This is a genomic window from Nitrosospira sp. Nl5 (genome assembly GCF_900102495.1).
In the GTDB taxonomy this organism is placed as follows: domain Bacteria; phylum Pseudomonadota; class Gammaproteobacteria; order Burkholderiales; family Nitrosomonadaceae; genus Nitrosospira.
This window is the reverse complement of sequence record NZ_FMVQ01000004.1, coordinates 56,447-243,555: the sequence shown is the minus strand read 5'-3', so window position 1 is coordinate 243,555 and position 187,109 is coordinate 56,447. Positions and strand designations below refer to the sequence as shown.

Sequence of the window (187,109 nt, the reverse complement as noted above, 5' to 3'; positions counted from 1 at the left end):
CCGCACTGCCGCGTCATCCGGATACTGCGCCGCCAGCGCCCGCAGCGCTTCCAGCAGGGCATCGCGCCGCGGCAGGTCTTCCTCCGCCTTGGCGTGGTTGAGGGCGTTGAGAAGGCCCTTGGCCAGTTGTTCCCGCACGGCCGCGTCATCCGGATACTGCGCCGCCACCTCCCGCAGCGCTTCCAGCAGGGCATCGCGCTGCGGCAGGTCTTCCCCCGCCTTGGCGTGGTTGAGGGTGTTGAAGAGGCCCTTGGCCAACCATTCCCGTACTGCCGCGTCATCCGGATACTGCGCCGCCAGCGCCCGCAGCGCTTCCAGTAGGGCATCGCGCTGCGGCAGGTCTTCCTCCGCCTTGGCGTGGTTGAGGGTGTTGAAGAGGCCCATAGCCAGTGGTTCCCGGACCGCCGCCTCATCCGGATACTGCGCCGCCAGCGCCCGCAGCGCTTCCAGCAGGGCATCGCGCCGCGGCAGGTCTTCCTCCGCCTTGGCGCGGTTGAGGGTGTTGAAGAGGCCCATGGCAATCAATGTACAGGCATCATTTCGGGCACGGGCGTCCGGGTCGGCGTTTCGCACTACGCTCAGCAGGTTATCGGTATCTACAGCTTCCCCCTGACCCAACAGGGATGCCGTGCATTGACACAAGGCCTGCGGCAGCGGGGGCAAATTCCAGGCGCGCACGTCGGTGATTAAGGCCGCTAGCGCACTGGCAAAGTATCCGCTACGCTCTTCTACGTCGCATACCTGCGCGGCCATGGAGAAAACTGCTGCTTCCGCCTCGCGCTTGAAACTGACGCGCCACTTCTTGTAACACCATTGGCGCGCCGCTTCCCAGCGCTTGTCGTGCCCATAGCTGGGCGGATCAGCGCTTTCCAGTATTTTCTGTTGGACAAGGGTGTCCAGTTGGGCTTCGTCTATCTTATCCAGCAGGGGGCGTTTGACGAGGTTCCAAAATCGTGAGTCGGCAGTGGGAAAAATCGCTAGGCGTATGGCCAGTTGCCGCGCTGGGGAATCATTGGGAAGATCAGGCAGCAATCGATCGAATTCCTGATACAGGTAGCGATTAGCCTCATCGACGCGCCGCCGCAGGTCATCCACCGTGGTCAGCGTGGCTGCGTCATCCTGCCAACGGGATATCACGCCGGCATGGCCATCGATCATCGCCATGAGTTCATCTTCTCCCGCAGCCCGCGCGGCGGGGATCTCTTCCCTCAGCCAGGCAAGCAAACGTTGGCGCTCAGCGAGGTCGTCCAGGTGCAAACGTGGCAGGCCGTACAGTTCCGCCATGCCGGGACGGGCTTCTTGCATATTCTCGACATACCGGTCCGCCCCATTTTCTGGGCGCAATCCGAGAAAAATGTGAACGCCGGGCCAATCGTCGAAATGGCGAAGGATGGCATCCAAGGTATTGGCCTGCACAGTGATTGGGGATGATTTCTCCCAACCATCCAGCACAAGCGCTACCGGGCGCGCGCTGACTTGGGCTACCAACGCCACCAGTTTCTGTGCCTGCTCATATTGCAGGGGTTTCAGCTCCAGGCCGCCGGAGCGCAGGGTTTGATTGGCGGAAATCATGCCCTGCAACGCTTCATCGACCACCGTGGCGATAGGTTGGCTTGCAGCGATCTTGTCCAGCACATGGCCGAGACTGAGGGAGAACTTCGCCAGCAGGTCATTCCGTTGCTGCTTCCACACCATCTTTGCTTGTTGCCGATAGCTGGCATCTGACAGCCAGCGGGTATAGAGATCGGACACCGCACGTAGCAGCGCGTCGCCGCCCTCGCCGTGGTCCTCGAAATAGCCGACCAGGCAACGATAGGGCTCCTCGCCCAACTCCTGCGCCAGTTGCTCGAGTAGCCATGTCTTGCCCATCTGAGCCCTGGCGACGACAGCCGTCATACCCTTGCGGCCGGCGCGGTCTAGCAAGTGACTCAAGTCCGGCGTCCGCCCGAACAGGCTACCGCGGCGATCGGGAAAAGGTTTTGGCATGGATCGGGGGGTTAAAAGCGGATCAGCGCGATGTTACTTGTTTCCCATGTAACTTGCCAGACAGGCACACAAGAAACCAATAGGGTCGGGCTCACTGCTGTCCCACAAAATTACTAAAAAAGGTCCGAATATCCAGATACAATGCGATTGCTTTGACCCTTGATATCACACCCCAATTACCTCGCCCTCCGCTTCACCGCATAGCCATACTGCGTCGGCCATGCCGGTTCTTCCCCCATGAAGTGTTGCGCCTTGATGGCCCAGTACGGTTCCCGCAGCAGCTCGCGCCCGATAAAAACCAGGTCCGCCTGGCCGCTGGTGATGATTTCATCCGCATGCTGCGGATCGGTAATCAGGCCCAACCCGCCGGTCCGGATTCTCGCTTCCTCGCGGATGCGCCGGGCAAGAGGAATCTGGTAGCCTCGCGACACGGGGATTTTCGCATCCGGCGTCGCTCCGCCGGAGGAGACGTCAATCAGGTCCACGCCACGCACCTTCAGTTCCCTGCAAAGGACGATCGATTGTTCGATGTCCCAGCCGCCCTCGGTCCAATCGGTTGCCGAGATTCGCACGAAGAAAGGCAGCTCTCGAGGAATGATCTCGCGCAGCCGACCGGCCACCCGCAGCAGTAGCCGCATGCGGTTTTCCAGGCTGCCGCCATAGTCATCGGTACGCTGGTTGCTGATGGGCGAGAGAAACTCGTGCATCAGGTAGCCATGAGCGGCGTGGAGTTCGATGACTTTAAAACCCGCGGCCAGCGCACGCCTTGTGGCGACTTCCCAGGCATCGATGCAATGCTCGATATCCTCTATAGAGAGGAGCGATGGAATTGGATCTTCCGCGTCGAAGGGCAGGGGGCTGGGGCCGATGACGGGCCAGCCTCCTTCGGCAGCGGTTTTCAGGCTGCGACCGCCCTTCCAGGGTTTATCGCAGCTGGCCTTACGCCCGGCATGCGCAAGCTGGATGCCGGGAACGGCGCCCTGAGTTTCCACGAAGTTAGCGATCCGGGCCAGCGGTTCGATATGCTCGTCTTTCCAGATTCCCATGTCGGCCGGCGATATGCGTCCCTCGGCCGTGACTGCCGTCGCTTCGACAACAACGAGCGCTACGCCGCCTATCGCCCGGCTGCCGAGGTGAACCAGGTGGAAATCATTGGCAAAACCATCCTGCGCCGAATACATGCACATGGGAGACATCGCGATCCGGTTGCTGAAGGTGACGCCCCGAATGGTCAACGGGGACAGCAGATCCACTTCCGGAATTTCGCGGTCGTGCTCGCTCTGGCACTGGGCCTGGACGGGATTTTGGCCGACGCTTTTGCCGGTGAGCAAACTATTGGTGGGATGAGGAGGGGAGCTTGCGTCTTTATCCGGGTCATAATGGGACATGATTTTCCTTCCTTGAAAAGTAGCTATCGATCCTGTTAATCTTCCCGGGAGTCTTCCCGCATTCGGCTGATGCTGGCGATGACGGCCGGATGTCTAATTTGCACGCCTTAATAAAGTATATACGTGAAACGATTTTTTTCAGCTCAACCCATTTCCATTTCCGGCGGGAGAAGACATCCATGACAAACAAGGCGATTTATGTGCAGCCAGGCGGCGGGTTTGACCGGGTGACGCTTGGCAACAGCGAGCCATCACCGCCGAAAGCAGGCGAGATCACGGTCAGAATCCGCGCCAGCTCGCTTAATTATCATGATTATGCGGTGGTTAGCGGAATGTGGGCGCCGACAGTGCCGCGTATTCCGATGTCAGATGGCGCGGGAGAGGTGCTCGCAGTGGGGGAAGGCGTGACTGAATTCGCGCCGGGCGATCATGTGGTCAGTACGTTCTTTCCCACCTGGCTGGACGGTGACGCTGAAGTGGATGACATGAGCACGGTGCCGGGGGACGGCATAGACGGCTACGCCCGCCAGCAGGTGACAATGCCGTCGACCGCATTCACACGGGCCCCGAAGGGCTACAACCACGCGCAAGCAGCTACGCTTACCTGTGCGGGCTTGACGGCGTGGCGCGCATTGATGGTGGATGGGGCATTGAAGCGCGGCGAGACCGTGCTGGTCCAGGGAGCCGGCGGGGTTTCGGTATTCGCTTTGCAATTCGCCAAGATGGCGGGTGCGACGGTGATTGCGACATCGTCCAGCGATGAAAAACTGGCAAGGTTGGAAGCGCTTGGCGCGGATTACCTGATCAATTACCGGAAGGATGAAAACTGGGGCGAATCGGTGCGGCGGTTGACGGCGGGACGAGGAGTCGACCATGTCATCGAAGTTGGCGGAGCATCGACGTTAGCGCAGTCCATGACGGCCGCCCGGATCGGCGGACACATCGCAGTGATCGGTATTCTCTCGGGCGTGACGGCAACGCTGCCATTGCTTTCCATCCTGACGCGCCAGTTGCACCTCAAGGGTCTGGTGGTCGGCAACCGCCGCTGGCAGATGGAGATGATCCGGGCCATTGATGCGGCGGGTTTGCAGCCGGTAATCGACCGGCATTTTCCGCTGGAACAGATCGTCGACGCTTTTCGCTACCAGGAAAGCAAACGGCACGTCGGCAAGATATGCCTTGATATTTGAGTGCAGGGCACCGGTAGAATCAGGGGTTTTTTGATGTGTTTGCAGGAGAATCGGGATAGGGCGAAACCGTAAGAGGCAGAACCCGATTCGGTTAGACTACTTCAGGAGTGATGGAAAACCGTGGTCTGTCCCCATTTTACCGTAGCGGAGAAAACATGCCGAAAGTCTACAACTCAATCATCGTTCCTGCGCCGATAGAACACGTATGGTCGCGAATACGCGACTTCCATGACTTCTCCTGGGCGCCGTCTGTCATCACATCGTGCAAGAAGGTGGGTGAAGGCGATGGATATTCCGTCGGGGCGAGGCGGCTGCTAAACAACGCATTTCTGGATACGTTGGTCGCCTATAGCACTATTGAAAAGCGGATGATGTATTCCATGGATGAAGGGCCATCTCCGGTCTCATCCAGGGAGATCCATGATTACGTCGGCGACCTGCGTTTGCTACCGGTTACGGTGAATGACACGACGTTTGCGGAATGGTCCGGGTCGTGGGAAGCCGGAAATACCGATGCAGTCGAATTCATGAATGGAGTATACCGTTCTCTCCTCGGGGACCTTGCGGCAGAGTTTGGCGCAAAAAATTAGCGCGGTACGATGGTCGCCCCCGATTCTGTCACCAGCTAAGGCGAGGCGGGTAATTGCTTCAGTGGGAGGTCCCGGCCTCCAGATACTGCCCGCACATCATGACCCTTATTGCTGCGTTATCTGAAGGCGTGCCAGCCGCTGGTCCAGTTCCTCGGCTGCTGTGATCTGATCCGTTGCGCGGTAGAGTTTTGCAAGATTGTCCAGGCTTGTTCTCACGTTGGGGTGGTCCGGCCCAAGGCTTTTCTCGAAGATTCCCAGCGCGCGCTTATAGAACGGCTCCGCCTGCGCATACTGGCCCCTGGTATGATAGATGTATGCCAGGTTGCTCAGGCTGGCAGCCATGTTGAGATGGTAGGAACCAGTCGCTTTCTCGAGGATTGCCAGCGAACGCTCATAGAAAGGCTCCGCCTGCGCATACTGGCCCTGGATGCGATAAAGTTCTGCGAGGTTGCTCAAGTCCCTGCCCACGTCGGGATGGTCGAGGCCGAGCGTATTCTCCCGGATCGCCAGCACGCGCTTGTAGAGCGGCTCTGCTTGCGCATACCGGTTTTCGGTATGATAGATCAATGCCATGTTATTCAGGCTGCTTACCATGTCGGGATGGTTGGGGCCGAGCATTTTCTCGCGGATTACCATCGAACGCTCGTAGAGGGGCTTGGCCGACGCATATTGGCCTTGCATGCAGTAAAGCTCCGCCAGATTGTTGAGGGTCTGGGCCACGTTGGGATGGTTGGGACCGTGGGCTTTCTCGCGGATTGCCAGCGCGCGCTTGTAGAGGGGCTCCGCCTCCGCGTACCGGCCCGCGGCACGGTAGAGCTCCGCAAAGCCGTTCAGGCTGATCCCCACGAGGGAATGGTTGGGGCCAAAGTATTTTTCCCGGATTGCCAGCGAGCGCTGGTAGAGCGGTTCCGCCAGCGCATATTGGCGATGGTCGCGATAGAGCTCCGCAAGATTGTTCAAGCTGGTTGCCGCATTGGGATGGTTAGGCCCGACCAGCTTTTCCGCCACGGCAAGCGATTTTTTAACAGCCGCCACGGCGCGGTCGTACTCGCCCTTCTCATAAAGTGAGATCGCGTCTTTACTGATCGCCGACCACTTTGTGTCTTGCGCATGAGCGGATGTCGCCGCACCCAGCATGAGGGAGAGGATGAGGGTAATCGGGAGTGTTTTCATGGATTTCCTTACGAGCAGGGCGCAGGTGAAGGTGGGATGGAAACCAAACCAAGCCAAACTACGTCAAGCCGGTTAATCGCATATACATTGTAATCGCCAATTTTCTCGGAAACTGAACCTGGCGCGCGCGTAGAAACTGAACCTGGCGCGCGCGTAGTATCGCACAAGGACCAGGTTTTTGACATCCCGATGCAACAAAAAACTATTCGCACGGTTGCTTCTCTCGCTCATAATCACCATGAAAACCTGTGGCACATCGCGCGGTGCGTCGCTGAATCGCCATTTGCGCCGGCAAATTGATACAGGGGCCCCAGCTCGGCTGATTGACCAGACGATCCAGGAATCAAAGTGATAACACAAAATTATCCAGACCTGACCTGCAGGCAGGGGCGGAGCCAATTATTCCGGCTGGTTTCAAAAGCGCTAAATAGCACTTATCCGAGCTATAAGGGGCAGGCCAATGCCAATCACTTGGGATCGCGAAGAAATTTCCTCCGCTCAGTCGCTGCACTGAGCGCCGCCTACGCAACACCGATGCTGGCCAGCGTAAAAAAAGAAAATCCGCGCATCGCCATTGTAGGGGCGGGCATGGCCGGGCTTAACGCGGCGTACATATTGCGCCAAGCGGGCTATCAGGCCACCGTATACGAAGCTTCGAAACGGATTGGGGGTCGAATACGCACATCCCATGGCGACATCGTTCCAGGCTTGGTAACCGAACTGGGCGGTGAGTTCATTGATTCAACGCATTTTGACATGCTCGCTCTTGCTAAGGCGTTCGGCCTTCCTTTGCTCGATACCGAAATCGAAAGGGAGCGTAACCTGGAGACAATGTTCTTTTTCAATGAACGCCGCTATAGCGAAGAACAGGTAATTGCCGAATTCAAACCGCTTGCAACAAGAATCGCCCGTGATGCGGCGCGGCTATCCTCGAATATTACCGCAAGAGCGCATAGCGGCATCGACGCGGAGTTTGATGTGATTTCCTTATCGGAATATCTTTACCGCATCGGCGCTACCGGCTGGATTCTCGATTTAATCAATGTCGCCTATGCAACCGAGTATGGGCTGGATGCGAGCCAGCTTTCTTGTATCAACCTTTTATCCATGATTGATGCAACTGTGAAAGATGGATTCAAGATTTTTGGTGAAAGCGACCAGCGCTTCAAGATTCAAGGTGGCAATAATCGAATCATAGATGAGCTTGCGCGACCCATAGAGGCATCCATTCAGCTTGAGCATCGGCTGGTTTCAATACGGCCGAATGGCAAAGGATCTCGTCTGACCTTCGCTACCCCGGGCAAAACGATTTCTGTTGATCCGGATTGGGTAATCCTGACGCTACCCTTTACGTTGTTGCGAGAGGTTGAGATGGTGGACGTGCTGCCGCCCATAAAGCGAAGTGCAATCCATCATCTTGGTTATGGGACCAACGCAAAACTTGTGGTGGGTGTTGACAAGCGAGTATGGCGGGAGCAGGGGTATAGCGGCGAATGCTATTCCGACAAAGCGTTTCAAACTGGCTGGGACGCCAGCCGGCTCCAGGCAGGGCCGAGTGGCATGTACACATTCTATTTGGGAGGTAAAGCTGGAATAGAGATAGGCGATGGCACAACCGAAAAGCGCTCGCAAGAATTATCCGCAGCCCTTGATCAGGTATATCCCGGGTTTAACTTAAATCGTACAAACGCCAGCCTTCGCATCCATTGGCCCTCAGAGCCTTTTTCACTCGGTGCATACTCCTGCTTTCGACCGGGCCAGTGGACGCAATTTAATGGTGAAGTCGGGAGCCGGGTTGGCAATCTGCTATTTGCAGGCGAGCATTGCAGTACCAACTTTCAGGGATTCATGAATGGTGCTGCCGAGACGGGCCGCCTCGCCGCCCAAACGATAATTAACACGCTACGCTAAATTCTTTAATGACGAGCCAACCATTAAGGAGAAACATTCGGCTCTCAATTAAGATTGGAAGGCACTTTCTTCATCAAGCGAGTTAAATTTTGCAGGCCCAGCATACTAGTAAAACCATCAATTCTGCCAAGCTGTGTCGCTACTTCGTTGGGGCCAATCATTGCTTCCAAACGTATTCCAGATAGGGGAGTTGCGTCAACTGAGCCACCCGTAATAGGAAGTAATGTTGGCGAACTGGATGCAGCTACCTTATTTTTGACCTAGGGTTGAACGTCAGTTTTCCCAACAGGGGCAAACCAAGCGCCACTAAGCCAAGCAGCAAAATTGGGATAAACAAGATCACTTGAATGATCGCCAAATAATCGAAAACATGTAATGCCGTTATCAATGCCAGAATAACGGAAAGAAGCGACTGCCCCAAGGAGCGGGTGGTTTGCCGCAAACTTTCTATCTGAATATGTAGCTCCCGCAGTTTAAATTGCATTATCTTGTATTTTTCGGTCGAACCGCGATTTTCGTTACCTTTGTTGAACAACGCCTGCTCAGTCGGATAATTAAAGATCATGGGTAGGTACAAACTGTGCAGATAACGATCAGCTTCAGCATAATCCGCTTCCAGCCGTCCAAGTTTAAGCAAGCGGCGCGCCCTTTCCACATCAAGCCTATCTATTTTCTCCTCGGCCATCTTCACCAGTTCTTCATTATGGATGATAACCGCATGAGGGATGATCAAATATGGGCTGATACCGACCGTCGCCCGGCAACTATCCCAAGCCCGGTCTTCCGTTACTATGGATAATAGCGTGCATCGGTTGAACTTGATGAATATGCTGGCATCCGAGAATGAAGGATCAAATGTATCTAGAATTTCTTCGTTATCCGTTTCTTGGAAATCAAAAATGCCTATGGCAATCCCGGAGAGCGCCTGCAGGACTTGTTTTTCGAATGTATCTTCTTTCATTTCTCTTAGGATTTCCTTATGCGCCGCATCGTCCGAGCGCGCCTTTATCGCTTTCCTTAATAAATCCATGTTCTTACGTTTCTCATCTTCCACTAGCAAGATCTGGACCGTTCCGCTATTAAGCGCGATTTGGCGGGTGAGTTTTTTTTGCTCCGTTTTTTCCGCAGGAATTAGCTCGACAATCAAACTGTTTATCGAAAGGTTTTCCTTGCCCCGGTAGTTGAAACCGATGCGATGAGCAAGCTTTGGAGATTGGTTGCTTGCTAGTTCCGTATAGGGACCGGTATCCTCCGATCGCCCATCATAAAGGCTGATAAGCTTGATGATTTCAAATTCATTGAGGGGATCGTTGTCGTTAGTCGACAGGGTCAAATGCCATATTCTGATTCCACTCTTTTGGAACTCGGTTTTATTGAGCATGAAATTAACCGCTCTCGGCCGTTGCGTGCTGATAAGCTCCACATAACGTCCTTCGGAGCGGAAATGGAATGACGGTGGAAATACTATCTCCAGTTTCCCGTTTCCAAAGCAATGAGTACTATCCAAAGGCGGGTCCGCCTGAAATTGGTATTTCAGTAAATCCCTTTCCATCGATCCGAAAACGTCGTCGTGGTCAAACCGGTTGCCTATCGATACTTTCCTTTCCACAAAATGGAAGCAAATAGACGTCCGCTTCAAAGATTCTTTCGATAACTTTGGTTTTTCATACCCTGACTCCGGAAGTATTACGCGCCTGGCTTGCTTCCGTAGCCAACATTTCATTTCGATGAAATTCGCATCATGTGCTTTATAGAACTCGAGCAAAAATTCCGCTACACGAGTTCCATTAACAGGCTGCGAATCCTGCCTTATCGGGAAATATAGTAATATCAAATGCTCAAACGTCTTCTGTTCACCTATAGATCCGGGCTGGCTATAAGAAATATCAACTTTCTTGACGGGAAGATTTGAGAGGAGGCTGGCTTGCGCCAAATCTTTTTCTGCTGGATTCGAACTGGAAAGCTTTTGCTGTTCTGTCATCTCGCTCGGTATCGGTATTTCTCCTTCCTGAATTTTCTTAGCTAACGCAGAGGCGTGACTCATCATATCGATGGCAATTTGGTTTCGTTGATAATTTGCGGCAACTGCAAAATAAGCCAGCAACCCCGAACTCTCCTTGTCGTAATGCTTGAGCACCAGTCCTACCGCAACTTGAGAGCCTTGCCTTAGTTCCTGATCAAAGGCAATAGCAATTTTTTCTACTCTTGGCAGAGAGGCGGGATTTTCCGAGTCTTCACGCTTACCCGGATCCATAAAAAGGGACTCATAAGTCTTGATAAAGTCTTCCATATAAGAATGGGAAACACTTGGCGCGGCGTGTAAGCTGGTAATTTTGGTTTGAACTTGGTTCATGCTATAGGTGTTATAAAGATACTGTGGAAAATAGGGGACAGACCACGGTTTTCTGCTAGACTCTATCCGCCTACTTTTACCGTCATCATGCCATGCCGCGTCGCGCCCGCCTAGTTTTACCAAACGTTCCCCTGCACATCATCCAACGCGGCAACAATCGCCAACCGTGTTTCTTCGCCGACGAAGATTACAGTGTCTACCTTGACTGGATGGCCGCGTACGCCGGCAAGACAGGGTGCCGGGTTCATGCCTATGTGCTGATGACCAATCATGTGCATCTCCTGATGTCGGCGGATAGCGTGGAGGCTCCGGGGTCGCTGATGAAGGCACTCGGCCAGCGGTACGTGCAATACGTGAATCGCACCTACCGGCGTAGCGGGACGCTCTGGGAAGGGCGCTTCCGTTCCTGCCTAACACAGGATGAAATCTATCTGCTGGCATGCCAGCGCTACATTGAGCTGAATCCGGTGCGTGCCGGCATGGTAGCGCATCCCGCAGGATATCGCTGGTCGAGTTACTGGGTGAACGCGCAGGGCGAAGCCGACGCTCTGGTGCAGCCACACCCGCTTTACGAGGCGTTAGGTTTGGATGCCACAGCCCGACAGGCGGCGTATCGCGAGCTATTTCGCGACGAGTTGGAGGCGGGGTTGCTGGATGAAATACGCCGCGCCACAAATGGCAATTTTGCGCTGGGCAATGAAGGCTTCTCCATACAGGTATCGTCGGCCATAGGAAAACGCGTGGTACCCGGCCAATCGGGGCGGCCACGCAAAATGCTGGAACCGGAGTCAGGTAAATCGTTTCAGGAGTAACGGAAAACCGTGGTCTGTCCCCATTTTTCCCGCGAGACGGTGGATTCTATCTACCGTTCCCATTCGCGACGCATCTTTGCGACGCTGATTCGCTTCCTCGGCGACTTCGATGTCGCCGAGGAAGCGCTGCACGACGCCTTCAGGGCGGCGCTGGAACAATGGCCGCATGAAGGCGTGCCGGCCAATCCGCAGGCATGGCTGGTTTCGACCGGCCGCTTCAAGGCGATCGATGGCATACGCAGGCGTGCCCGCTTCGAGCCGCTGCCGGACGATATGGAAGAACGGTTGGCGGCTGCCACTGGTGAGGAGTTGGACGGTGAAGGAATCGAGGATGATCGGCTGCGGCTGATCTTCACCTGCTGTCATCCGGCCTTGTCGCCAGAGGTGCAGGTAGCGCTCACCTTGCGCGAGGTGTGCGGACTGACGACCGAGGAGATTGCGCGCGCTTTCCTGATTGGGGCTCCAACGCTGGCTCAACGTATCGTGCGTGCCAAGGCGAAAATCCGGGACGCACGCATTCCTTACCAAGTGCCTTCGCCGTCCGAGCTGTCGGATCGGGTGGACAGCGTGCTGCGCGTGGTCTATCTGGTATTCAATGAAGGTTATTCGGCGTCATCGGGCGAGTCGCTGACGCGCGTCGAACTCTCCGTCGAGGCGATCCGCTTGGGCAGGCTGTTGGTCGAGTTATTGCCCGAACCCGAGGCGCTGGGGCTCCTCGCGCTGATGCTGCTGCAGGAGTCGCGGCGCGCCGCGCGCAGCTCGCCGGATGGCGACCTGATCTTGTTGGATGACCAGGATCGCTCGCTCTGGAAGCGCGACTATATTGTGGAAGGATCGGCGCTGGTGGAGCGAGTCCTGTTGTCGCGCCGATTCGGCCCATACACACTGCAAGCCGCGATCGCAGCCGTGCACGCCAATGCATCGTCCGCGGCGGCGACGAATTGGGCCGAGATTGTCGGTCTCTACGACATCCTGTTGCGCGCCAGTCCATCGCCCGTGGTCGAACTCAACCGGGCGGTGGCGGTGGCAATGCGTGACGGGCCATTGGCAGGTCTTGCGCTGGTCGAGGCTACTCTGGCGCGGGGTGAGCTTACCGATTACCACTTGGCGCACTCGGCCCGCGCGGACCTGTATCGCCGACTTGGCCGAATGCCGGAAGCCCGGGCCTCGTATGAACGCGCTTACGGTCTCGCCCGCCAGGAGCCGGAACGGCGGTTTCTGGAGCGCAGGCTGCGCGAATTGCCGGGTTGAACGGGTGCTGACGCCGGCTTGTCCTTAGGCGTCCGCTGCTCCTCCTCGGGGAGGGGATTCTACTGTTTATGAAGTTAAGGAAAAGGGGAGTAATGTGGACACCGGCCTTCAACGACATAGCCCGACAGATTCAGCCAGACGTGGAAACGATGGAATCGCCTGAAAACCATCGCTGGAAAACCGCTAGCCGCCAAAGGCCGTGTTAAAAAAATAGCCAGCTTGTTACTGTTTTTTTGCATTGAAATTAACGAAAAGGAGCAAACCATGGGCTATCTGCGTAAGTCAATCGGTATAAGCGTTCTGTTGGCGGCCGGTTTTGGGGTGTTGCTTACGGGTTGCGTGTCTGGTTCGCCGAAGCCTATCTCCAAGGAAGCCCCACCGAAGCAACAGCATGGCGATCCAAATGACACTGGAGGGGCCGACGGAGTTGGCATCAACGAACGGGATGTGCTTCGATTCTAATATGTGTCCCCAGCATTACCAGCCGTCGCCCTCGGATGATCGAAATTTCCGGGCGCAGGCGCTACCTGCGTAGTAATGCAGGATCTCAGCAGCTATCGCATTTTGCGCGTTGGGCCGAATCCGCTTAACCTCCTAAAACGCAATATAAATTTGACATTCCGGGAGGGGTTCAGTACATTCATTTGGTCTAACGAAGAACGCTGCTTATTTTTCCTGGACAATGAGCTTGATACTTTAAAACCGTCGTTGAGTCATCGGATTAATGATCCGGATTTGACGTGATAACAACCTCTTTATGGAGCGCATATGATGGGACGATATGGCCGGATTGCAGCAGCAGCTTCTCTATTTTTACTTCCCATGTCTGTTTTTGCCGCTGGTTATGGCGCAGCAGGCTGTGGGCTGGGCTCAATGGTTGTCGGACCGGAGTCAGGGATAAAGCAGGTCTTTGCCGCAACAACCAATGGAACATCGGGGTCCCAGACATTCGGGATTACATCGGGAACCTCGAATTGCGGTGACCATGGATTGATAAAAACGAGTAAGGAACGGGAAGTGTTTGCGCAGGAGAATTACACCAGCCTAGTCAAGGAGATGGCGCAAGGCAAGGGTGAAAATTTATCTACCCTGGCCAGCCTGTATCAATGCCCGGCCGCAAATCACCAGGAGTTCGGCGCGATGGTTCAGGCCAAATTTGACAGCTTGGTCGTCAATGACCAGACAACTTCAACCGAGTTGCTGAGTAAGCTCGAAAATCAACTGACTCGTCATCCCACTCTTGCAAAATCTTGTAACATCAAGCAAGCAGCATTGGATTAAATAATGACAAACGGGTGCAGGCGGAAGCCTGTGCCCGTTTCGTTTCCACATCGCTGATCGCTCATCCCTCTATAGCTTCGCTGTGCGGCATACCTGTTTTGTTGTTGGCCTACTTTCCTGGTTTTACCTATATCCTGTAACTGCCCATTCCAATGATGCTGCCGGTTATCTGGTCGAATTGCAGCAGCAAGCCAAGCAAAAAAAACTTGCCCGCGAACGCGTCTGGCACCTGCTTTTAAAATACGACACGAGATTGCTCGGCGGCATGGTCAGTGAAGCCGATGGCATGGAGTTTTTCAATTCTCCGCAAGGGAAAACCGATTCGGAAGCAGAGCTCGCCGCAACGCTCGCCAGCTTCTTTGTTCCGCTTGCTGCGATCGCGGAAGGCAAGGAGCATCCGCAATGCAATTTTCCCGCCCGCTTCAAATGGTTGAATCAGCAACTGGCATTCGACCCCCATCGTCTCGAAATACAGGCATGCGATCGGCTCGACCGCTGGATGCAAGGTTTGGACCCTGTCGGCGTAACGCTGGTATTCGCGTCTTATTTCATGAACAACCCCGCGTCCATGTTCGGCCATACCCTCGTACGGATCGATAGCCGCAGAATGGGCAGCGACAATAATTTAATGAATTACGGTGCAAATTACGCTGCGGTGCCGGATACCGGCAATGCGTTTCTCTATGCGATGAAAGGCTTGACGGGCGGGTTCCAGGGCCGCTTCGCAATTTTCCCTTATTACACCAAGGTGCAGGAATACAATAATTGGGAGAGCCGCGACCTTTGGGAATATGAGCTCAAGTTTACCCAGGACCAGTTGAACATGATGCTTCTGCATCTATGGGAACTGGGGGGAACGTATTTTGATTATTATTATTTTCAGGAAAACTGCTCTTACCATGTGCTTTCCCTGCTGGAGATCGCCAATCCGGACCTGAGATTGAAAGACTCCTTCTTTTTTAGCGTGATCCCGGCCGATACGGTAAAAATCGTCATGGCGCAGGAGGGCCTGGTTAAAAAAGCCGTATACCGCCCCGCGGTGCTTACCCAGATGAATGAAAAGCGGCTCAAGATGATCGAGGACGAAAAGACGATCCTGCAAAAGCTGATCAAGGGCAAAATCTCACCGGAAAGCACGCCCTTTGCAAACCTTTCCACGCGATCGCAAGCACTGGTGTTGAATGCGTACATGGACTACTTGCAGTATCGAAGCATGCAGGAGAAGAGCGACAAGGAGATAAAAATCCCACATTCGGTCCTGTTGGCCAGGAGCCGTCTCAAAGATATCCCGGATGTCATCGATAAAGCCAGGCGCTTTTCCAGCCCGCCGGAGCTTGGCCACGGTACAGATCGACTTCGCGTGGGGATGGGGCACAATAGCCATGAGCCTTTCCTCGAATTCGCCTACCGCCCGGCCTACCATGATTTGATGGCCAAAGACGTGGGGTACGATAAAAACTCGGAAATCATTTTCATGGACTTCAACCTCCGTTATTACCTGGACTCGGAGCGGGTGAGGTTGGACCGGGCCAAAATTCTTTCGATTACGTCGCTGAATCCTTATGACCCCCTGTTTGCAAAAGCCTCCTGGCGTGTAGACCTGGAGATCGACACGCTCAGGGATTACAACTGCCACTACTGCAATTCCGTCAAAGGCACTTATGGGAGAGGCATTTCCTATCGGCCGGAGTTTTTTTCACCCCTGCTTTTATTTTCCTTCATCGATATAAAAACAGAATTTTCCGGACATTTGAAACAGAACTATCGTTTGGGCGGCGATATTGAAGTGGGCACGTTCTACGATGTCACCGAGAATTTGAGGGTCAAGCTTGCCGCCAGTTATCAGGTCTTTTTCCTGGGCGACAGCAAGCGTTTTTTTACTTCTCATTTCATAACCCGCTATGCGCTGTCGCAGGATCTTGACCTGCGGCTGGAACTGAATCGCTACGATCAGTACAACGAGGGAGTTTTTTCGGTCAATTATTTCTTTTAGCTGCCGGGATTCTTTGTAAGCCTTCCCGCTGAGGCGATGAATCGCTAAATCCAGCTGCGTTACCGCTTCCGAAGGAGCGCAGCGAGGAGTACAGCGGAAAAGGGCGCTATCCGGCGCACAATCAGGCTGTCACCTTCTGATCCTTGTTTTGAAAGTCAACCGTAATGGGCCTTCGAATTCCAGGGCGGCGGGCTTTTGTCATCGTACGCTAAAAAATACCTCGCTTGGACAACTCGATGTCGAATTTGACCTGCCCGGAACGACTATACGGCATGGAGGCCAACGAACCTGGTCCAATCCAAGACAATTTGAAAAAACTGAATCAATCCATTTTTTTTCAAGGAGGAGTTTGGTCATGAACACCAAAACTATGCTGAAAACAGCTGAAGCCGAGGTTCGCGAGCTGGTGGAGCGCTGGCTGGAAGCGGTCCGCGTCAAGGATATCGACGGGATAATGTCCCACTACACGGCGGACGTCCTGACGTTCGATATCGCGCCTCCCCTTGAATACCGGGGAATCGACACCTATCGAAAGAATTGGGAAGGATGGCTGCCGACATTTCGCGGACCTGTCGGTTACGAGATTCGCGACCTGGGGATTACGGCGAGTGATGACATTGCCTTCTCTCACAGCCTCAACCACATAAGCGGAACGAGGACAGACGGCGAGGAAACCGATGTCTGGGTGCGGGTGACCGTATGCTACCGCAAGGTGGACGGCAAGTGGAGGATCATACACGAGCATATATCGGTGCCTTTCTACATGGATGGCAGCGATAGGGCGGCAATCGATTTGAAACCGTAGCGTTCACCATGAAGGAAGCGGGTATTTACGTATAAACCTGTTTGTACTCGTCACCGATGTAGTCGCGCAGTCGACGATCAGGTTTCGGGGCTTCCGATGTCGAATTTAGCCTTCCTCGAACGACTATACGATGCAAGTAAGTTTTTTACGCCAAACGGAGGTATCGCCATGAAGTACCTGTGCCTGATCTGTGCCGAAACCGTGATGGAGCAGATGACAGAAGCCGCTGCGGAGAAGCACTTCGAGGAATATTCAGAATTCACGGAAGCGATCAGGGAGAGTGGCCACTACCTCGGCTGTAACCGGCTGCAGCCTCCCGACGCCGCGATTACAGTCCGGGTACGAAACGGTAAGGTCACGACTACCGACGGCCCCTTCGCGGAGACCAAGGAACAGTTCGGTGGCTACTATCTCATCGAGGCCAAGGATCTGAACGAGGCGATACACGTAGCCTCGCGGATTCCCGGAGCACGCATCGGATGCGTCGAAGTGCGGCCGGTGGCTGAGGATGAACAGACGCTGCGGGCGCTCGGGTTTGCCGATGCTGTCGCCCCTCGGTAGCAGGCGGTAATGTGGTGCGGGCTACTCGTATCCGACGGTAAACGAATTTCATTGGCGTGTCGATCCGGACGTCCGCCATTCGACTAATGGCGCAGATAAGAATACACAAGCACTGAAATGAAACGCTTTTACAATGGGAGCATGCATGAAATATATGTTACTGATTTACCTTGACGAACTTGCGCTGAGCGAGACCGAGCGGGAAGCTTGTTACATGGAGTCAACCAAGCTCGCACAACAGATTAAATCAAGCGGGCAGTACCTGGCGGCCAACCCCTTGTACCCGACAGCAGCGGCAACCAGCGTGCGGGTGCGTGAAGGCAAGCGGCTCATCACCGATGGTCCGTTCGCGGAGACGCGCGAGCAGCTGGGTGGCTATTTCCTGATCGAGGGCAGGGATCTCGATGAGGCGATCGGTATTGCCGCAAGAATTCCGATGGCGCGCAAGGGTACAGTCGAGATCCGGCCGGTAATAGAGATTGCAGGGTTGCCGGCCGACTAATTTCCGCGACAAACGAAGCAGGCAAAGAAAAACCGGTCGAGTACATCGACTACCCGAGGAAGTTCCGATAAATTACCAAGACATAGGAGATGACAATGAAGGTAGAACCGCAGAAAGAACACGAGTGGCTGCAGAAGCTGGTGGGTGAATGGAGTTGTGAATCCGAGTGTTCGACAGAGCCCGGCAAGCCGTCGGAGAAATTCACGGGGTCGGAGAGCGTGCGTTCGCTCGGCGGCCTCTGGATATTGTGCGAGGGCCGTGGTGAAATGCCCGGCGGCGGCATGGCGACAATGCTGATGACGCTCGGCTACGACCCGCAGAAGAAACATTATGTCGGAACCTGGGTAGGCTCGATGATGACCCACCTCTGGGTGTACACCGGCTCCATGGATGCGGAAGGAAAGGTTCTGACGCTCAGTGCCGAGGGGCCGAAATGGACCGAGGAAGGGAAGCTGGTGGAAGGGAAGCTGGCAAAATACAGGGACGTGATCGAAATAAAGAGCCCCGACCACCGGGTGCTGACCTCGCACATGCTGGGCGATGATGGAGAATGGCGTCAACTCATGACGGCGAACTATCGGCGGGAGAAATAGCGGCCGAAGCGCGCCATTTGTTACAGGTTTCGCCGTAAGCGGGTTGACAGCACGCTATCGTGCAGGGTTATCAGGAGAAAGAAACATGGGTACCAAAATTTTTGTGAATCTGCCGGTAAGCAATCTGGGCCAGTCGGTGGAGTTCTTCACCAGCCTTGGTTTTGCCTTTAATGCGCAGTTTACCGATGAAACCGCCACGTGCATGATTGTAAGTGAAGACATATTCGTCATGCTGTTGACGCGGGAAAAGTTCAAGCTTTTCACACGCAAGGAAATTTGCGATGCAACGAAAAGCACGGAGGTACTTATTTGCCTATCCTGCGAGAGCCGGAATGACGTCGATGAGATGGTAAGAAAGGCGATCGCCGCCGGTGGAACCGCGCCAATGGAGTCCAAGGATTACGGGTTCATGTACCAGCACGGTTTCCAGGACCTGGACGGACATCTTTGGGAGCTTGCCTACATGGAACTGGATGCAATAGACCAGGGGTAAATGGAAAGGAAGGAAATAGGGGACAGACCACTGTTTTCTACCAGGAAGCGGAGTTAGGCAGTCATACCAGAAGTTATCTTGCCATGCAAAGTTACTTACTCTTAAAATCAGGGAAACCGTGGTCTGTCCCCTATTTTCGTGTCCCCTATTTTCGCTTGTCCCCAATTTTCGCTATATTCGATAAAAATAGGCCTTGCTAAGCATCCATTCTCGACGTCATCTTTGGCGAACAGAACCTGGGAATATTTCAAGGCTTCGGTGATGTGTTAAAACTATAATGGAGCCTGACACATCCTCTGTCCATTGATTGTGCGCTTATCAACTTGGGGCTGGTCTCGAACCCAGTAGCCGGAAAGAGGGGTTTCCCACCGCCAAGCAATTCCGGCATGACGTAAATCTCGATCTCGTCGAGTGCGCCGCGTTCAAGGAAAGCCATTTGAAGTTGCCCGCCGCCGAGCATCCAGACATCGCCATCATTAAGTGCTCGGAGCTCAGCGATCACTGCATCGATATCCTGCCGGATCTCCAGCGAACCCTTAGGATTGACGATGGGGCGTGACGTGACAACTAAAACTCGTTGATCGCCATAGGCCCAAGGCGTTGGTTCACTGGCGATGAAATCATATGTCCCACGCCCCATTACTACCGTGCGGATCCTCTTGATGAACACGCGGTAGTCGTGCTCCCCGAGATCCATATCGTCGTACTTGAACAGCCAATCTAGCTGATCGTCGCTCGTGGCGATGAAGCCGTCCAGGCTGGCAGCGATGTAGCTGATGATTCTAGCCATCGTTCCTATCTCATCGCATTATAAAGGAGCATACGTTTAGGAGAGAAATAGAGGAATAGAGGACAGATCACGGTCCTTCCGTCGAGACGCGCACCAGTCATGGCGATACGCCAGCAGTTATCTTGCCACACAAAGTTGCTTGGCCTGATCAGGAAACAGTAGTCTGTCCTCTATCTCGCCCTATCCTACAGTTTTCAAGGCTCCATGTAGATCATCCATGATACGCCGAAGCGGTCGGCGACCATGCCGAAGCGCGGTGAAAAGAAGGTTTTGGCCAACGGCATTTGTACTTGTCCACCTTCGGCCAGCGCAGCGAACAACCGGTCGGCCTCGGCCTCGCTGGAGGCAATGAGCGATAGCGAAAAGCCCTGGAAGCTGGGCTTTCCCTGGCAGTGACCGTCGGAAGCCAGTAACGTTGTATCGCCGATGCGGAAACTTGCGTGCATCACCTTGTTCTCTCCGCCCGGCGGGGGCGTACAGGATTCTTTGGAGTCGGAAGGAGCTTCAGGCGGCGCGTCTTTGAATCGCATGAGCATCGTCACCTCGGCGCCGAGCGCGCCGCGGTAGAATTCGATCGCTTCCTCGCAGCGGCCGTCAAAGAACAGATAGGTCTGGACTTGCATAATGTCTCCTTTTCAATCGTTGTGGGTGAAATTATGTAACTGCTTTGATGCGGCTATGGCCTACCGGCCACTGCCTGAGGCGACTTGCGCGCGAATGCGCTCTTCCTGCTCCCTGAGCTCGGGCGTGAATTCGGCGCCGAAGTCATCGGCTTCGAATACCTGACGAATCTCGATTTCGGACTCGCCCTCATGAGGATTGGGGCAGCGCTTGACCCATTCGATCGCTTCTTCCTTTGACTTCACCTGGAACATCCAGAAGCCGGCGATTAGCTCTTTTGTCTCGGCGAACGGTCCGTCAATGACGGTCCGCTTGTCTCCCGAAAATCTGACGCGCGCGCCCTTCGAGCTCGGGTGGAGGCCTTCGCCCGCAAGCATCACGCCGGCTTTCGCCAGCTCTTCATTGTACTTCCCCATTTCGGCAAGCAGCTTCTCGCTTGGCATGACGCCTGCCTCTGAATTCTTGTCGGCTTTGACTATTACCATGAATCGCATTGTCGTATCTCCATTGGTTACGGGTTGAGAGCCGGCTTCCCGGGCAGATGTGCCCGGCTGAACCTGGACTCTATGCCTTGTCGAATGGGGAGCCGTGAAATCGACATGCCGAACGTTTTTTACGACTGGTTTTGGCTATTCCTGTTTCTTCACGCTTATTATTTCGTACTATGCTGATAGTAACGCCCGGAACAAGCGCGAATCAGACCATCGCAGATTGACTTGTCCCGTAATTTCGATAGCTTAATCCGGAGAGCCCGCTGAATAACCGCCAGACGCTCTATCTCGTCGGTAATTAATGTAATAACGATGGTCTTCAAGGTGCCGCAGAACAAAGTACTGGCGCGCGTCGATGCTTCGAAATCCAAGGCCAGCGACACCTGGCGCAACTACGTCGTCGGCTGAACAAGGTGGAATCACGTGAGGACCATCACCGCGCTTGCAGCGGTAGCATTGCTCACGATTGCGTTTGGTCAACTTGCAGACCGTGGACCGGTAGGGTAAATGTGACGAAAAACCATGGTCTGTCCCCATTTTCCCCCATTTTGTATCTCTGGATTAATCAAGCTCCTCGGCTTGCTTCATTATGTCTTGAGGTTCCTCGTCGTTTTCCACGTTAATTCTCCTTTCTACAATGCTGTGATTGGGACGTGCTGCGAGGGCAGCTTGCCCCACTTCAGTTGCCCATCCTTCTGTTTTTGCCGTCTCGTCCACGTTCTATCCTTTATAACGGAATGGCTTCATCAACCTTAAGCCAAAATGTTGATCACAATGCTGGAAACGCTAGCAGCCTGTCGGACTTGAAGAATCGATGCGAAAAAGTGACTGGGCGAGGACAGATTTTGACGATTTTGAAGGCCAATAGTTGTTCTATTGGTCGAAAAAGCGGTGAAATATGCACCGTCCAGACGCTTTTGCAGCCGAATTCCTTTAAGTCCGACAGGCTGCTAGAGAATGGTAATGAGAGAAAAAGAAAAACAGTAGTGTACAAAAGTACAAGGCGAAGACCGCTACACCTATTTTGAACGATCTCCTACTGGTTAGAGCCGACTTTTGAGTAAAGCATCGTTCTCTTTGGAGAGGGCATCGGCATCAGGGACGATCAGACATGCGCTCGTGTTTCCGCACCGCTAATCTCATCGGGCTGCCTGCTCAGTTGCCCCCATTTCGATTCCGCTCCGGAAGCGGAGCCAAGCATGATCATGCCGTTGCCGAACGTGAGTTGAGCGTGCGCGGTCGTTCCGTCCGGATTGGGATAGACCGCTTGCTTCTCGAAGCCGAAGTTTGCGCATAGCCAGTCAAGCGCGACTGGGGCGTTCCGGTAACGAAGGCAGGGGATAATCGTTGCTCTGGTATTCTTGCCGGGGGTTAACATGCGCTTTTCCTTTCCTTGAGATATATTGGTGCAAACATAATCCTGGAGTCGTCTGTCGGCAATAATGCCGCCGGTTCCCGGAAAAATTGTCAAGTAACACTTTATTTCGTTTCGCCTTTGCCAGGCACGGTCTGCGTAGCCAGGAAATCAATCAGTCCAGCGAAAAAAAAGCAGCAGCGGTAGAATAAGTTCATAAAATCGGACTGTATCAGGCAGGGCCCACCATGGGAACAGGTGAACACTTTCGGGTTGATCGAACGATGAAGTCCTCAATAACCAGCAAGGATAGAACCTTAGTGGAAGCAGCCCGTCCCGCGGCCGAGGAGCCTGCAAGCACAGGGCAGGCGCTGCGCGAGCGCCTGAAGGAAATCACCTGTCTGTATGAGATTCGCCGTGGCATGAGTCTGGAGTTACCGGTGGACAATATCTGCCGGCAGATTTTCGAGCAGCTGATACCCGCCATGCAATTCCCCCAAATCGCCACCGCCATGATCGAACTGGACGGCAGCCGGTTCACCTCCGAGAATCACGGCCAGGGCCTTACGCACGAGCTGCAATCGACGATCAATGTCAACGACAAGCCCCGCGGCCAGCTGCGTGTCTTTTATCCCGAAGACAAACCGTTTCTGGTGCCGGAAGAGCAGCGGCTCATCGACGCTGTTGCAAGCGATCTGGGGAGGTGGCTTGAGCGCAAACAGATGGATGAGGCGCTGCGCGAGCGCCTGAAGGAAATCACCTGCCTCTATGAGATCCGGCGTGGAATCGGTCCGGAATTGCCACTGGAAGGCGTCTGCCAGCAGATTTTTGAGCACCTGATACCGGCGATGCAGTTCCCGGAAATCGCCACCGCCCTGATCGAACTCGACGGCAGGCGCTTCACCTCGGAGAATCACGGCCAGGGCCTCACGCACGAGCTGCAGTCGACAATCACTGTCAACAACACGCCTTGCGGGCAGTTGCGCGTCTTCTATCCTGAAGACAAACCGTTCCTGATACCGGAAGAGCAGCGGCTCATCGACGCCGTTGCAAGCGATCTGGAGGGGTGGCTTGAGCGCAAGCAGATGGATGAGGCACTGCGCGAGCGCCTGAAGGAAATCACCTGCCTCTATGAGATCCGCCGGGGCCTGGGGCTGGAATTATCGATGGACAGCGCTTGCCAGCAGATTTTTGAGCACCTGATACCGGCAATGCAGTTCCCGGAAATCGCCACCGCCCTGATCGAACTCGACGGCAGGCGCTTCACTTCGGAGAATCACGGCCAGGGCCTTACGCATGAGCTGCAATCGACGATCACTGTCAACAACAAGCTTTGCGGCCAGTTGCGCGTCTTCTATCCTGAAGATAAACCCTTCCTGATACCGGAAGAGCAGCGGCTCATCGACGCCGTCGCGAACGATCTGGAGAGATGGCTTGAGCGCAAGCGGCTGGAGCAGACGCTGGTTTCCATCGCTGAAGAACACCAGCGTTCGATCGGGCAGGAATTGCACGATAATCTTGGGCAGCAGATTGCGGCGATTGGCTATCAAGCAAGAGCCCTGGAGAAAACAATATTCGCCTCGGGGTGTGTGGATGCGGCGACGGTTGCCGCTTCCATTGCAAGCCAGGCGCAGACCGCCGTGATGCAATGCAAGCAGCTCGCGCAGGGCCTGCTTCCGTTTGAGCTGGAGACCAATGGCCTGATGGCCGCGTTACAGGCATTTGCATCGAGAATCTCGGCGACGTATAAAATTACCTGTAATTTCGTGCGCAAGAATGACGTTTTTGTCGATGACAACAATATTGCGCTTAACCTTTACCGGATTGCCCAGGAGGCTGTCAACAATGCAATACGTCACGGTGGCGCGCAACATCTGACAATTTCGCTGGCCTCCGAGGAAGACATGCTGTGCCTGTCGATATGCGACGACGGCAGAGGCTTTGCCGGTGTCGACCCAAAGCGCGGCACCACAACGGGGATGGGCATTAAAATCATGCAGTATCGCGCCCGGCAACTCGGCGCGATACTTGAATTCCTGCCGCGTGCCGAAGGCACGGAAGTGCGGCTAAAAATGCGAATGGGTTAGTGTGGCGAGTCAGCGATATCGTTACTTAAAAATGACTGGATTGCCGCCATACCGCGTTGCTCGTCGTTGCATATGAGTAACTATGCGCCTCCTCGCGCCTTGTCTGACAACAACCCAGTCATTTTTAACATTTCCGCCCGGTTTATTCATTTGAACCGGTTATGTAAGGATATCTCTGACTCACTACACCAAGGGCTTCTGACATGTCAGTTTCGAAAGCACAGGTAATGCTTGTGGACGACCATGCCATGCTGCGGCATGGCATGGCGATGCTCATCAATCTCGAGCCTGATATGGAGGTGTCCGCCGAGGCTGGCGACGGCGATGAAGCGCTGGCCACGCTCAAAGCGGGGCATCATGCCGATATCGTATTAATGGATGTATCTCTCAAAACCCTCTCCGGTTTTGAAGTGATAAAAAGCATCCATCACCTGATTCCGGGATTACCGGTGCTCGTCGTCTCGATGCATGACGAAGCCGCCTATGCCGAACGCGCTTTGCGGGCCGGCGCACGCGGCTACGTGATGAAACAGGAGCCGGGGGAGGTACTGGTAAGCGCTATCCGCGAGGTATTGGCGGGCAACGTTTACCTGAGCAAGCAAATGCATGCGCGGCTGCTGAACCGGGTCGCGACCGGGAGTGCCGAGCCGGAATCGCTCATCAAGAGCCTGACCCCCAGCGAATTTGAAGTGCTGCATTTGATCGGCTCCGGGCATAGCAGCCAGGAAATCGCCAAGCTGCTGAACCGCAGCATTAAAACGATCGAAACACACCGATTCAACATTCGCTCCAAACTGAATCTGAAGGATGGCGCCGATTTGATACGTTACGCCACACAATGGATCTCGGAAGAGCGTTAGGCAGATAAGCAGGGGAGATGCCAGTGTCGCTGCACAGCTGATTGCATTCTGAATCGCAATCGGACAATGGAATGTGCGCAAAATGAAAAACGGGAACCGCGGTCCCCGTTCAAGGCCGCTTCTTGCTGAATCAGTTAATGAAAACTTTCCTGCGACGGCTTATTGCACCGATCAGCCCAAGACCTGCCAGTAGCATGGCATAGGTTTCCGGTTCCGGCACAGGTGCGGCATATATGAAATCATCCATGGCAACAAGATCGACAATGTTATCCGGGCCAAAAGGGGCACCATCATTGACCCCCGCGCCAAGTGCCGTGTTTCCGCTGGTGATCTGGACGCGAGAAACAATGGGTCCGTCGGTGAATGATACCCCCAGGAATGACAGGCTCTCCGAGTCAACCGTGCCAACGGGCACGGCGTAAATCCCCAGGGAAGCATTGGCGGCGTCGAAAAACTCAATCTTTGTTGAACTTGTCAGATCGACATCCGTAAAGACCGCACCGAAACCCGAAACCAGCGCGGGTGTGGTAGTTCCTGGTAAAAAGAAAGAAACGTCCACGACATTGCTATCTACGCCGGTAAAGAGGCGTTGCGAACTGAAAACACCAAAAGTCGACGAGTAGCCGGAGTTAATATTATCGAATTCGACGGGGGCTATCCCGCTATTTGCGCTGACCTGAACGCCTGTTCCGGGCGTCGAAAACTCCGCGCCGCGCGGCGAGTTGGAATTAAAGAAATTTCCCGGCAGGTTATTCGGGGCCGAAAAGCCGTCCGGTGTCCCGTCCCAATTTATTTCGCGACGCGCATCTCCGAACAAGCCATTGGGACCCGCCACGGTGCCGCCACCCAAATCCACGCGAAATTGATCGCGGGCAGCGTTTATCGACGCGGGCGTAGAATCTCCCCCAGCCGAACGGACAAGGACAGGCGACGCTGCTGCAAGCGAAGGCAGTCCCAGCGATACTGCGGATAAAGCACCTAAAATCAGTTTCGTTTGCATTTTCTCATCCTCCGAAATTTGTGGATTGCTATGGTCTGTTTAGCATCGTTGCGACAATCTGGTACGCAACGTACTGGTCAGATAGAAAACGCCTATAGGCGTCCATTCAACATAGCTGGTTTTTTATAAATTACAAATTTGGAACGACCGCGATTGCGTCAATAAAAGTAAGCGACGGAGTGCTCCTGGAAGATATGCGCCTCAACCTGTTGGTACCAGATGAAGGAAGGTTGCCAACATGGGCAAGCAAAAGAGACGGGACTTTCCTGAGGTGTGGCGTAAACGCTCTAGGCCGGGGACGGTAGCAGGGCAAGATCCGGGCCATGACATTCAAGATGGGGGAAAACAGATTTTGTCATTTACTAAGAAAAGAAATTCTTATGGTTACCCGGATAAAGCTACCGCTGCCGAAGGGCTGATTCGAATGTTTTGGTAGCCTCATTCGTTTTGTTTCGGTTGGGAGAGTAATTTTCAGGTTTCCTGCCGAGGTGCGCAAGTGTTACATTATCCACTTCTGACATATAAATGTTGCCTAAGGGTTTCCCTTAGTACAAAACAAGTGTTTCCCCAATGTACTCATAGCGTTGGTCGCGATAGGATACGCCTAACTTATTCTATCTGGGTTCATTGCTATCATGAAAACGAGGTTGGGAAAACACATTGCGGTTTTATCCATGCTTGGTCTCTTGGCTTCCTGCGCGCAAATGAGTCCCTTCGAAGTGGAGAATGCCGCTACCCTAAGGGCTGCGCAAAATGCCAGCACCTATGGCGACCACGATAGTCTGGCAAAGCGATATGAAAATGCGGCGAAAGAAATGCGGGCAAAGGCTGAGGAACAAAATAAACTGCTTGAGCATTATGAGGACAAAAGCTATCTCTATGGCAGACGTGCGCAGGACTTGCAAGCCCATACGTCAGCGTTGCTGCGCAGATACCGGCAGTTCGCCGAGGAAAACATAAAGCAGGCCACGTATCACCAGAAAATGGCCTCGGAACTCGGCCAGGTTAACCGCGCCGCCCAGGGAAGCAGCCGGGAAAACAAGGCCTCGGCCGGAACAGACCGGAAGGACTTTAATGGAAGCTCCGGCAACGCCTTATAAGACCGCCGATACGCATTCCGTTGCGGGAGATCCGCTCGAAGCCTGACAACAGCCAGGCGAGAGCGGATTCTTTTACCCAACGGCTGGAAAGGCGCCGCTTTTCAGTACTCATACCGCAGCCTCCCAGGCAATCTCATAACCTCCATCATCACAGTCGCAGTTCCTTCGGGCTTGGGAGATCCAGGATTATCACTTTCCCATCTATCACTTTTACCATGCAAATGTTGCCTAAGGGTTTCCCTTAGCATAAAACCAGGGTTTCCCCAATATCCTCATAGCATTAAGCGCGGTAGTATGAAGTCACTTTCATTCTATTTGGGTTCATTACTGTCATGAAAACAAAATTAGGAAAATTCGTTTCAGTTTTATCCATGCTCGGTCTATTGGCGTCGTGTGCACAGATGACACCTCTGGAAGCGGAGAATGCCAATGCTCGCAAGGCCGCGGAGAATGCCAAGACTTACGCCGACCATGATAAGTTGGCGAAGCAATATCAGAATGTGGCTAGAGAATCGCTCGTAAAGGCGGAGGAGCAAAAGAAAGTCCTTCAACAATATGGGGAAAAAAGCTATCTCTACGGTCGGCAGGGACAAGATTTCGAATCGCATAACTTGGCGTTACTGCGCAAATACGAGCAAACCGCGGAAGAAAGCGTAAAGCAGGCTTCTTATCACCAGAAAATAGCGGCGGAACTTGCGAAGCGCGATTACGCGGCCCCGGCGGAAACACAGCAGCAGCGGGAAAACAAGGTCAAGGTCAAGTCCGGGTCACAGGACAACGCCCTATAATGTAGCGTGGGGGCGCGCGGCACAGTCAAATTATGACGGGTATGTCAGACTGCAAGTTCGCGCCCCCCTTTTTTACCCGTCCATCTCAGGCGATATCGCCATCCACATAGAACCACCGCCCTGCCTTGCGCAGGAAGCGGCTGGTCTCGTGTAAACGGTGCGCGCGGCCCTCTATCTTGTAGCGCGCCACAAATTCCACCACCGCATGATCCGGCTCGAGCTGTTCATGGCGCCTTACTTCCAGTCCCAGCCATATTCTGCGTGGGTCCTCTGCCAGTTGCGCCAGTTCAAGGGAAGCCGGGCGTGTGCCGTGATGCCAGGTCGCCAGCAGATAATCCCCACGGCCGAGCGCATATGCGGTATAGCGTGAGCGCATCAATGCTTCCGCTGTGGGCGCGGGTTCGCCAAGGTCGATATAGCGGCCGCAGCAGTCCGCATATCGTTTACTGGCCCCTCCCTTCAGGGCTTTGCCGCGAGGCCCCGGCTGCTTGGCCGTTACCCCGGTTGCGCCGCACGGGCACGTCTGTTTCGTATCCATATAAACCTGAAAGAATCAGCGGGTGCGCCTTCTTTTCGTAGCCACGACTGCAACGAAGATAAGAATCATGCCTGCCACAGTGGCGGCTCATCCATCAGTGCGATCTGTTCGCGCAATTCAAGGATGCGATCCTGCCAATAGCGGGCCGTGTTGAACCACGGAAACGCCTGCTTGAAGGCCGGGTCGTCCCAGCGTTGCGCGAGCCATCCCGCATAATGGATCAGGCGCAGGGTGCGCAGTGCCTCGACCAGATGCAGTTCACGTGTGTCGAAATCGCAGAAATCCTCGTACCCCGCCAGCACGTCGCTCAATTGCCGCGCCATGTCGGCGCGTTCGCCCGACAATAGCATCCATAAATCCTGCACTGCCGGCCCCATGCGGCTGTCGTCGAAATCCACGAAGTGCGGACCGTCGTCCGTCCACAACACATTGCCCGCATGGCAGTCGCCATGAAGGCGCAAGGCGCGCATCTCTCCCGCGCGCCGGAAGCAGTGCCGCACGCCGTCCAGCGCCTGATTCACCGCACTGCGATAGGCCGCCTCGAGATCGGTCGGAATAAATCCGTGCGTCAGCAGGTAATCCCGCGGCTGTTCACCGTAGCTGGCGATATCCAGCGTGGGACGTTCGCGGAACGGCTTGAGTGTGCCGACAGCATGGATGCGGCCGAGGAACCGCCCCATCCACTCAAGCGTGCTGCGATCTTCCAGTTCAGGCGCACGGCCGCCGTGCCTGGGAAAAACAGCGAAGCGGAATCCCTTGAAACTGTGCAGCGTTATTCCCTCCAGCACCAGCGCGGGCACGACGGGAATTTCATGCTCGGCCAGCTCCTGCACGAAGGCGTGTTCTTCGAGTATGGCCGCATCCGTCCAGCGCCAGGGGCGATAAAATTTCGCCACCAGCGGGGCGCCTTCTTCCAGGCCGACCTGGTAGACGCGATTTTCATAGCTGTTGAGTGCCAGCAGACGGCCATCGCTGCGGAAGCCCACGCTCTCCAGGGCATTCAACACGCAATCGGGCGGAAGCGTAGAAAAGTCCCGGGGCGACGGGTTGCTCGTTTCCATCACCGCTATTTGCTCAACAAAGGGTTCCACCGGTTTTTTGCCTTTCAACGGTTAATGGCTGGTTTCATGCTACCAGTTTTCTTCTTTGTTGAGTGCTGACCCGCCTGCCACAACCCCCAGGATAAATGAAGCCTGCCCCCGGTAGGCTGCCGTGACGATGACCCTTGCTTGCCGAGGCTATCGCTTGCCCGCACGCAGCTCACTTACGGATCGGCCAATCCTGCGGCGGAGGAGCGTGCGTAATGTCACACCGTTTGCGTAGCCCACCCGGGCGGCGATCAGGTCAATGCTATCATTGCTTGTTTGCAGCAGGTGTACCGCGCGCTCTACGCGCAGATCCTGAAAATAGGAGAGCGGAGTCTTGCCCAACACTGTCCTCAGGCGGCGAGCGAGAGTTCTCTCGCTGGTTCCGGTTGCGTTGGCCCCCGCGCTGAGCGAGAAGCCATCGGCCAGATGTTGTCGCGCCCATTGTTCAAATCGCTCGATCAATGGATCCGTATGCATGAGATGATCTGGAATCATGAAAACCGCCTGCGATGGGCGTGGATCAATCACCAGAAAACGGCCCGTCAATGCGGCAAGCGCAGGGCTGCTGCGCCTCACCAGCCATAGTGCCAGGTCAATATGTGCCAATGCCGCTCCCGCAGTGGCGAAACGGGATGAACCGACGACCATGCGCGATTCTTCCAGCTTGACGTTAGGGTAACGTTCGCGAAACAACGGCGCCAGCCACCATGAAGTGGTGGCGCTCTGCCCGTCGAGCAGCGATGTGTTCGCAAGGACAAAGGTCCCGGTGCAAGCGGCACTCACCAAGCTGCCCCCATCGGACCATTCTCGCAACAGTTCACCTGCATCCGCCACATCCCGCCGCTCGAGCGCCACCTGCAGTGTCTGTGGCATTTTTGCTCCGAGGGCGGGAATCAGCACAATGTCAGGCCGTTCAAGCCGCGCCGCCGATATAACCGGCACTGACAATCCATGACTGGTGCGCACCCGGTGGCGAACTCCGACGACAGTTACCTCGAAATGAACTGAAGAAGTTCCGGCAGACTCTGCCAGATCGTTGGCGATACTGAAGGTATCGAGAATAGTGGATAAACCGGTATCAAAAACTTCATCGAGGGCAAGGACGTGGATACGCATGGCAGGAATTATATCATAATTGTCAATCTTGCCACTTGCCAGGCACTGGCTTCATCACTTACAGTCGGCTCTCGTAGTTCAACTTTAGAAAGGAGAGATCACATGGTAAAAGTTGCCCTGTTAGTCCGCTTGCAAGCCAAACCCGGGAAAGAAACGGTTGTCGCCAGCTTCCTTGAAAGCGCCCTCGCCATGGCGAATGAGGAAGCCACTACGCCGGTGTGGTTCGCGTTACGGTTAGGGCCATCGACTTTCGGCATTTTCGACGCCTTCGCTGACGAAGCGGGACGCTCGGCACATCTGGCTGGCCCGATCGCAGCAGCGCTGATGGCTAATGCCGGGGAGTTATTGGCCGAGCCACCGCAGATCGAGCATGTAGATGTGCTCGCGACGAAACTGCCGCATTGAAGCTGCTGGAAAAGAAAAAGCCACGAAGGGACAGAAGTCCCTTCGTGGCTCAGGATTGAATTCTGATCAAGAAGCCTTGCGGCGACGCGTCAGGAATCCCATCAATCCCAAGCCGGCCAATAGCATGGCGTAGGTTTCAGGTTCCGGTACTACCGTGGCCATTGCTCCGACGGTGAAGCCGTAAAAACTTTCACTGTCAGGCGTTGTAAATGAAATATCGGTATAACTGCCAGTGAACTGCAGCAGGCCATTCCCTTCCAGCCCGGTCACGGAATTTCCGCTTTGCGTGAGTGTGCCGCCACCCCAATATCCGGCGCCCTGGCTCGCGATAACGAAAGTAGGATCGTCCAGGAAATTGAACGTTACAGGCGCACTCGTGCGCCCAACACTATAAACAGCGATCACAGGATCGACAACCGGCTGCGAGAAATGCAGGGTGTTGACCTCGGAAGTGCCGCCCACCATGTGGATCGCTCCGTTAGCGCCTGGGGTATTGGTGACTTCCGGGCTGGTGAAAGATGCGGGCACCGTATTGAAATAGCTGGCATTGGTATCGATCGAGTTCCATTGCCCGGTATAAGTCAGGTCGATGGTGTCGCTGTTCTGCGTGAACGTTGCGTTGGGTCCCGACCACAGAGCCCAACTCACTGTGCCGTTCGCCATTGCCGCGCCGGCGTTGAAAAATAATGCGCTTATCAATACTAATTCTTTTTTCATATCTATGTCCTTATATTTTCGTGGTAAAACCTATTTTCACCCCGGTCAAGGGGCCAATATAAAGGGTCGATAGCGTGTTGATAATAAAGATAACAATTCTTACTCTAGCTTGATCGCCGAGAAATGATAATGAACCGAATGGACTATCCGAACGGGCTATTTGTATGACTGGAGGAGACATTTTCTTCTGATTTCACAGGCATCGCCGGCCCCGGCGAACGGGATATGCGTCGAAATCCGTTTCCAGCAGGTTACATTTCCGCAGTGTAGAAAAAGAGGAGGATGTTTTTCAGAATCGTAGCGTTATAGTTTAAAATGCTGCTCTCAATCAATTCGGGATTTAACTGAATGAAATTTACTCGGAACACGATAACAGCCTCCCTGGCGCGTTTGCTGCCAATGGCATTGGCCCTGAGCCTTGCTGCCTGTGGTGATGGAAGCGAGCCTTCGTCAAATAACGGTGGCAAGGGCGGTGGCGGCGGCAAGCCGCAAACAGGCCCGGCCACCGGAAGGTTGCTGGATACCGCGGTGGGCGGCGTCGCCTACGCATCGCCCTCAGGTTCAGGCACGACGGATGAGCATGGCGTCTTCAAGTACAATCATGGGGATACGGTCGAGTTCAAACTGGGCAGCCTCAGCCTCGGAAAAGTGAAAGGGGCTGCGATCGTTACGCCCATACAGCTGGCGGGCGATAACGACAATAGATTGCGAAACCTGCTTATCCTGTTTCAATCCCTGGACGGGGACGGCAATCTTGGGAACGGGATTTTCATTCCCGCCAGCGCCGCGTCGGCTGTCAGTGCCTCGATCGATCTGGACAGTGATCCTGCCGCGTTTGCCGCATCACCCGAATTGCAGAAGGCGATGGAGGCGGGCGGCATTGGCGACCGGGCCAAAACCGCGGCGCAAGCCAAAGCCCACTTTCTTTCGCAGGGCATGAACATGCTCGGCACCAACATCTGGGTTAGACACGACGATGCAACCGCTTCCGTTATTCGCATTTCAGCAGACGGCAGTGGGGAGTATTTGCAAGGGGAAGCGACGCCTGACGATTCCTGCGACACCAACCGGGTATGCGGCGGCAACCTGCTCAGTAAAGCCGGCGTGGAATATGGCGCCGCCCGTCTATCTGCGATGGATACCAGGGGATTCAAGTTCGCGGCAACGCCGGTAATCGATACCAATCTTCACGCCGGGCTGTCGCACCCCCGGCCAAACTGGCGGATTCGTACCGATGGTTCCGATTTGATCACGTCGGACATTTTTACCGTGCAAAGGAAGAGGGAGCAGAAGAGCCTCTTCGGCGAACTCTTTCATATCGCCGGCACGCTGGAGATCAGTTCTTCGAAGGAACCTATCAAGACCGAGGTCAAGGAGAATCTTTATTTCAGGATGGAGAACGATCCTAAAGGCATTGTCGGGGCCTGGGCCTCTGATCCGACATCCATCAAGACCCCCACTTACCTGTTTTTTTCCAACGGGAAATACATGATGGTTGATCCAATCGGAGATATTAAAAGTGCCGATCATGAAAGCTGCGGTGATCCGGGTGTCGAATTCGCGTCATACACCTATGATTCAGCCAGCAAGGCATTGAATATCAAGGGATTTACTTATGATAACAATGGCTGTGCGGGCTTTTCCGGAACCGAGACGGCCGCATTCAGGCTGGGAGCCGATGGCAACACCGCGACGCTGGAAACAAAAGGAGGTCCTGCACTGACGTTGCACAGGATCTCAAAATAGCGCTGCTAACAAAGTACCATGCCCATTACGCTGTGTTTACCGGTGTATAAGTGTGGAACTTGGCCATTCCTGTGTTTATCCTGCCATGCTAGCAGCATATAACAGCATCACTGTAAAAATGGAGTATTTGAATGCATAAATCGCTGCGTGTGCTATTGATAGCAGGTTTCGTGACATTGGCTGGATGTGCTGGAATTCCCAAGGGGATTACGCCGGTCAAGAACTTCGATGCCCAGCGGTATCTTGGTGAGTGGTATGAAATCGCGCGCCTGGAGCATTCCTTCGAAAAGGGTTTGAGCGACATTACCGCCAATTACAGTCTGCTTGATGACGGCGGCATGAAAGTCGTAAATCGTGGATATGATGCTCAAAAAGGGGAATGGCGTGTTGCGGAGGGCAAAGCGTATCCGATGAAAGATCCCGGCATCGGCTATTACAGGGTTTCCTTCTTCCCTCCTTTTTACGGATCATACGTAATATTCGGTCTTGACAAAGCTGACTACCAGTATTCTTTTGTAACAGGGGCGGATAGAAGTTATCTATGGTTTCTCTCCCGAACTCCGCGCGTTACCAAAGACATCATGGAGAAGTTCATAAACGAGGCCAATGAACTGGGTTTCGATACCGACAAGCTTATCTACGTGAAACATAAATAGGGATAGGGCCTTTTCCAATTCCGGCCGCAATCAGGACAGCCCGGTACTGTTGGAGTGCCTGGCTGCATCGCGCAATTGGCGTACACGGTCATGGTTTCTTTTCGCGCCATCGCATTGCTTTTCAAGAAGCGCCCGCAAGTCGCCGGTTAATTCTTCCCTCAGGGCATTCTCGTACGCCATCACTGCGGCAGCCTCGCCGCGTTCGCATTCTTCAAGCACCGCAAGATTATCCTGGCTCGTGAGCGCTGTTTTTAGATCAACCCAGGCGCGATGCAATGTACCCGTCGCGCTACCAGCTGTGTCGGGGTCGCCGCCGTAACGCCGGACTTCCGAGCTCAGCTCGCTAACGGCGTAAATGCAACTCTCGGCGCGGTTCTGAAAATATCGTTTCAGCGCCGGGTCGTCCACATCCTGCGCACAAGTCCTGAAACCCTCCGCGCCGTCGCGCGAGATCTCGATCAGGCCATTCAGCACGCTTATAATTCTGTCATTGTCCATTTTATTCTCCGGAGAAAGCGCTAGGTTTTAAAGCCGTTTTTGCTTAAAGATCCGATACTTTCCAAAAGAATAAAATGCGCCGGCCATTTGGTCTGTACGTTGAAGCACATTCCACGTTGGATTGAGAGCGACACGAACCCAGGCAGGTGAATAAAACTATGTGCCTTAGCGTACAGAGAATCTGAAGTTTATGTTTACGATACTCCTCACGTTTGGAATAAAAGAGAGAGGGCTATCATGAACACAACTTCTGTCTGGCGCGGAACCGCACCGGAAGCGGCTTTTCCGACGTTGCAGGAAGCTATCTCTGCCGACGTGGCGATCGTGGGCGGCGGCATTACCGGGGTGACGCTGGCGTTGAATCTGGTTGAGGAAGGCATCTCGGTTGTGCTGCTGGAAGCCCGCGATGTGGGCTTTGGCAGCACCGGCAATTCGACGGGCAACCTTTATGAAACCGTCAGCCGTGGAGTTCACCGCATCGTGGATCGATGGGGGAGCGACGTCGCCCATGCCGTAACCACCGCCCGGCGCTCGGCGGTAGATCAGATCGAGCAGCGGGTGCGGCAATTCGATATCGCTTGCGGGTTCCGGCGCTGCCGGTTGCACCGCTACGCGACATCCGAGAACGCACAGGCATCCGTTAAAAACGAGTACCAGGCCTCACGCGAGGCAGGGCTGCCGGCACATCTTGAAAAGACGCTGCCGGCTCCTTTTGCCCCCCCGCATGGGTCCGTGCTGGTCCTGGAGAACCAGGCACAGTTTCACCCGCAGGCTTATGTTCGCGAACTCGCCCGCCAAGCTGCAGCCAAGGGTTGCCTTATCTTCCAGAATTCGATGGTTCTTGAGGTGGATACAGACCAGCGTGTCGTACGCACGGTCAACGGGACGGTGACAGCCAGGGAGATTGTGTTTGCCACGCACACGCCGAAGGGCGTGCACCTGGTGCAGGCGGAAATGATTGCGAACCGTGAATATGGGCTCGCTACGCCCATTGCGAAGAACGCGTTTCCCCCGGGAATTTTCTGGGGCAGCGGCGTCGCCCGCCTTTCGGTGCGTAACGTGGAGGTGGATGATGCGGCTTTCCTTGTCTGCGTCGGGGAGGAGCACAAGACCGGGCAGGAGGACGCCATCCTCAGTCTGGATAGGCTCGAAACCGCGGCCAGCGCGCACTTCGACATACGCGAGATTGCGTTCCGCTGGTCCGCGCAGAATTACAGCGCCGCCGACGGCTTGCCCTATATCGGGCGGGACGCGACGGACTGTTTCATCGCGACCGGCTTCGAGACCGACGGCCTGGTTTATGGAACCGTGGCCGCATCGCTTATCCGCGACCTGATTGCCGGCAGGGACAACCTCTTTGCCCCGATCGTCAAGGCGAGCCGTTTTGCGCCGCTGAAGGGTGCCAAGGGCATCGCCGAAGAAACAGCGAGTGTGCTGAAATCCCTGGTCAAGGACTACGTGACGGATGGGGATAAGATTTCCTTGTCGCAACTCATGCCGGGCAACGGCGCGATCGTGAAGGTCGAGAACGAATCGCTCGCGGTATACAGAGACAAGAACGGCGCGTTGTTTGCCGTCTCCCCGGTATGCACCCATATGAAGTGCAAAGTCCATTGGAACGGCGTCGAAACGAGCTGGGACTGCCCCTGCCACGGAAGCCGCTTCTCACCCGACGGGTCAGTGCTTGAGGGACCGGCGGTGGAGCCGCTGCAACGCAAGTTGCTGAAGGCTTGATAGCTTTACACCGTTAGCAGCTGCGAAGCAATAGCATTGATGGATTCTCATTCGGGGCACGCGCTTCGCTCGTTGCCGCCCTACGCTTGCTGATTTTCACATGCCACGGAATATGTATACCAGGATTGCATAATTGAGCTATACTCAAATACTGTCGTATGGGCTTGATGCTTCAACAAATTCCCGTAGGTCGCGTGGGAAGCTCGCCGCATTTCAGGGATGTGCGGCACGCGGGCTTTACGGTCTGGCTAACCGGCGCAAATTACCGCTCAATAGGGATTTTCGGGGACAAGGCTTTGCCCGGGAAATCGGAGGCGGCTGGTTCGGCATCTGGAAAGGATGTGGGGCATGGGCTATAAAAACGAGAAAACGGAAGAATCGCCAGACGCCCACCACAGGTTCTTTTCTTTTTCCAATCTCCATCACTATATTGTCAACGACTGGCCCCAGATAGTTCTGGTTGCAGCCATCGTCACCACGATCCATTACCACACCCACTGGCTGCACCAGATAGACCGCTATGCGTACGTGGTTATCGGGCACCTCAGCTCACTCGCTTCCTCCCCCCGCGATTCGCTAGCGGTGGTAGTCGCCATCGACGGTGAAACGCATAAAAGGGAATACCTGGAAAGGTCCCCTCTTAATCGATGCGTGCTCCTCTCCCACCTGAAAGAAATATACGACTCGTCGCCCAGCATTGTCGTTATCGATTTGGATCTTTCTCCCGCGTTGAAGCCGCCGGAAAGCGGGGGTGACGACCATGGTTGGGGGGATATCGCCAAATGCGAGAAGGCGCTGGAGGAGATGATTCAGGCGCAGACCAAGGCGATTCCGACAATACTGGCTGGACCCTTCGAGGAGCGGGAAGTCACGGCCAGGGGGTGGGCCGGTGAAATGGAGAACGCCGGTGTCCGTTTCGGCAATGCAAAGCTGCCTCTCGAATACGGCGTGGTTCTGACCTATTACTCGCATCCCACCGCGCTGGCCCAGGTCGCACGCGCTTCATATTGCGCCCATGCCGCGGATAAGCGCTGCGGGAATGCCCTCCCGGGTATTTCTCGGCCTTTTGAAGAGCATAAACCGATGCTCAATTTCCAGCCGTCTTCTTCGCTAGCGCCCAAGGCCATTAGCGACGGCATTTCCACACATCAACTGGGCGGCAAAGTGGTCTTCCTCGGCGCCACCTACGGTGGAGACGATCGATTCCTCACGCCGATGGATGAAAAGTACGGGGTCGAGCTCCATGCCCTTGCCTTTGCATCTACGTTCGAGCGGGTAATCGAGCATGAAAAAGATTACTACAACGTTTCCAAGTTGATCGTTGATCTGGGGTGGGGGCTGATGTTCGGCTACGTCATTGCCTGGTGCTGGCATCGCTACTTCACCTTTCGGCTCAATATCTCCTCCCCGACGAATCAACTACTGGCCCCCTGGCTGATTTTCCGTCTGCTCGGGCTGGTGGTGCTGGGGATGCTTATCTTTTCCTACCTATCTCTGCTCATCCTGGAAAATTTTGGGGTCTGGGCTTCGCCCATTCCGATTGCCGTCGGCATGCTTTTCGAGAGCTTCGTTTCGGGGTCCGTTGCCCAGGCGATTCGCGTCGGGCGGGATCTGACCCGGGAGCGGAGCGCGGCCCGCGGCGAAGCGGAAATTCAACTGGAGCCCGGCGCCGGAACCGGATCGGACTGCCTACTCGTCGATAGCCGGAGCCTGTGCGAAAGCTTTAAAAGGTTCGTTTATCTGGATTTCAAATGTCTCTGGCGCCGGAACAAGCCAGCCGTTTATCTGCTCGCATCGCGCCGGCTTATCTGGCTTATCTTGGTACTGCTATCCATTGTTTCGACGCGTTCTCACGGAGGATGATATGAAAGCTGCAGCTTGGTTGTCCCTGGGCTTGTTTTTAACCGGCGTGGGAGCGGCGCATGCCGCCGAATTGGAATGTGACCCTTCAATAAAGGAGACGGGGGTCCCCGATGCGCTCTGGATCGTTTTTAAGTCGGTGATCAATGACCATTCTTATTCCGTGCCCTGCGAATCGCTGGCCTTGGTGCTGCGGAAACTGGCCGGCCATAGCAAGACCGGCGGCAGGAGACTGGAAGAGGACAAGCCGCTAAATACGCAGCAGGCACAAGGTAATCTGCGGGAAGCACTAAGTAATCCCGAAATTCGCGCCCGAATAGAAAAGATGCAAAGTGAAGTAAAAGATGAGAATGCCCGGCTCGTTTACGAGGCTGCAATCCTTGACGAAGAAGGCTATTACGATGCTCGCGAACTGAAAATTCAGCAGTTGCAGCAAAAACTATATTGATCCGCCACCACCTCAGGAGGGAATCATGAATACATTGTTACCTGCGAAGCAGGCGCTTTGCGCGATCCTGCTGCTGGCCGCGGCTTCCGCGAGCCACGCGAATGAGGAGAAGCCATCTCTCTTCAATCTGTTCAAAGGTTCTGGAGCGAAACAGGACCCTCCGTCTGTGGAGGAGGGTCCTGGCGCCGCCGATGTCAATATCAAAAAGATCACTGCCACCGCTTCGCAGGCCTCCGTGGTTTTGGATAAAAACTGTCCGCAGATCGTGCAACCTTTCGAGCTTACGGATAATCTGGCGTCGCTGGCTACTTTTGGAGTGGAAGAAGCAATTAAGACAGGAGAAAAAATTTTGGGCAGCCTGTTTTCAAGCCTCGCGATAGCGCAAGACCCTGGTGCTATCAGTCTCGATACAATGGAAGAAATCCCTCACTCTCTCAAGCTTGCGGCAAAACAGTTGAACTGGTTGCCGATGACGGCTGAGGTGATGTACGGCGAACGGTCGCATAAAGAAGAAACTGATCTTCTGGATAGGAATCACAAGCTCGGCAAGAAATACTATCCCATCGCGGATAAGATGCTGGACGAAATTCTTTCCAAGGTGGATCAGAAGCATGAGTACGAGTTCAAGTTGTTCATCCTGAAAAATAGCGGGGGAAATGCAGTTGCCCGGCCAGGAGGCTTTCTCTATATCGATCAGGGCCTGATTGCAAACAGCGCCCGCCATCCGAAAGCCTACTTCGCACTTGCGCACGAGGTGGCCCACGTACTGCAGCGGCATGAGACAAAGGATTTGCAAAGCATGGTGGTTGATTCAATTTCAGCCAAAAAAGATTTGGTGAACGTAGTATCCAGTGCCGGAAGTAATCCGGGCATGGTAATAGAGCACGTCAAGGTGGGTAAAAACCTTTTTACCCGCCATCATATCGATCAGGAGTTGCAGTCCGATGCGTGCGCGATTAAATTGCTTGATCGCGTTTTCGCGGACGAGCAGAAGCTGACGGATTCGATTCAAGTATTCCTGAAAGACCTGCCCGCTCCAGAGCCGGAAAAAGCGACCTCCGTTCCGGTATCGGACCTGGAGAGATTGGCGGCATCGGTGCATGAGATTGTCGACACGCCGATCAAGCGCCATCCTAATACAATAGAACGAGCGGCAAATCTGGACGCGATCTATAAAGAGATAAAAGCAAAACCAGCAAAAGGCGATTGAGCATTCAATAATGCGTAAAATGCAGGCAGCCTTGCCGCTGTCTGCTATTGCGGCTCCCTGTACGGCACTAGCCTCCACGTCACCCTTCCGACTTCATCTCCCTGGTAAAGCTGGCGCGCGAAAAGCTCGAACTCGTGCTGCCGCAATTCTTCCGGTATCTTCACCAGCAATCGCAGCGGTATGCGCGCTTTGGCGGGGAACGCAACTTCGGGGAATTTGGTGCGGCCGCAATGGTTGATGGGAATGTGGACAACGCGGCAGCCCTCCGCATTCCTGAATGGCGTGTACGGCATGAGGTGAGGACGCGCGCGAACGAGTTCGGCGAATTCGGGGGAAAGTTCGAGCACGGCTTCGGCGCCGGCTGGTAGCCGCGCCACGATCTCGAGGCGCATTCTGCGCGCTTTATCCGGCGCGCCCGCCGCGAGGAAGGGCAGGGGCATATAACCCGGCGGGTCAGCGCGCGGGGGCGGCACGTTATTGACGACATTGAAATTACGCCAGGTGACATTATTGTTGTTGCGGATGAAGGTGGTGAAATTATCCCAGTCGAAAAAATCGGCGGGCGCTGGTCCGGGGTCGCGCGCCGTGCTGAGAATGCCCACGAAGCAGTAATGCCCGGGTGCGGGGATTGCCGCGGACGGCCAGGTGATAGCGTTTGAGACGGTCAGCAGGTCGCCTGTCGGCACGTTCGGCAGGGTAGCCGATCCCAGCAAGGTCCAGAGATCCGGTGTCAGAAGCGTGGAAGGCGGCGCCCAATAGACAGTAGCAGCCACGTTGGCGGCAGCGGAACCGCCCCGGTTGCGCACCCGCACATAGACGAAATTATCCTGGCCGGCTTCCGCCTCGTAACCCAGCGTCATATCGTTCTCCGTGCCACTGCCCGCGCCAAAGGCGCCCTGCGGGTCTGCCACGGCCGCCTGCCGCAGGATGACGTCGGGGCTGGAGGAGATTGCGCCGAGGTGGGGGTCGCCACTGTCGCCGACGAAATCCCGTAGGTAAACATCGGGCGGCAGGTTGAGCATCATCCCGTCAATGATGGCGCGCAGATCAGGCATGACGCCGACGCGATCCGCCGCCGGGTTCTGGGATGGGGTTCCATTTGCGGGGTCGGACAGGAGAGCCCGCATTTGCGCCGGATCAAGACGGTCGCCGGCGGGAAGCGCCTGGAACAACCCCTGCACCGCGAGCGCAGCGCCGGTGACAATGGGCGAGGCGCTGGAAGTGCCGCTGAAGCTTGTGGTATAGAGGTTGGTCGCTGTATTGGTGCCGTCGGAAGACAGCGTGTCCACATTCTCGCCCCAGCCATAGCAGTCGATGCGGCTGCCGTGACAGGAGAAGCCGAGCCGCGCGTGCGGCGCGGTCGAACTTGCGGCACCCACCATAATCGCCCCTGAATCCAGGAAGTCGGGGCTGGCGCGGTTGAATATCTGCTGGCCGCCGGGGTTGACCACGGTGTCCAAATCGACACCGCCATTGCCCGCTGCTTCGACCACGACGATACCGAGGGATGTCGCCAGGCGAATTACGTCGAACACCGCCGGTTCGATCTCGACGGGAACGAGGCTGTAACCGAACAGGTTAGTTTGCGCCTCCAACAGCAGCACGTCGCCAAAACTCATCACTCCAATGGCATCAAGGATCGGCTGAGCGGTACTGTAGCTGCCGTCGGGCTGGTGCTGGCCGACGCAGCGGATGGAAGCCAGATTGGGCGTGATCCCGACGCAGCCTACCGTATTGTCAATTGCCGCAATCTCGCCCAGCACCCCGCTGCCGTGAAAGTAATAGGAGTGGTTCAGGCCAGAAATAAGGGTAATGCCGTGTGCGGCGAGATCCTCGTGGTTGAAAGTCCACCCCCACTCCATATCCACCAGCGCTTGTCCCGCGCCGTCACCGCCGGGGAAGTCCCAGGCATACTCGGCATTGATGCCGTCGGGTGCGGGGTCGAGATAACCCTGGTTGCCGCTGCGCGGATCATCCGCGGCGTTCACCAGCGGCGGCTCGACCGGGGGCGGCTCGACATAGGCCGTGACGACCGACTCCCAGCTGGAGAGCGCCTTTGCAAGCTCCTCGGCATTCGTGCCGGGCGGCATGTTCACGGCGAAATAGGCATTCAGGTTGGTGGGGCGGAAGGAGGGGTCGAGCGAGCGCGCCCGTTCCGTCAGCGCCGCGAACTGCCCGGTCTGCTTGAAGGACAAGAGGGGTTCCAGCGTGATGCCCTGGAACTGTGCCGTGAGCCCGCCCCAAGGGCCGACTTCGCCGGCCTCCACCAAGCGTGCCGCGTTTTCGCTGGGGAGTTGGACGTGATCCTTGAATTTCACGATTACTCGCTGGCGATAGCCCGTGCCCGGTTGTGTTTCGCCTTCAGGAGGATTGGCGACAGGGTCAGTGGGATTTCCATTTCCATTCGTCGCCATCATTGCCTCCGGGAGATTAGTGGATTACCGTAAGTAATTAATGAATAGCACGTATTGAAAGAAATGCAAGGCGGGGTTTATGGAATCTCAACGCGCCGGCAAGTTGAACAAACCTTTACCGAGTCAGGGAGGCGCTATTATGAGAAGGAATTTCCATACCATTGCATCTTTATTGAGGCAAGCTTCAATTACGGCTGGTCGTACATCTCGCGGAAACCTCGACAGGAATAGCCCAACGCAGGAACTTCTTTCCCGGCTTGACAATTCGGATTCATTATCTATCTTTAATTGTTAGTAAATAGCATCTTATATCGGAGCGCTTCACTATGAAAATGACCTGCCGCCTCAAAATACGCAGCTTTATTCAGGCAGTAGCACTTAGCGCTGGTCTCAGTTTCGTGTTTCCGGCTTTCGGACAATTAACTAACTCATGGATTATGGGTCCCAATGGCGAGGGACTGGCCCAACTGGGTACGTTGGGTGGCCATGACACTGTAGCCAACGGCATCAATGATGCCGGGCAGGTGGTGGGAACATCCAAAACGATCGAAGGCGATTATCATGCTTTTATCACTGGCCCCAATGGCGTAAGCATGACCGATCTCGGCACACTGGGCGGACGTACCAGTATCGCCTTTGGCATCAACGCTGCGGGGCGAGTAGTGGGACATTCGTCCACGAGCGGAGGCGATACTCATGCCTTTATCACCGGTCCTAATGGGCGTAGGCATGACTGATCTTGGTACTCTGGGTGGACATTTCAGCTCCGCTCATGCTATCAACGATGCCGGCCAAGTAGTGGGAGGTTCCGACACGGCCGAAGGCAGTAGACATGCTTTTATGACCGGTCCCAATGGCGGGGGGATTGACCGATCTTAATACTCCAGGTGGAGTTTTTAGCTTCGCTATGGACATCAACGCTGTCGGGCAGGTAGCAGGAGGTTTCAGCGCGTCCGGTGGCGGCATTCGCGCTTTTATCACCAGCTCCAACGGCGTGGGGATGACCGATCTCGGTGCTCTGGGTGGAAATTACAGTTACGCTTTTGGCATTAACGCCGCTGGGCGGGTAGTGGGAGATTTCGAGGTGACTCACACACGGGCTTTTATTACCGGCCTTAACGGCGAGGGCATAGCCGAACTGGATGCCTTGAGTGACGGTTTCAGTACAGCGACTGGCATTAACGACGCCGGACAGGTAGTGGGAGCTTCCTTTACGAGCGAACGCGCAGAGGGTATGCATGCTTTCATCACCGGCCCCAATGGCATGGGCATTACCGACCTCAATTCCTGGGTGAATTTGCCGGACGGAGAGGTTCTATACAAAGCCACGGCGATCAATAATGGAGGGCAAGTCGTCGCCATTAGCTCGGTCAGTCCTATCCCTGAACCCGCATCCTATGCCCTGATGCTCGCCGGTCTCGGTCTGGTCAGTCTCGTGGCTGGGCGAAAGAAATTGGAGAAGTAGCGCCGGAATGAGAACGTGCATGGGCACCGATCATTTGCTTATATGCCTCTATACGGTTTTCAGGGTTCTGATGGGTTACGCTACGCTTTACCCATCTACCTATGCACCCACGCTTCATCCATCCGCTTCGTCATTCCCGCGAAAGCGGGAATCCAGACACTAACTGGAACAAGCCGTCATCCCGCAGTGGGTGAATTCGGGCAACACCCATGGATTCCCGCTTTCGCGGGAATGACTGGGTAAAGGGGAAGTAGGTGTAGGGCATGTGCCCGCATAAAGAAAAAAATCAAAAATATCATTGACAGCGAACAGAGTATCTACATAAGCGCCAAACTGAGAATGGTTCATAGGCATATTTGCTTGAAACCGTGCCTGCGGTGGGATTGGCTTCAGTGGCCTAGCCAGCAAATGATCGCTACCGAAATCAACGGGATTGCATGCGTTTTTGAGAAGTTGCGGCATCGCTTGCCCACCCTTCTTTGGTATTCGTCAAAGTAGCTGTTACGAAGCAGGTCCGTGCCCGGTTCGTACCTCTAGGTTGAGGAAATGGTTCGATATTTTTCTCGAACGCACTCAATTCCATACCGCCTGATATGCGATATTTTAAGATTGCTCAATTTTAATCGTCGCCATGAAAACAAGGATTGTCATAATCGGAGGTGGCTTTGCCGGGATAAACCTGGTGAAGCATCTGGCCGATGAGATGGAGTTTCATGTCACGCTAGTAGACATGAATAATTACAATTTCTTCCCTCCGCTTCTATACCAGGTAGCCACGGGTTTTCTGGACGTATCCAATATCGCTATCCCTTCCGCAAGTTATTTCATGACAAGAAAAATCTCAGCTTCCGTTTAGGGGAGCTGCAAAAAGTCATTCCCGAAGAAAATAAAGTGCTCTTGTCCACCTGCGAACTATCTTACGATCACCTTGTTCTCGCCACCGGCACCGAGAGCAATTATTTTGGCATGGAAAACATTCGCAAGGCCGCGCTGCCCATGAAGACGGTGGATGATGCGATAGAGATACGAAATTACATGCTTCAGAAAATGGAGGAAGTCATCATTGCGGCCGACGAAACGGAAAAAAAGAAGCTTGCTACCGTCGTCATAGCCGGCGGCGGGCCCACCGGTGTCGAGATTGCAGGCATGTTGGCCGAGATGCGGGAAAATATTCTGGAAAAAGATTACCCGGAATTAAGCAGGCAGGGTGCGCGCATTTACCTGGTGGATGGCGCATCGACGTTGTTAACGCCGATGAGTGAGAAATCACAAAAATATGCTTACGATACCCTCGTGAAGATGGGCGTGAAAGTGCGGCTGAATGCCCGGGTAAAAGATTATGTAAACGATACCGTGATCTTCGCGGATGGGGAGACGATTCAAACCAGGATCCTGTTCTGGACCGGAGGAGTCACCGCCAAGGTATTCGAGGGAGTGCCGCCGGAAAGCTATGGACAGGGCAACCGGCTGCGCGTGGATGAATACAATAAAGTGACGGGAACACGAAATATCCATGCTATCGGCGATACCTGCCTGCTGATTTCCGATAAGAATTTTCCCCAGGGGCACCCGCAACTGGCTCAGGTAGCGATTCAGCAGGGGAAGAATCTGGCCGGGAATTTTATTGCTACACTGCATGACAAACCATTAAAGCCGTTTGTCTATGATGACAAAGGCGCCATGGCGATTATCGGAAGAAGCAAGGCGGTGGCAGACATCCCTGGAGCCGGAAGGCACTTTAACGGATTTATCGCATGGACGGCATGGCTGTTCGTGCACCTTTTTTCCTTGATCGCGTATCGCAACAGGTTCATGACGATGGTCAACTGGGTGGTGGCCTTGCTGACCAAGGATCAGTCTTTGAGAATGATCGTCAGGCCAAGTCCGAAGCGGAAGGAACGGTCACTGGGGCAATAAAGGTCAGTAAGGGTGCTAAAGACGTTTCAACTCACGTGGCGCAGCCAGTAAATGATCCCGTTGAAATCAACGGGGCTGAACGCGGCCCTCGGCGCATCCGGTGCATCCGATTCTTCCCTCGCCTTCGCATATTCCTGAAAGTAGCTGTCGCGAATCAAATCCGCGCCCTGCTCATACGTGGAGGCCGAAGCGTTGGCCTGGATGTTTTCCACAAATGACTTCAGCGCTTTCAATTCCTCCGAGTATTCGTCGGAGCACCGGTAATTCAACTCCTGTTCAAGCCACTTGATGCGCGCGAATAAGTCACGGGAATTGATGAGGTTTTGCGTATTGGTGATTGGTCTGGATTCCACGTCGCCTCCTTGTCGCGTTGTTAGCGTGGCTAAAGCGCATATAAGAGCGTTAGTCGATCGGTAATGTATTCTGCCAGATTCGCTTTGCGGATCAAAGCCAGTCTCGGATTAAGGATGTGTTTGTGTCGAACCGTACAGAAGCATTTTCTTTTATAAGGGATTATTCCAAAATTACGCTGAGCCTTTCTATTGGGGAGAAGTTAAAAATGCTGGGTGACGAAAAATCGGTAGTCCTGTCGTTTGACGATGGGCCGGCACCGGTCACCGCGCTTGAGGACATCCTTGGGACATTACAGAGGCATGAAATCAGGGCGGAATTTTATGTTCTCGGCAGCGAGGTCAAGCAATACCCCGAAGCAGCGAGAATGATCGTCCGTCAGGGGCATGACATCCAGAATCATTCATGGGGCCATCCGAATCTGGCGACGGAGACCGAACAGAACGTCAGGTGGGAGCTTGAACAGACACAGGACATTATCCACGCCACCACTGGGGCAACGCCGACGAAGATTCGCCCGCCATACGGTGCGGGGGGCTTCCGCGGCAATATTGATCCGGAGCTGCTCGCAGTCGCCGATGACTTGTCACTGACCATCGTGACCTGGGATATCGACACGGAAGACTGGAAAGCGCCGAGGGGGTTGGGGCCGGAAAAGATAAGGAATATCGAAACGCAGTTTACGCAACAACAGCGCAAGGTCTCGTTCAATGTACTGATGCACGTGCAGCAGGCGACGGCCAGGGACCTGCCGTCTTTTATCGCCCAGTTGAAGGAATGGGGATTTACCATCGCGGAGCCGTGATTCATTGCCCGCGGGTTACGGTTCCATTCGCGTTCGTGCTGGTGTTGTTGAGCCCGGCGACGGGTTTCTCACGGGAATATAAGGAGTACCGCTGTACGCCGGATACTCAATATGAGTGCGCAGGAGGTCAGTGCGAGAAGGTGAGCGATGGTTTCCAGCATGCGGAGTCGTTTTTATACAACACGAAAACCGCCGTACTCTCTGCCTGCCTGTGGACGAATTGCTATGCAGCCAAAGCGGCCGTGTTCGAGGACGCGGCTTTGGGAGGGGGCGGGACGATCACTGCTGTGGGCAAACTGGAACCCACGGTCCATCCCGGCAATGCGCCAATCATTGTTTCTTTGACGATCCATTCCGGCGATAACAGCGATAACAGCGATAACAGCGATAACAGCGATAACAGCGATAACAGCGATAACAGCGATAACAGCGATAACAGGGGCATCACTGATGAAAAAGCCGTTGGCTTTACCGCTGTATGGGGTTATGGAAGCAAGGGGCTGACGTTGGACACGGGCAAGTGCGCACTTCACAAGACGACATGACAAACAGATTGATGCCGATGAAGCCCAATGATGGGTTACGCTTCACCCCACCCATCCTGCGAAAAATCGTGTATCGAGTCATCTTTTATCAATTACTGTGAAAAGGGAAACGATCATGCATAGACATTCCAGGGTTCACCGGCAGGCCATTACGTTACGCGCCGCACTCGCCGCCGCTCTTTTTACTATTGCTCCATCCGTATTTAGTGAAAACAAGGTGTTGCTGACCGGTCCGGTCACGCCGACCGAAATATCCGGATTTGCCGGAACGTTGTTCATGCTTGGCATGCCCCAGAGTATGCACGGTGTCTATGGGTTGTGGTCGGTGGAACGCAACGACAAGCCCTGCTACATCGCGACGATGACCGAGGACGTCAATAATTTTAATGATGATTCCGGCGCAATCAAGGACCTTTGTGGCGCAAACCCGACCAGTAGCGAGATGAAAGTGCAATTCGGGGATGTAAGATTCGACCAGCGCACTTTCGTGCGCGCCCTGCGGGTATGTATGAATAAGGACGACACGCGAGTAAAAGGCTTCCAGATACGCGGCAGCAAGATAGATAACAAGGGCAACGTATCCGAGCTCCCGGCGGATTATCCGGATTCGTCGGCTTCATCCGGGATGTCGGCACTGGTCGATCTCAACGCCCCGAACGCCCTGCGCTTGAATTGCGAGACCTGGAAGAAATGGGTGGAGTGCGAACAAGGCCAGATCGCGACTGCGGTGACCGCCCATTTTGGGGCCGGGTCGGAACCACGCAGCGTGACAGGCATCGCGCTGCAGTGCCGGCAGGTCAGCAAGGTGCCCGAATAGAAGATTCGCCGGCGCCGGGATAGCTTGACAGCAAGCGGATAATTTGGGATCCAATTCCCTTGACAAGACGGTATATGTACATGTACTGTACATGACGAGTCAATTTATTCCTGACTAAAAGGAGTCCTCTCATGGCGGCAACAGCGGTTGAAAGAATTGTGGTGCAAGCCACGCCCCAGGAAAAAAAAGCCATCGTGCTTAAAGCCAAGAAGCTGGGCCTTCCTGTTGCGGAGCTGATGCGTCGTGGTGCCAGGGCATATGAGTCCGCCGAAGCGGATGAGGAATTAGGTGTTCTTGCCGACAAGGCCAAGTCTGCCGCAGACCGGGCTTCTGATTCTATTGATGGCGTGCTGGCATTCGTGGAGGCCAGCAATAAGCGGATAGCCGCAATGGAAGCCGCCACATCCGAAAAGATAGCGAAGGCGGTCTAATGGGCGTGACGGATCGCGTATGGGATGCGCTGAGCTCAATGGTGAAACTGGAGGACAAGGTTGTTCGCCAGAGCGAAGCGATCAAGGGTCAGCAGGACAAGATCGAGAATCTGACCGAGCGCGTGATCAAACTCGAAACAACGCTCGAACTGCTGATGCGGGCGAGCGAATTCAAGAAACTGAAATAACTTCGCATCACTCCCCGGCTGCTTTCTTGCCCAGATAGGCCGCCTGGCCCAGACCGAATATGGACAGCAGCGTTGCGTCGACATCCGGCATCGTGACGACGCGGCGGAACTCGATGCTCTCCATGAATTCGACCGCAGAAATTGCGTAAATAATAACAGCCAGCATTGTGATTATCACCATCTGGAAGTCTCCCAGGTCCGTGCGGTTGAGATCATTGCTGATGAGGTCGGTGGCTTGCGGCGCAGCGGCGCTGACTTTCAGGTCCGGCTTGCCCTCCGCGGCGGCTTTTTCGACCTTGCCCGCCGTGATCGCCTTTGCGGCGGTAAATGTCAGCACGCTGATTCCGGAGAGGATAAGCAGGTTGGGCGGGATATCCACCCCGCCTACGTAGTTCCATCCTGCCGCCATAATGCGGTGAGACACAATGGCGATGTAAGCGCTGATGACGAGCCAGAACCAGAGTACTGTCTGGAATTTGGAGCTGCTGTAGCGGTTGTCCGTGCCGAGGTAGAGTTCGGTCGGGTGGCCCCTGGTGAAAATATAAGCCAGAATCCAGAGTGTCACGGCCGCGCCGATGAGCGACAGCCAGCGCGATCCGCGGTCAACTGCCTTGCTCTGCCATTCAAGAGATTTTACGGAATTGATGCCGTCCGTGGCGTTGACACCTCCTTTGCCTTCGCGGACGTACGTTGCCTTGATCCCGTCGCCGGGCCGCATTGCCGCTACCAGCGGCTGGAACTGGGTAACTGTCTGGAGCGGCACGTTGATCCCGGTTTCCGGCTTATCCGGCTGGGTCCTGACGATGAGCCACGACATGTCGGCGGCGATTTCCTTGATTGTGCCGATAATGGTTGCTCCGGTAACTTTGATTTCCGTCAGCATATTTCCGCTGGATTCCCGCTCGTAGGTTAGCGATACCAGCGCGCCAATATTGGGCCAGTTAGCCTGGATCCCGGGCGAGGCGTTCTCTCTGGAGGGAAGAAACGTTCGCACCTCGCCGCTTACCGATTTCACTTCCAGGGGATCTGTCTGAACCACAATGCCATTGAAGCTGGAGGAGGTTTTCCGGTTTTGCGCTTGCGGTCCCGTGTCCTCCGCAACCAGGGCCGGGGATGGCTGTTGCGCGTGAACCGGCGCGGCGAGCAAAAGAAAGGCAAGCGCGAATATGTATTTTGCGTTAAACATAATAATCCTCATGGGCGGAAAAACCGCTGCCATCCATCGCCTTTCGTTGCGGAGGAAACGATATCGGTTTTTATGTAATATAGATTATATTTCAGGTTAATCAACAAATATGCTATCGCGCATATGTGGGATGGATAGAGCGAAGCGTAACCCATCGTTTGGTTATTTCACCGTATCAGGTTGCAATCGTGGCAGGGTTTTGATGGGTTGCGCTTCGCTTTACCCATCCTACGCTCCGAGGCGGCGCGTGGGTTTTCCGGCATTCCTCAGAACGCCGTCGTCAGGTACTCGAACAAGAGCACGAGACCGTATCCTCCGGACGGCAGGGCTATCGCACCGAACACAGGATGCTTGGTGAGGGGCAGGAAGGCACCCCTTTGATTATTCCGGATCGCATCAATCGCCTGCTCGATTTGCCGTTTCTGCTTTTCTTTATCCGGCGCTTGATCCGGCGATTCATCCGGCAATTCGATGCGCTTTTTCTCCAGGCGCTTGATGGCCTCCCGTTTGGCCATTTCGGCGGATCTTCGCAATACCATGGCGCTGGCGATGATGAGTATCGCGTTGACGACGAAGACAATGACAAGCGCGGCCGGAAAGTCCCAGTTGTCGAAGTAGGTGTGACGGGCAACTCCCAGGAGAAACATGATGACAAAGGGAAAATAGATAAAATTGCCGATGACCGCTGTCCGGTCGGCGATCAATTCGATGCCCAGCCATTCATCTGAATTCTCCTCGCTGATGCCGATGCCCCGGCCTCGCTCTTTGATCATTTTTGTCACCGTCCCGTCGGGCCACTGGATTCTCCTCGTCGCGATACAGTTGACCCACCTCCGGCAGAGCCGGATGGCGTCTATCACATAGAATATCAGCAGCAGCATGGCGACCACGCTCAGGATTATGACTACATCATTGATTGCGAAGCAGGCTGGCCCACGGCAGGGTGTGTTGGGAAAACCGAGCAGCGCCATCAGCAGGAATGCCAGGAGCAAAACGAGCGTGACCTGCGGCAGACCCCGCGCGGCAAAATTTTTCCAATTGCCGAGCGCCGTGTATTCCCGCCAAAGATGCGCGGCGTCAATCTGCCCGGCAGTTTGCGGATGCCAGTAATGGAGCCCCAGCCAGCGGCGGAGAGACCAGCTGGATAATTCGTTGGGTTCGCAGTCCAGGTTACCTTTATCCCCTTTATCCACCGGGCCGGTATCTTTTTCTACGAGATTGAATTCGTGCGCCAGGTTCTTTTCATTATCTGTCAGCTTCCGCCAGGAATACCAGAGAAAGATCAAGCCGGTAACGAACGCGAGCAGGCGAATTCCCGCCGTGGGCCATGCGCTGATTCCTTCGCTCAGCGCAAACGGTTCGTTTTCCGCCGCGTTCGGCATCATGCGCCCCATCAATTCCGCCAGGCCGTAACCGGCCATGCAGACGGCCGCAAGCCCTAGCCAGAACCGGTAGTTCGAGACGAGCCTGAGGCATATGTCCGCCGCTGTGGTGCTGATCAGCATTGCAGCCAGGATAAGCACGATGGCCGCGATCGCCGTTATCCCGATCCACCTCAGATTCCGCGGTGTATCGGAATAGGCGCCCAGGTCTGGACGGGGCGGGTGAATGCTTGCATAGCCCGAAGATTGCGGGCTAATGCTGGTATCGGTGCCGGTACTGATGTCGAAGGCGCCATGCCGCCCGATTTCATACAATCTCGGCGCCGCATTCCCGGAAAATTTCATCGCCCCCGATCCGCTGCCGGCGTCCGTTTGCAGTTGGAAGCAATCCGGGCAGTCCGCCGTGCCCGCGGCGACGAAGTGATCCAGCGCCCATAAGGCCGCGTAGAACAGCGATGTCTGATAACTGTCGCGGAAGGGAGGAATAGGCGTTTGCAGCACCGGCTGGAGTTCCAGTCCGAAATGGGAAGCAACGATGAGGTTGCGTGCCGACTCCCACTGGGCGGGGTAGGCCAGCCCGGCATTCAGATCGGTGGTGAAAAAGATGGCGCTCGGAAACATATGGCGCAGCGCCTGCAAAATGAGAAGCTTGTCGTAGACGTCACTGCCCAGCACGCCGATGGCCTTGAATTTTTCCCCGCTTTTTGCTTCCTGCTGCTTCAGCGCCGCCGCCAGCCGGATGACATAATCCAGCTGAGCGCGGCCTTCGGGCCGCTGTCCCACGTTCTGCCCCGCATTCTGGAGCTGGCCGCCGGGCCATGCTTTTTCCCTGGATTGAGCGCCATCTTTTTTCCTGTCGTCTTCTTCTTTCGCGGGCAATTCGCCGTCCAGTCCCGCCAGGTATGAGTGCGGGTAAATCCAGCCGGGCCACTCGTCTCTGCGCAATTTATTAATTTCAGCCTCCAGCGCCGGACTGGTTTTACCGGAACCGTTATTCATCGCCACCGCCGCAAATGTGCGCGGCAACGAGCGGCCGTAGAGGGTATCCCACTCTGAAATCAACGCGACTTTCGGGTTGCAATCCGTGTCCGGGCAGGGTTTCAGCTCCACTTGCCGGCGCTTCAGCTCCTGGAGAAGTTGCTCCGCGAGCACGGCGTCGGTCTTGATCGTCCTGATAAATTCGATTCTTGGGTATTTGAACAATTCGTCCACGGTTCTTTTTGCTTCCGGGACACCGTGATGCGAGCCGGGCGGTCCAGATGCGTGATCCAGTAAAAAAGTATCCTCCGCCGTAGCCCAGGGGGAATAGAATTTAATATGCTCTAATGTTCTGAGGGGTGGATTCGCGAGAAGATTGAATTGAATAGCCTGCAATTCCTTCAGCATTGCGCTCAGGGTCGCGGAACTGCGCGGACCCAGTACACGATACACGGGCTCTATTTGCGGCACGCTTTGGCTGAATGTTTTGTTAAGATGCTCCAGCAGCTTGTCCAGAAGCCCGAAATCCTGGTCCTTGAGCCAGACGACCAGTACCGGTTTTCCATGTTCCTTATCCCGAAGCTTTGCCTTCGGGATAAACAGCTCGACCGGGACCAGCAGGGCAGATGCGTCTGTTCCCGTGCCCGATTCGGCCCCTTCTTCCTGCTGCCAACTGAAAACCCGGATATATTCCCCTGACTCTGGCACGTAACCCGCCGCGCCCAATGCCGACACCATGGCGTAACGGTCCCTCAGCCTGGACTCGACGCCATTGACATACGGGCTTCCGTCCACGAATACGGGTACCACGCGAAGATCGGGCCGACCCGATTCCCCGATACCCTTGATCAGGTTATCCAGTGTATGCGGGGCATTGCCTGAACCCGCCTCCTTTGGCCGTTTCGCCTCCTGAAGCCGATATGTTTCAACGGCTTCATAAGGGTCTTGCCACAGGCGCGACTGTACCAGCCCTTTCCCCAGGAACGCGGTACTTGCCGTTTCCTTGTCGATTGGCCGGGAAGTCTTGAGTGAGATTCCCTCGTAGATGAGAAAACTGCTGATCATCGCCAGCAGTGCGAGAACTCCGGCTAGCGGTAATCTGGATTTGTCGTCTTGTTGTTCCGCCATGTGGCAAGCCTTTTTTCCGGCCGGGCGCCGGGGTGGGGCGCGCTGGCCGCAGGGTATATGCGGCCGTTATATATAGCATGGATGCCTGTAAAAGGCATTAAGGCGATAACGTTTATATGAGGGTTATTGCTGGAAAGAGACATAATCCTTTAGAATCGCTTGATCCCATGGCAATGCGCGAGCAGTGCCGGATGCTGCCATGGAATTGCGGATGGCATAATTGCGAATGAACAGGTAAACCGCTAGGTCTGAAAAAGGTACCTTATGAAAATCAAACTGAGTAGCGTATTTGTAGACGATCAGGACAAGGCCCTAAAGTTTTATACGGAGGTTTTGGGTTTTATCAAGAAAAACGACATGCCGGCGGGGGATGCCAGATGGCTGACAGTCGTGTCGCCCGATGGACCGGCCGATATCGAGCTGCTTCTCGAACCAATGGGCATTCCGGCGGCCAGGACGTATCAGAAAGCGCTCTTTGACGAAGGCATACCCCTGACCGCTTTCGCCGTCGATAATATTCAGAAAGAATACAAAAGAATGACAAAGCTGGGCGTGGTGTTCAGCATGGAGCCGACAAAGTCGGGACCGGCAACTCTCGCGGTATTCGAGGATACCTGCGGTAACCTGATACAGCTGTATCAGGTTTGATTGCTGCGTTTCTTGGAGGCTATTCCGCTTTATAGCTGAAGTGGACAGTCCCGGAACCCTTAATACTATTGATCTTCCTTATCCCGATGTTCCCGATGCCAGATCAACTCCTTATTCTTGTAAACTTCTCTGACGCGATGGAACGGAATCTCCTGAATTGAGCCGTGGGGATCGGTGATCTGGAAGAAAAAATGGTCGCCTGGGGTAAAGTGAATCTGGCGTAATGGGACCTGAATGACCATTTCAGCGACACGATCGTAGTATCCGATCACAAAATCCCCTTTTGCGAATGCTTCATCCCAGCGAATTCGAGCGAGTAATTCCTGAATCGGTATCATGACTGCTCCTCTGTGTGAGGTGTGAGAGTCGCATCCATCTCTGTTGCTGATCACCTTGACGCCGCACAACTGGCCTATTCAACCATGCGCACCTACCCGCGATACAGCCATTCATCTGAAGCGGTTCGCGCTGCCGATCTGATCGAGAAACATACTCTTGTCTGGAATACGCCTAATTTAATGCTACATTAAATTATTCGATACCAAAAAATTGTTCTTCCTGCCGGACAAGGGTAAGAGGTTGTCATGCGCGAAATCGACGGCTCCTATGGGGAAGGTGGCGGGCAGTTGCTGCGGACTTCCGTCGCGCTTGCGGCGATCACCGGCCAACCCGTCCATGTGTACAACATTCGCGCCAAGCGAGCCAACCCTGGTCTTGCACCACAGCATCTTACCGCGGTGAAGGCCGTCGCAGCGCTTTGCGGCGCGGAGGCGGAGGGGTTGGAAGTCAAATCCAGGGAAATCAGTTTTTGGCCTGGTCCGTTGCGCGGTGGCCAGTTCGATTTTCCCGTCGGCACGGCGGGGAGCATCACGTTGGTGCTTCAGGCAGCGCTTCCCGTCGCCGTTGCCTGCGGTGAAAAATTACGGATGAATATTACCGGCGGCACGGATGTCCGTGCTGCGCCGCCGCTCGATTATCTACGCCATGTTTTGTTGCCATTGTTATATGGCATGGGCGTCAGGGCAAAAATCGATCTACTGGGGCGAGGATATTATCCACGCGGAGGAGGGCGCGTGACGGTGGAAGTTGAACCTTCTCCTCCGCTTCGGCCTTTAGTCCTGGATGTATCGGGGCCTCTCACTGAAATTCGCGGTTACGCGCATATTTCCGACCTCCCGGCCCACATTGTCCAGCGGATGACGGATACGGCACTGGCGGAGCTCTCGATTTTTCCACCGCCGGCCATTGATCTCGCCGATGCGAGCCTGGATAAAGCATTCGGCGCGGGCGCGGCAATCGTTCTGGTTGCGCACACCGAGCATACCAGGCTAGGTGCTTCCGGAATCGCGCAGAGGGGAATCCCCGCCGAACAGCTTGGCACGATGGCAGGGCAGTTTCTGCGTGGAGAAATTTTATCCGGGGCAACGCTGGATATCCATGCTGCGGATCAGATCCTGATTTATCTTGCGCTGGCCAGCGGCAGTTCCTGCTTTCTTGCGAGAAATCTTTCATCACATGCCGCCACGACGATCTGGCTATTGGAGCAGTTCCTGCCGGTTCACTTCGATATCAGGCAGGAACGCCGCTTGATTCGTGTCAAGGCGGAGCCGACTGGATGACGAATTGACATCAGTGCAACGTGGTCTATGCTCTATTAAATAAGTTTGGTCTGTGGGCTGCCGAACAGTACATATCTGCTGAAGGTCTTAAACTCATCAATCAATTGAGATATCTTTAACCCCCGGTGCGTTCCGGGATAGCTAAAGCCGTTTCTGCTCATGGCCAAGATAGGGCTTCGATAAAGGTGGGAATATGAAGAAGAGAATTGCCCTGATAAGCGAACATGCTTCTCCCCTCGCAGCCGTCGGAGGCGTGGACACCGGCGGACAGAATATCGCAGTAGCTGAGTTAGCCCAGCATTTAGCCGCGTTAGGCTACGAGATCGACGTCTTTACCCGCTGGGATGACCGCCGTGTGCCAAAAACCGTTAACTGGCGCAACGGGATCCGCGTCATCCATGTGGAAGCCGGTCCGGTAACGTTCATTCCCAAAGAAAAGCTGCTTCCTTATATACCGGCCTTCACCAAGGACATGCTGCGTTTCATCGAGGCGGAAAATCACCCGTACAAGCTTATCCACGCCCACTTCTTCATGTCCGCGCTGGTGGCGGCGGATATCAAGAAAAAGCTCCGTATTCCTTTCATCGTTACCTTCCACGCCTTGGCAAAAGTGCGCAGAGTCCACCAGGGCAAGAAGGACTGGTTTCCTGACGAAGGTTTTGCCATCGAAGAACGGATAGTAACGGAGGCCGACCAGATCGTGGCGCTATGTCCGCAGGAACGCGACGACCTGATCAATCTCTACCACGCTGATCCCGAGAAAATTACGATTATTCCAAATGGTTTCCGCTCGGATGAGATTTATCCGCTTGATAAACTGTTCGCCCGGATGGCGTTGAAACTTGATCCCAAGGAAAAAATCATCCTGCAAGTAGGCCGCATGGTGCCGCGCAAAGGGGTGGATAACGTCATCAAAGCACTCGGCTATATGCGCCGGGAGCATAATTTCAAGGCGCGGCTGTTAATCGTGGGTGGGGAATCGGATGAGCCCGATCCCAAGATAACGCCGGAGATCGGCCGTCTGCAAAAAATAGCCGAAGCAGAAGGCGGAGCGGAGATGGTAACGTTTACCGGCCGCCGTACCCGCGCCATGCTGCATTATTACTACAGTGCTGCCGACGTATTCGTGACCACGCCCTGGTATGAACCGTTCGGCATTACCCCGCTCGAATCCATGGCCTGCGGAACGCCGGTGATCGGTTCGAACGTCGGCGGGATTAAATCCACCGTCCTGGACGGCAGGACCGGCTTTCTCGTGCCCCCCAACGAGCCTGCCGTGCTCGGCCAGCGCATCATCGAGCTATTAAGTAGCAATAAACTCATCATGTACTTCAAGGAAAACGCTATTCGTCATGTCAATGAAAACTACACGTGGATGAAGGCAACGCATCTTACCGCAAACATGTATGAACGGATTGCGACCCACAGCCCGTTGCGGGCGGATGATGAGGACGATCCGCTATCGTACATTGACGATTCCTTCGAGTCCTTGATCGAAACCATTAAAAAGTCGAGGCGGAAAATCCGTCTCGCAATCCTCGATTCAGCCCAGGCTATTTACCGCTCACTCGCGCGCGGAGGAAAGGTATTGGTATGCGGTAACGGTGGCAGTGCCGCGGAAGCCCAGCATTTTTCGACTGAACTCGTCGGCCGGTTTGAGGCTACCGGACGCCGCGGCTTGCCGGTGGTGGCGCTCACCGCCGATACGACATTTGTCACTGCCTGGGCAAATGATTTCAGCTTTGACGAGGTATTCGCCAGGCAGGTTGAGGCCCACGGACAACCGGGCGATGTGTTGGTTGTCATTAGTTCAAGCGGCCGTTCACCCAACCTGATCAAGGCGATTCGGGCGGCCCGCAAGCGGCAAATGTTCTGTATTGGCCTGCTCGGCAAAGAGGGCGGCCCCGCCGGCGAACTGACTGATGTCAACATCATTATTCCGTCAAACGACACGTCGCGTATTCAGGAGGTACAGCTGCATGTTCTTCATATGCTGGGCCATTTGATCGAGCAGCAAATTGTGGCGGACGACCACATCGCTGTGCAGATACCGGAAGAATGGTCAATGGGCCAGTTCCAGGTGCCTGGCCCATCCCCCTCCCCATCCGCAAAACCCCATTGAATTAGGGAAAATTCAGCATGAATCAACAGCAAGTGAAGGATAAAGTGGTCATTGTTACCGGTGCCGGACAGGGATTGGGCGAAGCGATCGCGAGCACCCTCGGCGCGGCGGGAGCGATTGTCTGTACCTGCGATATCAAGGAAGTTCAAGTGAAAAACGTGACCAGCGCGATTAACGATGCGGGCGGCAGCGCTTGCTCGTATGTGCTGGATGTGCGTAAAGAGGATGACATCAGACGGACTGTCGATAACATTCTGGCGGAACATGGGCGAATCGATGTGCTGATCAACAACGCCGGGACCGATACGACGCTCTCGATCGAAGACATCAGTATCGCGGACTGGGACCGCGTGGTGGATGTGAATTTACGCGGCGCCTTCCTGCTGTCCAAAGCGGTTTATCCCATCATGAAGCGCCAGGGCAAGGGCCACATTGTCAACATTGCCTCGACGGCCGCCAAGCGAGTCTGGACCGAAGCAACCGCCTATCATGCAAGCAAGTGGGGCCTGCTCGGTTTCAGCCACGCGTTGCATGCAGAAGGCCGCCGGGACAATATAAAGGTTACAGCCGTGGTTGCAGGCGGGATGCGCACGCCCTTTATCATGGAGCGGTTCCCCGATACCGATCCGAACGTTCTCCAGGACCCCAAAAATGTGGCTGAAACGGTCCATTTTGTCCTGACGCAACCGGACGAGACGGTCATTCCCGAGGTAATGGTGCTGCCGATGAGGGAGACGTCATGGCCTTAGAGCGTGGCAAAGCTGTCTTTATCGACAAGGATGGCACCCTGATTCACGATGTGCCGTTCAATGTCAATCCGCGGCATGTCCATCTTACGGCGGGTGCGGGGCGGGCGCTTCGTCGCATGAAAAATGCCGGTTATCAACTGATTGTCGTTTCCAATCAATCCGGCGTCGCCAGGGGCTTGTTCAAGGAAAAGGATCTCCTGCCTGTTAATTGGCGGATTCAGACCCTGCTGGCGCAATATGACGTGGGGGTCGACGCTTTTTATTACTGCCCGCATGGGCCGGATGACAGTTGCGAATGCCGCAAACCCAAGCCGGGGATGATTTTACGGGCGGCGAAGGAGCATGCGATCGACCCACGTATCTCATGGATGATTGGCGATATCCTGCATGATGTCGAAGCCGGCAATCGCGCGGGCTGTCGCACGATCCACCTCGATAACGGTAACGAGACCGAGTGGGTGAAGGGCGACTATCGGCAGCCTGGGTACACAGTCGAAGATTTGACCGAAGCGGCGGAGATCATCTGTCCATCAGCATCTTATGCCAGCCCTGTTAACACTGATCGTCCCGTTGCGAGGCTTTATCCAACAGTCGCCTGACGGTTGAATCGTTCTTCGTGTCAGCGCACATGATGAAAGGAGGCGGTATGAACAGCGAGTATCTTGCCACGATTAATCGTTTTAATGGCTTGAATGTCCTGGTGATCGGGGACGCTATGCTCGACGTTTACCTGGACGGGTTCGCCAATCGTATTTGCAGGGAGGCTCCAGTTCCGATCGTTGACATTAAAGATGTCAAGGCGATGCCGGGGGGAGCCGCCAATACCGCCATGAACCTGGCGCACTTGGGGGCCGAGGTTCACTATCTATCCATCGTGGGTTGCGATCATGATGCGGCGTTGCTGAAAGATATTCTCGTTCGTCATGGTCTCGACATTTCGCTGATTATGTGCGATCAGACCCGCCAGACAATTACCAAGCAGCGCGTGGCTGCCGGCAGCCAGCTTCTTCTGCGGTTTGACACCGGGACGACGGAAGCTATCCATGGGAAATATGAGCGGCGGATAATCGATATCCTGAAAGAAAAATTTCACGAAGTTGATGCTGTCGTTGTCTCGGACTATGGCTATGGCATCATGACGGATAAGATCATTGGCATCCTCGGGACTTTACAGCATAAAAAAGAGACGATTTTAGTGATTGATGCGAAGTCGCTCGATAAATACAGGCACGTCGGCGCCACCGTCGCGAAGCCGAACTATCAGGAACTCGTGACGCTGCTTGCCATTACGGATCCCGCCGCAAACGGCCACCGCTCCGAGCAGATCAGGCTCTACGGACAGAAGCTGCTTGAAAAAGCCGGAACAAAATATGTCGCGGCCACGATTGATGTCGAAGGCGCCTTGTTGTTTCAGCACGGAAAGGAGCCTTATCGCACATTCTCAAAACCGGTCGAGAACAGCAAGGCTGCCGGGGCCGGGGACACGTATGTCAGCGCGCTTACGCTCGCACTTGCCAGCGGCGCGTCGATTGAAGCCGCCGCCGAGATCGCCAAGTCCGCCGCAGTGGTGATACTGCAAAAATCAGGCACCGCGACGTGTACCCAGAACGAGCTGAGCCATTACTTCGGAAGCAGCCGCAAATATAGCCACGACTGGCAGGAGTTGAAGAACCGGCTTGATGCTTTCAGAAAAGAAGGCAAGCGCATCGTCTTTACCAACGGTTGCTTTGACCTGCTGCATAGCGGGCACGTGAGCTACCTGGAGCAGGCGCGCGCATTGGGCGATGTCCTGGTTTTAGGCCTTAACGCCGATGCGAGCATCAAGCGCCTGAAAGGGAGCAACCGGCCCATCAATAACCTGTACGAACGCATTCGTATCCTGTCGGGGCTGGAGTCGGTGACACTCATGACGTCGTTCGAGGAAGACACGCCAGTCAATCTCCTGAACCTCATCCACCCGGACGTGTACGTGAAAGGCGGGGACTATGCGATCGAAAACCTTCCCGAGGCGCCAGTCGTCCTGGCCTATGGCGGAACTGTCGAGATAATGCCTTTTGTCCAGGACAGATCCACGACAAATACCATTCGCAGGATTAAAAGCCTGGATAGGCAAGTGGCATAACCGGGAAACGAACGATGTTCTCCGGGGCCTGGAAGAACCACAAGAATATACTCTGTATTCGCCTCGATAATATGGGCGACGTGCTGATGAGCCAGCCGGCAATGCGGGCGCTCAAGCAGTCAGCGCCAGACAGGGAAATAACTCTGCTGACATCAAGCGCGGGCGCGTCGATTGCTCCGTTTATTCCGGAAGTGGACGACGTCATCGCGTTTGATGTTCCCTGGATAAAGACCAGTGAAACCAATGGAGAGAAACAGCTGCTGGCGCTTGCCGGCGAGTTGAGAAGCCGGCAGTTCGATGCATCCGTAATCTTTACGGTCTACAGCCAGAATCCCCTTCCGGCCGCCATGCTCTGCTACCTGGCGGGCATCAAGACGGTTTTAGGCTATTGCCGGGAAAATCCTTACCAGCTGATCAACCAGTGGATACCTGATAAAGAACCTCTCGACTATATTGTCCACGAGATCGAACGGCAGCTCCGCCTCGTCGAGATGGTGGGGGCGCCCGCGTGCGATACCAGGCTTGCGCTCGAAATTCCCGCGGAGAGCCGGGAAAAGGTATCGGATAAGCTGGCTGCGATCAGCATTCAACAGGGCGAGCCGTGGCTGGTACTGCACGCCGGGGTAAGTGAAGAGAAGCGCCGCTATCCCGCCGATAGTTATATCGCCGCCTGCCGCTCGCTCATCAAGCAAGGCTATCAAATTGTACTCACCGGCAGTGGCGGGGAGCGCGGTTATGTTGACGAAATTTATCGCCAGCTCGGCGATGCCGCCACTAACGTCGCCGGCGAGCTATCGGTCGCGGACCTCATCGCGCTGATAGCGGCAGCGCCCGTTTTAATCTCGAATAATACCGGCCCCGTCCATATCGCCGCCGCCGTCGGGACGCCGGTGGTCGTGCTGTACGCGATGACGAACCCGCAGCATACGCCATGGCGGGTGCTAAACCGGGTGCTTTATTTCGAGGTGCCGCCGGAACTGCGAACGAAGAACCGGTTGCTTCAATCCTTCCCGTCAGCATCGACTCCCCGAGCTTCACCCCGGGCGATTGCGGCAGCCGTTAATGAACTTGTAAAAGAAAGGATAAATCATGCCAGCAGGAATGACTGTACTGATTCCCTCGTGTAACCGGCCCGCTACCCTGGCGATGACGCTGACGGGACTTTGCTTTCAAGAGTACCAGGATTTTGCCGTCGTTATTTCCGATCAAAGCGATACGCCCATTTATCAGGATTCTTCAGTTCGGACGGCTATTCGACTGCTGGAAAAAAAAGGGCGCCGGGTGCGTCAACTGGCCAACTTGCCACGGCGCGGCCTGGCTCAGCAGCGCCAATTTTTATTGGATTCCGTAGAGTTGCCGTATTGCCTTTATCTTGATGACGATGTCTTGCTGGAGCCTTTTGTTTTAGGAAATATGCTGCGCGCCCTCACGGAGGAAAAGATTGGATTTGTCGGCCAAGCCCTCATTGGGTTGTCATACCGGAACGATTACCGGCCCCAGGAACAGGCAATCGAATTATGGGAGGGGCCGGTTGAGCCGGAACTTGTTACTCCCCAGTGCTCCAGCTGGCAGCGCTATGCGCTGCATAATGCGGCCAATATTCTCCATGTCCAGGAAAAGCTACAGCTGACTCCCGTGACGCAAAAAAAATACAAGGTGGCATGGGTCGGTGGCTGCGTCCTGTATGACGCGCAGAAACTACGAGAAACGGGCGGGTTCAAATTCTGGAAAGAAGTACCGCAAGAGCACGCCGGCGAAGACGTCCTGGCGCAGTTGCGGGTGATGAAGCGCTATGGAGGTTGCGGTCTTATCCCCTCCGGGGCTTACCATCAGGAGGCACGAACCACCGTAACCAATCGGAAATTCGATATTCCGAAGGAGCTGGCGCTATGAGCGGAAGAGAGAGGTACTGACATTTTGAAAGATTCACTTATCCCCTCTATCGCACAATTACTTGCCCGGCAAGAAAAATACGACTCGCTCATTCCGGACTTGACCCGGAATCCAGCCAAGAATAGTTTGCTTTGACCCTACTGGATATCCCGCTTTCGCGGGTATGACGATATGTTGTTTCCTCGCCGCATAACCGAGCGGGAACGTTGATTAAACAAACCTATGGCATGGAAAACTTGAAGATAAAAACCTCTGCCGCAGAAGATTTTTCTATTGAAGAAATAGAAAAAATAGCAAAGAGCGCAGGGGATATCGTCATGGCGCATTACGCGCGGGGCGCGCCGCAGGAATTTAAATCTGCGCGACAGGTCGTCACCGGGGCCGACAAGGAGTCTGAGCAGTTACTAAAAGAACAGCTTCTAAAAATCTATTCCTGCCCGTTTTATGGAGAAGAAGGAGGCGGAGATATTGCCGAACATGGCGATCAATGGGTGGTTGATCCGCTTGACGGGACAGAAAATATGCGTGGATATCCTCCGCTTCTTGCTGTTTCGGTTGGCCTTCTCCGTCACGGTATCCCTGTCCTGGGCGTCGTTTATGATCCGATACACGCTTTCCTCTATAGCGCCCAGGAAGGCAGGCAAACAAGAGTAAACGGAGAGGTTACGCAAATAGGTAGCCAGGGCGATCCAGAGAAGGCTATTGTAGGCCTGGATTTTTCCTCAAAAATGGAGACGCGGTCTCAGACGCTGGAGCAGCTATCACGCGTGCTGGAACAGGCACGCGCAGTGAAGGTATTTGGCGCTCCCGCTCTGTCTCTCGCAGCGGTGGCCGCAGGGCGGCTCGATCTGTTTTTCCGTCCGTCGACCAAACCGGCGGATACGGTGGCGGGTGTCTGCCTGGTGCGAGAGTCAGGAGGGAAAGTTGTGGATTATGACGGAATGGATTGGACAATACGCGCAGAAGGGATGATTGCCGGCTCTTCCGGGATGGTGGACGCCTATCTCCCATATTTCAGGTAGCTGAGCGAGAAAGAAATCGGGATTAATAGGGACGCTCAATCGATAGAAATCAATGAGCATACAATCAATCGAGTCTGACCCCATTGTTTACCTTGTGACCCCATTGTTTACCACTGTTTACGTCATGTCACTACTCGAAACAAAAATTACCGTCCCTCAAGCAACGCCCTTAGCTCATATTTTTCCCGGTCGATTTCGCTCCGTGTACGTACACCGAGACGCCGCAATATGGGTAAAGGGGGGCACCACCCCTGCAATCCATGCTGCAGCAGGAATGTCAGTACAACGCCTGGTACCGCAAGCCATTTTTTGTCGACAGTCACGCCGAGCAAAAGACCGGTCAAGGCCAGTGTCGAGGCGTTGACTTCAAGCGCGCGCTCGACGTCCCATTCCTGGTCGAGTTCTTCGATGCGCCTGTTGATGACTTCGTCGCTGCTGTTGGCGTAACGCCGGATGTTGCGATTTGTCCGGCGATCTATTTCGTGGTTTATATATGGCGCCGTTGCGTGGCGTACGCGATCTTTGCTCGTTTGGTCTTCGGCATGCAGCATGGTTTTCTCCTTTGAAGAAGTGGTCTCAGAGAGGGTTTGAGTCCATCAGGATCAACCATTATCAAGCTTAATTTCTGTAATCTTCTGTACGGAACGACACAGTGGGGGCGAAGATTGTTTCTATCGTGCAGAGCTCAATAAAGTTTCTTTTGTACACTTTCTCATACCGAGGATAAGGACTTGGCAAACTGCAACTAAAACGTTCGGACAGAAACGTTCCGCTGATTGAAAGTTATCTTGCAAGAAGCTTACGTTTCAGCTTTTGTCCCCTCGCATAAGCCAACGAGCGTTGCAGAACCGATAAGATGGACCTGCATGCTCGCCGTCACTTGCTTTTTATCAGCGGTGGCGGGCAAATCCAGTACGGTATCGAGGGCGAACAACTGGAAGTGGTAATGGTGGGTGCCGCGAAAGTACTTGGGGCAGGGCCCTTCATACCCATGGGTACCGCCATTGGCGATGCCTTCCATGCCACCGGCGGGAATATGGCCGGCCGGCACCAACGTCGTTGTTGGGGGGATATTAAAAACAAGCCAGTGAATCCAGGGGTCCGGCGTTGCGTCGCGGTCTTCCACCATAAGAACGAGACTTTTGGCCTGTGCGGGAAAGTCTCCGAACCCGAGGGCAGGGCTGGTGTTCTCCCCGTTACAAGTGTGCGGCGTGGGAACGTTAGTATGATCACGAAATGCTGAACTGGTAATAAACATATATAGCCTCCTTTCTTGCCCGCTACTTGGCCTGGCGGGGCGCTGGATTCCGGGTCAAGCCCGGAATGTGAAACCATGGTATCAAACGGCGTAGCGAGACAAAGTGAAATAAACAGGAAAGTCCTGACAGAAATAGCCAGGCGTTCCATGTAATACTGTGGGTTGCAGAGGATGATAAAGGTATAGCACGAAGAATCCCATGATGCAATTGACCGGACTGCCAATCAAGAAAATTGCCATCTTCAGGGCGCTGAAACTAGGTGATTTCCTGTTGTTTACACCGGCATTGCGAGCCATCCACCAGGCTTTTCCGCAAGCGGCCATCGATTACATCGGGCTGCCCTGGAATAAAGAGCTTGCGAAGCGCTACAGCCATTACATTGATGGTTTTGTTGAATTCCCGGGTTTTCCGGGGCTACCCGAACGCAAGTTCAGTCCGGAAGCAGTCGCAGCCTTTTTAACGGACATGCAGCGGCAAGAATACGATCTCGTCTTGCAAATGCACGGCAAAGGCACGGTGTCCAATCTCCTCGTTTCCCTTTTGGGGTCCCGGACGGTGGCCGGTTTTGCAGGTAAGGATGCATACTGGCCGAATCATGATTTCTTCCTGTCATACCCGGACAGTCAACCCGAATTGCTCAAAAACCTCGATTTACTGGAGTTTCTCGGCATCAGCCAGCCGCATAATCGGGACAGCACGATGGAATTTCCATTATTCGACGCGGACTATCGAGAACTCCAGGTATTGAAAGAATACCGGTCCATTGGGCATCAGCCCTACGCCTGTTTACATCCTGGGGCGATTTCCGCTGCGCCGTGGCCGGCCTGGCATTTTGGGGCAGTGGCGGACAGTTGTATCCGCCAAGGCTTGAAGGTGGTATTGACTGGTACCGCCCAGGAAAAGCCCCTGACACAAGCAGTGATGCAGCAAATGACAGGCACGGCGATTGACTTAGCGGGCAAAACCGGTATCGGGCCGCTCGCTGCCCTGATGAAAGGGAGCCAGGCTGTTGTTTCGAATGACACTGGCGTTTCGCATCTGGCGGTGGCGGTGGACGCGCCAAGTGTGACCGTCTTTACGACAACCGACCCTTTAATTTGGGGTCCGCTTGACAAGGTCCGGCACCGGGTTGTGTCTGGGAGTGCTGCCAGGACACCCGCGGCGGCCATCCAGGCGATCAAAGCAGTGGCGGTAGCGGAAAACGAGAGGAGAAACGCATAATGCAAAAGAAACCCCGGGTTCTTACCTGGCATATTCACGGCAATTATCTTTACTACCTGACACACGTTCCCTTCGAATTCTATTTACCGAAAGGAGAGGGCGAGGGTTATGGCGGCCGCATGCCGGGTTTTGACTGGGGGGATAATGTGCATGATGTTCCCGTTGACCAGGTGAAGGATCTTGAGTTTGACGTGATATTGTTTCAGCACCGCAAGAATTACGAAGTTGACCAGCACCGGATATTATCCGAGGCCCAGCGCCGGTTACCGAAAATTTATCTCGAGCACGATCCGCCGCAAGAACACCCGACCAATACCCGGCACTGGGTGGACGATCCGTCCATGCTGCTGGTTCACGTGACCGATTTCAACCGGCTGATGTGGGACAATAACCGGACGCCGGCGACAGTCATCGACCATGGCGTGATCGTGCCGGAAAACGTAACGTATACCGGCGAGAATCCCAAGGGCATCGTGGTGGTGAACAATATCCGGAAACGCGGCCGGCGGTTGGGGCTGGATGTGTTCGAGGCAATCCGTGGACAGATACCGCTCGACCTGGTGGGGATGGGCACAAGCGAACTTGGCGGCTTGGGCGAAGTGTCTCACGACGACTTGCCGGCTTTTGAAGCGAGTTACCGTTTCTTCTTTAATCCGATTCGCTATACCAGCCTGGGGCTATCGGTCTGTGAAGCGATGATGACAGGTTTGCCGATAGTCGGGCTTGCGACAACCGAAATGGCGACGGCGGTTCAGAACGGCAAGACCGGCTACGTTGAAACCAGCATCGACAAGCTTATCGAGCGGATGCGCTACCTGATCGACCACCCGGAGCATGCCAAAGAACTGGGCCAAAATGCCAGGGATTATGCAAATCAGCGCTTTCACATAAAACGGTTTGTGAATGACTGGCAACGAGTTGTTGATCGTTTTGTCGAAAACGCCTGTTAGCCTGCTATGTTATGGGGAGTCTGAGGCAGTAATTCCCCCGCTAGCTCAAGCACCTCCGCGACGGATATGCTTTCAACAAATGAGTACGAGTGGTCACAGCCGGCCGTCACAGGCTGAAACGGCCAGGGCGAGACAGGCTTGATCCGGCACTGGGGGCATTCCAGTTGCCAGCTTATGGCGAGGCGGTGACGGCTCCGGCTGAGCGGGCCCCAGTTCAGCACATTCGGTGCCCAGAAGATCCCGACAGTCCGTGCACCAACCGCTCGTGCCAGATGCAGTGGTCCGGTGTCATTGCTGATGACCAGCGCGCTTTTCTGCAGGAGGGCGGCCAGGCCGCCAAGCGCAAGCGAAGTGCAGGCAACGGCGGCATGGTTCATTGCCCGCGTGACATTTGTAATAATCTCGTCTTCTTTTGGCGTGCCGGTCAGAATGACTTCATATCCCCTTTCGGCCAGGTTGTCGGCGACAGCGGCAAATTTGGCCGCCGGCCATACCCGCCGGTTGTCGTCAGCACCGGCGTGGAGCACGGCATAAGGCTTTCCCTTGATCATTGCTTCAACGGGGACGATTTCCTGCTCATCTGCTTTCGTCACGACAATACGAGGTTCGAGCCTGGTGGTGCGAGCACCGACTAAAGCGGCGATCTCGAGATGGCGGAGAACCTCGCTTTGATAATGCACATAAGGAATAAAGCGATCGATCATCTCGGCCGGCGGGTTACGGATACCTGCGGTCAGACTGGCGCCGAGCTTCTTGATGAAAGGATTCGCGGTTTTGCCGTCGCCTTGCATATGCACCACAGCGGCGAATTTTTCAGCGCGCATGGCTGCGCAAAACAGTTCAGCCTCGTCCGGATGAGCGGTGTTGCAGGCTGGGCCTTTTACTTCGACTTCGCTCGTCCCGCTGATACCGGCCAGTACCGGGACGCTGATAACCCGGTCAACCGGCGAGGGCCGTGCCGCGAGGAATTTCTTTAGCCAAGGCTTGGCGAGCAGGACTAGCTCGGCATTCGGATAGGTCTCTTTTATGGCGTCTAATGCAGGCAAGGTGACGATAAAATCGCCCAATGCCTTTGCGTGAAGCACGGCAATTTTACCCGGCGCGTCAAGCAGATGAGATGTTGCCAGCGTTATTTGCGGTAACCCTTCCGCGGCCTTCATCGCTTTCATGGCACTCATGCCCTCGGTAATGACACCGCGTCCTGCGTTGAACGCGCCGTGCCCGGCGACGTACGCGTCATCGGCCCTCTTCGGCCTGAGTCCAGGACCAAAGAAACCGCTTTCCCAGAGGGTTAAATATGCCGTTATTCAATGTTTCCGATTGCCTTGCTGACATCGGCCGGGGTTTCGAAGCTTTCATCCGGCAGCTGCTGGAGCGTCTGCATTATGTTGTCATCCGCGCCCTTGGATTTGGCATGCTTCACAATGTCGTCTTTGTCCGCGGGGTAATCCATGCCGGATAAAAACTTTTGTACTTGAATTGGATTCGCTTTTGCCATGGTTTCTCCTTGATTACTCGTCATTATCTTCAGTCAAGCCGGCGGGAAGCATGTCGTACCCCTCGTGTATAGTGAGGCGCCATGCTTCCCGCGGTTGGGTAACACGATAGGCACAATGTCAGGGAGGGCTTGAGATTTCGCTGAGCGCTTCGGCGACCGCACTGATATCTGAACTCTCGACGGCAAAATCCCCAAGCGATACGATCCCCACCAACCGGTTCCCGGCATCCACGATCGGCAGGCGCCGGATCTGATGGTCGCTCATGATTTGTGCCGCTTCTTCTATCGAATCATCCTCGTGTGCGGAGACCACTCCTTCAGACATTACTTCCCGAACCGGCGTGTCTGGGTCCTTGCCTTCGGCAACCGCCCTGATCGCGATATCGCGGTCAGTGATCACACCGAGCAAGTCATCCTCTTCTCCCACAGGTATCAGCCCAAAATCGCCATCCCGCATTTCCTGGGCCGCTTCTTCTATCGTCGCGTCGGGACTGATAGTCTGCACATCGGTGTTCATCACTTCACTGATCTTTTCCATGCTGATCTCCTGATTGATAATTTATCATTGACGCCTGACCGCGTCCCCCGGTTACCGAAACTGTTTTTCGCCCTCAACCTCCAGCCGTCCCTGCCTGATGATTCAAGCAAAAAGACGATTGGCAAGTATCTACCGGTCAATTCCGCCATTCTGTACGTCAACGTACAGATCGCAGTAACTTTTATTTGAGGATAAAGCCACTCTTTGAACGAATGGCAGAGGGGCTTGTTATTTCGTAGCGTTCAGGGTTTGTGCAGGCAAGGCGAGGAAGCAATATTGGTGGCCGCGACGCGGTAGGGACAAGGGTTACTCCGCCCCACAGATTCTTACATGCAGAGTTCGCATGTCAGTTTTTATACAGATTTAAGATATTGTAGAAGTCGGGAGTTCATCTGACAAAAAATGTCTGAATCAGTTATCCTCATCGACAAGAGCTCATCGGCTGAACCTCCCAAAAGCGAACATTCAACATGGGAATTCAGCGGATGCCAAAGTTGCGTTTTTGGCAGTTCGAATGGGGGTGACGAAATTAAAAATGTTCAATAAATAAACAAAAGGTAAGGTATCCAATGGCTGAAAGTTTATCATTAGAGGATTTTCTTGAGAAACATAGCATTACGCGCACTACCTGGGATAACGCGAATATAGAGTGGACGACTCTTCAAGCAGTCGCTGAGGATCATGAAAATCAATCATCGAATCTGGAGAACTCCGCAGAATTTATTGCAAAAGTAATACAAAAATTCAATGGCGTTCACTCAGTCCGTTGGCGCGTAAAGAATTCAGAGCATCTCATGGCAAAAATTGTCAGAAAAAAATCTGAAGGCAATCCAAAATATGATGACATCACGCAGAATAATTATTTTGAGAAAGTGGCTGATCTTATTGGCGTTCGAGCGTTACATCTATTTAAAGAAGATTGTTTTGAGATTGATGCAGCTCTTAAAGCTCAATGGGATCCAATTGAAACCCCAGTAGCTTATATACGAGAAGGAGATAGCGAGAGTTTGACGAGTAGTTTTACAAGTCATGGATTTGAAGTTAAAAATCATCCCGCTGGCTATAGGTCAATCCATTACGTAGTTGAATCAATGCCCCTCAAACGAAGAATTCATTCTGAGATTCAAGTTCGCACTATATTTGAGGAGGGATGGAGTGAGATAGATCATAAAATTAGGTATCCGAATTTCTCGGACAGTCCGTTGGTTCAATATTTCTTGGAAATATTTAACCGAATGGCTGGAAGTGCAGATGAAATGGGTGGGTTTGTTCTTGGTCTTGTTTCAACTATTGGTCAACTGGAAGATAAAATCCGCGTCACAAATAAAGAAAAGGACGAAGCTTTTAAGCAGATGGAGTTAGCTCTGAGTACGCTGGAAAACGTAAAGGAGCAAGACAAGGCATCAAAAGAAAGCGTTGCTACACTCAAAATGGAGATCGAAAAACTGAAGCAAGGAAATCAAGCCATTAGCCTTGCTATGAACCTATCGGGCATGATGAAACTTACGGCGAAGCGCAACTTAGAGGATATATTGAAACCTATAGATTTTGCCGCAACACATCCTCGCTTAGCCGACCTATTGAAACCTACCGAAACAGATATTACCGCAGCAAATCTTCGCTTAGCCGAGATATTGGACCGTACTCAACATCGGACTTTGGCACACCTTTCAAAGAAGAAAAAATAATTGGTTTAATCTGACATTTTTTTTGCACCGACACCCGCCCATGCGCTGCGAAGACGAACACCGGCGAGCAGGCCGAGGCGACAAACGCTGCCCCAGGGAAGACGCCGGACACGCCGCGCAGTACTGTCTGGCCACCGCCGACAATGATGGCGCTCCCGACGACGAAGCTAACGTACTCCTTCGTAGTTTGTCTGATCGCCTTTCACAGTTTTGGAATCACTATTGCGTCAAGGGGGAATCAACTCCTCCCCCTGATTCGCCACTTTCCCCACGCCAAACGAAAATGCAGCAAATCCAGTAACCACCATTCGTAAAGAGAAAAAAATTATGAAGAAGAACGAGCTTTGAAGCGATGGCCGCCAAAACCGCCTTCACCAAAGCCGATGCCAGCCATGCCGTGGGCGGCATTGACTGAAATCATTGCGGATGCCCTGCGAAAAGGCGATTCCATTTCTCTGATCGGTTTTGGAACCTTCGAGATGCGCAGCCGTGCCGCGCGGACCGGCCGTAATACCAAAACAGGTGAAGAGCTTAAAATTGCCGCCTCAAAGGTTCCAGCATTCAAGCCGGGTGCCACCCTCAAGGCAACGGTGAATGGTGCCGGAAAGAAGTAAGTTCAACAACCAAATATTTTCGCGTCCCAAAAATCATTCCTCGATATTGAGAAGCCCACCCCGAGCGGGTTGGCTTCTTGATTGTTAGGTATCAACGCCGGTTTAAAACTGACCCACTTTTTGGTTATTTGGTCGGAATAAAATTGACCCACCGGAGCATTTAATTTTACTAAGCCTTCAATTGCCCGGCGCCTTGCGCTTATCCTTGAGCCGGTAGCTTTCGCCTGTGATCTGAACGATGTGCGCATGGTGCAGCAACCGATCCAGCATAGCCGCAGTGAAGGTCTGGTCGTTGGCGAAGGCCGATGACCATTGCCCAAAGGCCAGATTGCTGGTCAGAATGATGCCGCGCTCACAGCGTTTAGCCACGACATTAAAGAATAGATTGGCCTCGTCACGCCCGAAGGGCAAATAGCCGATCTCATCCATAATCAGCTGCCCTGCGGTATGCAGGGAAGTCCAGTTCACATATTCGCTGATTCGTGGACGGTTCATGCGATCACTCTGGCAGCCAGCCGTACTCGACTGGGAATTCAACGTAAAACAGGTCCAGCTTTTCCACTTGCAGCAAATTCAGGAAACGCGCGGCTTCCTCTTCGTTCAGGACAAAGCCAACCTCCACCGGGAGGTCTGACGCAAGCTCAAGAAAAGTTTCTTCATGCAATGTGCCGCGCCGCCCGAAGCCGGCTATCGCGCGTGTTGCCGTGCCGCCATGGATGCCGCTTTTTTTTGCGTGCTCCAGCAACCACTCGTATAAAAGAATACCGTCGTGTTCTCGGTATTCGCTCACATAAAACTTGAGAAATATGCCTTGCATACAGGCAGTCAATGCATCAGGGGCTTATGGAAGAGTTTTAGTATCGGATTTCATACGCGCATACCTTTAAAGCGCTTTAATCTGGATCTTGCGGAACGCTACACGCCCGGTATGGGTTTGCAGGCCGATAAAGCTCGGCGTGCTGCCCGAGCTGGGCTGGCCGCGCGTTGGGTCGGTGTTGTCATACTCCGTAATTTTTTTGCCATTGAGGAATACGGTGTAATATTGCCCCAGCGCATGGATCTCGAATTCATTCCATTGGCCTACCGGTTTTACAGGCAGGTTGTCCGGATCGTCAGGCGCGGCGAAACCGTAGATCGCGCCGGTCTTGCGAATAGCCGCGCCATCGGGACGTGCAAGCTGGTCGATCTGTATCTCGAAACCAAAATGAATTGCGACATAAGCAGTGTTGTTGTAATTCTTGCTATCGGGATGCGGAAATCGAATGAACACACCCGAGTTGTCATCCTCACGCCAGCGCAGCCATTCAAGCTTGAGCACGAAATCATGTGGCGTCGGATCGGTATGCCAGAACATGCCGACGTCATTGCCGGGCACCGACTCGAGGGAGCGGTCGACGAGAAGAACGCCGCCAGGATAATTATTGGCCTGGTTCCTGATTGTCGACATGTGCCATTTGTTCCTGTTTGCGCCATCGAACAGCATGGTGAACCCTGCATCGGGGTGAAATGGCGCAACGGTAAACTGCTCCGCCAACCGCCGCGATAATGCCACCCCCGCCAGCATGGGATTGGGCGAACCGACTGTCGGAAACAGGGCTGGTCCGGCTGCATAGGCGTTGTCGACAAAGTGGAAACGGGCATCGGCATTGGTAACGGAAGTATTCGGCCCGTCACCCATCCAGAGTGGCCCTGCTTCATGATGAGTAGTGCCCATGCCATCGCGGCGCCCGCCTTCCCACACCGGCTTGTAGGGCACAAGTTGTTTCAAATCCGCCGTTGATGGCACGGTCTGCGGGCCAGTTGCCGTGAAGACGGTAAAATCGTTCCCGCCGGCGAACACCTTCGCGACATCATCGGCGGCCTGGTCCATCGCGTCCCAGAGCTCGTAATCGTTTGGGCTGAGATTGTAGGTAACCAGCGCGCGCCGCGCGCCGACCTCATCGGTTTCGTTCGTCAACGTGATATGGCTGCCCGGGTTCTGTTCCTGCGTTTCGCCGATGCCGCGAATGGTGATGACGACTGTGTGGTCGTTCACCTCCTGCAGCGGAAGCATGCTATCCAGGTCGGGAATCTTCTTGAAGAGTTCGGCCTCGGAGTCCGGGCTGAGCTTATCCAGTCCGGCAGCCGTAATCTGCAAGTGGAAATACCCCTTCCCCGATCCATCGAGAAATGCATGTCTTCCTTTCACGAACAAGGCGGACGCCTGCAGCGCTTTCACGGCCGGATCGAGGCTGGACAAGGAGGAGCGCGGAATGCTGAAGGTGAGATTGGAACGCAGGTGCGCCATCAGGTTTTTGCCGATCCTGTCGTAATTCGTGATCCCCTGGAAGGAGAGCAAGGCAAGGCGCGTGCTTTCTATGGTTCCCAGCGCGATGATGACGTTGCCGTTATCCGCCACGGGGATGGTCACGCGCTGCTTTTGCACATTCGATCCATCCCCGCAAATGGGAAGGTAGGTTTCACATTCCACCCCGGTTACCCGGCCAAGCCCGTTCTGGATAGTCGTGACGAGCCGGATCACGCGGCAGTGAGGCGCCACCATGAATCGCTTCTTGATATCATCCGGATAGCCTACAGCGTGCATCGACTCGGTGGAAGCCGCCCGTGCCGCCTTGACCAGCAGGGGCACCGCGCTGAATTTGTTGAAAGGGAATAATCCGGAGCCTGCACGGCTCTGGACAGCCAGGGGCGCTTCCAGTTTGTATTGCTCCTTGATAAAGGCAGGTATGCCTGGCGGCACATCCAGATGCAAAGGCAGATTGACCGGCTTGATCGCGCCCGGGACTTTGTTATTCCTGATCCCGTCGAACAACTGCTTGCGCAGGGCCTCGTGCATGGCTCCGCTGATAAAATCATTCGTTTGATCGGTGCCAATCTGTTGCGCGGCCTCCGCAAAATATTTGTTGTTCAAGTCATCCACGACGCTGGCGGGCCAACGGTCGGGCGGCATTTCCGTATCGGTTGCGGTATCCAGCAATTGTGGAGACCAGCCACCGAAATAGAGGGAGCGACCTCCCAGGCAATAGGCCAGCCCGGGAAAGCCCTGCGGTACTTTTGACGGCTCCGCGCGCCAGGGCAGCCCCCATACTTCGTTACGGGGCACGAAGGGATCGGTTTCAGTAGGCGGAGGCACCCCAAGCCCGAGCGGGGGATAGTTCTGGACATGCTCGGTGAGCAGCAGCGAGCCGGCGTCGAGCACCAGGATACGATGGCTATGGGTCTGGTCTTTCGAAAATAAGTGCTGCGCGAAAACGGGCCCGAAGCTGCCGCCTCCGATCACAATCACATCAAAGGGCCGGGCGTCATCGGTGGGAGAACCATCCGGCCGCTGCCCGTCCCTGCGGGTGCTATTCAGCGCTTCATCCAGGCCGTTGTTGATGTAACGGCCGAGAACGTCTTTTGTAAAATCGGTGGTTTGCGGTTTGCTTGCAGTCACGTTGAAATCTCCTCGCTTCACTCTCTTTATTTGAAGCTGCCGTCAGGATTCCAGCCTGGCGTCCATGGTGATCTTGGCCTTCATCAGCTTTGATACGGGGCACCCGGCCTTCGCCTTGTTTGCGATTTCCTCAAACCTCGCTTTGTCGGCGCCGGGGATTTTTGCGGTCACGCTCAGGTGGCTCGCGGTGATCTCGAAGCCCTCGCCGATCTTATCGAGCGTAATTTCGGCATGCGTCTCGATTTTTTCCGGCGTCAGGCCGGCGTCTCCCAGCATCAAGGAAAGCGCCATCGAGAAGCAGCCGGCGTGAGCGGCGGCAATCAGCTCCTCCGGATTAGTGCCTTTGCCATCCTCGAACCGCGATTTGAACCCATAAGGCGCTTCCCTGAGCACGCCGGTCTCGCTGGAAATGGTGCCGCCGCCATCCTTGATGCCGCCTTTCCATATTGCCCATGCTTTCTTTGTCGCCATGATCGCTCCTTGTGGGGAAAAGATTACCGTTGCCGAAACCGGCCGTCGTCAATGCGCCGTTATTGATAAAAAAACGGTCAGACTGCGCCGGAATTCATGCGTGATCTGTGCGGCGTCACACATTATCGTAGGATGGGTGGAGCAAAGCGCAACCCATCGTTCTGCTGCAAATTGCAACCCATCCTTCCGCCGAATATGTAGGTGATGTGGCGTGCAGCCCATGGTCTTGATGGGTTGCGCTTTGCTCCACCCATCCTACGGAAGATAAAACCGGCGTGTAGAAGCTTTTTTCTAATTTGAGTTGGCGGCGGGTTTTGCATTCCACAATATCGCCATGCCGATGATGGCTGATAAGATCGAGCCTGCGAAAATCGCGATTTTGACGGCGGCGAAATTGGCGGCCACGTTAAAGGCCTGGCTCGCGATGAAGAGCGACATGGTAAAGCCGATGCCGGCCAGCGCGCCGGCGCCGGCCAATTGGCGCCAGGAATAGGCCGCAGGCTTAACGGCGATGCCTGTCCGTACCGCCAGCGCCGTGGCGGCGATGAATCCGAGAGGTTTGCCGATTACCAGGGCGGCCGCGGTGCCGAACATCAGGGGCGCATGGTCGCTTAATACGGAAATGTCCAGCACCACTCCGGCGTTGGCCAGGGCGAACAGCGGCAATACAATGTAACTCGATTTGGGGGCGACATTGCGGAGCATGCGGTCCGCCGGCGATTCCAGCCGTTCATGGATGGCATCCAATACTTGCAGCGAGGGCTCGGTAGGACCGAACCGCATGACTTCCTGCCCACGCCTGGTTTCGGCTGTCAGGATCGCATCGGCTTGCTGCATCAGTACCTGTGGATTGGGCGGAGGGCGGGTTGGAATCAAAAGCGCGAGAATGACACCGGCCAAGGTCGCGTGTATGCCGCTGGCGTAAACACACACCCACAGGCCGATCCCGAGAAACACGTAAGGAGGCGCGCGATACACGCCGCCCCGGTTAATCAGGACCAGCAGTCCCACGAATGCGGCCGCACCGCAAAGATAGCCGATATGCAATTGATTCGAATAAAAGATCGCCACGACAATGATCGCCCCGATGTCGTCGACAATCGCGGCCGCGGTCAGGAAAACCCGTAATTCGACCGGCACCCGTTTGCCCATCATGGCGATCAATGCGACCGCGAATGCCGTGTCCGTCGCCATCGGCACGCCCCAGCCCCGCGACCATCCCCCATCCGGCCCGATTGGCACCAGGACCAGATAAAACAATGCGGGTACCACCATGCCGCCGATGGCAGCAGCAATCGGCAACATCATGGAGCTCGGGCTGGCAAGATGGCCGACGGTGAATTCCCGTTTGATTTCCAGACCGACAACCAGGAAAAAAATAACCAGCAGCCCGTCATTGATCCAATGGCGGAGCGACAGCTCGAACCCGGTGTTGTCGAACGTCAATCCCAGGTGCAGATCCCAGAACGCATTAAAATCCCGGCCGAGCGCGGAATTGCTCAGTGCGATGGCAAGCACCGAGCCCAGCAACAGCAGAATACCCGCCGAGGGTGTCCACTTGGCAAAGTCCTGCGCCACCGCCTGGACCACATGCCCCGGCGAGCCGGTCAGCGCCTCGGCAAGCGAGTCGGCGTCCCACGGGCCATCGTAACGGCGGCCATTGATAAAAAACGTTGGCGTGATGAGGACGCCGCTCGCGGCGGCGCTCGCCTCGTCCGCGTCCACGCGTGCTTTTGCGCCCAACGTGCCATCGTCGCTCCGGGGCGCATTTTTGTCATCAAGGACCTGGTCGGCCGCGATCGTGTGCAGATCGTCCTCGGTCAGTTCCTCGGACAGGGTCATCAGCGCGACATGCACATTCCAGAAGCGCGCCGGGTCGCTATATGATTCCACCAGCTCGGCGGCGCGGCGCGCGATATCGCTGTCCGGCAGGGGGCGATGACGAAATACATAGCGCAACCGGTCGCCAAATTGCTTGCGCATTTCGGTGACACGCTCGTGGGCCGCCCGGGACGAAGTATCTGCGTAGCTGCCATATTCGACGAGGGTAATTTCCGCGTCGGGAGGACCCAGCACATGATCGTATGCCTCGTCAACAGGGGGATCGAGCCGATTGGGGAGGGTGTCGGGGGTCACGTTGTCTCAATTCCCCGCTTTTAGCCGATCCAGGGCGGTGGTGAGGCGAATCCATTCTTCGCGCGGCCATGGCATACGGGATGCATGCTATCAAGAGAGAGGCGGCGGAGCAATGCCGCCTTTATTTGCGCGAAAGGCGCGGGAAAATTTTGCGTCGCGCTATTTGCGTAGTTGAAAACCCGCAAAGAGCGCCGCATGATTAATAGATGAGTAACCCGTTCGGCAGTCCCGCTGGTTGGGAATGCTCAAACTCGGGATTGTCGATGCGCTCGATTGCGCGCGAGAGGGCATCCCGAAACGCGCGGGCCTGCTCCACCTGCATAACGTATGGCCTGCCAGGGTCAGCTTCGGAAAGTTTCTGCTGCTCATGAGATAAAAATGGGAAGCGAATAGAAAGGATTCCATCAATGGGCACTGCTTTTATCTCCCAACCTGTAATCGGGAACAGAAAAAGATCATCTTCCATGGGACGCTCCTGCTGGAAATGGAAATTTGTAATTGTTGAGTCTAACGAAACGAGTCTAGCAAAGTGCAGGTTGTTCCTTCGTTACCTAGCGCACATTGGCGAAAATCTTTATGTTGGATAATTGCCGTTGAATCTTTCTGTTTTTCCGCCGTTGTCCCGCCGGTTTGCACGCCCCTTTTTCCGAAAGCGTGAGCAGCATCAAGCCATTTTGTGGCGGGGCATGGTTTTCAGTCGCCTTTAACCCGGATTTCCATCAGGAGATAACCGGGTGAGCGCCAGAGTATTTCCAATGGAAATTATTACAATAACCCATTGATAGTGGTCTCGCGCCATACCATAAGGAGGAAATAATGGATCTCATCGCCAAATTCCTGGATCGCGTCAACTGGGAAGTGCTGATGTTCACAACACTGCGAATCCTGATAATCAGCTTCGCGGCGTGGATGTTGCTGTTAGCCCTGAAGGTGTTATTGAACCGCATGCAGCGAACGCTGGTCAGCAGGGCGAGCGACCAGGGAGAAATGGCGACTGAAGCCGCCAAGCGTATCGAAACGCTGGTCAGGCTGCTTCGCCAGGCGGTGGTGATTATTGTCTGGGTAATGGTGGGTCTGGTGATACTGAGAGAGCTGGGTGTCGAGATAGCGCCTATTCTCGCCAGTGCCGGTGTCGTCGGTCTGGCCGTCGGCTTCGGTGCGCAGAATCTTGTTCGCGATTTTATCGCCGGCTTTTTCATGATCCTCGAAAACCAGGTAAGGGTGGGAGATGTGGCAATCGTCAATGGCACCGGCGGTCTTGTGGAAAGCATTAATTTTCGCACCATCGTGCTGCGGGACGAGACGGGGACCGTGCACGTGTTTCCAAATGGGGCCATCACGACGCTCGCAAATATGACTCAGGAATGGTCGGCTTATGTGTTCGAGGTCGGCGTGGCTTACCGGGCGGATATGGATAAAGTCATGGCTGTCATGCGCGAGGTTGGCGCAGAGATGCGCAGCGACGAAACGTTTGGCCCGCAGATGATGGAGGATATCGAGATATATGGCGTCGACAGCTTCAAGGATTCTGCCGTGGTCATCAAGGGACGCTTGCGCACCAGGCCGATCAAACAGTGGAATGTGGGGCGTGAATACCGTCGGCGCCTCAAGCTTGCGTTTGAGCGCGAAGGCATCGAAATACCCTTTCCTCATCGTACTATCGACTTCGGCGAGACCGGCAGCGCGTTGGTGGCGGGACTGATCAATCAGAAAAATGGGGAAAAGCCGGATGCGTCGTGAGCGCCGGCTTGTACCTTTCGCTACAGCGTGGTTCCATCCGCCCGATGATGGTCAGACATTGAGGAAATGGATGCCCATCTTTTCGGCATAAAGCTCGGCAACGTAGCGCGAGGCATCAGCCGTATGCGCCACTCCGGATTTTTCCACGGAAAGCGAAAAGATGCCGACCTGGTGCAGGTCGATCGTACTCAGGACTTCCATGCCGCTTGGATCGAGGAGTTCGATGACCCCCGATAGCTCCTTGTCCTGGCTGTTACGGCCCTTGACCACGAATTCGTCGAACCAGGCCGCCCATGGCTTGATATCGGTCGCCGAAAATGTGACTTTCAGATTCGGAATCTCGAGCTTGGTTACCTCTCGTCCCGAGACACGGAAATCCCCGGTTGTCTCCAGCGTGACGTCTTGCCTGATCGTGAAAGAATCGATCTTGCTTACGTGCTGGCAGGGCAGGTCACCGAGACGCATGCGGAAGTTGGAGCATAGCCATTGCTTGTTCCTGGTATTCACCACGCCTGCGAGCACTGATTTGTCGCCGTCCTTATAAGTGATCTCGTCGGGATTAAACTTGATGGTAAGGAAAGCCTTATCCTTGCAGGTGGCGTCCAGTTCAGGGACCGTGATTTCGGTAATCAGGGCATCGCGAAAGTACCGGAATGCCGTCGCCTTGCAGTCGGCGTTACCGGCCACGACGTAGCCGCTCTTGCGCGGGCTCGTCTGGGCGAGCGTGGCGGCGATCCAATCCCGCAGGCTTTTTCCCATCGATATGCCGGTCTGGATGACGATGGGTTCAAATTTCAATGAGGAGATGTTCTTGGTGGGCAGATCGCCGGTGCTAGTGCCGGTACCGGCGGCTGCGACCTCGCCCCTGACGTTGCCGCCTTCAAAATCCTTGAGGACGGTAGGCCCTCCGTCCAGATAGAGGATGAAATGGTCTGCGCCTTGGAAGGTTGGGTCGGTCATGATCGATCTCCTTATGGAAGAGGTGGGAAATTAATGGCTTTCTCCGAGGGGAGTGTTGAAAAGCAGGACATTCAAGATCAACAGAATGAATTATGGCCTAAAAAAGCACTGAGGTTTTTTCACAGCCTGCTATTCGCCAGTTGAGTTCGGGGTTTATATCCTGTGCGGCAGATCTGCGCTCAAGGTTAGATCAGCTTGCACAGCTGAAGTTGCCGCTTTTTTGATAGCCCCTTTTGGGGCAACCGTTTTATCTCTATTGGTTTTTAGAATTTCAGTCCCGCGCGAAAAGCGGCAACGGGATCCCCGCTTACTTCTACTTGTCATTCCCGCGTATGCGGGAATCCAAGATTCTCCAGTTGCGGGTTTACGTGTTCCAGGAAATGATAGTCTAGATTCCCGCGTGCGCGGGAATGACGGTCTTCGTAGATTACCCCATTCGCGGGAATGACGGCCCAGGTGGCAACCGTTTTGCGCACCCCGTTTTGCGCACCTTGAGGCGTTGGCGGATTTTGGATAAGATAATGCAACATCCTGAGTGGGCAGCGCGGCAAGAGCTTTGGGTGATCCGTACGATCTGGAGAATTTCGGGGTTTTTCGTAAAAGCGCTCCACCGATTGCTCGCCATTACCCGCCATCTATCCATAAACAATTCAAACCTGACTATTTCACCGGAAATATCATGCATAAAGTACTACTGGTCCTATTCTCCGCATTGCTCTCCGCCCCGGTTCTTGCACAAAAAGAGCCTCGGGAATACCCCTGGGAAAGGACCGTGAAGCGTATCGAAGCGGATGAAGCGAAAGCGGCACGGTCCAAAAAAGCAGAGCAGCAGCGCGAGGACGATACGAAAAAACCGGAGAAAAAGACCGACGCCGAGAACAAGAAGGATAAATAAGGCGGGTCTCTCCGGCGACTCCGCCCTGCCGCGTCCCGCCAGATAAGACCCGTTAAACCTGAATCCGGGACGCGAATGGGTGCTTTGATCTTCTATATCGCGATTTATTTCATCGGCTACTATGCCGCGCATCTGGTCAATCAGGTGGCAGGCCGCGTCCTGCTCCATAACCGGCGCGTTGCGGGCCTGGTCCTGGTTCTTATGGTCAGCATGTTTCACGCTTATAAGATACTCAGCAGTCCGCTTCCTCATGACCACGATAATGGAGCAGGTTACGCGCTTGGTTTCTACGTTGTCATGCCGGTCACAATAATCGTTATTGCCGTTTTATTTCTCACGTGGCAGGAGAGGCATGATGGAGACATATGAGCTATATTCTGCTCACCATCTGCCCTTGCATCGAAAGTCATGGTAAGGGCGGCTTGCGGCGCATGAGGCATGTCATAATGCGGGAGAGAATGCGGCATTGAAATAGTCCTGTCCGCAACCGGTTGCCTGAAAAAATGATTTGTGATTCCCAATAAAAGCGGAGTACAGGATGTTCAAGCCCATCTACTACCATATTGGGATCGTTGTTCATGATTACCGGGCAGCCGTCGAGCATTACTCCAATGTGCTAGGCGTAAAGTTTACCGAACCAACGGATAGCGTATTGTGCATTGAAAATCCGCGGACGCAACAAACCGAAAGCATAAAGGTGGTCGCGACGTACTCAAGGGCGCTGCCTCCGTATCTGGAGTTGATTCAAGCCAATGGCAGCGGGATATTTTCGGAGAAAAATGCAGGGCGGATTCTCTACTTTGGCATTTGGGAACCGGATATGGAAGGCAGGATAGATAAATTAAAGCAGCAAGGTATCGATATCGATGCGCTGATACGCCCGGAGTGCGACAAACCTGTCAATGCCATTATTACCGCACCCGACAAGATGGGCGTGCGCATGGAATACCTGAGCAAGTCATTGCGCGTTGCGACTGAAGCCTGGGTGCTTACCGGGAAGTTTCCGGTCCTGGGGCATTAACGGGATTGAAATCCCGGTAGCCGGGCGAGCGATCTGAGCCGGGCTAAACCGGGAGCAGCGTTTTACGCCCGCCGCCGTCCATCGCAGCCCGGTCTTTCGACGTCTCCAGATGAATGATCGCCATGTTTCTTCTCAGGCTCTTCTGCAATAGCTGATAAGTGTCCGGATCGAAGCTCAAGGATGAGCGTGTTTTCAACACGTCTTCAAGCTCCGATTCGTCTTCCACCGTTCCCACGTGGCACCAGCTGTCAAAAACGTGAAGCTGGCTGCCACTGGTGGCTTCGCAATATTCACGAATGCCGATCCTGCCCGGGTAGGGCCAACGCTTCAGGCGGTGCGGAACCAGCGCCTGCTTGAGACGCAAGTAATGGATCTCGGCCGGTTCCTTGCCGGCGCATACGCCATCGCAGCGTTTCAGTTGATGCGCAAAACACGTGCCCTTTCCGCTTTCAATGCCGATCACTCGCGGACATAGCCTGTTGTCGGCAGCCATTCCGCGCAGCGCTTCGATCGCCGCCCGCTTCGAACGGAACAGCCCGAACAAATATTCGAATAATTCCGGATGGATATCGTCCCCCGTGACGATGTTGACCAGCGGCACTTGATTGAGACCACCTGCGAGGCTCAGCGAGAATAATTTCCCTGGAGAGCGTAGCCGCCGGTTATAGGCTGGTCGACGTTCTTTTATCAATCTTGATTCCAATAACAGCGCCCCCAGTTCCCCGGCCGTTTCCACCCATTCGACGCGGCTGACTTGCTGCCCGATGCGCATATCCTTGCTGGATGCATGATCGCTGCTGAAGTGCGACATGACGCGAGACCGCAAGGCAACACTCTTGCCTATGTAGAGCGGGAGATCGTTTTCGCCATAGAAAAGATACACCCCCGGGCTGTCGGGAATCTCGTCCAGGAAGGCGGCATCGAGGCCGGCTGGTAAACTTGGCCCCTTCAGCAACGACGCAATCGCTTCCACCACCCGGGTTTCCCCTAATTCGCGTTTGGCCAGTTCAAGATAAGCCACCACCAGCTCGACATCGCCCATCGCCCGATGGCGTGCATGGGTAGTGAGCCCATGGCGGCACATGATGGCGTCAAGGCCGTGGCCTCTATGCTGGGGATAGAGCTTGCGGGATAGCTTCACGGTACACATGACCTTTTGCCGAAGCACGGCGCCCAGGCGCTTGAATTCGCTCTTGAGGAAGCCATGATCAAACCGGACGTTATGCGCCGCCAGCACGGAACCTTCGATGCAGCTGTAGAGCTTGTGGGCGATTTCCTCGAAAGTGGGAGCGTCTTTCACCATCTCGTTGGTGATGCCGGTCAGGTGCGAAATGAATGGCGGAATGCTGATGCCGGGATTAACCAGGGTTTCCCAACGATCAGTCTCCACTCCGTTTTCAAACCGGATAAGAGCAATCTCGGTAATGCGGTCGTGCAAGGGCGTGGTTCCGGTGGTCTCCAGATCCAGGATTACGAAGTCGGGCAGGGCGGAGAAGTTTTCCATTCTTTGCGGTTAATATCGTTGCAGCTGGTTTCCCTGCATCAGCTGATGCTCACCCTCCACTGTGCTTAGGAACCATGCCAGTTTGGAGATTATGCGTAATGAATATGTAGGATGGGTGGAGCGCAGCGTAACCCATCAAAACCATTCAGGATAACCAACCAGCATAATGCGCCAGACGGCAAGACGTTAGATTCATATGAAGATGTAAGGTACGGGATACGCCGAGATCGATGGGTTGCGCTGCACTCCACCCATCCTGGCGAAAATTGTCCGGCATATTTTTTAAATGAGCTGGATTCATGCCTGTTGAAAGATCGTACAATAAATACGTATCGATGGGAAGGAATGGCTCCCTTGCATCGTTCAGGAATCTTGGGTGCTCAAAGATGAGCAAGCGTGAGGGGGTCATGCTCTCCTCCGAAATATTTGCGCAGGCAGTCATTAAAGACTTTGTTGTCGGTGGCGACGTGCGCAAACAGGGTCATCGAGGATTGAAATTTCACGGTATCCGGGTGGCCAAAAATATCTTCGATTGCGCGCCCGTCGAGGGCAGCCACGATTCGGCTGCACTCCCGCAGTCGTGGGCCGAGGACAGGATGGTTGAGGTACGCCTCCGCTTCTTCACGAGAGGAGATCGCAAACTTGATCGCCATGTCGCTGTGGCCCAAGCCCTTGATTTGCGGAAAAACAAACCACATCCAGTGACTTCGCTTTCTACCATCGCGCAGTTCGCGGCAGACGTTTTCAAAGACGGGTTGCTGGGCATCCACGAAGCGTTGCAGATGGTATGGATCGTTCACGTTTCTTCTGAATCGTCAATCATCAATCATCAATTGTTCTGCATTAGGGTTCGTCAGAGTGGACTGTAAATTTATCCACTGGGATTCTGGCATCGGGCGGGTTAAAGATAATAGGAGTAACGTGCATGCGAGTGACGTAAAGATACGCTGAAAGAACTCATCGTGGTATTTCCGCGAATGAAGTGGAGAGTGAACCTAAACTTTTGAGTATAAGTTGCGGAAACTGTCGACACTTGGTGATTTAACCGCCACTACTTAGTGAAAAAACTGTAAATCGCGCTACCTATTAGGGAGACCAATAAACCTCCGACTATTACGTCTTGAAATCTAGCGATAAAAGCTTTTCTTTTTTCGTAGGCACTTAACGCGTCCCCCCATGCAAATATATAGGAAGGCATGAATCTAGGCACTACCCAAAAAACTATAAACATAGCAATTAGCATACCGACGACATATAAAGCAAAAAAAGCAACCCGGTCGGGTTGAACCTCTAGCTTGGCTCTCTCTAGAAAGATTATTGCTTCGGTCGCATTAGCAAATGTGTTTGAGATGTAAGCTTTTTCGAGCTTGTCAACAGGAGTCGCCAAACTTTGTGGATCAAAAATTAATGTTAGTACTTCAAGACACACCCACGCGATGGCGAGGAAAAACGGAACCGACCATGGACTACTAAGCAAATATGACCAGGTGAAGCGTTTTTTAGCGCGAAGAAGAAGATCTTTGATCTCAGTTGAGGCAATCACTGCCCAGTCGCGAGATGGCCCTACAATAGAATAAATTATGCCGGTCTCAGATTTTCGATTCAGATTTCCACCCTGAAACAATACTGAAAGCCTCCAAGGTTCGGAGTCTACTTCCCCTACGAATTCAATTTGGAGGCATTCAATTGCCTTGCTCCCTTGTGTACGTTGCGCCAATATGCTGTCGAGCGAAAGATTCGAAAGTCGGGATCCATCTCGTAGTACTACAGTGTTGTTCTCAACGGCCGTTGCTCCCCCTGCTTTGGCGGCGTGCGTCTGAAGATTTTGATGAATTTGCCGCAAGGTGGCCTCTGTCAGATGGAAGCCCCAAGGTAGAGAGTCGTTGATCGGGTTGGGATCTTTACGATTGTTCTGCATAGCATTTCACCCCTACATGACGTCCAATAACTTATGAACATCTAAGTCAACGAGCGATACGAAAAATATTAATCCGCTTCACGCGAATTTTTTAATAAAACTCATCTACCTCATCTATAAATGAATGGAACATTTTTAAACGATTTAACCATAGCATTTTTTTTTGGAATTACTAGAAAAGAAACGGCGAATTGCGCCAAATCAAATAACCAAAAAGGGTCCTGGGAAATAGCGTTGCAATTTACAGTACGGAAAAGAAGACTGTTACATGGAAACTATGGGAAATATGCACGTTGAAGAACTCGGCGTGTGCAGCAATTTATATCAGAAAAATTGACGTCAAAATATAAATTTGACATCACCTTATCACCCGCCTAATCTAGGAGAGACTTCCCCCTGATACGCTAAGGAGACCAACCATGACAAAGAAGACAGCCGTCAAGCCGAAGGCGACAACCTTCCGGATAGAGCCCGATATTCAGCAACGCCTGTCGATGCTGGCAAAAGGCCTTAAGCGTCCGCTCAATCAATTGGTGAACGAGGCTGTTAGGACGTTCGTTGAGAGGCGCAGCAAGGAGCTTGAGGGAGACCTTGAGGCCAGTCTTGCCAAGCTTCGCAGCTACCGCGAATCCGATCCGAATTTCGAGCAGGCGATTATCGCGTTCGCCGAGGCTGAAGCTACCTTGGACGATCCTCTTGAAGGACAGCACACGAAGGAGCTTGGCCCCGCCCAAACGAAGGTACACAAGTTATTGAATGGTTGACTGGGACGACGACAGTCCTCAGCTACGGCACAACCTCGTCCGGGCGCTGAGCAGGATTCGGGATGCTTCGCGGCGCCGCGAGACTCCAACAGTCGAAGACGCGCGCGAATGGCAAAGCGCAACGATGCACGGACTCGATGTGCCTGACTCACAGTACGTCGGGAAGTTCCGGGGCGAAGCCGGGCCGATCAAGGAATACGAGATAGCAATTGGCGATTACCGCGGCGCGCCTGCCAGCGAAGTGGAGAGTGAGCTCAAAGCTTTTGAGCATAAGTTGCAGGAAACCGTCGCCGCGCTCGATGAGTTGATACCGATCGACAAAGAACTCGATGCGGATAGCGCGATGGCGGCTATCAATCTCTGCGCCTGGACGCATGCGGAATGGGTGCGCATCCATCCGTTTGCCAACGGCAACGGCCGTACTGCCCGTTTTTGGGCCAACAGCCTGTTAATGCGTTACGGCCTTCCCCCATTCGTGCGTCTGCGCCCGAGGCCGGACGGGGGTTACAGTAGCGCCGGGGAGAAGGCCATGCGCGGAGACTGGAAGCCAACTGTGAAAGTTTTCCAGGAAATGCTGAGAGATTTCACGGTTGACTGAACTCTCGTCAAAAGGCAACACGATTTCCGCCTTGACGCGTACCATGGTGATTCCCGGAATTGAACAATAAGGAGCCTTTCCATGAAAAAATTACTCATCCTGGCTGTCGCTCTGATCGCCCCCGCCTTTGCGGTCTTTGCTGAAACGAAAGCATTGCATGATGCGGAAATCATCGGTGTCGTCATAGCCGTGAACGAGGCTAAAATCGATGCTGCCAAATTGGCGCAATCCGTGTCATCTCAGCCTGACGTCAAGATGTTCGGCCAACGTTTGATCGACGAGCATACCAAGGCCAGCTCGCTATTCAACGACTGGGCGAAAAAGAACAATGTAACGCCCCAGAGCAGTTCGACCAGCGACAGCCTGAAAGCTAACGAGGAACAATATCTGGCGAAGCTCAAGGAGTTGGGCGGCATATTGTTTGATCTGGATTATATGGGTCATGAAGTGGAATCCCATCAACAAGCGCTCGACCTGTGGGACAGCAAACTGATCCCCGACGCCACCGATGAGGGATTGAAGAGTTTGTTGGACCAGATGCGTCCACGGCTTTCCGGGCATCTTGAGCAGGCCAAGCTGATCAAGAAGTCGTTGGGTAGAAAGAAATAGGGAGAGCAGTGGATTAGAAGCGAGCTACGTTGCCGACAATCAATGCGGGACCGATGGGTGGCAAGCGGGCTAAAGGCGGCCATGGCTCGATGCCTGTTTTTATCGCCGGAGTCAACGGATCAGGCGCGAGCGGTCTCGACTCACCCCCTGACTCGTGGAGGGAAATTAATCGCGTGGAAGTTTCACACTAGTCCGAACGGACTGTAGGATGCTGGTGTGGATGGTTGTAGAATCGATTGACGGAGCCGAAATCACCGGTTCCGACGAGTTTTTGCCAGTCAGGCACCGCCGGCCTTGCAGAACAACCACATTGCCAACGGCTTATCTGGACAGGATGCTCGCGAGATGTGGAAGCAACGGTGCCATGCAATGCGCCAATCACCGTTCGCAATGGCGATACGCGGCATCTTTTCTTTAATCGATACTTGAGGAGAATCGACAATGCATAATAATCGAGTTGTGATCCGAGCTATCTGCGGGCTGGCGTTGCTGCTGCCTGGAATCGCGAGTGCCGCTATCGCCTATGACGAGACTGCAAGCGGCGATTTCGCGGCTGCCAACCTGGAGTCGTCCGGCGTCAGTCCGGGAACGTTTGCCGGGATAATGACACCTGGGGTCAGCACCATTACGGGCAGTTTTGGAAATTCGGATGCAGCCGGCAGGGATACGGACGTTTTCAGTTTCGAAATTCCCGTCGGCCAGCAGCTCACGGCGATTGACTTGACATACACCCCTGTCAGCGGAGATGCGGGTGGCGGCTCCTACTTCGGGATACAGGGCGGACTGGAGATCGGCACCGGCTTTGAAACGGTCGGTTCCAATCTCAGTAATGCGCTTATCAGGGAAAGCGAGGACATCCTGAGCAGGTTCGACCTCGGCCCGGAGTTTGGCGGAACCGGTTTGACGGCCCCGTTGGGCGCTGGCAACTACACCATGTTCATGTCGGAAACGCATGCGGTTGTCGACTACCAGATGGATTTCAATGTCAGCGCGGTACCCGAGCCGGAAACCTATGCCATGTTGCTGGCCGGCCTGGGCCTGCTTGGCGCGATGGCCCGCCGGAAAAAGACTTCTCCCGGCAAGTAAGCGCGAATATGCTTCAGGAGGGGGCTCCGGCCCCTTTTTAATTCCGGTTCGGGGCAAAACGGATTGAGAGAGGCGCAATAGCAGAGGGCGGCTGAATCGTTATTCGTTAATTTCATCCAGCTTCGCCGCCGCCAGGCAAACAGCCTCACGCAGAGTCGGCCCACTCGACTTGACCTCGTCGCAGTATAAGGTGAAGCCGCCTGAATATTCGGATGTCGGGCGGGTATAAACCGCCTGGTCGCAGTACTCTCCCAGCCAGTCCAGTATCTCCGTATCAGTGAGATTTAGGGGCGCTGGGCGGTGTTCTGTCCATAATTCAGCCCAGCGCCCCATGATCACTCCAGCCTAATAACTACAACGTCTGCCTGTGCCCTTTCAAGTCGGGCCGAATTCCGCGCCAGGCACAGCCTGGGCATTTCTTTGCGCTTTTCCGTCGCTGACCGCTTGTCTTTCCACGCCACAGGGGGCTTACTGGATCGAGGCTATGCCGGCTCGGGCCACACATCTGTTTCGCGGTATTGCCATGCCGCGCTGCTTTGCGGCATGAGGTAGACTTTACAAGTTATACTTGTAATTGTCAAGCAATGTTTGTACCGCTAACAGCGAGCGCGATGGTTCTTATCGCGGATTGACGCTAGCAGCTTGTCGGGTTTTTGCAGCCAATTTCTTTAAGTCCGACAGCTGCCAAGGGGAAGAAAAGCGTTAACGCTGTGGAATTCGCACGAAAGGCGTTTCGTTCTGGCCCCGCTCATACGTTTTCCCGGGGCCGAATTCGATTACGTGGTCATCTTTTAAAATCACGGAATAATCAATCAGATTATAAGTCGAGCCGGTAAAAATAGACCAGCCGCCGGGACGCCGCTTCGAATAGAGCAATACTTCGTAATCGCCGTTGCGTTGGTAACCATCCGGGCTGCCTGCGCGGTTTATGACCTCTGTTTTTGTCATGCCGGCACGCACGCCATCCAACTTAGCCGCGGTGACGCATGCGGACAGGATCAATGTGCTGAGCAAGGCGAGAATGATGGGCTTCATGATTAAAACTCCAAAGGGACTACGATTAACGGCCAAGCGCTTTAGTGGCGGGTGGAACGCCGGCTATTGCTTTGACTATCCCGCTACGATAACAAAGGGAGGAGGCCGTGCTAACGGATATAATGGGACTCGGAGCGATGCCCGGTTATATTACCTGACGTCAGCAGCAGGATCAACCGTTACAGGGCATGTACGCCATTACAAGGCGTTAAAGGCAACCCCATGAGATTTTGGGCGCACTTATGACAATCCGGCGGGATGGGGCAACGGCATGGTTTGCCGTTCTGTCTTGACAATTAGAATTCATCGCCTATCTTGAGAACAGGCCAATGGCGTGGGGATGACCGATCTCGGCACATTGGGCGGGCGTTACAGCTCCGCCACCGGCATCAACGATGCCGGCAGGTGGCAGGGTACTCCAAAGCCATCGGAGGGGGCTTCCATGCCTTCATCACCGGGCCCAACGGCGTGGGGATGACCGATCTGGGCACTCTGGGTGGGGGTGACAGCTCCGCCACCGGCATCAACGATGCCGGGCAGGTGGCAGGGTACTCCAAAGCCATCGGAGGGGGCTTCCATGCCTTCATCACCGGGCCCAACGGCGTGGGGATGACCGATCTGGGCACTCTGGGTGGGGGTGACAGCTTCGCCACCGGCATCAACGATGCCGGGCAGGTGATGGGACATTCCTACATCACTGAGAGAAGCTTCCATGCCTTCATCACCGGTCCGAACGGCGTGGGGATGACCGACCTCGGCACGCTGGGTGGAAATGAAAGCTCCGCACGTGGCATCAACGACGCCGGTCAGGTGGTGGGGTATTCCGAAGCCATCGGGGGAAGTAATGATGCCTTTATCACCGGCCCGAACGGCGTGGGCATGACCGAATTCAGTATGCCGGGTGCGAATTCCATCTCCGCCGATGCCATCAACGATGCCGGCCAGGTGGTGGGGTCTTCCAGCACCGCTGCATGGACTCACCACGCCTTCATTACCGGCCCCAACGGCGTGGGGATGACCGATCTCAATTCATATGTGGATTTGCCGGATGGGTCGTACTTAGGCACGGCTATCGACATCAATAACCGGGGACAGGTCCTCGCCACCGTAATTCCCGAGCCAGCCTCCTACGCCCTCATGCTGGCCGGTCTGGGCATGGTCGGCTTCACTGTGCGGCGCAGGAAGGCGCGGGAAATAACCCGCGCCAAATAAGGGACCAGGGTAGGGCGCCAATAAGCGAAGCGCATTGCGCCGGATGTCGTTTTCATATTCAGGCGTATCCTCGGCAAGGCGCAAAGGCACATAAAAATATCATTGCATAAGGGAATCCTATTCCCTCATCCCGGCGCAATGCGCTTCCCTTGCTAGCGCCCTACGTCGTGCTGGCTCTCCAGTTCCTTGATGAGCAACGCGACTTCGGCGACTTCCGCCAGCACTTCCTTTACCGCTTGCTCGAGCGTGTAGTTGCGCTTCTCGGCTGCCTGCAGGTGCTCCGGTAGTTGCATGATACGGTGATCCCATCTGGCGCGCGCTTTTTCCGAAACGTGGAAAGCAAGCAGCATTTCCAGGTCATCGTAGAGTTTTGGTCCTGTTTTCATTATTGTGGGTCGACTATTGCGGGAGGGTTGGTCGCGTAGGGGTTGGTTGCGCTATCGTTGCTGTATGGGCTGCCATATTTGCCGTGGGGATTATTGATGGAATCGGGACTGTATTTGCTCCCGTATTGCCCATAGGGGTTGCTGGTGGAATTGGGATCATACGGATTGGCGCTGAGATTTCCAAGGTATTTTCCAGTCTGCCGGTCTCTGAGTTGCGGCGTATCGGCAAACACAATCCCAGCCATCAATACTGCGGCAATACTCACTGTAACCTGTGTAACAATTGATTTCATCATCGCCTCCGTGAAAAATCCTGCTGCCGCAATCCGGTCGTTTTAACGCCCCCCTGGTTATACTGATTTGCGTCCGTTATGCAATCATGCTTTTTCCGCGCATTGCACCGGCAGTGTGCTCCGCACCACTAATTTCTTCCACGTCTGTCGAATTTCCGGCGGTTTTGCTGGGGTCTGTTTTGTTGCCTTCTATCTGATTGCCGTCTTTCCCCGAGTCTTTGTTGCCGCATCGGGCACCCGCCGCGGAGGAAATGCCGGAGGCGGGTGAGGAGCCAGATCCGGTACCGGCAAGGGTTTCACGTCTACCGCGGTTGCTGTTTCCGGTGCTTCAACAGGCACTTCGCGAACAAGCGCCTCACTGATTTTCACCAGCCGGGCGGCATCTTCTTTCGACATGTGCTGCATTGCCTTGACGACTTGTTTTATGAGCGGGTCGTTGCTGGAAACAGGCTTTCCGGCTTCTTTGGAAGGTCCGCCGGAAGCCGCGCCTGCGGGCTTTGCTGCCGTTGCCGCCGGTATCTCCGGCGTTGTCCCGGAGTGCGCCGCGCCAAAATGCATCACCGCCGCGGGCAGCTTGAGCACTTCCGCAATCCTGTTCAATCTCTTTCCACGCGGCTGGGTCGCGCCGGATTCCCATTGCTGGACAGCCTGTGGAGATACGCCAACCAGTTCTGCCAGCTGAGACTGGTTCAAGTCAAGTTTTTCCCGTCCTTCGCGAATTATTTTAGCGATATTCATGAATCCATAATACAAGCAACGCTTGCGGCACGCTTACAAGAATAGCTTGACAGATACAAGTAATACTTGTAATAATGCCGCCATAGGCTTGCTGATCAGGAAAATCACCGATTTTGGTGAAAAAAACTGGATTCACCACGTTCCTTGAAGGGTATTGCCAATCAAAATGAAGAAAACAGCGTTATTTCGATGAACTATTACGAACGCTATTGCGGCGACTACCAGCGTGACACCGCTCACCTTTCGCTGGCGGAACACGGCGCTTATACCATGCTGCTGGATACCTATTTCAGTGTTGAAAAGCCGCTGCCCAAAGAGTTCCCCAGCCTTTTCAGAGTATGCAGGGCCATGACGCGAATCGAGCAGCAAGCGGTCAGAACGGTAGCGGAGCAGTTTTTCCCGGTTTCGGAGGTTGATGGGCTGCGCCACAACCCGCGCGCAGATCGCGAAATCGCAAAAGCCAGGCCGAAAATCGAGGCGGCACGAATCAACGGCAGGAAGGGGGGGCGCCCGCCAAAAGACGGAAGCAGGAAAGAAACCGGGGAGGGAGTTCAACAAAAACCTGGCGGGTTAACTGGGGGTTCGGAAAATCCGAACCCGGAAATAAATCCGGAAGCCATGCAGCGGGAACCCGGCGGCAAAGCTTCCCAGCACCAGCACCAACTCCATCAAAACAGGGAACATAACCATACACAGACTATTTACCCGTCGAAAGAGCAGGCGTATTTGCCAACCCCGTTGCCTGACCCTGGAGTTGCTCCTTTTGCTGAAACGCATGAAGAAAGCGCTAGCGAAGCCTTGATATCACCCGGCGCGGCCGGCGCCTGTTGCAAAACCATGATCAGGCATGGGGTGCAGGGCTGCAATCCGCACCATCCCACCCTGCGTGCACTGCTGCAGGCGGGCGCGGTGGAGGAGGAGTTCGTGCAAGCGGCAAGAAACGCCGCCTCCAGGGGCAAAGCCAGCTTCGCCTATGTGATCGGCACCGTGAAACGGCAGCGTGAAGAGGCGGCAAAGCTGGTTCTGCATCAGGGACGAATGCCCAACAGGCAGGAACTGCTGGAAGCATCCAACAAGGCGGCGACCGAAGGATGGCTGCCGCCGGAATTGCGGAAGACGGAGCCGGCAGGGCCGGAATTGGAGGAAATTCAGCATGCAAACGGATGATTTCCAGAAATTTCAAGACGGGATTGCCGGCGTGATGGGGTTTTATGGCAGAAGCGTATCGAACTTTGCGCTGGATGTATGGTGGACGGCGCTCAAGGGGCATGACCTGGGCGCGGTGGTGGACGCTTTCAATCGCCACCTGGCTAATCCTGATGCTGGGCAGTTCCCGCCGAAACCCGCCGACATCATCCGCATGCTGCAAGGTTCGACACAGGATTCCGCGCTGCGGGCGTGGGTTAAGGTCGACCAGGCGGTGCGCCGTATCGGGACATATGCGGATGTGGTATTCGACGATCCGCTGATTCATCGCGTGATCCAGGATATGGGCGGCTGGATCGCGCTCGGAACCAAGAAGGAGGACGAATGGCCGTTCGTGGCGAAGGAATTCGAAAACCGCTACCGCGGATTTCGTTCCCGCAATGAATGTCCGGAATATCCCGCAAGTTTAGTTGGCATTGCCACCGCGCATAACAACCAGAAAGGTTTCAAGGCCGATCCACCGGTGCTGATCGGGAACGAGCAGCTGGCGAGACAGGTGTTATTTGGGGGAACAGACAGGCCGGCACTTGGCTTCAAACGCATGAGCGATGGCCTGGATGAGGCAGTGGGCGAAGCGCTGTGGAATCAGGGGACTGGACACGCAACAAAGGACGGTTGAGCGCCCGGCGTACGGGAAACCGCATGGCTAGGGCGGCCGATAGATGGGAGCCAGGAAGTAATGAAAATAATGGAAGAGCTGGAAAACTGGAAAGAGCGGACAGGAGGCGCTGAGTGAAAATATCGTGGGTAATAACTCGGGCGGCAACAATGGTGGCGATGGCTATGTTTGCCCATGCTGAATCTCGTGCCGAGGCTCACGGGCAAGTCCCGCCGGATATCGGGATCAACCTCCATCATGGCAATGGTACTCAAGCCGCGGCGGGTGCCGGGGCATTTGCAACATCAAACCAGGCTCAAACGCAGATACAGGCCTCCGAGTCAACCGCAACGGGCGGGCAGGGCGGGGCGGCCTACAACAGCGGGAATAACCAGATCATGAATCTGGGCGTGTCCGGTGTGCGAAACAATCCGAACATCGGGCTCGGCCTGATGGTGCCTACCGCGCCATGCCGAGATACATACTCGATCGGTGGCTCGGCGGCCGGCATGGGGGGAGGCGTGGCCTGGTCGAAGGCCGACCGGGAGTGCCGCTGGCAGGATATCGGTGCCGCATTTATCCGGGCTGGATATATCGAGGATGGACTCGCGATGTGGTGTGCGATCGAAGGCGTCGAGGATATCGCTCCGACCTGCAAGAGATTAAAGACCGCAAAACACGCAGCGGATTCCGCAAAGGGACTCGAAGCTTCCAAACCCGTGGACACGGGATGGTCGGGATGGTAAAGCAGAATGCATAAAGCTGATATGACAAACGACGGTTCGCCGGATCTCGAGCGTTGGGAGTACGGAAATCCCGAAGAGGTTGTTGCGCGCAGGCAGGCGCAGTCGTGCCAGGGTTGCCGCCACGAGGAAGTGATCTCTTTTGGAAACGGGCGTCTTGTTTCGCAGTCCGTGAAGTATTGCGGGAAAGGGCGCAAACATGGGAAGCGTTGCGCGTTATATCAACCTAAGGAGCATGACAAATGAAATTCAGCAGTCCGGAACGCGCCCTGGGATGGGCTTATGAAACGACCAGCAGGCCCATCGTAAAAATATCGTCCGTCAATGATATGCGCGAAGGCAACAGGGCAGGGGGGGCGGGAGGGAATGGTGAACTGACCGCGCACGACCGCCACGCGCAGGCGGCGTTGATCCTCAGTTTGTGCGAACGCGTGTTGCCTGCCCTGCATATGGCCTATGTGCGCATCCAGTTTGGCAGGGAAGCCAGCGGATTCGATCTGCTGGCGTCCCATCTGGCGGCAAACTTCGGTACGGGGTTGCATAGCCGCAGGAGCATCGAGAAGATTATCCGTGCCTATTGCGGGGAAAAGATAGGGCTGCGCGAGATACGAAAATCCATGTCGTGCGGCATGCTCAAGGCAGTGTCCTACCGCAACCAGGCCTATGACGCGCTGGACGTGATCCATGCGCAGGCGATGGACAGGTTGCGCATGGAAATGGAGAGCCGGGACTTGCTGCCGGACTCCGTGGCCGGGCAGACAGGGTAGAAATCCTGCCTGTCGAAAAGACGCCAGCCTACAATTTTGTCATTACTGGCCAGCGCTTATTTTTGCTGGTTGTAGTCGTAATTGATCATCCACTGAATTCCAAACTTGTCGGCGAACATTCCAAAGTAAGCGTTCCAAAAAGTTTTTTGGAGTGGCATCGTTACACTTCCGCCTGCTGACAGCCCATTGAATAGAGTGGTTGCTTCCTCTTCGCTGTCGGGATGGATGGAAATTGAAATATTGTTGCCGGCGGTTACCTTTCCGATGCTTCCGGCGTATCGCTGGCCATCAGGATGGTTCCCTGGCCGATGGGTAAGGAAACGTGCATGATTTTGTCGCCTTCACCTTCCGGCATCGCCTGTTCGGAAGGCACATCCTTGAAGCGCACCATCTGAATGAATTCCCCGCCAAACACGGATTTGTAAAAATTGAACGCTTCTTCGCAGTTATCGTTAAAGCTCAGATAGGGGTTTACCGTAGTCATGATTTTTCTCCCTGGATGACCGGTTGAGTGTTGCCGGACTTTGCCTGACGTTCATGCGCTCTATCCGGTTTTCGTAGGATGGGTGGAGCGAAGCGCAACCCATCACCGCCTAATTCCATACCGGCCATCTGCCAACTGCGTGAGGATGCTGCTTTGGCGTGACAGCTGTTTTGATGGGTTACGCTACGCTCCACCCATCCTACAAAGCTTCGTCATTCCTGCGAAAACAGAACGGGGAAGTAGGTGTAGGGAATGGGGTCTGCATAAAGAAAAAAATCAAAAATATCGTTGACAGCGAACAGAGTATCTAGGCGTATGAAGAAAACGCTATCAGGCAGCCGGTTTGCGGCCGAGCTAGCTTTTTGGGTCCGATTGATTCAACGATTCCTGGATCTTCTGGGCATCGTCAAGATGCAGGGAAAAGGGGGAAAACAGATTGAACAACAGGACTTTCAATTCGTGATTGCTGGCGCTGGGCATCAACTGGTTGTCGATCGTGTCGAGCATATTCTGGTAGAGGACGACTTTCTGGTCGATGTAGGCCTTATCGAATTCTTCGCCGCGCAATGTCTGCAGATTGGCGAAATTTGCTTCGCTGCCGGTTTTCAGGCTCTGGCTGATCGGGTTGTCCTGGAGCGTTACGTTAAGCTTTGCTGCCAGTTCGGTGGCCGACTGGCTGACTTCGGTATGGTCTCCAATCATGCGTTGCGCATACGACTTGACGTCTTCGTTGGACGATTTGGATTGCGCCAGCCTGGCAGCCTCGATGGCGATGCTGCTCGCCGTTACCACAACGTCCGCAATATGCGCATCGTGGATATCCCGCATTTCCGCAAAGGCCGGAAATGCGGGAATCATCAGTCCAGCTGCGAGAATGATCAGATTTTTCATGCAAGTCTCCTGGGTGTTTGAACAGAACGATGATTGCCGATGGGTTCATCATGGCGCCGCATTGGCGCCCGCTTGATCAAGGCGTAGTTTAGATAAAGCTCATCCGTTAGGCAACTGTTCGGGTCATTCCGGAATATTCGTTGCGCTTGACAAGCAGGCGGAGGCGGCTATATTTTATTCGTCAGTTAATTAGGTCTCAAACAGGCTCAATTGTTCCCAACGTCTCCAACCTCATGAGCACCTCGCGCTATTTTCGCGGCACTCGCCGGCCCTCCGCTTCGCCGCGCGGTCCTTGCATGCCTCGCTTCGAGCGGGACAGAACACCGGTGGCGGATGCGCCGCACGATTCTGAATAACTCGCCGCGTATCTTGCAAACGCCTTGGCAGGCACGTGAAAAGGTAAACCAATGACCATGACAGGCGACATCGCGGAAAATGATTTCCTCATCACGCGCATTATCGATGCGCCGCGAGAGCTTGTGTACCGGGCATGGACCGAGCCGGACCGCCTCGCAAAATGGTGGGGTCCCAAGGAGGTCACGAATACCTGCGAGATGGATGCGCGGCCCGGAGGCGGCTATCGCATTGTCATGCGCACCCGCGATGGCGTCGAATATCCAATCAAGGGCGTCTATCGCGAGATCGCCGCTTCCGAGCGGATTATCATGACAATGGATTGTTCCGAGCACCCGGAAGCCTGGCACGACCTCGTGAATCCGAACCGCAGGAAGGGAGAAGAGGGGGCCGACAATCCCGCCGGGGAAATGCTTACCACGGTGACTTTCGACGACCTCGGCGGCAAGACGAAGCTCACGATCCGGACGCGCTTCGAATCAGCCGCGATTCGCGACGCAATGCTGAAGATGGGGATGAACGAGGGATGGACGGAAAGCCTGGAACGCCTGCAGGAACATGTGCGGGAACACCCGGCGATGTTCTGACCGAGAAAATTCTGCTCGCGCGAAGAATTTATTCGGATTTTTCCAGCGACGACTGGATCCGTCAGGCATATACGAGGTGCAGGGAAAGGGCGAAAGCAGGCTGTACAGCAATGCCTCCAATCCTCATTACTGGCCAGGGATTTCCAGCGTTACTGTTTCGCTAGCGTTGTCGGATGCGTCAGCGCTTCCTGAAGTCTCTTTTCCTGATCGGGTGACAGGGATGTCCGCAAGACTTTGCCTTTCACGTCGGAGAGCTCGGCCAGAACCCTTTCCGCTTGCACCTTGCGCGCAAGTATGAAAAGCGCCGATGAGTTGACGGGAATCGTTTCGCTCAATGACTTGATGAAATCGTCGTCGATGCCGTAATCGGATAAAGAGCCCGACAATGCTCCCGTCCCCGCCCCGATCACGCCGCCAAGCAAAAACCCGGCGATCGGATTCAGGAATATCAGCCCTACCACCGCGCCCCAGAGGCTGCCGGAAAGCAGGCCGCTGGACGCGCCGATAGCGGTAAGGTTGATGCTTTGCTTGAGGTGGATCTCACCCTTCTCGTCGCGAACGACAATCACGGCATCTTCAAGATCTATCAGATATTCCCTTCTCAGTTCCCGGAGCCTCACCAGAACTTCATCGGCTTTATGCGTGTCTTCAAATCCTATCACCACTAGATCGGACATGTTTTTCTCCTGTCAAAGTAGACAAGGCAGACCATACGATCTTGCATACCGCTACGCCATGCATGTTTACGGCGGGACTCAGCATCCAGTTTGCCGTTTCCCGCCGTGTATGATTACCGAATGATTGCCAGATTTCCTTAATGCCGGGCGACCTCGCCGCGCCAGGCACCGGTTTCGCTCCCGCGGCTCTCAAGGAATTTCTTGAAACGCTTGAGATCGCCCCTGGTCCGCAGCTTTACCGCTCCCAACGCGTCGCCGAGCCCTTCCATGAAGCCTTTCGGACCGTAATCCATTTGCAACATGATCCGGGTGGTTGAATCGGAGATCTTGTGGAAATCGACGACACCCGCGTTTTCCGCCCCACTGGTGCTGCGCCAGGCGATCCGCTGGTCGGGAATCTGCTCGGTGATCTCGGCGTCCCATTCTTCTTCTTTACCGGCAATTTCGGCCCGCCAGTGCAAATGCGTATCATCAAGCTGCCGTACTTCGCATACGCCCTTCATGAACTTGGGAAAATCTTCGAATTGCGTCCATTGATTGTAGGCCACGCTGACGGGCACGTTCACTTCGATTGACTCTTCGATCGTCGTTTTCTCGGAGTCCCGGGATTTTTTGTACTGCTTCGTTAACAGCACTCCACCTGCGGCAACCGCCGCGAGCGTTACAATTTTTCCTAACATTTGCGTTTCCTCCTACGAAAAGCCGCTTCACCATTCAGAAGATATTTTTCATGCCGACACTTCGGTTTGTGAAAAACGGCTGCAACAATTGAAAGACAATTTGCTCACCCTGTCGGCTGAATCGAGTCTGGCGAACAAATACTTGGGTAGATAATGCGCCTTCCCAATGTTTGCCATCTGTGCGGTGGTCAACGTAGGGGATAATTTGAGGAACGAGGACGGCATCCTCCGTTGTCTTTAATTCCAGTATGCTTGACTTTATCCATCATTTCGATAATACTAGAAACATGGAAACTAAAGAAGCAGTCATTGCTCTTGCCGCGCTTGCCCAGGAAACGCGTCTTTCGATATTTCGCCTGCTGGTTCAGGCGGGACCGGAAGGTATTCCGGTGGGACGCATCGGCGACGCGCTGAAGGTCGCGCCTGCGACGCTTTCGTTCCACTTGAAGGAACTCAGCCATGCGCGCCTGATCTCGTCCCGCCAGGAGGGGCGGTTTATCTACTATGCCGCCGATTTCGCATGCATGGCGGAGATGATGGCCTTCCTCACGCGAAACTGCTGCCATGGAATGCCAAAGGAATGTTTGACAATGGTTGAAAACGCGCTCGGCGGCTGTTGCCCGCCTCAATCGAAAACCACCTGACTCTAAAGGAGCCGATCATGAAACGCTTTCACGTGCATATTGCTGTTGATGATCTCGATGCCAACATCCGCTTTTACTCCACCGTGTTCGGTGCTCCGCCATCCGTCACAAAAGCCGACTATGCGAAATGGATGATCGAGGAACCGCGGATTAATTTCGCCATTTCAAACCGCGGTGCGAAAACAGGGCTTGATCACCTGGGGTTTCAAGTCGATTCGGATGCGGAACTGGGAGAACTGCGCCGGGGAGTGGCCGAGGCAGAGATTGCCGCGCTCGACCAGCCGCGGACGAAATGCTGCTACGCGCGATCGGATAAGTATTGGATCGTCGACCCGCAGGGCATTGCCTGGGAAACCTACCATACGCTTGGCGAGGTGGAAATCTATGGTACAGATGTGCCTAAGGCGCGGATAGAACCCAAGCCTCATGAAGCCGGTGCGTGCTGCGTGCCAGTGCCCAAGGCTTCAGAGCTCGCTATATAGCGCGTATTCGAATCATCGTACTTGAGGTTAGGGCGGCATGGGTCGGGGGGCTGAAAGTGCCCGAAAACGTAACGTGCATAGGTCCAGCGGACGGTAGCAACTTACCTGGTAATACCCTTTACTTGTCCCAGCACGGTCTGATCGAGTTCGGCCGTAGTGATTTCAGCTGTGCAACTCCCAACCCCGCTTCTATGCCTGTCCGCTAAAACATCCGCTGCCACATTACATACCTGGGCAGCCAAACCAACGCGAATCTGGACTGTCTTTGGAATCTGGCTGACGTCCACATTGATGTTCTTGGCAATATCTTTGGCGACGTTGCTGATATTGACATTCATCAAGCCGGGGCTCTCCTCAGCGATAGCTGCTGGTGCAATAATGAATATTGCTGCTGAGCTGATCACTGCCAGTACGGTTTTCACACTTTTCATTTTCATCCTCCTCTCATCAGTGGATCAATGGAAGGGCTGGCATGCCCTTATCGTTGGTATTTACCGACTCTGCAATTCTGTTGAAGCTGCTTGCGAATAACCCGGTTGGCGTTGATGAAGGCGGCAGCAAGAGCGAGCTTGTCGCCATGGATCGATTAGGCTTCCGGGAAAGGTTGAATCGGAACAACCATTCCATAGAACTCCTCTTGTCCATCGGATAGGCTGAATTAAATATAGGTAAGGCTTGGCGATTAGTCAAACCGGCTGCGAAAACGCGCGGAAAAGTGCCCGCCTCGCAGCGCGAGGCGCGTCGCGCTCGGGGGACTAGCGATTTCCTGACCCGATTCCGATGCTACGCCCCGAACGACGGGATGCTTCACACAGAACTAATTCCGGGGGTCCCGCACATTCTGTGTGACTCACCGTACAGATTCAGCTATTGAAACGTAAGAGAGTATAAGCGTTTATTTTCGCTGGTACTTCTTTCGCCTCTTAATGCCTTTGCCGCTCTCGTGAAACCTGTTCGTGGCCTAAGCGAGAATGGTACGTGCCATGACCGCTTCCCCGTCATTTACCAAGAATCGCTTCCTGCAAATGGTGCTGGGGGCCTATGTGCTGGTCTGGATCGGTGTCGCGATCAATCCGCGTGATTGGCTGGTCTGGGCGCTTGAGAATATCCTCGTCGTCGTTTTTGCCGGCATCCTCGTCGCGACATACCGCCGCTTTGCTTTCTCGAATCTTTCCTATCTGTTGATCGCGCTGTTCCTCAGCCTGCATGCCATCGGCACGCACACCGGTTACGCGAACTCGCCGATCGGCGACTGGCTGAAAGAGATGCTGGGCCTGAGCAGGAATCCGTACGATCGCATCATCCACTTTGGGTTCGGGTTGCTGCTGGCATATCCGTTTCGCGAACTCCTGGTCCGGACAAGCAACCTTCGGGGCTGGGCAGCGCATTGGTCGCCGGTGAGCCTGATCCTGGCCGCAAGCGTCGGCTTTGAAGTGATGGAGTCGCTGGTGGCGGAGATCGTCAGCCCTGGTACCGGCCCGGCCTGGCTCGGCGCGCAGGGTGACGAGTGGGATATGCAATTTGACCTGGCTGCCGCGCTACTCGGCGCGCTGGCCGCGGCGCTGTTGACCTACCGGCAAGAACGCGCCGCCCTCAAACGCGGCATTTCTCCATGAATGCCCAGCGGTTCTCCATGAATGAAAAACCATTTCGCGAGCGGCGGCTGCTTCAGGGGCTCTGCGTCTGCTATGCGGTCATTTGGGTTATCGCCGCGATCGATCCGGTGAAGCGCAGCGACTGGCTGCTTGAAAACCTTCTCGTCTTTGTCTCGGTGCCAACGTTGATCTTCACGTATAAACGCTTGCCGCTTTCGGATTCCGCCTACGTGCTTATTTTTCTCTTCCTCGTCATGCATGCCACAGGCGCCCACTACACCTATGCGGAAGTACCGCTCGGCTATTGGCTCAAGGAAACGTTTCACCTGGAACGAAATCATTTTGACCGGATCGTGCATTTCTCATTCGGAGTGATGGCATATCCGATTCAGGAAATGCTCATCCGCATCACGAAAGTGCGCGGCCCCTGGGCGTTGCTCCTGCCGGCGGCCATCATCGTGTCATTCAGCGGATTTTTTGAAATCATCGAGGCGTTCATCGCAACACTGGTCAATCCAGAGCTGGGAGCGGCATATCTTGGACTGCAGGGGGATGTCTGGGATGCGCAAAAAGACATGGGGCTGGCGATCCTCGGCGCGGCGCTCGCGATGCCCTTTGGATACCGGCGTGCCTACGAGCGGTCTCGGAGTTCTCTCACGCCTTTTTCTTCCGCGCAGTGATTACAGCAGAACATCACGCCATTCTTCTCCAGGCCATGGCCAATGATTCGCACCCGGCAATGCGCGCAGACAGGCGCAAGCATCTGGATCGCGCATTCGAAGCTATCGAATGTATAGGTTTTATCGGAGGCGACAACCTGAAAAGATTTGTCGTAGTCATTCCCGCATCCATCGCATTTTGGCATACGTTTCTCCTGCGCTCCCTGATTTTTTATTTATAGTTAAAAAAATAAAAAAGGCAAGTATCTGCGGTGAGACGAATTGGCCCCGAATCGCCGGCCCGCGGCTAACGTGAAGTGCCTGTTCCTGCGCTGCTTGTACTGCTTGTACCCGTGGTGGTAGCCGGTTTGGGACGCCAGAAATGAACCGCGCCGCCCGTGAGCCCCGCGAGGCCTACCACCAATACCAGGAAGCCCCAGCCCGTGCCGCCGTTACCGGTATGGACATAATCCCCTGCTTTTCGCACATCAAGGGGAATGCTGACCAGATTGCCGGCGTTTCCCGAGGCATCGTTGCCGGCCAGCAGGACCTTATACTTGCCCAGCGGCTCCAGGTTGACCGCGAGGGGGATGTTTCCCGAGGTGTACTCCGTGGCGGGCACCGACAAGACTTCACGCTCCTCGCCGCCTTCTATTTTCATCAGCCTCACGGCCAGCGGTGCTTCGCGCATATCTGGCGCGAGGATATCGATTACCAGGTTCAGCGGACCGGCCGGCACCGGGGAGCAAAATGGAGGATAGGAAGGATGGTCGCCGTCCGGCACCACGTAGGCGTTGAAGCCAACCGGGAAAGCTCCTGTCTGGACGACACATGCGCCGCCGGAAATGGACTCTTTCTGTTTTGCCTGGTTGTCGGGGCGAAAGAGCTGCCACTCATTGCCGGATGTGCCACCGGTTTGCTGGGCATGGGAGACCGGCAGAAATGCCAGGGCCATCAGCATTGCGCATCCCGGGTAGAGCATCGTGGGGAAAATCCGTTGCGTCATCGCGTTCCTCCTCTTGCAGTCAATACAACCAATAGCAATATAACCAGTAACAATATTACCGATAGGGGCCGGACTCGATTGCCGTCACATGAATCTGGAAGCGTCAGAAACCCAGCATTAAAAAAATCGGGTTAACAATCATTAAATCAATTCGAGGCATCGGCGAACGCTCCGGAATAACGGAATGGCGACTCGGGGCTGCTATTCCCGGTCCCAAGTGGCATCTTCCGGTCTTTCTCGCTATTGCGCAAGGCCAGGAAGCCAACCAGGGCACATCCGGCCTTTTGTATAACGGCTTGCGGTTTTATGAGACAACCGCTTGGCTACTTGTTACACTTCGGGAAAACAGAGGCGGGCTTTGGTTGGGGCGCGTCGAATCCAATGTTAATGCTTCGTCACAACTTTAAATTATTAGGCGGCGTCCTGCCGCATAAACAGTTAAACATTTTGTCTTCTCCTGAAATGAAGGTCAATAATGGGCTGGATTTATCTCCTTGCTGCGGGCACCTGTGAGATTCTTTATGCCGCTGCCATGTCGCGCACTGATGGCTTCACAAAGTTGTGGCCCAGCGCCTTCTGCATTGTATTCATCGCCGCCAGCATGTACCTGCTTTCCATCGCCGTCCGCACCATTCCTATCGGCACCGCTTACGCGGTGTGGGTCGGCATTGGCGCAGTCGGCACCGCGGCTTATGGAATCATCGCGCTAGGCGAAGATCGCAGCATACTCAGATTGTTGTGTTTCGCGCTGATTCTGTCCGGCATAGTGGGTTTGAAGCTCCTTTCGGAAAGCCGCGTTTGATAAGCGTTCCGTAAAGCTATCCATCCTTCCCCGGGTGATCGTGATAGCACATTTGCGGAGGCGCAAATATTGGCTGTTTAACTATTTTGCATAACAGCCATGCGGCCACGCCAATCACATTTCAATGACGGCTTTCAAGGGCAGGTGGTCGGAAGCGACGCGCGCAAGACCAGTGGCATGAACCTCCAGTTTTGCGAGGCGCCTGCGCGGGTGCACCCAGAGACGATCAAGCGCCATGAATGGCCGCCGTGCCGGGAAGGTCGCACAATGCGGTGTGCGCTTGAAGTGCGCGTGCAGCCAACGCAAAGGCCGTCCCCACAGGAACCACTCATTCAGGTCACCCATTAACACATAAACATTGGCGGATCCGATATTGAACAGCTTGAGCAGCTGGCGAACCTGCTGGCGCCGTTCCCACGGCCGAAGCCCCAGGTGGGTCGCGACTACCTGTACGCGCCGTCCGTTTCCATCGAGAGTGACGTCGATTGCGCCGCGCGCTTCGTGTCCGGGCAGGGTGAGGTCAACCCTGTTCACGGCCAGGATGGGAAGCTTGGTCAATATGGCGTTGCCGTAGTGCCGGGTTTCGCGCAGCAGGGTAGGGCCGGCAATGGCTGTCAAGCCGGTTTTCGCGGCCAGGTAATCCAGCAGGTCGCGGCCCTCGACGTCATGGTGCTCCACTTCCTGCAACGCCAGGACATCGGCGTTCAGCTCATGCAGCACTTGCACAATGCGTTCAGGCTTGAAGCGGCCATCGGTGCCAATGCAGGCGTGTATGTTGTAGGTGGCGATCGTCAGGTGCATAGTGCGTCTCTGTAGATTCAGGTTTTGCAAGCCTCCGCTTCGCGGAATTGCGTGCTTGCATGTTTCGTGCCTCGGTGCAATCAATGCGACCGGCAGTATCCGCGGCATTGCCCAGTGAAGCCGCCCACTGGCCTGGCGTCGATGAGGAGGTTTTGCGGCTTATTTCTCCTGGCCTTGCACTCTTGACCATCCGGGTTGTCTGCATCGCGGGGTATAGGGGTTATTCACCAGGTTGGCGTTGTAATAACGCGGATTGTCCGTCACTTCCTCACCGGCCCAGGGTGGTTTATCAAATGCCTGCTGCTCGCTCTCCAATTCGACCTCCGCTACTATCAGACCGACGTTATCCCCAAAAAATTCATCCACCTCCCAGATGAGCCCGCCGAATTCGACACGGTATCTTCGCTTTTCGATCAACGGCCGAAGACATAGACCATCCAGCATTTCCCGGGCATGCGCCACAGGAATCGGATACTCGTATTCGGCGCGGGTCGCGTGTTGGGTGATGCCCTTGACGGTCAGATATGCGGTATCGCCCGCGGTACGCACGCGAACCGTGCGCTCCTTGTCGATACTCAGATACCCTTGGCGAATCTCGCTGTATTCCGCTTGGCGCCAACTTGCGTTGCCTTGATTCTCAACGAGAAACTTGCGCTCGATTTCCTTATTCATAAAATTTCTTTATTCATAATTTTCCTCCTCCGGCAGGGGACGGATTCCCATGATGCGGGAGATGGCAAGGGGATAGGCGACGTTTTCAAATTGCTCCAGCCCCAAAGCCGATCGCACCGCGAGAACCTGCTCGGCGTGCTGCGATTCGATAGCGATCGACTCGATAGCCGCGCCGTTGACCAGCACCCGGTCTCTCTCCACCGGGCAATCCCGGAACGTGAAACGGAAGCGGCGCTTGAACAGCTGGGCGCGATAAAGCGGGACGCTGCCCTGGGTGACATGATTCAGCAATTCTTTTTCAGTCAGCGAGGCCGGAAAAGGCGAAATCCGTTCCAGGGCGGCAACCGGGAACAGTTTGTCGGGCAGGGTCGCGAGGTCGATGGGGAATGCCCATTCCCCTTCCGGTTTCCAGCGTTCCAATCCATTGAAGCGTTCAATCAGGCATTTGATCTCCAGTTTACCCTCGCGAATCTTGACATTGCGGTCGCAGTCTTCATTATTGAGGAGATATATTTCTCTGCTTTCACTGACCGATTCACACGGCGCCTCCTTGCGGATGCGTTGTTCAACCGTATCGAAACCCTGCCCGAAGATCCGGAATTCGAAGCGTGGCAAGGTCTCATTCATCGCAGCTACCCGGGCTGTTCACCGGGAAGGGGAAAGCGGCGAACCGTAATGGTTCGTACCATGCTCCAGGCATGTCTCCAGCCATATCGATTGGACACGTCATCATTTCAGGCTCCTTTATTAAACCCGGATAAAAAATCCAGTCAATCGGTCGTCGCTCTCAGCCGCGAATCGCGGCGCCGCTCTTCCCACCGCCAGAAGGCCCAGCCGCTGGCGATAATGACAGCAACAACCGCCGCCAATATGGCAAATGCCGGCAAATCCGGTTTCTGGATAGTGGCAGCCAGGCGATCCGTAAACAGGGAGATGCCCACCATCCCCGGCGCCATTCCGATGGCAGTGCCGAGGACAAAGTCCCGGAAACGGATTTGCGAGGCGCCCGCGATCATGTTGATCACCGCGAACGGCGCGAACGGGACAATCCGGACGACGATGATGGTGATTAAGCCACGATTAGCCAGGCGCCTGTTCAGCTCGCGGAGCTTCGTGCCGGCAAACCGGCGAACGGCATTGCGCCCCAGCAAATGGCCGAGCGCATAGGTTGACATCGCGCTCAATATGGCGCCGAGCATCGAATAGAAAAAACCGTACCACGGGCCGAACACCAGCACGCAGACAATGATGAGCACTGTCAGGGGAAACGCGACCAGGCCGGCGAGAACGAAAACGCCAAGCGCCAAAAATGGCGCGCCCCGTATCTGTTCGAATTGTGCGCCTAAGCTGACCAATGTCTCGACATTCACCCATTCCCGCAGTGGCGACCAATGCCAGGCGGCAGCCAGCCCCAGGATGGCGGCGAGTATCGACACGATCAGGGCAATATGACGGCGGACCGGTTTGCGTTGTGCCGGAGGAACGAACTCTTTTATCAGCCGATCCGCCTCGATGGGCCGGTCGGGATCGACGATCTGGCTATCCGGCACCAGCGCGTCCATGTCCGGCGTCACGCGAAACTTTAGCGGGGTCAAACTGCGGCCGGCACCGCAAAGTGATTCGATGCCGCGGATCAGGGAGCCTTCGCGCGAAAGGCGCGCCTCGACCTCGGCGGGCGCCATGCCAAGGTGCTCTCCCAGCAGGCGGTTGCGAAAAGCCCGGATGACATCGCTGATGCGAGAGTCGCCGTTTGCCTCGAGCACAAGATCGCATTCGGTATCGAAGCCCATCGAGCGATTATTGAGGTTGGCGGAGCCCACGCGGAGCAGTTCATTGTCGATGATGGTCAATTTGGAGTGCACATTCACGCACACCCCGCCAAGACCGGGCACGCAGGGATAATACAGCCGCAAGCGCCCGTGATGGTCCGCCTCCTGCAGCCGCTTGAATACGCGCTCGCGCAGGACGTCCATGGTGTTCTGCGATAGCCAGCCATCGGTATATTCCGGCAGCAGCGCGACAATTTCCGGCCCGTCGTCCTCGTTCAGCCGCTTTGCCAGCGCGGTTGCCACCTTGTGCGCTGTAAAATATTGCGCTTCGATGTAGATCGTATCCCGCGCGGCGGCAATTGCGTCCACCAGGAGTTGTTCCACCTCACGCACCTCTGCCTGGTTCTCGTATTTCGGAACAGTACGGGCAATAGCGACCGGAGCATTTTCCATATCCGGCGCCAGGTAATCCGGCCAGCAAACCGAGCTGGGGGAACCCCCGGAGCTGGCGGGGATTTCCGGGGCGGATAGCGCGTGGCCGGTTGCACGATGCCAGCGCTCGCGTGAAAGTTCGCCCAATGCAACCGCGACCGGGCCGCTGACCATCATCTGGATATCGTGATAAGGCTGCGGCACCGGCTCCGTTTCCGCCTCACGCCGGCGCGGATCGTCAGGCCGGTGTTCGGGCGTGTCCCAGCGGCCGCGCGTCAGGTCCAGGCCTCCGGCAAACGCGACGCGGTCGTCGGCCACGACAATTTTCTGGTGATGACAAGCTCCGGCCGGATGCTGGTCATCCAGGTGAAAATGCAGGCGGGGGTGGGAATTCCATTCCTGTTTGTAGAGCGGCATCCATTCACGCGATCCGGCAAACACCATGGTGAAATCCCAATCCAGAACATGGATGTGGAGTTGATCGTTGCGTTCAAGCAGGCTATTGAGAAACTCGCCCAGGCGGTCCGGCAAACCGTCGGGCCTGTCTTCCCTGAGCAGTTCCACGCGGCTGTCGATATCCCAGCCAATGATCAACAGGGAGCGTTGCGCCAGTTTTGCCGTTTCCCGGAAGGCACGAAAAAAGTCGGCTCCGTCCACAAGAAAGGCAATGCGGTCGGCATGTTCGATTCGCCAACAATTCTTGCCTGGTTTCAGAATGGGAGGATGCGTCATTTGGATGCCGCGATACGTGCGAAGTCTGTGTGCGAGGTTAGCGCAGCGTTACCCGTTGGATTGCCACATTTGCCAAACACGTTGGCTGCAAGCGTACCTGGCTGAACGGGAGACAAATCGCTGCCGTAGCTAATCCGGGAAGCGGATGCCAGCAGGGCCGGGTTTGTGGAGGTGTCCATTAAACCCTGGGACTCACGCCGGGAAGCGCAATAATGACTGTGGGCGGGCTGATGACCTGCACTGTTGCTTGTGCCGCGGTCAGCGCATCGGTGAGCGCGGTAAATTCCTCCAACCCACTGACGGTTGCAATATCCGCCAGGAGTTCCGGACCGCCCGAAGCATCAATTTCTTCCAGCTGAACCCGGGGCGCCTCGGGATGCAGTGCGCGATATAACGCGTGATTATAATTCGCCGGCAACGTGATTTTTATTTGCTCGGCCTGTTCCAGCAACGCCGGTACTGCTTCAATCGTTTCATGGCCATGCCAGGGCAACTCGATCAATGGTTCTTTTTCCATTATTCACTCCTGATTGTTCAATCTCAGTCCACCGCTTGGCCCGTAGCGAACTTACCGTGAGGTGATGTAAACGGTCTTTTTAGACCTTAGTGCCAGGTTGAAAAAAGGGACGGTCAACGTGCCGGGACTGGCGAAAAAATATGGCTCATACGGTGCGGCCGCTCGTAGCGATAGCGAGACCACGGACCTGCTTAATATGCGCCTTGCAGCCGCGGCCTTCCGTTCGTTTTCGTACATAAAAGGGGCGGAGACCGGGGAAAGGAAATGCCGGGGGAAAACAGGAGGCGCTTTATTAACCTGCGTTTCCCCGTTTGTATCAGAGCGAAAGCAAGCGGATGAATGGATTCGTTCATGGTTCGCTAGCGCACAGAAAAACCGTGGCGTATCGTGCGATGCTCAACATCGCCATGCTGAAAATATTTGATGCAAGTGAAATGCCGCGACGATGGTTATTATCTAAAAGAGTTTAATTATGAAAAGGAAAGCAACCATTGTTTCAGTGGCCGGGAGCGTTCTGCTCATATTGATGCTCGCCGACTGTAAAGGACGCAATATCGGGGAAGAAGTCCGGCCCGTGGACTGGTACGAGTCACATCCCGCCGAACGAGCCGAAAAGCTGGCTGAATGTTTAGCCGACCCCGCCACGCTCGATGGCACCCCAAATTGCGTGAACGCCAGCCGTGCGGAGAATAACGTAAAAGCCAAGACAAAGTGGGGTACGGAGAGCGAAGGTGTAAGGACTACGCCGCCGATTCCACCGATCACCAATTAGGGCAGTGCCGTGGCGGCCAATTTGCGGGAAATCCAACTAAATTTTGGGAATGCGCAGCGTTTTACTGATCATCAAGGTTCCGGACAATACGAACAGCAGGGCCAGGGGATGCAGTTCCCACGGCCCGATCGTCCACACTCCCCAATAAAGATTCTCGCCAACACGTTCCTTCCAGGCAGCCCATGCCAGCACCCCAGTCAGGATAACGCTGGTGGGAATCGGCGTACCTTCGAAGTAGGCAACTTTGCCGGCCCCTTCCGAGAGACTCTCCGCGGTGATATTGAATCTTGCCAGGCGGCTCACTCCGCAGCATACAAAGTAAATCAGCGCCAGCCAGTCCCACTCGCCGCGTAATCCGGCAGCGAAACCGAGGGCCGCGGGGGCGATGCCAAACGAAAGAATGTCCGCCAGAGAATCAAGTTCCCGCCCCAGCGCCGAATGCTCATGCCGCCATCGCGCGATGCGCCCATCAAGCACGTCGAATATGAAAGCTGCCACCATCATGCCAGCCGAACTGAAGAAATGCGTTAGCGATTGGCTGTCAACATAGAGCATTGCGAATAATACGGCCGCCACGCCACAGCCTGCGTTGCCCAGCGTGAAGAAGTCCGCCAGCTGGAACCCGCGAATCATGGAGAAATGCTTGGGAGGATCGGGGGATGGGGGCATTGGCTTCTCGGTTTGTCTCGGTGGAATTGCTACCTAGCTGATGAGCGGAGGACAGCTTTGTCAGTGAATCTCTGAATAAATCTTCCTGTACATTCCCGTGAAACCCGGAAGCATGTTTTCGTTCCCGGTTCCCATGTTTTTTCTCATAAACCAACCTTGGACAACTTAAAATAAGGGATTCGGCTCTACTGATAGTGACTCTGATTTACGTATAAATCCTGTAACAAACCATCAATACAATGAGAGAGACTAATTTCATCACGCCGAGGTCAAACAAATGCGCAAATTTGTTCCTTATGTACGAACCGCGGAAGGGTATATCGAGCGAGTGTCCTATGCGATCTTCAACGCGTCCGATGACTCCCTGGATCCTTATGTGCATGCAGAACCGCTCGTAGGGTGGCCGGAATCCCAAGTGTTCTGGGCAAAAGATGCAGGACCCAGCGTAGGCATCGCACCGCTGATTTCATCGCACGGCAGCTAGCTCTTCACCCCACCGGCTTTTATTTATAGCATCAATTTCTTTTTCTGCTGGAATAACAGTGGAATAGCAGGGGACAGACCACGGTTTCCGCAGTTTCCCCTCGCACCGATGCGCTCAGAAGATCGGAAAAAACCGTGGTCTGTCCCCTACTCTATGTCCCCTATTCTACTATTCTAACCCTGGTTGTCGTGCGATTCCGCAGGGGGCGGCTGGGGTGGTTGAGGCGGTGGCTGGGGCGCAACTTGCTGCCAGCCCTCAGGGCATTCCTGGACTTCCGGGTAGTAGCCCGCCGATGCCCGGCAATAATGCCAATAATTGGCTTGTGATCCGGGAGCGGCTTGTGATCCGGGAGCTGGTTGGGCCGCGTTTTGTTGCTGGATGTATACAGGCGGCCGGGCAGGCTGGGCGGCCAGAGGCGGATATGCGTAATACGGGGACGGATAAAAAGGCGGCATATAGCCGAACGCACCAAACCCGTAGCCCGGCCATCCCCATCCACCGAGATGATGAACGATCAAATGGTCGTGATGGTGGTGTCCGTGCCCATGATGATGCTCTCCGTCATCATCATCATGCCCGTCATCATCGCCCTCTCCTCCGCCATCAAATCCCCCATCATCGGATCCTCCATCATCAGCCCATGTGGGGCCCCCGGGAATCAGCCCCAGAAAAGCGGCCATCAGGCATGTCAGGCAGAATAATTTGATTTTCTTCACGTAAGCTCTCGTTTCTCGTTTGCGCCACGGTTGTGCGACGGAGATTTCGACGGAGGTTTCTGACGGTCTCTGGGTTGTCTGCTTCCTTATTTCCGGGTATTTTCTTACTTAACGCGCAGCACTGTTATTCGATGACAATTGTGAATAATTTGTGAATATTTTTGCAACGCGCTTGCTTGAGAGGAAAATTGATTGGACAGGTTATCGCAGTGAGAAATTCCACTGCGCCTGCGCGGCAGGCGGCCATTGAAAAACGGCGGGAGGAGGGGGTGTTCCAGCAGCCGGACTTGAAGAATCGATGCGAAAAAGACCCTTTTGCAGCTGATTTCCTTTAAGTGCAGCTGATTTCCTTTAAGTCCGATAGGCCGCCAGCACGTTCAGGCGCGTACGCAGGGCTTCAACTTCATCCAGCAGCTGCAGGGCCAGCCCGACGCCTGCAAGGTTGATGCCGAGATCACTTTGCAGGTGCGAGGCAATCCGGACATGGCGCAGGTGCATGCCGGTGAAGCGCCAGGAATGTGGTTCGGGCATTTCCGTCGAAATTTCCGGGGCCCGTTCCGGTGTGGCTTGCGCACCTACCTCCGGCGTGATGACGCCCTCGGCAACCAGTTCGATAATATATTCGGTCTGCACCGCGCAGGCGCTGCTAATCTCATCCAGGGTCAGGATGCTCTGCTCTTCCGGTATGATTCCGCCCGGTTCCAGCGGCATCACATCCGGCATCCCGCCTTGCTTGCCAAGTGATTTTGTCTCGTCTGTCATACTTATACTCCCAGTCCCGCACGTGGTTTGAAAGATTTGAATTGCTCGGCCATGCCGCGGTAAAAATCCTTGGCGACGTCATCGAGCGCGGGTGGCAACACGACTTGCAGTACCACAAAGAAATCTCCCGGTGTTTTGCCGGGAATGCCGCGGCCTTTCAATCGCAGTTTCCGCCCCGTCCCCGAGTCAGCCGGTATCTTTAGGTCGACCATGCCATCGGGGATAGGCGTTTTGACGGTCGCACCCAAAGCAGCTTCCCATGGGGCAATCGGCAGATCGAGGTACACATCGGGGCCATCGACACGATAATGGGGATGAGGGCGGAATTCGATCTCCAGGTACAGGTCTCCCGGCTTGCCCTGCCTGGACCCCGGTGCTCCCTGTCCCGCCAGGCGGATATGCTGCCTGGCGCGAATACCCCGGGGGATGATGACATTAAGCTTATGCTCGCGCGTCGATACATGCCCCTGAGCATCGACCTCGGGCACTTTCAGCATAATGGAGCGAGTCGCACCCGTGTAGGAATCGTCCAGGTCGATCAGGAGCTTGGCATGATGATCTTCGCCCGCGCGATGAAAAGATGCTCCACCGCCCGAGCCGCCGCGTTTGCCGCCCCCACCGCCGTAGCCCTGGCGAAAAGCATGGCCAAACAGCGATTCGAAAAAATCGCTGTACTGCTCTCCATTGCCGCCCGCGCCGCCCATGTCTCCCGGAAATCCCCGCCCCGAAAATTCGAAGCCAGCATTCCAATCCGGCGGCGGACGAAACTCCTGGTTTGCCTTCCAGTTGGTGCCAAGCTGATCGTAGGCTGCGCGTTTTTCCGGATCCTTGAGAACTTCATATGCTTCGCCCAACTCTTTGAAGCGGATTTCGGCGTTTGGTTCTTTGCTTACATCGGGATGGTATTTGCGCGCCAGCTTTCTGTATGCGCGCTTGATTTCGTCCTGGGATGCGTTGCGCGCAACCCCCATGATTTTGTAATAATCCTTGAATTCCATCTATATTCCCAATTAAGCAGCGCCCAACGCCGGTCCGGCTGCCGGTTTCCAGTGCTCAGGCTGCGCGACTTGCTGACTTACCTGCCTCCGCGCAGCCCGGCCGTCGCCACGCTCATGACCTGCCGTGCGATAGGTCGCCCGACGGAAAGGGGCCGGGCATTCCGCTGTTTTTCCAGCTGCGGGCGCGCCACGCAAGCATCAGCAGGAGCACACCGGAAACGACCGCGTAACCGCTGATCAGCCACACCAGGGCCAACGCCCCCGCGCCCGGGAAGAAAAATATCGCCAATCCGAACATGACGGAAACAATGCCATTGAGAATCAGGTATTGCTCTCCGCGAATCACCCTGCGCAGGCGGATAGCCATGGCAATATCGAGAATGCCGGTTCCGAATGCGGTTGCGCCGATAACAAGCACCAGCATCACGGCGGTCAGCGCGGGACCCATGATAGCCATCACGCCAGCCGCGAGCCCCACCACCCCCAGCAGGAGAAGCAGCCACCAGTCACTGTTGCCCGTACGATTCTGCAGCGCGCTGACGATGGATATCGTGCCTCCTATCAGCGCATACGCAGCGAACATGACAATGAGCCACATGAGTGTGATACCGGGCCACAGCGCGGCCAGAACGCCGAATACCAGCGATACTGCTCCGCGCCACGCCAGTGCCTTCCAGGATTTCAAAAATAATTCGTTCATGATGTCACCTCATTTTCGAATATGCATGCGAATGATGGTAAGAAAACAGGGGGTCGCGCGCGGTGCGGTAACGAACATAATTTGATTTTTAGCGACGCATTCTTATGTGCGGTGGTGCACAGCCACCAAGCTGGCGGCACGCTACTATCTCAGTTCTTAATTTTCGACAAGGCGCCGGGCGTATCGTCATACCGCGCGTTGCGCGCACGGATTCTGCCCGAGAAAAGCGCATCATGCGCCATTCATGCCAGAGCCCTGATCCGCCGTTAATCTCGCACGGGAAGCGGGTCGCGGCGACTCGTACTTTGTGCCGCCGCTTATGCGAATGTCCCATATTTTTCTCCGCTCCGTGCTCTTTCAAGTGATTAAATCTGTCAGGACGGTGCTGCTATTGGCGGTGTCATTGGCCGGCACTGTGCTACAAGCGGCATTTGCCGCTGAGCCCGCAAGCAGATTCGCATCCGAGGTGAATGCCGCCTCCGCTGCTACCGTGGTCGCTGCACCACCTACGCCCGCTGCACCACCTACGCCCGCTGCACCACCCGCATCCGCCGCACCACCCGCGTCCGCCGCACCACCTGCGTCCGCCCCACCGCCAGCGCCCACCGCCGCACCACCTGCGTCCGGCATACCACCCGCGTCTGCCGCACCACCTGAATCCGCCGCATCACCTGCACCCGCTGAGCCGAAAGTGGAAGAGACGGCACCTGCCGAGGCGCCGATCGAATTGATAGAAGGCGGACTGGTTGCCCAGCTATTCGACTTGATCGGAAAGCAGCTGGACGAGGCGGTCGTGGATCAGTTCAGGCTAGCCTTGCGTATGCTACGTGAGGTCGGAACGGTAGTTCCATGGTGGCAGTATAACTTGAGTATGCCGGAATGGCGGGGTGTGCTACTCAATGCCTTGCTGGAGGTTGCGGTCATCCTTGCGGGTGCGCTATTCGCGGAGTGGCTGCTGCGGCGCGTGCTTGCGCGGCCTCGCAGGCTGATCGAGCAAAGAGCGGCGGCTCGTCAGGCCGCGATTGACCGGAATAAGGAAGAAGCGGCCCGCAAGGCGGCGCTGGCAGCGCAGGCAGCGAATCTTCCCGCCGAGCCCAACGCGGCCGTGGATCACCACTGGAGCCTGCTGCGCCGTCTTCCGCCTGCGCTGATGCACTGGCTTCTCGAAGTGATTCCGCTAGCCGCTTTTTTGGGGGTGGCCACAGTGCTGCTGGATACATTCGGCGGGCAAGCGACAATATTCTACAACGCGACTATGCCTATCATCGAGGCTTACACAATCACGCGCATCGTGCTGAGTGTTGTTCATCTCTTGGCATCTCCACTCGGGCAGGGTCTGCGGCTGATGCACATCAGCGACGCCGCAGCGAGTTATCTGAATCGCTGGATACGGCGGATAGTCGTCCTGGCGATGTTCGGAACCGCTCTCGCCGATATCTCGTTGCAGATGGGAGGACGCCTTAACACTTATCAGGCGCTTTCCAAACTGGTGGGGATGGCGGTTCATATCATGTTGCTGATTATGGTTTTCCGCAGCCGCAAGGCGACCGCGGCGGCGATACGCGGGAAGGTGGAGAATCGCGCGGGGCTGTTCGGGGTGCGCGGGATGATTGCCGATATCTGGCCCTTTATCGCAACTGTCGGGATACTTGCGATGTGGCTGCTGTGGTCGATGGAGGAGGGGAGCAGTTTTCAGCGAATGCCCTACGTCTTTGCTTGGTCGGCGGTTGCCATTGTCGGTGTCAGCCTGGTGTCTATTCTCGTTCTGGGTGCGATCGACCGTGCATTCATTGCCGATCGCGAAAACGCCCTCGAGCAGGCGGGCCAGCCGAGGCCCTTACCTCCGAAGGGGGGCGCTAAAAGCGTCTATCACATTCTGGCGCACCACGCGGCCTCTTTCCTGATTGGCATCGTCGCCTTTATCGTATTGCTGCAGGTCAGGGGCGTGGATGCGCTCTCGTGGTTCGAAAGCGGGTCGGTGGGCCGCCGCCTGGCCTCGGCGCTCGCCACGATTGCGGTCACGTGCGCATTGGCGGTCGTCGCATGGGAAGTTCTCAACGCGGCAATACGCCGCCGTTTGAACCGGTGGACCGAGGGCGGTTATGCTTCCCGCGCCGCGCGGCTGAGCACCTTGATACCTCTGTTGCGCGCCACGCTGCTTTTCGTCATCGCTGTAATCGTTTTATTGGCCGCGCTGCATCAGCTGGGCATTAGCATCACACCCCTGCTGGCGGGGGCAGGCATTATCGGCATCGCGCTCGGCTTTGGTTCTCAAAAACTGGTGCAGGATCTCATCACCGGCCTTTTCCTGTTGATGGAAAACGCTATCCAGGTAGGAGATTTCATTACGGTTGCGAATCTCTCTGGCTCGGTCGAACATCTGTCGATTCGTACCGTCTGGCTGCGCGCTCCGGATGGCGCATTGCATATCGTGCCCTTCAGCTCCGTCTCCACCGTCACCAATGTCAACCGCGGCATCGGGAATGCTTCCATCAAGGTCAGTGTCAGGGCCGATTCGGACGTTGATAAGGTATTCGCCGCTATTCGGAGCGTGGGCCAGGATATGCGGGACGATTCGCAACTGGCCGATCTGATTCTGGACGATCCGGACATCTGGGGAGTGGATCAAGTCGATGGCTCGATGATTACCATCCTTGGGCAAATCCGTACGCTGGATACGGGCCGGTGGCCGGTGCAGCGTGGTTTCAACCGGCGAATTCTGCAGCGCTTCCGCGAATGGGGCATTCAGTTCGTTAATCCGCAGGAAACCAAGCTGGTGCCACAAGAGCCCTTCCCGACAATGCCGCCACCGCCGGCTTCTTCATAAAGGATGAGGCGCGGCGCTCCGCAACGGGCCTTATGTGCGGTGGTGCACAGCCACGGAGCCGGGGGCGCGCTACCATTTTTTGGACTTGTATAGTGGAATGGACAGATGACCCGGAACAGAAAACGCACAGCCAGGCGTAAACCGGCGGAGACAGGGCCGGACGCAACCGAAAAGCAGCCCGAAAACGAAACCTTGCCCACGGAAAGGGTGGAGCTGGTCAACCCGGAGCCAGGGCAGGAGGCGCAAGGCGAGACGGATGAACAACCGTTGCTGCCGCATGAGCGGGATGAAACGACCCGGAGCCAGGGCACCAGCCGGGACAATGAGGATGAACGTTCGCGCGCCGTGGTAGGGCAAGCGGCGGAAGATACCGAACACGGTCTCAAGGATACGGACCGGCGCGGAATACCGTCGGATATTGTCGCTTCGGATGCTCCCGCGCCGAATGTACCCAAGAAAGCACGCGAGAAAAAACGATAACTGGCGCGACCCGGTATCGGGCAATCGGTGGTTCGGATTTTGCGGGATTGAGCCGATTTTTGCGGTCACACGCGGTCCGTCAGCAGACCCGGATAGCTGTTTAAGATAAATGCACTTCGATGCACGGCGGCGCACCTGGGAGGTGGATCGGAAGCCACAAACCTGTTTCACACGCCGTTCACTCACACTCAGATAGTGAAAAGAACACCTTAGCTTCAGTTTAACCCAATACGAGGAATTACCATGCCGACAGATAAAGAAAATGGCGATGACAATCGCTCAACCATTGGCGGTCCCGCCCACCAGGAGGGAACGCCAGCCAATGAATTTACCGCCAAGCTCGCCGCAACCCAGGAGCTTGCCGCGGGGATGCCCTATAACGCCAATAAGGCGGCTGAGCACGGGGAGGTTTCTGCCTGTCCGGAAAAAGGTCAGACGGTGGAGCCGCCTGATCCCTTCGTCCTGGGCAGCACGCTAACCGAGACCATCGCTTCCGAAAAGGCCGGTGCCGGTGAGCCTCAGCCTGGTTTTAATCCAGGCAACGAGTCGCTCGACAGGGTGAGGGCGGATTCGAGCGACCGGGTGCTCACGACTAATCAGGGAGTCCCTGTCGGCGATAATCAGAATTCGCTAAAAGTGGGACTTCGCGGTCCGGCCTTGCTGGAAGACTTTATCCTGCGCGAAAAGATCACGCATTTCGATCATGAGCGCATCCCCGAGCGTGTCGTGCACGCGCGGGGGTCGGCCGCGCATGGCTACTTCGAATGTTACGCGTCAATGGCAAAATATACACGGGCGTCCCTGTTCGCCGAAGCCGGGAAGCGGACGCCGGTTTTCGTGCGATTCTCCACTGTATTTGGCGAGCGCGGTTCGGCCGACACAGCGCGCGATGCACGTGGCTTCGCCGTTAAATTCTATACGGACGAAGGCAATTGGGATCTTGTGGGAAATAACATTCCCGTTTTCTTTATTCAGGATGCGATGAAATTCCCCGACCTTGTGCATGCCGCCAAGCCCGAGCCGCATTTCGCCATTCCGCAGGCTTCAACCGCCCACGATACCTTTTGGGATTTTGTCTCCCTGATGCCGGAATCAACCCATATGCTGATGTGGGTGTTTTCGGACCGCGGTATTCCACGTAGTTTTCGCATGATGCAGGGTTTCGGTGTGAACACTTTCAGGCTGGTGACAGCCGATGGCGACTCGCAATTTGTCAAATTCCACTGGCGGCCGTTTGCCGGAACCCATTCGCTGGACTGGGACGAGGCGGTGAAAATTGCCGGAGCCGATCCCGACTTCCATCGCCGCGACTTGTGGGAAGCGATCGAATGCGGCGCTTACCCGGAGTACGAACTGGGCATGCAGATCTTTACCGAAGCCCAGGCCGAAGCATTCAGCTTCGACATACTGGATGCCACGAAAATCGTGCCGGAAGAACTGGTGCCTGTCATCCCCGTGGGCAAAATGGTCCTCGATCGCAACCCCGACAATTTCTTTGCCGAAACGGAGCAGGTTGCTTTCTGTGCCGCGCATATTGTTCCGGGACTGGATTTCAGCAATGACCCGCTGTTGGCCGGCCGCATCCATTCATATGTGGATACCCAGATATCAAGGCTTGGCGGGCCCAACTTCCACGAGATTCCCATCAATTCGCCGGTGGCGCAAACGCACAACAACCAGCGTGACGGCATGCATCGCCAGGCAATCAATCGCGGTCGTGTTGCCTATGAGCCAAACTCCCTGGCGGGAGGTTGCCCATTCCAGGGCGGCACGGCTGGCTTTACCTCGTTTCCGCAGCCCGTAACCGGGGATAAGGTGCGGGGGAAACCGGAGCGTTTTGCGGACCATTACACGCAGGCTACCCTGTTCTGGAACAGCCAGACACCGACCGAGAAAGCGCATATCATCCGCGCCTTCCGTTTTGAACTGACGCGAGTGCAGACGCCCGCGATACGTGAACGGGTGGTGTCGATGCTGGTAAACGTGGCGGAGGATCTCGCACAAGGCGTCGCGCTGGGCCTTGGGATGAGAGCCGTGCCGCCCGCTCAACCGAAAGCGCTCCAACAACCGGTTGTGCCGGAGGTGGCTGCATCTCCGGCGCTTTCCCTTTTTGCCCGTCCTGGCGATGGCAGCATCCGCATGCGGCGCATTGCCATCCTGGTCGCCGATGGCATAAGTGGAGCGGCTTTAAAGGCTCTGCAGGCAGGCTTGGCCGGGGAGGGAGCCGTGCCGCGTCTTGTAGGTGTCCGGCTGGGGACGGTGGAAAGCACGGACGGCGATCAAATCGAGGTCGACGTTACCTTTGAAGCCATGCCCGCCGTGCTTTTTGACGCGCTGGTGGTTCCCGGCGGGCATGCCGATGTGGCGGATCTCGCCACCCTGGGACACGCGACAGAATTCATCAGGGAGCAATATCGCCATTGCAAACCCATCCTGGTGCTCGGGGCCGGCAAGGAGGTGGTCGAGAAAGCGGGCGTGAAGCTGACATTGCCGTCCGGCCAGCCTGATCCGGGAGTGCTTTATTTTGAGGATGAGGATGTTGACACTATTCTGCCCCAATTTGTCGAGGCCATTGCCGCGCACCGCCATTTCGAGAGGGAAATAGACCCGCCACGTGTTTAACGAAAAACGTTTTGTCTAATATGGATGAAGGACGCAATCATGGAAAAACCCCGGGGCGTTATTAAACGCGCGTTGACTTCGGGAACCGTAAGCGGCATCGCAACCGCAATCGCCGCGGCATTGGCGGGAAAACGTGAAGACGGGTCATACGCCGCGCCGCTGAACGCAACCAGCCATGTTCTATGGGGGGATAAGGCGGCGCATCAGGACGATGCATCGCTTAAATATACGTTAACCGGCCTTTTGTTGAACCATGCCGCGGCAATTTTCTGGGCGCTGTTTTACGAAAAATGGTTTGGCCGGCGCGGCACGGGAAGCGTCGCTGGTACCGCCGGTGCTGACGAAGCGAGATCATTGGCAAAGCCCATTCTCGGCGCAGCCGCGGTCACGGCGGGAGCTTACGTTACCGATTATTATCTCATCCCCGAACGGTTCACGCCCGGCTTCGAAAAACGTCTTTCGGGAAAATCATTAGCCACAATCTTTGGTATCCTGGCTGTGGGGCTGGTCGCATGCGATCTGATCGATGCGGCGAAGAGCAGGCGCAGATGATGTTGTAAAAATTTTATATGCCTATGAACCATTCTCAGTTTAGTGCTTATGTAGATACTCTGTTTGCTGTCAACGATATTTTTGATTTTTTTCTTTATGCGGGCACATTACCCTATACCTACTTCCCCTTTACCCAATCATTCCCGCGAAAGCGGGAATCCATGGGTTTTCGGTTGCTCGAATTCACTCACTGCGGGATAACGGCCTGTTGCGGTCAGTGTCTGGATTCCCGCTTTCGCGGGAATGACGAAGCGGTTGGATGAAGCGTAGGTACATAGGTAGATGGGTAAAACGTACGTAACCCATTAAACCCTGAAAGCCGTATAGAGGCATAAAGTTTTTATGAAAAAGGCGCTCCTGCTAGCCATTGCCTTGATAATTCCCGCGTTTGGGGTCATGGCGCATGCGCCCGCCCACCCCCCCGGCGGCACTGCGAGTCCGCAGGAGGTTAAGTTAGGCAAGGTCAATTTCCCGACCTCGGCTGAATCCGAAAAGGCGCAGGTGCTCTTTCTGCGCGGTGTTGCCGCGCTTCATTCCTTCTCGTACGAACTGGCGCTCGATGCGTTTCGGCAGGCCATGGAAACCGAACCCGATTTCGTGATGGCGCACTGGGGCGAGGCGATGGCATACAACCAGACCTTGTGGGGACAGCAGGACACCGAGGCCGCACGGAAGGTGCTGGCAAGCATCAAGGACACTCCAAGGCTGACCTCGAAGGAACGCGCTTATCTGCACGCGGTGAAAATATTATATGGCGAAGGGGATAAAACCGCGCGCGACAAAGCCTACGCCGAGGCGATGGAAAAGGTCTACCGGGAATATCCGGATGACCTGGAGGCCGCATCCTTTTTTGTACTGGCCTTGCTCGGCAGCGTCCGGTCGGAAGACCCCGCCGGTATACGGAACCGGGTAAAGGCGGGGGCAATCGCGCTGGAAGTTGCCCGCAAACAGCCCGATCACCCCGGCGCCACGCATTACATCCTGCATACGTTTGATGATCCTGTGCACGCCATCCTGGCGCTCCCGGCAGCGCAACGCTATGCCGACATTGCGCCGGACGCACCCCATGCCGGGCACATGCCCTCTCACGTTTTCCTGCAACTCGGGATGTGGCCGGAAGCCGCCGCGACACTGGAAGCGTCGTGGGCGCGGCAGAAAGATTCTCCGGTCAGCGAGCGCGACTATCACAGCCTGTACTGGCTGCATTATGTCTATCTCCAACAGGGCCGCTACGGCAAGGCCGAAGAATTGCTTGCCCTGATGCAGAAAGGCCTGGCCGACAGTCCCGAAGAGGCAAGGGCTTTCCGGGGCTATGCGACCTTCATTTATTCCGCCATGGCCGCGGCTTTCATTGTCGAAACCAGGCGTTGGGACTGGGCAGCAAAGCTGATTGATTCGCTTCAGCGAAACACCGCGCACTTCATCGATGCTGTCGAGCGCAACCCCGGCCCTTACCAGGGGTTGGCCAAGTACGTTCAATCGTTATGGATATTCACGCGTGGCATGGCGGCGGCACACAAGAATTTGCCGGATGCGCAAAAGAGTATCGACGCATTACAGGCGATGGCGCAAGGCACCGGTCCAGGGACAGGGGATCTGCCCGGTATCGGCCTGCCTCTGTCGAAGATACTGGAGATTCAAAGGCTGGAGGTCGGCGCGGTGGCAAGCGCGTCAAAAGGCAAACTGGACGAAGCGATCAGGAGTATGAAGAAAGCAACAGCCGCGGAGGAACCGTTGCCGCCTCTGCCGGGGCCGCCTCCACTGATCAAGCCGTCGCATGAATTGTTCGGTGAAATCCTTTTGCAGGCCGGCCGCCCCGCGGAAGCTGAAAAGCAATTCGAGACAGCGCTTCTGAGGCACACAAACCGGGCGAGTTCATTGCTGGGCGCGGCGCGTGCCGCTGCCCGGCAAGGAAACCGCGAGAGCGCAATCACTGCCTACTCGCTGTTTCTGCGCCAGTGGCGGCTGAGCGACGCAGGGCTGCCGGAACTGCAAGAGGCCCGGGATTACTTGAAGCAGGCCAACGCATATTAAGAATGGACGTATACAATATGTGCTGGCAAATGGGCCATCAGGAGTTTGATTGCTGCAAGGTTGCCGGAGGGATGAGTGTCAAGCCAGGTCGCGCTTGCGGTATGCCAGTGGGGAACAGGGAGCCTATGTGAAAAAGATCAGATTGCTATGCCTGGTTTTCGTTATGTTCGGGCTGGTTCCCGCCGGTGCGCAGGATGGTCAGGGCGGCGGGGGAGACCAGGGCGGCGGCGGTGGTGGTCATCATGACGGAGGAGGCCATCACGGGGGCCACCACCATGGTGGGCATCATCATCATGGCGGACACCACCATCATGGAGGAATAGGTTTCCTGAGTATAGGAGGCTTCTATCCTGGTTATGGCTTCGGCTATGGATTCGGGCCGGGTTTTTATGGGGGTTATTATGGCGGTTATGGTTTTGGGGGCTATGGTTTCGGAATGCCTTACTATCCCCCTTATTACGCATATCCCCCGGTGGTTACCGTACCGGTGACGCCGCCAACATATATTCAGCAGCAACAACAGGGCTCCGCACAGCCTTCGCCACCGCCGCCCCCGAAGCCCAGCAATTACTGGCATTATTGCAGGAATCCGGAGGGATACTATCCGTATGTAAGAAAATGCCCCGATGGCTGGCTGCAAGTTGCCCCGCAACCCGCTCAATAAATTACGAGGACAACCATGTCAAAAACCCGTAGATCGGCCCCCTTGCTACTGGCATTCTTATTAGCCTCGTGTGCGAGCATCCCGAGCGGCCCCAGCGTGATGGCCCTGCCAGGCTCCGGCAAAACCTTCGAACAATTTCGGGGGGACGACACCTACTGCAAACAGTATGCCACTGAACAAATTCAGGGGATGACGCCGAATCGGGCCTCCATCACCAGCGGCATGGGAACCGCCGCCATCGGCACCGGGGTTGGCGCCGCGGCGGGTGGTGCTTTCGCGGGGGGAACCGGTGCGGCGATTGGCGCCGGCAGCGGCCTCTTGCTGGGAGGGCTGATGGGAACCCGCACCGCCAGGACTTCAGGGGATCTTCGTCAGCATCGGTATGACATGGGTTATACGCAATGCATGTACGGGCACGGCCACCGTGTCCCGATATCAGGGCAGATCGTGGATAATCCTCCTAATCAACCGGCGGCGCAGCCTTCCCAACCCTCGGGCAATGTAACGCCGCCTCCGCCGCCGCCGGGAAATCCGCCGCCTCCACCGCCGCAATAAAGCGTAGTTTTCACGGTAAATCCTGGATACTTCAATGCCCCAACATGTACGTGAGGAATAATTATGCGAATAATGATTACCGGCGAAAAATCCATCATGGACGAACTTGGCGCGGCGCTTGACAGAGACAAGGCGCTGGGTGAGCCGGTAGAAAAATTGGAGGACAGGACTGAGCTGCGTTTGGGGTTGCTGGAAGCGGCCGCGATCATCGCAATCGTGGCCAATGTCGCCAAGCTTATTGAATATCTGATCGTCATCGCCAGGCACCTGAAGGAAGGCGAAAAGAAGCGGCTCGAAGTCAAGACCGCCGCGGCGGCAACGCTTATTGAAATCGGCAACAAGTCGACGCCGGAAGACCTGGAGAAGCAGCTATCCGCCCATGGCGCGACTTCCGCCGGGCCGTCCGGACCAGCCGCTTCCGATGCCGAAAAGAAACAAGATTGACTCTCGCGTTGAACTCGGCAGTTTTTATCGGGACGACTTCGGCGGCTTCAGCCCGCTTTTCGCCGGTGTCACCATCCGTATCGCATCGCAGGCGGCCTACGACGAATTCGTATCGTTCCTGACATCCCAGACTCTTCCCGGAGACAGGAAAGAATCTCTTAGCCCCATTTTGATGCGGTCCGTGATAGAGCACGAAAGCCGCCACTACCACGATTTTCTGCTCGGCTCGTATAACGGCATGCTGTTCAGGGCCCGGCTGCAAGGCATATTGAATGGGATAAAGGCGCTGTATGTGGCAAAGGAGCTGTCCGGCGAGGTGTTTCCTGTCCCGTTGAGCACGTGGATGGCGTTGTCTGCGGAAGAGCGGGGCGCACAGCTGGAAGATTGGGCGGCATTCAGTCACGATGGGAACAAGCCCGTTGTCATACCGGTCCCGGTCTTGTCAAAGAAAGCGTTGTTGCGGCCGCGTGAAACAGAGGTTTATGCAATAGAAGGCAATAATGATCCTGCAGCCATTTTTTCGCTTGCGGCCGAGAATGCGATGTACGGGTACGCAAGGATACAAGAGGCCGTTCAAGCGCTGGCGAGTTCCCGTTCACCCGACTACCGGGAGCTGATCAACCCCGCCAACATACAGGAAGTGCTTGCCTTGACAGTACAGTTGGGCGCCGTATGGCAGGCGCAGGGTGAGCAGCAGGCGCGCATTTTTGCGCGGTTTTTCCTGCGCGAAAGCAATTTGCCGTCCGCCAGGCTTTGGCGGTTTCTGCTGCATGTCGTATCGCGGCGGGCGCCCGATCCCACCGAGCATGAGGACGCATTCGAGCAGGCCTTTGCTGCGAGTTTGCAGATCATGGCGATCGGAACCTGGACGCTGCTGGGGAGTTATCTCAAGGAAGGGGAAGCAGCATCCCCCGCGGAACGGTTGACGAATCTTTTAAAGCATCTCTCCGTGGATCGTGCCGAGGTGAATATCGCCCGGAATACTCCCTTGAGCATCGCCGCAACCTGGGACTATTGGGATGCGGCCCTGGGCGTTAGTCCCTGGCGCGAATCGCTGCAGGAGTCTCTCGACTGGGCAGGCCGCGGGGTCGATTTTTATGAAGAGGTGCATGAGGCGTCTTCCCCAGGTTGGGAGAAAGCCTTTCATGTCACGCTTCGTAATATGATGAAAGCGTATGCGGCCGATCAGCGGATGCTCATCGAGCATGTACTTGAGCACCCGGAAGACCTGGTGGGCGTAACGCGATATATCGGTCTTCCCACCGGGATACTGCCGATGCCGCTTTTTCGGCTTCAACTGGATAACAGCGCGTTAGACCTCGCCAGGCTTGATCAGAAGGTTTTTGAACCTGTCATGACCGTCAATCTCGATGGGGCAGTGGGTGTGTTATCATGTTTGCTGAAAATGCCCACCCAGGTTTACCGCGAGCGTGCCGCTGACGCGATTGCGTTCGAGTATGCCGCCCAACTTTGCGACATGGCGTTTTCTCGACAGGAGCCACACGGGCGCTCGCCGCTTCTAAAGAAAAGATTGTTATCCGATCTTGAGAGAACCGTATGCAAAACGCTGCGCTTTATCGTTTAAAGCGGGTGCTATTGTTAATCGGGGGGAAAACAAGTATAACGCCATGCCGGCGAAAGCTGGCACCGGGCGGCGCAAGATAGTAACTGCGATGGACCGGGACGGGATTCCGGGTCAGGCCCGGAATGACGGCTTTATATTACTCTCGCCGGATAAATTGGCGAAAATCCATGCAGGGAACGCAAGCGGAGCAAATCACTCAAACGCTATTAATCCATATCAGCCAAATATTTCATGAGACAGAACAATCTTAAGCGCAGCGCCGCAATTCCGGATAATCCCGCCATTGCGGACCCCATCGGTTGCAGCGAACGAGCCGGCCGTCACGATCTCTGCGAAGCGCAATTCGACAATAGTTTCGTGAGCGAGCTTCCGGGCGATACGGTGACTCACAACGTACCCCGCGCGGTGCGCAACGCCTGCTATACGCGGGTCACGCCAACGCCGGTACGCGCCCCGCGGCTGCTTGCCTGGGCGGAACCGGTGGGAGAATTACTCGGTATCTCGCGTCCCGCGTCGCCTGTTGGCCCGGCGGTGGAGGTGCTCGGCGGCAACCGAGTTCTGCCCGGCATGCAGCCTTATGCGGCGCGCTACGGCGGTCACCAGTTCGGCCAATGGGCGGGGCAGCTCGGCGATGGCCGCGCCATTACGCTGGGGGAAATACTCGGCCCGGACGGCAAGCGCTGGGAATTGCAGCTCAAGGGAGCCGGTAAAACACCATACTCGCGCACCGCGGATGGGCGCGCGGTGTTGCGTTCGTCGGTACGCGAGTTTCTGTGCAGCGAAGCCATGCACTACCTGGGAGTGCCGACGACCCGCGCGTTGAGCCTGTTGGCGACGGGTGAAACGGTGGTGCGCGACATGTTTTATGACGGTAACCCGCAGGCCGAAATGGGCGCCATCGTCTGCCGCGTCGCCCCGTCATTCGTGCGTTTCGGCAACTTCGAGATACTGGCTGCACACCGTGAACTGGATACGCTTAAACGCCTGGCCGATTACGTGATAAGCAGGCATTTCCCCGAACTGGGGGCGCCGTCGCCTTCCACCTACGGGCGCTGGTTCGAAGAAATCTGCCGGCGAACCGGGGTGCTGGTCGCCCACTGGATGCGAGTGGGTTTTGTCCACGGCGTGGTGAATACCGACAATATGTCGATACTGGGTCTGACGATCGATTACGGCCCCTACGGATGGCTGGAGGGTTTCGATCTGCAATGGACGCCCAACACGACAGATGCGCAGGGACGGCGTTACTGCTTCGGCAACCAGCCGGAGATCGCGCAATGGAACCTGACCCGGCTTGCCAGCGCGCTTGCCCCGCTGATCGAGGACCATGCGGCGCTGGAGAACGGGCTGAGGGTTTTCGGCGAAACCTTCCAGAACGCGTGGCGTGGCGTGCTGGCCGACAAGCTTGGGCTGGTCTCGCTGGGACAAGAAGGGGATGACGTATTGCTGAGCGACCTGTTCGATCTATTGCAGCAGGTCGAGACCGACATGACGATATTCTTTCGTGGGCTTATGACCATTCCAATGAATGGCACCGCTAACGCAATGGATGACGCCGCGCTGGCGGGGCTGCTGCGGGGCGCGTTCTATACCGAGGAGGGATTGGCGCAGGCGCATTTGAGCCGCCTGGCCGGCTGGTTGCGCCGCTATATCGCACGGACGCGGATGGACGCGAAGGCGGCTAACATGGAGGACCTGGCGAAGTTTGCGAGCGCGCGCCGGGAGCGGATGCGGCGCGCCAATCCCAAGTATGTCCTGCGCAATTACCTGGCGCAGCAGGCAATCGAAGCGCTGGAGCAGGGGGATGATTTGGTCATAACGCGGCTGATGGAAGTATTGAAGCACCCCTATGACGAACAACCGGAGCACGAGGAACTCGCCGGCAGGCGCCCTGAATGGGCGCGTAACAAGGCGGGGTGCTCGGCGCTGTCATGCAGTTCGTGACCTGCCGCCAGTGGCAGTAACGGCGGTAATAGTGGTAATAGCTAAGTGCCAGGACGCGCGGCAAATCGGCCAGAAACTCTTCAATGAGGATCTTATCCAGCCCCCGGCCCAGGAGATGAAAAGTTTCCTGGGCTTTCAGCACGGCGGGCGGGCGATTTACATCAACTTGGTTTATCTCTTCGAAAAACAGGCGCTTTTCGCTTTCGGTTAACCCGCATCCTCAAGCACGGCTTTTTCGCACTCCGGAACTACCTTATTCCTGTATATACGCAAATTGTCGCGCGACAACGTGCCGCAGGCCTTTTCTCGGCGCTTTGGTATGATAAAGTATGATTTTATAAACCTTCTACCGGAAATAAATATGGCGGAACTCGAGCGACTGACCATCACCATGCCAGGCGAAATGGTCGCAGTCGTCAAAGCTGCGGTCGCAGAAGGTGACTACGCATCGACAAGCGAGGTCGTGCGAGAAGCACTGCGCGACTGGAAGATCAAGCGCGCAATTCAACACGAGGAAATCGCGGCGCTCAAGGCGGATATCGACAAAGGCCTTGCCGATGTTGCGGCAGGCCGATTGACTGAATTCAATGCCGATCGGATTGTCGAACGCGGGAGCAAGCTATTAGCCGCACGCAAACCATCCGCTTGACGGACACGGCCGAGGCCGACCTCGCAGAGATATGGGCGTATATCGCAACAGAGGGATCGGACACCGTGGCAACGCGCTTTCTCTCGTCCCTCGAACAGGCGTTTCAGCCATTATTGCAAACACCCCTGATGGGGCCTGCTCGGGAACATCTGGGAGCAGGACTGCGTGTCATATTTCATAATCCGTACGCTATCTATTACCTCCCCACTGAAACAGGGGCAGTTATCGTTCGTGTCCTGCATGGAGCGCGTGATGTCGTGGCAATTGCAAGTCAGAGTGGGTTTGTAGATGAGCGAAGAATTGTCCCCTGACGGTATAGGCCAAGCCTCTTCCCACACGAATCCCCCAGCAAGCGCCCCTCAATCCTCTGCGATGGGTACTTGTGGGGGATAAACATTTCATGCGAGGCCAGAACACAGGCCCTGCATTTGCCCGTCATCCAACTCCACCCATCCCCAACCCTTGCCCGTGAGGGCGGCTGCCCCCCAGGGATGCGGGAAGGGAGCCGCTGTTAGACCACTACCGCTAAAGCGTCTTGAGATATTCGAGCAGTGCTTTTTTCTCGTCCGGCGAAAGCGTGGTGCCAAATTCATGGCCGCAGCGGCTGTTGCCCGAATTCCGGTCGCTGCAGTCCGTGGTTTGCAGGGTGTAGTCGAACTTGGTCTGGTCGACGGCAAGCCCAACATTAACCAGGTCGTACGCCGGGCCAACCTTGAATGAACCGACTCGTTCGGCTACGGGCTTCAGCAACTCGGCCAGCGTTGGCACCGACCCGTTATGCAAATATGGAGCCGCTGCCCAGATTCCTTCAAGCACCCGGGATTCATAGGCGTAGGAAGTGGCGGGGCCCAACATCAGCGGCGGTATCTTGAACGCATCCTTGAGAGATTCCGTCTCCGGGGTAAACGGCGATTGCGCGCCCTTGGCCTCCGCCTGGCCTTCCGCTTTCATCAATACGGGAACGTAATGCTGGAGAATGGAACCCAGGACAGATGTCACCAGGATATTAAAGGCCGTATCGACGGGCTTGAGCGGCTGCGTAAGAAAGGGGATTTTAGCGCCTTCAAGCACGCCCGTCTTCGCCGTCCAAGCAAGTATTTCGTATTCCCTCGAGTCGGTGCCGACATCCAGAATCGGCGTGTTCCAGGTTTTCTGGTCGGGAAACCGGGTCACGCCAGGGGTGATTCCATGGCAGTCGGCGCAGCCACCCTGCGCGGTCTTGCGCGCAAAAATCGCCTTGCCTTTGCTGGCAAGCGCCTGGTCTACCTTCCATGGCCATTTGGGCGGGCCAATTTTCCGAACCAGATCCTCCAGCGCATTCAGCCCCTGGAAATTGGCGGAATTATGATGCAGGTAATCGACTCCAAGCAGCCGCCATGCATCCTTTTTAGGGTGGAAAACGGCGAAGACGCCGTAAACCTCACCGAGATTACGCGAGAGCCCTAAAATGTTGTTGCCATTGCTGGAAAATCCCGGCCACTGTGTCTTATCCTGAACCGCGGCGTTCCAGAGGAAAGGATAGCGCACCGGCGCCGTCGCGGGTTTGATATTCTCGGGGATCAGGTACGTGGGGGGCGGGCCGATGTCGAGCCCGGTGAGCCGGTTAAAAATCATTGCCACCGCGTCAAGCCGCGCCGGCCCCCAGGGCGACGAGGGCAACGCCCCTTTCATCAACGTGTGATAGGGCAGATACCAGGCTTTCAGCGCTTCGCGCAGCTTCGCTTGTTCATCCGGCGTGGGCGATGGTCCCAATACGGAGCTAGCAAACTCCGTAAAGGCCTGTGGATCGATCAGTACGGCATTGACCGCGATATCGAGATCGGCAAGGAAGCTCTGAAAGTCAACAATTCCCGGACCACCATCGATGCGATAGGAGTTACCGTTAACCTCGATCTGACGCGTATGGCAGGCGGAGCAGTTCATGCCGATTTCCTGCCCGTTGCTCCCGCTGCCGACCGTAAAGCCGACCGGCAGCCCGGCAGGCCGGCTCTCTTCGTTGGGCAGGTATCCATACCGGCTGAGATTTGCAGCCATGAAGGGTTCCCCGTTTGCCTGCTTCAAGGCGGCGATCCAGCGAAGCGGCATGATCCGTGAACCCTGATCGCGACTATAGAAGTCTTTCCGGGCGGAAGCGGTCCATTCCTTGCCTTGATCAATAGGTAGTGGTGCCGCCGCGGATAAGGCCAGCGGCGCAAGCATGGCGAATGCCAGCACCATGTTGCCGAACCAAGATGCAAATCCGGTTTTCATTTGTTATCTCCCTTTGAGGTAACCCGGATATTTCATGCGCTGGTCCGCATCCTCGCCTGCCTTTTGCTGACACGAGAAAGTTTTTCCGGATGGACGTATGAGCCGCTACGCCATTTCCTTTCAAAAGTTTCTATCAGCCAAAGTCCTGCGCGATCATCGCACGAACGAAAAAACATCCCGGCTAAATGAATCGAACCCGGCTCTATGTTTCTTATTTGTAGCGGAGCCGGTTCAATGATTTGGTAAGTCTGTGTCAAGCAGTTGCTCTTGACCGGTATTGCAAGCAATGTCTATGTCCGGTGGCCTCCCTGATTGTCGATTAACAATACCCATATTAGATAGCAGGATCAGCGCCATGAATACCTGTAAAATCTTACAGGTATTGGCCCGCGTGGATGGGCGTTGGCCCGAAACGATGGAAGGTGAAGCGCAGCGGCGTAGCCGGGATTTATGTGCTGGTCTTGATACCCGAGGGGGAATATCTATTTCCTGCCAGTTCGATCCCTATGATCCCTCGCTTTTGAACGATATGAATCTACATTGGGAATCAGGGCCGCATTTTTATCGGTAGGGCCGGGCTAAAAGGGGAAGAATCTGGTAAGCGATTTATGATCGTGTTATTTGGCAGATGGCGGAATTATTATGCAAACCATCCCAGGCAGTTCAGAATTGATGATTGAGTTGAACGGACACAATATCAGCCGAGCTGCTGAAGGACCCGCGAACCACTGGAAGCAATAGCGGATTGCCGGTCGGCCTATCGATCTCGGATTTTTCAAGAAATACATGAATGTACCCAAAATCGACCGAGGTACGTTGACTGATCTTCTGGTTAATTCCTACCGCTAGCAGCGTCCGATCCGAGTCGGGAAGCCTAACTGTACGATCCATCGCATTACGAATGGGGGATTGATCATAGGCCACGCCCATTTTCAGACGCAATCCGTCGTTATATTGGTATTGAGCTCCGAACCCTAAACGACAGCTATCCTTGAAACCCAGTCTCTCGTTTAGCAACGTGGCGCCACCTATACGACTCTCCACCATTAACGCTGGAATACTACTCCAGCCTGTCCAGGTAAAATCAGCGAGAAGCTGTAACTTGGCATTGAACATATGGGATATGGCAACGGATATAGTGTCCGGCAACTTGATAGAAGCTGACGCAGGAATCTTGCTTCCCAGACCTTGGAAGTGCCCATCGACGTTAAGATCTATCGACGAACGGTAGGTAATGCCTAAGCGCGTTGCAGGCGTTACTTGCAACATCGCTCCAAGGTTGTATCCGAATCCGATATCCCTGCCGGTTAGCTTTGTTCTCGGATCGATGGGCGCGGCAACCGGTGCCATGCCGCGGAGATCTGCATCAAATCCTACGATATTAAAGCCCGCGCCAAGAGAAACGACGTTATTCATGCGCCAGGCAATGCTGGGATTTGCATTGATCCCAGTGATTTCTGATGAGGTCCCCTGATAGCGTCCTATAAAAGTTTTACTCCAGTCCGTAATACTGCCAAATGTCGGGGACAGGCCTAGTCCAAGACGCAGCGCATGATTAATCGACATGCTCCAATAACCGGTTGGAATAATCGCAACTCCCCCTCCGTGGCCGCCATTATCCCCGACGGAGCTGCCGGGAAATACCGTGCTACCGGTGTCCTTAAACCTTAAGGAACTTATTGGTACGCTCAATGCTCCGGAGAAGTGATGGCCCGGGGTAAGGTAAGTCATCCCTGCTGGATTAAAGAAGATCGTTGAAGCATCTTGCGCGGCCGCCGCTGCTCCCGCATAAGCATACCCTGCCCCTGACCCATTCTGGTTCAGTATTGCGAATCCTGAAGCGGCCGCATGGCTAGCGGCAAATATCCAGCTCATTGCCTGGAGAACGACTAGGAGTGCCAAGGGGTGATACATGAAATCCTTATTCGAGGAGGCATCTAAATAGCCGCTATTCTTCTTCCAGCTGCTAGTGTAGTGAGTCAGAGATATCGCTACTTAAAAATGACAAGATTGCCGCGATACTGCGTTGCTCGTCGTTGCACATGAATAACTATGCACTTCCTCGCGCCTTGTCTGGCGCCAATCCAGTCATTTTTAACATTCCTTCACGGTTTATTCATTTGAATCGGTTATGTAACGATATCTCTGACTCACTACACTAGCCCTTTTTGCCCGGTGCCGGTCGAATGGCATATGAATTGAAAGTGCTTTTACTTCCCTAACGCTTGCGCGGATGCTTTATTCCGAGGATAGTTTTTTCCAGGACAGAATGCATTTTCTTGGTGGCTCGCTCGGCGTTTTTTGTCAATTCTTTCTGCACCATCTCCGCGAAAGCGACCAGGTCCTGCCGGGGATAAGCATCCAGCACGCCGCAGTCCTGGAAAAACTCGGCAACCCAGCGAGCGTCCAGTTCGGTGTCTCCCGTTTCTTCCAGATACTCTTCCGCCGCCATTTTGGCGTAGTCCGTCAGTTTGGGCATAGTGTCTCCTTCTAGGGTATCTGAACAAGGGAAAACCGGGTTAATCCGGAGAATAGTTAATCGCCATCCATCACCGGCTCGCTGTCAGGTTGCGCATTGTTTGCTGTATGTCAATTTAATACCCTGCTTCCTTCTGATGCCGGAAGGCCAGTACATATAGGGCATCATATGCCGAGCAGCCGATAAAGGCATGGTATGACGAAGCGGTAGCCGCTAATTGGCGAACTCCGCGGGATATAAAGAATCAATATCGGAGTGCAAGCATTGTCGGTAATAATCGGGTGGTTTTCAATATAAGGGGCAATGGCCATCGCCTGATTGTGGCAGTCGCTTACCGTTTTGGTGCCGTTTAAATCAAGTTTGGTTCGCCAACATACGTTGCGGTTTCACGAACGTGAACGACGCTTACAGACAACGCGACAGCAATAAATGATCCGATCATAGCAGTTTTCATATTTAGTTCCTCCAATTGACACTAGGAAGCGCAGGATGAATGCGGTTTGGTAAATCCTCTCTGCTTAATGTCACTTGCAGTTTTGGTATTGATCCAGGCAATCTTGATTTTACATACCTTTTGCCTATGCGAAATCAATAAACAGGGAACAAAGGCGAATCGAACGCGCGGCCAGGCTTCCAGTGGAAGAGGAGCCAATTGTAGAGAATTACGTGAGATGGGTTGCGACATAGCGTCTGTTTGGGATTTGGTTTATACGAGAACAATTGCCGAGAAGCAATTCCAATATTACTGAATATTGCTTTTGTCAGGGTTGCGCAGATCAAGGAATTCGCTGGCAAAGCAGGCATTGGAGGAACTGGCAAACGTCCTGATCTCGCAAAGGAAATTGCTTCCTGGCGAAAGCGGAAGAGATAATTGAAACAATGGCTAGTGTTTTAGGCAGTGTCATCCAAGGTCTGGATAACAAGACTGAGCACTATTAATGTGCGGTCGCTTTGAACAATCCGGAACTTGACGCTATTATGCCAGCGCCCCCCGGCATCGACGTGAGCGATTATCGCGAGTGGGATTGCGGTGATCGTATCCCCTTTGTATAACACCTCATCAGGACGCTGCACGTGGCTGATTAAGTCCGAGAAAGGTGCCATTCAGTGTATCGGCTTGAAGCGGGCTATTGAACACCCCCAGGAAGTGGCCGAGTTTGAGCGCGCGCTGATTTCCGAACGGTCGAAGCTGGAATGCGTGCTGCAAGAAAAAGGGGGAAGCATTTAGGGCGTCCGGTCAGATTGAGTCGAGCAAATCAACCATGCGGCCAGGATGATTACGGAAGAACGGGAAACGGTATCCGGCCGGGTTGCCCGGGTTGCCCGGTTTGTTAAGGGTAGGTCGGTCAACCTGACATCGAGCGTTAAAGCGGAAGGTCAAAACGACCTAACAAACCACGGAGATAAGAAAATGCCTTTATATCGCTGTACTCACTTAAAAGAGATATGCATGCGTCACTTTCAAATGGGTAGAGTGTTCCGTACACGGTCGATTATGCCAGGCGTAATCATCGCATCGGTGTTGGTGCTGGCAGGTTGTGACAGCGGGCAGCCTGGGGGTGAGCAGGCGCCGCCTCCGCCGGAAGTCAGCATTGCCCAGGTGCTCTCCAAGCCGGTACAACAATGGGATGAATACACTGGCCGTGTCCGCGCGATCCATACCGTTGAACTGCGAGCCCGCGTGAGTGGCTATGTGCAACGTGTCGCGTACAAGGAAGGTCAGGAGGTGAAGCAGGGTGATCTGATGTTCCTCATCGATCAGCGTCCCTATCGGACGGCATTGGCCAATGCGCAGGCACAGCTGGATCGGGCGCGCGCGGCGGAACAGCTCGCGGGCATGCGGGACAAGAATGCCCGGCTGCTGATGAAAGACGAGGCAATCTCACGCGAAGAGGCGGACACGCGCCGAACCACGTACACGCAGAGCGCCGCTGATATCAATGCGGCCCAGGCAGAGGTAGCCCACGCCAAGCTCCAGCTGGAATTTACCGAAGTGCGCGCGCCAGTCGCCGGAAAAACGAGCCGTGCCCTGGTAACGGTCGGCAATCTGGCCGTTGCCGACCAGACCATACTGACCACGGTCGTGTCGCAAGATCCGATATACGTATATTTCGACGTCGACGAGAACAGCTACCTGCGCTACAGCGAACAGGAACGCGATGGCAAGGACGCGTCGCCAGGCACCTCGGTACGTGTCGGCCTGGCCAATGAGGAAGGTTATCCCCACGCAGGCACAATCAACTTCTTCGACAACCAGGTCAATTCCGACGTTGGAATCATACGCGTGCGCGCCGTGCTCCCCAATGCCGATCGAATTTTTACCCCCGGCTTGTTCGTACGCGTGCAATTCGTCAGCGGCAGCAAGGAAAATGTCCTGCTGATCGATGATAAGGCCGTGATGACAGATCAGGACCGCAAGTACGTCTACGTGGTGGACAAGGATGCTAAAATCCAACGCAAGGATATCGTGCCCGGCCGCATGGCGGAGGGATTGCGCGTAATACAGTCCGGCCTTGCGCCTGACGACAAGGTCGTAGTCGCCGGCCAGCAGAAAATCCACCCCGGTATGTCGGTTAAACCTAATGAAATCCCGATGGCTGCGCTGTAAGGCGCCGTGAGGTAAACTTTCAGTGGATTTCTCCAGATTCTTTATCGACCGGCCGATCTTCGCGGCTGTGCTGTCGATCGTGATTTTTGCCGCCGGCCTGATTGCGATCCCCCTGCTGCCGAGCGGCGAATATCCGGAAGTCATCCCGCCGACCGTTCTCGTACGCACCAACTACCCAGGCGCCAACCCGAAAGAGATCGCCGAATCGGTAGCCGTGCCGCTGGAAGAAGCCATCAACGGCGTTGAAGGCATCATGTACCTGAAGTCTATCGCCAGTTCCGATGGCACCCTGCAGGTAGTGATCACCTTCACGCCGGGCGTGGATCCGGATATCGCCGCGGTACGCGTGCTGAACCGGGTGAGCCAGGCGCTGCCGCGCCTGCCGGAGGCGGTCCGGCAATATGGGGTGACGACGCAAAAACAATCCCCGACGCCGTTGATGTACATGAACCTGTTTTCGACGGACGGACGCTACGACTCGCTTTATTTGCGCAATTACGTGGTATTGCACATCAAGGATGAGCTATCCCGCCTGCACGGCATCGGCGATGTGCAGCTGTTCGGATCGGGCGACTACGCGATGCGTGTCTGGCTCGATCCCGATAAAGTCGCCTCGCGCGGCCTGACGAGCGGGGACGTACTCAACGCGCTGCGCGAACAGAATGTGCAGGTATCGGCCGGCCAGCTCGGCGCCGAACCTTCGCCGAACAAACCGGATTTCCTGGTTTCAATCAATGTGCGCGGCCGTCTCAGCACGGAAGCCGAGTTCGGGAACATCATACTGAAGAGCGGCCCGAATGGTGAGGTGGTGCGCCTGTCAAACGTGGCGCGCGTGGAACTTGGCTCCGGCAATTATACCGTGCGCGCATATAACAATAAGAACACCAACGCCACGATAGGCGTCTTCCTCTCGCCAGGCGCCAACGCCCTGGCAGTGGCGGACTCGGTGTATGCGAAGATGGATGAGCTATCCAAGCGCTTCCCGCCGAGCGTCATCTACGATCCGACATGGGACCCAACCGTTTTTGTGCGCGATTCGATCCGCGCCGTGCAGAACACGCTGCTGGAAGCAGTTGCCCTCGTCGTGGTTGTCGTGATTCTTTTCCTGCAGACCTGGCGCGCGTCGATTATCCCCCTGATCGCGGTACCTGTGTCGATAGTGGGCACCTTTGCCGTGCTGTACGTACTCGGTTTTTCGATCAACACGTTGACCCTGTTTGGTCTTGTGCTCGCGATCGGCATTGTCGTCGACGATGCCATTGTCGTCGTCGAGAACGTCGAGCGCAACATCGAGGAAGGATTGACGCCGCTTGCCGCCGCGCACCAGGCGATGAAAGAGGTATCAGGCCCCATCATTGCCATCGCGCTGGTGCTGTGCGCAGTATTCGTGCCGATGGCCTTCCTGACGGGCGTAACCGGCCAATTCTACAAGCAGTTCGCCGTGACGATTGCGGTTTCCACAGTGATATCGGCCATCAATTCGTTGACCCTGTCGCCGGCATTGGCGGCCATGCTGCTCAAAAGCCACGATATGCCCAAAGATACGCTATCACGCGTGATCGAGCGTTTGCTCGGCTGGGTGTTCCGTCCCTTCAACCGCTTCTTCCGGCGCAGCTCCGAGAGATACCATCGTACCGTCGGATACGCGCTGACAAAACGCGGGCTCGTGTTCGGCATCTACCTCATGCTGCTCGCCTGCACCACGTTTCTGTTCGGCAAGGTACCGGATGGTTTTATCCCGACACAGGATAAGCTTTATCTCTTTACCGGCGCCAAGCTGCCCGAAGGCGCCTCGCTTGCACGCACGGACGAGGTCGTGCGCAAGATGGTCGATATCGCGCTTGGCACCGACGGCGTGGAGAAAGTTGCAGCCTATGCTGGCCTCAACGCCTTGCAGCTCACCAACACGCCTAATTTCAGCGCCGCCTATGTCATCCTCAAATCGTTCGATCAGCGCAGCCGCAGCGCCAGCGCCATCGTCGCCGAGCTCAATGAAAAATTTTCCTCCATTGAGGAGGGTGTTACCTTCGCGTTGATGCCGCCGCCGATCGAGGGATTGGGCAATGGTTCCGGTTACTCGCTGTACGTGGAGGATCGCGCCGGCCTTGGTTATGGCGCACTGCAGGATGCGACCAAAGCGTTTCAGGGCAAGATCGCGCAAACACCGGGGCTGACCTATCCGGTCAGCGCTTATCAGGCAAATATTCCCCAACTTGAAATCAAGGTCGATCGTACCAAGGCCAAAGCGCAGGGCGTGTCGCTGAGCGAACTGTTCAACACGCTGCAAATCTACCTGGGCTCAGCCTATGTGAACGACTTCAATCTGTTCGGCCGCGTCTATCGCGTATTCGTCCAGGCCGATGCCGGGCAGCGGCAACGCGTTGAAGATATTGAAAAATTACGAGTACGCAATGAGAGTGGCGATATGATTCCCATGAGCGCGATGACGACGATCAGGCCGACCTATGGTCCCGATCCGGTGCTGCGCTACAACGGTTATCCTGCTGCTGATCTGATTGGCGATTCCGATCCGCGTCAGTTGTCCTCGGGACAGACCATCACCCGGCTTAAGGAAATGGGCAAGGAAATACTGCCAGACGGCATGATGCTCGAATGGACGGATTTGAGCTATCAGCAAGTGACACAAAGCAACGCAAAACTGATTGTATTTCCGCTTGCCGTCATGCTCGCCTTCCTCGTGCTCGCCGCACTGTACGAAAGCTGGACGTTGCCGCTCGCCGTCATCCTGATCGTGCCGGTATGCATGTGTGCCGCCTTGCTCGGTGTATGGTTGACCGGTGGCGACAACAATATATTTGTGCAGGTGGGACTTGTCGTGCTGATGGGCCTGGCCTGCAAGAATGCGATCCTGATTGTGGAATTCGCGCGTGAACTGGAATTCCAGGGCAAGGGGATCGTTGAAGCGGCACTTGAGGCTTGCCGCCTGCGGCTGCGGCCGATCGTCATGACATCCATTGCCTTTGTCGCCGGCTCCGTACCGCTGGTGCTCTCTACAGGCGCGGGCGCCGAAGTGCGCTCAGCCACGGGGATTACCGTGTTCGCGGGCATGATCGGCGTAACTCTGTTTGGACTGTTCCTCACCCCTGTGTTCTATGTCGCTCTTCGCAAATTATCGGGAGGTGCGCTTATCAGGCACAACCCGAAAGTACCGGATGTGCCAGGGAATCCCCGGGAGTAGGTGCCAGCACCAGCACAAGCTGGTTTCCAAGATTCTCACCGGCAAGGAATATGAAAAGCCCTGCCACGTACTCGCCATAAACCCCGGAGCGCGGCGATGTAATACCGGGTGGTGGCGGGATCAGGAAAATACGTTGGGGCAAAGGATCGGGGAAAGATCATGTATTTCGAAGGCGCATCTGACAGGCTAGCGGCCTGTCGGACTTAAAGGAGATCGGCTGCAAAAGCGTCTGGATCGGTGCATATTTCACCGCTTTTTCGGCCAATAGAACAACTATTGGCCTTCAAAATCGTCAAAATCTGTCCTCGCCCAGTCACTTTTTCGCATCGATTCTTCAAGTCCGACAGACTGCTAAGGTATGATGTGAATGACGCCGAGGTGCCGGCGCTTAACAAACTCGCAAGGAGGGAAAGCCACCGAATAGCAGGCGCCTCCCATGATCAGATCCCGATTTCCCCATGAAAATCCCTGAAAATCATAGCTGGCAGCGGACCAAAATCGTATGCACGCTGGGCCCGGCAACGGACCAGCCGGGTGTGATCGAGCGCCTGATCGAGAGTGGGATGGACGTCGCGCGCGTGAATACCTCGCACGGCGAGCATGCCGATCATGCATGCCGCATAGAGCGGGTGCGCCGGGCGGCGCAGGCACTCGGGCAACCGGTGGCGATTCTCGTCGACCTGCCGGGCCCGAAATTTCGCGTCGGCGATCTGCCGGGCGGCGCCTGCGAGTTGGCCGAAGGCGAGATAGTCACGCTGGCGGAGGAGGATGATTCGAGAGAGAGCGGTAATCTTTTGCCCGTGCGGAACCGCGAATTGCTCAGCGCGCTTCGGGCGGGGGAATTGGTATTTCTGGCGGATGGTTCGATCGAGCTGCGCGTAACAACTGCTGGCATCGGAAGCGGCGCCGGGAATGGTGTCGGATGCGAAGTCGTCATCGGCGGCACCGTACGTTCCGGATCCGGAATCAATGTTCCGGAATCAGCCTTGAGCGCGCTGATTCCGACTGACGACGACCGGCGGCATCTCGCATTTGCGGTGACGCAGGAGGCCGAATGGGTCGGCGTGTCGTTCGTGCAATCAGCCGCTGATATTGACCGCGTCCGGGCATGCCTTCCGGCCGCATCCGGGGCTGCGCCCCTGCTGATGGCGAAGATAGAGAAGCGCGGAGCGCTTGCCGATCTTGATGCAATCGTGGAAGCATCCGACGGTGTGATGGTCGCGCGCGGTGATCTGGGCGTCGAAACCGATCTTGCCGAGATACCGATTGTGCAAAAACGCATTATCGCGGCGGCCAACGCGCGCGGCCGCCCGGTGATCACCGCCACGCAAATGCTGGAGTCGATGGTGGAGCACGAACATCCCACGCGTGCGGAAGTCGCCGACGTCGCCAATGCGGTGCTTGATGGAACAGACGCGGTGATGCTTTCGGCTGAGACGGCCATCGGCCGGTTCCCTGCTGCCGCGGTGCGGATCCTTCGCCGCGTGATTGCCGCGACCGAAAACGAGTATGGCGAACGCATGGTGCTGGGCCAGATGCATGCGAGTACTGCCGGTTCGCCGGACGATGCTGTGAGCTTCGCCGCGTGCCTGCTTGCAGCGCGTCTCGGTGCTCGGGCGATCATCATCCCCGTCCGGACGATGACAGCGGCGCTGGCTATCGCCCGGTTCCGCCCGCAGGCGCCGCTCGTCATACTGGCGGATTCGGAGCGGCTGTACCGGAGCCTGGCGCTGGTGCGGGGCGTTTCGCCCCTTTTTTTCGCTACGCCCGCTTTGGTAAATGAGGAAACTGACGCGCGGGCATATGTCGCCCAGGCGGGAGAGTGGCTGATATCCCACGAACTGGCGCAGCCAGGCGATCAGGCGGTGCTGGTCTTCGCCGCAGGCGCTGCCGATGATAAGGCCGATACGCTGCAGGCTGTCCATTTAGATCCCGCGGTTGCAAAGGCGAAGCCCGGGGGCAAAGAGCCGTGACGTGGTATCGGGCTGAGAAAGGTCAAAAAGGAGCTGCAAAATGAGCGGCAAGCCGCCATGTTAAGTTTTTTGCCGGAGAGGTGTCCTAAAAAAGCGTTGCCAAACAGTAACAAAGGCGCCGATCTTATTTGTTATAATTTTGTTGGAGACGGCTCATTTGTAGCGCGTTCCACGTCTTCTTTTCTGGAAGCTCGCGCTGACTGTAACAGTAACTGTGTGGTCCCCTGGACGGGGAGACTTTATGCTTATCGGTACATCATCTTAAATGGAGCCGTGCCACCAGCATAATCGTCAATCTTTCTCAGGCACAGGGAGGACCATCGTGGAGGCGGAAGATTAACCCCAAGCATAGCCTTCCGTTTGGCCGCGCTCCTTCCCGGAATATCGTAGCTGCCCTGACATTCGCCGTCTTTCTGTCCCTTACTCTTGCGAGCTGGGGGATCGTGAAAGATCTTCAGGAGCGCAATGCAAATACCCGCTTCGATACGCTCTTAGCCGAGGCCGCCTTTCAAATCAAGGTTCGTTTCCTGGGATACGAACAGGTGTTGAAAGGGGCTCATGGATACCTGCTTGCCTCCGGCTTTGTCTCCCGCGAGGGATGGCGGACATATATGAAGACCTTGCGCCTGGCCGATAGCTATCCCGGAATTCTGGGAGTGGGCTTTGCCGAACATCTTCTCCCCGCTGAACTTCCCGCACATATTGCCGCAATTCGCGCACAAGGGTTTCCCGATTATAACGTTTGGCCGGAAGAGCCGCTGCGGGACCAGTACACGACGATCATCTATCTGGAACCTTTTGCTGGGCGAAACTTGCGTGCATTTGGATACGACATGTATTCCGATCCCGTTCGGCGCATGGCGATGTCGCGAGCCCGGGATTCCGGAGAAGCTGCTCTCACGGGGAAGGTAAAGCTTGTTCAGGAAACCAGCGAGGATGTGCAGGCAGGGGTCCTTATGTATATCCCGTATTATGGACGTGAAAAGTTGCCTCAAACGCTTGAGGAAAGACAGTCTTCCCTTATTGGCTATGTCTATGCGCCATTCAGGATGGATGATTTCATACGAACCATTCTTCAATCCGAGCTTCAGTCTGTTGACCTGAAAATCTTTGATGGCAACGCAATAACCGAGAATTCCCTGCTTTTCGATAGCACTAAAAACGAGACAGAGCAGATTTTCCCGCAATTCAGGGGAACGCGCGTCATATCTGCTTATGGTCAAACCTGGACTATCGAGGCCTCGTCACGTCCTCCATTTGAAGAGGCTGTCAGTAGTAACGAAGCCGTTCTTGTATTGCTTAGCGGAATTCTGGTGAGTATTTTGAGTGCGGTAGTTTCTTTTGTCCTTTCGGTAAACAAGGAAAAGGCCGTGGCTTTGGGACAAGTCAATAACAAGTTGCTATCCGCTATCGAGGAACAACGGGCAGCAACTCTCGAACTTTCAAACTCGAAGCTTCGGATCGAAAGGATAATGGAGAGCATTACCGATGCTTTCTTTGCGCTTGACCGCGAGTGGCGTTTTACATTATTGAATAAAGAAGCGGAAAACCTGTTGCGGCGAACCCGGGGCGACCTTCTGGGCAGGGAAATCTGGACAGAGTTTCCGGAAGCGGTCGGTAGCGCCTTTGACCGCGAATACCACAGAGCACTCGCCGAGAACTGTACGGTCAGCTTCGAAGACTTCTATGTTCCCCTGGGGACATGGTTTGAAGTCCATGCGTATCCTTCGGAAGAAGGTCTCGCTGTTTATTTTCGTAACATCAACGAGCGGAAACAGGCTGAAGTGGCGCGTCGGGAAGCCGATGCACGAATCCGCCAGCAGGCTTCGCTGCTTGATCACGCAACGGACGCGATTATTGTCCGTGGGCTCGATCATCGTATCCAGTTCTGGAACAAGGGCGCGCAACGTCTTTACGGATGGGCCTCGGAAGAGGTGGTCGGCAACTCCATCGACAACGTGTTATACGATGACCCCGAAGTGTTTTACGAGGTGGCCCGCTTGGCGTTGCACGCCGGAGAATGGCGCGGCGAAATTACGCAACGACGCAAAGGGGGCGGCATATTGACGGCTGAAGGCCATTGGACCCTAGTTCGCAACGATGCGGGCCAGCCCCAGTCGGTTCTCGAAATCAACACCGACATCACCCAACGCAAGGTGGCCGAGAGCGAGATACAGTATCTTGCCTTCTACGATTCGTTGACACGGCTGCCTAACAGGCAGCTCCTGCTGGACCGCCTCAAGCAAGTTCTCGCGGTTAGCGCCCGCAGCCGGCAAACGGGCGCGCTGTTATTCATTGACCTGGACAATTTTAAATTACTCAATGACACCCTCGGCCATGACATCGGCGACCTGTTGTTACAGCAGATCGCCCCGCGTCTTGTTTCATGCGTTCGTGAGCACGATACCGTAGCGCGTATCGGCGGCGATGAGTTTGTGGTCATCCTGGCGCCTGATTTCAGCGAATATCCGAAGGAAGCTGTTGCTCGAATCAGTGCTGTTTGCGAGCGGATTCTTGCCGCTTTCAGCCAGCCTTTCAATTTGGGCGCCTATCAGCAGCACACTACTCCAAGCATCGGTGTCACCTTGTTTGGTAATCGGTCCACCACCGTGGATGAACTTCTGAAACAGGCGGATCTCGCGATGTATGAGGCCAAGGCATCCGGCCGAAACGCCATCTGCTTCTTTGATCCTGCCATGCAGGCGGTGATGAACGCGCGCGTTGTCCTGGAGTCGGATCTGCATAAAAGCTGGGAGAGGAATGAGTTCGTTCTCCACTACCAGCCTCAGGTGAGCAGCCATGGCGTGACGGGTGCCGAGGCGCTGCTGCGTTGGCAACATCCCCGTCGTGGCCTCCTATCTCCAGGCGAGTTTATTCCTCAAGCCGAGGAAACCGGGCTGATCCTCCCCATTGGCTTGTGGGTTCTGCAAACCGCATGTGCTCAACTTGCAGCCTGGTCCCGGCGCCCGGAGACAGCAGGACTTGATCTGGCCGTGAATGTCAGTCCCCGCCAGTTTCGGCATCCGGAGTTCATCGAGCAGGTACGCTCGGCGCTCCATCAGACCGGCGCTAATCCGCAAAAACTAAAGCTTGAGCTTACGGAGGGTCTTCTAGTGCGCAATATGGATGAAACAATTGCCAAAATGACTGCACTGAAAGCTGAGGGAGTGGGATTTGCACTGGATGACTTCGGCACCGGCTATTCCTCGCTCTACTACTTGAAGCGGCTCCCGCTGGACTGGATTAAAATCGATCAGTCATTCATCAAGGACGTGCTGATCAGACCTCATGACGCGATTATTGTCCGCACCATCGTGGCCCTGGCCCAGAATATGGGGCTGGCAGTGATCGCCGAGGGGGTGGAAACGCAGGCGCAGCGGGATTTTCTCGCGCAGAATGGCTGCGGCGCCTATCAAGGGTACCTGTATAGCCAGCCGCTGGCGCTTGACCGATTCGAGGAGTTCATGCGGGAAAAGCATGACTCTGGAGGATGCTTCCGAACCGAACCTTGAATTTAGCGGGACAAGCGCGGTCCACCTACAACTCCGGGAGCGCTTGGGAAGCATCCGTATCCTTTGCCACCATGATGCGATTGCGCCCGGCTCTTTTCGCTTCATACATTGCCGCATCCGCACGCTCAAGCAATGCTTCCTTGCGTTCGCCTTCCTTTAGCATTGCCAGGCCGAGACTGATCGTTACCTCGATGGTAAATTCCTTCAAATGCAACGGCGTCTCCATGACACCCTTGCGTATGCGCTCCGCGATAACCTTTGCCAATTCCAGTTCGGTGTTCGTCATGATAATAACGAATTCCTCCCCGCCGAACCTGCCTGCCTTGTCAAAATCGCGCACCGCCGCCCGGATCCGCTCGGCCACATGCCGCAGTACAAAGTCGCCAATCACATGTCCATATGTGTCATTGATCTTCTTGAAGAAATCAAGATCGATCATGATCAGGCACAAGGGGTTTCCGCCATCTTGCCGCCGGTCATTGTGGGCGGCATTGATCTGGTGCTCGAGGGTTTCCATGAGACTGGCATAATTCATCATGCCGGTGAGCTGATCGGTCGAGGCTTCACGGTGCAACTGGGATGTTTCTTTGCGCAGCCCATCCAACGCCTTCTGCAACTCATCAATTTCCGGCAGGCGATAACCCTCCGCAGCCAGATAGAGCTCGAGGGAGGTGAGTTTCAAAATGCAGTCGACGAGGGGCTGGACAGTCGCGGCATCCTCGGCAAGCTTAATGGATGATAGGCTATTTACCATGGTTTGCTGCGTCAGGCAGTGTTGTAATTGCAAGATGCTCAAAGGGATTTTTCCCCGGGCGAAAGCAGCGGCAGTTTCCAGTCGCTCACTAAAGTACTCCGGAGTATCGAAGCCCTGGCCATAGCACTGCAAGCGGCGAACCCATGCTTGCTTGAAGGATTCGATGCCAATATTCCGCTCCATCAGCGAGAAGCCCCGGTTGCGCGCAAGGGCGGCAAAACAGGACTTCACCATCGCATCCGCTTTCCCATTGATGACTTCGGCCCTTATGCGCTCCGCAAGTTTGCCATGTTCCGCATTCAGCCCTAATACCGAAATTGCCTCCTGGATTCGCGCTTTGTCAAACCTGCGTGCCGCACGGGGGGATGTGCTTTTAGCGCTCATTATTTTCCAGGGAGTTTTCCATGATGATATTGTTGAGAAGAACGTTCGATAAGTACAGCTATTTTTGCCATCACCCTTGGCGACTCAGGAAGCCGCGATGGTTCTTGAGGCACTCAGTCGGGATGACAGGATCAGGCAGGTTGCAGCGGGAAGAATTATGCACTACTCTTAGTATTGTCGAGCTCCAATCAGCAGCATATAACAGTCGCTCGGCGCCTTATCCCACGTAAAGCGTAACCCGCGTATCGAGACGGAGTATTCATGAATCTTGGCCGCCACGTAATGATGGCATCTGTAATTGTCTCCTCCGCCTTAATGGGATGCGCATCGCCCAAATCATATTTAGGCGCTTCCTTTCCCAAGGTTACCTTTGAAGATGTGCAAAAGAGAGACGCGCCGCTTCATCTGCGGCTTGCTGTCGAGTTTCAGCGCAATGGCCAACACTTCTCCAAGGGCGACATCCCGTTGCGGGATTATGCTACCCGAATATTCAGGGAATCCGGCGTCATTTCCCCGATTGACATGCTCTCGCCGGGTGACGAGAAGGAAGAAGGCACCGTCAAGGTGGTATTGAACAACATCGCCGACAGCGGAACCGTCGCCGCGGAAACGGCCCGTACTGGATTCCCGTTATGGATGGTCGGGAAAACCATTACCGATGCCTACGAAATGTCGATGAGTATCACCACGCGGGGAAAGACAATCAGCCGAAGCGGCATAAAACACGCATTTCACACCGCTATCGGCAACATCGACATACCCGATCACCTGCAGCCCTTTCCCTCGGATGAGGCTTTCGGAAGAATGCTTCGGCAAATGATTGTCAAGGCGTTGATAGACATGCAAAAGAGCGGGGAGCTGTGATGGGCGGTTTGGACAGTCCCGTCATTTTTATTCGGAAGCAGGTGGAGCAATAAATCAGATTTGAAAAATATGTTGCGGGGCTGAAGGGGAAGTCGTGGATCGGATTATTTTCGGATTTTGTACCCTGTTTTCAGCATTCGCAATGTCCACCACGATACTGCCAGGAAACATGCCATCAGAGTCCCAAGGCTGAGGTAGGGTGAAACATCCGAGGCGCGAAAGAAGCCGTAGCGAAACCCGTCTACCATGTAGAAAAACGGATTCAGATATGATAATCCTTGCCAAAGTGGAGGCAGCGAGGGGATCGTATAGAAAACCCCCGATAAAAACGTCAGTGGCAGGACGATAAAGTTTTGCAACGCAGCAAGCTGCTCAAATTTTTCCGCCCAGATTCCCGCAATGATGCCTAAGGCGGCCAGCAACGCGGTGCCCATCAAGGCAAATGCGAATATCCATGCGAACGAGTACAGGGGAATTTCAAAAAACCCTAGCGTCACCACGTAGATACCCAGTCCTACCACGAGACCGCGAACTACCGATGCCAGTACATAAGCAGTGAATATTTGCTGGTAAGAAAGCGGCGATAACAGCATGAAGATGTGATTGCCCGAGACCGTCGATTGAATCAGGCTTGATGAGGAGTTAGCGAAAGCGTTCTGCAACATGGCCATTATCACCAGTCCCGGAATCAGAAAAACTGTGTAGGTTACACCGGGATATGCCTGCACCCGTTCTTCCAGTGCGTGAGAAAAAATCAATAGATAGAGCAAGGTAGACAGCATGGGTGCAAATACGGTCTGGAACCCGACTTTCCAGAATCTTAGCAGTTCCTTGTAGAGCAGCGTAAGAAATCCATTCATACCGATGCAGGTTCCAGACTCTCTGTATCGTGCATGATCTTTACGAACACTTCTTCCAGATCAGGTTGCAATATCTGGAGTTCCAGGATTTGGGTCTGGGTTGCGCGTAATGCTGTCATCACATTTTCAAGCTGGGAGTATTTCTCGATTGCCAGAACGTAGTAGCCCTGGTCGTGGCCGATTATCAGTAGCTGTAACGCCGCCGGCAGCGTATCGGGAGATAACCGCACTCGTATCCGGTGTCCGGAAATGTTGCTGATGAGATTTCTGACGCTATCAAGCACAACGATACTGCCATTTTTGAGCATTGCCACGCGGTTGCATAAAGCCTCTGCTTCTTCCAGATAATGCGTAGTGAGCACAATGGTATGACCGCTGCGGTTTAACTGCTTGATGAAGCGCCACAGGGCCTGGCGCAATTCCACATCTACGCCTGCGGTGGGTTCATCCAAAACGATTACCGGGGGTTTGTGGACCAATGCCTGCGCTACCAGTACGCGCCGCTTCATCCCGCCGGACAACAAACGCATGTTGGTATCGGCTTTATCGGCAAGGTCGAGATGGTGGATTATCTCGTCTATCCAGCTGTTATTCTTCTTTATCCCGTAATAGCCGGATTGGAACACAAGCGTTTCCCGAACGGTAAAAAACGGATCAAATACCAACTCCTGCGGCACCACGCCTAACATGCGGCGTGCTTCACGGTATTGGGCAACGACATCATGCCCCTTTACCCTGACACTCCCGCTGCTGGCAAGGGTAAGACCCGCGATAATATTGATCAGCGTCGTCTTTCCCGCTCCATTGGGGCCAAGCAATGCGAAGAATTCGCCGGTATGGATTTCGAGATCAATGCCCTTCAAGGCATGCAATGTGCCGAACCGCTTGTGCACCTGCCTGACTTCGATTGCCGGAGTCATGAAGAAAGCTCTGTTTCAAACGGAGGAATGACAAATTCGTATCGCTCGGCGATATGGCTTTTGATCGCATCCACCATCATTTTCGCAGAGTTGAAACCGGTCTGGTCGGCGATCTTCTGCATGCAGGCAGGGCTGGTAACATTTATTTCGGTGAGATAATCACCGATCACGTCCAGCCCCACCAGCATCAGACCTGCATCGTATAGCGCGGGACCAAGCGCTTGAGCGATTTCGCGCTCACGCAGGGTGAGCGGCTGCGCCACAGGTATCCCGCCCGCGTTAAGATTGTCGCGTGTCTCGCCTCGCTTGGAAATGCGGGCAAGTGAGTAAGTCACATGTGTCCCGGCGATCAGCACGATGTGTTTATCGCCTTGAGCAATATCGGGAATGTACCGCTCGCTGGCTGAATCATGGGTCGTGCGCATGCGATAGCGCGGGAGGGTCTCCAGGATCACACCGATGCTGTAATGTTTGCATGAGCGCACGGAATTCATCGAGCGGCAGTTTCGACCATGGAGACAGGCAAGTTTTGGGATTGAATGATGCTGCCTAAGGCGTCTTGCGAGAAATAGTTGCTAAGGTATTGATCGAAAGGGACCTCAGCCGTGGCCTCGAGCTGTTTCTGTTGCGCCAGCGATGCCTTGACCTGGAGATCAAAATTCCTCTTTACCGCCGCGTCCAATGCGGCATTCTGGAAATAACGAGTGTATTCACGGGACTTCTGCAATACCAGTTCGGTAATGGACATCTTTTGCGCGCGCATGGCCGACAGCACCCTTGCTGAAGCCGTCAACTCGGGATGGCGAATTGTTTCGATCTGCTGGTGCAATGCGCGGGTGTAGGGAATATCGGTATTGCCGTTATCCAGGATCTCACAGATCTCCCGCATCTGCTCACACAGCGTCAGGGCCCACTGCCGCAGCGGGACTTCATGCCCGTTGTCCAGCAGCTTCAGTCTCGGATCCCTGCCGCGATTGGCCACCGACAATGCGTTATTGCTGGTCTCGTCATGCTGCTTCAAGTCATGCCCCGCATTGGTCTGGAATAGACAGAAAAGGCTGAGCACTTCAAGAAAGCGCGTGGTTTCGATCGCAATGCCGGCAGGTTCAAACACATCAACATCCACGGTTCGTATTTCAATATATTGGATCCCCCGGCTTCCCAGTGCCTGCAGCGGCCTCTCGGCGGGCCTCGTGGGCTGTTTTGGCCGCACCGAAGTGTAATATTCGTTCTCTATCTGCAGGAAATGAGTATTCAACTGCTGGTACTGGTCGCCTACCTTTGCCCCGATCCTTTCATATCCGAGATAAGGTATCGTTGTTGCGCTGCCCAAATCCCGTATATATTCTTCAATACTGTTAAAGGAAATATGAACCATCGATTGAACGGGATTCAAATAGCCTATCTCGCTCATCCTCAAAGAGGTGGCAAAGGGCTTGTAGTAGGAATGCTCATCAAAATTCTGCAAAGTATCGGAATAAACAGAGTTGCGGCTATCGATGAAGCTTTTGCCCACTGCCGGGGATGAGCCGAATAAATACAGGATAAGCCAGCCATAACGCTGCAGATTTCTGATCATTCCCATATAAGCGCCGGTGGTGAACGATTGCAGATCACCCGTATGTTTCACGAACTGTTGGTATTCGGGCCAGAATTGTTCAGGAAGCGAGTAGTTGAAATGGATTCCGGCGATGACCTGCATGCAGCGGCCGTAGCGATAGCTTAAACCCTGCCGGTAGATGTGCTTCATCCTCCCGAGATTGGATAAACCATATTCGGCGATGGGAATTGCCGGGTCGCGCAAATCGCCGACAGGCATACTGGCCGCCAGCAATAATTCGTCATTGATATTTGCGCAGACATATTTATGGAGGTCCATCAAGGAATGCAGCACTTCCGTTCCATCCGATAATGCTGGCGTGATCAACTCAAGTAAGGCTTCAGAATAATCAGTTGTGATATTCGGATGAGTCAACGCGGCTCCAAGCTGAACCGGATGAGGTGACAATGATATTGATCCATCCCGGTTAATTCGGAGGCTTTCTTTTTCGATGCCTTTCAAGCCATGAATTAATAACGGCTGAAGAGATTTGTTGATGGGTGTTGCGTGCTCGCTACAAGATAATTGACTTGACATTTATCCTCCGATATTGCTTGCAATAAGCAAGTGGTATGAGTATAGACCTGGAGACGGACAGGCGTGTAGTCTGCAAAATCAGTTATCAGAGTCCTATTTTTGAAACTATGAGGGGCGCAGTGGCAGAGATGGATTCTTTGCGCAAGTTCCGATAGCGCTCTTAGTTAGCCTAGTCCTCATGCAGCATCTCGAAACGCTGTGCGAGGAAATCAATTAACGCCCGCACAGATGGCAGAAGACCGCGCCGGGACGGAAACACCGCATGAATGATTTCGCGCCGCGGTGCCCAGTCCGGCATCAGCCTAAGCAATGAACCAGCCGCAAGTTGATCTCGTGCCATGACCTCCGGCAGTTGCACTACACCGACACCGGCCACAGCGGAATCTCTTAGCGCGATCATGTCCGTCGTCACAAAGCGCGGCGTATGATGAAGTGTTGCATGTGCGTCATCTGGCCCATGCAGCACCCAGGTATGGATTTGTTGCAGGTTTCCCAGGCCCAGGCTAGGCCAGTTGCTCAAAGCAGTCGGTGCAGCAGGAAAACCGAGCCGCTGGACAAGGGCAGGGCTGGCTACCAAACATTGGCCTCGATCAGCCAAAACACGCATAACCAGGTTACTGTCCTGCAAGGGCGGTGGTCGCACACGAAGGGCGACGTCGACCGACTCGCTGACCAGATCGACACGCCGGTTGGTCGCCTCCATCTGCACTGTGACGTGCGGATAGCGCACCATGAAATCGGCCAGCATCACTCCCACATAAGCATTCACCAGCGGTATGGGGCATGTCATCCGGATTACACCCCGCGGTTCGGCTGTTAGCGTGTCTATTGCTTCCTGGGCCCCCTCAGCTTCCACCAGCATCGCCTTGCAATGCATGTAATAAGTCTCGCCGGCATCGGTAACTGCAAAGTGACGTGTCGAGCGCTGGATCAAGCGCACACCCAAACGCTCTTCCAGCTTGGCGATGCGGCGGCTAAGCTTCGATTTCGGCATGCCGAGGACCCGGCCTGCCGGAGCAAAGCCGCCATGATCCACGGCCTGGACGTAGTAGTAGAGGTCATTCAGGTCTTGCATAGGGGCTACCCATCGTTTCAAAAATAGAACTCTGATAACTGATTTAGCAGACTACACGCCTGTTCGTCTCCAGGTCTATACTCTGACCACTTGCTTATTGCAAGCATAATACCTGGTAATTGCGTTAGCAAGAAGTTCCCCTACAGGAAGAAGTGGTAGTCAGTTAACTAAAAGGAGTACCGAAATGGCAACAAAACATCGAAGGCTGCGGAGCTATCCGCAAGCAGGTGTTCGTGCTTCCAGCATGGCGTCATTGCACGAATCAAAGATGTACAAGTTTGGCGTGCTTGGTCTTCTGGGAATAGCAGTACTCTGGAGTGGGTTTCAAATCTTTGCCTGACGAAGCATTTTGCAAGGGTGAATGATGTAACGACTTATCCCCATTTTGATATTTATGGAGACCAAGTTCAATCCACCCAAACAGTAGCGGGTAATTAATCTAAAGGAGTATTGAAATATGGCAACAACACTAAATACGGCGAGCCCGGCGAAGTCGGAAGGTCGGGACTACGACATGTCCCTGTGGTACGACTCGAAGTGGTACAAATTTGGGCTGATCACGATGCTGGCGGTGGCGATATTCTGGATCTGGTATCAACGCACCTTTGCCTATTCGCACGGCATGGACTCAATGGAACCTGAATTCGAGAAAGTCTGGATGGGGCTGTGGCGGGTGCACATGACGGTGATGCCGCTGTTTGCCCTGATCACCTGGGGCTGGATCTGGAAGACCCGGGACACGAAGGAGCAGTTGGACAAGCTTGATCCCAAGCTTGAGATCAAGCGCTACTTCTATTTTATGATGTGGCTGGGCGTCTATCTGTTCGGTGTTTACTGGGGCGGCAGCTTCTTTACCGAGCAGGATGCCTCCTGGCACCAGGTCATTATTCGTGACACGAGCTTCACCCCTAGTCACGTGGTGGTGTTCTATGGCTCCTTCCCGATGTACATCGTCTGCGGCGTGGCCACCTATCTGTATGCCATGACGCGTCTGCCGCTGTACGCTCGGGGCACCTCGTTCCCGCTGGTCATGGCCATTGCCGGTCCGCTCATGATCCTGCCGAACGTAGGCTTGAACGAATGGGGCCATGCTTTCTGGTTCATGGAAGAGCTCTTCAGCGCACCGCTGCACTGGGGCTTTGTGGTACTGGGCTGGTCAGGCCTGTTTGCCGGCGGTGTTGTGGCACAGATCGTCACCCGCTACTCCAACCTGACCGACGTCGTCTGGAATGGCCAGAGCAGAACCATTCTCAACAACCGGATCGTACCGTAATGGCTAGCTGAGGAATCCGAGCAGTGGCCTGAAGCCTAAATCGCCCCGCTCCCGCATTACAGAGGACGGGGCGATTTGCAATAAGTCATGGTAAAACAGCACGCAGAGGATAACGAAGATCAGTTGAACCATACATCAAGGAGCAATCAAATGATCAAGCAAGTGATACGGTCCACTATTATTGTCGTTGCAGCGCTTTACTGTGGCGCGGCTGGGGCGCATGGTAAGGTGTCGATGGAGGAAGACGCATGCACTCGCCGGCTTGATGATGAAAGCATGGTGCATTTGAGCGCCTACCAGCCTCAACATGAACCCAGCGGCCAATACTGCACGGATATACCCAGGGAAGGGAATACTTTATTGGTAATAGACCTTGCGGATCAGGCGTTGCGCGACATTCCCGTAGGGATACGCGTAGTACGGGGAACCAGCGAGGTTGATGATGAGACGGTGGCGTACCTGCGTCCGAGTTATCATCCCGATGGGGTAATGAGGGGAGAGACCAGCCTGGATAAGGGGTTATATACGGTATTTATTACTGGCGAGGCGGTCCCTCCGGTACATTATGAGTATTCGTTGCGCGTACAGATGATCAACTATGCGAATATTTTTCGTGCTGCGATAGGTCCGTTGGTTGTACTGCTGCTGCTTAGCCTGCTTGGTTACAAACTAATGAAGTCCGAGCGGGTACAGGTTTGGCGGGCTTCCACGCGCCGGGCTTCCAGGCGCCGGGGATAATGCGGCATCGAGAACACCCGAAACGTAGGAAGGGTGCTTCTTTACTTTATTACACTCATGGACCTACATTCATTGCAGAATGCAAGTATAATCTTTGGTTGCAAAAAGCAAGTCAATCTGCAGGCCAGCGCGAAGTTATGACGAAATCAAACCAGATCAGCCGTTCCTCCTGTCCAGTCAGTTGCGCTCTGGACATATTGGGCGACAAATGGACGCTGCTTGTCGTTCGTGATCTCATTTTCTTTCGTAAGCGATACTTCGGGGATTTTCAAAATTCCCCGGAAAAAATCGCTACCAATACCCTTTCTGATCGCCTGAAAAAACTGGAGGAATGCCACCTCCTTTTGCGACGCCGCGATCCGGCTAATGCGCGCAAGATTATTTATATGCCTACTGAAAAATGCGTGGATCTGGCGCCTCCAATCATGGAGCTGGTACGTTGGGGTGCAAAATATGTTCCTGAAAGTAATGTACACGAGAATCTGGTTCAACGATTTGAGCAGGACCCGGTGGAATTCATGGGGGAAATACGATTATCTCTACGTAAAGAGAATGAAGCGAATAAAGAATAGCGGGATTGGATGATGCAAAAGGAAATCAAGGCTGTGAGAGAGATGAAAGTTAATTTTTAACTGAACTTTACTGAAATGCTCTTGGCACTATTACCAGGGCACATCAGTACCATGCCTCTAATATTGCACCTACTTAACAATTAAACTGCAATGCAAAAGGAATTCTCCATGTACGATCAATCAAATGTCGAGCGCACGCTGTACGGATTCTGGCTCTCACCTTATATGAGCCAGGTCGCGCACTTCCTCTCGGAAACCGGTCTACCTTATCGTTATGAACGCGTGTCTCCGTTTCAGGGGAGCACGCTCACGCCAGAGCACATAGAACGAAATCCTCTTGGGAAAATTCCCACTCTCACGGATGTCAATGGCGTTGATATTTCAGAAAGTCACGCAATCTGTCGTTATCTCGCGAGAATCTATCCGGAAGCACGAAAGTTTTATCCGATTGATGATCCGATGCGCTGTGCAGAGGTCGATGCCAAGAATGACTTCATCACTTTCTCCATAGCGGGTCCATTCTTCAACTGGTTTGTTGTCAGCGCATATTTTCCAAAAGCATGGAAACTCAAAATTGAAAAAGAAGCCCATATCTATAATCTTTGTTCTGTCTTGCTAAGCAAAATGTGGCTGCCCCGGCTGGTGAATGGCTCGAGAATGGAGCCGTTCCTGCTTGGCAAAGAGCCTTTTCTGCCGGATTTCCAGTTGTTCTACACGCTCGAGCTTAGCCAAATGTTTTCCGAACTGTTCGAAATACCCGAGATGCATCTGTTTCGAGACGATCCGGCGTTACAGACGTTTTACGATGCCATGTGCGAGCGCCCTTCTACCCGTAAAATACTGGCGGCTAAGGAATTGGAACTCGATGTTACGAAGAAGGAACTCTACGGTGGGTTTGGTGCTGCCTATCTTGACAAACATATCGACAGGCGAATCCTTGGAGGGATATTCGGGCGTGAAGTCTGATCCATACATAGGGAGCCTTAACCGGGTTTTACGTTTAAACCCCTACATCTACTCCGAATATCCGCCACCCAGCCTCTGCTCTTCCCGTGAGTAATAGCGCACGTCGCCCAGCGGCACGACTACCAGTCCGCCTTCGGTGACGTGATATTTCGCCCGGTCGCTGGCATGATCGAAACCGATTTTTGCTCCGGGGGGAACTACATTATGCCGGTCAATGACCACATGGCGCAACCTCGCGCCGCGTCCGATGCGCACATAATCCATGATGATGCAGTCCTCGATTTGCGCCCCGGGCTCGACCACCACTTCCCGCCGCAGGATCGAATTGCGTATTGTCGCATTGTTCACGATAGCTGCGGCGCCCAGCACGACATTATCAAGTTTTCCCTGCTTGACCCAGGCGGTCGGTCCGTCGTAATGACTGGAAAAAATCGGCCACTGCGGGTTAAAAACATCGAAGTGCGGCTCCAGCCCGAGGACGTCCCGATGCGCCTCAAAATAGGTGTCCAGCGTTCCCACATCGCGCCAATAGCCCTTTTCCTCATACGGTTTTGTGCCGGGGACGATGTTGGTTGAAAAGTCGTAGGCAAACACCCGGTGGGACCTGGACAGGCGGGGAATGACGTCGTGGCCGAAATCAGTCTCGCCCTGCTTGTGCGCTTCCTCCAGCGCCACCCTCAGCAGGTCCGCGTTGAATAGATAATTGCCCATGGAGGCATACGCGCGCCGTGGATCGTTAGGCATGGATTTGGCCTGCCTGGGCTTCTCCTGGAAACCGCTAATTCGTCTCGACTCGTCGGTTTCGATAATGCCAAAGTTTGAAGCCTGTTCCAGCGGCACGGGAAGCGCGGCCACGCTGATATCCGCATCGTTCTCGCGATGAAAACGCACCATCTGCCGCACGTCCATGCGGTAGATATGGTCCGCGCCGAATACCGCCACCAAGTCCGGCCGATGCATGTCCATCAGATTCAGGCTCTGATACACGGCATCCGACGTCCCGCCGAAAAGTGTACGTTCCTTTGTCATCTGCGGTGGCACCACGGTCACGAACTGGTCCGAGAACAGCGCGGAAACGGTCCACGCCTTGCGGATATGCTCAATGAGAGATTGCGGCTTGTATTGCACCAGGAGGTAAATCGAACGAATGTCGGAGTTCACCAGGTTGGTGAGAACAAAATCCACGATACGGTATCGGCTGCCGAATGGCACCGCCGGTTTGCAACGGTCGGTTGTCAATGGCCGCAAGCGCGAACCCTCTCCACCCGCCATCACAAAAGCCATGACTTTCCCCCGGCCCCTTCTTTCCAGCATATCGGTTTCCATTTGTATCCTTTCAATTACATCCAGCTTTATTTATAGCCCATGATGTTGCATTTTTCCCAGGAGTGCCTTAGCGGCGCTGCATATGCTAAGATTCAACAACACATGGCAGCAGCAAGAACTTACAACGAACAGGCCAAATCCCGTCGCCAACCCATGTCCATTGCTCCCATCCTTCATCCAGCCCACGCGACTCATACGGCTCATGCGTATGAAGGGCGCTGGATAAGGCTGTGTGATCGGTGCCTCCAATGAAAATCTGGCCGGGCAGCCCCTATCCGCTCGGTGCCACCTATGACGGGGCGGGAACCAATTTTTCGCTGTTTTCGGAAGTGGCTGAGCGCGTCGAACTGTGCCTGTTCGATGAACAAGGCGGCGAAACCCGGGCTGATCTGCCCGAAGTCACCGGCTACTGCTGGCACGGTTATTTTCCCGGCATCGAGCCGGGGCAGCGCTATGGCTTTCGCGTGCATGGGCCGTGGGCGCCCGAAGAGGGCCACCGCTGCAATCCGGCCAAACTCCTGCTCGATCCCTATGCCAAGGGGATCGACGGCGATATTCGCTGGGATGAAGCGGTATTCCCTTACCAGTTCAGCGCGGGTCCCAGTGAGCGCAATGATGGAGACAGCGCCCCCTTCATGCCCAAGTGCATCGTCCCGCAGCCGTTCTTCGACTGGGGTGGGGACCGTCTGCTGCAGCGGCCCTGGCATGAAACAGTCATTTACGAACTGCATGTCAAAGGTTTTACGGCACGGCATCCGGATATACCGGAAGAACTGCGGGGTACCTACGCAGGCCTCGGGCATTCCGCTGCGATCGGGTATCTGAAACAGCTTGGCGTCACCGCTGTCGAGTTGATGCCGGTGCACTATTTCGTGCAGGACAAACACCTTGTCGAGAAGGGGCTGCGCAACTACTGGGGCTACAACTCCATTTCCTACTTTGCGCCGCAAGGCGGCTATGCGGCCGACAAACGTCCGGGTGCCGCCGCCGCGGAGTTCAAGCAGATGGTCAAGGCGATGCACCAGGCGGGCATCGAAGTCATCCTCGATGTGGTCTATAACCATACCGCCGAGGGCAACCAGCTGGGGCCTGTGCTGTGTTTCAAGGGCATCGACAACGCGGCTTACTATCAGCTGATGGCGGATGACCGCCGCCACTACATGGACTACAGCGGCACCGGCAACTGCCTCAATATGCGCCAGCCCCATGTGCTGCAACTGATCATGGATTCGCTGCGTTACTGGGTAATGGAAATGCACGTGGACGGTTTTCGTTTCGATCTGGCCGCCGCCCTGGCGCGCGAATTGCACGAAGTACAGATGCTCTCCGCCTTTTTCAATATCATCCAGCAGGATCCCGTCATCAGCCAGGTCAAGCTGATTGCGGAACCCTGGGACCTGGGGGAAGGCGGTTACCAGGTCGGCAATTTCCCGTCCGGCTGGTCCGAGTGGAACGGCAGGTATCGCGACTGCCTGCGCGACTTCTGGCGCGGCCAGGAAGAGACCCTGAGCGAATTTGCGCACCGCTTTACCGGGAGCCCGGATCTCTACGCCGGCAACTCGCGCAGTCCTTTCGCCAGCATCGACTTCGTCTGCGCCCACGACGGCTTTACGCTACGCGACCTGGTGTCTTACAACGACAAGCACAACCTGGCAAACGGCGAAGACAACCGCGACGGCAGCAATGACAACCGTTCCTGGAACTGCGGCGCCGAGGGAGATACCGACGATGCCGGCATACTGGCCCTCCGCGCGCGGCAGCAGCGCAATTTTCTGGTCACGCTGCTGTTGTCGCAGGGTGTGCCCATGCTGCTCGCGGGCGACGAATTCAGCCGCACCCAGCGCGGCAACAACAATGCCTATTGCCAGGACAATGAAATTTCCTGGATCGATTGGGCCAACATGGACCGGGATTTAGGCGAATTCACCAATCGCCTCATTGCCTTTCGTCATGCCCATCCGGCCTTCCGCCACCGCGGCTGGTTCCAGGGCCAGGCAATTCATGGCGCGGACTGCAAGGACATTGCCTGGTTCAATCATACGGGCAGTGAACAGGCGAATGGAGATGAGCCTTGGGGCGGATGGCTTACCAAAAGCCTGGCAATCTTCATCAATGGCGAAACCTTTCCCAACCCCAATGTCCGCGGTGAACCGGTGACGGACAACAGCTTTTACCTGATCTTCAATGCTCATCATGAAGCGGTGGATTTCATGCTGCCTGAGGAACGCTGGGGCCGATGCTGGCTAATGGTGCTCGACACCACCCGAGGTTGGGTCGACGATGCCGCACCGCTCCAGGCGGGCGCCAGCCTGAAAATGGAGCCGCGGTCGACAGTGCTGCTGCAGCGTCAAGCCTGATGCTGCAGCAGCGGCCTCTTGCGCCCGGCGGCGCTCATCGTTTATCGATCCACGCGCGGGCCGCTATATCGGCAGCCTCATGCGCCTTTTTTTGATCGTGTAAAGGTTCGACGAAGCTTTCATAAACGACTACACCCTTATCGTCGAGAATCCTGTAACGGCCGTTCCAGAGACCCGTGCTGTCGTCGCACTCCGATCCGGAAACAATACTGTATCCTTTGTAGTCAACGTTCATCTTGCCTCCCAAGTAAGTATGTAATAATCATAGTTAAGCCGTCGTCAAATATCCATGTTTATTTGGGATAATGGATATCCGGTCCCGGTTTTCCCGCTGCATCGCCGCCAGGGATGAATTTATGCCCGGTCGGCAGATTTATGTGCCAGTCGCCCCCCATATTGCCTGAATGGGATCAAATGGCGCTGGCATGCAAGGATTGCAGATAACGCGCAGGTTTTTGCGATAATGCGTCATATCCCTGCCTGATGCGCCCGCAGCAGCGCATAGGGAAACGTCTCGAACAGCCGCGCCAGCGCGAATCCATGGGCTTCACGTGGCGCCGGCGGGTCAAGGACCTCGCCGGTCAGCGTGTTGGTCCACTGCCCGTGCATACGCTCCGGCGGCAGTTCGAGCCAGGTATCGCCCCACGCGAGCTGGCCGGACGGAGCCTGGCCGTCTTCTCCCATGAGCCCGCCAAGCAGGCGCGGCACGACAACCAATACGGTCTCGTCTCCGTGATGCCGGGCGAAGGCGCACACGTGCTGCGCACGTTCACCGTGTGCTTTCAGCGGCAGGTAGTCGCCGTCACGGAAGAGTTGCTCGCACTCGCGCCGGAGTGTGAGTGTCTTCCAGGTCAGATAGAGCTTGATCCGGCCATCCGGCAGGTCCTCGATCAGGCGCCGCGCGCAAACCGCCGCGCCCTCACTGGCATCCATGGCCCTGATCTTTTCCAGGGCCGCATGCCGTGCCGAATAATCCACCGCCCGCCGGTTGTCCGGGTCCACCAGGCTGAAGTCCCATACCTCGTTGCCCTGGTAGATATCCGGCACTCCCGGTGACGTGAGTTTGAGCAGCAATTGCGACAGGCTGCTGAAAGCGCCCACACGCGCAATCCGCTCCTGGAATGGCAAAAAATCACGCAGAAACAGGTTGGCAGGCTCGGGGGAGAGCAGTGCGCGTACGAAACCTTGTGTCCCGTCCTCGTATTCAGTATTCGGATTGATCCACGAGCTATGCACCTTCGCCTCACGCCCGGCCTTCAGCATGTAGACGCCTACGCGCTCGCAAAGTTTGGCCAGGCCCGCCGCATCCGGCGGCTCGAAGGGCCATACCCCCAGCAGCGTCTGGTATAGCAGATACTCGTCGTTGCGGCTCGGCGCATGCTCTGTATCCATCTTGCGGCGCTTGCTGTGGTTGAGCTTGCTCCAGCGCGATAGCGCCTGGTTCCACTGGTCCGGCATCTCGGAGAGCGCGTTGATGCGCGCACGCACATCCTCCGACCGCTTGTTGTCGTGGGTCGAAGTGGCCAGCATCGCGTGCGGCCAGCGGCGCGCGCGCTCCTGATTTTCCCGGTGGAATGCCGCGAGCGATACGCCGAAGCGATACGGCTCGCCTCCGACTTCGTTCAGGGACACCAGGCGGTTGTACTGGTAGAAGGTTGTATCCTCCATTGCCTTGGCCATCACCGGGCTGCTGTACTGCTGAAACTTCATGGCGAAGGCGCACACCGCGTTCCGGTATGCCTCGCTCTTCCCCCGAGTCTGTCGCGCCAGCAGGACATCGCGCACAAAATCGAAAATGCTGGTATCCGCGGCCTGGCTGCGCTTTTTTGCCACCCCCACTGCCCAATCGACATAACGAATGTCTTCTGCCGACGTCTCGCAATCGGCAGCATAGGTGCGGTAAACCGGAAAGCTCGCCACAATTTCGGCTAGCGCGCTGCGCTGGCTGTTGAAGGTGAAGTCGCAGGTGCGGCGGTCGCCTTTCGCAATGCGCGCCAACTGGGTGGCCAGCACCTGGAGTTCACCCGCCAGCGAGGTTTCCATGATCAGGTGCTTGTTCGCGCGTACGACCTCGTCCGGGTTGGGGCGCGCCCGGATGAAACCTTGATAGATGCGGGTGAAATGGTCAGCGGCCCCGCCATCGACAAACAGGCCGCTGCACACCGCCAGGAAGTTGTAACCCGTGGTTCCATGGATCGGCCATGATTCCGGAAGATGTTCATGGGAAGCAAGAATCTTTTCCACCACCACATACAGCGGTTTGCGGTCTGCCTCCGCCAGCCCGGCGGAAAGTTCCGCCGCCATTGCCTGCAAGCGCTCGAAGTATTCCTTCGGTGCGTATAAACCATCCGGATGATCGATGCGCAGCCCATTCACCTGGCCGCGCGCCAGCAACTCGCGCACCAGCCGGTGTGTGTTTTCGAACACCTCGGGGTTGTCCATGCGCAGCGCCGCGAGATCATTGATGTCGAAGAAGCGGCGATAGTTGATCTCGTCCGCTGCCGCGCGCCAGAAAGCCAGGCGGTATGCCTGGGCCTCGAGCAGTTCGTGCAGCGGATCAAAATTTGCCGTGTCCGGCGCCGTGCCATTGAACGCCGCCACATTCTCCTGGACGAATTGGGCAATATCGGCGCTGCTCATGAAGAGCGAGGCCAGGTGATGCTTGTGCATTTCCTTGTCGCGCGCGCGTTCCGCAACCGCCTCGGCCGATATGCCGTCGCGTGATGGCAGGTGGCTAAAGGCGGTGATGAGGGATTGCAGCTCCAGAAACTCCGGATGCTCTTCGCCCAGCCGTATCCGCAGGCGCTCCAGGCCGTGGCCAAGGATGCGGGGATACTCTCGCGGGTCCACCGGGAAACGGTGCTCGTAATAGAACACGCTGAATGCCCCCTGGGCGGGGTCGAACGCGAGCTTGAGTTCGCCGTTCTCCAGGATTGTGCCGTAGTGGTCGCCGAGTACCGGCAGCAGCACACGGCCCGGCAAGTACTCCGCGATCAGGTACCAGTCGATGTCGAAGTAGCTGGCAAATCGTGATGCCGGGCCGTTTTCCAGCACGTCCAGCCACCAGCCGTTATCGGCGCCGGTGATGCTCATGTGATTGGGCACCATGTCCATGATCTGGCCCATACCCCGGCGTTTTAATGCGGCAACGAACTGTTCGAAGTCCTCGGCGCCGGCGATCTCCGGATTGAGGCTGCTGTGATCGGTGATGTCATAACCGTGGCGGCTGCCGGGGCGCGCCTTGAGCAGCGGCGACAGGTAACAGTGGCTGATCCCCAATTCGTCCAGATACGGAATCAACTCCGTCGCCTGCCCCAGATTGAAGTCGCGATTCAATTGCAGCCGGTAGGTTGCCCGGGGGATCCACAGCTTCACGCCCTCGGTGACCATGCCCCCGGCGGATTCCGGCGTACGCAACACCGGCCGTTCCTGGCGCAGCGCAAGCAATATTCCCTGCAAATAGGCACTGCCGCGCCACTCTTCCAGATTGAGCGGCAACTTGAGCCGCCAGCAAGGGTAGGCCGGCTCCACCGTGCCCGGCAGATTCGGCTGCTCGCGCACCCCGAAACCGTCTTCCATCTGTACCAGCAGCAGCTTGGACGGTGCCCGCGCCAGGTATGTGTACACTGCCGCCGCCAGTTCCGCCGTCATCTCGGGGAAACCGACCTGATGCAGGCCGCTGCCTGATGGCAACACACCTTCGCTCTCCAGCGCCACCAGCAGCTGCGCGCGGTCGGCGGCGCGTTCAACGATCTGCTGATTCCGTGCTTCGTCGTCAGGAAACAGATGGCGCTCGTGACGCAGGTCGATATCCAGGCCCTGCCAGAATCCGGCCAGTGTGGGTAGGTCATGGGTGGTTACCGCAGCCACCGCATTCGCCGGATACTCTTGCGGCGGCTTCAGCCGGCCGTCGTCGCGCCGCTCGAAATACAGCAGGCGCGTCGACATCACGTTCATCGGCTGCAAGGCTTGACGTACTTCATCGGGGACGGTGCCCAGATCCTCACCCACTACCAGGCAGCGATTGCGCTGGCTCTCCAGGGCGAGAATGCCCAGCAGATCCTCGAACGGATACAGCACATAGGCGCCTTCCGCGGCGGGCAGGCTGCGCGCGACCCAGAACAGGCGGCGCAGACCCATGATGTGGTCGACGCGCAGCGCCCCCGAATCGCGCATGTTGGCACGCAGCAGCTCAATGAAAGGCACATAAGCCGCGGCAGTGAGCTGATGGGGAATCCAGGGCGGCAGTCCCCAGTCCTGGCCGAGACGGTTGAACGCGTCGGGCGGCGCGCCAATATTAACGCCGAGTGCATAGAGTTCGCGCCGTGACCAGGTCGCGCCGCCGCCTTCCGCCACGCCGACCGCCAGGTCGAACATCAGGCCTACGCTGAGCCCCAGCTCCCGCGAACGCGTGCCGGCCGCGCCTAGTTGCCTGAAAGCGTGCCATTGCAGGTATTCGAAGTATTCCACCCGGTCCAGATGCGCCTCGCAAAATGCCCTCACCTCCGGCGCGTGCTGGTCGCGGTAGGCTTCCGGCCAAGCGGGCCAGCCCCACACCGCGTTGTCCTGTGTCCGGAAATACTCCTGCAACGCGTCGAACAGCGCCTGCTTGCGCAGGCCCTCGCCATGTTCGGCTTGAAAGGCGCGGAAATCCTGTGCCTGGGGGGTGTTATGGGGCAAGTGCCCGATGCGGAAATGCCGGTACAGGCACTCAAAGACTTTCGACTTCACCTCCGCGACACCGCGGTAATCCACCTGTTCCATGGCACGAAGCGCACGCAGTTGCGCCTGGAATTGCGGCGCAAGCACCAGTGCGCGCGCCTCCTCGCACTCGCCGGAATCGAGGAGCGCTTCCACGTCGAGGTAAAGCGTATTGAACCAGGCGCGGCTGGAGGGACTGTACGGGGTTACATGCTCCGGCGCGTCCGGAAACAGCGCATGAAGCGGATTGAGCAGCAGCGTGCTGGCGCCGGCTTCAGCGCAGAATTCGACCAGTTGGCGCAGGTCGCCGAAGTCTCCCATGCCATAGTTGCGTTCGGAGCGGATGCCGTAGAGTTGGGCCGCAAACCCCCACACGCGCTCCTGGATCGCCGGTGGCTCATAGCAGGCGAGGGGTGCGACGATGAACGACATGTCGCCATTGAGGCCGCGTCCACCATCCGCGCGTTCAATCGAAAAATGGTGATAGCCCGGTTCCACCGCGAGATCCAGCGCCAGCACCCGCCGCACGAATTCCCGGCCGTCGAGATGGCAGCGCTCCGCATCTTCCAGCGCGGCCGGAACGAATTCACCCCGGTCCTCGGCGCCCGATTCCCTGCGCAGACACCAGCGGTAGGCCAGTTTATCCTCGCTCAGGGGCAGAGCAATGGGGACGCGATACGGTCGCGCCGGTTCGCGCACGACCTGTACCGGCGGCATCGGCCGCTCCCATTTGCGGTGCTCGAAAGCGCGCAGGGATGCGTGGACCTCTTCTTCAGTGTTGGCGGCCACCCCCATGGCGGCAAGCAATGCGCGCTTCGCGGCTTCGGAAGTAGCATAGGCATTGCCCCAGTTATCACTGTACCGGGGCAACACGCCATGCAGGTCGCATAGTTGATCGAGCGGGTTGCTCATGGTTTTCCTTTCCGGGCTTCGAGCGTCCACACCACGGACCACGGATCGAGCATGCCTTTTGCCGCTTCCATAGATGAGACGAACACTGTCTCTCCCGCTGGCACGGCTGCGCAAACCACCTCACTCGAAAAATTTGCCAGCAGCCGCAACATCGAACCGTCGCCCAGCTGCCATTGCACGCGCAAGCCGCCCGGTGCAATCACCTCGAATTGCGCCGCACCTCCTCCCGTCCCGCGCAGGCGCGGCACGATCACTTCCTGCCGCTGCTTCAAAAGGTGCCGGTAATATGCCAGCCAGCCCGCCTGCGCCTCGTCCCCGAGAGAAGCCCAGTCGAGTTTTGAGTCAAGAAAAGTTTGCGCCGTATTCGGGTCCGGTATGGCTGCTTGCGTCGCAGGGTCGGCAAAGCGCGCAAACCTGGCAAATTCGCGCCGCCGTCCTTGCGTCACCGCTTCGCGCAGGTCACCGCTGAAGTCGCAGAAGAACTGAAAAGGCGATTTTGCGGCGAACTCCTCGCCCATGAACAGCATGGGAATGCCAGGGGCCAGCAGGTAGACGGCCGCTGCCGCGCGTACCGCAGGCTCTGGCGCGATGCGGGTAATGCGCTCGCCGAAAGCGCGATTGCCTACTTGGTCGTGACACTGCAGGAAGGACACGAAGGCTTGGGGCGGAAGATGCGCGCTCGCTTCGCCGCGCGCTGCGTGATCGCGGTAGGGGGATGCCTCTCCCTGGTAGGCGTATCCTTCGGCCATGCAGCGTCCGAGACGGCCAATCGGCATGTCAGCGTAGTCGACGTAGTACCCATCCGTTTCACCGGTAGCGAGGACATGCAGCGCATGGTGAAAGTCGTCATTCCACTGGGCGATATACTGCCCGTGGCCGTGGCCGAGATAGCGCGCCTCGTTGGCGTCGTTCTCCAGGATCAGGTGCACCTGCCGTTCGTGGTCGATGCCGGCATGCACGCGTGTCGCCAGCTCGGTGAGAAGGTGCGGCGCGGAGTCGTCGATGATCGCATGCACCGCGTCCAGCCGCAGGCCGTCGAAGTGGTACTCGCGCAGCCAATATTCCGCATTATGGATGAAGAATTCGCGCACGTCCCGGCTACCCGGCGCGTCGAAATTGAGTGCTGCGCCCCACGGGGTGTGGTGATGCTCCGTAAAGAATTTTTTCGCGTAAACGTGGAGATAATTTCCTTCCGGCCCGAAGTGATTGTAGACCACGTCCAGCAGCACCATCAGGCCCTTCGCATGGGCGGCCTGAATCAAGGACTTGAGATCGTCCGGGCGGCCGTAACGGCTATCCGGGGCGTAGGGTAGCACGCCGTCATAACCCCAGTTGCGCGCACCGGGAAAATCGGCCACCGGCATCAGCTCGATCGCCGTCACGCCGAGTTCCGCGAGGTAGTCGAGCCGTTCAATTACCCCCGCGAAGGTCCCTTCAGGCGAGAACGTCCCCACGTGCAATTCGTAGATCACGGCTTCTTCCCATGCGCGGCCATGCCATTCCGCGTCCTGCCACTTGAAGCCGGCCGGGTCGATCACTTCACTTGCGCCATGCACGTCGTCCGGATTGAAGCGCGAGGCCGGGTCCGGGACACGCAGGCCTTCGTTCACCTCGAAACGATAGCGCGTCCCCGCACCGGCGCGCGAAGTGATGAGCTCGAACCAGCCGCCGCCACATGCGTCCATTGGCAGTACCAGCTCGTGTTGGGGTTCTTGCCGGCCGATGCACAACGCCACTTGCTCGCAGTCCGGCGCCCAAAGGCGAAAGCGCACGCCCTGTGCCGTCAACTGCGCCCCGTAGGGCATATCATGCGATCGTGTAAGCAAGGTGCTCCTCTTCACTGCTCAACGTCACCGCCTATTTTTTCCGCTGCATCAGCTGGCTTAGCTGGATCAGTCCTTGCATGGCGGCGCCGATTGCTTTCGAGCGTTGCGCCAGGGCAATGCTCAGGCTGGCGGCCGCCCTTTCCACCATGAACAGTGTGACCAGCCTTTCCGCGACCCGCACATCGGAAGGAAACAAGGCATGCCCCTTCATCGCCCTGCGGTAGCTCTTGAAGAACTCGCGATTTGCCAGCGCCTGCCAGTTATCCGCATGCTGCCGCAGCGCCGCGGTTGTTTCGGGGGAATCCGCCGCGATGTGCACCTGATCCAGCGCCGCTGCCGCCACCTCCGAAAATGAGAATAACATGCCCGCCACATCACGCAGGGGCGTGTGTTTCTGCCGGCGTTCGGGCCAGGCCAGCTCAGGGTCGCCGCCATAGTTGGCGATTAGGAAATCGTTATTTGACAACAACACCTGGCCGAGATAGTAGTCACCGTGACAGCGTGCTTTCATCGCGTCCAGGGATACCGCCGCCGCACTCATGATGCGCCGGCGGAATCGCGGCCGCGCCGCCACCAGGCTGTTGCCCAATAACCGCTCCGCGTCGGTCAGCCGCGGCAGTTCCGCTCCCAGTGACGCATACATCGCATCCATCTGCGCACGCACGCCGTTCACCCACCCGGCAATATCCTCCGCCGTGATTGGCTCGGTGCCAAAGGCCCCGGTGGCTCCTGGAGTATCGGGCAGCGCGAGCGCCTGGTGAAATTCCGCCGTGCGCAGGCCCAACGTTTTAATCAGGTCCATATAAGCGGCATGGCGCGCATCCAGAGGGCGCGCCGGCCGGGTGCGGCACTCGTCCAGGTATCGCTCCAGGTAGTCCAGCGTATAGGTCCAGGCGCTGCCCTGGTTCTTCGCGTAGCATTCCAGGATCGCCAGGGTTGAGCAGTGTCCTTCGCTATCCACGTACTCCACGGTGCCCGCCAGTTGCGCCATGTGACTGAATTTCGCGGTCTCCGTGAGAAACCGCGATATTTCCAGTTCCGGGTGGACACCCGCGAGCAGCCAGCGGTAGCCCTTCAGCACCAGTTGATCGTTCAGGTTAACCAGCGGGCGTCCACGCTCGGACACAGTGCGTGTCACCGTTGCCGCACCCCCCGGGGCGCAGCCGGGAAAGGCACTGGTGGCCTTGAACCGCAATTGCCCGTCGCCAAACTCCAGCGCCGCACCTTGCTCCATGCCCGCTACCACAGCGCAGCAGAAGGCATCGTCCCAGAATGCGTCGAACAGCACTCCCATTCGGGCACGCCGCCGCACTTTGGCAAGCGTGGCATGCAGCAGCGCGCTGATACGGCCACCCTCGTCTTCGTCTTCCCATGCCAGCGCCAGCGGGACGGCGTAGCGATGCACTTCGCCATTGGGCAACGATAACCGGACGATGGCCAGCAGCCAGTTGCCGGATTCAACCGACCATTCCCGCATCTCGCCAAATTCGAATTTCTCCACCGCCGCATTCCTGTCCACGAACCACGGCTGGGAACGGAGGAAGCGCGGGATGATCTGCCGCTCCAGCTGGTCCCGCGCGCGGCGCACCATCAACTGGTTCACGCTTTCGCTGTCGTCCGCGCGGGCAAAGAAAGTGCGCCATCCTGTCTCCACCAGTATCAGCACCGGCAGGTCCGGAGATATCGGGCGCTCCTCGTGCCACGCCGGCGCTTCCACATCGGTCGCCAGGCGGAAGGCATAAAACCCATGGCCGCTCAAGGTGAGCAGGTACGGCAATTCCCCGATGGGGGGAAATTTGCTGCGCCCCACCAGTTCCACCGGCACTCTGCCTTTGAACAGGCTCAGGTCAAGTTCCACCGCCTGCGGCGATCGCGCAAGATTAGCCACGCAAAGAATTATTTCATCCTCGTACTCGCGCAGATAGGCAAGGATTTTGCGGTTACCCGGCCGGAGGAAACTCAACGTGCCGCGACCGAAGGCGCGGTGCGCCTTGCGCACCGCGATCACCCGCCGCATCCAGTTGAGCAGGGAAAAGGAATTGCGGTGCTGCGACTCCACGTTCACTGCCGCGAAGCCATATACGGGATCAACGATGGGCGGTAGAAATAGCTGGTCGGAATCAGCGGTGGAAAATCCGCCGTTGGTTCCTCCGCGCCACTGCATGGGCGTGCGGACACCATTGCGATCGCCGAGCAGGAGATTATCGCCCATGCCGATTTCATCACCGTAATAGAGAATCGGCGAGCCGGGCATGGTCATGAGCAGCAGATTCATCAGTTCAATGCGGTGGCGGTCGTTGTCCAGCAGGGGTGCGAGCCGGCGGCGGATGCCGAGGTTGAGGCGCGCCTGGGGATCAATCGCGTATGTCTGGTGGAGATAGTCGCGCTCGCGATCGGTGACCATCTCCAGGGTCAGTTCGTCGTGGTTCCGCAGAAACACCCCCCATTGGCAGTTGTCCGGAATGTCCGGCGTCTGCTCCATGATCTCCACGATCGGGTGGCGGTCCTCCTGCGCAATTGCCATGTACATGCGCGGCATGAGTGGAAAGTGAAAGGCCATATGGCATTCGTCGCCATCGCCAAAATACTCGCGCACATCCTCCGGCCACTGATTCGCCTCCGCCAGAAACATGCGGTTGCGGTAGCGTTTGTCCAGTTCGGCGCGCATGCTCTTGATCACCGCGTGGGTCTCCGGCAGGTTCTCGCTGTTGGTGCCCTCGCGCTCGCACAAGTAGGGCATTGCGTCCAGTCGCATGCCGTCCACGCCTGCGTCGAGCCAGAACCCCATCACGTGCATAATGGCCCTGAATACATGCGGATTGGCAAAATTCAGGTCCGGCTGGTGCCAGAAAAAGCGGTGCCAGTAATAGGCTTGCGCTTCCTCATCCCATGCCCAGTTGGAACTCTCGGTGTCGGTGAAGATGCTGCGTGTTCCACTGTATTTGGAAGTGTCGTTGCTCCATACATAGTAGTCCCGCTTGCTCGAACCCGGCGGCGAACGCCGCGCCGCCTGGAACCAGGGATGTTGATCCGAGGTGTGGTTGATGACCAGCTCGGTGATCACGCGCAAACCGCGGCGATGCGCTTCGTCGATGAATTTGTGGAAGTCCACCATCTCGCCGACGGCTGGATGGACGTTGTGATAGTCGGCGATATCGTAGCCGTCATCACGTCCCGGCGACGGATAGAATGGCAATAGCCACAGCGTGTTCACCCCGAGCTCCTGCAGATAGTCGAGCTTGGAGATCAAGCCTGGAAAATCCCCGACGCCGTCACCATTGCTGTCAAAGAACGTCTTGACGTGCAACTCGTAAATGATTGCATCCTTGTACCACAGCGGATCTTCTTCCTGTTCCATAGCGTGTTTTCTTTCTTTATCGGAGGAATCGGTGGCTGGCACAGTCTGCGCAGCACCGCCAAAAGATTCCATTATGTACTATTCCTATTCATTACTCGAAATTCGCGGCGGATCCCGGGAAACCAGGCGCCCTTCCGCTGGAAGGAGAAAACGCAGCCCCGCATCCGTCATTGGCTTTTCCCCGATCACGACAAGAACGGTATTCTTGAATGTATCCAGGGGAGAGTCTGTGTCATATCGTACAGACCTTCCGATTCCTTTTCTTCAGGATAACCATCAGGCAGAGGCCGCGTTCGTGCGGCGAAGCGGGATTTCGTTTTCCTGGCGTCCTGGTTGATTGCTTCCGGCGAACCTTCCACACGCCAATTCCCTTTGTCCTTCGATCCCACTTCGCCTCAATGCCGTGGTTACCCCTGGGAGCGCTTCTGCTACATCGGGACGCAGCCAGCGGGAGACAAGCCGAATGGCGGGTTGCGCCTGACTCCACCCCATCCTGCCGAAAACCGCATAGTGGCATATAAAATCGCTTACGTTTGCGTGCCGTCGATACTTTGAACGTATTCATAGGCTCAACATGAAAAAGATTTTTGCTCGAGCCGCCGCCAGCAAAATAGTGTGGGCAGCCGCAGCGCTGTTCGTCATCTATACGCTTGGCGGTTTCCTGCTTGCTCCTTACCTGCTTGAGCGTAACCTGCCACGCTATGCGGAGCAGCATCTTGGGCAGCGCGCAAGTGTCGGCGAGATTCGCATCAATCCTTATCTGTTCATACTCGACGTGTCGGATTTTCAGCTTGACGGAACCGGCGAGAACGCCATGCTGAAATTCAAGCGTCTTGTCATTGACTTCGAGCTGTCGAGTATTTTCCGGGGTGCGTGGACATTCGCGGAGTTTCGCACGGAGAAACTCGATCTTCGGCTGGAGATTGACAGGGAAGGGCGCCTCAACGTCATGGAACTGGTAAAACGCCTGCAGGGGCCGGAGGAGCCGGAGCGGCCGGATCAACCCCCTCCAAGCATCGTATTCGAGCATGTGATGGTAAGCGACAGCAGCATCAGTTTCAATGATCTCTCGGACGCAACCCCGGCGAGCACGGCGTTCGCGCCCATCAACCTCGAGCTTACCGGTTTTAGCACGATTCCCGATCGGGAAGGACGTTATATCCTGGCGGCAAGCCTGCCCGCAGGCGCTTCATTGGCGTGGAAGGGCAGCCTGACGCTGCACCCGCTGGCTTCGAGCGGGGAGTTCAGCATCAAGGGGATGAAACTCGCGACCGCATGGCAGTTTTTGCGGGACGAACTGCGAATGGCCGAGCCGCGCGGTGAATTCGCACTCGCCGGCCGCTACGATTTTTCTTACCAACAGGGTAAGGCCACGCTCGGCCTGGACGAAATCCAGGCGGAAATATCGGATCTTCTCATTGCGCCGCCCGGCGGCAGCCCGGCGTTGCTTGCGCTGCGCAGTTTCCGCGTCAGCGATGCGCGCTTTGCTCTCGATAAGCGAGAACTTGTTGTGCCGAGACTAACGGTTTCCGACGGTAAACTGAGCGCAAGTGTTGCCAGTGACGGCGCTCTCGACTGGCAGAGCCTGGTCGTGACGGCAAACCCCGCGCCCAGGGCGAATGAGGGAGCGGCCAATGGAGATGCCGTGGTCCCGGATAGCACCGCCGCCGTGGAGGACGCAAAGCGACCGTGGCGCGTGCGAGTGGAAAACGCCGTTATTGAAAGGCTCGCGCTTGCGTATTCTCATCACGCATCGTCGCCGGCTATCGTTTTCCGGGCAGGAGCGGTAAATAGCAAATTCAGGCTTGACATGGCGGCCGGCGCCGATCCAGCCCAAGGCGCCGTGGAAGGGATACAGCTGGCGGTAAATAATATTGCGGTGGCGCCGACCGTGGCCGGTACCGCTGATGCGGCTGATACGGCACCGCTGGCGACACTGGACTCCTTCAGTCTGACCGGCGGCCGGCTGGATATGGGCGCGCGCACCGCGCTGGTGGAGGAAGTTACGATAAGCCACGGCGACGTTGCAATCACCCGAGGCCCCGGCGGGCCAGTGGACCTGTTGCAACTGGCGCTTGGGGCAGGCTCAAAATCGAAAGAAGTTTCCCGGCCACCGGATACTGTTTCCGCTGTTCCGGCGGATGCTCCCTGGAAATACCGGGTGGGATCAGTGGAACTGAAGCAACTGGGTGTCCACCTGGCCGACCGTGGCTTTACCCCTCCCATTTCCTATGACATCAAGGTGGTATCCGTTGCGGCCGAGAATATCGACAGTGCGAGCGAATCGCCGATTGTTTTTGCAACCGAGCTTCGCATTGGTGAGCAGGGCGTTGTCAATGGCGGCGGCACCCTCCAGCAAGACTTCGGACAAGCGCGCGGCAAGTTCGACGCGACAGGCATCCCGCTTGAACCGTTGCGTCCGCTCGTGGCGCGCCACGCAACGCTGGATCTGAAATCAGGAAACGTCGCAGTCTCGGCGGAACTGGGCTATCGTTCCGATGCCACGCCGTCGATGACAGTTCAAGGCAATGCAAGTATCCATAATTTGCGTCTGAACGAAGCCGGCACGGAGGAACGCCTCATTGCCTGGAAATCGCTTTCCGCAAAAAAAATCGCGCTAAGCCTTTCCCCCAATCGGCTTGCGATCAAGGAAGTGCGTCTGGTCGAGCCTGGCATGAAGCTCCTTATCGGCGAGGACAGAAGCGTCAATCTCAACCAGGTGCTAAAGAATAGCCCTTCGGAGGAAGCTGCGGCAAATCAGCTATCACCAGCGGAAAAGCCACCAGAAAAGCCGGCTGGCAAATCGGCACGAAGCCAGGATGGCTCGCCCTTTCCGGCTGAAATCGGCCAGGTCCAGATTGTGAACGGGGCACTCGACTTCGCTGATCTGAGCCTGGTGCTGCCGTTCTCCACTCATGTGCATGCGCTTGACGGCGCAATTGTGGGAATCTCGTCGGCGCGGCAGACCCGGGCTGAAATTGCACTGACCGGACAGGTGGAAGCTTACGGGGAAGCGAGCGCCGCAGGCGCGCTGATACCCAGGGATCCGAAAAAATTTCTCGATATCGAGGCGAATTTTGAAAACATCGAAATGCCGCCGCTATCGGCATACTCAGCTACTTTTGCCGGGAGGAAAATTGCGTCGGGCAAACTCTGGCTTACTCTGAACTATAAAATCGTGGACGGAAAGCTTGCGGGCGAGAACACAATAATGCTCGCCGATTTCAAACTCGGCGAGCGGATCGAGGCGCCAAATGCACTCGACCTCCCGCTCGACCTGGCCATTGCGCTGCTGAAGGGACCGGACGGCAGGATAAAGCTTGCGGTACCGGTGGAGGGCGATGTGGGCAACCCGACATTCGACTATGGAACAGTCATACGCGGGGCGCTTGCAAACGTGATTCGCCGCGTCGTGACTTCGCCGTTCCGCATGCTCGCCGGGTTGTTGGGCGAGTCAGACGCCGAGAAACTTCGCAAAGTGGAATTCGAACCGGGTAGCGACGAGATCGCGCCAGCCCAGCGCGAGCAACTGGATATCCTGGTGGAGGCCTTGAAGAAGCGGCCAAAGATCGGAGTGGTGGTGCGGGGATCGTACGATGCAAAGCGCGATGGACAGCATCTGCGCAGCGAGCGCGTCCGCCATGAGCTGGCGATTGCCACGGGCGTCAGGAAAGAGGGCGGAGAGGCCGAAGAGGATCTGGGACTCATTGCGTACGGGGATGCCGATGTTCAGAAAGCGCTGGAAAAGCTGCTGGCCGAACGTGCCGGCGGCAACGCGATCAAGAAGTTTGCGGACGATTACGCGAAACGGAGCGGCCGCCAGCCTGACCGTGTCAACGCACTACTCGGGCTGTTTGGACGTGGCAGCGAGGACCGCGCATTCTACGAAGCCCTGTTCGAGCACCTGGTGGAGCTCCAGCCGCTACCCGATGACGCACTGCAATCGCTGGGCAAAAGCAGGGCGCAAGCCATCATTGACGTGCTGCTGAAAGCGGGTATCGACAGCAAACGTGTGATATCGGGAGAGCTCACCCAGGTGTCCGGCGAACCCGGCACGCCAGTTGCCGTCGAACTGTCGCTTGACGTAGCGGCTGGCGAATCCTGATCCAATGATCAACATGGTGAGGTGTAGGTGTAGGGCGTAATAAGCAAAGCGCATTACGCCGTGTCAACCTTAGTTTGTCACGCGAGTCTTCAATATTCCGTCAAATGCTCCTAATAACGGGGGAGTTGTCATTTGTAATCCTTGCATCTGCACTCCAATGAATGCCAGAAGAAGATTGACGATACTTCATGCGGCGTAATGCGCTTTGCTTATTACGCCCTACTACTACTGTGGGACAAGCGTTTGAGGCCCTCAGATTCGCGCCGGAACAGGATGCCGGCAAATATGTCTGCGACGAAGAGCGCCCCATCAGCTAGCGGATGGCATTCATAACTCCGGGCATGTATGGGTAGGCGGATCAATGGGAGGCATACCTACCGCGGCCCGCGAATCCGGTGTTCTGGATGCGTCATGCGGAGATAGATCGTATCTGGGCAGAATGGCAAACGGCGAATCCTGGCCAGAACCCAAGCCTTGCCATGGGCGGAGAATGAGGAGGCCACGCGCGATATTGCTGCGCTTGGGTATACCTACGTGTAGAAATGCGGCATTGGCACGCTCCTGCGTTGCCGGCTAAGCCGGCTAAATTGCCAGAGAGGCTACGCTGATTCAGCTTGCAGGTGCCGAGCAGCGTATTCGGCCGCATTGCACGTATCTCTAAAATGGAGCAAGAGGTAGGGCCGCAATAAGCGAAGCGCATTGCGCCGCATGGGAATCTGTTGATTACCCATTGCCAGCATCCAGCGGAGTCTATTTCTTCATCGTTACCTGCTGCAGCGACACCCACGATGGTGCAATGCGCTTCGCTTATTGCACCCTACCATTCCGGATGCACTGCCACCATCCATTTTATGAGCCTTGCTGCCGGGAAGCCGGCAGGGGAAACACCTCGAAGACGGCAATGGAATAATCCAGGAACATCTCGATTTTACGCTTGAGATCGGCAGACATCGCAATGCGCTTGGAGCGAAGGTCTTCGGGATCGACGTGCTCGATAAGCAATCCATGATCGATCGCAACCTGGATGTACTTGATGGCGGTGCGCTGGCTGATGTTCGGCATGAGCTGGTACAGCTCGGACTTGCAGAACGTATCGGCGGGAGTTCCGTTGAGTCGCAGCCACATTTGCGTGAACAGATCGTAATAATTCAAATCATGGAATAGCTTGTCTCCCAGAACATCCATCCAGTACTGATCCGTGCTGTTAAGCAGCTGAATGAACTGGCGGCGCCTGATGTTCACCTGCCGATTGGGTTTGCCCATTTTTTCTTGTGTTTCACCGTTGAACTTTGCGTTGAACTTTGCGTTGAACTTTGCGTTGAACTTTGCGTTGAACTTTGCGGAATTTGCATTTACTAACGAGGGCTGATTATATCTCTTTTACCTGTAATTTTACATGTATAATTTCTAAAATTCCGATACGGGAATTTTGAGTTACCGGGCGGACAATTCCGGCATAAACGATGGCGGCTGCGAAAAGAGGCTCCAACACCATGATCAACAGCATCGAGAAAACCTGGTTTCGTTATCAGGGCAGCTTGCGCCCGAACATTTCAGCGCTGCTTTACTGCGCGCTGACTTATTTTGGCGGAGCCGCGCTCATCTTGTCCCTGAATTCGGTTCTCATGGCGATCGGTACGTTTGCAATGGCGCACGGCATGATAATCGCCTCGTATATGATCCACGATTGCGGACACAATGCCTTGTTCAAATCGCCACATCACAACGCGGCGCTGGGGAGCGCATTAAACTGGCTGACCGGCGGCTGTTATGGAATGTATGGCGATTTGCGCACGAACCATATGCATCATCACGTGGATAACGCGGATGTGATGACGTTCGACTATCGGGGTTATCTCGCGAGCCATCCGGTTCAACGGAAAATCGTGGAGGTGCTGGAGTGGCTGTATGTGCCCGCTGTCGAGTTCATCATGCATGGCGTGCTCATGCTCGCTCCGTTCATCTTCAAGGAAAAGAAGGATCAACGGTTTCGGGCAGTCAAGGTCATTGCTATCCGTTTCAGCCTGCTGCTGGCGTTATTCCTTTATTCGCCCATGGCCTATGTGTGCTACCTGCTGGCCTACGTCATCATGCTGACGGTTTTGCGCTTCATGGATGCGCTCCAGCACAACTACGGCGTTGTCCTGGCGCTGGTGGCCGACAATGCGGAGTTGACCAAACATAGGGGCGACCGGGACTACGAGGAATCCCATACGTTCAGCAACCTCATTTCGGCCAGGCATCCGTGGCTGAATCTTCTTACCCTCAATTTCGGTTATCACAACGCGCATCACACCAGGCCGACAACGCCCTGGCATGCGCTGCCAAAGCTGCATCAGGCACTGTATGGGACCGATACGTCTGTTGTCATCCCGTTTCGCAAGCAGTTATCCAGCTTTCACAAGGGCAGGGTAGCGCGGGTGTTCGGCGACGATAGCGAGACGCAAGGGGACCGGTTCGCGCAACGCCTTCAAAGCGGTTCCGCAGTGGGCGTGAGTGGGGTATCTTTCCTGACGCCGCTCTGATGTCCCCGGCATAAGCGTGCCGCGGAACGCGTATTTCACGCTAAAAGACATCGTAAAACGATAGCCTCAACCCGAACCGGATAAAATTCGCGCCAGACACATTTCTGCCGCTCGACTTTGTGCGGGCGTATGCCGTATATTAAGAACGTGTGGATGGCAGCCAAAGCCAAATTGATTTGCAACCATGACGGCCGGCGAAGCGGGATTCTTGGGAGGCGCCGATATGGACAAAGGTGTTTGCGTGGTTGTCGGTGTTGGTCCGGGCAACGGCGCGGCGATTGCGGACCGATTTGCCGCCAATGGCTACAAGGTAGCACTTTGTGCCCGTGACAAGCAGAGACTGAACGACATTGCGGGGTGCATCAAGGGTTCTGTCCCATTTGAATATGATGTCCGGGACCCTGACGCCGCTCCCGGCGTTTTCGCTCAAATCCGGCAACGACTTGGTCCCGTTGACGTTCTCGTCTACAACGCCGGCGCGGGCGCCTTCGCGAATATCGACGACGCCACGCTGGAGGATTTTCAGGCTGCCTGGGAAGTCAATTGCAGGGGACTGTTTTTAACGGTCAAGGAAGTGCTGCCCGATATGCGCGCTGCAGGATCCGGCAATGTCGTCGTCATTGGCGCGACCGCATCTGTCAAGGGCGGGGCCAATTTTGTTCCCTTTGCATCCGCCAAGTCAGGCCAGCGGGGACTTGCCCAGTCTTTGGCAAGGCATCTCTGGCCCGAGAATATCCATGTTGCCTACGTGATACTTGACGGGGTTGTGAATCTGCGGCGAACCAGGCAGCAGATGCCCGACAAACCGGATGAATTCTTCATGGAACCCTCCCGGATTGCGGAATCCGTCTACTTCCTCACCCAGCAGAATAAACAAGCCTGGACATTTGAACTCGATCTCCGGCCTTTCGCGGAGAAATGGTAAAGCATCCATTGCGCCGCTTCCTTAACTTGAAGAAGAGAGAACCGTATGAAACTGGAATCGCTGGCATTGCATCACGGATACACCTCCGAAGCGACGACGAAAGCCGCGGCAGTCCCTATTTATCAGACAACCTCTTATACGTTTGATAATACCCAGCACGGCGCTGATTTATTCGATTTAAAGGTGCATGGAAATATTTATACGCGAATCATGAACCCTACCACCGCCGTGCTGGAGCAGCGCATGGCGGAGATGGAGGGCGGTGTCGGCGCGCTGGCCGTTGCTTCAGGGATGGCCGCAATTACCTATGCCATTCAATGCATCGCCAGCACCGGTGACAATATTGTGAGCACCAGCCAGCTTTATGGGGGCACTTACAATTTGTTCGCGCACACGTTTCCGCGGCAGGGAATCACCGCGCGCATGGTGTCGCACGATGACTATGCAGGGGTCGAGCGGCATATCGATGCCAACACCAAGGCGGTTTTTTGTGAATCCATTGGAAATCCCGCGGGAAATATCGTCGATATCGAAAAATTAGCTGATATCGCTCACCGGCATGGAGTACCCCTCATCGTTGACAGCACTGTTTCCACGCCCTATCTATGCCAGCCTTTTACCTTTGGCGCGGATATAGTCGTGCACTCGCTGACAAAATATGTCGGTGGCCATGGTACGACAGTAGGTGGAATCATCGTTGACTCAGGGAAATTTGATTGGATAAAGCACAAGGCACGCTTCCCCCTGCTGAGCGAGCCCGATCCGTCGTATCACGGCGTTGTTTACACGGAAGCATTTGAAACCGCCGCCTTCATCGGCCGCTGCCGGGTCGTGCCATTGCGCAACACCGGCGCGGCTTTGTCGCCGCATAGCGCATTTTTAATACTGCAAGGCCTGGAAACGCTCGGACTGAGAATGGAAAGGCATTGTGAAAACGCACTGAAGGTCGCGCAGTATCTGGAAAGCCACCCGAAAGTGGAGTGGGTGAATTACGCGGGATTGCCCAGCAGCAAATATCACGAACTGTGCAATGAGATAAGCAAGGGAAAAGCGTCAGGCATCCTGAGCTTCGGGATTGCCGGCGGTGCGGCTGCCGGCGGCCAGTTCATCGATGCGCTGAAGATGATCCTGCGCCTGGTGAATATTGGTGATGCCAAATCGCTCGCCTGTCATCCCGCATCGACGACCCACCGGCAATTGAATCCCGATGAGCTGGCGGCCTCGGGGGTTTCGGAAGGCCTTGTCAGAATATCCGTCGGCATAGAGCATATTGACGACATTATTGAGGATATCGCCCAGGCGCTGGAGGCGATTGTTTGAATGCGCGACCCGCATCAGGTTTCTGCGTGAGTTTGATTTTCCGGATCACCGATCTGGCTGCATGGGGGATCAATTGATTCGCCAAGCCAAATGATGGGTTGCGCTTCGCTCCACACCATCCTACAAAGCGCAGTCATTCCCGCGAAAGCGGGAATCCATGGGTTTTCGGTTGCCTGAATTCACCCACCGCAAGATGACGGCCTGTTCCAGGCAGCGTCTGGATTCCCGCTTTCGCGGGAATGACTGGGTAAAGGGGAGTAGGCGCAGGGCAATGTGCCTGCATAAAAAAATAAAAAATATTGTTGACAGCGAGCAGAGTATCTACAAAATTTCATCTCGCCAGAGTCCTACGTCGGCAGGTAGTGGGTGGTACAAAAAGCGCCGGTAATCGGGCCTTCCTTGTTTTCCCTGTGATAGTCGTGCCACCAGCGCGCCGACTGCCAGATTGCCTCCGGGCAGCTGGCGCGGCTTTCAAGCCCTGGCGTGAGGTCGAACCCCTCGGCGCCGCTGATAGTTTCAAGCATGGCGGCGGAAGGAATTCCCAACCCGTCCAGCAATGGATTCCCCGCGCGCCCTACGCCCCATATATACCCTAGCCACGCTACCAGGAGTTGTACCGCGTCGAGCACGGCACGCTGCTTCCGGAAGCGCTCGAGCGCTTCCATGAGTTTGGCGGGCGCGACCGAGGCCGGGAGGTAAAGGATTGCGATGTTGGGGAAGCTTTTGGCATCGGCATATCTCCCGAAAACCGATTCCTGCACGCCGTTGCTTGCCGGAGGGAGACCGAAGCCGGCAGGGGGCATGAGCGAGATTTCGTAAAGCGGCGCGGCAGCCAGGTTGTTAACGTCGCTCTGCCCCAGCAGCGCAACATGCGACCAGTGGCTGGGCGTCAGGTCGTTGCGCAAATGCGATTGCGCAACCCTGAGGCGGAAGTCGATCAGACCCGTGCCGCCGAGCAGCAATATGGCTACTCTGTCATCCCGCCAATGCGAGCGCAGCCAGTCTATGTTGGTCTTTCCACGGGCTCTCCTGGCTTCGGCGAATTCCTTGTTGATCGATTTGGCTTTTGAAGATAGGGTAGGCATGTATTCTCCTTAGTCGGGAACTAATAATATCTCGCGCACGGCTTGCGGCTTGCGCAGGTTGAGATCTTCGTGAATCGGGTAATAGGTAATGCGCAGACGTACGCCGGCGCCGCTACGGGTGAACGACAGTAGCGCAAAGTGATTGCCGCGCTGTTCGTGCATCCGCGAGCAGACAAACCGTGCGCCAAAATCACCGAACCAAAGGAATTCCGGTACGGATCCTGGACTGGAATGGCGCGGCCAGGCATCGGTCTGGCCCTTGATTGTCCCCTGGAGGGCGATCAGCTGATCTTTTCCCACCGTGCTTACGAGTGATGTGGGAGAGGAGATGATTTCGAATATCGACTCCCGTCCGGTGCGCGCATCCCTTGCCGCCGCCACGCGCCCCCAGTGCACGTCACCGGTAATCATGGTAATGGGCAGGCCTGCCTCGGCGAACCGCCCCAGCGCATGGGTGACATAACTGAAATCCCCATAATTCGACAACTGATAACCGGCGAGCGCGCCTTTCAATCCCCCTGCCGGAGAATCGAGCATCGACTGCCCTGTGACGAATATGCCGATATGCCGTTTTTGTATCGCCTCGGAAACCCAGTGTTCCAGCTGTTTCCTCCCTCTTGCCGTGAGTACCGTGGCGCGGCCGGGGTCACGTTTCGACCGTCCGTCCGCCAGAAAGAACGACAGTGGCTCGACAGTGATTACCGATGCGTCGCCCAGCTCGGCCTGGCCACCAAAATGATACGCCTCGGGTTCACAGGAGAATTGAAAGGCTTTATACAAGGCAGCCGCGGCCGCGGTCCAGTTATCGCGCCCGGACTGCGTCCAGCTGTTCTGGATAAAAGGACTGCCGTGGGGAAAATTATTCCAGTATTCATGGTCGTCAGGAACGGATGCTGCCGGTGCGAGCCCGAGCAGTTGCGAATAACCGGTTTCTCCCTGCCAGTTCGCGCGGTAGTTGCCTTCAAATCTTTGTGCGAGAGCGGCGGCGTTGTCGGGGAAGTTCGCGAGCGTGGGCAGATCCAGGTAAACCTGGTCGCCCAGCAGCAGCGTCAAATCGGGCCGGGTAGCGCCGTTCAGCTGGCTCGCAAGAGCGCCTGCCTGCCCTTTGTCTTCCGGCCGGTAAAAACAGGAGGCCAGAAGGACGTTGAACGTGCCGTCGAGAAGGCTGGGGACGGTGGAGGCGAGCGTCCTGGTGCGTAATTCCGCGCTTGCCGTCGCGCCAGGAATGCTCGCCTTGACCGACACCAGGTAGGCGGTGCCTGGGTCAAGGCCGCTGATCTCGAATAGCCCGATAAAATTATCCGCGGGCAGGCCGCCGAGAAGCTCCGCCGGGATGGCGCTTGCAAGAGGCCGCAACGGATGTAGACGGGCATCGGCAATCGGCTTGCCGTCCAGAAACCAGGTAAGCGCAGGCGCATGGGGAGCAAGAATTCCGACCCATATGCGTATACAGTCGCTCGGCGCAGCGCGGGGCACGAGGGATATTTTCATGTCGGCCTCATGCGGTCAAGCAGGGGTCCATTGACAGGAATTGCAGCGCTGTATTTCCATTCATAGTGAATCCAATGCCTATGTTCCTGGTTTGAGGCGTAGGATGGGTGAAGCAAAGCGTAATCCATCGAACAGAGTATCTACCGGAAGCGGGAGGAGCATATAGGACATATCAATTTATTGACGTTGTGCATGGTAGGGGGATTGTAAGCCGAAACTATTTGCGTGTTGGAACTCTTTCGAGACAAGAGGCGGTACGCTTTCCCGTTATCATTGATGATATACGGTGCAATGAATGCAGGGTGGATGCGGTGTCAATCCTCTCGCTCGCGCAGATACCGTTCGAAAAAATCCAGGATGCGGTCTTCATATTCCTTGCCTGCATAGGCGTGCATGTTGAAATGCCCGCCGCCAGGAACAATCCACATTTCTTTGGGCTGCCGGGCAGCGTCAAACAACCGTCGGGTTTCCGCCACTTTGGTATGTTGATCGTCGGTACCGGAAATCAGCAGCAATGGCGCATTGAGATCGCCAATGCGTGTGATGGGGCTTAATTCGGTGGGTGAAATATCCAGGCGGAACGATAACTGCGACAGCAGGAGCGGCGAAAGCGCTGGTCCAAACTCGCCCAGATGGAGCCTCAAGCGGTTTTCGACGGCTTCCTCGATGGTCGGGTGGAGCGATTCGAGCACCACGGCGTCAAGTTTCAAGGCGTGTTGCGCCAGTACAATGGCAGCCGCGCCCAGCGACACGCCGATGGCTGCGATCCTCTCGGACGGGAAGTTCTCCCGCAGATAGGCAACGGAAGCTTCCACGTCTTCCGATTCGCGAACGCCAAAGGTGATCCGGTCTCCGTCTGTCTCGCCGTGCGCCTGCAGATCAATGAGAAGGACGCCATACCCCTGCGCGTTCAGGAACCTGGCACGGCTCAGCATCTCCACCCGGTTGCTCCGGATCGAATGAACCAGCAATAGCACGCCGCCTCCGCGCGCACCGCGCCGCAGCCAGCCATGCACCCTCGCATCCCTATCGCGGGAGCCGGCCTTGACGGGAATTTGCACAGGCTCGACCGGAAAATCGGTTGACAGCGTGCCGGCGAGGGAATCCACGGCGGTGGGGGCGGCGCCTGTCAGCAATTCGCCAACGCCAATGGCGACAAGTATTACGGCGGCCAGGCAAGCCGACATTCCTAGCAGAATCCAGCGGCGCATGTTTTCGGATGGTTGATGGGCTAAATAAAAACGCGTTTATTTTTCTGTCTTGCACGGATGGCGGGCGGATTGCCGGGTTGCGCTGCGTAGCCCGGATCTGCTATTTCATCAATAAGGTATAATAACAACATTGTTATTATACTTTTACAGAGTTACGGATGCGTTTTGAATATGACCACGAGAAAAGTGCCGCCAATAAAAGCAGGCACGGAATTGATTTTGATAGAGCGCAAGCCATATGGGATGACCCGGACCGGGCGGAAATCCCCGCCAGAGGTTTGGATAAGCCGCGTTATCTGGTCATCGGCAAAATCGACGGCGGGCACTGGTCTGCCGTAATGACTTACGGCAATGAAAGTATCCGTTTGATCTCGGTCAGGCGCTCTCGAAAAGAGGAGATGGAACACTATGAAAGCTTCTGACCTTGATAAGAAATTCGATGAGAATGACGACGTAACGGCGTGGCTGGACTTAAAAAAAGCGCGACGGCCTGGTCTTGAAGCGCGGCGCGTCAATGTGGATTTCCCCGCCTGGATGGTGCAATCGCTCGACAAGGAAGCACACCGCCTTGGCGTTACCCGCCAAGCGTTGATCAAGCTCTGGCTGGCGGATAAACTCGATCATCGCCATACCGGCTGAAGAGCTGAGTGTTTCCCGCCACGAAGCAGCCTGATCATGCGGTCGGCATACGGATATGATATCGGATACCTTGCGCCAAGCCGCCTGTTAGCTGATTTTCTTTCTATGACTATCCACCGTTCCCGATTTTGGGGCTTATGCAGGATCCCGGTTATCAGCCGTAGCATCGCGTTAAACAACTAGCCTGCCAGCACTTTCGAAGCGAGCGCGGTGCCGATGACGCGGGCTTGTATCTTTTCAAAGGCTGTGTCACGACTGGTGGATGTGTCATCGCAAAAAGGGGCGAAACCGCAGTCATCCGTTGTGCCCAGTTGGTCGACAGGAATGTACTTGGCCGCTTCGAGTATGCGGTCGCGGATTTGTTCCGGATTTTCTATGTGCGGATCGATGGGCGCGACGACGCCGATAAATATCCGCTGATCCGGTTTCATGTGCGCACGGATGATCTTCAGCACCCGCACGTAATCCTGTTCGCCCGCTAACGCGATATAAAAATTCCCCGCTTTCAAATGGAATAGACTGGGCAACAGCTCGGCATAATCGACATCGGCGCTATGCGTCGAATTCTGGTCGCTGCCAGGGCACGTATGGATTCCAATTCGCATCAACTCCTCGGAAGTAAAACGCGAGAGTGCCAGGTTATTCAAATCGATAAAACTGTTGAGGAGTTTCCCGGTGGGATCAAGTTTCATCGCCAGCCGTCCCTCGGTGAAGTCGATCTGAACCTTGTGCGCACCCTTGCCAAGGCAGCGGCGAATCTCGGTCTCATGTTCGCGCAGCAGATCATCGATGAACTGCGCACGCGAGTAGCCCGGGATCTCCGTGGCCGGATACATGAGGCTCAAGGCGGAAGCCGAGATAACCGCTTGCTTGACGGGGACGCGGGTGTGCCGCATGGCGCTATCCAGGTAGCGGTCCGCGTATAGCCTGTAGCGGAATGGCCCGGATTTCAGTTGCGGCATCCGGCGGTTGTGGCCGGCCTCGAATGGAATTATAAAGCCGTCCGGAGTCGTGTGTGGGTGCCCATCCACCGGATAGGTCCAGAAATTATGGTACTTCCTCTGTTCGCCATCGGTAATCACCGGTGAGCCGGTCGCCTCAAATCTCTCGATGGTATCCCTTATGGCAATTTCATAAAGCGCGTCGAGCTTCGGGTCCATGTGGTCTCTGTCCGCAAGCGCCTCGATCAGTTCAGGCGGTCTCGGAATGCTGCCAATGGGCTCGGTGGGGATTGTCATGCATAACTCCTGGTAGCTCTGCTTCTTACATCTTCGTTCTTACCTCTTGGTCTGCATCCACCTGGTCAGACTGCCGATGGTGGCAATCAGTTCGTGCGATTCGACAGGCTTGGAAAGATGCATCTGGTAGCCGGCGATCATCGCCCTGGTTCGGTCTTCAGACCGGGCAAACGCAGTGAGTGCAATGGCTGGCGTTGCTCCTCCGTGAGACGCCGGAAGATTCCTCACTTCGCGAATGAACTGGTATCCGTCCTGTTCCGGCATGCCGATGTCGCTTATCATCACATCCGGACGATGGCTCTTTACGATTTCCAATCCTTCCGCCGCGCCCGCCGCGGTGATGACCTCGGCTTCGCATTGCGTCAATATCTCATTGATGAGATCGCGGGAATCGAGCTCATCGTCGACCACCAGCACCGTCACCCCGGAGAGCCCGATGTAATCGCCATTAGAAGGCGAGGAGGCACGGTATTTCGGTGCTGCCGGGTGGGCGCGATCTTTGCCGTCGCGGATGGGGGCCACGGGCAGGCTGACGATAAAGGATGCTCCTTGCCCCTCGCCGGCGCTTTCCGCGCGAACCGTCCCCCCGTGAAGCCCCACAAGTTGCTTCACGATGGCAAGCCCCAGGCCGAGTCCGCCGTGATTGCGGGTGAGTGAAGAGTCGGCTTGCCGGAAACGGTCAAAAACGTATGCCAGGAATTCAGGTTTGATACCCAGCCCCGAATCCTTCACCGTAACCTCGATATGTGACTCCACACGTTCGACGATAACCTCGATATGGCCGCCCTTGGGTGTAAACTTGACCGCATTCGAAAGAAGGTTCCAGATGATCTGCTGGAGCCGGTTATGGTCGCCCGAAACCGGCCCGGCCGATGGGTCGATGATTTTCCGCAGCCGGATCGCTTTGGCCTCTGCCGCCGGAGCCATCGACTCGATTGCCGCCTCGGCGACGCCGGCGAGGTCCAGGCGCTGGACGTCCAGCCTTATTTTCCCCGAGATGATGCTGCTCATTTCAAGCAGATCCTCGATAAGCTTATTCTGGGCGCGCGCGTTTCGTTCGATCGTCTCCAAACCGCGCTGGATATCCTCCTTGCTCATCGTCCCCTGCAGAATGAGCTGGGACCATCCAAGAATTGCATTTAACGGCGTCCTGAGTTCGTGGGACAGTGTCGCGAGAAATTCGTCCTTGATGTGGTTGGCCCGTTCGGCTTCGCTTCGCGCGATCCGTTCATTCTCAAGCAGCTGCTTTTTCTCTTCGTCGGCACGCTTGATGGTGTCTATATCGGTATTCGAACCGACCCAGATCGATATATTTCCTTTGGTATCGCGCTTGGCATGGGCCCTGGTCAAATGCCAGCGGTACTGCCCGTCGGCCCGCCGGAAGCGGTGCTCCATCTGGAAAGGTTCTCCCGTGGCGAGAGAGTAGTGCCAGCGTCTGATATGCTCATCCACATCGTCAGTATGGATGAGCTTGGTCCACTCCCATTCTTCCATCTGCTCAAGGCTATGCCCGGTGTAATCCCTCCATTGTTGATTGAAATAGTCCACGCCGCCGTCAGCTCGCGCGGTAAATAGTTTATGCGGCATGGACTCCGCCATGAAGCGCAGGCGCTCGCCGCTTTCCCGTACGGCTTCTTCGGCGTGCTTGCGCGCCGTCACATCCCTGAAATTCCAGAAGCGGCCGATATTCTGGCCGTCAATGGACTGGATCTTGGAAAACTGTTCAAAAACCCGGCCATCGGCAAGCTCCAGCAAATCGTGGCTGTCCGCCGGCCAGGAGGCGTAAATCTGTGCCGTCCTTTCCAGGAACCGCTGGGGATCTTTCAACGATTTGCAGCAGTATTTCAGCAGTTGCCGGTGTTCGCTCAAATTCGTGATGTCCTGGGGAATCGGCCACATTCGCAGATACAGCTCATTGAATCGCAGTACCAGGCCGTCCTCATCGGTAACCAGGATTCCATCGGCAGTGGATTCTATGGTGGCGCGCAGGATCGAGAGAGAGTGGTCAAGCCGCCTCGCTCTCTCTTCCAGTGATTTTTTGGCCTGCTCGAGCTCGTGTTCGGCACGCTGGCGCGCCCGGAGAATAGTGTTGGAGGTTTGCAAAGCAACGGAACGCAGCAATTTCTCCTCATTCTCTTCTATCATTGCTTTCCCTTTCATTGATTTGTCGCGACGTGGTGACAAACGCCTATCCCCATCAGCGCGTTTGAGTATAACCCCATTCAGATTCAGGTCAATAAAATATCCGCGCCGGACGTAAACCGCGGACCGCGTGCTCGCCAAGCCCGTGCTTCGTAAGGGGTAATATACGACTGAACGCGGATGATTACCACCGGATTATGCGCTGGTCCGCCGCGAACGCCTGGTTCATGGATACATGGAGAAAGTAATGCCTGGCCGGAACAGCCGGAAGCATATAAAGCAAGGGTGTTGGCGGTGGTTGCTCAGACCGGCATGAAGGCCGCCTTGCAAGATTTGTGCTAATCTGGAATGGGAAAGGGCGAATGTCTGAGCGAACATTTTTCTTTTTATCGCCGCTCGGATTTACTATCGCAACCGGTGAACCCTCCAGACATCAGGACCAGGAACGCCAACCAGAAAACGGAGAAGAGATTATCCATGAATCAGTC

Annotated in this window: 180 protein-coding genes and 3 pseudogenes (1 of these 183 cut by a window edge); 104 read left to right on the top strand and 79 right to left on the bottom strand. The window is 55.6% G+C overall.

Features of this window, described 5'->3' with window-relative positions:
- Together BLP45_RS06470 and BLP45_RS06465 are read right to left on the bottom strand one after the other, a co-directional pair.
- On the bottom strand, positions 1 to 1,986 hold a 1,986-nt coding region (locus tag BLP45_RS06470; RefSeq protein ID WP_143002414.1), incomplete at its 3' end, for an ATP-binding protein.
- A 176-nt stretch (positions 1,987 to 2,162) separates the two neighbouring features.
- Positions 2,163 to 3,374, bottom strand: a complete 1,212-nt coding sequence (locus tag BLP45_RS06465) for an NADH:flavin oxidoreductase/NADH oxidase (protein WP_090370925.1) — start codon at positions 3,372 to 3,374, stop codon at positions 2,163 to 2,165.
- A gap of 179 nt (positions 3,375 to 3,553) precedes the next feature.
- Between BLP45_RS06465 and BLP45_RS06460 the strand changes: the two genes are divergently transcribed.
- Together BLP45_RS06460 and BLP45_RS06455 are read left to right on the top strand one after the other, a co-directional pair.
- A complete protein-coding gene (locus BLP45_RS06460) occupies positions 3,554 to 4,564 on the top strand; it encodes a zinc-dependent alcohol dehydrogenase family protein (protein WP_090370923.1) in 1,011 nt (336 codons plus the stop codon).
- A gap of 155 nt (positions 4,565 to 4,719) precedes the next feature.
- The gene (locus tag BLP45_RS06455; protein WP_090370973.1) at positions 4,720 to 5,154 is read left to right on the top strand and encodes an SRPBCC family protein; all 435 of its coding nucleotides are present in this window, start codon (positions 4,720 to 4,722) and stop codon (positions 5,152 to 5,154) included.
- A gap of 105 nt (positions 5,155 to 5,259) precedes the next feature.
- Here the strand turns inward: BLP45_RS06455 and BLP45_RS06450 are convergent, their stop codons facing one another.
- Complete coding sequence (locus tag BLP45_RS06450) at positions 5,260 to 6,327, bottom strand: tetratricopeptide repeat-containing protein (RefSeq protein WP_090370921.1); 1,068 nt, start codon at positions 6,325 to 6,327, stop codon at positions 5,260 to 5,262.
- Between the two features lie 348 nt (positions 6,328 to 6,675).
- Here BLP45_RS06450 and BLP45_RS06445 point away from each other — a divergent pair, with 348 nt between their 5' ends.
- Positions 6,676 to 8,238 carry a flavin monoamine oxidase family protein gene (locus BLP45_RS06445; protein ID WP_090370919.1) on the top strand — a complete coding sequence of 521 codons (1,563 nt, stop codon included), beginning with the start codon at positions 6,676 to 6,678 and terminating at the stop codon, positions 8,236 to 8,238.
- Positions 8,239 to 8,482: 244 nt separating this feature from the next.
- Here BLP45_RS06445 and BLP45_RS06440 read toward each other — a convergent pair whose 3' ends face one another.
- Complete coding sequence (locus BLP45_RS06440) at positions 8,483 to 10,591, bottom strand: hypothetical protein (RefSeq protein WP_143002413.1); 2,109 nt, start codon at positions 10,589 to 10,591, stop codon at positions 8,483 to 8,485.
- 92 nt (positions 10,592 to 10,683) lie between these two features.
- Here BLP45_RS06440 and BLP45_RS06435 point away from each other — a divergent pair, with 92 nt between their 5' ends.
- From BLP45_RS06435 to BLP45_RS06385, 10 genes are all read left to right on the top strand, one after another.
- Positions 10,684 to 11,403, top strand: a complete 720-nt coding sequence (locus BLP45_RS06435; RefSeq protein WP_090370915.1) for a transposase — start codon at positions 10,684 to 10,686, stop codon at positions 11,401 to 11,403.
- A gap of 9 nt (positions 11,404 to 11,412) precedes the next feature.
- Positions 11,413 to 12,654, top strand: coding sequence for an RNA polymerase sigma factor (locus BLP45_RS06430; protein ID WP_090370913.1), 1,242 nt, complete (start codon positions 11,413 to 11,415; stop codon positions 12,652 to 12,654).
- A gap of 264 nt (positions 12,655 to 12,918) precedes the next feature.
- Entirely contained in the window at positions 12,919 to 13,116 is a 198-nt protein-coding gene (locus BLP45_RS06425; RefSeq protein ID WP_090370911.1) for a hypothetical protein, read from the top strand.
- Between the two features lie 306 nt (positions 13,117 to 13,422).
- Positions 13,423 to 13,935 (top strand): DUF3015 domain-containing protein, encoded by a 513-nt coding sequence (locus BLP45_RS06415; RefSeq protein WP_256327724.1) that lies wholly within the window; start codon positions 13,423 to 13,425, stop codon positions 13,933 to 13,935.
- Positions 13,936 to 14,017: 82 nt separating this feature from the next.
- Entirely contained in the window at positions 14,018 to 15,928 is a 1,911-nt protein-coding gene (locus BLP45_RS06410; RefSeq protein WP_256327723.1) for an Lnb N-terminal periplasmic domain-containing protein, read from the top strand.
- Positions 15,929 to 16,283: 355 nt separating this feature from the next.
- Positions 16,284 to 16,733, top strand: coding sequence for a YybH family protein (locus tag BLP45_RS06405; RefSeq protein ID WP_090370907.1), 450 nt, complete (start codon positions 16,284 to 16,286; stop codon positions 16,731 to 16,733).
- Between the two features lie 168 nt (positions 16,734 to 16,901).
- Positions 16,902 to 17,294: a YciI family protein gene (locus BLP45_RS06400; RefSeq protein WP_090370905.1), complete on the top strand. Its 393-nt coding sequence runs from the start codon at positions 16,902 to 16,904 to the stop codon at positions 17,292 to 17,294.
- A gap of 145 nt (positions 17,295 to 17,439) precedes the next feature.
- Positions 17,440 to 17,796 (top strand): YciI family protein, encoded by a 357-nt coding sequence (locus BLP45_RS06395; RefSeq protein ID WP_090370903.1) that lies wholly within the window; start codon positions 17,440 to 17,442, stop codon positions 17,794 to 17,796.
- A 95-nt stretch (positions 17,797 to 17,891) separates the two neighbouring features.
- The gene (locus tag BLP45_RS06390; RefSeq protein WP_090370901.1) at positions 17,892 to 18,389 is read left to right on the top strand and encodes a DUF1579 domain-containing protein; all 498 of its coding nucleotides are present in this window, start codon (positions 17,892 to 17,894) and stop codon (positions 18,387 to 18,389) included.
- An 85-nt stretch (positions 18,390 to 18,474) separates the two neighbouring features.
- Positions 18,475 to 18,882 carry a VOC family protein gene (locus tag BLP45_RS06385; protein ID WP_090370899.1) on the top strand — a complete coding sequence of 136 codons (408 nt, stop codon included), beginning with the start codon at positions 18,475 to 18,477 and terminating at the stop codon, positions 18,880 to 18,882.
- Between the two features lie 247 nt (positions 18,883 to 19,129).
- Here BLP45_RS06385 and BLP45_RS06380 read toward each other — a convergent pair whose 3' ends face one another.
- From BLP45_RS06380 to BLP45_RS06365, 5 genes are all read right to left on the bottom strand, one after another.
- Positions 19,130 to 19,672 carry a dihydrofolate reductase family protein gene (locus BLP45_RS06380; protein ID WP_090370897.1) on the bottom strand — a complete coding sequence of 181 codons (543 nt, stop codon included), beginning with the start codon at positions 19,670 to 19,672 and terminating at the stop codon, positions 19,130 to 19,132.
- Positions 19,673 to 19,866: 194 nt separating this feature from the next.
- Positions 19,867 to 20,295 carry a VOC family protein gene (locus BLP45_RS06375; RefSeq protein ID WP_090370895.1) on the bottom strand — a complete coding sequence of 143 codons (429 nt, stop codon included), beginning with the start codon at positions 20,293 to 20,295 and terminating at the stop codon, positions 19,867 to 19,869.
- A gap of 60 nt (positions 20,296 to 20,355) precedes the next feature.
- Complete coding sequence (locus tag BLP45_RS06370) at positions 20,356 to 20,787, bottom strand: YciI family protein (protein ID WP_090370893.1); 432 nt, start codon at positions 20,785 to 20,787, stop codon at positions 20,356 to 20,358.
- A gap of 558 nt (positions 20,788 to 21,345) precedes the next feature.
- On the bottom strand, positions 21,346 to 21,501 hold the full coding sequence (locus BLP45_RS14590; RefSeq protein WP_176754683.1) for a hypothetical protein: 156 nt from the start codon (positions 21,499 to 21,501) through the stop codon (positions 21,346 to 21,348).
- A gap of 388 nt (positions 21,502 to 21,889) precedes the next feature.
- Complete coding sequence (locus BLP45_RS06365) at positions 21,890 to 22,162, bottom strand: VOC family protein (RefSeq protein WP_090370891.1); 273 nt, start codon at positions 22,160 to 22,162, stop codon at positions 21,890 to 21,892.
- Between the two features lie 260 nt (positions 22,163 to 22,422).
- On the opposite strand from BLP45_RS06365, the gene BLP45_RS06360 reads away from it, so the two are divergent.
- Positions 22,423 to 24,225 (top strand): sensor histidine kinase, encoded by a 1,803-nt coding sequence (locus BLP45_RS06360; protein ID WP_256327722.1) that lies wholly within the window; start codon positions 22,423 to 22,425, stop codon positions 24,223 to 24,225.
- A 203-nt stretch (positions 24,226 to 24,428) separates the two neighbouring features.
- Positions 24,429 to 25,085, top strand: a complete 657-nt coding sequence (locus tag BLP45_RS06355; protein ID WP_090370887.1) for a response regulator transcription factor — start codon at positions 24,429 to 24,431, stop codon at positions 25,083 to 25,085.
- Between the two features lie 130 nt (positions 25,086 to 25,215).
- Here the strand turns inward: BLP45_RS06355 and BLP45_RS14920 are convergent, their stop codons facing one another.
- Positions 25,216 to 26,085, bottom strand: coding sequence for a PEP-CTERM sorting domain-containing protein (locus BLP45_RS14920; protein ID WP_090370886.1), 870 nt, complete (start codon positions 26,083 to 26,085; stop codon positions 25,216 to 25,218).
- A 704-nt stretch (positions 26,086 to 26,789) separates the two neighbouring features.
- Here BLP45_RS14920 and BLP45_RS06340 point away from each other — a divergent pair.
- Together BLP45_RS06340 and BLP45_RS06335 are read left to right on the top strand one after the other, a co-directional pair.
- Positions 26,790 to 27,185 (top strand): hypothetical protein, encoded by a 396-nt coding sequence (locus tag BLP45_RS06340; RefSeq protein ID WP_371128734.1) that lies wholly within the window; start codon positions 26,790 to 26,792, stop codon positions 27,183 to 27,185.
- A gap of 332 nt (positions 27,186 to 27,517) precedes the next feature.
- A complete protein-coding gene (locus tag BLP45_RS06335; protein ID WP_090370880.1) occupies positions 27,518 to 27,973 on the top strand; it encodes a hypothetical protein in 456 nt (151 codons plus the stop codon).
- Between the two features lie 85 nt (positions 27,974 to 28,058).
- Here the strand turns inward: BLP45_RS06335 and BLP45_RS06330 are convergent, their stop codons facing one another.
- The 3 genes from BLP45_RS06330 to BLP45_RS06320 form a co-directional block, all read right to left on the bottom strand.
- Positions 28,059 to 28,511, bottom strand: a complete 453-nt coding sequence (locus BLP45_RS06330; protein WP_090370878.1) for a YchJ family protein — start codon at positions 28,509 to 28,511, stop codon at positions 28,059 to 28,061.
- Positions 28,512 to 28,576: 65 nt separating this feature from the next.
- Positions 28,577 to 29,572: a serine/threonine protein kinase gene (locus tag BLP45_RS06325; protein ID WP_090370967.1), complete on the bottom strand. Its 996-nt coding sequence runs from the start codon at positions 29,570 to 29,572 to the stop codon at positions 28,577 to 28,579.
- A gap of 177 nt (positions 29,573 to 29,749) precedes the next feature.
- Complete coding sequence (locus tag BLP45_RS06320) at positions 29,750 to 30,715, bottom strand: GlxA family transcriptional regulator (protein ID WP_090370876.1); 966 nt, start codon at positions 30,713 to 30,715, stop codon at positions 29,750 to 29,752.
- A 102-nt stretch (positions 30,716 to 30,817) separates the two neighbouring features.
- Here BLP45_RS06320 and BLP45_RS06315 point away from each other — a divergent pair, with 102 nt between their 5' ends.
- A complete protein-coding gene (locus tag BLP45_RS06315) occupies positions 30,818 to 31,120 on the top strand; it encodes a putative quinol monooxygenase (RefSeq protein WP_090370874.1) in 303 nt (100 codons plus the stop codon).
- Between the two features lie 66 nt (positions 31,121 to 31,186).
- On the opposite strand, the gene BLP45_RS14915 is transcribed toward BLP45_RS06315, so the two are convergent.
- Positions 31,187 to 31,837 carry a PEP-CTERM sorting domain-containing protein gene (locus BLP45_RS14915; RefSeq protein WP_256327721.1) on the bottom strand — a complete coding sequence of 217 codons (651 nt, stop codon included), beginning with the start codon at positions 31,835 to 31,837 and terminating at the stop codon, positions 31,187 to 31,189.
- Between the two features lie 348 nt (positions 31,838 to 32,185).
- Between BLP45_RS14915 and BLP45_RS06305 the strand changes: the two genes are divergently transcribed.
- Positions 32,186 to 33,583 carry an adhesin gene (locus BLP45_RS06305; RefSeq protein WP_090370872.1) on the top strand — a complete coding sequence of 466 codons (1,398 nt, stop codon included), beginning with the start codon at positions 32,186 to 32,188 and terminating at the stop codon, positions 33,581 to 33,583.
- A 143-nt stretch (positions 33,584 to 33,726) separates the two neighbouring features.
- On the top strand, positions 33,727 to 34,239 hold the full coding sequence (locus BLP45_RS06300; protein WP_371128735.1) for a lipocalin family protein: 513 nt from the start codon (positions 33,727 to 33,729) through the stop codon (positions 34,237 to 34,239).
- A 30-nt stretch (positions 34,240 to 34,269) separates the two neighbouring features.
- Here BLP45_RS06300 and BLP45_RS06295 read toward each other — a convergent pair whose 3' ends face one another.
- On the bottom strand, positions 34,270 to 34,737 hold the full coding sequence (locus BLP45_RS06295; protein ID WP_090370868.1) for a ferritin-like domain-containing protein: 468 nt from the start codon (positions 34,735 to 34,737) through the stop codon (positions 34,270 to 34,272).
- A gap of 237 nt (positions 34,738 to 34,974) precedes the next feature.
- Here BLP45_RS06295 and BLP45_RS06290 point away from each other — a divergent pair, with 237 nt between their 5' ends.
- From BLP45_RS06290 to BLP45_RS06270, 4 genes are all read left to right on the top strand, one after another.
- Positions 34,975 to 36,471 carry an FAD-dependent oxidoreductase gene (locus BLP45_RS06290; protein ID WP_090370866.1) on the top strand — a complete coding sequence of 499 codons (1,497 nt, stop codon included), beginning with the start codon at positions 34,975 to 34,977 and terminating at the stop codon, positions 36,469 to 36,471.
- Positions 36,472 to 36,819: 348 nt separating this feature from the next.
- Entirely contained in the window at positions 36,820 to 38,334 is a 1,515-nt protein-coding gene (locus tag BLP45_RS06280) for a CHASE2 domain-containing protein (RefSeq protein ID WP_176754682.1), read from the top strand.
- Between the two features lies 1 nt (position 38,335).
- On the top strand, positions 38,336 to 38,779 hold the full coding sequence (locus BLP45_RS06275) for a hypothetical protein (RefSeq protein WP_090370861.1): 444 nt from the start codon (positions 38,336 to 38,338) through the stop codon (positions 38,777 to 38,779).
- Positions 38,780 to 38,804: 25 nt separating this feature from the next.
- Positions 38,805 to 39,989 (top strand): M48 family metalloprotease, encoded by a 1,185-nt coding sequence (locus BLP45_RS06270; protein WP_090370860.1) that lies wholly within the window; start codon positions 38,805 to 38,807, stop codon positions 39,987 to 39,989.
- 44 nt (positions 39,990 to 40,033) lie between these two features.
- Here BLP45_RS06270 and BLP45_RS06265 read toward each other — a convergent pair whose 3' ends face one another.
- Positions 40,034 to 42,406: a S8 family peptidase gene (locus tag BLP45_RS06265; RefSeq protein ID WP_090370859.1), complete on the bottom strand. Its 2,373-nt coding sequence runs from the start codon at positions 42,404 to 42,406 to the stop codon at positions 40,034 to 40,036.
- Positions 42,407 to 42,729: 323 nt separating this feature from the next.
- Here BLP45_RS06265 and BLP45_RS06260 point away from each other — a divergent pair, with 323 nt between their 5' ends.
- From BLP45_RS06260 to BLP45_RS06245, 5 genes are all read left to right on the top strand, one after another.
- Positions 42,730 to 43,140: a hypothetical protein gene (locus BLP45_RS06260; protein ID WP_090370857.1), complete on the top strand. Its 411-nt coding sequence runs from the start codon at positions 42,730 to 42,732 to the stop codon at positions 43,138 to 43,140.
- Entirely contained in the window at positions 43,100 to 43,282 is a 183-nt protein-coding gene (locus BLP45_RS15080) for a hypothetical protein (RefSeq protein WP_090370855.1), read from the top strand. Before BLP45_RS06260 ends, BLP45_RS15080 begins: the two co-directional genes overlap by 41 nt.
- Before the next feature lie 28 nt (positions 43,283 to 43,310).
- A complete protein-coding gene (locus BLP45_RS06250) occupies positions 43,311 to 43,868 on the top strand; it encodes a PEP-CTERM sorting domain-containing protein (protein WP_176754680.1) in 558 nt (185 codons plus the stop codon).
- A 631-nt stretch (positions 43,869 to 44,499) separates the two neighbouring features.
- Positions 44,500 to 44,724 (top strand): FAD-dependent oxidoreductase, encoded by a 225-nt coding sequence (locus BLP45_RS14780; RefSeq protein WP_218117959.1) that lies wholly within the window; start codon positions 44,500 to 44,502, stop codon positions 44,722 to 44,724.
- A 35-nt stretch (positions 44,725 to 44,759) separates the two neighbouring features.
- Positions 44,760 to 45,785, top strand: coding sequence for an NAD(P)/FAD-dependent oxidoreductase (locus BLP45_RS06245; protein WP_256327720.1), 1,026 nt, complete (start codon positions 44,760 to 44,762; stop codon positions 45,783 to 45,785).
- A gap of 26 nt (positions 45,786 to 45,811) precedes the next feature.
- Here BLP45_RS06245 and BLP45_RS06240 read toward each other — a convergent pair whose 3' ends face one another.
- Positions 45,812 to 46,138: a hypothetical protein gene (locus tag BLP45_RS06240; protein ID WP_090370851.1), complete on the bottom strand. Its 327-nt coding sequence runs from the start codon at positions 46,136 to 46,138 to the stop codon at positions 45,812 to 45,814.
- A 122-nt stretch (positions 46,139 to 46,260) separates the two neighbouring features.
- Here BLP45_RS06240 and BLP45_RS06235 point away from each other — a divergent pair, with 122 nt between their 5' ends.
- From BLP45_RS06235 to BLP45_RS06215, 5 genes are all read left to right on the top strand, one after another.
- Positions 46,261 to 46,941 (top strand): polysaccharide deacetylase family protein, encoded by a 681-nt coding sequence (locus BLP45_RS06235; RefSeq protein ID WP_256327719.1) that lies wholly within the window; start codon positions 46,261 to 46,263, stop codon positions 46,939 to 46,941.
- A gap of 140 nt (positions 46,942 to 47,081) precedes the next feature.
- A complete protein-coding gene (locus BLP45_RS14585) occupies positions 47,082 to 47,486 on the top strand; it encodes a hypothetical protein (RefSeq protein WP_176754679.1) in 405 nt (134 codons plus the stop codon).
- Between the two features lie 115 nt (positions 47,487 to 47,601).
- Positions 47,602 to 48,303 carry a hypothetical protein gene (locus BLP45_RS06225; RefSeq protein ID WP_090370848.1) on the top strand — a complete coding sequence of 234 codons (702 nt, stop codon included), beginning with the start codon at positions 47,602 to 47,604 and terminating at the stop codon, positions 48,301 to 48,303.
- 131 nt (positions 48,304 to 48,434) lie between these two features.
- The gene (locus tag BLP45_RS06220; protein WP_090370846.1) at positions 48,435 to 48,734 is read left to right on the top strand and encodes a hypothetical protein; all 300 of its coding nucleotides are present in this window, start codon (positions 48,435 to 48,437) and stop codon (positions 48,732 to 48,734) included.
- Positions 48,734 to 48,922: a hypothetical protein gene (locus BLP45_RS06215; protein WP_090370844.1), complete on the top strand. Its 189-nt coding sequence runs from the start codon at positions 48,734 to 48,736 to the stop codon at positions 48,920 to 48,922. Before BLP45_RS06220 ends, BLP45_RS06215 begins: the two co-directional genes overlap by 1 nt.
- 7 nt (positions 48,923 to 48,929) lie before the next feature.
- On the opposite strand, the gene BLP45_RS06210 is transcribed toward BLP45_RS06215, so the two are convergent.
- Positions 48,930 to 50,108: a hypothetical protein gene (locus BLP45_RS06210; RefSeq protein ID WP_143002412.1), complete on the bottom strand. Its 1,179-nt coding sequence runs from the start codon at positions 50,106 to 50,108 to the stop codon at positions 48,930 to 48,932.
- Between the two features lie 266 nt (positions 50,109 to 50,374).
- Complete coding sequence (locus BLP45_RS06205) at positions 50,375 to 53,596, bottom strand: hypothetical protein (RefSeq protein WP_256327718.1); 3,222 nt, start codon at positions 53,594 to 53,596, stop codon at positions 50,375 to 50,377.
- A 264-nt stretch (positions 53,597 to 53,860) separates the two neighbouring features.
- Between BLP45_RS06205 and BLP45_RS06200 the strand changes: the two genes are divergently transcribed.
- Positions 53,861 to 54,244: a VOC family protein gene (locus BLP45_RS06200; RefSeq protein ID WP_090370840.1), complete on the top strand. Its 384-nt coding sequence runs from the start codon at positions 53,861 to 53,863 to the stop codon at positions 54,242 to 54,244.
- A gap of 65 nt (positions 54,245 to 54,309) precedes the next feature.
- Here BLP45_RS06200 and BLP45_RS06195 read toward each other — a convergent pair whose 3' ends face one another.
- On the bottom strand, positions 54,310 to 54,582 hold the full coding sequence (locus tag BLP45_RS06195) for a DUF504 domain-containing protein (protein ID WP_090370838.1): 273 nt from the start codon (positions 54,580 to 54,582) through the stop codon (positions 54,310 to 54,312).
- Positions 54,583 to 54,828: 246 nt separating this feature from the next.
- On the opposite strand from BLP45_RS06195, the gene rtcA reads away from it, so the two are divergent.
- The 8 genes from rtcA to BLP45_RS06155 all read left to right on the top strand — a co-directional run bounded on the left by rtcA (position 54,829) and on the right by BLP45_RS06155 (position 63,771).
- Positions 54,829 to 55,863: an RNA 3'-terminal phosphate cyclase gene (rtcA, locus tag BLP45_RS06190; RefSeq protein ID WP_090370836.1), complete on the top strand. Its 1,035-nt coding sequence runs from the start codon at positions 54,829 to 54,831 to the stop codon at positions 55,861 to 55,863.
- 193 nt (positions 55,864 to 56,056) lie between these two features.
- The gene (locus BLP45_RS06185) at positions 56,057 to 57,985 is read left to right on the top strand and encodes a glycosyltransferase (RefSeq protein WP_090370834.1); all 1,929 of its coding nucleotides are present in this window, start codon (positions 56,057 to 56,059) and stop codon (positions 57,983 to 57,985) included.
- 17 nt (positions 57,986 to 58,002) lie between these two features.
- Complete coding sequence (locus BLP45_RS06180) at positions 58,003 to 58,734, top strand: SDR family oxidoreductase (protein WP_090370832.1); 732 nt, start codon at positions 58,003 to 58,005, stop codon at positions 58,732 to 58,734.
- A complete protein-coding gene (locus BLP45_RS06175) occupies positions 58,725 to 59,333 on the top strand; it encodes a D-glycero-alpha-D-manno-heptose-1,7-bisphosphate 7-phosphatase (RefSeq protein ID WP_090370830.1) in 609 nt (202 codons plus the stop codon). The genes BLP45_RS06180 and BLP45_RS06175 overlap by 10 nt, the downstream gene beginning before the upstream one ends.
- 47 nt (positions 59,334 to 59,380) lie before the next feature.
- Positions 59,381 to 60,856 (top strand): D-glycero-beta-D-manno-heptose 1-phosphate adenylyltransferase, encoded by a 1,476-nt coding sequence (gene rfaE2 / locus BLP45_RS06170; protein WP_090370828.1) that lies wholly within the window; start codon positions 59,381 to 59,383, stop codon positions 60,854 to 60,856.
- Positions 60,857 to 60,870: 14 nt separating this feature from the next.
- Positions 60,871 to 61,983 (top strand): glycosyltransferase family 9 protein, encoded by a 1,113-nt coding sequence (locus BLP45_RS06165; protein WP_090370826.1) that lies wholly within the window; start codon positions 60,871 to 60,873, stop codon positions 61,981 to 61,983.
- Positions 61,946 to 62,749, top strand: a complete 804-nt coding sequence (locus BLP45_RS06160; protein ID WP_256327717.1) for a glycosyltransferase family A protein — start codon at positions 61,946 to 61,948, stop codon at positions 62,747 to 62,749. Before BLP45_RS06165 ends, BLP45_RS06160 begins: the two co-directional genes overlap by 38 nt.
- Positions 62,750 to 62,955: 206 nt before the next feature.
- The gene (locus tag BLP45_RS06155; RefSeq protein WP_143002411.1) at positions 62,956 to 63,771 is read left to right on the top strand and encodes an inositol monophosphatase family protein; all 816 of its coding nucleotides are present in this window, start codon (positions 62,956 to 62,958) and stop codon (positions 63,769 to 63,771) included.
- 146 nt (positions 63,772 to 63,917) lie between these two features.
- On the opposite strand, the gene BLP45_RS06150 is transcribed toward BLP45_RS06155, so the two are convergent.
- Together BLP45_RS06150 and BLP45_RS06145 are read right to left on the bottom strand one after the other, a co-directional pair.
- Positions 63,918 to 64,322 carry a hypothetical protein gene (locus tag BLP45_RS06150; protein ID WP_090370820.1) on the bottom strand — a complete coding sequence of 135 codons (405 nt, stop codon included), beginning with the start codon at positions 64,320 to 64,322 and terminating at the stop codon, positions 63,918 to 63,920.
- Positions 64,323 to 64,570: 248 nt separating this feature from the next.
- Positions 64,571 to 65,029, bottom strand: coding sequence for a YbhB/YbcL family Raf kinase inhibitor-like protein (locus tag BLP45_RS06145; protein WP_090370818.1), 459 nt, complete (start codon positions 65,027 to 65,029; stop codon positions 64,571 to 64,573).
- A 199-nt stretch (positions 65,030 to 65,228) separates the two neighbouring features.
- Here BLP45_RS06145 and BLP45_RS06140 point away from each other — a divergent pair, with 199 nt between their 5' ends.
- A complete protein-coding gene (locus BLP45_RS06140) occupies positions 65,229 to 66,251 on the top strand; it encodes a glycosyltransferase family 9 protein (protein WP_090370816.1) in 1,023 nt (340 codons plus the stop codon).
- A complete protein-coding gene (locus BLP45_RS06135) occupies positions 66,251 to 67,201 on the top strand; it encodes a glycosyltransferase family 4 protein (protein WP_090370814.1) in 951 nt (316 codons plus the stop codon). The genes BLP45_RS06140 and BLP45_RS06135 overlap by 1 nt, the downstream gene beginning before the upstream one ends.
- On the opposite strand, the gene BLP45_RS06130 is transcribed toward BLP45_RS06135, so the two are convergent.
- The 3 genes from BLP45_RS06130 to BLP45_RS06120 all read right to left on the bottom strand — a co-directional run bounded on the left by BLP45_RS06130 (position 67,198) and on the right by BLP45_RS06120 (position 69,237).
- Positions 67,198 to 68,370 carry a glycosyltransferase family 9 protein gene (locus tag BLP45_RS06130; protein WP_176754678.1) on the bottom strand — a complete coding sequence of 391 codons (1,173 nt, stop codon included), beginning with the start codon at positions 68,368 to 68,370 and terminating at the stop codon, positions 67,198 to 67,200. The two genes, BLP45_RS06135 and BLP45_RS06130, sit on opposite strands and share 4 nt — an antisense overlap.
- Positions 68,371 to 68,504: 134 nt before the next feature.
- Positions 68,505 to 68,699, bottom strand: a complete 195-nt coding sequence (locus tag BLP45_RS06125) for a DUF2795 domain-containing protein (protein ID WP_090370810.1) — start codon at positions 68,697 to 68,699, stop codon at positions 68,505 to 68,507.
- Between the two features lie 118 nt (positions 68,700 to 68,817).
- The gene (locus BLP45_RS06120; protein ID WP_090370808.1) at positions 68,818 to 69,237 is read right to left on the bottom strand and encodes a CBS domain-containing protein; all 420 of its coding nucleotides are present in this window, start codon (positions 69,235 to 69,237) and stop codon (positions 68,818 to 68,820) included.
- A 569-nt stretch (positions 69,238 to 69,806) separates the two neighbouring features.
- Here BLP45_RS06120 and BLP45_RS06115 point away from each other — a divergent pair.
- Positions 69,807 to 70,925, top strand: a complete 1,119-nt coding sequence (locus tag BLP45_RS06115) for a nucleotidyltransferase family protein (RefSeq protein WP_090370806.1) — start codon at positions 69,807 to 69,809, stop codon at positions 70,923 to 70,925.
- A gap of 344 nt (positions 70,926 to 71,269) precedes the next feature.
- Positions 71,270 to 71,539 (top strand): HU family DNA-binding protein, encoded by a 270-nt coding sequence (locus BLP45_RS06110; protein WP_371128733.1) that lies wholly within the window; start codon positions 71,270 to 71,272, stop codon positions 71,537 to 71,539.
- A 177-nt stretch (positions 71,540 to 71,716) separates the two neighbouring features.
- Here BLP45_RS06110 and BLP45_RS06105 read toward each other — a convergent pair.
- From BLP45_RS06105 to BLP45_RS06080, 6 genes and pseudogenes are all read right to left on the bottom strand, one after another.
- A pseudogene (locus BLP45_RS06105) lies at positions 71,717 to 71,974 on the bottom strand (ATP-binding protein); the annotation flags it as partial.
- Positions 71,975 to 72,038: 64 nt separating this feature from the next.
- Complete coding sequence (locus BLP45_RS06100; RefSeq protein ID WP_090370802.1) at positions 72,039 to 72,356, bottom strand: DUF190 domain-containing protein; 318 nt, start codon at positions 72,354 to 72,356, stop codon at positions 72,039 to 72,041.
- Positions 72,357 to 72,422: 66 nt separating this feature from the next.
- Positions 72,423 to 74,975 (bottom strand): 3-keto-alpha-glucoside-1,2-lyase-like domain-containing protein, encoded by a 2,553-nt coding sequence (locus BLP45_RS06095; protein WP_090370800.1) that lies wholly within the window; start codon positions 74,973 to 74,975, stop codon positions 72,423 to 72,425.
- Positions 74,976 to 75,017: 42 nt separating this feature from the next.
- Complete coding sequence (locus BLP45_RS06090) at positions 75,018 to 75,449, bottom strand: OsmC family protein (protein ID WP_176754686.1); 432 nt, start codon at positions 75,447 to 75,449, stop codon at positions 75,018 to 75,020.
- A 288-nt stretch (positions 75,450 to 75,737) separates the two neighbouring features.
- On the bottom strand, positions 75,738 to 77,582 hold the full coding sequence (nhaA, locus tag BLP45_RS06085; protein ID WP_090370795.1) for a Na+/H+ antiporter NhaA: 1,845 nt from the start codon (positions 77,580 to 77,582) through the stop codon (positions 75,738 to 75,740).
- 199 nt (positions 77,583 to 77,781) lie between these two features.
- Positions 77,782 to 78,048 (bottom strand): hypothetical protein, encoded by a 267-nt coding sequence (locus tag BLP45_RS06080; protein ID WP_090370793.1) that lies wholly within the window; start codon positions 78,046 to 78,048, stop codon positions 77,782 to 77,784.
- A 350-nt stretch (positions 78,049 to 78,398) separates the two neighbouring features.
- On the opposite strand from BLP45_RS06080, the gene BLP45_RS06075 reads away from it, so the two are divergent.
- Positions 78,399 to 79,322, top strand: a complete 924-nt coding sequence (locus BLP45_RS06075; RefSeq protein WP_176754677.1) for a mechanosensitive ion channel family protein — start codon at positions 78,399 to 78,401, stop codon at positions 79,320 to 79,322.
- 51 nt (positions 79,323 to 79,373) lie between these two features.
- On the opposite strand, the gene BLP45_RS06070 is transcribed toward BLP45_RS06075, so the two are convergent.
- Together BLP45_RS06070 and BLP45_RS06065 are read right to left on the bottom strand one after the other, a co-directional pair.
- Positions 79,374 to 80,282 carry a hypothetical protein gene (locus tag BLP45_RS06070; protein WP_090370791.1) on the bottom strand — a complete coding sequence of 303 codons (909 nt, stop codon included), beginning with the start codon at positions 80,280 to 80,282 and terminating at the stop codon, positions 79,374 to 79,376.
- Positions 80,283 to 80,602: 320 nt separating this feature from the next.
- Positions 80,603 to 80,917, bottom strand: coding sequence for a hypothetical protein (locus BLP45_RS06065; RefSeq protein WP_143002410.1), 315 nt, complete (start codon positions 80,915 to 80,917; stop codon positions 80,603 to 80,605).
- A gap of 44 nt (positions 80,918 to 80,961) precedes the next feature.
- Here BLP45_RS06065 and BLP45_RS14345 point away from each other — a divergent pair, with 44 nt between their 5' ends.
- From BLP45_RS14345 to BLP45_RS06050, 3 genes are all read left to right on the top strand, one after another.
- Positions 80,962 to 81,177 carry a hypothetical protein gene (locus BLP45_RS14345; protein WP_143002409.1) on the top strand — a complete coding sequence of 72 codons (216 nt, stop codon included), beginning with the start codon at positions 80,962 to 80,964 and terminating at the stop codon, positions 81,175 to 81,177.
- A gap of 75 nt (positions 81,178 to 81,252) precedes the next feature.
- A complete protein-coding gene (locus BLP45_RS06055) occupies positions 81,253 to 81,546 on the top strand; it encodes a hypothetical protein (protein WP_090370786.1) in 294 nt (97 codons plus the stop codon).
- A 169-nt stretch (positions 81,547 to 81,715) separates the two neighbouring features.
- Complete coding sequence (locus BLP45_RS06050; RefSeq protein ID WP_090370785.1) at positions 81,716 to 82,198, top strand: VOC family protein; 483 nt, start codon at positions 81,716 to 81,718, stop codon at positions 82,196 to 82,198.
- Positions 82,199 to 82,241: 43 nt separating this feature from the next.
- On the opposite strand, the gene BLP45_RS06045 is transcribed toward BLP45_RS06050, so the two are convergent.
- The 3 genes from BLP45_RS06045 to BLP45_RS06035 all read right to left on the bottom strand — a co-directional run bounded on the left by BLP45_RS06045 (position 82,242) and on the right by BLP45_RS06035 (position 85,620).
- Positions 82,242 to 83,702: an exonuclease domain-containing protein gene (locus BLP45_RS06045; RefSeq protein ID WP_090370783.1), complete on the bottom strand. Its 1,461-nt coding sequence runs from the start codon at positions 83,700 to 83,702 to the stop codon at positions 82,242 to 82,244.
- 380 nt (positions 83,703 to 84,082) lie between these two features.
- A complete protein-coding gene (locus BLP45_RS06040; protein WP_090370781.1) occupies positions 84,083 to 84,502 on the bottom strand; it encodes a DUF1810 domain-containing protein in 420 nt (139 codons plus the stop codon).
- 251 nt (positions 84,503 to 84,753) lie between these two features.
- The gene (locus BLP45_RS06035; protein WP_090370779.1) at positions 84,754 to 85,620 is read right to left on the bottom strand and encodes a hypothetical protein; all 867 of its coding nucleotides are present in this window, start codon (positions 85,618 to 85,620) and stop codon (positions 84,754 to 84,756) included.
- 419 nt (positions 85,621 to 86,039) lie between these two features.
- Between BLP45_RS06035 and BLP45_RS06030 the strand changes: the two genes are divergently transcribed.
- The 5 genes from BLP45_RS06030 to BLP45_RS14580 all read left to right on the top strand — a co-directional run bounded on the left by BLP45_RS06030 (position 86,040) and on the right by BLP45_RS14580 (position 88,677).
- Positions 86,040 to 86,384, top strand: a complete 345-nt coding sequence (locus BLP45_RS06030; RefSeq protein WP_090370777.1) for a CopG family ribbon-helix-helix protein — start codon at positions 86,040 to 86,042, stop codon at positions 86,382 to 86,384.
- Positions 86,377 to 86,982 carry a Fic family protein gene (locus tag BLP45_RS06025; protein WP_090370775.1) on the top strand — a complete coding sequence of 202 codons (606 nt, stop codon included), beginning with the start codon at positions 86,377 to 86,379 and terminating at the stop codon, positions 86,980 to 86,982. Before BLP45_RS06030 ends, BLP45_RS06025 begins: the two co-directional genes overlap by 8 nt.
- A gap of 81 nt (positions 86,983 to 87,063) precedes the next feature.
- Positions 87,064 to 87,591: a DUF4142 domain-containing protein gene (locus BLP45_RS06020; RefSeq protein ID WP_090370773.1), complete on the top strand. Its 528-nt coding sequence runs from the start codon at positions 87,064 to 87,066 to the stop codon at positions 87,589 to 87,591.
- Positions 87,592 to 87,620: 29 nt separating this feature from the next.
- Positions 87,621 to 87,782, top strand: a complete 162-nt coding sequence (locus BLP45_RS14775; RefSeq protein ID WP_218117958.1) for a hypothetical protein — start codon at positions 87,621 to 87,623, stop codon at positions 87,780 to 87,782.
- Between the two features lie 250 nt (positions 87,783 to 88,032).
- Entirely contained in the window at positions 88,033 to 88,677 is a 645-nt protein-coding gene (locus BLP45_RS14580) for an FxDxF family PEP-CTERM protein (RefSeq protein ID WP_176754676.1), read from the top strand.
- Between the two features lie 99 nt (positions 88,678 to 88,776).
- Here BLP45_RS14580 and BLP45_RS06005 read toward each other — a convergent pair whose 3' ends face one another.
- Complete coding sequence (locus BLP45_RS06005; protein WP_090370769.1) at positions 88,777 to 89,010, bottom strand: hypothetical protein; 234 nt, start codon at positions 89,008 to 89,010, stop codon at positions 88,777 to 88,779.
- Between the two features lie 369 nt (positions 89,011 to 89,379).
- Entirely contained in the window at positions 89,380 to 89,712 is a 333-nt protein-coding gene (locus BLP45_RS06000; protein WP_090370767.1) for a hypothetical protein, read from the bottom strand.
- A gap of 405 nt (positions 89,713 to 90,117) precedes the next feature.
- Here BLP45_RS06000 and BLP45_RS05995 point away from each other — a divergent pair, with 405 nt between their 5' ends.
- A complete protein-coding gene (locus tag BLP45_RS05995) occupies positions 90,118 to 90,924 on the top strand; it encodes a PEPxxWA-CTERM sorting domain-containing protein (RefSeq protein ID WP_256327716.1) in 807 nt (268 codons plus the stop codon).
- 152 nt (positions 90,925 to 91,076) lie between these two features.
- On the opposite strand, the gene BLP45_RS05990 is transcribed toward BLP45_RS05995, so the two are convergent.
- The 3 genes from BLP45_RS05990 to BLP45_RS05980 form a co-directional block, all read right to left on the bottom strand.
- Complete coding sequence (locus BLP45_RS05990) at positions 91,077 to 91,310, bottom strand: hypothetical protein (protein ID WP_090370765.1); 234 nt, start codon at positions 91,308 to 91,310, stop codon at positions 91,077 to 91,079.
- Positions 91,310 to 91,606, bottom strand: a complete 297-nt coding sequence (locus tag BLP45_RS05985; RefSeq protein WP_256327715.1) for a hypothetical protein — start codon at positions 91,604 to 91,606, stop codon at positions 91,310 to 91,312. Before BLP45_RS05985 ends, BLP45_RS05990 begins: the two co-directional genes overlap by 1 nt.
- A gap of 186 nt (positions 91,607 to 91,792) precedes the next feature.
- A complete protein-coding gene (locus tag BLP45_RS05980; RefSeq protein ID WP_090370761.1) occupies positions 91,793 to 92,341 on the bottom strand; it encodes a helix-turn-helix transcriptional regulator in 549 nt (182 codons plus the stop codon).
- A 189-nt stretch (positions 92,342 to 92,530) separates the two neighbouring features.
- Between BLP45_RS05980 and BLP45_RS05975 the strand changes: the two genes are divergently transcribed.
- The 4 genes from BLP45_RS05975 (at position 92,531) to BLP45_RS05955 (ending at position 95,655) form a co-directional block, all read left to right on the top strand.
- Positions 92,531 to 93,508, top strand: coding sequence for a YdaU family protein (locus tag BLP45_RS05975; protein WP_143002408.1), 978 nt, complete (start codon positions 92,531 to 92,533; stop codon positions 93,506 to 93,508).
- Positions 93,495 to 94,166, top strand: coding sequence for a DUF6475 domain-containing protein (locus tag BLP45_RS05970; RefSeq protein ID WP_090370757.1), 672 nt, complete (start codon positions 93,495 to 93,497; stop codon positions 94,164 to 94,166). Before BLP45_RS05975 ends, BLP45_RS05970 begins: the two co-directional genes overlap by 14 nt.
- 113 nt (positions 94,167 to 94,279) lie before the next feature.
- Positions 94,280 to 94,891, top strand: coding sequence for a hypothetical protein (locus BLP45_RS05965; protein ID WP_143002407.1), 612 nt, complete (start codon positions 94,280 to 94,282; stop codon positions 94,889 to 94,891).
- A 239-nt stretch (positions 94,892 to 95,130) separates the two neighbouring features.
- A complete protein-coding gene (locus BLP45_RS05955) occupies positions 95,131 to 95,655 on the top strand; it encodes a hypothetical protein (protein ID WP_090370751.1) in 525 nt (174 codons plus the stop codon).
- Between the two features lie 56 nt (positions 95,656 to 95,711).
- Here BLP45_RS05955 and BLP45_RS15075 read toward each other — a convergent pair.
- Together BLP45_RS15075 and BLP45_RS05945 are read right to left on the bottom strand one after the other, a co-directional pair.
- Positions 95,712 to 96,139 (bottom strand): annotated as a pseudogene (locus BLP45_RS15075) (VOC family protein).
- 354 nt (positions 96,140 to 96,493) lie between these two features.
- Positions 96,494 to 97,030: a DUF4142 domain-containing protein gene (locus BLP45_RS05945; protein ID WP_090370749.1), complete on the bottom strand. Its 537-nt coding sequence runs from the start codon at positions 97,028 to 97,030 to the stop codon at positions 96,494 to 96,496.
- A 407-nt stretch (positions 97,031 to 97,437) separates the two neighbouring features.
- On the opposite strand from BLP45_RS05945, the gene BLP45_RS05940 reads away from it, so the two are divergent.
- Entirely contained in the window at positions 97,438 to 97,971 is a 534-nt protein-coding gene (locus BLP45_RS05940; RefSeq protein WP_090370747.1) for an SRPBCC domain-containing protein, read from the top strand.
- Positions 97,972 to 98,120: 149 nt separating this feature from the next.
- Here BLP45_RS05940 and BLP45_RS05935 read toward each other — a convergent pair whose 3' ends face one another.
- Positions 98,121 to 98,648: a DUF1269 domain-containing protein gene (locus tag BLP45_RS05935; RefSeq protein WP_090370746.1), complete on the bottom strand. Its 528-nt coding sequence runs from the start codon at positions 98,646 to 98,648 to the stop codon at positions 98,121 to 98,123.
- 137 nt (positions 98,649 to 98,785) lie between these two features.
- Complete coding sequence (locus tag BLP45_RS05930; RefSeq protein ID WP_090370744.1) at positions 98,786 to 99,328, bottom strand: SRPBCC family protein; 543 nt, start codon at positions 99,326 to 99,328, stop codon at positions 98,786 to 98,788.
- A gap of 287 nt (positions 99,329 to 99,615) precedes the next feature.
- On the opposite strand from BLP45_RS05930, the gene BLP45_RS05925 reads away from it, so the two are divergent.
- Together BLP45_RS05925 and BLP45_RS05920 are read left to right on the top strand one after the other, a co-directional pair.
- A complete protein-coding gene (locus BLP45_RS05925) occupies positions 99,616 to 99,972 on the top strand; it encodes an ArsR/SmtB family transcription factor (RefSeq protein WP_090370957.1) in 357 nt (118 codons plus the stop codon).
- Between the two features lie 17 nt (positions 99,973 to 99,989).
- The gene (locus BLP45_RS05920) at positions 99,990 to 100,454 is read left to right on the top strand and encodes an ArsI/CadI family heavy metal resistance metalloenzyme (RefSeq protein ID WP_090370742.1); all 465 of its coding nucleotides are present in this window, start codon (positions 99,990 to 99,992) and stop codon (positions 100,452 to 100,454) included.
- A gap of 101 nt (positions 100,455 to 100,555) precedes the next feature.
- On the opposite strand, the gene BLP45_RS05915 is transcribed toward BLP45_RS05920, so the two are convergent.
- On the bottom strand, positions 100,556 to 100,885 hold the full coding sequence (locus BLP45_RS05915; RefSeq protein WP_256327714.1) for a hypothetical protein: 330 nt from the start codon (positions 100,883 to 100,885) through the stop codon (positions 100,556 to 100,558).
- 41 nt (positions 100,886 to 100,926) lie between these two features.
- Here BLP45_RS05915 and BLP45_RS05910 point away from each other — a divergent pair, with 41 nt between their 5' ends.
- From BLP45_RS05910 to BLP45_RS14575, 4 genes are all read left to right on the top strand, one after another.
- Entirely contained in the window at positions 100,927 to 101,106 is a 180-nt protein-coding gene (locus BLP45_RS05910; RefSeq protein WP_090370738.1) for a hypothetical protein, read from the top strand.
- A 331-nt stretch (positions 101,107 to 101,437) separates the two neighbouring features.
- Positions 101,438 to 102,070, top strand: coding sequence for a DUF2238 domain-containing protein (locus BLP45_RS05905; protein ID WP_176754675.1), 633 nt, complete (start codon positions 101,438 to 101,440; stop codon positions 102,068 to 102,070).
- Positions 102,067 to 102,729, top strand: coding sequence for a DUF2238 domain-containing protein (locus BLP45_RS05900; RefSeq protein WP_090370734.1), 663 nt, complete (start codon positions 102,067 to 102,069; stop codon positions 102,727 to 102,729). The genes BLP45_RS05905 and BLP45_RS05900 overlap by 4 nt, the downstream gene beginning before the upstream one ends.
- Positions 102,726 to 102,950, top strand: a complete 225-nt coding sequence (locus tag BLP45_RS14575; protein ID WP_176754674.1) for a hypothetical protein — start codon at positions 102,726 to 102,728, stop codon at positions 102,948 to 102,950. Before BLP45_RS05900 ends, BLP45_RS14575 begins: the two co-directional genes overlap by 4 nt.
- Positions 102,951 to 103,015: 65 nt before the next feature.
- Here BLP45_RS14575 and BLP45_RS05890 read toward each other — a convergent pair whose 3' ends face one another.
- A complete protein-coding gene (locus BLP45_RS05890; RefSeq protein WP_090370730.1) occupies positions 103,016 to 103,714 on the bottom strand; it encodes a hypothetical protein in 699 nt (232 codons plus the stop codon).
- A 475-nt stretch (positions 103,715 to 104,189) separates the two neighbouring features.
- Here BLP45_RS05890 and BLP45_RS05885 point away from each other — a divergent pair, with 475 nt between their 5' ends.
- Positions 104,190 to 104,516 (top strand): DMT family transporter, encoded by a 327-nt coding sequence (locus tag BLP45_RS05885; protein WP_090370728.1) that lies wholly within the window; start codon positions 104,190 to 104,192, stop codon positions 104,514 to 104,516.
- A 114-nt stretch (positions 104,517 to 104,630) separates the two neighbouring features.
- Here the strand turns inward: BLP45_RS05885 and BLP45_RS05880 are convergent, their stop codons facing one another.
- The 5 genes from BLP45_RS05880 to BLP45_RS05855 form a co-directional block, all read right to left on the bottom strand.
- Positions 104,631 to 105,317, bottom strand: coding sequence for an endonuclease/exonuclease/phosphatase family protein (locus tag BLP45_RS05880; protein WP_090370955.1), 687 nt, complete (start codon positions 105,315 to 105,317; stop codon positions 104,631 to 104,633).
- 159 nt (positions 105,318 to 105,476) lie between these two features.
- A complete protein-coding gene (locus BLP45_RS05875; RefSeq protein ID WP_090370726.1) occupies positions 105,477 to 105,989 on the bottom strand; it encodes a CYTH domain-containing protein in 513 nt (170 codons plus the stop codon).
- A 9-nt stretch (positions 105,990 to 105,998) separates the two neighbouring features.
- A complete protein-coding gene (locus BLP45_RS05870; RefSeq protein ID WP_090370724.1) occupies positions 105,999 to 106,616 on the bottom strand; it encodes a hypothetical protein in 618 nt (205 codons plus the stop codon).
- Positions 106,617 to 106,759: 143 nt separating this feature from the next.
- On the bottom strand, positions 106,760 to 108,922 hold the full coding sequence (locus BLP45_RS05865) for a VTT domain-containing protein (RefSeq protein ID WP_090370722.1): 2,163 nt from the start codon (positions 108,920 to 108,922) through the stop codon (positions 106,760 to 106,762).
- A gap of 178 nt (positions 108,923 to 109,100) precedes the next feature.
- On the bottom strand, positions 109,101 to 109,439 hold the full coding sequence (locus BLP45_RS05855) for a hypothetical protein (protein ID WP_090370719.1): 339 nt from the start codon (positions 109,437 to 109,439) through the stop codon (positions 109,101 to 109,103).
- A 472-nt stretch (positions 109,440 to 109,911) separates the two neighbouring features.
- On the opposite strand from BLP45_RS05855, the gene BLP45_RS05850 reads away from it, so the two are divergent.
- Positions 109,912 to 110,211 (top strand): EexN family lipoprotein, encoded by a 300-nt coding sequence (locus tag BLP45_RS05850; protein ID WP_090370718.1) that lies wholly within the window; start codon positions 109,912 to 109,914, stop codon positions 110,209 to 110,211.
- A gap of 36 nt (positions 110,212 to 110,247) precedes the next feature.
- Here the strand turns inward: BLP45_RS05850 and BLP45_RS05845 are convergent, their stop codons facing one another.
- On the bottom strand, positions 110,248 to 110,880 hold the full coding sequence (locus tag BLP45_RS05845) for a CDP-alcohol phosphatidyltransferase family protein (RefSeq protein ID WP_090370716.1): 633 nt from the start codon (positions 110,878 to 110,880) through the stop codon (positions 110,248 to 110,250).
- Between the two features lie 277 nt (positions 110,881 to 111,157).
- Between BLP45_RS05845 and BLP45_RS05840 the strand changes: the two genes are divergently transcribed.
- Positions 111,158 to 111,364, top strand: a complete 207-nt coding sequence (locus tag BLP45_RS05840; protein WP_090370714.1) for a hypothetical protein — start codon at positions 111,158 to 111,160, stop codon at positions 111,362 to 111,364.
- A 173-nt stretch (positions 111,365 to 111,537) separates the two neighbouring features.
- Here BLP45_RS05840 and BLP45_RS05835 read toward each other — a convergent pair whose 3' ends face one another.
- The 5 genes from BLP45_RS05835 to BLP45_RS05810 form a co-directional block, all read right to left on the bottom strand.
- Positions 111,538 to 112,080: a hypothetical protein gene (locus tag BLP45_RS05835; RefSeq protein WP_256327713.1), complete on the bottom strand. Its 543-nt coding sequence runs from the start codon at positions 112,078 to 112,080 to the stop codon at positions 111,538 to 111,540.
- Between the two features lie 351 nt (positions 112,081 to 112,431).
- Positions 112,432 to 112,842, bottom strand: coding sequence for a chaperone modulator CbpM (locus BLP45_RS05830; protein ID WP_256327712.1), 411 nt, complete (start codon positions 112,840 to 112,842; stop codon positions 112,432 to 112,434).
- 2 nt (positions 112,843 to 112,844) lie between these two features.
- Entirely contained in the window at positions 112,845 to 113,840 is a 996-nt protein-coding gene (locus BLP45_RS05825) for a DnaJ C-terminal domain-containing protein (RefSeq protein WP_090370712.1), read from the bottom strand.
- A gap of 112 nt (positions 113,841 to 113,952) precedes the next feature.
- Positions 113,953 to 114,540: an HdeD family acid-resistance protein gene (locus tag BLP45_RS05820; protein WP_090370709.1), complete on the bottom strand. Its 588-nt coding sequence runs from the start codon at positions 114,538 to 114,540 to the stop codon at positions 113,953 to 113,955.
- Between the two features lie 357 nt (positions 114,541 to 114,897).
- Complete coding sequence (locus BLP45_RS05810; protein ID WP_090370704.1) at positions 114,898 to 115,170, bottom strand: hypothetical protein; 273 nt, start codon at positions 115,168 to 115,170, stop codon at positions 114,898 to 114,900.
- Positions 115,171 to 115,231: 61 nt separating this feature from the next.
- Here BLP45_RS05810 and BLP45_RS05805 point away from each other — a divergent pair, with 61 nt between their 5' ends.
- From BLP45_RS05805 to BLP45_RS05735, 13 genes are all read left to right on the top strand, one after another.
- A complete protein-coding gene (locus BLP45_RS05805; RefSeq protein WP_090370702.1) occupies positions 115,232 to 117,367 on the top strand; it encodes a mechanosensitive ion channel domain-containing protein in 2,136 nt (711 codons plus the stop codon).
- A 105-nt stretch (positions 117,368 to 117,472) separates the two neighbouring features.
- Complete coding sequence (locus BLP45_RS14570) at positions 117,473 to 117,847, top strand: hypothetical protein (RefSeq protein ID WP_176754673.1); 375 nt, start codon at positions 117,473 to 117,475, stop codon at positions 117,845 to 117,847.
- Between the two features lie 243 nt (positions 117,848 to 118,090).
- Entirely contained in the window at positions 118,091 to 120,469 is a 2,379-nt protein-coding gene (locus tag BLP45_RS05795; RefSeq protein ID WP_090370700.1) for a catalase, read from the top strand.
- Between the two features lie 39 nt (positions 120,470 to 120,508).
- A complete protein-coding gene (locus BLP45_RS05790; RefSeq protein WP_090370948.1) occupies positions 120,509 to 121,021 on the top strand; it encodes a hypothetical protein in 513 nt (170 codons plus the stop codon).
- Between the two features lie 342 nt (positions 121,022 to 121,363).
- Positions 121,364 to 123,055 (top strand): tetratricopeptide repeat protein, encoded by a 1,692-nt coding sequence (locus BLP45_RS05780; protein WP_090370696.1) that lies wholly within the window; start codon positions 121,364 to 121,366, stop codon positions 123,053 to 123,055.
- Positions 123,056 to 123,182: 127 nt separating this feature from the next.
- Positions 123,183 to 123,719, top strand: coding sequence for a hypothetical protein (locus BLP45_RS05775; protein ID WP_090370693.1), 537 nt, complete (start codon positions 123,183 to 123,185; stop codon positions 123,717 to 123,719).
- A 15-nt stretch (positions 123,720 to 123,734) separates the two neighbouring features.
- Positions 123,735 to 124,274 carry a hypothetical protein gene (locus BLP45_RS05770; protein WP_090370691.1) on the top strand — a complete coding sequence of 180 codons (540 nt, stop codon included), beginning with the start codon at positions 123,735 to 123,737 and terminating at the stop codon, positions 124,272 to 124,274.
- A gap of 63 nt (positions 124,275 to 124,337) precedes the next feature.
- On the top strand, positions 124,338 to 124,718 hold the full coding sequence (locus BLP45_RS05765; protein WP_090370689.1) for a hypothetical protein: 381 nt from the start codon (positions 124,338 to 124,340) through the stop codon (positions 124,716 to 124,718).
- Positions 124,696 to 126,303, top strand: a complete 1,608-nt coding sequence (locus BLP45_RS05760; RefSeq protein ID WP_090370687.1) for a hypothetical protein — start codon at positions 124,696 to 124,698, stop codon at positions 126,301 to 126,303. Before BLP45_RS05765 ends, BLP45_RS05760 begins: the two co-directional genes overlap by 23 nt.
- Before the next feature lie 231 nt (positions 126,304 to 126,534).
- Entirely contained in the window at positions 126,535 to 128,247 is a 1,713-nt protein-coding gene (locus BLP45_RS05750; RefSeq protein WP_090370683.1) for a protein adenylyltransferase SelO, read from the top strand.
- A 31-nt stretch (positions 128,248 to 128,278) separates the two neighbouring features.
- The gene (locus tag BLP45_RS05745; protein ID WP_090370681.1) at positions 128,279 to 128,458 is read left to right on the top strand and encodes a hypothetical protein; all 180 of its coding nucleotides are present in this window, start codon (positions 128,279 to 128,281) and stop codon (positions 128,456 to 128,458) included.
- Between the two features lie 150 nt (positions 128,459 to 128,608).
- Positions 128,609 to 128,896: a ribbon-helix-helix domain-containing protein gene (locus BLP45_RS05740; RefSeq protein WP_090370679.1), complete on the top strand. Its 288-nt coding sequence runs from the start codon at positions 128,609 to 128,611 to the stop codon at positions 128,894 to 128,896.
- A complete protein-coding gene (locus tag BLP45_RS05735) occupies positions 128,893 to 129,207 on the top strand; it encodes a type II toxin-antitoxin system RelE/ParE family toxin (protein WP_176754672.1) in 315 nt (104 codons plus the stop codon). The genes BLP45_RS05740 and BLP45_RS05735 overlap by 4 nt, the downstream gene beginning before the upstream one ends.
- A 214-nt stretch (positions 129,208 to 129,421) precedes the next feature.
- Here BLP45_RS05735 and BLP45_RS05730 read toward each other — a convergent pair whose 3' ends face one another.
- A complete protein-coding gene (locus tag BLP45_RS05730) occupies positions 129,422 to 131,146 on the bottom strand; it encodes a di-heme-cytochrome C peroxidase (protein ID WP_218117956.1) in 1,725 nt (574 codons plus the stop codon).
- 355 nt (positions 131,147 to 131,501) lie between these two features.
- Here BLP45_RS05730 and BLP45_RS05725 point away from each other — a divergent pair, with 355 nt between their 5' ends.
- A complete protein-coding gene (locus tag BLP45_RS05725) occupies positions 131,502 to 131,717 on the top strand; it encodes a hypothetical protein (RefSeq protein ID WP_090370676.1) in 216 nt (71 codons plus the stop codon).
- A gap of 92 nt (positions 131,718 to 131,809) precedes the next feature.
- Here the strand turns inward: BLP45_RS05725 and BLP45_RS05720 are convergent, their stop codons facing one another.
- Positions 131,810 to 133,060, bottom strand: coding sequence for an OmpP1/FadL family transporter (locus tag BLP45_RS05720; protein WP_090370674.1), 1,251 nt, complete (start codon positions 133,058 to 133,060; stop codon positions 131,810 to 131,812).
- Positions 133,061 to 133,364: 304 nt separating this feature from the next.
- On the bottom strand, positions 133,365 to 133,625 hold the full coding sequence (locus tag BLP45_RS05715) for a hypothetical protein (protein ID WP_090370672.1): 261 nt from the start codon (positions 133,623 to 133,625) through the stop codon (positions 133,365 to 133,367).
- Between the two features lie 182 nt (positions 133,626 to 133,807).
- On the opposite strand from BLP45_RS05715, the gene BLP45_RS05710 reads away from it, so the two are divergent.
- Positions 133,808 to 133,978, top strand: coding sequence for a type II toxin-antitoxin system HigB family toxin (locus BLP45_RS05710; RefSeq protein ID WP_090370945.1), 171 nt, complete (start codon positions 133,808 to 133,810; stop codon positions 133,976 to 133,978).
- A gap of 538 nt (positions 133,979 to 134,516) precedes the next feature.
- Here the strand turns inward: BLP45_RS05710 and BLP45_RS05705 are convergent.
- Positions 134,517 to 134,729 carry a hypothetical protein gene (locus BLP45_RS05705; protein ID WP_090370670.1) on the bottom strand — a complete coding sequence of 71 codons (213 nt, stop codon included), beginning with the start codon at positions 134,727 to 134,729 and terminating at the stop codon, positions 134,517 to 134,519.
- Positions 134,730 to 135,090: 361 nt separating this feature from the next.
- On the opposite strand from BLP45_RS05705, the gene BLP45_RS05700 reads away from it, so the two are divergent.
- From BLP45_RS05700 to BLP45_RS05685, 4 genes are all read left to right on the top strand, one after another.
- On the top strand, positions 135,091 to 136,233 hold the full coding sequence (locus tag BLP45_RS05700; RefSeq protein WP_143002415.1) for an efflux RND transporter periplasmic adaptor subunit: 1,143 nt from the start codon (positions 135,091 to 135,093) through the stop codon (positions 136,231 to 136,233).
- 22 nt (positions 136,234 to 136,255) lie between these two features.
- Positions 136,256 to 139,432, top strand: coding sequence for an efflux RND transporter permease subunit (locus tag BLP45_RS05695; RefSeq protein ID WP_090370668.1), 3,177 nt, complete (start codon positions 136,256 to 136,258; stop codon positions 139,430 to 139,432).
- A 458-nt stretch (positions 139,433 to 139,890) separates the two neighbouring features.
- Entirely contained in the window at positions 139,891 to 141,405 is a 1,515-nt protein-coding gene (gene pyk, locus BLP45_RS05690) for a pyruvate kinase (RefSeq protein ID WP_090370666.1), read from the top strand.
- 443 nt (positions 141,406 to 141,848) lie between these two features.
- Entirely contained in the window at positions 141,849 to 144,917 is a 3,069-nt protein-coding gene (locus BLP45_RS05685) for a bifunctional diguanylate cyclase/phosphodiesterase (protein WP_090370664.1), read from the top strand.
- Positions 144,918 to 144,942: 25 nt separating this feature from the next.
- On the opposite strand, the gene BLP45_RS05680 is transcribed toward BLP45_RS05685, so the two are convergent.
- A complete protein-coding gene (locus tag BLP45_RS05680) occupies positions 144,943 to 146,055 on the bottom strand; it encodes a GGDEF domain-containing protein (protein WP_256327710.1) in 1,113 nt (370 codons plus the stop codon).
- A 261-nt stretch (positions 146,056 to 146,316) separates the two neighbouring features.
- On the opposite strand from BLP45_RS05680, the gene BLP45_RS05675 reads away from it, so the two are divergent.
- Entirely contained in the window at positions 146,317 to 146,919 is a 603-nt protein-coding gene (locus BLP45_RS05675; protein WP_090370660.1) for a hypothetical protein, read from the top strand.
- A gap of 104 nt (positions 146,920 to 147,023) precedes the next feature.
- Here the strand turns inward: BLP45_RS05675 and BLP45_RS05670 are convergent, their stop codons facing one another.
- From BLP45_RS05670 to BLP45_RS05650, 5 genes are all read right to left on the bottom strand, one after another.
- On the bottom strand, positions 147,024 to 147,779 hold the full coding sequence (locus tag BLP45_RS05670) for an ABC transporter permease (RefSeq protein WP_090370658.1): 756 nt from the start codon (positions 147,777 to 147,779) through the stop codon (positions 147,024 to 147,026).
- Entirely contained in the window at positions 147,776 to 148,699 is a 924-nt protein-coding gene (locus BLP45_RS05665) for an ABC transporter ATP-binding protein (RefSeq protein WP_090370656.1), read from the bottom strand. The genes BLP45_RS05670 and BLP45_RS05665 overlap by 4 nt, the downstream gene beginning before the upstream one ends.
- Positions 148,696 to 149,193 (bottom strand): ATP-grasp domain-containing protein, encoded by a 498-nt coding sequence (locus tag BLP45_RS05660; RefSeq protein ID WP_090370654.1) that lies wholly within the window; start codon positions 149,191 to 149,193, stop codon positions 148,696 to 148,698. Before BLP45_RS05660 ends, BLP45_RS05665 begins: the two co-directional genes overlap by 4 nt.
- Positions 149,190 to 150,836 carry a glutamate--cysteine ligase gene (gshA, locus tag BLP45_RS05655; protein WP_090370653.1) on the bottom strand — a complete coding sequence of 549 codons (1,647 nt, stop codon included), beginning with the start codon at positions 150,834 to 150,836 and terminating at the stop codon, positions 149,190 to 149,192. The genes BLP45_RS05660 and gshA overlap by 4 nt, the downstream gene beginning before the upstream one ends.
- A gap of 169 nt (positions 150,837 to 151,005) precedes the next feature.
- The gene (locus BLP45_RS05650) at positions 151,006 to 151,911 is read right to left on the bottom strand and encodes a LysR family transcriptional regulator (RefSeq protein WP_090370652.1); all 906 of its coding nucleotides are present in this window, start codon (positions 151,909 to 151,911) and stop codon (positions 151,006 to 151,008) included.
- A 457-nt stretch (positions 151,912 to 152,368) separates the two neighbouring features.
- Between BLP45_RS05650 and BLP45_RS05645 the strand changes: the two genes are divergently transcribed.
- The 4 genes from BLP45_RS05645 to BLP45_RS05630 all read left to right on the top strand — a co-directional run bounded on the left by BLP45_RS05645 (position 152,369) and on the right by BLP45_RS05630 (position 155,460).
- Complete coding sequence (locus tag BLP45_RS05645; RefSeq protein ID WP_090370650.1) at positions 152,369 to 153,184, top strand: methane monooxygenase/ammonia monooxygenase subunit C; 816 nt, start codon at positions 152,369 to 152,371, stop codon at positions 153,182 to 153,184.
- A 150-nt stretch (positions 153,185 to 153,334) separates the two neighbouring features.
- Complete coding sequence (locus BLP45_RS05640; protein WP_090370648.1) at positions 153,335 to 153,922, top strand: hypothetical protein; 588 nt, start codon at positions 153,335 to 153,337, stop codon at positions 153,920 to 153,922.
- Positions 153,922 to 154,494: a winged helix-turn-helix transcriptional regulator gene (locus BLP45_RS05635; protein WP_256327709.1), complete on the top strand. Its 573-nt coding sequence runs from the start codon at positions 153,922 to 153,924 to the stop codon at positions 154,492 to 154,494. The genes BLP45_RS05640 and BLP45_RS05635 overlap by 1 nt, the downstream gene beginning before the upstream one ends.
- Before the next feature lie 150 nt (positions 154,495 to 154,644).
- Positions 154,645 to 155,460: a glutathione S-transferase family protein gene (locus BLP45_RS05630; RefSeq protein WP_090370644.1), complete on the top strand. Its 816-nt coding sequence runs from the start codon at positions 154,645 to 154,647 to the stop codon at positions 155,458 to 155,460.
- Positions 155,461 to 155,508: 48 nt separating this feature from the next.
- Here BLP45_RS05630 and BLP45_RS05625 read toward each other — a convergent pair whose 3' ends face one another.
- On the bottom strand, positions 155,509 to 156,786 hold the full coding sequence (locus BLP45_RS05625; protein WP_256327708.1) for a glucose-1-phosphate adenylyltransferase: 1,278 nt from the start codon (positions 156,784 to 156,786) through the stop codon (positions 155,509 to 155,511).
- 248 nt (positions 156,787 to 157,034) lie between these two features.
- Here BLP45_RS05625 and glgX point away from each other — a divergent pair, with 248 nt between their 5' ends.
- Positions 157,035 to 159,143: a glycogen debranching protein GlgX gene (glgX, locus tag BLP45_RS05620; RefSeq protein ID WP_090370642.1), complete on the top strand. Its 2,109-nt coding sequence runs from the start codon at positions 157,035 to 157,037 to the stop codon at positions 159,141 to 159,143.
- A 34-nt stretch (positions 159,144 to 159,177) separates the two neighbouring features.
- Here glgX and BLP45_RS05615 read toward each other — a convergent pair whose 3' ends face one another.
- The 4 genes from BLP45_RS05615 to treS form a co-directional block, all read right to left on the bottom strand.
- The gene (locus tag BLP45_RS05615) at positions 159,178 to 159,378 is read right to left on the bottom strand and encodes a hypothetical protein (protein ID WP_090370640.1); all 201 of its coding nucleotides are present in this window, start codon (positions 159,376 to 159,378) and stop codon (positions 159,178 to 159,180) included.
- A 233-nt stretch (positions 159,379 to 159,611) separates the two neighbouring features.
- Positions 159,612 to 164,756, bottom strand: coding sequence for a malto-oligosyltrehalose synthase (locus tag BLP45_RS05610; RefSeq protein WP_090370638.1), 5,145 nt, complete (start codon positions 164,754 to 164,756; stop codon positions 159,612 to 159,614).
- Complete coding sequence (gene treZ / locus BLP45_RS05605; RefSeq protein ID WP_090370637.1) at positions 164,753 to 166,561, bottom strand: malto-oligosyltrehalose trehalohydrolase; 1,809 nt, start codon at positions 166,559 to 166,561, stop codon at positions 164,753 to 164,755. The genes BLP45_RS05610 and treZ overlap by 4 nt, the downstream gene beginning before the upstream one ends.
- Positions 166,562 to 166,613: 52 nt before the next feature.
- A complete protein-coding gene (treS, locus tag BLP45_RS05600) occupies positions 166,614 to 169,940 on the bottom strand; it encodes a maltose alpha-D-glucosyltransferase (RefSeq protein ID WP_090370940.1) in 3,327 nt (1,108 codons plus the stop codon).
- 574 nt (positions 169,941 to 170,514) lie between these two features.
- Between treS and BLP45_RS05595 the strand changes: the two genes are divergently transcribed.
- Together BLP45_RS05595 and BLP45_RS05590 are read left to right on the top strand one after the other, a co-directional pair.
- Positions 170,515 to 174,045: a DUF748 domain-containing protein gene (locus BLP45_RS05595; protein ID WP_090370635.1), complete on the top strand. Its 3,531-nt coding sequence runs from the start codon at positions 170,515 to 170,517 to the stop codon at positions 174,043 to 174,045.
- A 389-nt stretch (positions 174,046 to 174,434) separates the two neighbouring features.
- Positions 174,435 to 174,539: pseudogene (locus BLP45_RS05590) on the top strand (tyrosinase family protein); the annotation flags it as partial.
- A 355-nt stretch (positions 174,540 to 174,894) separates the two neighbouring features.
- On the opposite strand, the gene BLP45_RS05585 reads toward BLP45_RS05590, so the two are convergent.
- A complete protein-coding gene (locus tag BLP45_RS05585; protein ID WP_256327705.1) occupies positions 174,895 to 175,308 on the bottom strand; it encodes a MarR family transcriptional regulator in 414 nt (137 codons plus the stop codon).
- A 230-nt stretch (positions 175,309 to 175,538) separates the two neighbouring features.
- Here BLP45_RS05585 and BLP45_RS05580 point away from each other — a divergent pair, with 230 nt between their 5' ends.
- The 3 genes from BLP45_RS05580 to BLP45_RS05570 all read left to right on the top strand — a co-directional run bounded on the left by BLP45_RS05580 (position 175,539) and on the right by BLP45_RS05570 (position 178,815).
- A complete protein-coding gene (locus BLP45_RS05580; RefSeq protein ID WP_090370633.1) occupies positions 175,539 to 176,570 on the top strand; it encodes a fatty acid desaturase family protein in 1,032 nt (343 codons plus the stop codon).
- A gap of 184 nt (positions 176,571 to 176,754) precedes the next feature.
- Positions 176,755 to 177,495, top strand: coding sequence for an SDR family NAD(P)-dependent oxidoreductase (locus BLP45_RS05575; RefSeq protein WP_218117955.1), 741 nt, complete (start codon positions 176,755 to 176,757; stop codon positions 177,493 to 177,495).
- 45 nt (positions 177,496 to 177,540) lie between these two features.
- Positions 177,541 to 178,815 carry an O-acetylhomoserine aminocarboxypropyltransferase/cysteine synthase family protein gene (locus tag BLP45_RS05570; protein WP_090370632.1) on the top strand — a complete coding sequence of 425 codons (1,275 nt, stop codon included), beginning with the start codon at positions 177,541 to 177,543 and terminating at the stop codon, positions 178,813 to 178,815.
- A gap of 347 nt (positions 178,816 to 179,162) precedes the next feature.
- On the opposite strand, the gene BLP45_RS05565 is transcribed toward BLP45_RS05570, so the two are convergent.
- The 3 genes from BLP45_RS05565 to BLP45_RS05555 all read right to left on the bottom strand — a co-directional run bounded on the left by BLP45_RS05565 (position 179,163) and on the right by BLP45_RS05555 (position 182,602).
- The gene (locus BLP45_RS05565; RefSeq protein WP_090370629.1) at positions 179,163 to 179,900 is read right to left on the bottom strand and encodes a hypothetical protein; all 738 of its coding nucleotides are present in this window, start codon (positions 179,898 to 179,900) and stop codon (positions 179,163 to 179,165) included.
- Between the two features lie 9 nt (positions 179,901 to 179,909).
- Positions 179,910 to 181,391: an alkaline phosphatase D family protein gene (locus BLP45_RS05560; RefSeq protein ID WP_090370627.1), complete on the bottom strand. Its 1,482-nt coding sequence runs from the start codon at positions 181,389 to 181,391 to the stop codon at positions 179,910 to 179,912.
- 314 nt (positions 181,392 to 181,705) lie between these two features.
- Complete coding sequence (locus BLP45_RS05555) at positions 181,706 to 182,602, bottom strand: alpha/beta hydrolase (RefSeq protein WP_090370626.1); 897 nt, start codon at positions 182,600 to 182,602, stop codon at positions 181,706 to 181,708.
- 158 nt (positions 182,603 to 182,760) lie between these two features.
- Between BLP45_RS05555 and BLP45_RS05550 the strand changes: the two genes are divergently transcribed.
- Both BLP45_RS05550 and brnA read left to right on the top strand, forming a co-directional pair.
- Positions 182,761 to 183,024 (top strand): BrnT family toxin, encoded by a 264-nt coding sequence (locus tag BLP45_RS05550; protein WP_090370624.1) that lies wholly within the window; start codon positions 182,761 to 182,763, stop codon positions 183,022 to 183,024.
- A complete protein-coding gene (brnA, locus tag BLP45_RS05545; RefSeq protein WP_090370622.1) occupies positions 183,011 to 183,241 on the top strand; it encodes a type II toxin-antitoxin system BrnA family antitoxin in 231 nt (76 codons plus the stop codon). Before BLP45_RS05550 ends, brnA begins: the two co-directional genes overlap by 14 nt.
- A gap of 179 nt (positions 183,242 to 183,420) precedes the next feature.
- On the opposite strand, the gene BLP45_RS05540 is transcribed toward brnA, so the two are convergent.
- Both BLP45_RS05540 and BLP45_RS05535 read right to left on the bottom strand, forming a co-directional pair.
- Positions 183,421 to 184,479, bottom strand: coding sequence for a cobalamin-independent methionine synthase II family protein (locus BLP45_RS05540; RefSeq protein ID WP_090370620.1), 1,059 nt, complete (start codon positions 184,477 to 184,479; stop codon positions 183,421 to 183,423).
- Positions 184,480 to 184,518: 39 nt separating this feature from the next.
- Positions 184,519 to 186,624: a PAS domain-containing hybrid sensor histidine kinase/response regulator gene (locus tag BLP45_RS05535; protein WP_090370618.1), complete on the bottom strand. Its 2,106-nt coding sequence runs from the start codon at positions 186,622 to 186,624 to the stop codon at positions 184,519 to 184,521.
- Between the two features lie 474 nt (positions 186,625 to 187,098).
- Here BLP45_RS05535 and BLP45_RS05530 point away from each other — a divergent pair, with 474 nt between their 5' ends.
- A protein-coding gene (locus BLP45_RS05530; RefSeq protein ID WP_090370934.1) for a hybrid sensor histidine kinase/response regulator crosses the window boundary here: on the top strand, positions 187,099 to 187,109 show its 5' end (the start). Its footprint extends 2,791 nt past the window's final position; 11 of the gene's 2,802 nt are visible here — the first part of the coding sequence; the start codon lies at positions 187,099 to 187,101; its stop codon lies beyond the right edge, outside the window.

Bases quoted from the DNA above. Each gene is read 5' to 3' on its own strand.
- BLP45_RS06465 (WP_090370925.1), bottom strand. From the start codon at position 3,374: ATGTCCCATTATGACCCGGATAAAGACGCAAGCTCCCCTCCTCATCCC.
- BLP45_RS06460 (WP_090370923.1), top strand. From the start codon at position 3,554: ATGACAAACAAGGCGATTTATGTGCAGCCAGGCGGCGGGTTTGACCGG.
- BLP45_RS06455 (WP_090370973.1), top strand. From the start codon at position 4,720: ATGCCGAAAGTCTACAACTCAATCATCGTTCCTGCGCCGATAGAACAC.
- BLP45_RS06450 (WP_090370921.1), bottom strand. From the start codon at position 6,327: ATGAAAACACTCCCGATTACCCTCATCCTCTCCCTCATGCTGGGTGCG.
- BLP45_RS06440 (WP_143002413.1), bottom strand. From the start codon at position 10,591: ATGAACCAAGTTCAAACCAAAATTACCAGCTTACACGCCGCGCCAAGT.
- BLP45_RS06435 (WP_090370915.1), top strand. From the start codon at position 10,684: ATGCCGCGTCGCGCCCGCCTAGTTTTACCAAACGTTCCCCTGCACATC.
- BLP45_RS06425 (WP_090370911.1), top strand. From the start codon at position 12,919: ATGGGCTATCTGCGTAAGTCAATCGGTATAAGCGTTCTGTTGGCGGCC.
- BLP45_RS06415 (WP_256327724.1), top strand. From the start codon at position 13,423: ATGATGGGACGATATGGCCGGATTGCAGCAGCAGCTTCTCTATTTTTA.
- BLP45_RS06405 (WP_090370907.1), top strand. From the start codon at position 16,284: ATGAACACCAAAACTATGCTGAAAACAGCTGAAGCCGAGGTTCGCGAG.
- BLP45_RS06400 (WP_090370905.1), top strand. From the start codon at position 16,902: ATGAAGTACCTGTGCCTGATCTGTGCCGAAACCGTGATGGAGCAGATG.
- BLP45_RS06395 (WP_090370903.1), top strand. From the start codon at position 17,440: ATGAAATATATGTTACTGATTTACCTTGACGAACTTGCGCTGAGCGAG.
- BLP45_RS06390 (WP_090370901.1), top strand. From the start codon at position 17,892: ATGAAGGTAGAACCGCAGAAAGAACACGAGTGGCTGCAGAAGCTGGTG.
- BLP45_RS06385 (WP_090370899.1), top strand. From the start codon at position 18,475: ATGGGTACCAAAATTTTTGTGAATCTGCCGGTAAGCAATCTGGGCCAG.
- BLP45_RS06380 (WP_090370897.1), bottom strand. From the start codon at position 19,672: ATGGCTAGAATCATCAGCTACATCGCTGCCAGCCTGGACGGCTTCATC.
- BLP45_RS06375 (WP_090370895.1), bottom strand. From the start codon at position 20,295: ATGCAAGTCCAGACCTATCTGTTCTTTGACGGCCGCTGCGAGGAAGCG.
- BLP45_RS06370 (WP_090370893.1), bottom strand. From the start codon at position 20,787: ATGCGATTCATGGTAATAGTCAAAGCCGACAAGAATTCAGAGGCAGGC.
- BLP45_RS06365 (WP_090370891.1), bottom strand. From the start codon at position 22,162: ATGTTAACCCCCGGCAAGAATACCAGAGCAACGATTATCCCCTGCCTT.
- BLP45_RS06360 (WP_256327722.1), top strand. From the start codon at position 22,423: ATGAAGTCCTCAATAACCAGCAAGGATAGAACCTTAGTGGAAGCAGCC.
- BLP45_RS06355 (WP_090370887.1), top strand. From the start codon at position 24,429: ATGTCAGTTTCGAAAGCACAGGTAATGCTTGTGGACGACCATGCCATG.
- BLP45_RS14920 (WP_090370886.1), bottom strand. From the start codon at position 26,085: ATGCAAACGAAACTGATTTTAGGTGCTTTATCCGCAGTATCGCTGGGA.
- BLP45_RS06340 (WP_371128734.1), top strand. From the start codon at position 26,790: ATGAGTCCCTTCGAAGTGGAGAATGCCGCTACCCTAAGGGCTGCGCAA.
- BLP45_RS06335 (WP_090370880.1), top strand. From the start codon at position 27,518: ATGAAAACAAAATTAGGAAAATTCGTTTCAGTTTTATCCATGCTCGGT.
- BLP45_RS06330 (WP_090370878.1), bottom strand. From the start codon at position 28,511: ATGGATACGAAACAGACGTGCCCGTGCGGCGCAACCGGGGTAACGGCC.
- BLP45_RS06325 (WP_090370967.1), bottom strand. From the start codon at position 29,572: ATGGAAACGAGCAACCCGTCGCCCCGGGACTTTTCTACGCTTCCGCCC.
- BLP45_RS06320 (WP_090370876.1), bottom strand. From the start codon at position 30,715: ATGCGTATCCACGTCCTTGCCCTCGATGAAGTTTTTGATACCGGTTTA.
- BLP45_RS06315 (WP_090370874.1), top strand. From the start codon at position 30,818: ATGGTAAAAGTTGCCCTGTTAGTCCGCTTGCAAGCCAAACCCGGGAAA.
- BLP45_RS14915 (WP_256327721.1), bottom strand. From the start codon at position 31,837: ATGAAAAAAGAATTAGTATTGATAAGCGCATTATTTTTCAACGCCGGC.
- BLP45_RS06305 (WP_090370872.1), top strand. From the start codon at position 32,186: ATGAAATTTACTCGGAACACGATAACAGCCTCCCTGGCGCGTTTGCTG.
- BLP45_RS06295 (WP_090370868.1), bottom strand. From the start codon at position 34,737: ATGGACAATGACAGAATTATAAGCGTGCTGAATGGCCTGATCGAGATC.
- BLP45_RS06290 (WP_090370866.1), top strand. From the start codon at position 34,975: ATGAACACAACTTCTGTCTGGCGCGGAACCGCACCGGAAGCGGCTTTT.
- BLP45_RS06280 (WP_176754682.1), top strand. From the start codon at position 36,820: ATGGGCTATAAAAACGAGAAAACGGAAGAATCGCCAGACGCCCACCAC.
- BLP45_RS06275 (WP_090370861.1), top strand. From the start codon at position 38,336: ATGAAAGCTGCAGCTTGGTTGTCCCTGGGCTTGTTTTTAACCGGCGTG.
- BLP45_RS06270 (WP_090370860.1), top strand. From the start codon at position 38,805: ATGAATACATTGTTACCTGCGAAGCAGGCGCTTTGCGCGATCCTGCTG.
- BLP45_RS06265 (WP_090370859.1), bottom strand. From the start codon at position 42,406: ATGATGGCGACGAATGGAAATGGAAATCCCACTGACCCTGTCGCCAAT.
- BLP45_RS06260 (WP_090370857.1), top strand. From the start codon at position 42,730: ATGAAAATGACCTGCCGCCTCAAAATACGCAGCTTTATTCAGGCAGTA.
- BLP45_RS15080 (WP_090370855.1), top strand. From the start codon at position 43,100: ATGCCTTTATCACCGGTCCTAATGGGCGTAGGCATGACTGATCTTGGT.
- BLP45_RS06250 (WP_176754680.1), top strand. From the start codon at position 43,311: ATGGACATCAACGCTGTCGGGCAGGTAGCAGGAGGTTTCAGCGCGTCC.
- BLP45_RS14780 (WP_218117959.1), top strand. From the start codon at position 44,500: ATGAAAACAAGGATTGTCATAATCGGAGGTGGCTTTGCCGGGATAAAC.
- BLP45_RS06225 (WP_090370848.1), top strand. From the start codon at position 47,602: ATGCATAGACATTCCAGGGTTCACCGGCAGGCCATTACGTTACGCGCC.
- BLP45_RS06220 (WP_090370846.1), top strand. From the start codon at position 48,435: ATGGCGGCAACAGCGGTTGAAAGAATTGTGGTGCAAGCCACGCCCCAG.
- BLP45_RS06215 (WP_090370844.1), top strand. From the start codon at position 48,734: ATGGGCGTGACGGATCGCGTATGGGATGCGCTGAGCTCAATGGTGAAA.
- BLP45_RS06210 (WP_143002412.1), bottom strand. From the start codon at position 50,108: ATGTTTAACGCAAAATACATATTCGCGCTTGCCTTTCTTTTGCTCGCC.
- BLP45_RS06205 (WP_256327718.1), bottom strand. From the start codon at position 53,596: ATGGCGGAACAACAAGACGACAAATCCAGATTACCGCTAGCCGGAGTT.
- BLP45_RS06200 (WP_090370840.1), top strand. From the start codon at position 53,861: ATGAAAATCAAACTGAGTAGCGTATTTGTAGACGATCAGGACAAGGCC.
- BLP45_RS06195 (WP_090370838.1), bottom strand. From the start codon at position 54,582: ATGATACCGATTCAGGAATTACTCGCTCGAATTCGCTGGGATGAAGCA.
- rtcA (WP_090370836.1), top strand. From the start codon at position 54,829: ATGCGCGAAATCGACGGCTCCTATGGGGAAGGTGGCGGGCAGTTGCTG.
- BLP45_RS06185 (WP_090370834.1), top strand. From the start codon at position 56,057: ATGAAGAAGAGAATTGCCCTGATAAGCGAACATGCTTCTCCCCTCGCA.
- BLP45_RS06180 (WP_090370832.1), top strand. From the start codon at position 58,003: ATGAATCAACAGCAAGTGAAGGATAAAGTGGTCATTGTTACCGGTGCC.
- BLP45_RS06175 (WP_090370830.1), top strand. From the start codon at position 58,725: ATGGCCTTAGAGCGTGGCAAAGCTGTCTTTATCGACAAGGATGGCACC.
- rfaE2 (WP_090370828.1), top strand. From the start codon at position 59,381: ATGAACAGCGAGTATCTTGCCACGATTAATCGTTTTAATGGCTTGAAT.
- BLP45_RS06165 (WP_090370826.1), top strand. From the start codon at position 60,871: ATGTTCTCCGGGGCCTGGAAGAACCACAAGAATATACTCTGTATTCGC.
- BLP45_RS06160 (WP_256327717.1), top strand. From the start codon at position 61,946: ATGCCAGCAGGAATGACTGTACTGATTCCCTCGTGTAACCGGCCCGCT.
- BLP45_RS06150 (WP_090370820.1), bottom strand. From the start codon at position 64,322: ATGCTGCATGCCGAAGACCAAACGAGCAAAGATCGCGTACGCCACGCA.
- BLP45_RS06145 (WP_090370818.1), bottom strand. From the start codon at position 65,029: ATGTTTATTACCAGTTCAGCATTTCGTGATCATACTAACGTTCCCACG.
- BLP45_RS06140 (WP_090370816.1), top strand. From the start codon at position 65,229: ATGATGCAATTGACCGGACTGCCAATCAAGAAAATTGCCATCTTCAGG.
- BLP45_RS06135 (WP_090370814.1), top strand. From the start codon at position 66,251: ATGCAAAAGAAACCCCGGGTTCTTACCTGGCATATTCACGGCAATTAT.
- BLP45_RS06130 (WP_176754678.1), bottom strand. From the start codon at position 68,370: ATGAAAGCGATGAAGGCCGCGGAAGGGTTACCGCAAATAACGCTGGCA.
- BLP45_RS06125 (WP_090370810.1), bottom strand. From the start codon at position 68,699: ATGGCAAAAGCGAATCCAATTCAAGTACAAAAGTTTTTATCCGGCATG.
- BLP45_RS06120 (WP_090370808.1), bottom strand. From the start codon at position 69,237: ATGGAAAAGATCAGTGAAGTGATGAACACCGATGTGCAGACTATCAGT.
- BLP45_RS06115 (WP_090370806.1), top strand. From the start codon at position 69,807: ATGGCTGAAAGTTTATCATTAGAGGATTTTCTTGAGAAACATAGCATT.
- BLP45_RS06100 (WP_090370802.1), bottom strand. From the start codon at position 72,356: ATGCAAGGCATATTTCTCAAGTTTTATGTGAGCGAATACCGAGAACAC.
- BLP45_RS06080 (WP_090370793.1), bottom strand. From the start codon at position 78,048: ATGGAAGATGATCTTTTTCTGTTCCCGATTACAGGTTGGGAGATAAAA.
- BLP45_RS06075 (WP_176754677.1), top strand. From the start codon at position 78,399: ATGGATCTCATCGCCAAATTCCTGGATCGCGTCAACTGGGAAGTGCTG.
- BLP45_RS06070 (WP_090370791.1), bottom strand. From the start codon at position 80,282: ATGACCGACCCAACCTTCCAAGGCGCAGACCATTTCATCCTCTATCTG.
- BLP45_RS06065 (WP_143002410.1), bottom strand. From the start codon at position 80,917: ATGGCGGGTAATGGCGAGCAATCGGTGGAGCGCTTTTACGAAAAACCC.
- BLP45_RS14345 (WP_143002409.1), top strand. From the start codon at position 80,962: ATGCATAAAGTACTACTGGTCCTATTCTCCGCATTGCTCTCCGCCCCG.
- BLP45_RS06055 (WP_090370786.1), top strand. From the start codon at position 81,253: ATGGGTGCTTTGATCTTCTATATCGCGATTTATTTCATCGGCTACTAT.
- BLP45_RS06050 (WP_090370785.1), top strand. From the start codon at position 81,716: ATGTTCAAGCCCATCTACTACCATATTGGGATCGTTGTTCATGATTAC.
- BLP45_RS06045 (WP_090370783.1), bottom strand. From the start codon at position 83,702: ATGGAAAACTTCTCCGCCCTGCCCGACTTCGTAATCCTGGATCTGGAG.
- BLP45_RS06035 (WP_090370779.1), bottom strand. From the start codon at position 85,620: ATGCAGAACAATCGTAAAGATCCCAACCCGATCAACGACTCTCTACCT.
- BLP45_RS06030 (WP_090370777.1), top strand. From the start codon at position 86,040: ATGACAAAGAAGACAGCCGTCAAGCCGAAGGCGACAACCTTCCGGATA.
- BLP45_RS06025 (WP_090370775.1), top strand. From the start codon at position 86,377: ATGGTTGACTGGGACGACGACAGTCCTCAGCTACGGCACAACCTCGTC.
- BLP45_RS06020 (WP_090370773.1), top strand. From the start codon at position 87,064: ATGAAAAAATTACTCATCCTGGCTGTCGCTCTGATCGCCCCCGCCTTT.
- BLP45_RS14580 (WP_176754676.1), top strand. From the start codon at position 88,033: ATGCATAATAATCGAGTTGTGATCCGAGCTATCTGCGGGCTGGCGTTG.
- BLP45_RS06005 (WP_090370769.1), bottom strand. From the start codon at position 89,010: ATGGGGCGCTGGGCTGAATTATGGACAGAACACCGCCCAGCGCCCCTA.
- BLP45_RS06000 (WP_090370767.1), bottom strand. From the start codon at position 89,712: ATGAAGCCCATCATTCTCGCCTTGCTCAGCACATTGATCCTGTCCGCA.
- BLP45_RS05990 (WP_090370765.1), bottom strand. From the start codon at position 91,310: ATGAAAACAGGACCAAAACTCTACGATGACCTGGAAATGCTGCTTGCT.
- BLP45_RS05985 (WP_256327715.1), bottom strand. From the start codon at position 91,606: ATGATGAAATCAATTGTTACACAGGTTACAGTGAGTATTGCCGCAGTA.
- BLP45_RS05980 (WP_090370761.1), bottom strand. From the start codon at position 92,341: ATGAATATCGCTAAAATAATTCGCGAAGGACGGGAAAAACTTGACTTG.
- BLP45_RS05975 (WP_143002408.1), top strand. From the start codon at position 92,531: ATGAACTATTACGAACGCTATTGCGGCGACTACCAGCGTGACACCGCT.
- BLP45_RS05970 (WP_090370757.1), top strand. From the start codon at position 93,495: ATGCAAACGGATGATTTCCAGAAATTTCAAGACGGGATTGCCGGCGTG.
- BLP45_RS05955 (WP_090370751.1), top strand. From the start codon at position 95,131: ATGAAATTCAGCAGTCCGGAACGCGCCCTGGGATGGGCTTATGAAACG.
- BLP45_RS05945 (WP_090370749.1), bottom strand. From the start codon at position 97,030: ATGAAAAATCTGATCATTCTCGCAGCTGGACTGATGATTCCCGCATTT.
- BLP45_RS05940 (WP_090370747.1), top strand. From the start codon at position 97,438: ATGACCATGACAGGCGACATCGCGGAAAATGATTTCCTCATCACGCGC.
- BLP45_RS05935 (WP_090370746.1), bottom strand. From the start codon at position 98,648: ATGTCCGATCTAGTGGTGATAGGATTTGAAGACACGCATAAAGCCGAT.
- BLP45_RS05930 (WP_090370744.1), bottom strand. From the start codon at position 99,328: ATGTTAGGAAAAATTGTAACGCTCGCGGCGGTTGCCGCAGGTGGAGTG.
- BLP45_RS05925 (WP_090370957.1), top strand. From the start codon at position 99,616: ATGGAAACTAAAGAAGCAGTCATTGCTCTTGCCGCGCTTGCCCAGGAA.
- BLP45_RS05920 (WP_090370742.1), top strand. From the start codon at position 99,990: ATGAAACGCTTTCACGTGCATATTGCTGTTGATGATCTCGATGCCAAC.
- BLP45_RS05915 (WP_256327714.1), bottom strand. From the start codon at position 100,885: ATGAAAAGTGTGAAAACCGTACTGGCAGTGATCAGCTCAGCAGCAATA.
- BLP45_RS05910 (WP_090370738.1), top strand. From the start codon at position 100,927: ATGCCCTTATCGTTGGTATTTACCGACTCTGCAATTCTGTTGAAGCTG.
- BLP45_RS05905 (WP_176754675.1), top strand. From the start codon at position 101,438: ATGACCGCTTCCCCGTCATTTACCAAGAATCGCTTCCTGCAAATGGTG.
- BLP45_RS05900 (WP_090370734.1), top strand. From the start codon at position 102,067: ATGAATGCCCAGCGGTTCTCCATGAATGAAAAACCATTTCGCGAGCGG.
- BLP45_RS05890 (WP_090370730.1), bottom strand. From the start codon at position 103,714: ATGACGCAACGGATTTTCCCCACGATGCTCTACCCGGGATGCGCAATG.
- BLP45_RS05885 (WP_090370728.1), top strand. From the start codon at position 104,190: ATGGGCTGGATTTATCTCCTTGCTGCGGGCACCTGTGAGATTCTTTAT.
- BLP45_RS05880 (WP_090370955.1), bottom strand. From the start codon at position 105,317: ATGCACCTGACGATCGCCACCTACAACATACACGCCTGCATTGGCACC.
- BLP45_RS05875 (WP_090370726.1), bottom strand. From the start codon at position 105,989: ATGAATAAGGAAATCGAGCGCAAGTTTCTCGTTGAGAATCAAGGCAAC.
- BLP45_RS05870 (WP_090370724.1), bottom strand. From the start codon at position 106,616: ATGAATGAGACCTTGCCACGCTTCGAATTCCGGATCTTCGGGCAGGGT.
- BLP45_RS05865 (WP_090370722.1), bottom strand. From the start codon at position 108,922: ATGACGCATCCTCCCATTCTGAAACCAGGCAAGAATTGTTGGCGAATC.
- BLP45_RS05855 (WP_090370719.1), bottom strand. From the start codon at position 109,439: ATGGAAAAAGAACCATTGATCGAGTTGCCCTGGCATGGCCATGAAACG.
- BLP45_RS05850 (WP_090370718.1), top strand. From the start codon at position 109,912: ATGAAAAGGAAAGCAACCATTGTTTCAGTGGCCGGGAGCGTTCTGCTC.
- BLP45_RS05845 (WP_090370716.1), bottom strand. From the start codon at position 110,880: ATGCCCCCATCCCCCGATCCTCCCAAGCATTTCTCCATGATTCGCGGG.
- BLP45_RS05840 (WP_090370714.1), top strand. From the start codon at position 111,158: ATGCGCAAATTTGTTCCTTATGTACGAACCGCGGAAGGGTATATCGAG.
- BLP45_RS05830 (WP_256327712.1), bottom strand. From the start codon at position 112,842: ATGACAGACGAGACAAAATCACTTGGCAAGCAAGGCGGGATGCCGGAT.
- BLP45_RS05825 (WP_090370712.1), bottom strand. From the start codon at position 113,840: ATGGAATTCAAGGATTATTACAAAATCATGGGGGTTGCGCGCAACGCA.
- BLP45_RS05820 (WP_090370709.1), bottom strand. From the start codon at position 114,540: ATGAACGAATTATTTTTGAAATCCTGGAAGGCACTGGCGTGGCGCGGA.
- BLP45_RS05810 (WP_090370704.1), bottom strand. From the start codon at position 115,170: ATGCCGGACGCAGGTGGTGCGGCGGTGGGCGCTGGCGGTGGGGCGGAC.
- BLP45_RS14570 (WP_176754673.1), top strand. From the start codon at position 117,473: ATGACCCGGAACAGAAAACGCACAGCCAGGCGTAAACCGGCGGAGACA.
- BLP45_RS05795 (WP_090370700.1), top strand. From the start codon at position 118,091: ATGCCGACAGATAAAGAAAATGGCGATGACAATCGCTCAACCATTGGC.
- BLP45_RS05790 (WP_090370948.1), top strand. From the start codon at position 120,509: ATGGAAAAACCCCGGGGCGTTATTAAACGCGCGTTGACTTCGGGAACC.
- BLP45_RS05780 (WP_090370696.1), top strand. From the start codon at position 121,364: ATGAAAAAGGCGCTCCTGCTAGCCATTGCCTTGATAATTCCCGCGTTT.
- BLP45_RS05770 (WP_090370691.1), top strand. From the start codon at position 123,735: ATGTCAAAAACCCGTAGATCGGCCCCCTTGCTACTGGCATTCTTATTA.
- BLP45_RS05765 (WP_090370689.1), top strand. From the start codon at position 124,338: ATGCGAATAATGATTACCGGCGAAAAATCCATCATGGACGAACTTGGC.
- BLP45_RS05760 (WP_090370687.1), top strand. From the start codon at position 124,696: ATGCCGAAAAGAAACAAGATTGACTCTCGCGTTGAACTCGGCAGTTTT.
- BLP45_RS05750 (WP_090370683.1), top strand. From the start codon at position 126,535: ATGAGACAGAACAATCTTAAGCGCAGCGCCGCAATTCCGGATAATCCC.
- BLP45_RS05740 (WP_090370679.1), top strand. From the start codon at position 128,609: ATGGCGGAACTCGAGCGACTGACCATCACCATGCCAGGCGAAATGGTC.
- BLP45_RS05730 (WP_218117956.1), bottom strand. From the start codon at position 131,146: ATGAAAACCGGATTTGCATCTTGGTTCGGCAACATGGTGCTGGCATTC.
- BLP45_RS05725 (WP_090370676.1), top strand. From the start codon at position 131,502: ATGAATACCTGTAAAATCTTACAGGTATTGGCCCGCGTGGATGGGCGT.
- BLP45_RS05720 (WP_090370674.1), bottom strand. From the start codon at position 133,060: ATGTATCACCCCTTGGCACTCCTAGTCGTTCTCCAGGCAATGAGCTGG.
- BLP45_RS05715 (WP_090370672.1), bottom strand. From the start codon at position 133,625: ATGCCCAAACTGACGGACTACGCCAAAATGGCGGCGGAAGAGTATCTG.
- BLP45_RS05705 (WP_090370670.1), bottom strand. From the start codon at position 134,729: ATGGCACCTTTCTCGGACTTAATCAGCCACGTGCAGCGTCCTGATGAG.
- BLP45_RS05700 (WP_143002415.1), top strand. From the start codon at position 135,091: ATGGGTAGAGTGTTCCGTACACGGTCGATTATGCCAGGCGTAATCATC.
- pyk (WP_090370666.1), top strand. From the start codon at position 139,891: ATGAAAATCCCTGAAAATCATAGCTGGCAGCGGACCAAAATCGTATGC.
- BLP45_RS05680 (WP_256327710.1), bottom strand. From the start codon at position 146,055: ATGAGCGCTAAAAGCACATCCCCCCGTGCGGCACGCAGGTTTGACAAA.
- BLP45_RS05675 (WP_090370660.1), top strand. From the start codon at position 146,317: ATGAATCTTGGCCGCCACGTAATGATGGCATCTGTAATTGTCTCCTCC.
- BLP45_RS05670 (WP_090370658.1), bottom strand. From the start codon at position 147,779: ATGAATGGATTTCTTACGCTGCTCTACAAGGAACTGCTAAGATTCTGG.
- BLP45_RS05665 (WP_090370656.1), bottom strand. From the start codon at position 148,699: ATGACTCCGGCAATCGAAGTCAGGCAGGTGCACAAGCGGTTCGGCACA.
- BLP45_RS05660 (WP_090370654.1), bottom strand. From the start codon at position 149,193: ATGAATTCCGTGCGCTCATGCAAACATTACAGCATCGGTGTGATCCTG.
- gshA (WP_090370653.1), bottom strand. From the start codon at position 150,836: ATGTCAAGTCAATTATCTTGTAGCGAGCACGCAACACCCATCAACAAA.
- BLP45_RS05650 (WP_090370652.1), bottom strand. From the start codon at position 151,911: ATGCAAGACCTGAATGACCTCTACTACTACGTCCAGGCCGTGGATCAT.
- BLP45_RS05645 (WP_090370650.1), top strand. From the start codon at position 152,369: ATGGCAACAACACTAAATACGGCGAGCCCGGCGAAGTCGGAAGGTCGG.
- BLP45_RS05640 (WP_090370648.1), top strand. From the start codon at position 153,335: ATGATCAAGCAAGTGATACGGTCCACTATTATTGTCGTTGCAGCGCTT.
- BLP45_RS05635 (WP_256327709.1), top strand. From the start codon at position 153,922: ATGCGGCATCGAGAACACCCGAAACGTAGGAAGGGTGCTTCTTTACTT.
- BLP45_RS05630 (WP_090370644.1), top strand. From the start codon at position 154,645: ATGCAAAAGGAATTCTCCATGTACGATCAATCAAATGTCGAGCGCACG.
- BLP45_RS05625 (WP_256327708.1), bottom strand. From the start codon at position 156,786: ATGGAAACCGATATGCTGGAAAGAAGGGGCCGGGGGAAAGTCATGGCT.
- glgX (WP_090370642.1), top strand. From the start codon at position 157,035: ATGAAAATCTGGCCGGGCAGCCCCTATCCGCTCGGTGCCACCTATGAC.
- BLP45_RS05615 (WP_090370640.1), bottom strand. From the start codon at position 159,378: ATGAACGTTGACTACAAAGGATACAGTATTGTTTCCGGATCGGAGTGC.
- BLP45_RS05610 (WP_090370638.1), bottom strand. From the start codon at position 164,756: ATGAGCAACCCGCTCGATCAACTATGCGACCTGCATGGCGTGTTGCCC.
- treZ (WP_090370637.1), bottom strand. From the start codon at position 166,561: ATGCCCTACGGGGCGCAGTTGACGGCACAGGGCGTGCGCTTTCGCCTT.
- treS (WP_090370940.1), bottom strand. From the start codon at position 169,940: ATGGAACAGGAAGAAGATCCGCTGTGGTACAAGGATGCAATCATTTAC.
- BLP45_RS05595 (WP_090370635.1), top strand. From the start codon at position 170,515: ATGAAAAAGATTTTTGCTCGAGCCGCCGCCAGCAAAATAGTGTGGGCA.
- BLP45_RS05585 (WP_256327705.1), bottom strand. From the start codon at position 175,308: ATGGGCAAACCCAATCGGCAGGTGAACATCAGGCGCCGCCAGTTCATT.
- BLP45_RS05580 (WP_090370633.1), top strand. From the start codon at position 175,539: ATGATCAACAGCATCGAGAAAACCTGGTTTCGTTATCAGGGCAGCTTG.
- BLP45_RS05575 (WP_218117955.1), top strand. From the start codon at position 176,755: ATGACGGCCGGCGAAGCGGGATTCTTGGGAGGCGCCGATATGGACAAA.
- BLP45_RS05570 (WP_090370632.1), top strand. From the start codon at position 177,541: ATGAAACTGGAATCGCTGGCATTGCATCACGGATACACCTCCGAAGCG.
- BLP45_RS05565 (WP_090370629.1), bottom strand. From the start codon at position 179,900: ATGCCTACCCTATCTTCAAAAGCCAAATCGATCAACAAGGAATTCGCC.
- BLP45_RS05560 (WP_090370627.1), bottom strand. From the start codon at position 181,391: ATGAAAATATCCCTCGTGCCCCGCGCTGCGCCGAGCGACTGTATACGC.
- BLP45_RS05555 (WP_090370626.1), bottom strand. From the start codon at position 182,602: ATGCGCCGCTGGATTCTGCTAGGAATGTCGGCTTGCCTGGCCGCCGTA.
- BLP45_RS05550 (WP_090370624.1), top strand. From the start codon at position 182,761: ATGCGTTTTGAATATGACCACGAGAAAAGTGCCGCCAATAAAAGCAGG.
- brnA (WP_090370622.1), top strand. From the start codon at position 183,011: ATGAAAGCTTCTGACCTTGATAAGAAATTCGATGAGAATGACGACGTA.
- BLP45_RS05540 (WP_090370620.1), bottom strand. From the start codon at position 184,479: ATGACAATCCCCACCGAGCCCATTGGCAGCATTCCGAGACCGCCTGAA.
- BLP45_RS05535 (WP_090370618.1), bottom strand. From the start codon at position 186,624: ATGATAGAAGAGAATGAGGAGAAATTGCTGCGTTCCGTTGCTTTGCAA.